The organism is Frigoribacterium sp. PvP032 (genome assembly GCF_017833035.1).
Lineage (GTDB): Bacteria > Actinomycetota > Actinomycetes > Actinomycetales > Microbacteriaceae > Frigoribacterium.
In genome coordinates, this window is record NZ_JAFIBM010000001.1 from 1,243,478 (window position 1) to 1,474,163 (window position 230,686).

Consider the following 230,686-nt stretch of genomic DNA (forward strand, 5'->3'; position numbering starts at 1 on the left):
CCGTGCTGCAGAGGGTCGCGGCCGGCCTGCCCGAGCTGTGGCCCGGCACCACTCCGGTCGCCGTCCCGCTCGGCGGCGCGGCCTACGAGGTCTCGTACGAGGTGCGCGGACCGGCGCACGAGGGATCGTCGCTCGCCACGCTGCGCAGCTGGCTCTGGTACGCCTCGCGCCGCGCCGGCCTCGGGCTCGACGGCGACACGACCGACGCGTTCGTGACGCCCGAGCGGATCGAGCAGGCCGTCGCGGCCGTCGCCCCGACCCTCCAGGTGACGACCGAGGAGGTGCCCGTCCTCGTGCCGTCGGTGCGACTCGAGCGGTACGCCGCCGGCGAGGTCGTCCTGCCGGTCGGCGTCGTCCCCGAGGCGCTGCGCTTCGTGCTGAGCGGTGCCGTGGCCCTCGGCGTCCCGCAGCCCGGCGGGGTGCTGCTGCCCGTCTCCCGGGTCGAGCAGGGCGACTTCGTCGGGCAGACGGTCCTCACGCGCGAGCCGACCAGCACCCGGGCGGTCGCCGTGTCGGAGGTCGCGGTGCTCGTCGTCCCCGGCGACACGCTGGACGCGCTCGTGCGGGCGCGTCCGCGCCTGGCACGCGAGCTGGGCGAGGTCGTCGACCGTCGCCGGGCCGCGGCGCGCGCGGTCGTCGAGGCGTCGGGAGACGCTGCGGTGGGGGCCAGGGGGCAGCTGCCGGGCTAGGACCGCAGGGCGAGCATCGCCCGCATCGCGTCGACGTCGCTCTGCTGCGTCATGATCATGCCGCTCGCGAAGGCGTCGACCTGGGGGTCGTCGCTGCGGGCCAGGACGGCCTCGGCCATCTCGATGCCGCCCAGGTGGTGATCGATCATCAGGGTCAGGAACAGCCGCTCGGCGTCGACGCCGTCGGCGGCCCGCAGCTCGGCCATCTGCTCCGGCGTGGCCAGGCCGGGCATCGGCTCGCCGGGGACGTGGCTCGGCGCGGGGGAGCCGGAGACGCCCTCGCCGCCGTGGTCGTGGCCCGCGAGCTGCCCGTCGAGGGTCGGCTGCGTCATCCAGGTCATCACCGGCTGCGACGGCGCCTGCGGCACGCCCCAGACCTCGAGCCAGGCGTACATCTGGCCGGCCTGCTGCGACTGGGTCGCGGCGATGTCGTACGCGATGGTGCGGACGTCGTCCGAGGTCGAGCGGTCGCGGATCGCGAACGACATCTCGACGGCCTGCTCGTGGTGCACCTGCATGTCGCGGGCGAACCCGGCCTCGACGCTGTTCGTGCCGGGCACGACCGGCGCCGACGAGGTGAGGCGCCCCACGGCCACGCCCGTGCCGAGCACGAGCAGCAGCGCGACCGCGGCCGCGATCACGAGGCGCAGGCGACGCCCAGAGGAGGCGCCGGCAGCGCCCGCCTCGGTCGTCACGTCGTCGAGGTGGTCGAGGTGGTCGAGGTGGTCGGCCTGGCGGAGGTCGTCGGCCTGGCGGAGGCCGTCCGCGTCGCGGCGGTCGTCGGTCACGACACCTTTCCGGGGCCGTCGACCCCGCCGGTGCAGGGGGCGCCGGGCTCCGGGGCGTCGGCCGACTTCCAGTACTTGGTCACGAAGTCGGAGACGGCGTCGGCCTCCGGGTCGTCGAAGCCGAGCTGCGCGCCCCAGGCGCTGACGGCCATCGGCGTCTCCATGCCCTCGTACGGCGAGACGACCGAGTAGGTGGAGGGCGCGAGGTCGGTGATCTGCTCGATCTGCTCGTCGGTGACCTGGGCCGGGTCGTAGGTGAACCAGATCGCGCCGTGCTCGAGGTCGTGCACCGCGTTCTCGTTCGGCACCTGCTCGGTGTAGACGCCGCAGTTCATCCACACGGCGGCGTGGTCGCCGCCGGCCGGGGGAGTCATCTCGTAGTCGACGGTGCCCGAGACGTGGTTCGCCGTCAGGTCGTCCCAGGTCTGGACGCCGGCGACGTCGATCTCGCTGCGGTCTGCCCTGGGCGTGCCGCTGGTCACGACGACGGTGACGATCAGGGCCACGGCCGCGGCGCCCGCGACGGAGGCGGTCACGATGCCGATGGTCCTGTTGCGCTTCGACCTGGCCTGCTCGCGCTTCAGCGCGGCGACCTTCTCCTGCCGGCGCGCGTCCCGCTGCTGCTTGACGGTCATCGAGCTCGGGTCGGGCTTCGCGCCGGGGGTGTTCTTGTCGCTGCTGGCCACAGTGGGGTCCTCTGGTCTCGGGGATGCGTCACCGATTTGTCCCACACCTGTCTGGGAAGACCGTCACAGCCGGGTCGACTCGCCCCGTCATCCGCCGGGGGCCGCCGGTAGAGTCGGGGAGCAGCTGCGGGGGAGAAGTGCCGACCGCGGAGCGACGTCCCTGAAGGAGCCACACGTGAAGTACGCCGAGACCGTCCTCGACCTGGTGGGCGACACCCCCCTGGTGAAGCTGAACAAGGTCACCGAGGGCATCACGGCCACGGTGCTCGTCAAGGTCGAGTACCTCAACCCCGGCGGCTCGTCGAAAGACAGGATCGCGACCCGGATCATCGACGCTGCCGAGCGCGACGGCCTGCTGCTCCCCGGCGGCACCATCGTCGAGCCCACGAGCGGCAACACCGGCGTCGGCCTCGCGCTCGTCGCCCAGCAGCGCGGCTACCGTTGCGTCTTCGTGCTGCCCGACAAGGTCGGCGACGACAAGCGGAACGTGCTGAAGGCCTACGGCGCCGAGATCGTCGTCACCCCGACCGCGGTCGAGCCGTCGAGCCCCGAGTCGTACTACAGCGTGAGCGACCGGCTCGTCTCCGAGATCCCCGGGGCATTCAAACCGAACCAGTACGCCAACCCCGCCGGCCCGCAGAGCCACTACGAGACGACCGGGCCCGAGATCTGGCGCGACACCGAGGGGCGCGTCACGCACTTCGTGGCCGGCGTCGGCACCGGCGGCACCATCAGCGGCACCGGTCGCTACCTGAAGGAGGTGTCAGGAGGGGCGGTGCAGATCATCGGCGCCGACCCCGAGGGCAGCGTCTACAGCGGCGGCACCGGGCGCCCGTACCTCGTCGAGGGCGTGGGCGAGGACTTCTGGCCGTCCGCGTACGACCCGAGCGTCGTCGACCGCATCATCGCCGCCTCCGACGCGCGGTCGTTCGAGCTGACCCGCCGTCTCGCCCGCGAGGAGGGGCTGCTCGTGGGCGGCTCGTCCGGGCTGGCCGTGGCAGCCGCGCTCGACGTGGCCCGAGAGCTCGGCCCTGACGACGTCGTCGTCGTGCTGCTGCCCGACGGCGGCCGCGGCTACCTCGGCAAGATCTTCAACGACGCCTGGATGCGCTCGTACGGCTTCGCCGACAGCGTCGACGGGCGCACGGTGCGCGACCTGCTCGCCTCGAAGACCGGCTCGCTGCCGGCCCTCGTGCACGCGCACCCGTCGGACACCCTGCACGACGTGATCGGCATCATGACCACCTACGGCGTCTCGCAGATGCCCGTGCTCTCGGCCGAGCCCCCCGTCGTGATCGGCGAGGTCGTCGGCGCGGTCGAGGAGAAGACGCTGCTCGAGGCGGTCTTCGCCGGGGGAGCGAGCATGGGCGACGCGCTGTCGACCGTGGTCGGCGCCCCCTTGCCCCTCATCGGCATCAACGAGTCGGTCGAGAGCGCCCGCGCCGCGCTCGAGACGACGGACGCGCTGCTCGTCACCGACGACGGCAAGCCCGCCGGGGTCGTCACGCGGCACGACGTCCTGGCCTTCCTCTCCTCCTGACGGCCGGCCACCGCTGCGCCCCGGCGCGGCCGCTTCCCGTCAGCCTCTCCGCGTCAGATCTCCCCAGCACCGAAGGACACCCCATGAGCACCTCCGACCACGGCTTCTCGACCAGGGCCATCCACGCCGGCCAGGAGCCCGACCCGCGCACGGGCGCGGTCGTGCCGCCGATCTACCAGTCGTCCACCTTCGTGCAGGACGGCATCGGCGGCTTCCGCGACGGCTACGAGTACGCCCGCTCGGCGAACCCGACCCGCGACTCGCTGCAGGAGCTATTGGCGTCGCTCGAGGGCGGCACCGCGGCCTTCAGCTTCGCGTCGGGCCTCGCCGCCGAGGACGCGCTGCTGCGCTCGGTCCTCCGTCCCGGCTCGCGGGTCGTCATGGGCAACGACGTCTACGGCGGCACGCACCGCCTGGTGAACCGGGTCTGGACGCCGTGGGGCGTCACCCTCGAGACCGTCGAGATGACCGACCTCGACGCCGTCCGGGCCGCGGTGCGGCCGGGCGAGACCGACGTGCTCTGGGTCGAGACCCCGAGCAACCCGTTGATGAAGGTCAGCGACGTGACGGCGCTCGCCGAGATCGGGCACGCCGCAGGCGCGCTCGTCGTCGTCGACAACACCTTCGCCTCGCCGGCGCTGCAGCAGCCGCTGAGCCTCGGCGCCGACGTCGTCGTGCACTCGACGACGAAGTACATCGGCGGGCACTCGGACGTCGTGGGCGGCGCCGTCGTCGTGCGCGACGACGAGCTCGCCGAGAAGATCGGCTTCGTCCAGTTCGGGGCGGGCGCGGTCTCGGCCCCGATGGAGGCCTGGCTCACCGTGCGGGGCATCAAGACGCTCGCCGTGCGCGTCGAGCGGCACTCGTCGAACGCCCTCGCGATCGCGCGCGAGCTCGAGGCGCACCCCGCGATCGAGCGGGTCTTCTACCCTGGCCTCGAGTCGCACCCGGGGTACGAGCTGGCCGCCCGCCAGATGAGCGCCTTCGGCGGCATGCTCTCCGTGTCGCTCACCGCCGGGGCGGCGGCCGCCCGCCGCTTCGCCGAGTCGACCGAGCTGTTCCAGCTGGCGGAGTCGCTCGGCGGCGTCGAGTCGCTGATCGGCTACCCGACCGAGATGACCCACGCGTCGGTGCGCGGCACCGAGCTCGAGGTGCCCGACACCGTCGTCCGGCTGTCGGTCGGCATCGAGGACGTCGCCGACCTCCTCGCCGACGTGCGGCAGGCGCTCGACCGCGCGCAGGCCTGAGCTGCCCGGTCCCGTCCCCGCGGCAGCCCTCGGGCGTCGGAGGCGGCACCTAGGGTGAGAGCATGACGACCGCCCGCGAGAGCACCCTGCCCTCGGGCGGCGTGCTCTCGCCGGCGTACCGCCTCGCCACGCTCGGCATGGTGGCGCTGATCGGCATCGCGGCGTTCGAGTCGCTGGCGATCACCACGGTGATGCCGATCATCGCCCGTGAGCTCGACGGCGAGGCGCTGTACTCGGTCGCCTTCGCCGCTCCGCTCGCCTCAGGCGTCGTGGGGATGGTGCTGGCCGGCAACTGGGCCGACCGCAGGGGGCCCCGGGTGGTGGTGACCGCCTCCATGGTGCTCTTCGCGATCGGCCTCGGCATCGTCGGCACCGCTCCCGACATGGTCGTGCTGCTGCTCGGGCGCCTCGTGCAGGGGCTCGGCAGCGGCGCCGTCATCGTCGGCCTGTACGTGATGGTCTCGAAGCTGTACCCGCCGGTGCTGCACCCGTCGATCTTCGCCGGCTTCGCGGCGGCCTGGGTCGTGCCGGGCCTCGTCGGTCCCGTGGTGGCCGGCACCGTCGCCGAGCTGGCCAGCTGGCACTGGGTGTTCCTCGGCGCCCTCGTGATCGCGGTGCCCGCCTTCGCGATGATCCTGCCGAGCCTGCGGCGGATCCCTCCCACGCTGCCGGGCGTCGACGGCGCTCGCGTGCCGTGGAGCATCGGGCGCATCGCGTGGTCGGTGGCCGCGGCTCTCGCCGTGATGGCCCTGAACCTGCTGTCCGAGCTGCCGCTCGCGGCCGCCGCGGCCGTCCTCGTGGCAGCCGTGGTGGTGCTCGTCGTGGCACTCCGACCCCTGCTGCCCCGAGGCGCCCTCGTCGCGGCCGCCGGCGTTCCCGCCCTGGTCCTGCTCCGCGGCCTGGTGGGCGCCGCCTTCCTCGGCAGCGACGTGTACCTGCCCTACATGCTCTCGGCGCAGTACGGCTTCGCGCCCGCCGCCTCCGGGATCACCCTGACTCTCGGCGCAGTGGCCTGGGCCGCGGCGAGCTGGGCGCAGGGCCGCCTCGGCGACCGGGTCGCCCAGCGCACCGGCATCCGTGTCGGCATCGTGCTGGTGCTCGTCGGCGTCGTCGCGGCAGGAGCATCGGCGCTGGGGCACCTCCACCCGGCCGTCGTCATCACCGGCTGGGCGCTCGCCGGGGCCGGCATGGGGTTCATGTACCCGCGTTTCTCGGTGCTCGTGCTGCGCTGGTCGCGTGACGACGAGAAGGGCTTCAACAGCTCGGCCCTGACGATCGCCGACTCGTCGGGCTCGGCGATCGCCCTCGCCGTGACCGGTGCCGCCTTCCTCCAGCTCGGCGGCGCCGACGAGCCGCGGGCCTTCGTCGCCTGCTTCGCGGTGGCGGCGGTCGTCGCCCTCACGGCACTGCTGGTCAGCGGTCGCGGCGCTCCGCGCGGTCGCTGAGCGCACCTCCTCGGCCCCCGGTCGGGTGACGGCCGTCGGAGTCTGCATAATGGTCTGCAGCGCGCGATGTGTACGGTCACATCGCCGATCAGCGATGGAGCGACGTGAAGCACGAGGTCGAGAAGGTGCGCGCTCCGAACATCCGCGACGTCGCGGCCCTCGCCGGCGTCTCGTACCAGACGGTGTCGCGGGTGCTCAACGACAGCCCCAGCATCCGCCCCGCGACGAGGCAGCGCGTGCTCGACGTCATCGACCAGATCGGCTACCGACCCAACCAGGCGGCGCGGGCTCTGTCGACGAGCCGGTCGAAGGCGATCGGCGTCCTCACCCTGCAGAACGTCCACTTCGGCCCGCAGACCATGGTGAACGCGATCGAGGTGGAGGCGAGGGCCGCCGGTTACCGGCTCAGCATCGCCAGCACCTCACGCGCCGAGGACGACGTGCGGGCGAGCATCGACCTGCTGAGCAACCAGGCGGTGGAGGCGATCATCGTCATCGCCCCCCAGCGCAAGTTCTTCGCCGTGCTCGACGAGCTCGAGCTGCGGGTGCCGATCGTCGCGCTCGACTCGTCGCCGCGAACGAACGCGCACAGCCTGGCAGTCGACCAGCACGCCGGGGCTCGCCTGGCGACGCGGCACCTGATCGACCTCGGCCACAAGCACATCGTCCACGTCGCCGGCCCGCAGGACTGGATCGAGGCCGACGAGCGGATGCAGGGGTTCCTCTTCGAGATGGGCGAGGCCGACCTGTCGGTGGAGCCGCCGATCCTCGGCGACCTGACGGCCGACTTCGGCTACCTCGCCGGCCGCGAGCTGCTGCGGCGCCGTGACTTCACCGCCGTCTTCTCGGCGAACGACCTCATGGCGGTCGGCCTGCTGCACGCGTTCCGCGAGGCCGGCGTCGACGTGCCCCGCGAGGTCAGCGTGGTCGGGTTCGACGACTCGCCGACCGCGCCGCACCTCTGGCCGCCGCTGACGACCGTGCGCCAGGACTTCGAGCTGATCGGCCGCCGTGCCGTCGAGCTCGTCGTCGCCGAGCTGGACGGCAAGGCGGTCGAGGGGCGCACCCTGATCGCGCCGGAGCTCGTCGTCCGGGGCTCGACCGATCGTCCCTGGTTCCTCTAGCCGACACGCGGCGGATCGGGGCATTTGACAGGGACCCCCGCCGGGATTAGCTTTGCTCCAGTCGCGGTGTGAACGGTCACATCCCGCGTCCCAGGAGCCCCTCGAGGGGCCGGGGCCGGGGCGACTACAGAAGACGATGGTTCCCGCCGGCCCTGGCCGACGGTGACGACGACGAAGTCGATACATGGAGGTCAGCGTGCGCGCAGCACAGATCACGATGAGCGGGAACCGCGGGGGTGCCGCCCGTGGGCGTTGACTCACCCGTCATCCTCGAGATGCGCTCCATCACCAAGGAGTTCCCCGGCGTCAAGGCGCTCGACGACGTGTCCATGCAGGTGCGCGCGGGCGAGGTGCACGCCATCTGCGGCGAGAACGGCGCCGGCAAATCGACGCTCATGAAGGTGCTCTCGGGGGTCTACCCCTTCGGCACCTACGCCGGCGACATCGTCTACCAGGGCGAGGTCCAGAAGTTCCGCGACATCAAGTCGAGCGAGTCCGCCGGGATCGTCATCATCCACCAGGAACTCGCGCTCATCCCCGAGCTGTCGATCACCGAGAACATCTTCCTCGGCAACGAGCCCACGCGCTTCGGCGCCATCGACTGGCAGTCGGCCAAGACCCGCGCCGTCGACCTGCTCGCGCGGGTCGGGCTCAAGGACGACCCCGACACGGCCATCAAGAACCTCGGCGTCGGCAAGCAGCAGCTCGTCGAGATCGCCAAGGCGCTCAACAAGAACGTGAAGCTGCTCATCCTCGACGAGCCCACCGCGGCTCTGAACGAGGCCGACTCGCAGCACCTGCTCGACCTCATCCGGGGCCTCAAGGGCCGCGGCATCTCGTCGATCATGATCAGCCACAAGCTCAACGAGATCGAGGCGATCGCCGACTCGATCACCATCATCCGCGACGGCAGGACGATCGAGACGCTCGACGTCCAGGCCGACGGCGTCAACGAGGATCGCATCATCCGCGGCATGGTCGGTCGCAACCTGGCCAGCCGGTTCCCCGACCGGACCCCGTCGATCGGCGAGGTCTTCTTCGAGGTCAAGGACTGGTGGGTCCGCCACCCGCAGACCGCCGAGCGCTTCGTCTGCAAGGGCTCGTCGATCACCGTCCGCAAGGGCGAGATCGTCGGCCTCGCGGGCCTCATGGGCGCCGGCCGCACCGAGCTCGCCATGAGCATCTTCGGTCGCTCGTACGGGCAGTTCGTCTCGGGCGAGATCGTCAAGGACGGCCAGCGGATCGAGATCAAGAACGTCCGTGACGCGATCGACAACGGCCTCGCCTACGTCTCCGAGGACAGGAAGGTCCTCGGCCTGAACCTCCTCGACGACATCAAGCGCTCGACCGTCGCGGCCAAGCTCTCGAAGATCTCCCGCGCCTCCGTCGTCAACACGTACGAAGAGCACTCGATCGCCGAGGAGTACCGCAAGAGCCTCCGGGTCAAGACGCCCACCGTCGACGAGGGCGTCGCCAAGCTCTCCGGCGGCAACCAGCAGAAGGTCGTGCTGGCGAAGTGGATGTTCACCGACCCCGACCTGCTCATCCTCGACGAGCCGACCCGCGGCATCGACGTGGGCGCGAAGTTCGAGATCTACAACATCATCAACCAGCTCGCAGCCCAGGGGAAAGGCGTGATCGTGATCTCGTCCGAGCTCCCCGAGCTGCTGGGGCTCTCCGACCGGATCTACACGATCTTCGAGGGCACCGTCACCAACGAGATCGACGCGGCGGACGCCGACGCCGAGACGCTCATGCGCACCATGACGTCGAAGAAGAAGGAGCAGGCCGCATGAGCGGAATCAAGGACCTGAAGAAGGTCTTCGGCGGCAACACGTCGAACGCCCGGCAGTTCGGCATGATCGCGACCCTCGTCGTGGCCATCGTCATCTTCCAGTTCCTCACCGGCGGGCTCACGCTCGAGCCGACGAACCTGATCGCCCTGGTCAGCCAGTACTCGTACATCCTGATCCTCGCGATCGGCATGGTCATGGTCATCGTCGCCGGGCACATCGACCTGTCGGTCGGCTCCGTCGCCGCCTTCGTCGGCATCATGGTGGCCACCTCGATGACGACCTGGAACTTCCCGTGGCCCGTCGCGATCGTCTTCGGCCTCGTCGTCGGCGCGGCGATCGGGGCCTGGCAGGGCTTCTGGGTCGCCTACGTCGGCGTCCCCGCGTTCATCGTGACCCTGGCCGGCATGCTGCTGTTCCGCGGCGCCAACCAGTTCGTCGGCAACGCGACGACGCTGCCCGTCCCCGAGGCCTACACGGTCATCGGCGCCGGCTACCTGCCGGAGTTCGGGCCGAACACCGGCTACAACAACGCGACCCTGCTGCTCGGCCTCCTGCTCGCCGCGGTCGTCGTCTGGCGTGAGTTCCGCCTCCGTCGGGTGCAGCGCACCATGGGCTCCGAGATGGCTCCGCTCTGGGTCAGCTTCGTCAAGATCGCCGTGCTCGTCGCGATCATCCTCTACGCGGCCACGCTGTTCGGCGGCGGCCGGGTCGGCACCTCGTTCCCCGTGTCGGGCATCATCCTCGGCGTGCTCGTGCTGGTCTACGGCTTCGTCACGCAGAACACGATCTTCGGCCGGCACATCTACGCGGTCGGCGGCAACTCGCACGCTGCCGAGCTGTCGGGCGTCAACGCGAAGCGCATCAACTTCTTCGTGATGATGAACATGTCCGTGCTCGCCGCCCTGGCCGGCATGATCTACGTCGCCCGCGCCGGTGCCTCCGGGCCCCAGGACGGCCTCAACTGGGAGCTCGACGCGATCGCGTCCGTCTTCATCGGCGGTGCAGCCGTCGCCGGCGGCATCGGCACCGTCACCGGCTCCATCGTCGGTGGCTTCGTCATCGCGGTCCTCAACAACGGCCTCCAGCTCATGGGCGTCGGCTCCGACAAGGTGCAGATGATCAAGGGCCTCGTCCTGCTGATCGCCGTCGCCGTCGACGTCTACAACAAGAGCCAGGGCCGTCCGTCGATCACCGGGTTCCTGACTCGCGGACTCCGCCGCGACAAGGACGGCATCGCCGCCCCCGCCGCCTCGGTCGAGACCACGACCGCCGGTCGCCAGTCCGGCGTCGGCACCACGACCGACGCCCCTGCCGGCGCCGTGCACCCGAACGGCGACCTGACCGACGCGCAGCGCCCGTCGTCGACGACGCCCAACTAGACCAGCACCCTCGCGGGCCCGTCCACCGACGGCCGGGCACGCATTCCCCGGGAGCACCAGCTCCCACACCTGCAACCCCCCTACAAGAAAGTAGACACAGCATGCGCAAAATCGCGCTGGCGACCATGGCGGTCGCCGCAGCAACGACGCTGATCCTGAGCGGCTGCTCGAACTCGGCTCGCACCGACGCCGGCTCGGGCGACGCGGCCTCCGGCTTCGAGCAGGGCTCGACCATCGGCGTGGCGCTGCCCGCCAAGACCTCGGAGAACTGGGTCCTCGCGGGCGACCTGTTCACGGAGGGCATCACCGAGGCGGGCTTCGAGCCCGACGTGCAGTACGCGGCCGCCTCCGGGACCGTCGCGAACCAGCAGGAGCAGATCCAGTCCATGGTCACCAAGGGCGCGAAGGTGATCATCATCGGCGCGGCCGACGGTGCCCAGCTCGGCACCCAGGTGAAGGCGGCCCACGACGCGGGCGCCGTCGTCATCGCCTACGACCGTCTCATCCTCAACACCGAGGACGTCGACTACTACGTGGCCTATGACAACTTCAACGTCGGCGAGCTCCAGGGCCAGGCCCTGCTCGACGGCATGAAGGCCAAGAAGGCGGAGGGCCCGTACAACATCGAGCTCTTCTCCGGCTCGTCCGACGACGCCAACTCGGCTGTCTTCTTCGACGGCGCGATGAGCGTCCTCCAGCCCGCGATCGACGACGGCACCGTCGTCGTCGCCTCGGGCCAGACCGACATCAAGCAGACCGCGACCGACGGCTGGAAGGCCGAGAACGCCCAGCGCCGCATGGACTCGCTGCTGACCAGCACCTACGGCACCGCCGAGCTGGACGGCGTCCTGAGCCCCAACGACACGCTGGCCCGCGCCATCATCACGTCGGTGCAGGGTGCAGGCAAGGACGTCCCGGTCGTCACCGGTCAGGACTCCGAGGTCGAGTCGGTCAAGTCGATCATGGAGGGCGTGCAGTACTCCACCATCAACAAGGACACCCGTGCGCTCGTCGCGCAGGCCATCGACATGGTGACCTCGCTGTCCGAGGGCGACAAGGCCGAGACGAACGACGACGAGTCGTACGACAACGGCTCGAAGATCGTCCCGGCCTACCTCCTGCCCCCGCAGATCGTCACCAAGGAGAACGCCGCTGAGGCGTACGCCAACGACCCCACCCTGGGCCCGCTGACGAAGTAGCACCACCCCGCACCACCTGCACCACCACGAGAGCCGATCGCCCTGCACCGGGGCGGTCGGCTCTCGCCGTTCCCGACCAGTACGGTGGTGCCGTGACGGCAGGCGACCAGGAGGCGGCGGCCGCGACCGCGCTCCCGGTCACGATCGAGCTGCTGCTCGCGTCGCCCCGCTCCCGCTACGTCGGTCGCCCCGCCGACGGCCCCGAGCCGCCTCCGGCCGCGTCCGAGCTGCACGAGAGCGTCGAGCTCCGCGCGGGACTCGGGATAATGGGCGACCGCTACTTCGCGAAGCCCGCGCACCGCGGCGCGTCGGTGACGCTGTTCGCGGCGGAGTCCCTCGAGACTGTCGCGCGCCTCCTCGGCCTCGACGGGTCGCTCGACGCCGTCGCGGCCCGTCGCAACGTCGTCACGCGCGGGCTCGACGTCGACGCGCTGCGCGGACGCACGATCAGCATCGACAGCGGCGACGGCCCGGTCCTGTTCCGCGTGAACCGGCCGGCGAACCCGTGCGCATGGATGGACCAGGTGCTCGCGCCCGGCGCGTTCCGGGCGATGAGGGGGCTCGGCGGGATGCGCTGCGAGCCGCTGACCGACGGCGTGCTGCGGCTGGGGCCCGCGCTGGTCGAGCTCGACCCGCTCGAGCCGAGCGGGGCCTAGGAGCGGCGCCTAGGGGCGAGGCCTAGGGGCGAGAGGAGGCGGAGCTCACTGCCACCAGGTCGGCATCATCGCCGTCATGGTGTCGAGCAGCGCCTTGCGGCTGGTGCGCTTGCCGCGGAGCCACGCCTCGATGGCCCCGACGAGCGCGTGCGCGAACCAGCCGGCGGCGATGTGGACCGACAGCCCCTCGGGCAGCGAGCCCTCTGGCAGGCGCTCGATGTGCTGCAGGGAGGAGGTCTCGAAGTGGCTGGCGAGTGCCTTGTGGATGGACGCGTCGAGCGCGTCCGGCAGCGCGAGCCTGTACATCTCGCGGTACCGGACGACGTGGTCGACCACGCGCTCGACGCCGCGCCGGGTGATCTCGGCGCCGTCGGCCTCGGTCGAGGCGGCACGGGCCGCCTGGTCGTCGAGCCGGATCTGGTCGAGCTCCGGCGTGATGACGTCGGTCAGCAGGCCGCCCGGCGACGTCGCGTGGCTGTAGAAGGTCGCCCGGTTGATGCCGGCGGCCCGGGTGACGTCGGCCACCGTGATGGTCGACACGGGCTGCTTCGACGCGAGCTCGACGATGGCGCCGTGCAGCGCCTTGGTCGTCTGGACGATGCGGGCGTCGACCATGGAGGCCTCCTGGATGTCGTGCCGGAGCCGCGGCGGGGGCCCCGGCTGAGCCGAGCCTAGTGGTGCTCGACAGGCGTCGGTCTCGGCGACGCGGTGTCGTCCAGGGAGACGTCCGGCGCGGGCACCCGGCCTGTCGGCCGGGCCGGCCGGGCGCTACCATCGACGACGACCGCACCTGTCGACCACGCCTGTCGTCCTGGAGTCGTGTCGCCCCTCCCACCCACCACCTCGCCCCGGCTGCACGACGACGGATCGAACCGATTCGAGCGCAGCGGGGCCTCCCCTCGTGAGGACCCTCCCGTGAGCATCGTCGTCCACCCCGGTGACGCCCTGACCCGACGTCAGCGCCTCGTCTACGTGATCGTCCTGGGCGCGCTCACCGCGCTCGGGCCGCTCACGATCGACCTCTACCTGCCTGCCTTCCCTTCCCTCGAGGACGACCTCGGCGTCACGGCGGGCCTCGTGCAGCTCACCCTGACGGCGACGACGATCGGCTTCGGCGTCGGCCAGCTGCTCGTCGGCCCCTGGAGCGACAAGGTCGGCCGCCGGCTGCCCCTGATCGTGGCCACGGCGGTGCACATCGGTGCCAGCATCGGCGCCGCGGCAGCGCCCGACATCACCTGGCTCGCGGTCTTCCGCGTGCTGCAGGGCATGGGCGCGGCGGCCGGCGGCGTCGTGGCCATGGCCACCGTGCGCGACCTCTTCGGCGGCCTCCCGCTCGTCCGCATGCTGTCCCGCCTCGCACTCGTCACCGGCCTCGCGCCCGTGCTCGCGCCGGTGGTCGGGTCGCAGCTGCTCCGCTTCACCGACTGGCGGGGCATCTTCTGGTTCCTCGTCGCCTACGGCGTCCTCATCCTGCTGGCGGCGATCTTCCTGATCGTCGAGACCCTGCCGGAGTCGGCCCGCCACGGAGCCGGCCACACGACCCTCCGCCAGCGCTACAAGGCGCTCTTCAGCGATCGCGTCTTCGTCGGCGTCGCCCTGATCGGCGCGATGGTCTTCTCGGGCCTCTTCACGTACCTGTCGGCCTCGTCGTTCCTCTTCCAGGACGTCTACGGCCTCGACGCCCAGCAGTACGGCTACCTGTTCGCGATCAACTCGCTCGGCATCGTGGTCGGCGTCCAGGTCAGCTCACGGCTCGCGCGTCGCGTGCCCCCGGCGTACATCCTCGCCGGGTCGACGACGGTGCTGATCATCAGCGCCGGGCTGATCGTGCTGCTCGACTCGCTGCACGTCGGGCTGCTCGGCATCCTCGTGCCGCTCTGGTTCTTCATCGCGGGGTGCGGCTTCACGTTCCCGCAGGTGCAGGTGCTGGGCCTCGCGAACCACGGCGCCGAGGCCGGCACGGCGGCGTCCCTGCTCGGGGCCCTCAACTTCGGCCTCGCCGGCATCATCTCGCCGGTCGTCGGGTTCCTCGGCATCGACACCGCCGTCCCGATGGGCAGCGTGATGATGGTCACCTCGGCGGTCGCCATCCTCAGCCTGTGGCTGCTGGTGCGGCCGCGCAGCGTCCCCGCACTCGCGCACTAGCCGTACGACCAGCCCGCCCCGAGGAGGCGCGGACCAGACCAGAGGAGGCGCCTCCCGACCCGGGCGGGCCGCGCCGCACCTCCCTCGGTACTGTCGGCGGATGGACACCTCGCCCCTCGCACCGAAGCCGGCCACCCCGCGGGAGGCGACCGTCGCCCGGCGAGTGCAGCGCCGGTGGTGGGTCTTCAGCGCGCTCGGCGCGATCGGGGTCGTGCTGCTGATCGGCGTGGTCGTGACGGCGAGGGCGGGGCGTCTCGGCATCGACGAGCGCTTCATGAACGAGCTCGTCGAGCACCGCAGCGACTTCTGGATCGCCCCTGCCCTCGTCTTCGACACGGTCGGCGCGGGGCTGATCGGCGTCTTCGTCGTACCGATCGGCGTCGCCGTGGTCTTCCTGCTCCGGCGGCGCCCGTGGGCGGCTCTCTACTGGATCTGCGCGTGTGCCCTGAGCGCCGGCGTCGTCCAGGTGATCAAGCACACCTTCGGGCGGGCGCGGCCGACCGAGATCCTCGTGGTGAGCGACTACGGCTCGTTCCCGTCCGGCCACACGGCGAACGCCGCCACGCTCGCCGTCGTGCTCGGCGTCGTCCTGCGTCGCGTGTGGGTGTGGGCCGCCGGTGTCGTCTGGACCGTGCTGATGCTGCTCAGCCGCACCTACCTCGGGGCGCACTGGCTGACCGACACGATCGGCGGGCTGCTGATCGGCGCCGGCGTCGCGGTCGTCCTCTGGGCCCCGGTCGCGCACCGGCTCCTCGACGAACAGGAGCGTGTGAGGGGTCGTGGCTGGGCGTGGCAGACGCGTGACGGTGCGGGTGCCTAGGCTGACCCCATGACCGACCCCCTCGACCAGGCCAGGGCGGAGGCCGCCGCGGCGGTCGCCGTCGCCGAGCAGGCGAAGCGCGACGCGGAGGCGGCGCTCGCGCGTGCCGAGCAGCTCGCGGCCGCGGCAGAGGCAGAGGCAGAGGCCGCAGCGAAGGAGGCGTCGGCTGCGGCCCCGCAGGCCGCGCCGGTCGCCGACGCGGCCGGTCCCGTCGACGCGGCCGCCGCCTCCTCGGGTCCGCTCTCGCCCGCCGCCGTCGACGCGGTGCGGGCCGGCTACGCCACCGAGGGCCCCGCCCTCGAGATCGGCTCGCTCGTCAACGGCGACGCGCTCGCCGACGTCCCGGTGCGGATCCCGCTCGGCATGCTGAACCGGCACGGCCTGATCGCGGGCGCGACGGGCACGGGCAAGACGAAGACGCTGCAGGTGCTCGCCGAGCAGCTCTCCGCGGCGGGCGTGCCGGTCTTCGCGGCGGACGTGAAGGGCAACCTCTCCGGCCTCGCGGCCCCTGGCGAGTCGAGCGAGAAGCTGCTCGCCCGCACCCGCGGCATCGGACAGGACTGGACGCCGCTCGCCGCGCCCGCCGAGTTCTACGCGCTGGGCGACGGCGGCCCTGGCATCCCCGTCAGGGCGACGGTCAGCGGCTTCGGGCCGATCCTCCTGAGCAAGGTGCTCGGCCTCAACGACACGCAGGAGTCGAGCCTCGGGCTCGTCTTCCACTACGCCGAGCAGGCGGGGCTGCCGCTGCTCGACCTGGCCGACCTCCGCAGCGTGCTCACGTACCTGACGAGCGACGACGGCAAGGCCGAGCTGGCCGAGCTCGGCGGCCTCAGCAAGGCCACCGTCGGCGTGGTGCTGCGCGAGCTGATCACCTTCGCCGACCAGGGTGCCGACCGCTTCTTCGGCGAGCCCGAGATCGACACGGCAGTGTTCCTCCGCACGGCCGCCGACGGTCGTGGCGTCGTCAGCCTGCTCGAGCTGCCCGGCGTCCACGACCAGCCGGCGCTGTTCTCGACGTTCTTGATGTGGCTGCTCGCCGACCTTTACAACGACCTGCCAGAGGTGGGCGACCTCGACCAGCCCAAGCTGGTCTTCTTCTTCGACGAGGCCCACCTGCTCTTCGCGGACGCCTCGGACGCGTTCCTCGACCAGGTCACGCGCACCGTCCGGCTGATCCGGTCGAAGGGCGTCGGCATCGTCTTCGTCACGCAGACCCCTAAGGACGTGCCGAGCGACGTCCTCGCGCAGCTCGGCTCGCGGATCCAGCACCAGCTGCGCGCCTTCACGCCCGACGACGCCAAGGCGCTGCGGGCCACCGTCTCGACCTACCCCACCAGCGACTACGACCTCGGCGCCGTGCTGACCACCCTGGGCACGGGGGAGGCGGTCGTCACCGTCATGAACGAGAAGGGCGCGCCCAGCCCGGTCGCCTGGACCAGGGTGCGGGCGCCGCAGGGCTCGATGTCGCCGCTGCCCGCCGACGAGATGGCGGCCAGGGTCGCGGCGTCGCCGCTCTGGCCGGTCTACGGCACGCCCGTCGACCGCGACTCCGCCCGCGAGATGCTGGCGCGCAAGCTCGAGGCGGCGGCCCTTCGTCGGCGCGAGCTCGACGACGCGACAGCGCGGGACGAGGCCCTCGTGCTGCAGGCGAAGGAGGCGGCGGCCAGGGAGAAGCAGGACGCGGCGGCAGTCAAGGCGGCCGAGAAGGAGCGGAAGGCCGCCCAGGCCGAGTACGAGCGTCAGCAGCGCGAGTTCGAGAAGGCCGAGCGGGCGGCGGCGTCGACGAGGGCGCGACGGGCGGGCGGCGCGACCCGCTCCTCCTCGCGCTCGTCGTCGGGACGCGGTGGCTCGGGCGGCGCTGGGGGCGTGCTCGGGGACGTGCTCGGCTCGAGCGCCGGCAAGACGATCGTGCGCGAGGTCGTGAAGGGGATCTTCGGGACGCTGCGGCGGCGCTGAGCGCGGCGGCGCTGAGCGCGGCGGCGCTGGTGCCAGCAGGGCTCAGCGCGGCCGGGCAGGGATCAGCCCGTGAAGGCGTGCCAGACGAGCGCGAGCAGGCCCGTCGCGACGGCGAAGGCGACCACCACCAGCCCGGTGCTCAGCCACCGGCGACCCTCGTACCACGAGCGGCTCTCGGGCCAGGTGCGGTAGAACTCGGGCCCGGACATCGGCCGTGAGACTGTCGTGACGGCGCTGCCGAGCGCGTCGGTGACGGCCGTGATCGCCTCGTCGGGCCAGTAGCCGCCCCGCATGCGGAAGAGCACCTCGCCGTCGTGGCCGAGGGCGATCAGCTGGGGCACCGTCTCGGTCGAGGCGCCTCGGTAGGTGCGTGCGACGAGCACGGTCGCGACGGCGTCGCGGGGGAGCCGCACGCTGCCCGGCAGCCACCCGCGCTTGAAGAACTCGGTCTTGCTGACGCCGGCGTACGAGACCCTGAAGCGCCAGTACATGAGCAGGCCCGCGACGACCGCGACGTCGGCGACCCACAGCACGGCCGGCCAGCGGCCGGTCGGCCAGGTCAGCCAGAGGAGGGCCCCGAGGACGGGCACGAGGCTGAGGACGGCGGTGAGCACGGCGGTCCGGGCGATCGTGCGCCGGGGCACGGCGATCACCTCGAAGTCGTCGCGCGCGACGCCAGTCACCATCCCAGCCCCCTCGGCCCGCGGCTGCCTCCCCCCTCAGAGAGGACGGCCGTCGTCCCGACGGCCTGCCGTGGCACCGATCATAAGGGAGGCGGCACCTGGGTCGGACCGCTCTGTCCGGTCCGCGAAAGGGGCGGCGAGCCGGCCTCGGCCCGACGGTCTCGTCAGCGGTCGCGGAGCTTCTCGAGGTCGCGCCGCTCGCGCTTCGTCGGCCGACCGGCGCCCCGGTCGCGGACCGCCACCACGGCCGTCTCCTCGCGCGGGGGAGAAGGCGGCGTCAAGTCGGTCATCGCCTCGGCCGCGACGGAGGCGCCCACCCGCTTGACGAGGCACGTGCGCACCACGAGGATCCGGTCGAACCCGGCCACGCGCACCCTGACCTCGTCGCCGGGCCGGACCGACTGCGACGCCTTGACCCGCTCGCCGTTCACCCGCACGTGCCCGGCACGGCAGCCCGCCGTCGCCGCGGAGCGCGTCTTGTAGACGCGGACGGCCCACAGCCAGCTGTCGACGCGGGCGGAGGCGCGGGAGTCCATCCGACGATGCTACGTCGGGGGCGTCGCGTGCCGCGTGCGTCCACGGGACCCCGTGCCGTCCGCTACCATGGACGAGGTCGTGCGCCAGTGATGCTGTCGCCCGCCCTGGAGGATTCGCCTAGTGGCCTATGGCGCACGCTTGGAAAGCGTGTTGGGTGCAAGCCCTCAGGGGTTCGAATCCCCTATCCTCCGCACGAGAACGGCCCTTCCCTCCGGGAGGGCCGTTCGTGCGTCAGCGCCCGTGCGGCGCCGCCCGCACCCCACGAACCCGCGGACACCCTCCCGCGCGCCCGAGGGTGCACGCGGGTCCCGAGGGTCCCAACGGGAATGGGAGATCAAGAATTGGGGATCGACAGTTGGTTGCCGCTCCTCAGCACCGTTCTGATCGTCGACGAACATAGGAGTTCTCTAATGCGCGCATGGTCTCTCTACGTGGCGACCGTCGTCTGTGCCCTCGCGGCGCTGCTCCTCGTCGCGAACGCACTCCCCGCGCTGTCCTCCGGCGTGTTCGTCGTCGGCACCCCTGTCCTCATCTGCGGGGCGGGCCTCGGCGCCGAGTTCGTCAAGGAGGTTCGGAGAAGAGGACGCGGTTTCGACAACTGACCGCGGCGCCCGCGAGCTACACCCCTGGGCCGGCAGAACACCCTCGGTTCCGGGGGTGTAGTGCCGGTTCGGGGGGTAGCTCGTGCGCGGCGGCGGCGGCGGCGGTGGCGGAGCCGGGCGGGCCTAGGAGGCGGCGGTCCCGTCGAGCATCAGCGTCATGTACCGCAGGTCGAGCCAGCGGCCGAACTTGACGCCGACCTCGCGCAGCAGCCCCGCGTCCTCGAAGCCGAGCGACCGGTGCAGCCGTACCGAGCCCTCGTTGTCGGCCTCGACGAGGGCGACCATGACGTGGTGGCCGGCCTCCGTGGCCCCGGCGACCAGCGCCTCCAGCAGGCTGCGGCCGATGCCGGCCCCCTGGTGGCCCTCGCGCACGTAGACGCTGTTCTCGACGGTGTGGCGGTAGCCGTCCTTGGCGTGGAACGGGCCGAAGCTCGCGTAGCCGACGACGACGTCGCCCTCGACGGCGACGATCGCGGCCGTGCCGGGGCGGCTGTGGGCGGCGAGCCACTCGCGGCGGCCCTGCAGGTCGGGCTCGACGTCGGTCCAGATCGCGGTCGAGCGGGCGACGGCATCGGCGTGGATCTCGAGGACCCCCGGCAGGTCGGACTCGGCAGCAGGGCGGATGATCACGGGACGATCCTACGAGGGGCGCGGGCGCACCAGGGGCCCGACCCTGTGAACCGTCGGAGGCGCCGGTCCGACCCGAGGACGCCCGCGTAGGTTCGGCTCATGACTGACGACACCTACACCGCGTCCTTCCTCGGCGACGACGGCCAGGAGGCCCGCACCGAGCAGCTCGAGTCGATCGGCGGCCAGCCGCAGAAGAGCCTCGTCCGCCCCGCGGCCGACGGCGGCGACGACGTCAACTGGGAGCTCGACGCCGACGCGTCGGCAGACGGCAAGGCCGTCTACCGCTCCCTCGGCGTCGCGCAGCACGACTACTCCTGAGCCGTCCAGCCGCGGGGACCGGATGATCGGGACCCGCCGGGAGCCGTCGCGGGGGTAACATATCGCCACGGCGCGCCTGCGCCGCTCAGCCAGACAGCGCACGACGGCGTGCGCACAGGAGGCACTCGTGACCACACGACGTGACGGATCCCGCTCGCTGCTCCGCAAGAAGCCCGTGCAGCAGATCGAGGACGAGGCCGGGGGCAGCGGCCTCTTCAAGAGCCTGGGCCTCTGGCAGCTCACGGCCATCGGGGTCGGCGGCATCATCGGCGTCGGCATCTTCTCGCTGGCGGGGCTGGTGGCCCACGGCGACGACGCGAACCCGGGCGTCGGGCCGGCCGTCCTCTTCTCCTTCTTGATCGCCGGTCTCGCGAGTGCCGCGGCGGCACTCTCGTACGCCGAGTTCGCGGGCATGATCCCGCGGGCCGGCTCCGCCTACACCTACGGCTACGTCGCCCTCGGCGAGATCATCGGGTGGTTCATCGGCTGGGACCTGCTGCTCGAGTACGTCGCGATCGTGGCCGTCGTCGCGATCGGCATCTCGGGCTACTTCGACGCGTTCCTCTCGGGGCTCGGGCTGCACCTCCCTGCCTCGATCGCCTCGACGCCCGACGCCGGGCAGGGCGGCGTGGTCAACCTGCCCGCGATCGTGGTCTGCCTGGTCGTCACGTTCATCCTCAGCCGGGGCTCGAAGGCCTTCGGCCGCTTCGAGATCGTCGCGGTCGGCATCAAGGTGCTGCTGGTGCTCTTCATCATCGGCATCGGGCTGTTCCACCTGAGCGTCGAGAACTTCTCGCCGTTCGTGCCCAACGGCTTCGGGCCGGTCTTCACCGGGGCGGCCACCGTCTTCTTCGCCGTCTTCGGCTACGACGCGATGAGCACCGCGGCCGAGGAGAGCGTCGACGGCAAGAAGCACATGCCGAAGGCGATCATCCTGTCGCTGATCATCGCGATGATCCTCTACGTCGCCGCGACGCTCGTGCTGACCGGGATGCAGGACTACCGAGAGATCGACCCGGCCGCGGGCTTCGCCTCGGCCTTCAGCAGCGTGGGCCTGCCGGTGGTGGCGACCATCATCTCGGTGTTCGCCGTCATCTCGATCCTCACCGTCATGCTGACCTTCCTGCTCGGCGTCACGCGCGTCTGGTTCTCGATGAGCCGCGACGGCCTGCTGCCCGGCTGGTTCGCACGGACCGACCGCAAGGGCGTCCCGCAGCGCGTCACCTGGATCGCGGGCGTCGCGTCCGCGCTGCTCGCCGGAGTGTTCCCGATCCGCGCCGTCGCCGACCTGACGAACATCGGCATCCTGGCCGCGTTCGTGGTCGTCTGCATCGCGGTCATCGTGTTCCGCTACCGCAAGCCCGACGAGCCGCGCACGTTCCGCCTCCCGTTCATGCCCTTTGTGCCCGCGTTCGGGGTGCTCGCGAGCGGGTTCCTGATCTCGCAGCTGCACTGGGAGACCTGGCTGCGCTTCGGGATCTGGCTGGTGATCGGCCTCGCGCTCTACTTCGGCTACGGCCGCAGGCACTCGCTGCTGAACCCCGACAGCCCGCGCCTGCCGCGCTGACCTCCCCGGCGCCTCCGAGCCCGCCGGACGTAGGCTGGGCGACGTGTCCACCCGCATCTACATCACGTCCGCAGAAGGCCACACCGGCAAGTCGACCATCGCCCTCGGCGTGCTCGACACCCTGAGCCACGAGGTCGGCCGGGTGGGGGTGTTCCGCCCCGTGGCCCGGTCGACGCGCGAGCGCGACTACGTGCTCGAGCTGCTGCTCGCCCACGACAGCGTCGACCTCGACTACGACGAGTGCGTCGGCGTCACCTACGACGACGTGCACCGCGACCCGGACGCGGCGCTCGCCGCCGTGGTCAGCCGGTTCTCCGCCGTCGAGCGGCAGTGCGACGCGGTCGTCGTGATCGGCTCCGACTACACCGACGTCGGCAGCCCCACCGAGCTCTCGTTCAACGCCAGGGTCGCCGCCAACCTCGGCGCCCCCGTGCTGCTCGTGCTCGGCGGCCGCAGCGCCGCCGACGGCACCACCCCGCGCACCGGCGCCGACATGCGCCAGGTGGCCGAGGTCACGACGGCCGAGCTGCGCAGCGAGCACGCCAGCCTGCTCGCCGTGGTCGCGAACCGGGTCGAGCCCGAGCACCTCGACGACGTCGTCCGCGGCATCGGCGACGCGCTCGCCGCGAGTCCCTCCGGTGCCGTGCCCGTCTGGGCGCTGCCGGAGGACCGCCTCCTCGTGGCCCCCACCGTGCGCGCGGTGCTCGAGGCGACCGGCTCGGCCTTCGTGCGCGGCGACGAGGCCCTGCTCGACCGTGAGGTGGAGGGCGTCGTCGTCGCGGCCATGTCGATGGAGAACGTGCTGCCCCGCCTGATCGAGGGCGCGGTGGTCGTGGTGCCGGGGGACAGGTCGGACGTGCTCGTGGCGACGGTGCTCGCGCACGCGTCCGAGACGTTCCCGTCGCTCGCGGCCGTCGTGCTGAACGGCGGCTTCGAGCTCGCGCCGCAGGTCGACCGGCTGGTCGAGGGCCTCGGCAGCACGCTGCCGATCGCCAGGAGCGAGCTCGGCACCTACGACACCGCGCTCGCCATCACCCAGACCCGCGGGCGCCTCGCCGCCGACTCGCCCCGCAAGTACGACCTCGCGCTGTCGCTGTTCGAGACGCACGTCGACGGCGCCGAGCTGCTCCGCCTGCTCGAGGTCAGCCCCTCCGGCGTCGTCACGCCCCTGATGTTCGAGCACCAGCTGCTCGAGCGCGCCCGCAGCGTCAAGAAGCACATCGTCCTGCCGGAGGGCGGGGACGACCGCATCCTCCGTGCCGCGTCGACGCTGCTGCAGCGCGGCGTCGCCGACCTCACCCTGCTCGGCGACGAGGGCGTGATCAGGGCGCGCGGTGCCGAGCTCGGCCTCGACCTCGCCGACGCCCGCGTCCTCGACCCCTTCGACGCCAGCCTGCAGGTGCAGTTCGCCGCCGAGTACGCGAAGCTCAGGGCCCACAAGGGCATCTCCGCGAGCATGGCGATGGACACCGTCACCGACGTCTCGTACTTCGGCACGATGATGGTCAAGCTCGGGCTCGCCGACGGGATGGTCTCGGGGGCCGCGCACACGACCGCCCACACGATCCGTCCGGCGTTCGAGGTCATCAAGACGGTGCCGGGCGTCGGCGTCGTCTCGAGCGTGTTCCTGATGGCGCTCGCCGACCGCGTGCTCGTCTACGGCGACTGCGCCGTCATCCCCGACCCGACCGCCGAGCAGCTCGCCGACATCGCGATCTCGTCCGCCGAGACGGCCGTGCAGTTCGGCATCGAGCCGCGGGTGGCCATGCTCAGCTACAGCACCGGCGACAGCGGCTCCGGCGCCGACGTCGAGAAGGTCCGGGCCGCGACGGCGCTCGTGCGCGAGCGCCGCCCCGACCTGCTCGTCGAGGGGCCGATCCAGTACGACGCCGCGGCCGACCCGGTCGTGGCCGCCGCGAAGATGCCCGACTCGGACGTCGCGGGGCGCGCGACGGTGTTCATCTTCCCCGACCTGAACACGGGCAACAACACGTACAAGGCCGTCCAGCGGAGCGCCGGCGCGGTCGCCATCGGGCCCATCCTCCAGGGGCTCCGCAAGCCGATCAACGACCTCTCGCGCGGCGCGCTCGTCGGCGACATCGTCAACACGGTGGCCATCACGGCGATCCAGGCCGGCACCGAGCAGGCCGCCACCACCATCGAAGGGAACACCCCGTGAGCGCAGTCCTCGTCGTCAACTCCGGCTCGTCGTCGTTCAAGTACCAGCTGATCGAGCTCGACGACGAGACGACGCTCGCGTCGGGGCTCGTCGAGCGGATCGGGGAGGCGGTGGGCGAGACCCGGCACCGCAACCACCTCACCGGCGACGAGAGCAGCAACGACTCGCAGGCTATCGCCGACCACGCGGCCGGCTTCGAGGCGATGATGGCTGCCTTCGCCGCGCAGGGCCCCTCGTTCGACGAGCACCCGCCCACGGCTGTCGGCCACCGCGTCGTGCACGGGGGAGTGGACTTCGACCGTGCCACCCTCGTCACCGATGAGGTCGAGAAGGCGATCGACCGTCTCTCCGCGCTGGCGCCGCTGCACAACCCGGCCAACCTGCAGGGCATCAGGGCCGCGAAGGAGGCGTTCGCCGACGTGCCCCACGTGGCGGTGTTCGACACGGCGTTCCACCAGACGCTGGCTCCCGCCGCCTACACCTACGCCATCGACGCGGAGCTCGCCGAGAAGCACCACGTGCGCCGGTTCGGGTTCCACGGCACCTCGCACAAGTACGTCTCCGAGAAGACCGCCGAGTTCCTCGGCCGGCCGCTCGCCGAGCTCAAGATCATCGTCCTGCACCTCGGCAACGGCGCCTCCGCCGCGGCGATCGACGGCGGTCGCTCGATCGAGACGAGCATGGGCATGACGCCCCTCGAGGGGCTCGTCATGGGCACGCGCTCGGGCGACATCGACCCTGCGGCGGTGTTCCACCTGCACCGTGAGGCGGGCCTCGACTTCGACGAGCTCGAGACCCTGCTCAACAAGGGCAGCGGCCTGCTCGGCCTCACCGGCAGCGGCGACATGCGCGACGTGCAGGACAGCGCCTCCCGCGGCGACGCCGTGTCCGAGTCGGCGCTGGCCGTCTACCGCCACCGCATCCGTCACTACGTCGGCGCGTACGTCGCCCAGCTCGGCGGCCTGGACGCCGTCGTGTTCACCGCCGGCGTCGGCGAGAACAACGCACTGCTCCGCCGCCGGACCCTGGCCGGGCTCGAGTTCCTCGGCATCCGGGTCGACGACGACCGCAACGAGCTGGCCTCCCGCGACGCCCGTCGCATCTCGCCCGAGGGCGCGGCCGTCGAGGTGCTCGTCGTCCCCACGAACGAGGAGCTCGAGATCGCCCGGCAGGCCGCCGCGCTCCGCTGAGCACAGTCCCGTCCGGGGGAGCGGCGGCCCCGCGCCGACCCCCTCGAGGCGAGAGAGGCCCCGGAGGCGCACGTCGCGCCTCCGGGGCCTCTCTCGTGTGCGACAGGCAAGCGCCTGCCCTGACCTCAGTACTTGATGGTGGCGAGCGCGTCCGACACGGGCGTCTCGCCCGAGACCAGCTCGAACTGCGTCTTCACGGCCGTGCCCTCGATGATCGCGGTGGCGATCACCTCCGCCACGTCGGCGCGGGAGACCGTGCCCCGCTCGACCGTCTGGCCCACGGTGACCTGGCCGGTGCCGGGGTCGTCGGTGAGGCCGCCGGGGCGCACGACGGTCCAGTCGAGGCCGTCACGGGCGCGCAGGTCGGCGTCGGCCTCGCTCTTCGCGCGCATGTACACCTGGTAGACGGCGTCGTCGTCCTCGGCGGGCAGCTGCGCCTTCTCGGGGTCGAAGGCGTCCGTGCCGATGGCCGAGACCATCACGTAGCGGGCGACGCCCGCCTTCTCCGCCGCGTCGGCGAGCAGGATCGCACCGTCACGGTCGATCGTGAGCTTGCGCTCCGCGCCGCTGCCGCCTCCGCCGCCGGCCGCGAAGACCACGGCGTCGGCACCGTCGAGGTGGCCCGCGAGGGTCTCGACGTCGGTCTGCTCCAGGTCGAGGACGAGCGCGCGGGCACCCGCCGCCTCCAGGTCGGACGTGTGGTCGGGGTTGCGGACGATGCCCACCGGGTCGTGCCCGGCGTCGGCGAGTCGGCGTTCGAGGAGCTGGGCGATCTTGCCGTGTCCTCCGGCGATGACGATTCTCATGCACCCAGGGAACACCCCGTGTCGCGCGAGTCGCTCAGGAGCCGCTAAACTTCTCGAGGCTCCTCACGTGGCGCCATCCAGGCCAACTCCCCCAGGGCGGAAACGCAGCAAGGGCAACCGGGCTCTGGCGGGTGCGTGAGGGGTCTCCACTTTTTAACGCGGCGCTGCCCTCGCGGCGCTGCGGCGCCGCGTGACCTGGGGTGCGGACGGGACTGGCCGGTCGCGTTCCCGAGATGGTGCGCCGCTGCAGCGGATCGCGCCGAGCGTCGAGACCCTCGGGAGTCGCGCGGACCCTCGGGCGCGCGGCGGGGTGCGCGCGGGTTCCGCGGGTCCGGGAGATGGGACGGGGCCGCGCGACAGGCGTGGCGGGCGGGGTCAGGAGGCGGCGCCGCAGATCGCCCCGAGCAGGCCGTAGTTGACGGTGCGGCCTCCCGAGAGCGGCGACACCCACGGCGACGTGCCCGTGCCGGCCGTGCCCTGGACGCGATAGGTCGTCGTGCTCACGCCGAGGATCTCCAGCGGCACTTGATAGCTGTTGGTGGTCACCGTGGCGACGGGCTGCGCCACTCCGGTCCTGTAGACGTTCCACGACGGCGGCGCGACACCGCCTGTGGGGAGCGGCGTCGGCACGTCCCACGTCAGCACGGGGCCCGCGAGGAGGCCGCCGCCGCTGCAGCCGATCGTCGTCGCCCTCACCAGGGTCCCCGTGCTCGTCGTGGCCGTCGCCGTCGTGCGGTCCGCGAAGGCGGCGAGGGTGGGCTCGGGGGGCGCTGCGGCCAGCGCGGCGGCCAGGGCGAGCACGACGACGCCCGAGACGACGGCGGTGCCGGCGCCGGAGGTGCGGTGCCGGCCGGCCGCGTGACGCGGCCCGTCCTCGCGGCGGACGCGCGCCTCCTCGGCTCTGCTGTCGTCGGCGTGCGCGGGGTCGTGTGCGGTCGCGGCCAGCTCCTCCGCGCGCGGGCGACGGAACCCGATCATGGCGAGCATGCCGAAGAGCGTCCCGACGACGAACACCCAGCCGGGGGCCATCGCCTGGTCGACCCACTCGCCGAGCCGCGGCGTCGACCAGAAGACCCTGTCGGCCTCCGCGACGACGACCGGGTCGGGGTCGGTCACCGGGTTCGCGTCGCCCTTGAGGACGAGCGACCGGGAGGCGCCGCCCGCGTCGTCCGTCTCGACCACGCGGTGGGTGACGCGGACGCCGTCCGCACGCGGCACGCTCACGACGTCGCCCACGGCCACCTCGGCCGCAGGCACGGTCTGCGCGAGCGCGAGCGCACCCGTGGGGATGTCCGGCGACATCGAGCCCGAGCGGAAGATCAGGGGAGTGACGCCCGCGAAGACGGCCAGGGCGGCGGCCGTCAGGCAGACCACACCGGTCAGCGCCCCGACCCAGAGCACGACCTCGCGCGCGAGGAAGCGCGCCCGGGCGTTGCGCCGGGCGTGGTCGACCGGCGGCCGGTCGTGCCGCGCGCGTCCGGGGGAGGACGCCATGAGTGGCTCCCCTCGTCGTGCGTCGGGCAGGTGGTCCGTGGGGGGAACGGCGGAGTCGGGCACCCGACGCCGGACTCCGCCGTTCCCGTGTCCGGGCCGCGTCCGCCACAGGTGGCGGGGGCCTCGGGACGCCCGCCCTGGGAGGCGGGAGCTGGGAGAGCTGCGGGCGGTTACTGCTGGGTGGCGGTCACCGTCATGGTCGCCGTCACGGACTTGCCCTGCACCGTGTTGTCCGCGGTCGAGGGCACCTCGGCACGGACGCACAGGTACTCGACCTGGCCGGCGGGCAGCGCGCGGGGAGCGGCGGTCGCGGGGCCGGCGCTGAGCTTGGTCGTGGCGGGCGTGACGACCGTGGTCGCGCCCGTGAACGTGGCGCTGCTGCACGTCGGCGGGGTGCCGACGCCGAACGCGCTCGTGCCGAGGCTCGCGACGCCGTAGTTCAGCGCCGCGGCGAGGAGCTGCGGGTCGGTGCCGGTGGTGCTCGTCGTCGTGTACGCGTAGTTGAAGGGCAGGTTGCCGGCGTTCCGCACCGTGAGGAGCGCGTACGTCTGGTCGCCCGGCTTCGCCGCCGTCATCGTGAGGCCGGTGAGGGCCGTCGTGACGTCCTGGTCGTTCAGCTTGAGGTCGAGCGTGCCCGTGCTGAAGCTGCCGGTCGCGGTCACGGTGTCGGTGAACGCCGCGAGCGTCGCGACGGTCCCGAGCCCGAGCACGGTGCCGAGGGCGAGCACTGCCCTGACCTTGCCCGAGACGGAGAGGCGGTGGGCGCGCGAGGACGCCGTGGCTGCAGACATGCGGGTGTCTCCTGATCCTGATCCTGACCGGTGTGCCGCGAGGGTGGGTCGCGACGTGTGCGTCGCCGCTGGTGAGGCGGCTCGGCACGAGCTGGTGAGGCTCGTCCGGTGGGTCGAAGATACCAAGGAGGCGCTGGTTGCGCCAGAGTCGGACCCACCCCCGATGGGGGGCCGGGTCGACCGCTCGCCGCCGCGGACGTCGGTGGCCCCGACTACTCTTGTCCCGTGGTCACAGCCCTGTATCGCCGTTACCGGCCAGAGAACTTCGCCGAGCTGATCGGACAGTCGCAGGTGACCGATCCGCTCCGCACGGCGCTGCGCGCCGACCGTGTCAACCACGCCTACCTGTTCAGCGGCCCGCGGGGCTGCGGCAAGACGACGTCGGCCCGCATCCTGGCGCGCTGCCTGAACTGCGCCGAGGGCCCGACCGACACCCCGTGCGGCGTGTGCGACTCGTGTGTCGAGCTCGCACGCGACGGCGGCGGCTCGCTCGACGTCATCGAGATCGACGCGGCCAGCCACAACGGCGTCGACGACGCCCGCGACATCCGCGACCGTGCCGTGTTCGCCCCCGCACGCGACCGGTTCAAGATCTTCATCCTCGACGAGGCCCACATGGTCACGCCGCAGGGCTTCAACGCGCTGCTCAAGGTCGTGGAAGAGCCGCCGGAGCACGTCAAGTTCATCTTCGCGACGACCGAGCCCGACAAGGTGATCGGCACGATCAGGTCCCGTACCCACCACTACCCGTTCCGGCTCGTGCCGCCCGCCCAGATGCTCGAGTACGTGCAGCAGCTGACCGAGAGCGAGAGCGTCGCGGCGGCCCCGGGCGTCCTGCCGCTGGTGGTCCGCGCGGGCGGCGGCTCGGTGCGCGACACGCTGTCGCTGCTGGACCAGCTCATGGCCGGCAGCGAGAGCGGCGGCATCGAGTACGAGCGCGCGGTCGCGCTGCTCGGCTACACGCACGCCGCGCTCCTCGACGACGTCGTCGTCGCCCTGGGGCAGCGCGACGGCGCCGCGGCCTTCGCCGCCGTCGACCGCGTCGTCCAGACGGGTCAGGATCCGCGACGCTTCGTCGAGGACCTGCTCGAGCGGCTCCGCGACCTGATCGTGGTCGGCGCGACCGTCGAGGGCGCCTCCGCCGTGCTGCGCGGCGTCACGCCCGAAGAGCTCGACCGGCTCGTGCAGCAGTCCCACGCCTTCGGCGCAGCGGAGCTGTCCCGCTCGGCCGACGTGGTCAACCGAGCCCTCACCGACATGACGGGCGCCACGTCGCCCCGTCTCCACCTCGAGCTGATGATCGCGCGCGTGCTCGTCCCCGAGGCCGACGAGACGACGCGGGGCGCGCTCGCGCGCGTCGAGCGGCTCGAGCGCCGCGTCGGCGTGGACGGTGCCGCGGGCGACGCCGTCCACCCTGCGCGCCCCGCGCAGGCAGCCGTGTCCGCCGCTCCCGCCCAGGGGGCGGGCACCGCTGGTCAGCAGACCGGCGGAGCCTCGTCGGCCCGGGGCAGCGGGACGACCGCCGCGCAGGCGACCGCGGCGTCGAGTGCCGTGTCGACGTCGTCCGACCCGGCCGCCGCGTCGGCTGCGTGGGGTGCCGTCGCGCCTGCCGCCAGCTCGTCGGCTGCGCCTGAGCCCGCTGCGTCCGAGCCCGTTGTGACCGAGCCCGCGGCGACCGAGCCTGCTCCGCCCACTGCCGCCCACTCGGCCGCCTGGGCGCAGACGCCTGCGGTCGAGGGCGCCGTCCCGCCCGCCGCCGGCCCGGGCACTGGAGGCTCGACGTCTCCTGTCGGCCCGGTCTCGCTGCAGCAGATGCGTGACGCCTGGCCCGAGATCGTCGAGGCCGTCGAGAAGGCCCGTCGCACCGCCTGGATGGTGGTCGTCACCGCCTCCGTGCAGGGCTACGCCGACGAGGTCCTCACCCTGGCCTTCCCCAGTGCGCACGACGTCGACGAGTTCAAGAAGCCCCAGGGTGCCGGCGAGGGCGTGAGCGAGTACCTCCGCCGGGCCATCCAGCAGGTGCTCGGCGTCCGCGTGAAGTACATCGCCCGCGTCGAGGGCCCGGCCGACGGGCCGGCTCCGGCGGCCGCCGCAGCCGTGGCCCCCACCGAGCCGGCCCCCGCCGAGCCGTTGCCAGCTCCCACCGAGTCGCTGGCGCGCGACGAGCCGGCCCCGGTCGAGACGCCCGTCGCGCCCGCCCAGGCCGCAGAGCCGCAGATGCCTCTCGCACCGGCGCCTGCCCGGGCCGAGGCGAGGCCGGCGGCGGGCCCCGTCACCGGGTGGGACGTCGCGACGATCCCGCAGACGCCCCCGCCCGAGCCCGACGAGCCCGAGTTCATCACGGAGGAGCCCCCTGGCGGCGCCCCCACGGTCGACGCGACCCCGCCGCCGGCCGACGTCGCCCCGGCTGCGCCGTCGTCCGCCGCACCCGCCGCGGGGCCAGCCCCCACGACGCCCGCGCCGGCGCAGGGCCCCAGCGCCAGTCAGCGCCGCGCGGCAGCAGGCGACCCCCGCCGGGGCATCCCCGCCGGGTCTCGCTACGGCGAGGCCGTCGTCCGCGAGATCCTCGGCGCCCAGTTCATCGAAGAAGAGACGATCGCTCCCCGCGTCACGCCTCAGAGAAGCGAGTAGTCCGTGTACGAGGGAATCGTCCAAGAACTGATCGACGAGTTCGGCCGCCTCCCGGGCATCGGGCCGAAGTCGGCCCAGCGGATCGCGTTCCACATCCTGCAGACCGAGACGTACGACACCACCCGGCTGTCCGAGCTGCTGGTCGACGTGCGCACGAAGGTGCGGTTCTGTGAGGTCTGCGGCAACGTCACCGAGCAGGAGCGCTGCTCCATCTGCCGCGACCCGCGCCGGTCACCGGCCACCATCTGCGTGGTCGAGGAGGCGAAGGACGTCCAGGCGATCGAGCGGACCCGGGAGTTCCGCGGGCTCTACCACGTGCTGGGCGGCGCCATCAGCCCGATCGACGGCGTCGGGCCGGACGACCTGCGCATCCGCCAGCTCGTCCAGCGCCTCGCCGACGACACCGTGCAGGAGGTCATCATCGCGACCGACCCCAACCTCGAGGGCGAGGCGACGGCGACCTACCTCTCCCGGATGCTCGCACCCTTCGGGCTGCGCGTTACGCGGCTCGCGTCGGGCCTGCCGGTCGGCGGCGATCTCGAGTACGCCGACGAGGTCACCCTCGGCAGGGCGTTCGAGGGCCGGCGGCTCGTCTCCGAGTAGGCGAGCCGGCCGACGCCCGGCTCGCCAGGGTCAGAGCCGCGCGCGACGGGCCCGCACGCCGCTGTAGAGGCCGAAGGCGATCAACCCGATCGCCACGACGGACAGCACCGCCACACCGGCAGGCAGGCCCGCGAGGGTCTTGAGGGCCCCGTCCAGCCCGGTGGCCTCCTCCGGGTCGGCCGTGAGCGCGGCGACCGCGAAGAGCACGCCGACGACCGCGATCGCGATGCCCTTGGCGACGTAGCCGACGACGCCGAGCGCGACGGTCACTCGACCGGCGGACCCCGGGGGCACGACCAGGTCCTCGCGGAACTTCTGCCGGACGCCCTTGGCGACGAAGTAGACGCCGATCGCGACCACGGCGAGGGCGAGCACCACGAGCAGCACGACGCCGCCCGGGGTCGCGATCAGGCGCGAGCTCAGGCTCTGGGTCTGGTCCGAGCTGTCCGACGACCCGCCGCGGGCGAAGGTGAACGCGGTGACGCCGACGGCGAGGTAGGCGACGCCCTTCCCGCCCTCCTTCGCCCGCTCGGCCCACGCCTCCTTGTCGGTGCCCCGCACCAGGGCGGCCTCGAGCAGCTGGAACAGGGCGAGCGCCCAGAGACCGACGACGACCACCCAGAGCACGGCCGCGCCGCCGGGGCGCGAGGCGAGCTGACCGAGGGCCCCGCCCTGGTCGGCCTCGCCGCCGCCGCCCGTCGCGACGCCGAGGGCGATGCCGCCGATGAGGACGTGGAGCAGCCCGTTCATGGCGAAGCCCACGCGGGCGAGGGTGCGCAGGGCGCGGCTGTCCTGGAGGCGGCTGGCGGATCCGCGGGCGTCCGCGACTGCATCGGTCATGGCCCCACGCTAGAGGTCGCGACGACGGTCGGCCCGGGCGGCCCTGGGGACGAGGAGGCGGTGGTCACGTGCTCGCCGCGACCGGTCGTCACACGGGCCGGGCACCTCCTAGAATCGTCGGACGCAGGTACCCCGGCCCGACCGCGCCAGCGTCCTCCGTCCACCAACCTCCTGGAGTCGCCACCGTGAGCTTGATCGTGCAGAAGTTCGGCGGGTCCTCGGTCGCCGACGCCGAGAGCATCAAGCGCGTCGCCAAGCGCATCGTCGAGACCCGCAAGGCCGGCAACGACGTCGTCGTCGCGGTCAGCGCCATGGGCGACACCACCGACGAGCTGCTCGACCTCGCCGCCGAGGTGACGCCGATGCCCGGCGGGCGCGAGCTCGACATGTTGCTCACCGCCGGCGAGCGCATCAGCATGGCGCTGCTCGCCATGGCGATCCGCAGCCAGGGCGTCGAGGCTCGTTCTTACACGGGCAGCCAGGCCGGCATGATCACCGACGCCCAGCACGGCAAGGCGCGCATCGTCGACGTCACGCCGGGGCGCATCCGCGAGGCGCTCGACGCCGGCTCTGTCGCGATCGTCGCCGGGTTCCAGGGCTTCAACCGCACGACGGGCGACATCACGACGCTCGGCCGCGGCGGCTCCGACACGACGGCGGTGGCCCTCGCCGCCGCCCTCGACGCCGACGTCTGCGAGATCTACACCGACGTCGACGGCATCTTCACGGCCGACCCGCGCGTCGTGCCCCGCGCCCGCAAGCTCGACCGCATCACCAGCGAGGAGATGCTGGAGCTCGCCGCGGCAGGCTCGAAGGTGCTCTACATCCGTGCCGTCGAGTACGCCAGACGCCACGGCGTCACCCTGCACGTCCGCTCGTCGTTCCACAACGGCGAGGGCACGTTGGTCGTCAACCCGAAAGAGGGAGAGAACGTGGAAGAGCCCATCATCAGCGGTGTCGCGGGCGACCTGAGCGAGGCGAAGGTCACGGTCGTCGGCGTTCCTGACGTCCCCGGGAAGGCCGCGCAGATCTTCCGGACGGTCGCCAAGACCAGCGCGAACATCGACATGATCGTGCAGAACGTCTCGGCCGCCTCGACCAGCCGCACCGACATCTCGTTCACGCTGCCGAAGTCCGAGGGCTCCGTCGTGCTGAACGCGCTCGAGTCCGACCGTGCCGAGATCGGCTTCGAGTCCCTCCAGTACGACGACCAGATCGGCAAGCTCGCCCTCGTCGGCGCGGGCATGCGCACGAACGCCGGCGTCTCGGCGCGGCTCTTCACCGCCCTGTTCGAGGCCGGCATCAACATCGAGATGATCTCGACCAGCGAGATCCGCATCTCGGTCGTCACGCGCGCCGACACCCTCGCCGAGGCCCTGCGCGTCGTGCACACGGCCTTCGAGCTCGACGCCGACGTCGAGGCCGTCGTCTGGGGCGGCACCGGTCGCTGACCGGCACCCGCGCGACGACCCACCCCGATCACCACACGAACACCCTCACCCCCAGGAGCACGAGATGACTGAAGGTCTGCGCGTCGGCGTGGTCGGCGCCACCGGCCAGGTCGGCAAGGTCATGCGGAAGCTGCTCGACGAGCGCGACTTCCCGATCGCCGAGATCCGCTTCTTCGCCACCGCGCGCTCCGCGGGCACGACCCTGCCGTTCCGCGGCGTCGACGTCGTCGTCGAGGACGTGGAGACGGCCGACCCGGCCGGCCTCGACATCGCGCTCTTCTCGGCCGGCGCGACCGGCAGCCGGGCGCACGCCCCGCGCTTCGCCGAGGCCGGCGTGCTCGTGATCGACAACTCGAGCGCCTGGCGGATGGACCCCGAGGTGCCGCTCGTCGTGAGCGAGGTCAACCCCCACGCGATCGACCAGGCGGTCAAGGGCATCGTCGCGAACCCGAACTGCACCACGATGGCCGCCATGCCCGTGCTCAAGGTCCTCGACGCCGAGGCCACGCTGGAGCGCCTGATCGTCAGCACGTACCAGGCGGTCAGCGGCAGCGGCCTCGTGGGCGCCGACGAGCTGCTCGGCCAGGCGCGCGCGGCCCTCGAGGGCGACGCTGCCGGGCTCGTCCACGACGGAGGCGCGGTGCAGATGCCGGAGCCCGCCGTCTACGTGCGCCCCATCGCGTTCGACGTCATCCCGCTCGCCGGCTCGATCGTCGACGACGGCCTCGACGAGACCGACGAGGAGAAGAAGCTCCGCAACGAGAGCCGCAAGATCCTCGAGCGTCCCGACCTGCTCGTCAGCGGCACGTGCGTGCGCGTGCCCGTCTTCACCGGCCACTCGCTGTCGATCAACGCCGAGTTCGCGACCGAGCTCACCGCTGCCCGCGCCCGCGAGCTGCTCGCGGACGCCCCGGGCGTCGTCCTCACCGACGTGCCCACGCCCCTCGAGGCAGCCGGCAAGGACCCGTCGTTCGTCGGTCGCGTGCGGCAGGACGAGGGCGTGCCCGGCAACCGCGGCATCGCCCTCTTCATCAGCAACGACAACCTCCGCAAGGGCGCTGCCCTCAACGCAGTGCAGATCGCCGAGATCGTCGCGGCGCGCCGTCTCGCGACGGCGTAGGTCCCGCGCACCGAACCCGCGCCTCCGTCGCTCCGAAGACCGGGCATGACCCGTCTCGTCCCCGGCCTCGTCGCCGTGCTCGCCGCTGCCGCCGCCGTCCTGACGGGCTGCGCCGGCCCCGTCGCGGACGCGCCGGCCGCCTCGTCGGCGGTCCACGAGGGAGACGGCCCGGTCGTGGCGTTCTACGGCGACTCGTACACCCTCGGCACGGGAGCGTCCGACGCGTCCCTGCGCTGGTCCACCGTGATCAGCGAGGAGCGCGGCTGGCGCGAGTACAACCCGAGCGTCAACGGGCTCGGCTTCGTCAACCACCGCACGTCGTTCGAGGGCGGGGACCTGCCCGGACTCGTGATCGACGTCGACCCGGACATCGTCTTCGTCACCATGGGGCTGAACGACAACTTCTCGTACGACGCCCGTGCCGACGAGATCCAGGCCCAGATCAGCGACGACCTCGACCGCATCGCGTCCGCCCTGCCCGACGCGCGCCTCGTCGTCGTCGAGCCGTTCTGGTACACCGACGAGCGACCGGCGAGCCTCGACGTCATCACGGGCTGGGTCCACGACGCCGCCGACGAGGTCGGTGCGGACTGGGTGCCGGGCGCCTCGCGCTGGCTCGAGGGGCACCCCGAGTGGATGGCCGCGGACGGGCTGCACCCGAACGACGAGGGGTACGCCGAGATGGCGAGGCGGATGGGCGCCGAGCTGACGACGCTCGGGCTCTGAGCCGCTTGCTGCCCGTCGGTCCCGACCACTGAGCTCGTGGTCGAGACGAGCGCCGGTCCGTACCCAGACGCCGCGCCTAGACTGCACCTCGTGACCGAAGAAGCGAAGGCAACGAAGCCCGTCGACGTCGCCCTCATCGGGGCCGGCGTCATGAGCGCCACGCTGGGCGCCATGATCAAGCAGCTCGAGCCCACCTGGACGATCCAGGTCTACGAGGCGCTCGGGGACGTCGCACAGGAGTCGAGCAACCCCTGGAACAACGCCGGCACCGGCCACTCCGCGCTCTGCGAGCTGAACTACACGCCAGAGCGGGCCGACGGCACGATCGACACGAGCAGCGCCGTCAAGGTCAACGAGCAGTTCCAGGTGTCGCGGCAGTTCTGGTCGTTCCTCGTCGCCGAGGGGGCCCTGCCCGAACCGTCCGCCTTCATCAACTCGACGCCGCACATGAGCTTCGTCTGGGGCGAGGCCAACGTCGAGTACCTGCGCAAGCGGCACGAGGCGCTGCGTGACCACCCCCTGTTCGCCGGCATCGAGTTCAGCACCGACGCCTCCGTGATCCGTTCGTGGGCCCCGTCCCTCATCGTGGGGCGCGCCAAGGACCAGCCGATCGCCGCGACCCGCATCGAGGCCGGCACCGACGTCGACTTCGGCAGCCTCACGCGCCTCCTGCTCACCTACCTCGAGGAGAACGAGGCGCGCATCGAGCTCGACCACCGCGTCACCGGGCTGACCAAGCTCGCCGACGGCACGTGGCGGGTCGCGATGCGTCGGCAGGTCGGCGGCACCCCCACCAGCGTCGACGCCCGCTTCGTCTTCGTCGGGGCCGGGGGAGGCGCCCTGCACCTGCTGCAGAAGTCGGGCATCGACGAGATCAAGGGGTTCGGCGGGTTCCCGGTCAGCGGAGAGTTCCTCCGGACCGACGACCCCGCCGTCGTCGCGAAGCACGCCGCGAAGGTCTACGGCAAGGCCGCGGTCGGCTCGCCCCCGATGTCGGTGCCGCACCTCGACACCCGGGTCGTGGACGGCCAGGCGAGCCTGATGTTCGGGCCGTACGCGGGCTTCAGCCCGAAGTTCCTGAAGAACGGCTCGTGGTTCGACCTCTTCGCCTCGATCCGCCCTCACAACCTCTACCCGATGATCCGGGCGGGGCTCGCGAACCTGTCGCTCGTCAAGTACCTGGTCGGGCAGCTGATGGCGAGCAGCGACAGCAAGTTCGAGGCGCTGCGCGAGTTCATGCCCGACGCCGACCCTGCCGACTGGTACCGCATCACCGCGGGCCAGCGCGTGCAGGTGATCAAGAAGGACGCGAAGAAGGGCGGCGTGCTGCAGTTCGGCACCGAGGTGGTCTCGGCGGCCGACGGCACCATCGCGGGTCTCCTCGGCGCCTCGCCGGGCGCCTCCACCGCCGTGCCGATCATGCTCTCGGTGCTCGAGCGCTGCTTCCCCGACCGCATCGCAGGGTGGACGCCGACCCTCCGTCGCATGGTCCCGACCTACGGCGACCAGCTCGCGGACGACGAGGCACGGGCCGCCGCCACGCTCGGCGCGACGGCCGAGGCCCTGCGCATCCACGCGTAGCGACACGGCTCCGGCTTGACGCCGGGTCGAACATGTGTTCGACTCTGCCCATGAGGTGGAGCGAGCAGGCGACGACGGCAACTGACTCGGCAGCGCTCCCCGGCCTGGCCAAGCTGTCCAACTTGGTGGCGTCGGTCACGACCCCCGAGTTCGCAGGGGTGACGTTCCACGAGATCCTCGCGAAGAGCGCGCTCAACCGGGTGCCCGGCAGCGACTCGGCTCTGCCCTTCGGCTGGACCATCAATCCGTACCGGGGCTGCAGCCACGCCTGCGTGTACTGCTTCGCCCGCCCGACGCACGAGTACCTCGACCTCGACGGCGGCGACGACTTCGACCGCCAGATCGTCGTGAAGGTGAACGTCGCCGAGGTGCTGGCCCGCGAGCTGCGACGCCCGTCATGGCAGCACCACCCCGTCGCTCTCGGCACCAACACCGATCCCTACCAGCGCGCCGAGGGCAAGTACCGGCTGATGCCGGGCGTCATCGCCGCCCTGGCCGACTCCGGCACCCCCTTCAGCATCCTCACGAAGGGCACGCTGCTGAGGCGTGACCTGCCGCTGCTCGTCGAGGCGGCGCAGCACGTGCCCGTCGACATCGCGATGTCGATCGCCATCTACGACGACGACCTGCAGCAGTCGGTCGAGCCGGGCACGCCGACGACGGCCGCCCGCCTGGCGACCGTCAGGGCCGCGACCGACGCGGGGCTCCGCTGCTCCGTGTTCATGATGCCCGTCCTGCCGTGGCTGACGGACGACCTCGACCACCTCCACCGGGCCCTGGCAGCCGTGCGCGCCTCCGGGGCGACGAGCGTCCTGTACTCGGCCCTGCACCTCAGGCCCGGCGTCAAGGAGTGGTGGTTCGCCTGGCTCGAGCGCGAGCACCCCCAGCTCGTGCCGAGGTACCGCGACATGTACGCGACGGGCACCTACGCTCCCCTCGGGTACCGCAAGTGGCTGGCGGCCCGCATGCGGCCCCTCCTCGCCGAGCACGGTCTCGAGCACGGCACTGCCGACCCGGCAACGGGCTCGACCCGTTCGAGCGCCCTCGACGATGCGGCAGCCGCCAGGGGCACGCTGGGGTTCGGCACCGACGGGCGGCCCCGGTCGCTGATCGCGCACGAGCTGCCGGGCGGGGCGCGTTCCGCGCAGCCGCGCCTCTTCTGACCGCTGCGGGGCTCGTCGTCCCCCCGTCGCGGAGGTCGGGGCACAAGCGCGCCGACGCCTCGGCTGCGTCCCGGGGGGTGGCCCTAGATAACGGGGTACAGGACGGGTCCTCGTTCTGGCATGATCGTCCTGCCCGACACGTCGACCAAGAGGGGACCGCCATGCTGCTCGGCCTCCCCGCGCACCTCGTCCCGCAGACCGTGGGCCGGGCCCTGTCGCGGGCCTGCCACGTGATCGCGAGCGTGGTCCTCGCGAGCGCCGGCCTGCTCCTCATCGTGAACCAGGTCGCCGAGCCGTCGTACCTGCTCTGGCCTGCCCTCGTGGCGCTCCTCCCGATGCTCGGCATGCTCTTCGTGGTCGAGCGGTTCCGCACCACGACCGCGGTCCTCGCGTACCTCGCCATCGGCTCGGCGTGCCTCTACTGGTACGTGGTGACCCTCTTCGCACAGATCCCGGCGGTCCAGGCGTCCGACGCGTTCTCCCTCTCCCTGCCGAAGATCGCCCTCGTCATGGTCGGCGGCAGCGGGCTGCGGTCGCGCGGCAGCCTGCTCTGGGCCACCGCTGGCTTCGCTCTCGGCGAGGTCGTCACCCAGCTGGCGACGTGGCAGACGGGCGCGACGCCTCGGCTCGACGTGGTGGTCCTCTTCGCGTGGCTCCTCGTGTCCGTGACGGCGGCGTCGTCCCTGCTCGCCCGCGGTCGGGTCGGTCGCGCGCAGCCGAGCCTGCACCGCGCGGCGTTCGACCAGCAGAAGCAGGCCATCCGCCACGACGTCGAACAGCAGGCCTCCGCACTGCTGCACGACACCGTCCTGAACCACCTCGCCTCCATCACGGCCGGCGGCCCCGGCCCGCTCGACCCGGCGACCGCGTCGTCGATGGCGACCGACCTCGAGGTGCTCGTCGGGCAGGAATGGCTCGTGGACGAGGCCACGGTCCCCGCGCCCGGCGACGGCCGGTCTGGCGACTGGACCACGACGGAGCTCGGCCGTGCCGTGGCGCGAGCGAGAGAAGGCGGGCTCGAGGTGGGCGTCACCGGCGACCTCGGCGCCGTGGCACGGCTCGCGCCCGCGGTCTGTCGCGCCCTGGGGCTCGCCGTGGCACAGTGCCTCACGAACGTCGCAGTGCACAGCGGCACCGACCGGGCGGAGGTCGTCGTGTACGGCGACGGCGTCGACCTGACGGTCATGATCATCGACGACGGCGTCGGCTTCGACGCCGCGGCCACCGCACCCGACAGGCTGGGCATCAAGAACTCGGTCGAGGCGAGGACGGCGCGGGTGGGCGGCTCGGCGCAGATCTGGTCGTCGCCCGGCAGCGGCACGTCGGTCATGCTGCGTGTCCCGGTCGCGTCGGTCGAGCCCGTCGTCCCGGTCGTCCCGGTGTCGGACGACGCCGCGCTCCGCGTCGCCGGCGGGGGAGCACCGTGAGCCGCCGCAGCCCGCAGCAGGTCGATCCCCTCGGCGCCCTCAGCTCCCGCCCCGTCACCGCGCTCGCCGCGATCGCGGCCGTCCTCTTCGCGACGGTGTCCACGGTCGTCACGCGCGACGAGATCGTGATGCCGGCCGCCTCCGCTGCGGCTCTCACGGCGCTGGGAGCGGCGGGTGCCGTCCTCGTGCTCGCGTCGAGCCCCCTGCGGGCGCCGCTGACGCGCTCCTCGGTCGCGGCGGTGGTCGTCCTGGGCGCGCTCGCGGCGGTGCTCGCCGCCGTCGGCTCGGCCGGCCACAACTCCATGGTGCGCGACGACTGGGCCTCCCTCGCCGTCGGCCTGCTGCTCGTGGGCCTGGCCCCGTACCGGCCACCGCTCGACCTCGTGGTCGCGGGACTCGTCTCCGCAGTGGTCGTCGCGGCGATCGTGCTCGTCGAGAGCGCGTCGTTCCTCACCGACGTCCCTGTCCTGGTGTTCGTCGTGGTCGCCGTCACCCCGGTGCTGGCGCTCTCGCTCGCGGGGGCGTCGTTCTCGGCCGCTTTCACGACGCTGGTCGAGCGCTGGATCGCGGGCGCCTCCTCGGCTCGTCAGGCCAGTGCCGACGAGTTCCGCTCGAGCGTCGCACGGAGCGTGCAGCAAGACCGGGTGACCATCCTCAACCGCGACGTCGCGCCGTTCTTCGGCAAGGTCGTCGCCGCGGGCGTGGTCACCGAGGCGGACGTCGAGCAGGCCCGCCGCATCAGCGCCGACCTCCGCAGCACCATGGTCGCCGAGGCGGACCGCAGCTGGCTCGAGCAGGTGCTCGCCGACCCCTCGACCCGCGTGTCGGGGGTCGTCGTGGACGTCGGCCGTGCCGCCGCCCGGATGACGGCCGCGCACCGCACCTCCCTGCGGGCCTTGCTCGTCGCCTTCGGCGAGAGCGACGCCGTGCAGCCCGACACGGTCCGCATCGAGCTCGAGCGCGGACTGGACGCCGAGGAGGAGCGGGTCGAGGCCCGCATCAGCGTCGCCACCACCTCGTCCGAGTCCGCCGTGCGCCACCGCCTCGCGCCCTACTTCGCCGTCGTGCGGATCGTCTTCGACGACCTGCAGGTCGATCCTGCCCCGCCCCTCCTGACACTAAGGTTTTCTTATGACCAGCACTGAGCCGAGCGGCCGCTCGTCCCTCCGTCCGGGCTACGGCCGGCCCGCCGCCGCCCCGTCCTGGAGCACCGTGGGGCCCGGCTCCGAGGGCCCCGGGACGCGACGCGTCCGCCTCGCCATCCTCGACGACCACGAGGTGCTGCTCGACAGCCTCTCGAGCTGGATCAACGTCAACGCCTACGACTTCGACCTCGTCCTCACGGCGCACACCTGGCTGCAGCTCGTTCACAGCGACAACTTCCCGACCGACCTCGTGTTCCTCGACTTCCAGCTGAAGGAGCCGGTCTCGATCGAGGCACGCGTCCGCACCTGCCGGGCGGCCGGTGCCAAGGTGATCGTCCTCTCCAGCCTCGACACCCGCGAGTCCCGTGAACGCGCCCTCGACGCGGGCGCATCGGCGTTCCTGTCGAAGGCGCTGCCCATGCGCGAGGTGATGGACGCCGCGCGCCAGGTGATGGGAGTGGCCCGTGACGCGTCACCGCAGCGCGACTGGCGTCCGCTGCCCGTGGGGGCGGCGAACCAGAGCCGTCCGAAGCTGAGCGCAGGCGAGTCGGAGGCGTTCCGGCTCTACGTGTCCGGCTTCAGCACGAACGAGGTCGCAGCCCAGATGAACGTGCAGTACGAGACGGCCAAGACCTACCTGCGACGAGTCCGCGAGAAGTACGCCAAGGCCAACCGCCCGGCGAGCAAGAAGTCCGAGCTGATCCGTCGCGCGGCGGAGGACGGCTACCTGCAGTAGTGGCCAAGCTGTACTTCCGCTACGGGGCGATGAACAGCGGCAAGAGCACGGCGCTGCTCCAGGCCGCGTACAACTACGAGGAGCGCGGGCAACGCGTGCTGCTCGCGAAGCCTCGGGTCGACACCAAGGGCGACGACGCGATCGTCTCGCGCCTGGGGGTGACCCGGCCCGTCGACGTCACGTTCTCGCCCGACGACGACGTCCGCGAGGTGTTCTGCCGCTCTCGCGAGCGCGTCAGGGGCGAGACCGGGACCGACCTCTCGTGCCTGCTGGTCGACGAGGTGCAGTTCCTCACGCCGGCCCAGGTCGACGACCTGCTCCGCATCGCGGTGCTCGAGGGCGTCCCGGTGCTCGCCTACGGCATCAGGACGGATTTCCGGACGATCGCTTTCCCCGGCAGCCGCAGGCTCCTGGAGGTGGCTCACTCGCTCGAGGAGCTCAAGACGATCTGCCGGTGTGGCCGCAAGGCGGTCTTCAACGCGCGCAAGGTCGGTGACCGCTTCGTCTTCGACGGCGACCAGGTGGCCATCGACGGCCGTGAGGTGACGTACGAGTCCCTCTGCGGCGCTTGCTACCTGGCCGAGAGCGACGGCCGCCTGGCCTGACCCGCCGGGTCCGGCCGCGGGGCTGTCCCGCTCGCCGAGTCGGCGGGTTCCCGTAGCCCGCGGCGGGTCCGCGCCCACCCGCCGGCGGCGCCCGTGACCCGCCGACCGCTGCGGCGACCCACCGACTTCGAAGCGAGCAGGCGCGGCCCGCCCTCGACCATGTGTGGGGTGGGCGGGGACCGCACCATCAGGAGGCACACGAGAAAAGGCCAGACCCGAAGGGTCTGGCCTTTTCTTCTTCTCGTCGGGGTAGCGGGATTCGAACCCACGACCTCCTCGTCCCGAACGAGGCGCGCTACCAAGCTGCGCCACACCCCGAGGTGTCGCTCGGCCCAGGGGCCGAGTGGAGCAACCTGACAAGGATAGCGGATCTTTCGGCCCGCTCGCACCACCTGCGACCTGTGGTGCGAGGCTCAGGCGGTCAGGGTCAGCACGACGGCCTCGGGTCGGCAGTCGAAGCGGACGGGTGCGTAGATCGAGGTGCCGAGCCCGGCGGAGATCTCGAGGTGTGCGGTCTTCCGGGCGTGGCTCCAGGTGCTGAGTCCGCTGACCTTGCCTCGCGGCACGTCGCAGTTGGTGACGAGTGCTCCGTAGCCGGGCACGCGTACCTGGCCGCCGTGCGTGTGACCCCCGAAGATGACGTCCGCCCCGTTGTTGACGAACGAGTTGAGGACACGCTGGTAGGGCGCGTGGGTCACCCCGATGCTGATGGGGTCGGGCCCGCGACGGTCGTCGTGCCAGCGGACGTTCTCGCGCAGGTCGTCCAGCGCCCCGGGGAGGCGGTCGAGACGGTCCCAGCCCCGGTGGGCGTCGTTGACGCCGAACAGCTCGAGACGCGAGCCCCTGATCTCGATCGCCCGGGCGGCGTTGTTGAGGTCGAGCCAGCCGAGGTCGGCGAAGAACGACTCCATCCGGCCGATGTCGAGCGGTGTCGGGGTCCGGGTGATGCCGCTGGGGCCGCCGAAGTACGCGAACGGGTTCTTGGCGACGGGCCCGTAGTAGTCGTTGGACCCGTTGACGAAGACCCCGGCCACCCCTCGGAACGGCTCGAGGGTGTGCTCGAGCGCCCCGTGGGCGTCCACGTGACCGATGTTGTCGCCCGTGTTGACGATGAGGTCGGGCTCGTAGACGGCGAGCCCGCGGATCCACTCCTGCTTCTCGGTCTGCCAAGGGGCCAGGTGCAGGTCGCTGAGGTGCAGGATCGTCAGCGGACGGGAGCCCGCCTCGAGGATGCTGAGCACCTCGTGTCGCACCGTGAACCGGTTGCGCTCGACGAGGCTGCCCCAGGCGAGGGCACCCAGGCCGACGGCCGCGCCCGCGATCGCGGTCGCGGCCGTCGCCCTGCCGAGGGGGAGGGGCGTCACTTGCAGTTGCCCGGGTCGGCGCCCTCGGCGTTGCCGTACAGGGTCAGGCCCACGGCCGAGTCCTTCGCGACGGTGGACGCGGCCGCAGGATCGGTCGATGCGACGCGGCACTGGTTCTTGCCGTCGCCCGCGGCGAACCCGGCCACGGAGACCTTGTCGGCCGAGAAGCCGGCTGCGGCGATGGCCGTCTTCGCGTTGGCGATCGTCTGACCGGTCACGTCGGGGACGGCAGCCGCCCCGGAGCCGTCGCTGGTGAAGACCTGCACCGACTCGCCCTTGCTGAGGACCGTCCCCGCGGCGGGGCTGGTGCCCACCACCTGGCCGGCGGGCAGTGCCGACGCCTGCGTGCCGCCGTCCTTGTAGACGAGCGACAGGCCCTTGAGCATCGTCTGGGCCGCGGAGACGCTGCTGCCGCCGAGCTCGGGGACGGACACGCCGGACCCGCGGACGATCGAGGCGTCGGGCTTGAGGAAGGCCGTGCCGGGGTAGACCGTGTTGTTGACGGTCTGGACCGCTCGGAACAGATCAGCACGAGTCGTCGCGTAGCGACCGCCGGCGATCGGCGAGCCGTAGCTGCGGAGGCTGATCTTCTTGCCGTCCCAGTTGCCCTGCCAGACGGCCGTCGCCAGCTTGGTCGTGGCCCCGACGATCCAGATCTGGTCCTTGTCGTCCGTGGTGCCCGTCTTGCCGATCTCCGGGTAGCCGTCGCGGGGGAGGGCACCGGTGCCCGTGCCGTTGGTCCAGAGACCGGACATGGCCACGCTGGCCGCAGCAGCGACCTGGGGGTCGAGCGCCTGGGTGCACTCCTGCGGCTGACCGCCGAGGGCGTTGCCGTCGTCGTCGACGATGTTGTCCACGACGATGGGCGAGCAGTACTTGCCACCGGCGGCGATCGCGGCGTAGGCGGTGGCCATGGTCAGCGGGGCGACCTCGTTGGAGCCGAGGATGGAGGACGGGTTCGTGTACTCGACGTCACGTCCGTCGGCGCGGTGGAACCCGAGCTTCTGGGCGACGTTCGCGATGTCCTTGAGGTCGAGCTTCGAGGCCATCGCGGCGTACGCCGTGTTCATCGACTTGGCCGTGGCGGTCGTGACCTGCATGTTGCCCGGCTTCTCGCCGGCGTCGTTCTTGGGCGCCCAGCCGCCGGTCCTGTCCCCGCCTGCGGTGAGGTAGAAGGTCCGAGGGGTCGCGTTCACCGACTCGTAGATGCCGTGGCCCTGCTCGATCCAGTCGATGAGCGTGAACGGCTTGTAGGTCGAACCGGGCTGGAAGCCGCCCGACCCGCCGTAGTCCTTGTCGGTGCTGAAGTTGATCGACGTCTGCGTGCGGTCGCCCGTGTCGACCTCGGAGAACGCGGTGTTCTGCGTCATCACGACGACCCGGCCCGTGCCCGCCTCGACGGAGTCCACGGCGCTGCCGAGCTTGAGGCGGGTCTCGGAGGCGGGGGCCCACTTGTCGAGCTGGCCCTTCGCGTTGGCGGTCAGGTCGAGGTTGAGCGTCGTGTAGACGTTCAGCCCGCCCGTGTTCCAGGTCGCGAGACGCTCTTCCTCCGTCGAGCCGAGGACGGCGAGGTTCTTGATGTTCTTCTTGACGAAGTCGCAGAAGTACTGGGCGCCGGCGGCGGTGACCGCGGCGCAGCCCTGCGTGGGGGCCGTCAGGTGCACGTACCCGGCGATGTCCGTCGCCAGTGAGGCCTGCTCCTGCGCCTGGTCGATGAAGCCCTCGGCGTACATCGACTTCAGGATGACGTCGCGACGGGCCTTGTTGCCCTCGTACTTCTCCGGAGTCGAGAGGTTGCGCGTGTCCGGGTACTGGACGATCGCGATGAGGCTCGCGGCCTCTTCAGTGGTGAGGTCGGAGGCGTTCTTGTTGAAGTAGTGCTGGGCGGCGGCCTGCACGCCGTAGGTCTGGTCGCCGAAGTACGCGATGTTCAGGTACGCGAGGAGGATGTCGTCCTTCGAGTACTTCTTCTCGAGGCCGATCGCGAACTTCATCTCTTCGAGCTTGCGGTCGATCGTGGTCTTGATCGCGTCCTTGTACGCAGCCTCTTTCTCGGCCGGGTCGGCGATGAGCTGCGACTGGGCGATGCGGATGTTGCGGACCAGCTGCATGGTCAGGGTCGAGCCGCCGCCGCTGGCACCGAGCTCGCCGCCGCCCAGGGAGCCGACGCCGGCACGTACGAGCGAGGTGACGTCGACGCCGCCGTGCTCGTAGAACCGGCGGTCTTCGCCTGCCACGACCGCGTCCTTCAGGGACTGCGAGACCTGGTCCCACTTGAGCTCGACGCGGTTCTCGCTGTAGAGCGTCGCGAAGGGGACGTCCTGTCCGCCCTGCTTGGCGTACAGCGTGTTCCGCTGCTGCAGCTTGCCGATCTCGATGTACTCGGGGATCGACTCGAAGACCCCGATCGTGCTCGAGGCCGTCATGCCGGCGACCGCGATGGCGGGGGTCACCCCGATGGTCACCAGGAGCCCGGCCAGGACGCTGAAGCCGATGAACCCGAAGAGCGCCCCGATGACGGACGTGGGCTTCGATTTTTGGGCAGACATAGGATCAGGGTAAGTGACACCGCTGACATCCGAGCTGACAGGAACCACAAATGGTCCTTTGGGAGTACATGACCACGCCGCTCATGGTGCACAACAGCACCGCGATCCTGAACAACTGGGGGAGTGACGGCTGGGAGCTGGTCCAGGTGACACAGGGGCCCGAGGGCGGCCCCGTCGCCTGGCTGAAGCGACAGAAGCAGGACGCGTAGTGGGCCGCGTCGACGACCGGCTGGCCGAGCTGGGCCTCGCCCTGCCGACCGTCGCGGCACCCGCCGGCGTCTACGTGCCGGCCGTGCGGACCGGGACGGCCGTCTACACGGCGGGCCAGCTCCCGTTCGTCGACGGTGCCCTGCCGGCGACCGGCAAGGTCGGCGACGGCCCGGGGCTGGTCGCCCCGGCCGAGGCACGCGACCTCGCTGCCACCTGCGTCCTCAACGCCCTCGCCGCCGCCGCGTCGGTGCTCGGATCCCTCGACGAGGTGGTCCGGGTCGTGAAGGTCACCGGCTTCGTCGCCTCCGACCCTGCCTTCTCCGGCCAGCCCGGCGTGCTCAACGGCGCGTCCGAGCTGCTCGGCGAGATCTTCGGCGACCTCGGGGTCCACGCCCGGAGCGCCGTCGGCGTCGCCGTCCTGCCCCTCGACTCGCCCGTCGAGGTCGAGCTCCTGCTCGAGGTGGCCCCCACCTCCTGATCGCCCACGGGCTCGAGGCCCCCGGAGACGCCGCCGAGCAGGCGGCCGGCCCCGGGGGCCTCGTCCGTCAGCGCATCTCCGCCGAGATCACGGTCATGACGGCCGAGTCGGCCAGGGTGGTCGTGTCCCCGATCTCGCGCCCCTCCGCGACGTCCCGCAGGAGCCGGCGCATGATCTTGCCGGAGCGCGTCTTGGGCAGCTCGTCCACGAGCACGATCGACCGGGGACGAGCGATCGCCCCGATCTGCTGCGCGACGTGCGCCTTGAGGGCGACCGCCGCCTCCTCGGGCGTCACGCTCTTCCTCTTCTTGTTGCGGAGCACGACGAAGGCCACCACGGCCTGGCCGGTGGTCTCGTCGGCCGCGCCCACGACGGCGGACTCGGCCACGATCGGGTGGGAGACGAGCGCCGACTCGATCTCGGCCGTCGAGAGCCGGTGGCCCGAGACGTTCATGACGTCGTCCACCCGGCCGAGCAGCCAGATGTCGCCGTCCTCGTCGCGACGGGCGCCGTCGCCGGCGAAGTACCGGTCGCCGAAGCGGCTCCAGTACGTCTCCGCGTAGCGGTCGGGGTCGCCCCAGATGCCGCGGAGCATCGACGGCCAGGGCTCGGTCACGACGAGCAGCCCGCTCTCGCCGTCGGCGACCGGCGTGCCGTGGTCGTCCACGACGTCCACGCTGATGCCCGGCAGCGGCGTCTGCGCGGCGCCCGGCTTGGTCGACGTGAGCCCCGGCAGCGGCGAGATCATGATCGCCCCCGTCTCCGTCTGCCACCACGTGTCGACGATCGGTGTCCGGTCCGCCCCGATGACCTCCCGGTACCAGAGCCAGGCCTCGGGGTTGATCGGCTCGCCGACCGAGCCCAGCAGGCGCAGGGACGACAGGTCGCGTGCCTGGGGTATCTCGCGGCCCGCCTTCATGAAGCCCCGGATGGCCGTCGGGGCCGTGTAGAAGAGCGAGACCCCGTACTTCTCGACGATGTCCCACCAGCGGCCGGGGGCAGGCGAGTCGGGCGTGCCCTCGTAGAGCACCTGCGTCGCACCGTTCGCGAGGGGTCCGTAGACGACGTAGCTGTGGCCGGTGATCCAGCCGACGTCGGCGGTGCACCACCAGACGTCGCTCTCCGGGCGGAGGTCGAAGACCGTCGCGTGGGTGGTCGCGACCTGCGTCAGGTAGCCGCCGGAGGTGTGCAGGATGCCCTTGGGCTTGCCGGTGGTGCCGCTCGTGTAGAGGATGAAGAGGGGGTGCTCGGCCTCGAACGACTCGGGCTCGTGCTGGTCAGGGACCCCCTCGAGCGCCTCGTGCCACCACCGGTCACGACCCTCGGTCCACTCGACCTCGTTGCCGCCCCGACGGACGACGAGGACGTCTCGGACGCTCGACTCGCCCCCGACCGCGAGCGCGGCGTCGACGGCGGGCTTGAGGGGGGCCACGGCGCCCTTCCGCCAGCCGCCGTCCGCGGTGATGACCAGCACGGCCTGAGCGTCGTCGATGCGCGCTCGCAGGCTCTCGGCGCTGAAGCCGCCGAAGACCACGCTGTGGACGGCGCCCAGCCGGGCCACGGCGAGCATGGCGACCACCGCCTCCGGGACCTGGGGCAGGTAGATGACGACGCGGTCGCCGGCCACGACGCCCAGCGACGCGAGCAGGTTCGCGGCCCGGCTCACGTCGGAGGTGAGCTCGGCGTAGGTGAGCGACCGGCTGTCTCCGGGCTCGCCCTCCCAGTGCAGCGCGACGCGGTCCCCGTGTCCTGCCTCGACGTGCCGGTCGAGGCAGTTGTAGGCGACGTTGAGGCGGCCGTCGGCGAACCAGCGGGCCACTGGCGCACCGGACCAGTCGAGGGTCTCGGTGGGCTCGACGGCCCACGAGAGCCGCTGACGTGCCTGGTCGCCCCAGAAGAGGAGGCGGTCGGCGGCGGCCGCCTCGACGAGGTCCGGCCCGGCCACGGCTCGCGCGGCGAACTCGGACGGCGGCGGGAACGCAGCCGTGGACGACGACTGCACGGCCTCCTCGTTCGTGGCGGGGCTGGTGGGGATGTCCTGGCGGTCGACCATCGTCGTCCTCTCGCGTCGTTGCGGATGCGGGCGCCTGCGCCCCGAGCGAGACTACTCCGGGCCACGACGGCGCCCGGTCGAGGGTGCCTGGCCGAAGAGCGAAGGACGGGGGGAGGGCGCGGGCGTCGTGCTGGCACCGGGACGCTCGTCTGGGGTACACTCGAGGCATCCGGATTCAACCCCGGTGTGCAGCGCGAGCGATTCCCCCCGATCCAGCGCTGCCGTGGCGGCACCAGTTCCCCCCAACTGGTGCCGCCCCTCTTTTTTGCCTGCTCTCTCCACTGGAGCCACCCGGGTGATTCCTCCCCGGGGCGAGTCGGACCAGCAGGCGTCCCCGAGGGAACAGCCCTGTCTGTGCACGAGGGAAGACCTCGCTACGGTCCGGACATGACCGGAGCGACTCGCGACCCCACCCGGGGCCTCACCCCCGACCACCCGTCCGTCACCTCCGTGCCGCCGCACGGCCGATTCGTGCCGACGGCCCCGCCGGGGTCCGTCGCGCTCCGGGGTACAAGAACGCTCGACGGGGTACAGGCTGCGCCGGTCGACAGGTCGTGGCTGGGGCCTCTCGCCCCCCTCCTGGACGACCCTGACGTGACCGACGTCTTCGTCACCGGCGGCACGGGCACCTGGGTCGACCGAGGAGGAGGCGCTCGTCCTGAGCCGCGGGTCCACCTCTCCGAGGCGGCCGTTCGCGACCTCGCGGTCAGGCTCGTCGCGCGAGGCGGCAGGCACGTGGACGAGGCGAGCCCGTGCGTCGACGTGCGGCTGCCGGGCGGCGTGCGCGTGCACGTGGTGCTGCCGCCGATCTCGACCACGGGGACGGCGCTGTCCATCCGTTTCCCCCGAGCTGTGCCGCCGACGCTCGACGACCTGAGCAGGGCGGGCTTCTTCGCGGACGTCGACGAGGACGCCGTGCGGTCGTGCGTGGACAGGCGGGCCAACGTGCTCGTCACGGGGGCGGGCGGGACGGGCAAGACGACGTTCCTCGCGGCGATGCTCTCGGCGGCGTCGCCGGGCGACCGCATCGTCACCGTCGAGGACGTGGCCGAGCTCCGCGTGGTCCATCCCCACGTGGTCTCGCTCGAGGCCCGCCAGCCGAACCTCGAGGGGGTGGGCGGGGTCGACCTCGCCCGGCTGCTGCGGGAGGCGCTCCGCATGCGCCCCGACCGCCTCGTCGTGGGCGAGTGCCGCGGGGCCGAGGTCCGCGACCTCCTCTCCGCTCTGAACACCGGCCACGACGGCGGGGCCGGCACGCTGCACGCGAACGGACTGGCGGACGTGCCGGCTCGTCTCGAGGCGCTGGGTGCCGTCGCCGGTCTCACGCCGACGGCCCTCGCGCGACAGGCCGTCAGCGCACTCGACGCCGTGTTCCACCTGGACCGGGCCGGCGGACGGCGCCGGCTGGCCGTCATCGGCTCCCTCGGGACGTCGGCGTCGGGCGAGCTCACGGCTGGCGAGGGCCTCGTCGGCGTCGCTGACGGCGGCCGACGGGGCCGATGACCGGGAGGGGCCGGCGTCGACCTCCGCCCACCCCGGCGGCGACGGTGGTCGATCGTCTCGCCGTCCTCCTCGCCGCCGGGGTCGCACCGGCCTCCGCCTGGCGGCACGTGGGCGAGGCCGAGCCCGAGGGCGCCGTCCGTGCGGTGGCGTGCCACGTGGGGCGCTGTGCGGACGAGGGCGTGCCCGTGTCGGCGTCGTTGCGGCAGGCGCTCGAGCACCGTCCGTTCGGCGCTGTTCCCGACGGCGGCCGGCACGCGGCCGAGTGGGCCCAGGTCGCGTGCGCCTGGCACGTCGCAGAGCGGAGCGGAGCGCCCCTCGCCGAGTGCCTCGGCAGCTTCGTCGCCGCCCTTCGCCAGGCCGACGCCGCTCGCCGAGAGGTGGAGGTGGCACTGAGTGGCCCGCGCTCCACGGGGCGCATCGTCCTCGCGCTCCCGCCGGTCGGGCTCCTCTTCTCCCTGGGGCTCGGCTTCGACACCGCCGCGGTGCTCTTCGGCAGCCCGGCGGGGTGGTGCTGCCTGGCGGCGGGGAGCGCGCTCGTGCTCGCCGCGCGCGCCTGGAACGGCCGGCTGGTCCGCTCCGCGGTCCCGAGCGCCTCCGTGCCGGGGCTCCGTCTCGAGCTGCTCGCCGTGGCGGTGTCCGGCGGAGGGTCCTGGCAGGGCGCTCTCGACCTCGTCGACGAGGCCTGTCACGACCGCCTCGGGGAGGACGGGGCGGACGACGGCGGGGGAGAGTCCGTCCTGGACCTCTCCCGGAGGGCAGGGGCCCCGGCAGGAGCCCTGCTGCGCGCCGCGGCCGCCGAGCGCCGTCTCGACGCCACGACGGCGGCGCGGTCCGCGGCGGCTCGGCTGGGATCGACGCTGATGCTGCCGCTGGGCGTCTGCGTGCTGCCCGCCTTCCTCGTGGTCGGCGTCGTCCCCCTCGTCATCGCGCTCGTCTCCTCCACAGCGGACGTCCTCTGACGATCCGTGCCCAGGAGGCGCGGTGCGGGCAGCGGCGGCGCGCCCCGCTGACCGAGACTCGCTCCGGACCACGACAAGTGGTCGCCGCCGACCGAGAAGGAACAGCACATGAGCACCACCGTCACGAACCCGTCCGCCGTCACCGTCCCTCGTGCCGCCTCGACCAGGAGGTGGTGGCTGGCGGAGGACGGCGCCGCCACGGCCGAGTACGCGATCGTCATCATGGCCGCCGTGGGCTTCGCGGGGCTCCTGGTCGTGATCATGCGGTCGGACGAGGTCCGCGGGGTCCTCAGCGACCTCGTGCGCTCGGCCCTGTCGGTCGGCTGAGCCGTGAGGAGAGGGGCGACCGTCGACGCCGGCAGCGTCACGGCAGAGTTCGCCGTCGTCCTGCCCGCCGTCCTCGCGGTCGTCGCGCTGGCCGTCGGTGCGGTCGGGGCCTCGGCGCAGTCCGTGCGACTCGCCGACGCCGCCGCGGTGACTGCCCGGCAGACGGCGAGGGGAGACGCCGAGTCCGTCCCCGGGACGTTGGCAGCCCTGGCGCCCGGTGCCGCGTCGAGCTCGACCGTCGAGGGCGCGGTCGTCTGCCTCACCCTGGCCAGGCCCGTCTCCCTCGGCCCCCTGTCCGGCGTGGTCACGCTGCGGGCCCGCAGCTGTGCGCCGACCGCCGGCGGGTGAGCGCGGGATGGCACAGGGAGAAGGAACGAGCAAGGGAGAAGGAAAGAGCAAGGGAGAAGGAACGAGCCAGGGAGAAGGAACGAGCAGGGTAGAAAGAACGAGCAAGAGAGAGGGGACGGCCCGGGGGCGCCCGGCCCGTCCCGACGACGCGGGCAGCGCCTCCGTCGCCGCCGTCTCGGTCGTCGTCGCGACCGCGGTCCTCGCCGTCGCCGCCCTCGCGGGGACGCAGGCGCTCGCCGAGCGGAGCAGGGTGGCGGGCGCGGCGGACGCGTCCGCCCTCGCCGCCGCCGACGCCGCCGCCGGTCTCGTGACGGGCGGCGGCGGGCCCTGTTCGCTGGCGGCGTCGTTGGCCTCGGCGAACACCGTCGAGCTCGTCTCCTGCGTGGTCGAGGGACTCGTCGTGACGGTCGTCGTGACGGGGGCCGCTGCCCTCCTCGGGGTCCCCGTCCGGGCTGCCGCCACGGCGGGCCCGCCCCCGTCCGCGCCCGACCGGACGGGCCCCCGGCCGTGAGCTGGTGCGCCGGAGGGTGTGTGTATGGTGTGCCTGTCGGCAGCGCACGATCCGTCGGTCCCTCGTCGGGGACGCCTCGAGAACCGCCCGCCTCCGACCACCTGACCGGTCCGCGTGACCGGGTCCAGACGTTCCCCGAAGCAAGGAGTCCCGTGCCAGGCACGAAGAAACTGGTCATCGTCGAGTCGCCCGCGAAGGCCAAGACGATCGGGCAGTACCTCGGCAGCGGCTACGAGGTGCTCGCCTCCGTCGGGCACATCCGTGACCTCGTCGAGCCGAAGAACCTGCCCCCCGAGCTCAAGAAGGGCTCGCTCGGCAAGTTCTCCGTCGACGTCGAGAACGGCTTCGAGCCCTACTACGTCGTCTCCGACGCCAAGAAGAAGACCGTCTCCGAGCTGAAGCGCGCGCTCAAGGGCGCGGACGAGCTCTACCTCGCGACTGATGAGGACCGCGAGGGCGAGGCCATCGCGTGGCACCTGCTGCAGGAGCTGAAGCCCAAGGTCCCCGTCAAGCGGATGGTCTTCCACGAGATCACCAAGGACGCGATCCAGAAGGCCCAGGAGAACACCCGCGAGCTCGACACCGCCCTGGTGGACGCCCAGGAGACCCGCCGCATCCTCGACCGCCTGTACGGCTACGAGGTCTCGCCGGTGCTGTGGCGCAAGGTCGGCCCCGGCCTCTCGGCCGGCCGCGTGCAGTCGGCGGCCACCCGTCTCGTCGTCGACCGTGAGCGCGAGCGCCTCGCGTTCGTCTCCGCCTCCTACTGGGACCTCACCGCCACCTTCGAGCCCGCCGCCGACGCGGTGCCCTTCTCCTCCCGCCTCGTGCGGGTCGACGGCACCAGGGTCGCGAGCGGTCGCGACTTCGACGACCGGGGCCAGCCCAAGGGGCAGGCCGTCGCGCTCGACGAGGCCTCGGCCGGGGCGCTCTCCCGTGCGCTCCAGGCGAGCGGCGTCGACATCGTCGTCTCGTCGGTCGAGTCCAAGCCGTACACGCGCCGTCCCGCAGCCCCCTTCACGACCTCGACCCTGCAGCAGGAGGCGGCGCGCAAGCTGCGCTTCTCCGCCCGCCAGACGATGAGCGTCGCCCAGTCGCTGTACGAGAACGGGCACATCACCTACATGCGCACCGACTCGCCCTCGCTCTCGCAGCAGGCGACGAACGCCGCGCGCTCCCAGGCCGCGTCGCTCTACGGTGCCGACACGGTGCCCGAGAAGCCCCGCGTGTACACGGGGAAGAGCAAGAACGCCCAGGAGGCGCACGAGGCGATCCGCCCGTCCGGCGACACCTTCCGCACCCCGAGCGACATGCAGTCGACCCTCCGCGGCAACGACTGGAAGCTCTACGACCTCATCTGGAAGCGCACCGTCGCCTCGCAGATGGCGGACGCGAAGGGCTCGACGGCCTCCGTCGTCGTCACCGCCACGACCGCCGACGCCGTGGCGGGCGTCTCGGCCGAGGGCGTCGCCCGCACCGCGGCCGAGTTCGTCGCGACCGGCACGGTCATCACGTTCCGCGGCTTCCTGAACGCCTACGAAGAGGGCCGCGACGAAGACCGTCACGGCGCGGCCGACTCGGCCGAGGCCAAGCTGCCGCCGCTGACCGAGGGCCAGCAGCTGACGCTCGACGAGATCGAGGCCAAGGGCCACGACACGAGCGCGCCGCCGCGGTACACCGAGGCGAGCCTCGTCAAGACCCTCGAAGAGCTGGGGATCGGTCGCCCGTCGACCTACGCCGCCATCATGTCGACGATCGTCGACCGCGGCTACGTCACGCCCAGGGGCACGGCGCTCGTGCCGAACTGGATCGCGTTCTCGGTCGTCCGGCTGCTCGAGGAGTACTTCGGCGACCTGGTCCAGTACGACTTCACCGCCAGCATGGAGGACGACCTCGACCTCATCGCCGGGGGCGACGCCGACCGGGTCGACTGGCTCAACGGCTTCTACTTCGGGAACGACACGCACCGCGGGCTCCGCAAGGTGATCGACAACCTCGGCGAGATCGACGCGCGGGACATCAACTCGATCCCCCTGGGCGAGGGCCTCACCCTCCGCATCGGGCGCTACGGCCCCTACCTCGAGGCTCCTGGCGACGACCCCGAGACCCCCCGCCGGGTCAACGTGCCGGAGGACATGGCTCCGGACGAGCTGACGCCGGCCCGGGCCCGCGAGCTCATCGACGCTCCTGTCATCGGCGACCGCGTCGTCGGCGTCAACCCCGAGTCCGGCAAGGAGGTGCTCGCCAAGGACGGCCGGTTCGGCCCGTACGTGACGGAGCGCACCCCGGAGGAGATCGCCGCGGACCCCGCCACGGGCGAGGTCGTCGAGGCGGCGGCGGCGGCCACGGCCACGGCCACGGCTGCGGCGACGACGGAGGAGCCCGCGAAGAAGGCTCCGGCCAAGAAGGCGCCGGCCAAGAAGGCCGCCCCCAAGGAGCGGACGGCGTCGCTCTTCAAGAGCATGAGCGTCGACACCATCGACCTCGAGACCGCCCTCGCGCTGCTCGACCTGCCGCGGACCGTGGGCGTCGACCCGGAGTCGGGCGACGAGATCCAGGCCCAGAACGGCCGGTACGGCCCCTACCTCAAGAAGGGCACCGACACCCGGTCGCTCACCAGCGAGGACCAGATCTTCGAGATCGACCTGCCAGGGGCGCTCGAGCTCTACGCCCAGCCCAAGTACGGGGCCAAGCGCGCCAGCAGCGCCCTCGCGGAGTTCGAGGCCGACCCGGTCAGCGGCAAGCCGATCAAGATCAAGGACGGCCGGTTCGGGGCCTACGTGACGGACGGCGAGACGAACGCGACGATCCCACGCGGCGAGACCGTCGAGGAGGTCGACTTCGAGCGGGCGATCCAGCTGCTCGCGGACAAGCGCGCCAAGGGGCCGGCCAAGAAGCCGGCCGCGAAGAAGCCCGCCGCCAAGAAGCCGGCCGCCAAGAAGCCCGCTGCGGCCAAGCCTGCTGCGGCGGGGTCGACGGCTGCCAAGACCGCGGCCGCCAAGAAGCCCGCCGCTGCGAAGAAGTCGGCCGCCGTGAAGCCCGCCGCTGCGAAGAAGCCGGCTGCGTCGGGGGTGACCGCCGCGGCGAGCACGGACGGCGTCGCGCCGGAGGCCTCGTAGTGGCCGGTCTGTTCATCACCCTCGAGGGCGGCGACGGATCGGGCAAGACCACGCAGGCGGCCCTGCTCGAGGAGTGGCTCGGCGGGCAGGGGCGCGTCGTCGTGCGCACCCGCGAGCCCGGCGGCACCGACCTGGGCCTCGAGCTGCGGCAGATCGTCCTGCACCGCCGGGGCCACATCGCCCCGCGGGCCGAGGCGCTGCTCTACGCCGCCGACCGGGCCCACCACGTCGAGACCCTCGTGCGCCCGGCCCTCGACCGCGGCGACGTCGTCCTGCAGGACAGGTACGTCGACTCGTCCGTGGCCTACCAGGGCGCGGGTCGCGTGCTCGGCGGCGACGAGGTCCGTGAGCTCTCCGCCTGGGCCACCGGCGGGCTGACGCCCGACCTCACCGTGCTGCTCGACCTCGACCCACAGGTCGGCCGGGCCCGCCTTGACGCCGCGGAGAAGTCCTACGACCGCCTGGAGTCGGAGGCTGCGGCGTTCCACGGCCGGGTCCGTGACGCCTACCTCGAGATCGCGCGCTCCGAGCCCGCCAGGTTCCTCGTCCTCGACGCGACGCTGCCCGTCGCCGAGGTGGCGTCGGCGGTGCGTGCCCGGGTGGCCGACCTCCTGACCGAGCAGTGAGCGGCCGGCGATGAGCAGCTGGGACGGCCTGACCGGCCAGGCCGACGCCGTCGAGCTGCTGAAGGCGGCCGCCTCCGCCGATCCGTCCCGCTCGGCGATGACGCACTCGTGGCTCATCACCGGCCCGCCCGGCTCCGGCCGCTCGAACCTCGCGTACGCCTTCGCGACCGCGTTGCTGTCGCGGGGCCACGACGAGGAGGCGACGAGCCGTCAGGTCGACGCCCGGTCGCACCCCGACCTGGCCGTCCTCAGCACCGAGCGCATCATCATCACCATCGACGAGGTCAGGTCGCTGGTCGCGTCGTCACAGTTCTCGCCCTCCGTCGGTCGCTACCGCGTCGTCGTCATCGAGGATGCCGACCGCATGACGGAGCGCACCAGCAACCTGCTGCTGAAGGCCCTCGAGGAGCCGCCGCCCCGCACGGTGTGGATCCTCTGCGCCCCCAGCGAGGCCGACCTCATCCCGACGATCCGCTCCCGCGTCCGCAGCGTCCGCCTCCGGACTCCGAGCGTGGCCGACGTGGCGGACCTGCTCGAGCGTCGCGACGGCATCGACCGGGAGACCGCGGTCACCGCGGCACGAGAGGCGCAGAGCCACATCGGCATGGCGCTCCGCCTGGCGACGGACCCGGAGGCGCGCGAGCGTCGTCGACGGACGCTCGAGGCCGCGCTCGCCATCCGCAGCGTCTCCGACGCGGTGAACGCGGCGACGACGATGCTCGCCGTCGCCGGGGACGACGCCAAGGCCATCACCGAGCAGCGTGACTCTCAAGAACGCGCGAGCGCCCTCCGCTCGCTCGGCGTCGAGCCGGGCGGGACGGTGCCCCCGGTGCTCCGCAGCCAGCTCCGCGCGCTGGAGGACGACCAGAAGCGCCGGGCGACCCGCAGCCTGCGCGACGGCATCGACCGGATCCTCGTCGACCTGCTCTCCCTCTACCGCGACGTCCTCCTGCTCCACCTGGGCGTGGGCGTGGAGCCGATCAACCAGGCTGTCCGAGGCCGGCTCGACGAGGCCACGGCTGCCTCGACGCCGGCGAGCACGCTCGCGGTGATGGACGCGATCGCCGTGGCCCGTCGGCGCATCGAGTCGAACGTCGCCCCGGCGCTGGCGCTCGAGGCCATGCTGGTGGCCGTCAGCCGACACGCGGTCAGGTGAGGCAAGATGGCGGCATGACCGACCCGACTGCCGCCCCGGGCCTGCGTGAGCGCAAGCGCCTGGCCACCCGACGGGCCATCCAGCTCTCCGTCCTCGACCTGATCGGCGAGGAGGGACTCGAGGCCGTGACCGTCGACATGATCAGCCGCCGTGCCGACGTGTCGCCCCGCACCTTCTTCAACTACTTCACCTCGAAAGAAGAGGCGGTCGTCGGCGACCTGCCCGACCTGCCGGAGGGCGAGTCGCTCGACCGGTTCCTCGCCGCGCACGACGAGCCGATCATCGACGGTCTCATCCGCCTCCTCGACGAGGCCGTGGTGACCGCGACCTTCGACCGCGACCTGGTGCAGCGTCGGCGCATGGTGCTGCGCAGCCACCCCGACCTGCTCGCTCGCCGGATCGCCTCGACCCGGGTGCTCGAGGACCGCCTCACCGGCATCGTCGCCCGCCGGCTGGCCACGGCCCCCGGCCGTGCCGACGACGCCACGGAAGAGTCCGACCTGAGCAGCGCCCACCTGCTCACCCTGGTGGCGATCGCTGCGCTCCGGCACGCCTGGGGCGAGTGGATCGACGACGACGACGCCGACCACGCGACGGACCACCGCTACGGGCTGCGCGCGCGCATGGAGGCGTCGTTCGCGGAGCTCGGCCGCGTCGTGACGCGACAGGTCTGAGAATCCGCTACAGTTGGTGATCGTGCCGCGAGGTACTGGTTCTCGATCTGATCGAGATCCGCCGCTTTAGCTCAGTCGGCAGAGCGTCTCACTCGTAATGAGAAGGTCTGGGGTTCGATTCCCCAAAGCGGCTCCCACGAAGGCCCGGTCCGTGAGGACCGGGCCTTCTGCCGTTGTCGGCGTCCTCGGCGCCCCCTCGTCCGCAGCCCCGCCGGTCCTCCGCAGCCCCGCCGACCAGCCCGGCTGGTAGACAGGTCGCATGAGCATCCGATGGGGCATCCTCGGCGCCGGCGGCATCGCCGACACCTTCGTGAACGACCTGACCAGGGCGGGCATCACGGTCTCCGCCGTCGGCTCGCGTGACGCCGACAAGGCGCGCCGGTTCGCCGACGACCACGGCGTCGCGACCGCGCACGGCAGCTACGACGACCTCGTGGCCGATCCCGAGGTCGACGCCGTCTACGTCGCCACCCCGCACGTGTTCCACGAGCAGAACGCCCTCCTGGCGATCCGGGCCGGGAAGCACGTCCTCGTCGAGAAGCCCTTCACCGTGACGGCAGCCGAGGCCGAGCGGGTGCTGACCGCGGCCCGCGGGGCGGGCGTCGTGGCCCTCGAGGCGATGTGGACCCGCTACCTGCCGCAGCAGGTCCGCCTCCGCGAGGTGGTCCGCAGCGGGGTGATCGGCGAGCCGCGCCTCCTGACGGCTGCCCACATGCAGTCGCTGCCGACCGATCCGCGGCACCGTCTCAACGATCCTGCCCTCGGCGGCGGCGCCCTGCTCGACCTCGGCGTCTACCCCGTCTCGTTCGCCCACGACCTCCTAGGCCCGGTCGACGCGGTCGCCGCCACAGCCGTGCTGAGCGATCAGGGCGTCGACACGCGCACGGGCATCACGCTCCGCCACGCGAACGGCGCGACGTCGAACCTGTTCTGCGCCCTCGACACCGCGGGACGAAACGACGCCGTCCTGCACGGGAGCGGAGGCCGGATCGAGATCGACCACACGTTCTTCGCGCCCGGCGGCTTCACCGTCAGGGACGCCGACGGCGAGGTCGTCGAGAGGTTCGACTCGGCCGAGGGCGACCTCCGCGGCATGCACCACCAGGCGCTCGAGCTGGCCCGTCTCGTCGACTCGGGCGAGCTCGAGAGCCCGGCGCTCACCTCCTCCGGCGTCGTGGCCGTGATGACCACCATGGACGAGGTCCGCCGCCAGGTCGGCGTGGAGTATCCCGAGCGCTGAGCTCCCGGGCGCTGAGCTCCCGAGCGCTGAGCTCCCGGGCGCTGAGCCCGAGAGCAGGGCCCCGGGCCGAGGAGGCGCGAGCTCGGCCCCCGGAGGAGGCACGCGTTTCGTAGGATGTCCTGGATGAGCGAGCAGGACGCGACCCCCGACGACCGCCCCTCCGACGACGGCACCCCCGCCGTGGCTGCGGAGGCGGCCCGGCCGCGCGACGTCCGCGCGTCGGCCGCGCGCCTCCTGCGGGAGCACCCTCGCACCACGCTCGTGACCGCCGGCGTCCTCGCGTTCGCCCTGCTCGGCGGCGGCGCGGTCGCCGCCGGCGCCGCGACGGCCCCCGACGCCCCTGCTCCCTCGAGTGCGCTGGCAGGCGGAGACGCCACCGCGGACGCCGCAGAGCCGACCGAGGTCGTCACCGTCACGCCGGACCCGACGACGGCGCCCGATCCTCAGCGGGCAGCCCCCGCCGCCGTGCCGCCCGCGACCAAGCTGCGCACCTGCTCCGTGGCCGCCGCCGCCGCCGACCCGCGCCTCGCCCAGTTCGAGGGCTCGGTCGTCAACGCCGCGACGGGCGAGGTCCTCTTCGACCGGAACGGGTCCACCCCGGCCCGGACCGGCAGCGTCCTGAAGACCCTGACGAGCGCCGTCGCGCTCTCCGTCCTCGGCGCAGACCACCGCCTGACGACCACGGTCACGGGCGACCCCGCGAGCGGCACGATCGCCCTCGTCGGCGGCGGCGACGCCACCCTCAGCGCGACGGGCCGCAGCGTGTACTCGGGGGCGCCGACGCTCAGCGACCTCGCGGGGCAGGTGGCCGCCTCCCTCGGCGGTCAGCCGGTCTCGCAGATCACGCTCGACGCGACCTGGTGGAGCCAGGCCGACAAGTGGGACCCGTCGTGGAAGCGCACCGAGCAGACCATCGGCTACCACAGCGAGGTGACGGCGCTGATGGTCGACGGCGACCGTGCCGACCCGTCGGCGAACACGAGCCCGCGCAGCACCGACCCGGTCGGACGAGCGGGCGAGGCGTTCCGCGCCGCGCTCGTGGCGGCGGGCGTCTCGGGCGCCGGGTCGGCGTCGATCTCCCAGGGCACGGCGAGCAGCGCGACGGTGCTCGGCTCCGTGCAGTCGCAGCCCGTCTCGACGCTGATCGGCCAGATGCTGCCGAACTCGGACAACACGCTGGCGGAGATGCTGGCGCGGGCCTCGTCGAGGGAGTCCGGGGCGGACGGCTCCGCCGCCTCCCTGACGGCCCTGTACCGGTCGGCCCTGGGCGGCACCTACGGGCTCGACACGTCGGCGATCACGATCGTCGACGGTTCCGGGCTGAGCGAGAACAACGCCGTGCCCTCGACCTTCGTGGCTCGCCTGATGATCCAGGTGCGCGACCGCGCCCACGGGCTGGGCGCGGTCTACGACGCCCTGCCGATCTCGGGCCAGACCGGCACCCTCGCGTCGCGCTTCACCGGCTCGAACGCCGCCGCGCGCGGAGCCGTCCACGCCAAGACCGGCTGGATCGACACCGCCTACACGCTCGCCGGCTCGATCGACTCGGCCGACGGCACGCCCCTGACCTTCGCGTTCTACGCGATCGGCCCGGTGAGGGACAACGCCCGCAGCGCACTCGACACCCTCACGGCGTCGGTCTGGCGCTGCGGCAACTCGCTCGCGAACAGCTGAGCGGCGCACCTGACCGGCGCACCTGACCGGCATAGACAGTTCAGACAGCTGAGACACCACAGAGGGAGGATGGGAGCATGACCACCGCGCTCTTCGTCATCGACGTCCAGAACGACTTCACCGAGGGAGGCGCCCTCGCCGTCACCGGGGGCGCGAGCGTCGCCGCCCGGGTGACGGAGCACCTGCGCGCTGACCGCGCCCGGTACGACGTCGTCGTCGCCAGCCGCGACTGGCACGACGACCAGGGCGACAACGGCGGCCACTTCTCGGCCGAGCCGGACTACGTCGACAGCTGGCCGCCGCACTGCGTCCGGGGCACGACGGGCGCCGACTACCACCCCGACCTCGACACCGGGCTCGTCGACGAGCACGTGCGGAAGGGCGCGGGCACCCCGGCCTACTCGATCTTCGAGGCCGCGACGGAGGCGGGCGAGTCGCTCGTCGACCTCGTGGCCCGGCGCGGCGTCACCGACGTCGACGTCGTCGGCCTGGCCACCGACCACTGCGTCAGGGCGTCAGCGCTCGACGCCGCGCGGGCGGGGCTCCGCGTCAGGGTCCTGACCGATCTCGTCGCCGGGGTCGCCGAGGGGCCGAGCGCGGCCGCCCTCGACGAGCTGCGCGAGGCCGGCGTCGACACGGTGCGCTCGTGAGCGCGGGCGACGAGGCACGCGTCCTCGCAGCCGTGCCGACCGGCCTGCACGTCGACGGCGAGTGGGTGCCGGCCGCCTCTGGCCGCACGTTCGAGGTGCGCGACCCGTCGACCGGCGACGTCATCGCGACGGTCGCCGACGCCGCTGCGGCGGACGGGCTCCGCGCCCTCGACGCCGCCGTCGCCGCGCAGGCGGCCTGGGCGGCCACTGCTCCCCGTACCCGCTCCGACATCCTGCGGCGTGCCTTCGACCTGCTGCGCGAGCGCGCCGACGACCTGGCGCTGCTGATGACGCTCGAGATGGGCAAGCCGCTCGCCGAGTCGCGCGGCGAGGTGGCCTACGGCTCCGAGTTCGTGCGCTGGGCCAGCGAGGAGGCGGTGCGCATCTCGGGCCGCTACGGCACGAACCCGGAGGGGACCGGTCGCACGATCGTGCTGAAGCGCCCCGTCGGCCCGTGCCTGCTCATCACGCCGTGGAACTTCCCCCTCGCGATGGCGACCCGCAAGATCGCGCCTGCCCTCGCGGCCGGCTGCACGGTCGTGGTCAAGCCCGCCGACCTGACCCCGCTCACCACCTTGGCCCTCGTCGGGATCCTCACCGAGGCCGGCGTGCCGCGCGGCGTCGTGAACGTGGTGACGACGACCTCGGCAGGCGACGTCTGCGAGCCCCTGATCCGCGACCCGCGCCTCCGGAAGCTCAGCTTCACGGGCTCGACGCCGGTCGGGTCGACCCTGCTCGCCCAGGCGTCCGAGCGCGTGCTCCGCACCTCGATGGAGCTCGGCGGCAACGCACCGTTCCTGGTCTTCGACGACGCCGACCTCGACGCCGCCGTCGAGGGCGCCCTGCTCGCCAAGTTCCGCAACGTCGGGCAGGCCTGCACCGCCGCCAACCGGTTCCTCGTCCACGAGGCCGTCGCGGACGAGTTCGTCCGCCGGGTGACCGAGCGCGTCGCGGCGATGACGCTCGGCCGCGGCACCGACGACGGCGTCGACGTCGGCCCGCTGATCGACGACCGCGCCGTCGAGAAGGCCGAGCGCCTCGTCGACGACGCCGTCGCCCGCGGCGCCGTCGTGCGGACGGGCGGCGCCCGCGTCGACGGCACGGGCACCTTCTACGAACCGACCGTCCTCGACGGCGTGCGGCCCGGCAGCGAGCTGCTCACCACGGAGATCTTCGGCCCCGTCCTCGCCGTCTCGACCTTCGCCGACGAGGAGGAGGCGGTGCGGAAGGCGAACGACACCGAGTTCGGCCTCGTGGCCTACGCCTTCACCCGTGACCTCGCCCGCGGCCAGCGACTGGCCGAGACCCTCGAGACCGGCATGCTCGGGCTCAACGTCGGCGTGGTGTCGAACGCCTCCGCGCCGTTCGGCGGCGTCAAGGCGTCCGGCCTCGGCCGCGAGGGCGGCCTGGAGGGCATCCAGGAGTACCTGGAGACCGTGTACCTGATGACCCCCGACCCCTTCGCCGCATGAGCGCCGCCGACCAGCAGCAGCCGCCGCGCCTCCGCGTCGGGATCGTCGGCTACGGCCTCGCCGGCCGGGTGTTCCACGCCCCCCTCGTGGCCGCGGACGACGCGTACGACCTCGTCGCCGTCGTCACCCGTGACGGCGACCGGGCAGAGCAGGCCAGGTCCTCGCACCCCGGGGTCGAGGTCGTCCCGCAGGCGAGCGACCTCGACGCCCTCGGCCTCGACCTGGTGATCGTCGCGACGCCCAACGCGACGCACGCCGACGTGGCCGCGGACGCCCTGCGCGCCGGGTCCGCGGTCGTCGTCGACAAGCCCGTCGCGACCACCGCCTCCTCGGCTCGCCAGCTGATCGAGCTCGCCGAGTCGCTCGGGCGGACGCTGACCGTGTACCAGAACCGTCGCTGGGACGGCGACTACCTGACGGCGTCGCGTCTGGTGCAGAGCGGCGCACTCGGCGACGTGCACACCTTCGAGTCGCGCTTCGAGCCGTGGAAGACGGCGAACCGCGCGGGCTGGAAGTCGCAGGCGACGGCTGCGGAGGGCGGGGGGATCCTGTTCGACCTCGGCCCGCACCTGGTCGACCAGGCGCTGCACCTGTTCGGGCCCGTGGCCGACGTCCACGCGGAGATCGCCCGGCGGCGCCCGTCGGGAGCCGCGGACGACGACGTGTTCGTCTCCTTGCGGCACGAGAGCGGGGTGCGGTCGCGGCTCTGGATGAGCCACGTCGACGCGCAGCCCGGTCCGCGCCTCCGGGTGCTGGGCACGGCAGGGGCGTACGTCGTCGACGGGCTCGACCCGCAGGAGGCGCAGCTCGCGTCGGGCACGTCGCCCCGCGATCCTGGCTACGGTCGCGTCCCCGACGGGCGCCACGGCCTCGTCGGCATCGGGGACGATGCCCGGCGCGAGCCCACCGACCAGGGGCGGTACCCGTTGTTCTACGAGCAGCTCGCCCGTGCCCTGCGGGGTGCCGGGCCGGTGCCGGTCGACCCGCGGGACGCGCTGGTGGCGCTCGAGGTGATCGAGGCGGCACGCGAGTCGGCGGGCCCCGCCTGACACCAGGCGCCCGGACGGCGACCGACCACCATCCGGAGACGGGTCAGAGCCGGGTGCCCCAGTCGACGCTCGCGAGGACGGCATCGACGTCCACCTCGGCCAGCGTGGCCGGCGACCAGTGCGGGGCCCTGTCCTTGTCCACGACCCTGGCGCGGATGCCCTCGACGAGGTCGGGGGAGTCGGCCAGCGCGGTGACGAGCCCCAGTTCCTGGCCGAGCACCGCCTCGAGGTCGGGCAGGCCGCGGGCGCGACGCTGGGCGGCGAGCGTGAGCACGACGGAGGTGGGCGAGGCGGCCACGAGGTCGTCGGCCGCCCGGCCAGCCGCCTCGACCCCGTCCCGCTCGAGCCCACGGAGCCGTGCGAGCACCAGCGCGGCGTCGTCGCCCCGGTAGGCGTCGTCGATCCAGCTGCGCTCGGCGGCGAGCGGCGCCGGGGGAGGCTCGACGGCGAGGGCCCTGACTGCGTCCGGACCCCCGGTCGCCAGCGCGTCGAGGACGCGGTCGCCGCCTCCCTCGCCCTCCTCCTCGACGAGGACGTCGGCGAAGCCCGTGAGCAGGGCGTCGGAGGCGGTCATGGCCGCCCCGGTCAGCGCCAGGTGGGTGCCCAGCTCGCCGGGCGCCCGGGAGAGCAGGTAGCTGCCGCCCGCGTCGGGCGTCAGGCCGATGAGGGTCTCGGGCATGCCGACGCGGCTGCGGGGCGTGACGACCCGGAGCGACACGTGGCCGCCGAGCCCGACGCCCGCGCCCATGGCGATGCCGTCGAGGTACGAGACGACCGGGCGGTGCCAGCGGGCGAGCCGCAGCGCGCCGCGGTACTCGCGCCGCCACATCGCGACGCTGCGGGCAGGGGCGGCGGTGGCATCCCGGTGGATCGCCGTGATGTCGCCGCCGGCGCAGAAACCGCGGGGGCCCGCGCCCCGCAGCAGCAGGCTCTCGACCGCGGCGTCGTCCTGCCAGGCGTCGAGGGCGTGCTCGATCAGCCCGAGCATCCCCTCGGTCACCGCGTTGATCTTGGCGGGCCGGTTCAGCGTGATCACGCCCACGCCCCGGTCGACGTGGAACAGGACCTCGGGCTCGCGGGCGTCGTCGCTCATGCCGCCAGGCTAGGCGACCCGGCGACCCGGCGTCCCTGCGCCCTGAGGTCAGACGAGCCGGCGACCCGGCAGGCGACCGGAGGTCAGACGAGCAGCTGGTGCTTCGCGAGGTCCTTGTAGAGCGGCGTGCTCTCGACCAGCTCGGAGTGGGTGCCGACGCCGACGACCCGTCCGTCGTCGACGACGACGATCTGGTCGCTGTCGACGACGGTCGAGAGCCGGTGTGCGATCACGATCAGGGTGCGTCCCTCGGCGACGGCGTCGATGGCCTCGCGGAGGCGCTGCTCGTTGAGCCCGTCGAGGCTCGACGTCGACTCGTCGAGCAGCAGCAGCGCGGGCGCCGAGAGCAGCGTCCGCGCGATCGCGAGTCGCTGGCGCTCGCCGCCCGAGAGCAGCACGCCGTCCTCGCCGACCTGGGCGTCGAGGCCCAGTTCGCCGCGCTCGAGCACCGCCGTCAGGTTGACCGCCTCGAGCACCCGGCGGCAGTCCTCGTCGGTGGCCTCGGGCGACCCCAGGGTGAGGTTGTCGCGGATGGTGCCCGCGAGCACCGCGGCGTCCTGCTCGACGTAGCCGATCTGCGCCCGCAGGTCGACGCGGTCGAGCGCGCGCACGTCGACGCCGCCGAGCCTGACCACGCCGGAGGTCGGGTCGTAGAAGCGCTCGATCAGGGCGAGGATCGTGCTCTTGCCTGCTCCGGAGGGGCCGACCAGGGCGGTGCGCTTGCCCACCGGAGCCGAGAACGAGACGCCGCGCAGCACCGTGAGGTCGTCGTCCCGACCCTCGCGCGCCTCCTTCGCCGGGGTCGTGCCGTCGGCGGCGGGAGGTGAGTCCGGGTAGCGGAAGTGGACGTCGTCGAAGCGGATCGCGGCGTCCGTCTCGACCCGGGCGTCGCCGCCGAGGCCGGCGGCGACGGCGTCGTCCCCCTCGGTCTCGCGGGGCAGGTCGAGGATCTCCTGGATGCGGCCGAGGGCGCCGAGCGCCTGGTTCACGCTGAGGACGGCACCCATGGCCTGGCCGAGCGGCATGATCATCAGGAACAGGAACAGGATGAACGACACGAGCGAGGCGATGTCGATGGTGCCGCTGGCCACGCGGAAGCCGCCGACGCCCAGCACCACGAGGAACGACGCCTGCAGCGCGACGGAGGCGATGGGCACGACGAGCGCCGAGATGCGCGCCACCTCGAGGCCGCGCTGGTAGGCGCCCTCGGCGTCGGCCTGGACGCCGGTGATCTCGCGCTCCGTGGCGCCGCTCGCGCGGATCGTCCGCACCGAGCCGATCGACCGCTCGACGGCGGCGGTCAGGTCGCCGACCTTCTCCTGGGCACGCCGGCTGGCGACGCGGATGCGGCCCGAGAGCAGCACGACGACGGTGACCGAGATCGCGACCACGAGCACGGTGAGGCCGAGCAGCACGGGGTCGATCAGGAACATGCCGACCAGGGCGCCGACGAAGGTCAGGGAGCCGCCGATCGCCTCGACGAGTCCCTGGGTCAGGACGGCCCGCAGCAGCGTCGTGTCGCTGCCGACGCGGGACACGAGGTCGCCGGTGCGGCGACGGTCGAACTCGCTGACCGGCAGGTGCAGCAGGCTCGCCACGAGCCGACGGCGGCTGGAGAGCACCACTCCCTCACCGGTGCGCTGCAGCAGGTAGTGCTGGAACCCGCTCAGCAGCCCGGCCACGACGACCAGCGCGACGAGGGCCCAGACCAGCCGGCCGAGCGTCTCGCCCTGCTGCACGAGCGTGATGACCTGGCTGACGAGGAGGGGCTGGCCGAGCGAGGCGGCGGCGCCCAGCACGCTGAGCACGATGATGACGACCATCACCTTCTTGTGCTCGAACAGGTAGGGGAGCAGCTGGCGGAACGTGGCCCTGGGGCCGTCCGCCTCTCGTCGGCCCGTTCGGCCGCGTCGCGCGCGTGCCGGTGCGGGTGCTGATGTCGACGCGGATCGAGTGCTCTGGTCGGAGCGGCTCGTGTCGGAGCTCATGGTGCCTCTCGGGGATGGTCGTGGCTGATCGCCTCGACCAAAGTACTTCGTCCCGTCCCGAGCCACCTGCGCTCGCGCTGGGACCGTGCCCGGTCGGCCCGCCCGGTCGGCCCGCCCCGGTCAGCCCGCCGCGTCGTACTCCACGTCCTTCGTCTCCCGGCTGAGCAGCAGCGCGACGAGCGTGAGCACCGCCATCGACGAGAGGTACAGGCCCACGAGCCACGTGCTGCCGCCGGCCGCCTGCCAGAGCGCGACCGCGATGAACGGGGCGACGGCCGCGCCGAGGATGCTGGCGACGTTGTAGCTGATGGCCGAGCCCGTGTAGCGCACGCTGGTCGGGAACAGCTCGGGCAGCACCGCGCCCATGGGGCCGAAGGTGAGCCCCATCAGCGTGAACCCGACGATCAGCAGGGCCTGGGCCCCGAGCGCCCCGGCCGCGAAGAACGGCGCGAACAGGAACCCGAAGACGAGGATCGCGCTCGTCACGACGATGAGCAGGGCGCGTCGGCCGAAGCGCTCGGCCAGCGGGCCCGACACGAGCGTGAAGATCCCGAAGAACACGCAGCCGAAGATGAGCATCAGCAGGAACTGCGTGCGGTCGATGCCGAGCCCCGGGGCCGCGCCCGACGCCTCCGCGGTGCCGTACGTCAGGGTGAAGGTCGTCATCAGGTAGAAGAGCGTGTACGTCGCCAGCATGATGAACGTGCCGAGGACGAGCGGGCGCCAGCTCGTCGTGAAGACGCGGGCGAGCGGCAGCTTGGCGACGTTGCCCGAGTCGACCACGGCCTGGAACGCCGGAGTCTCGATGAGCTTGAAGCGGACGTAGAGCCCGATGATCACCAGCAGGGCGCTCGCGAGGAACGGCACGCGCCAGCCCCAGCTGAGGAACTGCTCGTCGGTGAGGTTCGCGTTCAGGACGATGAAGACGAGGTTGGCGATGATGAAGCCGATCGGGGCGCCGAGCTGCGGGAACGTGCCCCAGATCGCGCGACGGCCGGCCGGGGCGTTCTCCGTCGCGAGCAGCGCGGCGCCGCTCCACTCGCCGCCGAGGCCGAGGCCCTGGCAGAAGCGCAGCACGACCAGGCACGCGGGCCCGGCGACGGCCCAGCCCGGCGTCGTGCCGGCGGGGATGCAGCCGATCAGCACCGTCGCGACCCCCATGGTCAGCAGGGAGGCGACCAGGGTGCCCTTGCGGCCGATGCGGTCGCCGAAGTGACCGAACACGATCGAGCCGACGGGGCGCGCGATGAACGCGACCCCGAAGACCGCGAAGGAGGCGAGCCTCGCGACGGCCGGGTCGTCGTTCGCGAAGAAGATGGTCGGGAACACCAGCACGGCCGCCGTCGCGTAGACGTAGAAGTCGTAGAACTCGATGGACGTGCCGACGAGGCTCGCGAGGACGACGCGCGAGCGCTTGTTGACGGGCTGTGCGGTGGGCGTCGACGAGGCGACGGTGCTGCGGGACATGCGGACTCCGGTGCGGCGAGGAGCGGACGAGTGGCGGCGGCCGGGCGACGTCCGGAGCCAGGTGGGCTCGACGGGGTCGCTGGCGGAGATCCGGCCCCGGGAGATCGGCGGGGCGTGCGGTGCCGTGGTGCGTGGTGCAGGTGACCGCTCGTGACAGCCGTCGTCCATCTTACGTCGCAGCGGGAGGTGCCGCTGTCCGTGTCCGTCAGGCGTCGCCGTGAAGCTGCCCCGGCAGCTCGTGTCCCATGCGGTCGCGCTTGGTGTCGAGGTAGCCCTCGTTGAAGGCTCCCACCCCGACGACCAGGGGGACGGACTCGAGCACCTCGATGCCGTGCTGCACGAGCTGGCGTCGCTTCTCGGGGTTGTTGCTGAGCAGGCGGACCGACGTGACGCCGAGGTCGCGCAGCATGTCGGCGGCGGCGCCGTACTGGCGCGAGTCCGCCGGCAGGCCGAGGGCGAGGTTGGCGTCGAGCGTGTCGAGGCCGTCCTCCTGCAGCCGGTAGGCGCGCAGCTTGTTGATCAGGCCGATGCCGCGGCCCTCGTGGCCGCGCAGGTAGACGACGACGCCGCCGTGGTCGCGGATCGTGTCGAGGGCGGCGTCGAGCTGGGGCCCGCACTCGCACTTGAGCGAGCCGAAGGCCTCGCCGGTCAGGCACTCGGAGTGCACGCGGACCAGCGCGCCGTCCGAGGGCGCGGTGCCGTCGGGCCCCGAGGCGACGATCGCGATGTGGTCGGCGCCGGTCTCGACGTCGGTGTAGGCGCGCATCCGGAACGTGCCGTGCGAGGTCGGGACGGTCGTCTCGACCTCGAAGGTCACGTGCGAGACGCGGGAGGAGTCGGGGGTGCGGGCGTCGGTCATGAGGTGCTCCGGGTGTCGTCGCGGGCCACGACCAGGAGGTCGGTGCCGAGCAGGGTGACGTCGGCGACGCGGAGGCGCCGCTGGTCGTCGATCGTGGCGACGCCGAGGTCGTCGAGCGCGGTGCGCGCGCCGCCGATCAGCGTCGGGGCGAGGTAGACGAGGTAGTCGTCGGCGAGGCCGGCCCGGACGAAGGCACTCGCCACGGTCGGGCCGCCCTCGACGAGCACGCTGCGGACCCCGAGTCGCCAGAGTGCGTCGAGCGCAGCGGCAGGGTCGTGCCCCGCGACCTGCACGAGCTCGCGCGGGTGGCTCCGGAGGCGGGCGTCGGCCGGCACCGCCCGGTCACCGACCACGACGGGGACCGGCTGGTCGGCGAGCAGCTCGCCCGCGTCGCCCCGTGCCGTGAGGCTCGGGTCGTCGGCGAGGACCGTGCCCGTGCCGACGAGGATCGCGTCGTGGGCGGCACGCACCTCGTGCACGTGCTGCCGGGCGGCGGTGCCGGTGATCCAGCGACTCGTACCGTCGGGCGCGGCGGCTCGGCCGTCGAGGCTCGAGGCCCACTTGACGGTCACGAACGGACGGCCGTGCCGCGCCGGCACCAGCCAGCGGCGCACCAGCTCGGTCGCCTCGTCGACGAGGAGGCCCCGCTCGACCGCGACGCCGGCCTCGAGGAGGCGCGCACCGCCTCCTGAGGACCGCTCGCCCGGGTCGTCGACCGCGTACACGACACGGGCCACGCCCGCCTCGATCAGGGCCGTGCTGCACGGCCCGGTGCGGCCGGTGTGGTCGCACGGCTCGAGCGTGACGACCGCCGTGAGGCCAGAGGCCCCGGTCTCGCCGAGCTGGGCCAGCGCGTCGATCTCCGCGTGCGGCGTGCCCGCGCCGCGGTGCCAGCCCTCGGCGGCCGTGCTGCCGTCGGGTCGCAGCAGCACGCAGCCCACCTGGGGGTTGTCGCCGCGGGCCGGGCCCCTGGCCGCCAGCTCGAGCGCACGCCGCATCGCCGTCTCGACGACGGCGGCGTCGGGGGTGAGGTGGTCGGTCACGAGTCCTCCGGGAGGCGCGGGGCGCCCTGCGGTTGCCGGGCACTGTCGTCAACGCCGTCGGCGCGCGGCCATTCCCGCGGGGGGTCGCCGACCCCGCCGGTCAGGTCGGGCCAGCCCTGCTTCGGGAAGTGCTCGTCGCCGGGGCGCAGCCGCGCCTTCCAGCAGAGCGGCCGAGCGCCGTCGCGGCCGGGGTGCATCCCCGGCCCGACACCCGTGTAGGTGAAGCCGCAGCGTCGAGCGACCGCCGCGGAGGCGTCGTTCCCGACGTAGCCCTCCCAGTGCAGCTGGTCGAGGCCGGCGTCGCCGAGCGCCCAGTCGGCCACGAGCCGGACCGCCGCGGTCATCAGGCCACGGCCTCGTGCCGCTGGCGTCGTCCAGAAGCCGATGTCGCGGGTGCCCAGCCGCACGCTCACGACGCCGAGCAGCAGCGACGAGCCGGGCCCGCGCAGGCCCCAGGTCGCCTCGCGACCCGTGGCCCAGCCGTGGTCGACGATGCGCTCGAGGAAGAACTGCGCGTCGGCCCGCGAGTAGGGCGCCGGCACGGTCGTGAAGCGCTGCAGCACCGGGTCCTGGCAGGCCTCGACGATGGCATCGACGTCGGCCGGTCCCGGCACCTCGAGCCGGACCGCGGGCGACTCGAGCACGAACGGCTGCACGGTCAGGCCCTGCGGACGAACCCGATGCGGTCGTACACGGTGTCGAGCGTCGCCTGGGCGATGGCGTCGGCGCGCTCGGCGTTGCCGGCGAGCACGCGGTCGAGCTCTGCCGGGTCGTCGAGCAGCTCGAGGGTGCGGGCGCGGATCGGGGTGAAGGTCTCGACCACGACCTCGGCGACGTCCTTCTTGAGGTCGCCGTAGCCGCGCCCCGCGTACTTCTCCTCGAGCGCGGCGACGGTCGTGCCGGAGAAGGCCGACAGGATCGTCAGCAGGTTCGACACCCCGGCCTTGGCCCCGCGGTCGAAACGGATCTCGCGCTCGGTGTCGGTGACGGCCGACTTGATCTTCTTCGCGGTGCGCGACGGCTCGTCCAGCATCCAGACGATGCCGGAGTCGGTCGCGGCCGACTTGCTCATCTTCGACTCGGGCGTCTGCAGGTCGTAGATGCGGGCGGTCTCCTTGAGGATGGCCGCCTCGGGCACGACGAAGGTGTTCCCGTACCGGGAGTTGAAGCGCCCGGCCAGGTCGCGGGTCAGCTCGACGTGCTGGCGCTGGTCGTCGCCGACCGGCACCGACTCCGCCTGGTACAGCAGGATGTCCGCGGCCATCAGCGTCGGGTACGCGAAGAGGCCGAGGGTCGCCGCGTCCGCGCCCTGCTTGGCCGACTTGTCCTTGAACTGGGTCATCCGACTCGCCTCGCCGAAGCCCGTCAGCGTGTTGAGCACCCAGGCCAGCTGCGCGTGCGCCGGCACGTGCGACTGGATGAAGAGGGTCGACCGCTCGGGGTCGATGCCCGCGGCGATGTACTGGGCGGCGGTGCGGCGGGTCTGCTCGCGGAGCGTCGCCGGGTCCTGCGGCACGGTGATGGCGTGCATGTCGACGACGCAGAACAGGGCGTCGTGGCTGGACTGCAGCTCGCGCCACTGCAGCAGGGCGCCGACGTAGTTGCCGACGTGCAGGGAGTCGGAGGTCGGCTGCATGCCGGAGAAGAGACGGGGCCGGGCGGCGCCGTCGGCGCCGGTGGTCGTGCTGGTGGCAGTGCTGGCGGTGCTGGTCATGGTGTCCTCGGGGGAGAGAGCTCGGGGGAGGAGGCTCGGTGTCGGCGGTGCAGGTCAGATGTCGTAGTCGACGACGACGGGGGCGTGGTCCGACCAGCGCTTGTCGTACGAGGCGGCGCGGTCGACGACGAGGCCGGAGGCACGCTCGGCGAGGGCAGGGGTCGCGACGTGGTAGTCGATGCGCCAGCCGGTGTCGTTGTCGAAGGCCTGGCCTCGCCACGACCACCACGAGTACGGCCCCTCGACCTCGCCGGCCAGGCGACGGCCGACGTCGACCCAGCCGAGGCCGGTGCCGCCCTCGCCGTCGGCGGTCTCGACGGGCTCGCCCTCGGGGCCGAAGAAGCGGTCGAAGTAGGCGCGCTCACGGGGCAGGAAGCCGGCGCGCTTCACGTTGCCCTTCCAGTTCTTGATGTCGAGCTCGCGGTGCCCGACGTTGAGGTCGCCGGTGACGACCGCGAGCTCGGAGTGCGCGGCGAGCTGGGGCAGCCGCTCGGTCATCGCGTCGAGGAACTTCCACTTCTCGTCCTGCTTCTCGGTGCCGACCTCGCCCGAGTGCACGTAGGTGCTGACGACCGTGACGATCGTGCCGTCGACGTCGTAGTCGGCCTCGATCCAGCGACCGGCGCTGTCGAAGTCGTCTGCGCCGAGCTCGACGCGGTGGATCTGGGCCGCGCCGCGGGAGGCGATGGCCACGCCGGCGCGCCCCTTGGCCGTGGCGGGGTGGTGCAGCACGTTCCACTCGGGGCCGAGCAGGCCCTCGAGGTCCTCTGTCGTGGCCCGCACCTCCTGCAGGGTCAGGACGTCGACGTCACGGTCGGCGAGCCACTCGCCCATGCCCTTGCGGTACGCGGCACGGATGCCGTTGACGTTGACCGAGGCGAGACGAAGACGAGAACCCATGCCAGAGAGACTAGCGGCGGAGGGACTAGCGGCGGCCCGGGTGCCGGAGGGCCCGCGGCAGCCGGGAGGCGAGGCCGCGGAGGCGCTCGGCCGCCTGCGTCCTGCGGGAGCCGAGCTGCGCCTCCTCGGCCAGCCGCGCCTCCTCGAGCAGGCGCAGTCGTTCCGCCTCGGCGTGAGGGTCGGCGAGCACCCCGATGTCGTCCATGCCGACGGCGATCCAGCCCGCGGCGAGCAGCAGCACCTGGCAGAGCAGGTTGATGACGAGCAGGAGGCCGACGATCGCGGCGAACGACGCCAGCAGGGGGTTCGAGCCGGCTGCGCGCAGCAGCGTCCCGCCGACGAAGGTGATGAGCACGAACCCGGCACCGCCGATCGCCGAGCCGGCGAGGAGGCGCCTGACCGGGATGTGCAGGCCTGCCAGCACCCGGAACAGCACGGCGAGCACGGCCGTGTCGAAGACGAAGACGAGCACCAGCCCGACGAGCCGCAGCAGGGCCACGGAGGCGTCGGAGTCGGTCGAGAGGCCGACGAGGCGCAGCCCCCAGGTCACGGCCGTCGTGCTCAGCAGCGAGATCGAGGCCGAGACGAGCACCGTCGCCCCGAACGCCAGCGCGAGCACCAGGTCGCGGGCGATCAGCCGCAGGAGGGGCGTCGCCGGCTGAGGGGCCCGGAAGACGGTCCGGACCGAGTCGCGCATGCTGCCGAAGAGCCTGATCGACGAGAAGAGCAGCCCGACGAGGGCGACCGTGCCGGTCCAGCCGAAGACCGAGGCGTTCATCAGCGCGCCCGGCTCGACGACGCCGGCGCCGGAGTCGTCCTTGATCACGCCCGGCACGGCCGACTGGATGAAGGTGATCAGCTCGTCGCGCACGACGTCGTTGCCGGCGATGACGAAGCCCGCGACGCTGAAGCCGACCCAGAGGGCGGAGAACAGGGCGAAGAGCGCCTGGTACGTGAGGCCGGCGGCCAGCAGGGGGCCCTTCTGCACGACATGCCGGCCGACCACCCGCACGGCCCTCGACGACGCGAGGCGCGACCCGGCCGCACGGGCGGCGGAGGCGGCGGTGGCAGCGTCGGGGGCGACGCCGCCCTGCTCGGTGTCGTCGGGGCGGCGGCGCATGCACCCAGGGTACGGGCGCGTGCACGGGTCGTCCGCCACCGCTCGCGTACGATGTCGCTGACCCCGCGGCGCCGCCGACCAGCGTGCCCGCCGCAGACACCGCGAGCACGAAGAGGTACACAGTGGCACTACAGGGCGTTGGCGTCGGACGTGGAGTGGCCGTCGGCCCCGTCCTGAGGATGCCCGAGCCGCTCCCCGAGCCCGGCACCGGGGGGCGCACCGCGGACGCCGCCGTCGAGTCGGCCGCCGTCGAGAAGGCGCTCGCCGCCGTCGCCGCCGACCTCACCGCACGAGGCGAGAAGGCAGGAGGCGAGGCGAAGGACGTCCTGGACGCCCAGGCCCTGATGGCCCAGGACCCGACCCTCGTCGAGGACGTCGACCAGCGCATCGCCGACGGCTCCACGGGCGAGCGCGCGGTCTTCGAGGCCTTCGCCGCGTTCCAGGAGATGCTCGTCGGCATGGGCGGCTACATGGCCGAGCGCGCGACCGACCTGGGCGACGTCGCCCAGCGCGTCATCGCCTCCCTGCGGGGCGTCGCCGCTCCCGGCGTGCCCGAGAGCGACACCCCCTTCGTGCTGGTCGCCCCCGACCTCGCACCCGCCGACACGGCCCTGCTCGACCTCGAGAAGGTCCTCGCGCTGATCACCCGCGACGGCGGCCCCACCTCGCACACGGCGATCCTCGCGCGCTCGAAGTCGATCCCCGCGATCGTCGGCGTCACCGGGGCCCTCGACCTCGCCGACGGCACCGTCGTCGTCGCCGACGCCGCGACCGGAGTCGTCACCGTCGACCCGTCCGCCGACGAGGTCGCCGAGGCCGAGCAGCGCATCGCCGACCGCGCCGCCGCGGCCGCCGCGCCCCTGACCGACGGCGCCCTCGCCGACGGCCACGCCGTGCCGCTGCTCGCGAACCTCGGCTCGCCCGACGAGGCCGCCGGCGCCGTCGCGCTCGGCGCCGAGGGCGTCGGCCTGTTCCGCACCGAGTTCCTGTTCCTCGGCAACAGCACCGCCCCGACCGTCGAGAGCCAGACCGCGAGCTACACCGCGCTGCTCGAGGCGTTCCCCGGCCGCAAGGTCGTCGTGCGCGCCCTCGACGCCGGGGCCGACAAGCCCCTCAGCTTCCTCAACGACGCGCACGAGGAGAACCCGGCACTCGGGCTGCGCGGCCTCCGCGCCCTGCGGGTCAAGGAGCAGATCCTGCGCGACCAGCTCAGCGCGCTCGCCGCCGCCCAGGCCGCGACGACGGCCGACCTCTGGGTGATGGCGCCCATGGTCAGCGACGCGGAGGAGACGGAGTACTTCGTGGCCCTGGGCCGCGAGCTCGGTCTCAAGACCGTCGGCGTGATGGCCGAGGTGCCGTCGCTCGCCGTGCTGGCCGACCAGATCTTCTCGTCGGCCGACTTCGTCAGCGTCGGCACGAACGACCTGACGCAGTACACCCTCGCCGCCGACCGCATGCTCGGCTCGGTCGCCCGCTACCAGGACCCGTGGCACCCTGCCGTCCTCCGCCTCGTCAAGGCGCTCGGCGACGCGGGGGCGGCTGCGGGCAAGCCCGTCGGCATCTGCGGTGAGGCCGCGGCCGACCCGCTGCTCGCCGTCGTGCTCGTCGGCCTCGGCGCGACCACGCTGTCGATGACGCCGGCCGCGCTCGCGGACGTCCGCCTCGAGCTGGGGAACCACACGCTCGAGCAGGCACGCGCCCTGGCGACCGCGGCGATCGCGGCGACGACCGCCTCCGGCGCGCGCGAGGCCGCCGAGGCCGTCGTCGCCGGCTGACGTCGAGGCCGCGTCAGAGGCCGAGGCGGTCGACGACCGCCTCGGCCGCCCGCAGCGTCGACGGCAGCAGGTCGGCGGGGCGCAGTGCTCCCGATCCGGCCAGGGCAGGGTCGGCGGGCAGCCGCACCACGCTCACCCCGGGGTGCTCGCCGGTGACCGCGCGGACGACGTCGTCGGCGCGAGGGCGTCCGAAGGGCTCCGTCACGACCACGACCGTGGACGTCGGGCCCCCGCCGTCGCCGAGCGCGGTGAGCCGGTGCAGGGCCCGGCGGATCGCCTCGAGGCCTGCGGGGCTCGCCGGCGCCACGAGCACGGCGGAGTTCTCCGGGACCCGGAACACGTCGCCGGGGCCGGTCGCGTGGGCACCCAGGTCGTGCACCGTCAGGGCGGCGTCGTGCGAGGCCGCCCCCCGCGCGTGGACCGGCAGGCGGGCAGCCAGCGCGCCCTCGGTGTGGTCGCTCGCGCTCGGCGTGCCGCCGCGCCGGACGACGGCGTCCCAGACGAGAGCGGCGACGGTCGTGGTGCCGACGCCTCCTGCCGTCCCGGCCACGACCACGGTCCTGGCTCGGCCCCTCGCCGACTGACGGCGGGTGCCGGGCACGGACTCCGACGAGACGGGAGAACCGTCCCCGGTCGCCCTGGTCGTCCCCGGCAGGCGCATGCTGCCCGGCACCGAGCCAGGTCGCACCACGTCGTCCCGCGACGGCCCGGTCACGACGCGTCCTCGACGATGCACACGCCGTCCAGGGAGGCGGCGAGCCCCAACGCCACGGCGACCCCCGCGTCGCCGCGGGCCCCCCACGGCGCCCACGCCTCCGTCCAGAAGACCGGCGTGCCCAGGCGCTCGGCGGCGCCGGGCGCCAGACGGGCGATCTCGTCAGCGGACTCCACGCGACTCGGGTGCCCGAACGAGACGACGGCCGAGCCGTCCCCCGCGACGAGCTGCACGTAGGCTCCCGCCTCGACGGCGCGGACCCCCAGCCCGGGGTCGACCGCGAGGCCGGCCTGCACGAGGGCCGTGGCGTCGGGCGGGCGGGACGTCACGACGACGATGTCACGAGGCACGGGGTGCTCCTGTCTCGGCGGCGGGGAACGCCGCCACCTGGACGATGCGCGGTGCCGTCCCGCGCCGGACGAGGCGCCCTCGCCCCGGCGGGAACTGCTCGGCGAAGACCTTGGGGAACACGGGGCCCTCCGAGCGTTCCCCGCTCATGACGAGACCGGCACCGCCGCTGTCGCGCATCGACTGCAGGGCAGGGTCGAAGAGGGCCCGCGACGCACCCGCGACGGGACGGGTGGCGACGACGTGCAGGCCCAGGTCGCGGGACGACGGCAGATACGGCAGCAGGGGCCGGAGGGGCTCCGTGCCGGCGGAGGCGAGGATGTCGTAGTCGTCGACCAGCACGACGATGCGGGGCCGCGGGCCGGTCACGGCACCGGTCAGCCGGGCCTCGAGCTCGTCCGCGATGGCCGTCGCGAGGCCCCTGGCGTCCCGGCCGTTGCTGGCGTGGCCGCCCAGGTAGGCGTCCGGCGTGCCCTCCACCGCGCCTCCTCGGACGTCCATGAAGGCGAGCACGAGCTCGTCGGGCGTCGCCCGGTCCATGAAGCCGCGAGCCAGGCCGCGCAGCAGCGTCGTCTTGCCGCAGCGGGTGTCGCCGAGCACGAGGAGGTGCTGGTCCCTGGCCGGGTCGAAGCCGACCCACTCCATCGTGTCCTGGCGCAGCCCGAAGGGCACCACGTCAGGGGCCTCGAGCTCGTCGGGCAGCTCGTCGGGGTCGAAGGACTCGGGCAGCAGCCGGATGGGCGAGGCCAGGGGGCCGCTCCAGCTGGCGGCCGACCGGCGGGCCAGCTGCTGCAGCGCCTCCGAGACCCTGTCGTCGTCGGTGTCGTCGAGGACGGGCAGCGCGACCTGCGCGAAGAGGGTGTCGTCCGTGAGGACGCGCCCCGGCTGCCCGCTCTTCAGCGTTGCCGAGAACTTGCGGCCGATGGTGCTGTCCTGCGGGTCGTTCAGCCTCAGCTCGAACCGCTGGCCGATCAGGGGCTGCACCGCCATCCGCAGCTCGTTCCACCGGGTCAGCCCGACCACGACGTGGATCCCGAAGCTGCCGCCGCGCTGCAGGAGGTCGGCGAACGGGTCCTCGAGCTCCTCGAAGTCGGTGCGCAGCGCGCCGTAGCCGTCGACGAGCAGGACGACGTCGGCGGACACGAGCTCGGGCACGGCTCCCTCGGCGTGACGCGCCCGCAGCATGGGGAGCGAGTCGATGTCGTGGTCGCGGAACACGGCCTCCCGGGTGCGGACCATGGCCTGCAGCTCCTCGAGGAGGCGGCGGAGGCGCGCGCGGTCGGAGCGGGTCGCGACGCCGCCGACGTGCGGGAACTGCTCGATCCTGGACAGCCCGCCGCCGGCGAGGTCCATCCCGTAGATGCTGACCTGGCGGGGGGTGTGCGTCAGGGCGAGCGACGCCGCCACCGTGCGGAGGAAGGTCGTGCGCCCGGACTGCGGCGCGCCGACGACCGCCGCGTGCCCGCCTCCCTTGGTGAGGTCGACGGTCCACGCGCGCTGGCGCTGTCGCGCCGGCTCGTCGAGGAGGCCGAGCGGCACGGACATGGCAGCCGCGGGGGCCCGGCCCGGTGCGTCCACGACGGCTCCGAGGGCGAGCCTCGTGGGCAGCGGCGGCAGCCAGACGGGCGTCGTGGCGAGCCCTCCCACGGCGATGCGGTCGACGGCCTCGTCGATCAGGGCCCGTCCCACCTCCGGCCGGGTCAGCTCGATCTCGCCCGGGTCGTCGTCCGCGGTGGCGACGGTGTTGTACGTCGGCAGCAGGAAGGGCGCGACCGCCTCGACGCCGTCGTGCCGCGCCGCGTCCGCACCGGAGACGGGGACGGGACCGGACACGTAGCCGGCACGGAAGCGGCGGTAGACGCTCGTGTCGACCTTGAGGTAGCCGTAGCCCGGCACGGCCGGCAGGTGGAACGCATCGGGGGTGTCGAGGACGACCTGGCTCTCTGCCTCGGAGAAGGTCCTCATGCCCAGCCGGTACGACAGGTAGGTGTCGAGGCCGCGCAGCTTGCCGCCCTCGATCCGCTGGCTCGAGAGCAGGAGGTGGACGCCGATCGAGCGGCCGATCCGGCCGATCGTGAGCAGCAGGTCCACGAAGTCGGGCTCCGCCGTCAGCAGCTCGCCGAACTCGTCGATGACGAGCAGGAGGTGCGGCATCGGGGGCAGCTCGGGGCGCGACGCGCGCATCTCGCGGTAGTGCGAGATGCTCGGCGACGAGTCCGCCTCCTTGAGCAGCTCCTGGCGACGCCGGACCTCGCCCGCGATGCTCGCCCTCGCGCGCTGCGTCAGCTGCGGGTCGTCGGCCAGGTTGTCGATCAGCCCGGCCACGTGGGGCAGCCGGACGAAGGGAGCGAAGGCGGCGCCTCCCTTGTAGTCGACGAGGATCATCGCGAGGTCGTCGGGCGAGTGCGTCGTCGTCAGGCCGAGGACGAGCGTCCGGAGCATCTCGCTCTTGCCCGAGCCGGTCGCCCCGATGCAGATGCCGTGCGGGCCCATGCCCAGCTGCGCGCTCTCCTTGAGGTCGAGGAGGAGGGGCGCCCCGACGTCGTCGACGCCGATCGGCACCCGGAGGAAGTCGCGGGGCGACCGGGGCCGCCACGTCGACGTGGTGTCCAGGGTCCTGACGTCGTCGACGCCGAGCAGGTCGATGATGCCGACGGCTTCCTGGGCCTCGGTGCGTTCCTGGCTGGTGAGGGAGAGGCGCAAGGGGGAGAGGGCGCGGGCGACGGCCGTGAAGGCCGCCTCCGAGACCGCGTCGCCGACTGCGCCGCGCTGCTCGGGCTCCTCGTCGCCCTCGGTCGCGAGCAGGTCGGTGACCGTGAGTCCGCCGTCGTCGTCCACCACGATGCGCGAGGCGACGTCAGAGGGCTCGTGGAGGCGGTCGGACAGCAGGTGGACGACCGTGATCCGGAGGTCGGCCAGGCCGAGGTCCTGGTCGGGCAGGGGCAGGCCGGAGGCCACGTGCCCGTGGTCGTCGACCAGCACGACCATCCTCGTCACCTCGGGCCTCGCCGACCCCGATCCGCTGCGCCGGACGCTGGCCGCGAGCTGGCTGCGCTCGCCGAGGTCGTCGGCGAGCACGCGTGACAGCTCGCGCGGCGAGGGGGCCACGCGACGCGCGGCCACGGGACCGTCGAGGGTCTCGTCCATCGCGACGTGCGGCAGCAGGTCCCAGCCGGCCCAGTCGCCGGCGACCTGCTCGGGGAACGCCACCGCCACACGGACGTCGTCGGGCGAGTGCAGGGCCGCGACCTGGACGGCGAGGGTCCTCGCCACGGCGAGCACCTGCTCTCGCCCGCCGACGACCGACACGTGGCCGACCCCGTCGAGGTCGACCGTGACGGGCATGCCGCGGACGACGCCGTAGTGCTGCGAGACCTGCTCGAGCTCGCTGAGCATGAGCGGGTCGAGGGGCTGGACGGGGTTCGCGTCGTCCGGGACGGCCAGGTCGAACCACCGGACCACGCCGAGCCCGACGCGCACCCGCAGGAAGTCGGTGTCGCCCCGGCGCCGCTCCCAGAGGCGGGCAGGGTCGAGCACGAGGCTGGGCAGGGCGTCCGGCGCCGGGTCGACCTCGGCCGCCCTGGCCCGCACCTCGCCGGCCCGGCGGCGCATGTCGCCGCGGACGCGCTCGAGGTAGTCGAGGTACCTCTCCCGCTGCGTCCGCCTGTTGCGGGCCGCGTTGCCCCGCTGGGTGAACGCCATGCCGAGGCCGCCCACGAGGGCGACGACGAAGATGAGCGCGGCGACGACCATGAGCACGGGGTTGTTGCCGCGCAGGACGACCATCATCACGACCGACGAGACGGCGCCGACGACGGGCAGCAGGCTCTGCAGCGGGACGCCTCCCGCCGGTCCCTCCGGCAGCTGGGGAGGCGGCGCGAGCGACTCCGGCTGACCCGTGCTCACGGGGCGGGTGACGCGGGCGGGCCGGTGGACGATCCTCAGGGTCACGAGACCGCCTCCTGCCGAGAGCCGACGTGCTCGACGTGCTCAGCGTGCTCGACGTCGGACGTGCTCGTCGACGCCTGCACGAGGGCCGCGGCCAGCTCGATGTGCGCGCGGCGGCTCGCCGGCCGCAGGGACCGGCTCGTCGGCGGGACGCCGGCCGTCTTCGCGGCGTCCCAGGGCAGCGTGACGAGGGGCACGTCGTGGTCTCCGCGCCGGCGGAGCAGCCGCGCGGCCGCGTGGCCGACCCCACCGACGTCGACGACGACGACCACGACGCGGGGCGGCGACGGGATGCGGGCGACGGTCCCGGCCAGCGCGACCGCCTCCTCCAGGGCGGCCCGTTCCGACCGGCTCACGACGGCGAGCACGTGGCTGTCCCTGGCGGCGTCGCCCAGGTCGACGTGCGGCGAGCGGACGCCCCAGTCCGAGACGACGACCTCGTGGAACCGGGCGATCGGCTCGACCTCGTCGGCCCACCGGGACGGCACGGGGACGCGGGAGGGGTCGTCCCGGTCGCCGAGGCCCACCACGAGCGCGCCGGACGGCGCGACCGGGAGGTCCGTCGTGGCCTGCCACGAGGTCCGGGCCGTGCGTCGCACCGCCGAGGCGGGCGTGCTCCGGGCCTCGTCGTCGAGACCGAGGTGCCAGACGGTCCCGCGCAGGCCCGCGGCGCCGTCCACCGCGAGGACGCGCCCTGCCCGGCGGTGAGCGAGCACCGAGGCCACCGCGGCGGCGGTCGCCGAGGTCCCCGAGCCGCCCGCGACGCCCGTGAGGCCGATGCGCCGGCTCGTCGACACGCTCTGTCGGATGTGCCGGTCGTCCTCGCCGAGGTCCCGCGCGCCTCCTGCCGTGCTCGTGAAGGCGCTGCGTGCGAGGGCGGACAGGACGTCACGGGGGTCGGGGGTCGCCCTCATCAGAAGGTCCCCAGCAGCTGCGAGTAGAGGTCGAACGCGCCGAGGAGGAGCGGGAGGGCCGTGATCACGCTCAGGGTCTCGAGGACGTTGCCGAGCGAGCGGAGCCGGGCGCGCGTGTGCGCAGCCGGCTGCACCCCCGCCGTCAGGACGGCCACGACCGCGACGGCGGAGAGGGCGGCGACGAGCACCCCGGCGGAGCCGGAGAGGTGCGAGGACAGGCCGACCAGGACGGCGACCGCGACGGCCGCCCACAGGAGAACGCCCTGCAGCGCCAGGGGGAACGACCTCGTCCTCAGGGCCGTCACGAGCGTGACGACGACGCCGAGGGCGACAGCCCACGGGTCGTCCGACAGCACCAGGGCGGTGGCTGACGCCCCGAGGGGCACGGCCACGGCTGCCGTCGCCCAGTCGAGCGACCGGTAGGCGTCGGCGAGGGTGTCGACGACCCTGTCGCGCGCGGGGAGGGACCCCGACGCCGTCTGGTCGTCGAGGCCCGTGAGCCCCGCGGTCGACATGGCGTACCAGGGCAGCAGCCCCGCGGCGAGCAGGGCGACCACCGCGACGACGCCCCAGGCGGCCTCGATCGGCACCGCCGTGAGCCACAGGGCGGAGGCGAGGAGGGCCAGGCCCGCGCCGAGGCCGGCGGCGGGGACGACGGGGCGGTGCCCGGAGCCGAGCCCGAGTCCCGCTCCCACGGCCAGCCACGCCCACGCGGCGGCCAGCGTCCAGGCGAGGGGGCCGGCGTGAGCCGGTGCGACCTGGGCGACCGAGACGCCGAGGGGGAGGGCCAGGCCCGCGCCCGCCGCCGTGAGGGAGGAGGCGGACCAGCGGCGGCCGGTCCGCCCCAGGACCAGCGAGAGGGCGGCGGCCGCCACCGCCACCGCCACCAGGCCCGCAGCGGTGGCGGGCCGGTTCGCGGGGGCGGACGCGGCGTCGACCACGACGGACGCCGCGAGGAAGGTCGCGGCGCCGGCGACCGCCGCGGCGACGGCACGCCGGACGCGGGGAGACCACAGGTCGCCCCGCCGGGTGAGGGCCTCCGAGACCGCGTCGGTGACGTCGGAGACCTCGGGCGGCGGCGGCGCGTCGCTCCGGCGGACGAGGTGCAGCACCTCGCCGTCGGCCACCGACTGGGTGGCCGAGTCGCCGGAGAGGTCGATCTCGTCGCCCGTCACGCGCACCAGGGCGAGGGGCTGGGCCGAGTCGGTGCCCCGCTCGCCGAGCAGGTCGACGACGCGGGGCAGGAGCCCCGCCCAGGGCTCGGTGGTCGCGACGACCACGTCGGCACGCCTGGTGGCGCCGACGACGGTGATCCGGGTGAAGTCGGTCATCGGGCGTCTCCGTCGGTCGGGATGCGGGTCGGGTCGTCGGTCGGCGTGGCGGACGACCCGGGGCGACCGGTCGTCGGCGGGGCGTCCGAGGCCCGGGGCGTGCTCGTCGGCACGGCAGGGGCCGACGACGACTGCGCCGCCCGCTCGGCCGCCTGTCGAGCGAGGGCGTCCACGACGAACGAGTAGCCGACGCAGCCCACGCAGGCGACCGCGGCGAGCACGACGCTGCCGACGAAGCGCTTGACGTTGTCGTTCACCTGTCGCCGGTCGACGAGCCAGCCGAGGAGGAACGCCGAACGGAGGCGCGCCCGGTGCGTCGCGACGCTCTCGAGGAGGAGGGAGTCACTGTTCTGCGGCACGTCTGACCTGTTCTTCCTGGAGGGGGTCTGCCCCGGCTGCCCGGAGGACGTCGGCTCCGCCGACGGCGTCCAGCACCTCGGCCAGGCGGCCTATCCCCGCCGGGTCCACGCCGTCGCCGAGGGGGACGACGAGACCAGGGGTGCGGGGCCGGCCCGTGACGGCGGCGTCGAAGCGACGACCGAGGTCGGCGACGTCGAGGCCGAGGCCGCGGACCCCGGGGGGCCCGATCAACAGCGCGACGGGCACCGGCGGCGACTCGAGCACCGGCGGCCAGGTGAGGTCCGCACGGCCGCGCCGGGCCATGACGAGCCCGAAGAGCGGCATGCCGACCTCCGCGATCCCGGCGAGCAGCCGGGGCACGTCGGCCAGGCGACGGGTCACGTCGTCGTCGTCGATCCCGCCGATCCCGACCAGGCCGGTGACGAGCTCCTCGACGCCGCGGTCGGTGCGCCGGGCGGTGACGTCGAGCGCGAGGGGCAGTCGTGCCGAGCCCGTGACGACGTACGTCGTGGCCCGCGGCATCCGGGACCGCGCGTGGGCCGTCATGGCCGGCCGGTCCCAGGTCCGGGCCGCCGGCTCGTGCGTGCCCCAGCCGGAGGGGACGTCGCCGTCCAGGTGCCGGACGATCCGCTCCACGGTGCCGCCCAGGAGGGTCTCGGCGCGGGCCTGGTGGCGCGTCGACGCCGAGACGACGAGCTGCGTCGCCGTCGGGGTGCGCAGGTCGAGGTGAGCGAGCGAGACGTCGTCGGGCGACCGGGGCGGCCCTGCCGTCACCGCGTCCTGGAACCGGTCGAGGCGCCGCCCCGACCGGCCGTCGCGCAGCTGGCCGTCCGCGCCGCGGACGACCCACCGTCCGCCGACCTGCTGCAGCGCGTGCCTCATCGGCTCGGTCAGCACGGAACGACCGTCCGACACGAGGACGACACGGCCGCCGGCACGGGCGACCTTCGCCAGCAGGTCGAGGCGCCCCTCGCTCAGGTGCACGACGGGGGCCCGCGTCTCGGTCCTGACCGTCCCCTCTCCCTCGCTGTCCGCGAGCGGGTGCGGGACGAACGGCTCGTCGACGGCGGTCACCGCTGACCCTCCCCGCCGGCCGGGACGTCGGCGTCCGGTGCGAACTCGAGGGCGAACTCGTGGTCGCCGATGCTCACGACCGCTCCCGGGCGCAGCTCCGCCTCGGTGCCCGGCGACACGGGCACGACCCCGCCGTCGGCCGTCCGCACCGTCGTCCCGTTGGTCGAGCCGAGATCGGTCAGCACGACGACGTCGCCCCGCCGCACGAGGGAGGCGTGGGACTTCGAGAGCGTGCGCGAGAGGTCGGGGACGGCCAGCGGCACCGCGCCGTCGGGCGCGGCCGGGCCGCGACCGACCACGGCCGCGCCCGTGAAGACGTGGACCAGCCCGGATCGGAAGCGCAGCCGGACCTCGTCGGACGGGGCGGCTGCGGTGCCGTCGCCGACAGGGCGAGGTGCCTGGTCGGCTCGCGGCCGACGGGTGTCGGTCCCTGCCGACGAGACTGTCCGCTCGAGGTCGCCCAGGTCGTCCGCGACGGCGTCGCGCCGGTCGTCGAGCCGATCGCCGGACGACGTCCGGACTGTCCCGCGGGAGGACGCCGGGACCACGGCAGACGGGTCGCGCCCGGTCGTCAGGTCGGCGACGACGGTGCCGAGCCGGCGGGACAGGGGACCCCGCACGTCGTCGTGGCCCCTCGCCGGCCCGCGGCCGACGAGCCGGGCGGGGACGAGGCGGAGCCGGAGGGGAAGGCCGTCGGCGCCGTCGACCTCTCGCGTGCGGGCGACGAGCCCGCCGAGCGCTCGGCCGCGCCGCGACCAGGAGGCGGCGACGACGCAGGCGGAGGCGAGGGCCCCCAGCAGGGCGCCGACCACGACGCCTCGGGGCGATGCGTCCCCGGACACGGTCGCGTCCAGCAGGGCGAGGACGCCCGCGCCGGCCGCGGCGCCCGCCGCGAGGGTGAGGAGGTCGAGAGCCCTGCCGAGCAGGACGCGGCCCGAGGAGGCCGGTCGCGTGCCGCGCAGGCCGGCGGGGGCGTCGTCGTCGTTCCTCGCCCGGGGCGGACCGGCGGGGGAGCCGCAGTCGGCACAGCGGAGCGACCGCGGCGCGGTCCCTGCTCCGCAACGGGCACAGGTGACGGACGGGACGGCCGGGTCGGCGATCGACGACGTCATGCTGATCCTCCCCTCAGGACGACACCAGTATGGCTGCTCGGGGAGGCCCGGCGGCTCGTCGGCCGGGCCCCGACGTGAGCAGTTCTCGTCCGGGGCGTGACTCGGCGGGAGACATCTGCTTGACTGAGCCGGTCATTGTCGCCCGGACGTGGGGTATCGAGGAGAGGTAACGACATGAAGTTCGCCATGGGGGCCCAGGTCCTGACCAACCTGACCAAGCAGACGTCCGGCTCGAGCGAGGACCTCGGCACGCTCGTCCGCCGTCTCGCCGACGCGGCGGAGCCGCTGCAGGGCAAGTTCAACGGCACCGGCCGCGCCGCCTTCGACAAGTTCAAGTCCGAGACCGACCGCATCGCGATCGACCTCGACCGCGCGCTCGGCAGCGTCCTCACCGGGATCGCCGGCATGGACCGCTCGTTCGCCGAGGGCGACCAGGAGATGGCCGACCAGACCCGCAGCGCCGACAGCAGCGCGAACTACGACGCCGCCCGCTTCGGCTCGCGCGCCTGACGCCGCTCCGCGACCGCACGCGCAGACCCGAACGAACACGAACCACCGGACACAGGGGAGAACGATCATGAGCAGTGGTGGGAACGCGGCCGACCGCCGCGACTACGACATCGCGTCGTCGCAGAACGCGCAGGACAACTTCAACGCCGTCGCCTCGCAGCTGGAGTCGCTCATCACGCAGCGCGACAGCGACGTCAAGGCCGCGATGAGCGACTACGCCGCCGACGGCGTCTCGGAGGACTACGCGTCCAAGGAGCAGAAGTGGAACGAGGTCGCCGGCGAGGTCCGGACGATCATCAGCACGCTCCGCTCGTCGCTCCAGCAGAACGACGAGAGCGCCACGAGTGCGATCAGCAAGGCGAAGTCCGCCGTCGGCAACATCGGCTAGCCGGTGGGTGACCAGGGCTGGGCGGTCGACCCCGGCGGGGTCGAGGCCGTCCTCAACGACGTGCTCACGAAGAGCGCCGACATCTCCACAGCCCTCGGCGGCGCCGAGGGCACGACGGGCGGCGGAGTGGCCGCCAGCGCGATGAGCGCGGCGACCGCGGCCGAGTCGGCGGTGATCGGCGAGGCCCTGAACGGCTACTTCGAGGAGCAGTCGGCGACCATCCGCAGCATCGGCGACCGGATCCAGGCGTGCCTCCTCGGCGCGTCGGGGGCCGTCACCGCCATCCAGCAAGGCCACGAGGAGATGGCGGCGACCACGCAGGCGAACGCCGTGCACGCCGCCTCCACGGGCGACTTCAGCGCGTTCCAGGAGGGCTAGCAGATGGCTGCTGCAGCGAGTCTCGTCGTCCCCGGCGGCATCCCCTACACCGACGTCGACCTCGAGGGCGTGTCCGTGGCCGCATCCGAGTTCCGGACGGCCGGAGGCGGCGTGCGCGACGGCGGATCCGCCGTCGTCACGTCGTGGGCCGGGCTGGCCACGAGCTACTCGGGTCCGAGCGACAGCACCCTGTTCGAGTCCATGACGCCCGTCGGCACGACGACCGACTCCCTCGGCTCGGACCTCGAGGCCATGGCCAGGGCCCTCGACGCCTTCGTCGAGGAGGCGCGTCCGATCGTCGACGCGCTCAAGGCGCTGAAGGCGGACGCGACGACCCTCAAGGGCAAGGCGGACTCCTACGAGGGATCGTCGTTCCTCGGCATCACCTGGTCCGACAACTGGGACCAGGACGGCGACCTCAACGACGAGAACACGCGCATCGTCAACGGCGTCGCCGACAAGGTCGTCGCGTACCAGGCGGCGGAGCGCACCTGCGCGAACGCGATCAGGGCCCTGTCGGGGCTCGCTCCGCTCCACGCGATCCAGGGGGAGGACGACCCCCTGGGCTACGGCTACGAGGCCCTCCCGGAGGGGACGGAGCTGCCGTGGGGCCGGTCGAACAGCGAGACCGGCGAGTCGTGCGTCAAGAACACGGTCACGTTCATCCCCGACCTGATCGGGGGCATCGTCTTCGACGGCCTCATCATGGGCGTCGGCTGGGGCACGCTGCAGCTGCTCGGCTTCGGGCCCGGTTTCTGGAGCCTCGACAACCTCGGCACGATGTGGGGCGGCATGGGCACGCTCATCGGGCGCGACCCGGAGACAGGCGAGTTCGCCGGCGACACGGCGGGGGACGCCTGGGGGGCGTTCGGCCTCGAGATGGTCGCCGCCGACGAGTGGTCGGAGGACCCGGGGCGAGCCCTGGGCGCCGCGGCCTTCAACATCGTCACCACCGTCGTCCCGGTGATCGGCTGGGTCGGCAAGATCAGCAAGGCCGGGAAGGCCGCCGAGGCCGGTTCCCTCGCAGCGCGGGCTGCGCAGGTCGTCAAGCTCGTCGACCTCACCACCGACCCCTTCACCTGGGTGTCCAAGGGCAGCAAGCTCGTCCTGCCGACCCTCTCCGACATCGCCCAGAACGTGACGTCCGCGCTGTCGCCCGCCCACCTCGGCGACCTCACGGACTTCCGCGGGGTCGACGTGCCGTCGATGCAGGGCGGCCGGTTCGAGCTCGACGGGGTGCACGCCGACGTCGAGGTGCCGGCTCCCCGGTCCGAGGCGCCGGCGGCCCCGCCGGCGACCGCCGACGTGCCCGTGCGCGTCCCCGAGCCAGCCCAGGTGGGCGGAGGCGGCCACCACGACGGAGGGACGTCCGGCTCCGGCGGCGGCGGGCCGGGGACGGATCCCTCGACCCCCTCGGGCGGCGGCACGCCGTCCGCGCCGGCCCCCGGCTCGGGGCTCGGCGACGGTCCGGCAGGGTCCGGTCCGGGCTCTGCGGGCGATCCGCCCACCGGTGACGCGCCTCCTGCCGACGGCCCTCCTGCCGACGGCTCTCCCGCCGACGCAGGCCAGCCGGGCCCCGGTGACGGAGGCCAGCCGCCGGGCACGCCGGGCACGCCCGGTCGCCCGCCCGTCGAGTGGACGCCCGACATGGGCGATCCCGTCCTGTCCGACGCGGACTTCGGTCCCGACTGGACCAGGGAGCCCGACCGGGGCGACCCGGTCGACCCGAACTACGGCGAGGTGCAGCCGACATCGGGCACGACTCCGGCCGGCTACGACCACCCGGGCGTCGTCGACCCGGCCATCGAGCACCTGATCAGCGACGCGGGCGCGCCCTGGGGCCGTGACGTCGACGGCACGCCGTTCTCGCAGGCCGAGTACGACGCCCGCTACGTCGGCGACACGGGCATGCCCCGGTACCCGGGAAACGACGGAGCGGTGTCCGGCACCTACGTGGAGTACACCTCCGCCGACTCCTTCACGCGCGACTACGGCTCCCAGATCGACCGTCTCGGAGACCCGTCGGGCGGCTTCCTGTCGCTCCCCGACACGCCCTTCGAGCAGCGCTCGTTGCCGCCGAGCAACCTGCGGGCGCCCTACTCGATTTACGTGCTCACGGGAGACCTGCCCGCAGGCGCTCGCATCGAGGTGTCCGAGATCGCGCCGGCGTTCGGCCGTCCGGGCGGCGGCATCCAGGTCCGGGTCCTCGACGCGTTCGACGAGGTGATGACCGTCGACCAGATGATCGACGAGGGCGTCGTCACCCGCACCGACGTCGACGGTGCCGACGGCAGCTACGTGGACACCTCCCTCGGCGGGGCCCCCGACGTGGTCCCGCCCGCGAACCAGGCACCGGTGCCGCACGTCGACGACGCGACGGACTTCCGGCTCGGCGGCTCGCTCGACGACCTGTCCGACCCTGCGCCGCGTGCCCCGCACGACCAGGTGCCCGTCGCGGACGACGCCACCGTGCAGGACACGTCCGTGCTCGACCCGACGGACCTCGGGCCCGACGCCGACGACATCCCCGTCGACGACCTCCTCGTCGACGACCTCCCTGTCGACCCCCGCGTGGACGACAAGACGACCCGCATCGTGCAGTCCGGCGGGAAGGGCGGCTGGAGCTACGAGCTCAACCACCCCGAGGCCGATGCCCGGTACGTCGTCGACGACCGCTTCGTGTTCGAGACCGATCACCGGGGACGCGTCGACTACAGCGAGGCCCAGCTCGACCCCGGCTCCGTCGCGAGCGAGCGCAACAAGCATCAGCAGGTGGCCGCCGGGCGCGGGGACCGCGTCCCCGGCGACGAGGGCGGGCACATCTGGGCGAGCATGTTCGGCGGGCCGGGCGAGGCCGTCAACCTCACCGCCATGCACGAGACGCTGAACAGCAAGGGCGTCGCCGAGTACGCCAAGATCGAGCGGATCTGGAAGGCGCAGCTCGCGTCGGGCTCCCCGGTCCACGCCTCGGTCGACGTCCACTACGACGGCGTCTCGCACCGTCCCTCCGGCTACGAGGTGAACTGGGTCGACGCCGCGGGGAGGGTCAGGAGCGCATACCTCGAGAACGTCACGGCGCGGCCTTGATCCTCGGCGTCCCCTACGCTTGAGGCACCAGGAAGGGGAGGGCCATGGACGTCAGCGTCGTCGAGCAGAAGCAGAAGGAGGCGGCGCTCGCCGTGTTCCGGGCCGTGTCGCGGGCAGGGGCGCCGTGGGCGCGGGTCCGGGTCTTCTGGTCCGAGATCGCCGGCAACGTCAGCACCTTCCTCGACATCTGGGACGAGCACGACGAGCGGTCGAGCATCCGCGTGCCGCGAGAGGTCAACGAGCCCCTCGAGGAGCTCCGCCGCCAGACCGAGCGCCCGGGAGAAGGTGCCTGGCTGAGCACGTTCCTCACCGTGACGGCCGAGGGGCGCTACTCCTACGAGTACAACTACGACCGTCGCCCGTCCTGGACGAACGCCGACGAGCCCCTGTCCGGCCACGCCGACGACTCGCCCACGGACGAGTCGCTCCTCGAGGACCTGGCTCGGCATCCTCGACGCCCTGAGTCCCTTCCGGCCTGGTACCCGGTCGCGCGACCGGCGGCCGACGAGCGGCCGGTCGAGGTCGAGGTCGAGCCCGAGCGTGCCACGACCCCGCTGGCGCCGCCCCCGTCCGTCGCCCACCTGGTCGCGATCCCGGGCTGGGCCGACGTGTGGCAGAGCGTCGTGGGGACCGTGGACCGCGTGCTGCGTCCTGAGGTCGTCCGTGAGCTCGCGCGCTCGCCGCGCGAGGAGCGCGTGCAGGAGACCGACGACGCCGCAGACGACGTGTGGAAGGCCGTCTGGGCCGATCGGGTCACGTCCCTCGACGCGGGGGGCGTCGTCGCGCTCTGGGAGCCCTGGGCCCGCGCGACCGGACGCGACCTGGCGCTCGGCCGCGCGGTCGACCCCCGGGCCGACGTCGGCGTTCCTCTCGTCCCGAACTCGCCGCTGGACCTCGTGCTCCAGGACGTCGCCGACGTCGTCGACACGCTGACCGAGGCCGCCCTCGAGGCCAGGATCGCCGAGGTCGACGCCGGGGCCGAGGCCGAGGTCGACGCGCAGGTCGGCGCCGAGGTCGACGTCGACGTGCGCGGCCTCGTGGTCGCCCTCGCCGAGCGCGGCCGTCTGCGCATCGTCGAGCAGCCCGGCACGGAGCTGGCGGTCGGCAACGGCGACACGGGCTTCCAGGTGAGGGCGTCCGACCTCGGCTTCGACGTCGAGAGCACCGAGCGCGGCCGGGCCCGCGTGCGGGCCACGACCAGCACGCTCGACCTCGCCTGGCGCGTGCTCCTCTGGGAGCTTCGCGTGCCGGTCCGCGCCGAGCTCGGGCTCGAGCGCGTCGCCGTCAGCGACGACCTAGCCTCGATCCCCGCAGGGGTCGACGTCGAGGCGGACACCCGGGCGGTGACCCTGTCCTGGCGCTCCGCGGCAGGCGCCGAGTGGGTCGCGTTCCCCGGCTCGGGCGCACGCCGCTCCGCCGTGGGCTTCTCCCGGGTGCTCGAACTCGGGGCCCGCGCCGTCGTCGACCTCGTGCTCGACCCCGACGCGCCCCGGACCCTCGGCGGGGCCTAGACCCTCGGCGGGGCCCAGGGCCTCAGCGGGTCCCGGACCTTCGGCGGGGCCCGGACCTGGCCGTCCTCAGTGCTGGTCGTGCAGCCGGGCGTCCGCGTCGTGCCGGTCCTGCAGCGCCCCGAGGTCCGCGACCGCGGCGAGGTAGGGCTCGAAGGCGGCGAGGTCGTCGTCCTCGAGGAACGGTCGTCCGACCTCGACGACGACGAGCGACCCTGCTGTCGGCAACACGACGAGCGTGGAGCCGGGCGTGCCCGCCGCGCCGTGGCGGGGCAGCACCTCCAGGTGGACGCGCCGGAGGTGACGGGTCACGACCGCACGAGCCTCCCGAGGGGCGGACACCAGCTCCGCCGCCGCGGCGTCCCGGGCCGCGGGCACGACGCGCGTCCAGCCCTTCGACTCCAGCGCCCCGGCCGTCTGCCCGATGCGCGCTGCCGCGACGAGGAGGGGGGAGTCGGGGGAGGAGGCGGGTCCGAAGCCCAGCCGCGTGCTGAGGGCCTCCTGCACGATGAGGCGCACCGCCTCCGTCGGGTCAGGGGTGCCGGTCGACGGCAGCCGGCCGACGACGTCCGCCACGAGGGCGACGAGGACGGCGGGCCAGCGCTCGACCACACGGTCGTCGAGGAGGTCGTCGTGCTCGCCCGTCCCGAGGGCGGCCGCGACGGCGTCGTCGAGGCCGGCCAGACGACGGGACGTCGGTCGGTCGAGGGCAGGCGGCAGCACCAGCCGAGGGCGCAGGAGGCGTGACACGGCACGCTGCCGCTCGGCCGCGTCCCGGGGGCGGCCCGCCGAGGCCCCCGCGTGGCCCGGCGTCACGGGCCCTCGACGAGCTCGACGAGACCGGCGACCAGGAGGTCCCGCAGGCCCGTGCCGGCATCCGCCACCGTGAAGCGCAGGCCGCCTCCTGGGCGGCCGAACCACGGCGGGGTGACGACGGCGCGCATGAGGACGACGCCCGTCGTCATCACGACGTGGACGCGGGCGGGCGCGCTCACGGCCGTCGGCGGGAGGGAGCGCGCCTCGAGGTCGGTCCCCGCGACGTACAGGTGGACCCCGTCGAGGGCGCCGACCCGGTCGAGTGGCACGCCGGGCGGCACCTCGACGAGGACGCCGGCGTCGCCGGCCGCCCGTGCCCGCGCGGACAGGGGCATGACGAACTGCTCGACGCGGAGCGCGGCGGCCGCCACGTCGACCGGCCCCAGCGCGGAGGAGGGAGGGAGGGGGCGTGAGACGTACTCGACGACGCCGTCGAGCGCCGCGTCCCGGCCGGGGAAGCGGCGGAGGAGATGCCCGTGGCCGTAGTCGACCGTCTCGAGTCGCCAACGGCCAGAGCCGTCGCGCTCGTCGGCGCGCACCACGAGGGCGCCCTCGAGCGGGGGTGACGCGAGCTCGTCGCCCGGCAGCACGACCGCCTCCGGCGGGATCCCCTCGGCGGTGAGCGCGTCCCTCGTCCGTGTCGTCCCCATGCTCCGATCCTAGGGCGGACCGAGCCCGCGACGGTCGGGGCGTCCTCGCCGCGGCGCGACGGCACGGTCGCTAGCCTGGACGGATGAGCTCGTCACCGCCCTCCGACCCGACGCCCCCGCCCTCCCACGGCGGATGGGGCCACGCGCCGTCTGACGAACCCGGCCCCGTCGGCCCCGCGAGCCCCGGAGGCGCCGGCGGCCCGGTGCGCCCCGTCGCTCCCGCAGGCCCGGTCGGTCCGATCGGTCCCGGCGCGGCAGGCACCGTGGTCGCCCCCGTCCCGGTGGTCCAGCTCGGGCCCGGCGAACGCTGGGCGGGCCTGGTGGTGGCCGGCGTCGGGCGGCGCATCGCAGCGCTCGCCATCGACGTCGTCCTCTCGGTGGCGGTGCTGTACGGCACCCTGTTCGCCGCCGTCCTCGTCGTGCCCGACCCCGCCGTCGAGGCCTGGGCCGTGCCGACGGCCTTCTTCTCGGCCGAGCTCGCCTGGCTCGCCGGCCTGGGCGTGGCCGTCGGCCTCGTCGGTCGCACCCCCGGCATGGCCCTGCTCGGTCTCCGCGTCGTGCACGACTCCGATCCACGCCGCACCGTGGGCGTCGGGCGGGCGCTCCTGCGCGGGCTCGTCGTGTTCCCGCTCGGCCTCGCGTGGATCTGGCTGCTGCTCCTGCTGCTCTCGGCCACCTCCCTCGACCCGACGGGTCGTCGGAGGGGCTGGCACGACCGGGCGGCACGCAGCCAGGTCCTCGACGTGCGGCGGGGCGCCGACCCCGTGGCCGACCCGTCGTGGCGAGCACCCGACGACCGGCCCGTCCTCGTGCGCCTGGCCTGACCCGGACCGCGCGGCGGCGGGCCGGGGATCAGGCCACGACGGCCCGGAGGTGCTCGGCGACGACCGCGTCGACGACGCTCGCGACGGCCGCCTCGACGGCCGGCACGACCTCGGGGGAGGCGACGCGCGCCTCCTCGAGGCCCAGCTCGGGGTCGACCGACTCGACCGCGTCGACGGCGGGCAGCACACCGGCGTCGACGGCCTCGGCGTGCAGCCGGAGCAGGGTGGCGACCCGGTGGGGCGCGATCACGTCGAGCACGACGGCGTCCCGCACGCGGAGGGCGAGCTGGCCGAGCGAGAGCTCCGGCGCGTCGGACTCGTCGGCGGGCGTGGCCTCGGGCGACGACGCCACCGGTGAAGCCGCGGTCTGCTGCGCGACGCTCGCGAGCACTCCCGGCCAGCCCCAGCGGCCCGCGAGACCGGAGAGCGAGGCGGGGAGGACCGCGGCGGGTGCGGTGGCCGAGGGAGGGGCGGCCGGCGACCCGGAGGCGGTGGGAGAGGTCGCCGCGGCAGGTGCGACGCCCTCTGGCAGCCACTCGGGCCGGTACTTCTCGGCACGGGGGAAGCGCGCGAGGTCCGCGGCGTAGTCCGCGTCGGTGGGGACGACCACGTCGTTCGTCGCCTCGAACGGCGACGCGGAGTCGTCGAACACGCGTCGCTCGCCGTTGAAGCGCGCGGTGAAGGAGCCGTCGGCCGAGAGCGTGAGCACGAGCGAGAACCACGTGCCGCGCTCGGGATCGGCCATCGCCTCACGGAGCTGCCGCCCGAGGGCCTCGACATCCGGCGTCGGGAGGTCCTGCTTCACGCTGCCGGCCGCGTCGAGGGCGTCGACCCAGGTGCGGCTGACGTCGCCGACCTGCAGGAGGAACAGGGTCGCCTCCGCCCAGTCGACGTCGACCAGGGACTCGGCGACGCGAGCGGCGATCTGGTTCTGCAGGTCCTGCTGTCGGGCGACGTCCACGTCGGTGCCTCTCGGTCGTGATCGGGGATCGGGAGCGGTGCCGACGTCGCGGGCGTCGCGGACGGCACCGACAGACTATTCGCACCGGCCGCCTCCTGCCCTCTTCGGGGCGACCGAGGTCGTCGACCGGTCACCGTCCAGGGGCCGGGAGCAGACTTGTCGTCGTGGGCACCCCTATCCGACACCCGTTGATCGACGCCGTGACCTCGCGCGTCGTCCGTGTCGACAGCCGAGCCCGCGTCGTCAGGCTGAGCGCGCCGCTCGCCGACCTCCTGGCCCGGCGCCGGGGCCGTCGCCGCATCGTGCTCGTGACGGGAGAGTCCTCCCGCCTGACCGTGGGGACGCGAGCCGCGCTCGTCCACGCCGGAGCCGCCTGGGCTGTCCACGACGAGCGCGGACGCCTCCGCGACGGGCTGACGGGATCCCCGTACGCAGACCTCGATGACGCTGGCTGGCCGCCGACGGCCACCGACGGACCGGACGACCACGATGTCGTCCCCGAGGCGGTGATTCTCGAGGAAGCGGTCGACACGGCCGCGCAGCTCTCGGTCGACCTCACGGTGCTGCACCGCGTCGACCACGACACGACCCTCGGCGGTGCCGTCGAGGTCCTCTCCGAGGCTGTGGCCGGGTCGATGCCCGACCGGTGGGGCGAGACGGAGCCGCTGCGGCGCCCTTGGGACCGCTGGGTGCTCACGCAGAGCGCCCGGCACGCTGCGCCCGAGCTCGTCCGCGTGGTCGTCGAGGGCCCCGGCTTGTCGGGCACGCTCACGGCCCGCGTCACGGAGAACGGGATCGAGGAGACGACCGCCCTCACGATCGCCGTGCCGGACGCACGCACGGACGCAGGCGCCGTCGACGCCGCCGTCGGCCGTCTCACGGAGGCCCTCTCGGAGATCGCCCGCACCTCCGTCCCGACCTTCGCCCTCGTCGTGGCGAGGGAGGGCGAGCCCGACCGCAGCGTCCGGGCCGTCACGTACCCGCCGCCCAACCCCGTCGTCCTCCTGATCGGCGCACCGTCCGTGCAGCGGCTGGGCCTGACGGTCTCGACGATCCCCGTGCCCCGGCCGGTGACCGTGGTCGGCCGCGCGCGCCTCCCTGCCTACGTGGTCTCGCTCGGCGACGCCGCGACCTCCGGCTGGGACGCCCTGCACGACACCCTCGACGCCGTGGGCCCGGAGAGGCTGGCCGAGATGGTGTCGCCGCCGCTCCTCGAGGCCTGGGAGGACGACCTCGACGAGCACGACCTCCTGCACGAGGGGCGGCCCGCTGCGGACGGCGGCGCCGATGCAGACACCGACACCGATGCAGACACAGACACCGATGCAGACACCGACACCGACGAGGAGGCGCCCCCCGGTGCCCCGTGAGATCACGATCCTGAGCCCGCACGCCGTCGACGCCCTCGACCTCGCCACGGCCGCGAGGACGGTCGACGACTCCCTGGGCGTCCGCGAGATCGACGGCGGAGCCGCCCTGCAGGTGTTCGGGGGGTCGGGCGACGCCGTCCTCACCGTCTTCAGCTCCGACGAGGTCACGGTCGCGGGGGAGATCGAGCGCCTGCTCCCCGACCCGCCCGCCGTCCGCCTCCCCGTCTGGTGGGTCGACGCGGTCGCGCCCCACGGCGACGGGGGCGAGCAGGGAGTCTCGGTGGCCCTCCGGCTGGCGCTCGGCCTCGAGGCCGTCTGCATCGTCGAGGACGACTGACCGTTCCGCGACCGGCTGTCCCGGGACGCACCTGTCCCTGGATGCACCTGTCCCGGCATGCACGAGGGCCCGACGCCACCGAGGTGGTGCCGGGCCCTTCCGTGCGTCGCCGGGGCTGCGGGGCGTCGGCTCAGCTGACGGGGGCGACGCTGCCGCGCAGCACGGCGTTCTTGACCTCGGCGATCGCCTTGGTCACCTGGATGCCGCGGGGGCAGGCCTCGGTGCAGTTGAAGGTGGTGCGGCAGCGCCACACGCCTTCTTTGTCGTTGAGGATGTCGAGGCGCACCTGGGCGCCCTCGTCGCGCGAGTCGAAGATGAAGCGGTGCGCGTTGACGATGGCGGCCGGGCCGAAGTACTGGCCGTCGGTCCAGAACACGGGGCAGCTCGACGTGCACGCGGCGCAGAGGATGCACTTGGTGGTGTCGTCGAAGCGCTCGCGCTGGGTGGCGCTCTGGATGCGCTCCTTCTCGGGCTTCGAGGAGGCCATGAGGAACGGCTGGATCTCGCGGTACGACTGGAAGAACGGCTCCATGTCGACGACGAGGTCCTTCTCGAGGGGCAGCCCCTTGATGGCCTCGACGTAGATGGGCTGGCTGAGGTCGAGGTCCTTGATGAGGGTCTTGCAGGCGAGCCGGTTGCGGCCGTTGATCCGCATCGCGTCCGAGCCGCAGACGCCGTGGGCGCACGAGCGGCGGAACGTCAGCGAGCCGTCCTGCTCCCACTTGATCTGGTGCAGGGCGTCGAGCACGCGGTCGGTGGGCAGCACCTGCACGTCGAAGTCCTGCCAGCGCGGCTCGTCGTCCACCTCGGGGTCGAAGCGACGGATGATCAGCGTCGCGGTGAAGGTGGGGACGGCGTCGGAGGCGGTCGGGGCGTTCTCGAGGACTGCGGAGCTCATGCTCAGTACTTCCGTTCCATCGGCTGGTAGTTCGTGATCACGACGGGCTTCGTGTCGAGTCGGATGTGGTCGCCCGCGAGCGACGAGTGGGGGTCGCCCGTCAGGTAGGCCATCGTGTGGACGAGCCAGTTCTCGTCGTCGCGCGTCGGGTAGTCCTCGCGGAAGTGGCCTCCGCGGCTCTCCTGGCGCGAGCGTGCCGAGTACACGACGACCTCGGCGAGGTCGAGCAGGAACCCGAGCTCGATGGCCTCGAGCAGGTCGGTGTTGAAGCGCTTGCCCTTGTCCTGCACCGAGATGTTCTTGAACCGGTCGCGCAGGTCGGCGATCACGTGGGTCACCTCGTCGAGGGTCTCCTCGGTGCGGAACACCTGGGCGTTGCGGTCCATGCTGTCCTGCAGCTCCTTGCGGAGCGTCGCGATGCGCTCCGTGCCGGTGGCGTTGCGGACGTCGGCGACGAGCCCCCGGACGAAGCCGGCAGGATCCTCGGGCAGCGGCACGAACTCGGCGGTCCTGGCGAACTCGACGGCGTTGTTGCCGGCGCGCTTGCCGAAGACGTTGATGTCGAGCAGCGAGTTCGTGCCGAGGCGGTTCGAGCCGTGCACGCTGACGCAGGCACACTCGCCGGCGGCGTAGAGCCCGGGCACGACCGTGGTGTTGTCGCTGAGCACCTCGGCGTGGACGTTCGTGGGGATGCCGCCCATGGCGTAGTGCGCCGTCGGCAGCACCGGCACCGGCTCCGTGTACGGCTCGACGCCGAGGTAGGTGCGGGCGAACTCGGTGATGTCGGGCAGCTTCGCGTCGATCACGGCGGGGTCGAGGTGCGTGATGTCGAGGTAGACGTATTCCTTGTGCGGGCCGCCGCCACGACCCTCGCGGATCTCTGTGGCCATGCAGCGGGCGACGATGTCGCGCGGGGCGAGGTCCTTGATGGTGGGGGCGTAGCGCTCCATGAAGCGCTCGCCCTCGCTGTTGCGGAGGATGGCGCCCTCGCCGCGGGCCGCCTCCGACAGGAGGATGCCGAGACCGGCCAGGCCGGTCGGGTGGAACTGGAAGAACTCCATGTCCTCGAGGGGCAGGCCCTTGCGCCAGATGATGCCGACACCATCGCCCGTCAGGGTGTGGGCATTGGACGTCGTCTTGTAGATCTTGCCGAAGCCGCCCGTGGCGAAGACCACGGACTTGCCCTGGAAGACGTGCAGCTCGCCGGTCGCGAGCTCGAGCGCCACGACGCCGGCCGGTCGGGCGACGCCGTCGACCTCGCCCATGATCAGGTCGAGCACGTAGAACTCGTTGTAGAAGTCGATGCCGAGCTTGACGCAGTTCTGGTACAGCGTCTGCAGGATCATGTGGCCGGTGCGGTCGGCGGCGTAGCAGGCCCGTCGGACGGGGGCCTTGCCGTGCTCGGCCGTGTGGCCGCCGAAGCGTCGCTGGTCGATCTTGCCCTCGGGCGTGCGGTTGAACGGCAGGCCCATGTTCTCGAGGTCGAGGACGGCGTCGATCGCCTCCTTCGCCAGGATCTCGGCGGCGTCCTGGTCGACCAGGTAGTCGCCTCCCTTGACCGTGTCGAAGGTGTGCCACTCCCAGTTGTCGTCCTCGACGTTGGCGAGCGCCGCGGCCATGCCGCCCTGCGCTGCGCCGGTGTGCGACCGGGTCGGGTACAGCTTCGAGATGACGGCGGTCCTGGCGTTGGGGCCGGCCTCGATCGCGGCGCGCATCCCTGCGCCCCCGGCGCCGACGATCACGACGTCGTGCTGGTGGTAGTGGATGCCGTCGACGACGGAGTCCTGGTCGGACGAGGCGGGAGCGGAGGGAGTGGTCACAGTTCTTTCCGGGGGACGGTGGTGCCGGCGGCGGTACGGGTCGAGGAGGCGGAGGTCGTCACGCCGAGGTGGTCAGGCCGAGCAGATGGACGGCAGCATGTCGGCCGGCGCGTTGGCCGGGCACGGGTCGAAGGTCCAGACCACGAGGGTGCCGAGGAGGAGCAGGACGGCAGCCGAGACGACGAGCGTCCCGAGCAGCACACGGCGCACCGCGGGTCGGCCGACGTAGTCGTTGACGATGGTGCGCATGCCGTTCGAGCCGTGGATCAGCGCGAGCCAGAGGAGCAGCGTGTCGTAGACCTGCCAGAAGGGGTTGGCCCACTTGCCGGCGACGAAGCCCCAGTCGATCGCCTTGACGCCGCCCTCGCCCGCGAGCAGGTTGACGAACAGGTGGCCGAAGATCAGCACGACCAGCACGGCGCCGCTGGCGCGCATGTAGATCCAGCCCCACTTCTCCCAGTTGGTGCTGCGGCGGGCGGTGCGCGCGCTGCGCGGGGCCTCGACGGTCTCAGTGGTCATCGCGTTACTCCGAGAAGACGTTCATCAGGTGGCGGGGGGCGAAGCCGGCGAACAGCACCACGGCGACGCCGATGACGATCCAGAACAGGAGTCGCTGGTGCTTGGTGGCCGGGGCCCAGAAGTCGATGAGGATGATGCGCAGGCCGTTGAGGGCGTGGAAGAGGATCGCCGCCACGAGGCCTGTCTCGCCGAGGCCCATGATCGGGTTCTTGTAGGTGCCGATCACGGCGTCGTACGCCTCGGGGCTGATCCGCACGAGAGCCGTGTCGAGGATGTGCACGAGGAGGAAGAAGTAGATGCTCACGCCGGTGATGCGGTGCAGCACCCACGACCACATGCCCTCACGGCCGCGGTAGAGGGTGCCGGCGAAGCGGCCGCCCCTGCGGGGCTCCGGCATGCGCGGCGACGAGCCGCCCGACCTGCCTGCCGGTGACGCCAGTGTTCCCGTCGACTGCTCAGCCATGAGCGGCCCTCCTCGCGGACGAGGCGGTCGGCTGCGATCCGGGGGAGGACAGCCGCGTCCGCCGTGTGCGTTCATAGAACTGTCCCAGCATACGAGCGGGGTGCGTGGTCCCGCCGCTTAGGCGGGCCTAAGAAGGGTCGATCTACCTCGATGTCGAGAGAAGGTCGGCTGTCGTGGCGGCGCGGGCGGCCGTCGCCTGCCGGAGGCTGGCCTGCGCGAGGGCGTAGTGGCCCAGCAGGTCGTCGCCGACGCTCTCCCAGGTGCGCCCCACGACGGCTCGGCGACCGGCCTCGCCGAAGCGGGCCCTCAGGGCCCCGTCCGCCACGAGCGTGCCGACCGAGCGCCGCAGCGAGTGGTCGTGGCGGGGGTCGAACAGGTACCCGTCGACGCCGTGGCGCACGAGGTCGAGGGGCCCTCCCGCTGCGGGCGCGACCACCGGGACGCCCGCGGCGTGCGCCTCCTGCACGGTCTGTCCGAACGTCTCGGTGGTGCCCGTGTGGACGAAGACGTCGAGGGCCGCGTACGCGTCCGCGAGCTCGTCGCCGTGCAGCGGGCCGGTGAAGAGCGGGTCGAGGTGGCGCAGCCGGCGACGCAGCGAGGGCAGCGAGGGCCCCCCGCCGACGACGACCAGGCGGACGCCGTCCTGTCGGCGCAGGGCCGCGAGGCGCTCGACCTGCTTCTCGGCCGCGAGCCGTCCGACGTAGCCGACGAGCACGTCGTCCGGACCGGCGCCCGCGGCGGCCCGCAGCCGCGACGCGCCCTGGCCCGTGCGGCGGTTCGGGTGGTACCGGCGGGCGTCGACGCCGCGGCCCCAGGTCGCCAGCCGCTCGACGCCGGCGCGCTCCAGGTCCCGGAGGGAGGCGGTGGACGGCACGAGCGTGACGGTCGCCTGGTCGTGGATGCGCCGCACCAGCTTCCAGGCCACCGCCTCGGTCACCGACCCGAGGCCGCTCGTGGCGGCGTAGCGGGCGACGTCGGTCTGGAAGACCGCGACGCTCGGCATGCCGAGCCGCGCGGCGGCCGAGATCGCCTGGGCGCCGAGGAGGAAGGGCGAGGCGACGTGCACGACGTCGGGGGCGAAGGACGCGAGCGCCCCGGCGACGTGCGGCCCGGGGAGCCCGACGGGGAACTGGCGGTACGCGACGGACGGCACGCGGTGGACGCGGGCGCCGGCGTAGCTGTCGTGTCCCCGGCCCGCCGGGGCGACCACGAGGGCCTCGTGGCCCCGCCGCTCGAGGTGGTCGAGCACCCGCAGCACGCTGGTGGTCACGCCGTTGACGGTGGGCAGGAAACTCTCGGTCACGATGGCGACCCGCATGGGCACTCCTCGACTCGGCGTGCCACCAGGTTGCCCGGCCGTCGTGGCCGGACGGAGCCGTCGCCGTGACGCGGCGGTGTCGCGTGCGTGAACTGCCGGGACCGGCGCGAGCCGGTCCTGCCCGACGGTCAGGATCCCGCTCGGTAGGGTGGCCGTCATGACCAGCACCGACGGCCTCGACCGCTTCTACAGCATCATCCCCGCGGGCGGCATCGGGTCGCGCCTCTGGCCCCTCAGCCGTGCGGACGCCCCCAAGTTCCTGCACGACCTCACGGGCAGCGGCTCGACCCTGCTCCGCGGCACCTGGGACCGGCTCGCGCCGCTGGCGGGCGAGCAGCGGATCATGGTCGTCACCGGCCGTTCGCACCGTGCGGCGGTCGAGGCGCAGCTCCCCGCCCTCGCCGACCACAACGTCGTGCTCGAGAGCGAGCCGAAGGACTCGACGGCCGCGATCGGCCTGGCCGCGGCCATCCTGCGTCGTCGTGAGCCCGACGTCATCATCGGCTCGTTCGCGGCGGACCACGTGATCGCCGACGTCCGGGGCTTCGGACGTGCCGTGCGCGAGGCGATCGCCCTGGCCGACGCGGGCTGGATCGCCACGATCGGCATCACCCCGACCGAGCCCGCGATCGGCTTCGGCTACATCCACGTGGGCGAGGGCCTCGACGTCGAGGGCGCGCCCAGCGCGCGACGGGTCAGGTCGTTCGTCGAGAAGCCCGACCTCCCCACGGCAGAGGGCTACGTCGCCGGGGGCGACCACCTCTGGAACGGGGGCATGTTCATCTCCCGTGCCGACCGCCTCCTCGAACAGCTGGGCGAGACGCGACCCGAGCTCCTCGCGGGCATCGAGGAACTGGCCGAGGCGTGGGACACGTCGCGTCGCGGCGCCGTCGTCGACGCCGTCTGGCCGGGCCTCGAGAAGATCGCCATCGACTACACGGTCGCCGAGCCCGCGGCCGCCGCCGGGCGCCTCGCCGTCGTGCCGGGCGACTTCGACTGGGACGACGTCGGGGACTTCGCGTCCATCGCCAAGCTGCACTCGGGCGGTCGCAAGAGCGACCTCGCCATCCTCGGCGAGAACGCGCGCGTGCTCTCCGACGCGTCCAGCGGCATCGTCGTGGGCCACAGCGGCCGGCTCATCTCGCTGATCGGCGTGAACGACATCATCGTGGTCGACACCCCCGACGCCCTGCTCGTCACGACGACGGCGAACGCGCAGCGGGTCAAGAGCGTCGTCGACGCCCTCAAGCTCAGCGGCCGCAGCGACGTGCTCTGAGGTCGCATCGTGTTACGGCTCGGTTTCGGGCCGGTCGCACTTGTGTAACGCCTCCGCATCGGTCCGTCCCTGCGGTCGGGGGCGCTCGTCACACTGGGTAACCTGTCGCCATACGTGCCCGGCTTCCCGTGTCGGGCTGCATCTTGGAGGACACCTTGACTACAACTGTGCGTAGGGCCGCCCTCGGCGGCCTCGCCCTGGCGAGCTCCGTCGCCATCCTGGCCGGCTGTGCCTCGGCACCCGAGGGCGACGGCGCCTCTGGCGGGTCCGCGTCCAGCGACTTCGTGCCCTGCATGGTCTCCGACGCCGGCGGCTTCGACGACAAGTCGTTCAACCAGCTCGGCTACGAGGGCCTCACCGAGGCCGCGGAGGCCGAGGGGGCCGAGGCCAAGACGGTCGAGTCGGCCGACGAGACGGTCTACGACGCCAACCTGTCGAACCTGGCCGACCAGGGCTGCAACCTGATCGTGACGGTGGGCTTCGCGCTCGCCGACGCCACCAAGACGGCGGCCGAGGCGAACTCGAACATCGACTACGCCACGATCGACGACGCGTCCATCACGGCCGACAACGTCAAGCCGATCACCTTCAACACCTCCGAGGCGGCGTTCCTCGCCGGCTACGCGGCGGCCAGCTACTCGAAGACCGGCACCGTCGGCACCTTCGGCGGCATGCAGTTCCCGACCGTGACCATCTTCATGGACGGCTTCGTCGACGGCGTCGAGTACTACAACGAGCAGAAGAGCGGCGACGTCAAGGTCGTCGGCTGGGACGTCGCGTCGCAGACCGGCACCTTCACCGGCGGCTTCGAGGCCGGCACCACGGCCAAGCAGAGCGCGCAGACCCTGATCGACCAGGGCGCCGACGTGATCCTGCCGGTCGGCGGCCCGATCTACCAGAGCGCCGCCGAGGCGATCCGCGACTCCGGCTCGGACATCGTCCTCGTCGGCGCCGACTCCGACACCTACGAGACGGACAGCGCCAACAGCGACCTGTTCCTCACCTCGGTGCTGAAGGGCATCAAGCAGGCGACGGACGACGTCACCACGCAGGCCTCGTCGGGCGACTTCTCGAACGAGCCCTACGTCGGCACGCTCGAGAACGACGGCGTCGGCATCGCGCCGTTCCACGACTTCGAGGACAAGGTCGACGCCGGCCTCTCGGACGAGCTGGACACCATCAAGGCAGGCATCATCGACGGCTCGATCCCCGTCGAGTCGCCGTCCTCGCTGACGAACTGACACCAGTCGGCAGCAGGTCAGGCATCGATTAGCATGGCCTGATCGAGGGCCCGGGTCGGACGGTCTCCACCGTTAGTCCCGGGCCCTTCCCACGCCTACACCCGAGGTAGATTGACGAGATGAAGCTCGAGCTCAAGGGCATCACCAAGCGATTCGGCGCACTGACCGCCAACGACCACATCAGCCTCACCGTCGAGCCTGGAGAGATCCACGCTCTCCTGGGCGAGAACGGCGCCGGCAAGTCGACCCTGATGAACGTCCTCTACGGCCTGTACCAGGCCGACGAGGGCGAGATCCTGCTGGACGACGTCGTCCAGCAGTTCGCGGGCCCCGGCGACGCCATGGCCGCCGGCATCGGCATGGTGCACCAGCACTTCATGCTCGTGCCCGTCTTCACGGTCGCCGAGAACGTCATGCTCGGCCACGAGGAGACGAAGGGCGGCGGCCGCCTCGACCTGGCCGCGGCGCGGGCCAAGGTCCGTGACATCTCCCGCCGCTTCGGCTTCGACATCGACCCCGACGCCGTCGTCGAGGAGCTCCCGGTCGGCGTGCAGCAGCGTGTCGAGATCGTCAAGGCGCTGTCGCGCGACGCGAAGGTGCTCGTGTTCGACGAGCCCACCGCCGTGCTCACCCCGCAGGAGACGGACGAGCTGATGGGCATCATGCGCCAGCTCCGCGACGCGGGCACCGGCATCGTGTTCATCACCCACAAGCTGCGCGAGGTGCGCGAGGTCGCGTCGCGCATCACGGTGATCCGCCTCGGCAAGGTCGTCGGCGAGGCCGAGCCCTCCGCCAGCAACGCCGAGCTCGCCTCCCTCATGGTCGGCCGCGCGGTCGAGCTCACCGTGCAGAAGGGCCCCGCCGACCCCGGCGAGGCCGCCCTCGTCGTCGAGTCGCTCCGCGTGGTCGACCCGATCGGCCAGGTCGTCGTCGACGACGTCTCGTTCGAGGTGCGCCGCGGCGAGGTGCTCGCGATCGCGGGCGTCCAGGGCAACGGCCAGACCGAGCTGACCGAGGCGATCCTCGGCCTGCAGCCCCGCGTCCAGGGCCGCGTCTCGCTCGACGGCCGCGACATCACGGGCCACAGCGTGCGGCGAGTGCTCGACGCGGGCGTCGGGTTCGTCCCTGAAGACCGCAACGAGGACGGCCTCGTCGGCGAGTTCACCGTGGCCGAGAACCTCATGCTCGACCGGTCGCAGTCCGGGCCCTTCGTGCGTCGCGGCTCGCTGCGGCTCGCCGAGCTCGCGGCCTTCGCCGTCGAGAAGGTGCGCGAGTTCGACATCAGGACCCAGGGCATCACCACGCCGGCCGGTCGCCTCTCCGGCGGCAACCAGCAGAAGGTCGTCCTCGCGCGCGAGCTGAGCCGCGACCTCCGGCTGTTCGTGGCGGCGCAGCCGACGCGCGGCATCGACGTCGGCTCGATCGAGTTCGTGCACAAGCGCATCATCGCGACGCGCGACTCCGGCGTGCCCGTCATCGTCGTCTCCACCGAGCTCGACGAGGTCGTCGCGCTCGCCGACCGCATCGCGGTGATGTACCGCGGCACGATCATCGGCATCGTCCCGGCCGACACCCCGCGCGACGTGCTCGGGCTCATGATGGCCGGCGAGGCCCCCCAGACCAAGGAGACCGCGGCGTGAGCGACGCGACGACCACGACCACCCCGGCGCCCCAGGGCCCCCCGACCGGAGGCGGCCTCGAGGCAGGCGACTCGCGCGGCTCGCGCCTGCTGCGTGAGGTCACCACCGGCAACGCGGCGATCTCCGTGCTCGCCGTCGTGCTGGCCCTCGTCGTCTCCGGGCTGCTGATCGGCTTCACCGATCCCGACGTCCAGGCGACGACCGGCTACTTCTTCTCTCGCCCCTCCGACTTCTTCCAGGCGTTCTGGGCATCGGTCGGCGGCTCGTACTCCTCGCTGTTCCAGGGGTCCGTCTACAACTTCCGGGTCGACGGCTTCGCGGCCGGCATCCGCCCCCTGACCGAGACGCTCAACTACTCGGTGCCCCTGATCGCCGCAGGCCTCGGCGTGGCCCTCGCCTTCCGCGTCGGCCTCTTCAACATCGGCGCCAGGGGCCAGATGCTGATCGCGGCCGGCGCCGCGGGCTGGGTCGGCTTCTCGTTCGACCTGCCCCTCGCCGTGCACCTGCCCCTCGCCCTGCTCGCGGGCATCGCGGGCGGTGCCGTCTGGGGCGGGATCGTCGGCCTCCTCAAGGCGCGCACCGGCGCCCACGAGGTGATCCTCACGATCATGCTCAACTACGTCGCGTTCTACCTGATCGCGTACGCCCTGCGCACCCCCGGCCTGCTGCAGGCTCCCGGCAGCCCCAACCCGAAGTCCCCGGCGACGCTGCCGAGCGCGGTGCTGCCCGACCTGTTCGGGGCCCGGTACAACCTTAACTGGGGCTTCCTGCTCGTCATCGTGATCACCGCGGTCGTCTGGTGGCTCATCAACCGGTCGACGCTCGGCTTCCGGTTCAGGGCCGTCGGCGAGAACCCGCACGCCGCACGCACCGCCGGCATGAACGTCAAGAACATCTACCTCTACGCGATGCTCATCTCGGGCGCCCTCGCCGGTGTCGCCGGCTCCACGCAGGTGCTCGGCACGCTCACCACCGGGTTCACCTCCGGCATCGACGCCGGCATCGGCTTCGACGCCATCACCGTCGCCCTCCTCGGTCGTTCGCGACCCTGGGGCGTCTTCGGCGCGGGCATCCTCTTCGGGGCGCTCAAGGCCGGCGGCTACTCCATGCAGGCGGCGAACGGGGTCCCCATCGACATCGTCCTCGTCGTCCAGTCCCTGATCGTGCTGTTCGTGGCGGCCCCGCCGCTGGTCCGCAGCATCTTCCGTCTGCCCGCGCCGGGTGCCCCTCGGGTGCCCCGCGGCTCGAAGAAGGAGGCGGTGGTCACCAAGTGAGCACCCTCACCCCCGACACGGCGGTCCCCGCCGCGCCGACCCCCGGCCTCAGCCGCACCACCACGCGCAGCTACAAGGCGCCCATCGCGTTCGCGGTCTTCACCGTGATCGCCGTGGTCCTGTTCGTCGTGAACCCCCGCGAGGGATCGAGCACCTTCCGTCTCGCCACCGCGACCGACTTCTTCGCGCTGCCCGACGCCGTGGTGCCCTCGGCGGCCACCGGCATCGCGCTCACGGTCGTGCTCGCCGCCGTGACCGTCGTGGCGTTCCTGCTCGCCCGTCGGGCTCAGCGGGTGCCGATCTGGCTCGTGGCCGTCTTCGGCGTCCTCTTCCTCGTCGCGTTCCTCACCTGGACGAGCGCCGACGCCACGATCCCCGTCCCCGGCCTGCTGCTCGGGGCCCTCGCGCTCAGCACCCCGCTGATCTTCGGCGCCCTCGGCGGCGTCATCAGCGAGCGGGTCGGCGTCGTGAACGTGGCCATCGAGGGCCAGCTGCTCGCCGGCGCCTTCGTGTCGGCCGTCGTCGCGTCGGCGACCGGGTCCGCGTACGTGGGCCTCGCCTCCGCGATGGTGGCCGGCGTGCTCGTGTCGATGGTCCTGGCCGTCTTCAGCATCCGGTACATCGTCGACCAGGTGATCGTCGGCGTCGTGCTGAACGTGCTGGTCACGGGGCTCACGAGCTTCCTGTACTCGCAGGTCCTCACGAAGTCCGAGGCTCTCAACCAGGGCGTCCGGTTCCCGCAGCTGCCGATCCCCGGGCTCAGCCAGATCCCGATCGTCGGGCCGGTGTTCTTCCGCCAGACGATCATCGTGTACCTGATGTACATCGCGATCGCCGTGGTCTTCTACGGGCTCTTCCGCACGCGGTGGGGCCTTCGCCTCCGCGCGGTCGGCGAGCACCCGCAGGCAGCCGACACCGTGGGCATCAAGGTCAACGCGACCCGCTTCTGGAACGTCTCGCTCGCAGGCGCCATCGCTGGTCTCGGCGGTGCGTACTTCACGCTCGGCTCGCTCGGCAACTTCCAGAAGGAGATGACGGCGGGCGCCGGGTTCATCGCCCTCGCCGCGGTCATCTTCGGCCGGTGGGACCCGATCAGGGCGACGCTCGCGGCGCTGCTCTTCGGCTTCGCGTCGAACCTCCAGAACGTGCTCGGCGCCATCGGGTCGCCGGTCCCCAGCGAGTTCATGCTGATGCTGCCGTACGTCGTCACGATCTTCGCCGTCGCCGGCCTCGTCGGCCAGTCCCGGGGCCCGGCCGCGTCCGGCAAGCCCTACGTCAAGTCGTGAGCGTCGCCGAGACCACCGACTGGGAGGCGCTCCGAGAGGCCGCCAGGGAGGCGATGACCAAGGCCTACGTGCCGTACTCCCGGTTCCCCGTGGGCGCCGCCGCGCTGACGGCCGACGGCCGGCTCGTCACCGGCTGCAACATCGAGAACGCCTCGTACGGCATCACCCTGTGCGCCGAGTGCTCGCTCGTCAGCGACCTCGTCATGGGAGGCGGCGGCCAGCTCGTCGCGTTCGCCTGCGTCGACGGCAACGGCGGGGTCCTGATGCCCTGCGGCCGCTGCCGCCAGCTGCTCTACGAGCACTCCCACGAGACGATGGTGCTCGACACCGTCTCCGGCCTCAAGTCCATCGACGAGGTGATCCCGGACGCGTTCGGGCCCCGTCAACTCGAGCAGTACCGCGACTCGCAGTCGTAGCTAGGAGCACCATCATGACCACCAGCGACACCGCCACCACCGCCTCCTCGACGTCTGTCGAGCCCTTCGACACGGTCGACCTCATCCGCGTGAAGCGACGCGGCGACGCGCTCGAGACTCCCCAGATCGACTGGCTGATCGACGCCTACACCCGCGGCTACGTCGCGGACGAGCAGATGGCCGCGCTCACGATGGCGATCTTCCTGAACGGCATGGAGCGCCGCGAGATCCGCGACATGACGCTGGCGATGATCCGCAGCGGCGAGACGATGGACTTCACGGGCCTCGGCAAGACGACGGTCGACAAGCACTCGACCGGGGGAGTGGGCGACAAGATCACCCTGCCCCTGGCGCCCTTGGTCGCCTCCTTCGGGGTCGCCGTGCCGCAGCTCTCCGGCCGTGGCCTCGGGCACACCGGCGGCACGCTCGACAAGCTCGAGTCGATCCCCGGCTGGCAGGCGTCGATCTCGAACGAGCGGATGCGCGAGATCATGGCCGACTCGGGCGCGGTCGTCTGCGCTGCCGGCTCGGGCCTCGCCCCCGCCGACGGCAAGCTCTACGCACTCCGCGACATCACGGGCACGGTCGAGGCGATCCCGCTGATCGCGTCGTCGATCATGAGCAAGAAGATCGCGGAGGGCACGGCGGCGCTCGTGCTCGACGTGAAGTTCGGCTCCGGCGCGTTCATCCAGGACATCGAGCAGTCGCGCCTGCTGGCGCAGACGATGGTCGACCTCGGCAAGGACGCGGGCGTCGCGACGACCGCGCTGCTCACTGACATGAACGTCCCGCTCGGCCTGACCATCGGCAACGCGCTCGAGGTCCGCGAGTCGATCGAGACCCTGGCAGGAGGCGGTCCGTCCGACATCCGCGAGCTGACGGTCGCGCTCGCCCGCGAGATGCTCACCCTCGCTGGCCAGCCCGACGCCGACGTCGAGGCCGCCCTCGACGACGGGCGGGCGATGGACGCCTGGAAGACCATGATCCGCGCCCAGGGAGGCGACCCCGACGCGGCCCTGCCCACCGCCCGCGAGACGCACGTCGTGACCGCAGGTCGGAGCGGCTTCGTGACCGAGCAGCAGGCGCTGCCCTTCGGCATCGGGGCCTGGCGCCTCGGAGCCGGTCGTGCCCGCAAGCAGGACCCTGTGCAGGCGGCCGCGGGCATCGAGCTGCACGCCAAGCTCGGCGACGCCGTCGTCGAGGGGCAGCCGCTCTTCACGCTGCACGCCGACGAGCCCGCGCGGTTCGAGCGAGCGCTCGAGGCGGTCGAGGGCGCGTGGGCCATCGGCGACGAGCGCGTCGAGCGCGGCCCGCTGGTCGCCGGCCGCGTCTCCTGACGGACGGACGCCGACCCCCAGCGACGAGACGCCGGGCGGCGGTAGCCTTGTCCCATGAGCGCACCGGACAAGGACTACCGCCTGCCTGACGGCGGACCCCGCATCGCCCCCCTGCCGAAGGTGTCGTTGCACGACCACCTCGACGGCGGGCTGCGGCCCCAGACCATCGTCGAGCTGGCCGACGAGATCGGCTACGAGCTGCCCGTGACGGGCGGGGCCGACGAACTGGGCCGCTGGTTCGTCGACAGCGCCGACTCGGGCAACCTGCCCGACTACCTGAAGACCTTCGACGTCACGACGGCCGTCATGCAGACCGAGGCCGGTCTCGAGCGCGTCGCGCGCGAGTTCGTCCTCGACCTGGCGGGCGACGGGGTCGTCCACGGCGAGGTCCGCTGGGCTCCCGAGCAGCACCTCCAGGGCGGGCTCAGCCTCGACCAGACCGTCGAGGCGGTCCAGCGCGGGATCGAGCAGGCGATCGACCAGCTCGACGGCGAGGGCCACGTCATCTCGATCGGCCAGCTGGTCACGGCCATGCGGCACGCCGACCGCGGTCTCGAGATCGCGCAGCTGGCCGTCAAGCACCGCGAGGCCGGCGTGATCGGCTTCGACATCGCCGGGGCCGAGGCGGGCTTCCCCGCGTCGAACCAGCGACCGGCCTTCGACCTGCTGGCCCGCGAGTTCATGCCCGTGACCGTCCACGCGGGCGAGGCCGACGGCCTCGAGAGCATCCGCAGCGCCCTCCTCGACGGTCGGGCCCTCCGGCTCGGGCACGGGGTCCGCCTCGCCGAGGACATCCGCGTCGTCGGGTCCGCGGGCGAGCAGACGACCGTCGAGCTCGGCCCGATCGCCTCGTGGGTCCGCGATCGTGAGATCGCGCTGGAGCTCTCGCCCCAGTCCAACCTGCAGACCGGCGCGATCGCCGCGTGGGGCCGCGACCTCGACGACCACCCCTTCGACCTGCTGTACCAGCTCGGCTACTGCGTGACGGTCAACACGGACAACCGCCTGATGAGCGACACCAGCCTCACGAAAGAACTGGCGCTGCTCGCCCAGGCGTTCGACTACGGCCTGTCCGACCTCGAGACGTTCCAGCTCAACGCCGCGGCGTCGAGCTTCCTGCCCCTCGAGGACCGAGAGGCGCTGGCCGACCGCATCACGGCGGGCTACGGGGAGGCCTGACCGTGGCGCTCCCGTCCCTGCCCGACTCGGCGGTCGTCATCGCGGCCGACGCCCCCGACTGGCGCGCCGCGGTGCGTCGCGCGGGCGACGCCCTGGTGGCCTCCGGCTCCACGCGTGACGGCTACGGCGACGAGATGGTCCGCATGATCGAGGAGCACGGCCCCTACGTGGTCATCGCCCCCGGCCTGGTGCTCGCGCACTCCAGGCCGGACGAGAGCGTCCTGCAGGACGGCCTCGCCGTCGTGACGCTCGCCGAGCCGGTGCCGTTCGGCCACCCGCACAACGACCCCGTGAGCGTCGTGCTCGGCCTCGCGGTGAAGTCGGTGGGCGGGCACCTCGAGTCGATCGCCGACCTGGCGAACGTCTTCAACGACGCGTCGGTGATCCCGGCGCTGGCGGGTGCGACGAGTGCTGACGAGGTCCGCCGGCTGATGGGGATGAGAGCATGAAGATCGTGACCATCTGCGGCGCCGGCATCGGCAGCAGCGGGATCCTCAAGGTCAACGCCGAGCGCGTCCTGGCCCGGCTCGACATCGAGGCCGACGTGGTCGCCGCGGACGTCGCCTCCATCGCCACCGTGGCCGACGACGCGCAGGTCATCCTCACGTCTCAGGAGTTCGTCGACGCGATCGGCACGACCTTCGCCGACGTCATCGTCATCCAGAACCACTTCGACCAGGCGGAGCTGACCGAGAAGCTGCAGAAGTCCCTGGGCTGAGAACGGCCCCGGACGCGGGAGAGGGCCAGGTCGCACGAGGTGCGGCCTGGCCCTCTCGTCGTCGCTGCTCGGGGGCCTGCAGCTAGCTCAGCAGCTCGCGCATGCCGGCGTCGAGATCCGCGACGGCAGCCTCGGCGGCGGCACGGCGGGCCCGCGCGTCGCCCTCGGTGCTCGAGGCGTCGATGTAGACCTTGAGCTTCGGCTCGGTGCCGCTCGGGCGCACGATCACGCGCGACCCGTCGGTGAACCAGTAGCGCAGCACGTCACCGGCGGGGAACCCGCCGAAGCCGTCCCGGAAGTCGTCCACGTGGTCGACGCGGTGCGATCCCACGGTCGCGGGGGGCGCCTCCCGCAGCCGGCTCGTCAGCCTGCTGATCTCGGCGAGGTCGTCGACGCGGAGCGAGATCTGCGACGAGGCGTACGCCCCGAAGCCCTCGTCGAAGGCGGTGAGGTGCTCGGCGACCGACGACCCGGCGGCAGCCAGCTCGGCGGCCAGCGCGAGGAAGTCGACCGCGGCGGAGATGCCGTCCTTGTCGCGCACCTTCTCCGGGTCGACGAGGTAGCCGAGGGCCTCCTCGTAGCCGTACAGCAGCCCGCCCACGCGCGAGACCCACTTGAAGCCGGTGAGGGTGTCGACGTAGTCCAGGTCGTAGCGGCGGGCGACCTCACGGAGGGCCGGTGACGAGACGATGCTCGCGGCCAGGGTGCCGTCGACGTCGTCCCTCCGAGCTCGCTCGGCGGCGCGCCAGCCGAGCAGGGCGCCGACCTCGTTGCCCGAGAGGCGGCGCCAGCCGTCGGCCGAGGGCACGGCGACGGCGAGCCGGTCGGCGTCGGGGTCGTTGGCGATCACCAGGTCGGCCGACACCCGGTCAGCGGTCGCGAAGGCGAGGTCGAGCGCACCGGGCTCCTCGGGGTTGGGGAACGCCACGGTGGGGAAGTCCGGGTCGGGCGCGGACTGCTCGGCCACGGGGATCGGCTCGACGAAGCCGGCCTGGGCGAAGACCCGGCGCGCGACCTCCCACCCGACGCCGTGCATGGCCGTGTAGACGACGCACGGCTGCGTGCCCGAGGCCGCGGTGCCGGCGAGGGCCGCCGTGCGGCGGACGTACTCGCCGACGAGGTCGTCGCCCGCCTCGGCGAAGTCGTCCGACCGGGGCAGCTCGCTGACCGGCCGGGTGGCCGCGTCGTCGATGTGCGCGGCGATCTCGGCGTCGACCGGCGCGACGATCTGCGAGCCGGCGTCGACGCCGCCGAGGTACACCTTGTAGCCGTTGTCCCGAGCGGGGTTGTGGCTCGCGGTCACCATGACGCCGGCGCTGACGTCGAGGTGCCGCACGGCGAAGGCGAGCACCGGCGTCGGCAGGGCGCGGGGCAGGATCGTCGTGCGGACCCCGGCCGCGGCCATGATCTCGGCCGTGTCACGGGCGAAGACGGCGCTGTTCTTGCGCCCGTCGTACCCGATCACGATGCTCGGCTCGGTCTCGCGACCGGTGAGGAACGCGGCGAAGCCGGCGGCGGCCTGGGCGACGAGGACGCGGTTCATCCGGGCCGAGCCCGCCCCGAGGGCGCCGCGGAGCCCGGCCGTGCCGAAGGCGAGGCGCGTGTCGAAGCGGTCGTGCAGGTCGGCCACGGCGGCGGCGTCGCCGGACTCGACTGCCGCGAGGACGGCGTCGAGCTCGTCGCGCGTCTCGTCGTCCGGGTCCTGGTCGCGCCACGAGCAAGCCGTGGCGACCAGGGCGTCGTCGGTCTGGGCCGCGTCGTCGGTCACAGGGCCGCCACGATGCGAGCCAGGAGCTGGCTGATGGCGGCCTCGGCGTCCTTGCCGGCCTGGAGCACCTCCTGGTGGCTCAGGGGCGTCTTCTGGATGCCGGCGGCGAGGTTGGTGATCAGCGACATGCCGAGCACCTCCATGCCGGCCTCGCGGGCGGCGATCGCCTCGAGCGCCGTCGACATGCCGACGATGTGCCCGCCCATGGCCTTGGCCATCTGCACCTCGGCGGGCGTCTCGTAGTGCGGTCCGCGGAACTGCGTGTAGACGCCCTCGTCGAGGCTCGGGTCGATGCCCTTGGCCAGGGCGCGGAGACGTGCCGAGTAGAGGTCGGTGAGGTCGATGAAGGTGGCGCCCTCGAGGGGGCTGTCGGCCGTGAGGTTGATGTGGTCGCTGATGAGGACGGGGCTGCCCGGCGTCCACGTCTCCTTGATGCCGCCGGCGCCGTTCGTGAGGATCATCGTGCGGGCGCCCGTGGCGGCGGCGGTGCGCACGCTGTGGACGACGCGGCGGACGCCGTGGCCCTCGTAGTAGTGCGTGCGGGCGCCGATGACGAGGGCGTGCTTGCCGCTCGGCAGCGCGATGCTGCGGATCGACCCGGTGTGGCCGACGACCGCCGAGGCGCTGAAGCCCGTGATCTCGGTCGCGGGGATCTCGGCCGTGGTCTCGCCGATCAGGTCGGCGGCCTTCGCCCAGCCGCTGCCCAGGGTGAGGGCGACGTCGTGGTGGGCGACGCCTGTCGCCTCGGCGATCTGGGCGGCGGCGGTGCGGGCGACCTCGAACGGGTCGGCGGCGCCGTCGAGGGGGTGCGTGGGTGTCTCGGACATGCCGTCCACTCTAGATCCCGCGCCCCGCCTCCTTAATCGCCCCTCCTCATTCAGGAACTTCCTGCCTGAACCGTGCGGTGGGGGGAGCCAGGTTCCTGTTCCGTGCACGCTTCAGGAACCTCGGACCGTTCGTTCCTGCGTCGTGCACGTCCTCAGGGCGTCCTAGTCGTCCCTGCACCGGCGGCAGACCTCCACATCGCCTCCACAGGGCAGCCGAGGAGGCGCTGGTCGGGGCCCGGACACCGGTGACGATGCGGAGATGGACCTCCTACAGACACTGGCCGCGTTCGGCGGCATCGCGACCCGCCACCAGCTCCTCGCGAACGGACACAGCGGAGGCGACCTGACGACCGCGGTGCAGCGAGGCACGGTCCGCAGGGTCCGCCAGGGCTTCTACGTGAGGCTCGACGCCTCGACGGACGCGGTCGCCGCCGTGCGCCTCGGCGGCCGCCTCGCGGGCCCGTCCGCCGCCTCCGTGCACGGGATCTGGACCGGGTACGACCGGCGTCTTCACGTGTCGGTGGCCCGGAACGCGTCGCGTCTCAGGCAGGCGCACCAGGTCGCTCAGGGGCTCACGGGGGCACCTGGGTCGGCCGACGCCTCCGTGGTCGTCCACTGGACCGACACCGAGCCCCAGCAGCTGGACGAGCCGTGCTGGCGGTCGCCCGTCGTCCTCTGCCTGCGACAGATGGTCGCGTGGTGCGACGAGGTGACGGCCGTCGCGTGCGTCGACACTGCGCTGCAGGCCTCTCTCATCAGCATGGAGGAGCTCACGGCGGGCCTCGAGGGGCACGGCCCTCGGGTGCGGTCCGTCCTCCGTCTGTGCCGACCCGGGTCGGACTCGGGAATCGAGTCGATCGTGCGACAGGCCCTGGCTGCCCGGGGCGTGGAGGTCGAGCAGCAGGTGTCGGTGACGTCGGTCGGGCCGAGCGACATGCGCCTCCGAGGGCGTCGCGGGCAGGCGCTCCGCGTGCTGGTCGAACTGGACGGCTTCGCCTTCCACTCGCGGCGGGACGCCTTCGACCGGGACCGGCGGAAGGACGCGGAGGCGGCATCGGCCGGCTACACGACCCTGAGGTTCAGCGCCGACCAGGTCGAGCGCGACCTCGGAGGGCTCGTCGACACGATCGTCCGCGTTCGCGACGCGCACGATGCAGGAATGGACGAGTCGCTGTTCCTCAAGCGTGCACGATTCAGGACGACGCTGCCCTCCCTCGCGAGGATCAGGACGGATCTTCCTGAATGAGGAGGGGAGGGGAGAGGAGGGGCGGGGCGGGGGCCGGGCCGGTCAGTCGATGCTGAGGAGGACGTGGCCGGAGGAGACCGTCTCGCCGACCGTGGCCGAGATGCCCGAGACGACCCCGTCGCGGTGCGCCGCGACCGGCTGCTCCATCTTCATCGCCTCGAGCACGAGCACGAGGTCGCCCTTCACGACCTGCTGCCCCTCCTCGACGGCGAGCTTCACGACGGTGGCCTGCATCGGCGACTTGACCTCGGCGCCCGTGGCGGTGACGACGGCGCCGCGGCCGGCTCCGCGGCGGCGGGGGGCAGCCGCAGGAGGCGCGGTGCGAGCACCGAGACCGGCGGGCAGCGAGACCTCGACGCGCTTGCCGCCGACCTCGACGACCACGGTCGTGCGCTCGTCGTCGGGGCGGGGAGCCTCGGCCTCACCGCTCCACGCGGGGATGTCGTTGACGAACTCGGTCTCGATCCAGCGGGTGTAGATCGAGAACGGCTCGCCGCCGTCGGGGGCGAAGGCAGGGTCGCGCACGATGGCGCGGTGGAACGGCAGCACGGTCGGCAGGCCCGCGACCTCGAACTCGTCGAGCGCGCGGCGCGATCGCTCGAGCGCGTCCTCGCGCGACGAGCCGGTGACGATCAGCTTGGCGAGCAGCGAGTCGAACGAGCCGCTGATCTCGTCGCCGGCCTGGACGCCGCTGTCGACGCGGACGCCGGGACCGCCGGGCGCCTTGAACACGTGCACGGGGCCGGGGGCAGGCATGAATCCGCGGCCCGCGTCCTCGCCGTTGATGCGGAACTCGAACGAGTGGCCGCGGGGCTCGGGGTCGCCGTACTCGAGCACGCCGCCCTCGGCGAGGCGGAACTGCTCGCGGACCAGGTCGATGCCGGTGACCTCCTCCGACACGGGGTGCTCGACCTGCAGGCGGGTGTTGACCTCGAGGAACGACACGGTGCCGTCCTTGCCGATCAGGAACTCGCAGGTGCCGGCGCCGACGTAGCCGACCTCGCGGAGGATCGCCTTCGACGACTCGTAGAGCGCGGTGGTCTGCGCCTCCGTCAGGAACGGGGCGGGCGCCTCCTCGACGAGCTTCTGGTGACGGCGCTGCAGCGAGCAGTCGCGCGTCGACACGACGACGACGTTGCCGTGGGCGTCGGCGAGGCACTGGGTCTCGACGTGGCGGGGCTGGTCGAGGTACTTCTCGACGAAGCACTCGCCGCGGCCGAAGGCGGCGACGGCCTCGCGGACGGCCGAGTCGAACATCTCGGGCACCTCGTCGCGGGTGCGGGCGACCTTGAGGCCGCGTCCGCCGCCGCCGAAGGCCGCCTTGATGGCGACGGGCAGGCCGTGCTGGTCGACGAAGTCGAGCACCTCGTCGGCGCCTGAGACGGGGTTGAGGGTGCCGGGCGCCAGGGGCGCGCCGACGCGCTCGGCGATGTGCCGGGCGCTGACCTTGTCGCCGAGCTGCTCGATCGCCTCGGGGGAGGGGCCGATCCAGACGAGGCCCGCAGCCGTGACGGCGCGGGCGAAGTCGGCGTTCTCGGCGAGGAAGCCGTAGCCGGGGTGCACGGCGTCGGCACCTGAGCGGCGCGCGACCGAGAGGATCTTGTCGATGACGAGGTAGGTCTCGGCGCTGGTGGTGCCGTCGAGCGCGTAGGCCTCGTCGGCGAGGCGTGCGTGCTGGGCGTCCCTGTCCTGGTCGGCGTAGACGGCGACGCTGCCGATCCCGCTGTCGCGCGCTGCGCGGACGACCCGGACCGCGATCTCTCCACGGTTGGCGATGAGGACCTTGCTGATGGACGGCATAGTTCCCCACCCTATTGCGCCGCCCGCAGCCGCCTTTGGATGACGTGCACCAAAACACGCAGGAGGCGCGTGAGGATTGCTACAAGGAGCCGGCGGTCGGCGTCGTCCAGAGCTCGTGCCACGGGACGCCGAACCCCCGCACCAACGACCGCAGCACGGGCACCGACAGGCCCACGACGGCGCTCGGCGTGCCCTCGATGTGGGTGATGAACGCGGAGGCACGGCCGTCGATGGTGAAGGCGCCCGCGACCTCGAGGGGCTCGCCGGTCTCGACGTACGCGGCGAGCTCGGCCGGGTCGAGGTCGTCCGCGAAGGTGAGGTCGGCGCTGGCGACGGCTCCGGCGCCGCCCGAGGGGAACGCCTCGTCAGAGCGGAGCGCGCCGCCGCGGTGGTCGATCAGCCAGTGCCCCGACCAGAGCGTCCCGCGTCCGATCTCGGCCATGCGTCGCCAGCGGTCGAGGGCCAGGGCGGGCTCGTGCGGCTTGCCGTGCACCTCGCCGTCGAACTCGAAGGCGCTGTCGCCGCCGAGGACGAGGCCGTCGATCGGCGAGCCGTCGACGGTGACGTCGAGGACGGCCTCCGCCTTCGCCCTGGCCAGCAGAGACACCGTCTCGGAGGCCGTGAGGGGTCGGCCCGCCGCCTCCTCGGCCGACGCGACCGCCGCCTCCTCGTCGACGCCGGGGCTGATCAGCACGGGCTCGACGCCCGCGGCCCGCAGCAGGGCGAGGCGCGCGGGGGAGGTGCTGGCCAGGTAGAGGGGAACGGTCATGTCCGCCAGCCTGGCAGACTCGGAGCATGGGAGACATGCTGGGCCGCGAGGTCGAACTGGACGTGACGGGGATCGCACACGGGGGCATCTCGGTGGCGCGCCTCGACGGGCGGGTCGTGTTCGTGTCGGACACGCTGCCGGGCGAGAAGGTGCGCGCGCGGGTCACCGACGACCGCAAGAAGTCGTTCTGGCGGGCGGAGACGGTCTCGGTCGTCGAGGCCAGCCCGCACCGCCGCGAGCACGTCTGGTCGGCGGCGTCCGTCGACCGGGCGCCGGAGGACCGTGCCGGCGGCGCCGAGTTAGGGCACATCGAGCTCGGCCACCAGCGCGAGCTCAAGTCGCAGGTGATCCGTGACGCCCTCACGAGGACGGGCGGCCTCCCCGACGAGCAGGCGACCGTCAGGGTCGAGGCGCTGCCGGGCGACGACGAGCGCGGCGGCACCGGCTGGCGCACCCGCGTGCGCCTGCACCTCGACGCCGAGGGGCGCCCCGGGCAGTACGCCGCGCGGTCCCACCGCGTCGTGCACGTCGCCGACCTGCCCCTCGCGACGCCCGAGGTCGCCGAGGCCGCGCCGCTCGCCGACGCGTTCCCGGGCGAGGAGCACGTCGACGTGCTGGCCCCGAGCACAGGAGGCGCGCGCCTGATCATCGGCGGGCAGGCGCCCAGCACGGTGACGGAGGTCGTCGGCGACCGCACGTTCCAGCTGGACGACGGCGGCTTCTGGCAGGTGCACCGCCACGCCGCCGCCACGCTGACCACCGCCGTGCAGCAGATGATCGACCCTGCTCGTTTCGACGCCGGTGCCGCGAACCTCGATCTCTACGGCGGCGTGGGGCTGCTCGCGGCGGCCGTGGGCGACGCGTTCGGCAGCGCGGTGCGGATCACGAGCGTCGAGAGCGACGAGCGCGCGACCGACCACGCCTCCGAGAACCTCGCCGACTGGCTCGGCGCCTCGGCCGTCACGGCCAGGGTCGACCGCTGGGTGCGCCAGGCCGCCGCCCAGGCGACCTCGGCCGAGCGAGGCCGCTTCCGCGAGGCGACCGTCGTGCTCGACCCGCCGCGCTCGGGAGCCGGTCGTCCGGTGGTCGACGGCATCGCGGAGCTCGCCCCCGCGCAGGTCGTCTACGTCGCCTGCGACCCGGTCGCCCTCGCCCGCGACCTCGCGCTGTTCCGCGACCACGGGTACGACGTCGACGCGATCAGGGCCTTCGACCTGTTCCCCAGCACCCACCACGTCGAGACGGTCGTCCGGCTGCTCCGCCGCTGAGGTCCGCCGCCGACGCCTGCCGCGTTACGATGACCACGTTGACGACCCGGGATTCAGGGACCGGGTCGCACACGAACGAAGGACCATCGTGACCGACACCTCGACGGACGCCCCGGCGCCGACAACCCCCGCCCCCGTCCGCGTCGCCATCGTCGACGACCACGAGTCGGTGCGGCTCGGCATCCAGGCGGCGTGCCAGGCCGAGGGCTTCGACGTCGTGCTGACGGCGGCCGGCGTGCAGGAACTGGTGGAGTCGCTGGCGGGCCGCGAGGTCGACGTCGTCGTCCTCGACCTCTCGCTCGGCGACGGCTCCACGGTCACCGAGAACGTGAAGCGGGTCCAGGCGACCGGCTCGGCCGTGCTCGTGCACAGCATCGCCGACCGCGTGGCGAGCGTCCGCGAGGCGCTCGCCGCCGGCGCGGCCGGCGTCATCCCGAAGTCCTCCGCGACGAAGACCGTGATGGCCGCCGTCGCGACCGTCGCACGGGGCGACGTGCTCAACAACCTCGAGTGGGCCAGCGCGATCGACGCCGACCGCGACTTCGCCAAGGCCCAGCTCGGCCGTCGCGAGCGCGAGATCCTGCACCTCTACGCCTCGGGGCTGCCCCTCAAGCTCGCCGCCCAGCAGCTCGGCATCGGCTACTCGACCGCGCGGGAGTACCTCGACCGCATCCGCGTCAAGTACGTCGAGGTGGGCCGCCCGGCTCCGACGAAGGTCGACCTGCTGCGCCGCGCCGTCGAGGACGGCATCCTGCCGGGCCTCGACGCGGACGGCGATGGTCGCTGAACCCCTCCCGTCGGCGCTGACACCGCCGACGACGCGCTCCGCGCGCAACCCGATCAGCCGAGCCCTGTTCGACAAGGTGCTCGGCCGGGTCATCGCCCTGGCCGGCATCATCTTCGGGCTCCAGGCGCTGCCGACGACCATGGCGCAGATCGAGGTCATGCAGGTGGCCTGGGCCTGGTTGATCGGGCTGGGCATGCTCGGGGCGATCGTGGCCGTCGGCGTGGCGAGCATCGTCGTGCGGGGCGTCGAGACGACCTGCGCGATCCTCGCCGTCTCCTACCTGGTGGCGATCGTCACCTGGCCGCTCGCCGTCGTCGACCCCGACCAGGTCCTCGGGGGCGTTCCCTGGCTCTGGTACCTCTGCACGGTCGCCACGGCGGCGGCTGCGTACGCCTTCTCCGCGTGGATCGCGATCGGCTACTCGGTGGTCGTCCCGCTCGTCTACGGCTTCATCCGGCTGACCCCCTCGGGCGGCGGCGAGTCGCTGACCAGGGCCGCGCTCGACTCGACCTACGCGATCCTGCTCGGCGGCGCCGTCCTCGTGCTCGTGCTGATCCTCCGCCAGGCGAGCGCCGCGGTCGACGCTGCCCAGGCGACGGCGGTCGCCCGCTACTCCGGGGCCATCCGTGAGCACGCCACCGAGCTCGAGCGGGTCCAGGTCGACGCCATCGTCCACGACAGCGTGCTGACGACCTTCATCCAGGCAGCCAGGGCGTACACGCCTGAGCAGAGGGTGCTCGCGACGACGATGGCGAGGAACGCGATGGCGCACCTCACCTCGGCCGCCGCGACGACCCCCTTCGACGAGTCGACCACCACCCTCGGCAGCCTCAGGAGGCGCCTGGTCGAGGCGGTGGACGCGTCGGGAGTCGTCGTCGAGCTGCGCGCCGACGACGCTGACGACCGCGTCCTCCCGACGACGGCCGTCGAGGCGATCGTCAGCGCGGCGGCCCAGGCGCTGGTCAACAGCTCGCAGCACGCGGGCCCCGGCCCCGTCCGGCGCTGGGTCGCCCTCGAGCGCACGGGCGACGCCGGGGTGCTCGTCGAGGTCGGGGACGACGGCGCGGGCTTCGACCCCGGCGCCGTGCCCGAGGAGCGCCTCGGCGTCCGGGTGTCGATCATCGAGCGCGTCGCCAACGCCGGCGGACGGGCCTGCATCGACTCCCGGCCCGGCGCCGGCACGGTCGTCCGCGTGATGTGGCCCACTGGCCTCGTCGTCGGCCCCGCCAGGGGCGCCGCCTCGTGAGGATCTCCGTCCCGCGGTGGCTCATCGTCTCGCTGGCGGCCGTCTTCTCCGGCTACCACCTGGTGCTCGGGGCCGTCTCGCTCGGCCAGGCCGCCGATCCCGTGCCCGTCGTCGCCTGCATGCTCGCGTACGCGGTCGTCACCGCCGTGGTGCTCTGGCCCAGCAGCCAGCCGGTGCTGCCCGTCTGGGCGGCCGCCTTCGCCCTCGCGGTGAGCATCGTGGTGCCGCTGGTCGTGACGAGCGTCCTCGACCCCGACGCCGAGAACGGCTACGCGACCTGGTACGTCGCCGCCGTGGGCACGCTCATGGTGATCATCTCGACCCGTCGTCGCCAGGGCTTCGCGTGGCTAGGCGTGGGCTTCATGGCCGTGCAGGGCGTCGCCTGGGCCGGGGTGTCCCAGATCGCCGATCTCGGCATCGTCGGCAGCGTCAGCTGGGTCGCCTTCTCGCACGCGATCTCGTCCACGCTGACGAGGGCGGGTCGGGAGACCCGCGAGTTCATCCTTGCCGAGCACGAGGCCGCGGACTGGCAGGCGGCCCAGGAGGCGCACGTCAACGAGCGTCAGTACCGCCTCCTGCAGACGGGCCGCACCGCCCGTCCGATGCTGCAGGCGATCGTGTCGCAGTCGGGCGACCTGTCGCCGGAGCAACGGCAGGAGAGCCTCCACCTCGAGGGCGCCATCCGGGACGAGATCCGCGGGAGGCGCCTCCTCGACGACGAGGTCCGTCGCGAGGTGATGGCGGCCCGACGTCGGGGGGCCGAGGTCAGCCTGCTCGACGAGGGCGGCATCGACGACGTGCCCGACGACGAGCTGCGCCGCATCCACGCGGCCCTCGCCGCGGCGCTGCACGGCTCACGCGCCGACAAGCTGATCATCCGGACTGTCGGCGGCGGCGACCACGCCGTCAGCGTCGTCGGCCTCGGGTCTCCCGACCTCAGCTCGAGCGCGCTCGGCCGGGGGGTCTCCGCGGAGGCCGACGAGGACGACGACGACGACGAGGTGCTGCTCTGGCTGCAGATCCCGCGCCGAGCAGGGGACTCCGTCGGCGTGGCGGGGACGGACGTCCTCGACGAGCTCGACGACGACCGGCCCGTCGTCCGCTAGGTCCGGGAACGGGAAAGAGGGCCAGACACCCGTCTGGCCCTCATGGGAGATATCCCGGTCCAGGGCGACAACCCGAATGTCGCCCTGATCCGCCAACGATCGAGAACTCGCTTACCCTAGTCAGCTCCCGATCGGTGGTGCGACTCATGGAGAGGCACCTAGCAAGAACGAGTATGTCGCCCCGTGTCCTGAGCGCAAAGTCGTCATTTAGGGGGACAACCGCAGGTCACCGCCCCGTCTACCCCCGTTCGGGTGCCCCGTCCTGCGGGGCACGTCGCCGTGGCGGCTCGGGACCGGGGTACGAGCGGAGGGGTACAGCGCGGCGTTCGCCCAGCCGGTCAGGCGGAGAAGCTGCGCCAGCGCCCGGGGCCACGGTCGATCGGGCGACGCAGGCGAGCGGCCCGCGAGGACCAGCCGGAGGGGGACGCGGCGACGTCGCGGGGAGTCGCCCTGGCCGCCTCGGCCGTCTCTGCCTCGAGGGCCGCCAGCACGGCGGTGACCGCAGCGAGCTCCTCGGGCGACGGCGAGCCCGCGACGACCCGCAGCAGCGGCCCGTCGCCCTCGTGCGCGGTGCGGTCGTCGTCGGCTGCGTGGCGGCCGCTCACAGCGGGATGTTCCCGTGCTTCTTGGGCGGCAGGTCGGCGCGCTTCGTCCGAAGGGCCCTGAGCGCCTTGACCACCGCGACGCGGGTCGCGGCCGGCTCGATGACGCCGTCGAGCTCGCCGCGCTCTGCCGCCAGGAACGGGCTGGCGACGTTGTAGGTGTACTCGCTGGCGAGACGGGCGCGGACGGCGGCGACGTCCTCGCCGGCGGCCTCCGCGGCCTTGATCTCGTTGCGGTACAGGATGTTGACGGCGCCCTGGCCGCCCATGACGGCGATCTCGGCGGTCGGCCAGGCGAGGTTGATGTCGGCGCCCAGCTGCTTCGAGCCCATGACGATGTAGGCCCCGCCGTAGGCCTTGCGGGTGATGACGGTCACGAGCGGCACGGTCGCCTCGGCGTAGGCGTAGAGCAGCTTCGCGCCGCGGCGGATGACGCCCGTCCACTCCTGGTCGGTGCCCGGCAGGTACCCGGGCACGTCGACCAGGGTGAGGATCGGGATGCCGAACGCGTCGCAGAAGCGGACGAAGCGGCTCGCCTTCTCGCCCGCCTCGATGTTGAGGGTGCCGGCCATGGCCGACGGCTGGTTGGCGATGACGCCGACCGAGCGGCCCTCGACCCGGCCGAAGCCGATGACGATGTTGGGCGCGAAGAGCGGCTGCACCTCGAGGAACTCCCCGTCGTCGACGACGTGCTCGATGACGGTCATCACGTCATAGGGCTGGTTCGGGCTGTCGGGGATCAGCGTGTTCAGCTGGCGGTCGTCATCGGTCGTCTCGAGCTCGACGGCCGTGTCGAAGACGTGCGGCTCGGACAGGTTGTTGTCGGGCAGGTACGACAGCAGCGAGCGCGCGTAGTCGAGCGCGTCGTCCTCGTCGCTCGCGAGGTAGTGCGAGACGCCGCTGACCTTGTTGTGCGTGAGGGCGCCGCCGAGCTCCTCGAAGCCGACGTCCTCGCCGGTGACGGTCTTGATCACGTCAGGGCCGGTGACGAACATGTGGCTGGTCTTGTCGACCATGATGACGAAGTCGGTGAGCGCGGGGGAGTACACCGCGCCTCCTGCGGCCGGCCCCATGATGAGCGAGATCTGGGGGATCACGCCGGAGGCGCGGGTGTTGAGACGGAAGATCTCGCCGTACTTGCCCAGCGCGACCACCCCCTCCTGGATGCGGGCTCCGCCGGAGTCGAGGATGCCGATGATCGGCACGCCCGTCTTGAGGGCGAGCTCCATGACCTTGATGATCTTCTCGCCGGCGACCTCGCCGAGCGAGCCGCCGAAGATCGTGAAGTCCTGCGAGTAGACCGCGACCTGACGGCCGTGCACGGTGCCGGTGCCGGTGACGACCGCGTCGCCGTAGGGGCGCTTCGACTCCATGCCGAAGGCGTGGGTGCGGTGCCGGACGAACTCGTCCAGCTCGACGAACGAGCCGGGGTCGAGCAGGCCGTCGATGCGCTCGCGCGCGGTCATCTTGCCCTTGGCGTGCTGCTTCGCGATCGCGGCCTCGCCGCTGGCCGTGACGGCCTCGTGGTAGCGGGTCTTGAGGTCGGCGAGCTTGCCCGCCGTCGTGCGGAGATCGGGCTGCGAGGCGTCGTCGCGGGGCGCGGTGTCGGAAGTCACATCCGTCACTCTACCGAGGGCGTCCGCAGCGGCCGTTGGAGGTTCCCTCGCGTGCGACGCGCGCCGGGTGGTGGAAGTCGTCAACGCCTAGGCTGGCGGCGTGACCGACCGCACGAGCCCCTCCTTCCCCCTGAGCGCGGCCCGCAGCCCGCGGCTCGAGCTCGTCGCCGAGACGGGCTCCACGAACGCCGACCTGCTGGCCGACGCGTCGGCCCCGCACCTCGCCGTGCTCGCCACGATGTCGCAGACCGCGGGGCGGGGCCGCCTCGGCCGGGTCTGGACGGCCCCGCCCGGCCGCACCCTCGCCGCGAGCGTCCTGGTCGAGCGCCGGGGGCTGCCCGTCGAGTCGCTCGGGTGGCTGCCACTGGCCGCTGGCGTCGCGATGCGGGCCTCGATCGCGGCCGTCGTCCCGGCCGGCGAGGTCGGGCTGAAGTGGCCGAACGACGTCCAGGTCGACGGTCTCAAGGCGTGCGGGATCCTGGCCCAGGCGCGGGACGACGGCTCGGCCGTGGTCGTCGGCGCGGGCGTGAACCTGGCCCTGACGCGCGACGAGCTGCCGACGCCGGTGTCGACCTCGCTGTCCCTGCACGGAGCCGAGGGGACGACGGGGGAGGTGGCCGACCTGGTCCTGTCGGCCTGGCTCGCCGAGGTCGTCGCGCTCGTGGAGGCGCTCGCGGCCGCGGGCGGCGACGCGGACGCGAGCGGGCTGCGTGCCCGCGTCCTCGACGACTGCACGACCCTCGGCCGCGAGGTGCGCGTCGAGCTGCCCTCCGGCGAGGTCCTCACCGGCACGGCGTCGTCGATCGACCACGAGGGGCGTCTCGTCGTCGAGCCGCCGACCGGGGGCGCCGTCGCCGTGTCCTCCGGCGACGTCACCCACCTGCGGTATGAATGACCCCGTGAGCACGGCAGAGCAGCAGCCCCGAGAAGAGGTCGTCGCGCGCCTGCACCCGCACGCCCGGGTGTTGTTCTGGCCCTCGGTCGCGCTCATCGCCGTCTGCGCGGCGGGCGGCTACTTCGGCAGCTGGTTCGAGCTCGAGTGGCAGAACTGGATCGTCCGAGGGGCGGCCGTCCTCCTGGCGCTGCTGCTCTGGGTCGTCCCCGTGCTCGTCTGGCTCGGTCGCCGCTACGTCATCACGACGAGGCGCATCGTCCTGCGGCGAGGCTTCTTCGTGCGGTCACGGCAGGAGCTGCTGCACAGCCGCGGCTACGACCTCACGGTGCGGAAGAACGCCGTGCAGAGCCTGTTCCGCAGCGGCGACGTCCTGGTGAACACGGGCCTCGACCGCCCCGTGGTGCTCTGGGACGTGCCGGGGGCCGATCTCGTGCAGGCGACCCTGCACGACTTGATGGAGGCGGACGCGACGCTCGTCGCCCAGCGTCGCAGGCTCGACCAGTCGTCACCGGGCCAGCACGGCGCGACCGACGCCTGGCCGCCCGCGCGGGGCTGACACCGGAGCTGGCGCCCGAGGCTCGATTTTCCGGCCGGGGCCCGGAGACGCCAAGATGGCTGCATGCGCATCTCTGTCATCGGCTGTGGTTATCTCGGAGCGGTCCACGCCGCGTGCATGGCCGAACTCGGCCACGACGTCGTCGGCATCGACGTCGACGAGCGCAAGGTGGCCGAGCTCTCGGCCGGCCGCGCGCCGTTCTTCGAGCCCGGCCTCCCCGAGGTGCTCGAGCGCGCCACCGCCAGCGGACGGCTCCGGTTCACCACCGACATGACGGAGGCGGCGGGCGCGCAGGTGCACTTCGTCGCCGTGGGCACGCCCCAGACGAAGGGCAGCCACGCGGCCGACCTCACCTACGTCGACGCGGCCGTCACCGGGCTGCTGCCGCACCTCGCGGACGGCGACCTCGTCGTCGGCAAGTCGACCGTGCCGGTCGGCACCGCGGCCCGCCTCGCGCAGCTGGTGCGCACCTCCTCGTCCGGGGCCGAGCTGGCCTGGAACCCCGAGTTCCTGCGCGAGGGCTTCGCTGTGCAGGACACCGTCTCGCCCGACCGCTTCGTCTACGGCGTGCCCGCGGGCCAGGCGGGTGAGCGCGCCACGGCGCTGCTCGACGAGGTCTACGCCACGGCGCTCGCGACGGGGACGCCCCGCATCGTGACCGACTACGCGACGGCCGAGCTGGTCAAGGTCTCGGCGAACGCGTTCCTCGCCACGAAGATCTCGTTCATCAACGCCATGGCCGAGATCGCGGAGGCGACGGGCGCGGACGTCACGCAGCTCGCGGACGCGATCGGTCACGACGCCCGCATCGGCCGCAGGTTCCTCAACGCCGGACTCGGCTTCGGCGGCGGCTGCCTGCCCAAGGACATCCGCGCGTTCCAGGCCAGGGCCGACGAGCTCGGCCTGGAGTCGCTCGCTTTCCTCGCCGACGTCGACGCGGTCAACCTGCGCCGCCGCGACCGGGTCGTCGCCCTCGCCGAGGAGCTCGTGGGCACCGTCTCGGGTGCACGCATCGCCGTCCTCGGCGTCGCCTTCAAGCCCGACAGCGACGACGTGCGCGACTCGCCGGCCCTCGACGTGGCCCGCCGCCTGCACGACGCGGGCGCCCACGTGGCGGTCTTCGACCCGGAGGCGAACGCCACCGCCGCCCGCCTCGTCCCCGACCTCGACTACGTCGCGGACGCGGCCACCGCGCTGCGCGGCGCCGACGCCGTCCTCGTGCTGACCGAGTGGCCCGAGTTCCGCCAGCTCGACCCTGCCGTCGTCGGCGAGCTCGTGGCGCACCGCCGGGTGGTCGACGGCCGCAACGTGCTCGACCCTGCCGCGTGGCGGTCCGCCGGCTACGAGTACCGGGGCCTCGGCCGCCCGTAGGCCGCGGGCCGGCTCAGACGCGGGTGAGGCCGACCGCGGGACCGGTCGCCCGTGCCGCCGTCCGTGCGGGGTGGAAGACCCAGAGCTTGTAGAGCGTGAAGCGGAACGCCGTCCCGAGCGCCAGGCCGACGACGTTCGACGAGACGTTGTCGGCCAGGGGCGACGTGTAGCCGAGCACGTAGTGCGAGACGAACAGGCAGAGCAGCCCGATGCCCATGCCGCCGAGCGCGACGGCGAAGAACTCGAGGGCCTCGCGCACGGCCTCGGCTCGCGGCCGACGCGTCTCGCCGAAGGTCCAGAGGCGGTTGCCCAGCCAGACGACCACGATCGAGACGAGGCTCGACGCCAGCTTCGCGAGCAGGGGGCCGGCGGCGACGTCGTCGGGCGAGGAGACGGTCAGCCGGAGGGCGTTGAACACGGCGAGGTCGACGACGAGCCCGCAGAGGCCGACGAGGCCGTACCGGACGAGCTGGCGGAACAGACGGCGCACGCGGACCTCCCCGGGATCGGCCAAGATGGACTGTGGCTCGGCTCGCGACGAGCCGGACGAACACTAGCCGAGCATCATCGCAGCAGGACGTGCGCCGCACACAGTCAGGAGACGAGATGGCCTTCCGTGTCGGAGTGATCGGAGGCGGGCAGCTGGCCCGCATGATGGTGCCGCCCGCCGTCCACCTGGGCCTCGACATCCGGGTCCTCGCCGAGGCCGAGGGCTCGTCGGCCAGGCTCGCGGCGACGCAGGTGGGCGACTACCGCGACGTCGACACGGTGCTGGCGTTCGCCCGCGACCTCGACGTGGTCACGTTCGACCACGAGCACGTCCCCCAGCACGTGCTGCGCGCCCTCGTCGAGGCGGGCGTGCGCGTCCACCCCGCACCGGAGGCGCTCGCCGTCGCCCAGGACAAGATCCTGATGCGGCAGCGGCTCACCGAGCTCGGCCTGCCCGTGCCCGACTGGGCGGCCGTGGCCGACTCCGGCGAGCTCGCGGCGTTCCTCGCCGACCACGGCGGACGGGCGGTCGTGAAGACGCCCCGGGGCGGCTACGACGGCAAGGGCGTCCGCGTCGTGCGCGCGGCGGACGAGGCGGACGACTGGTTCGCGGCGCTCGCCGAGGGCGACCAGGGCGACGCGCTCCTCGTCGAGGAGCTCGTCGAGTTCCGTCGAGAGCTCGCGCAGCTCGTGGCCCGGCGTCCGAGCGGCGACGTCGTCGCCTGGCCACTGGTCGAGACGGTGCAGCGCGACGGCGTCTGCGCCGAGGTGATCGCGCCGGCGCCGGGCGCCGCCGGCCGCGTGGCCGAGCTCGCCGGGCAGATCGCCCGCACGGTCGCCGACGAGGTCGGGGTCACGGGCGTGCTGGCGGTCGAGCTGTTCGAGACCACCGACGACCGCCTCCTGATCAACGAACTGGCCATGCGACCGCACAACACCGGGCACTGGAGCATCGACGGGGCCGTCACCGGCCAGTTCGAGCAGCACCTGCGTGCCGTGCTCGACCTCCCGCTGGGCTCCACCGCCCCGCACGCCGACTGGAGCGTCATGGCGAACGTGCTCGGCGGCCCTGAGCAGGGCACGCTCGCCGATCGCCTGCCGGCCCTGATGGCCGACCAGCCGACCGCGAAGGTGCACGACTACGGGAAGGACCCGAGGCCCGGGCGCAAGGTCGGCCACGTCACCGTGTCGGGCGACGACCTCGACGACGCGGTCTGGCGAGCGCGCGCCGCTGCCTCGTTCTTCGAGGGCTGACGCTATCCTCTAGTCCGTGTCCGACCCGAAGAGCACCACCCCCACCAGCACGACGAGGCCCAACGACCCGTCGGTGCCCCCGCTGGTGTCCGTCGTGATGGGCTCGGACAGCGACTGGCCGACCCTGCGCAGCGCCTCTGAGATCCTCGCCGAGTTCGGGATCCCGCACGAGGTCGAGGTCGTGTCGGCGCACCGCACCCCCGAGAAGATGATCCGCTTCGGCCAGCAGGCCCAGGGTCGCGGCGTCAAGGTGATCATCGCCGGGGCCGGGGGAGCAGCCCACCTGCCCGGCATGCTCGCCTCCGTCACCACGCTGCCCGTGATCGGCGTGCCGGTCGCGCTGGCGAAGCTCGACGGCCTCGACTCGCTCCTCTCGATCGTGCAGATGCCCGCGGGCATCCCGGTCGCGACCGTCTCCATCGGGGGCGCGGCCAACGCGGGGCTGCTCGCCGCGCGCATCCTCGGGTCGTCCGACCCTGCGCTCACCCGGCAGCTGGCGGACTACGCGACCAGCCTCGGCGACCTCGTCGAGGAGAAGAACGACGCTCTGCGGCGGTCGCTGTGAGCGCGTCGCTGCCGGTTCGGAACCCTGACCTCGGCTCGCCGTCGTTCATGACGAGGCGTGCCTGGACCCTGGTGCTGCTCAACGTGCTCGTGCCGGGCTCGGCCCAGGTGCTGGCAGGCAGCCGCCGCCTCGGCCGGTGGGGGCTGGCCTCCACGCTGGTCTTCTGGGCGGTCGCGCTCGTCACGGGCGCCCTCGCCCTCTTCTGGCAGACGCCGTTGCTGACCGTCGCCACGAACGTCGTCGCGCTCACCGTCGTCCAGGTGTTCCTTGTCTACTACGCCGTGCTCTGGCTGGTGCTCACCGTCGACACCCTGCGCCTCCTCCGCATCGTGCGGGCGCTGCCGACCGCTCGCGGCTTCATCGCCGGCGTGATGGCGCTGCTGCTCGTCGCGACCGTGGGCCCCGCCGCGTGGGGCGCCTACCTGACCACCGTCCAGCACGGCCTGCTGAACAGCCTCTTCACGTCGCAGGCCGCGGCGGCCGACCCGGTCGACGGTCGCTACAACATCCTGTTGCTGGGCGGCGACGCCGGCTCGGACCGGACGGGCCTGCGCCCCGACAGCATCTCGGTCGCCAGCATCGACGCCGAGACCGGGGCGACGACGATCATCGGCGTGCCGCGCAACCTCTACAACGCCCCGTTCGCCGGCGGATCGCCCCTGTACGGCGAGTTCCCGACCGGCTACGACTGCGGCGACGACTGCCTGGTCAGCTACCTCTACACCTACGGCGAAGAGCACCCCGACCTCTACCCGGACGCCGAGGCGGCGAGCAGCAACCCCGGCGTCGAGGCCATGCGCGACGCGGTCGAGGGCGTCACGGGCCTGACGATCCAGTACTACGTGCTCATCGACATGCAGGGCTTCGTCGACCTGATCGACGCGCTCGGCGGCATCGAGGTGAACAACACCGAGGGCCGGCTCCCGATCAACGGCGGGGTGGACTCGAACGGCCAGCCGACCAACGTCGACGGCTGGATCGAGCCGGGTGAGCAGAGGCTCGACGGCTACCACGCGCTCTGGTACGCGAGGGCCCGACACGGTTCTGACGACTACCACCGGATGGCGCGGCAGCGCGAGGTGCAGACGGCGCTGCTGTCGCAGTTCCAGCCCGCGACGGTCCTCGCGAAGTTCCAGTCCGTGGCCGACGCCGGGGCCGAGACCGTCGACACCGACATCCCGCAGGGGGCCCTCACCGCCTTCGTCCAGCTCGCCCTGGAGGCGAAGGGGCAGCCGATCACCTCGCTCGAGATCGTGCCCCCGCAGTTCGACAACGTCTACCCCGACTACGACGCGATCCACGCGGCCGTCGCCGCGGCCACGGCGCCCACGGCGGACCCGGCCCCGTAGGGCGACACCCGAGGTTCATCCTGGAGGAGGAGGCAGCGGGTCCCGTGGCTGCCAGCGGCCCCGTAGACTCGACCGGTGCTCGGACGTGGGCACCATCCCCGTTCCTTGAGGAGGACCTGCGTGACCACCGTGCCCCACGACGGACGCCGCAGGTTCCCCGACATCCGGGCCTTCCTCGCTCGCCAAGGCGCTCTGTTCTGTGCAGCGGCCGTCGTCGTCGTGGCCGTCCACCTCGCGATCTTCCTCGCCGGCGTCTACGTCTCGCCCGTCAACTTCGACGAGGCGTACGTGCTGCAGTCGCCCGCCAACTTCGTCAAGGGCCTCGGCTGGGGCTCGTACGACTGGCAGACCGGCGGGCCGATCGTCCTCTTCGACCCGATCACCTCGACCGGCCCGACCGCGCTCGTGCCGGTCGCCGCCTCCTTCGCCCTGTTCGGCGTCGGGATCGAGCAGGCGCGCTGGGTGATGCTCCTCTGGTACGCGCTGTTCGTCGGGGGGGCCTGGACGCTCGGCCACAAGATGGCCGGTCGCTGGGCGGGCCTGGCCGTCGCCGTCGCGACCCTCGCGCTGAACACCCGGGTCGACTTCCCCAGCTCGGTCATCTTCGGGCCGGCCGAGGTGCTCGGGGAGATCCCCGCCGTCAGCCTGATCCTGCTCGCGGTTCTCCTCCTGCGCCGGCACCCGCAGCTCGCCGGCCTCGCGCTGGGCCTTGCCGCCATGGCGAAGCTGGCCGCGCTGCTGGCCGTGCCCGTCCTCGCCCTCGCGCTGCTGTTCGTGCCGCGCGCCTCCTGGGGCGTCCTGTGGGTCCGCGTGCGACGCGGCCCCGAGCTGGCCAGGCGCTTCGCCAGCGCGGTCGTCCTCGGGCTGTGGGTCGTCGTGCCCGTCGGGCTGTGGGAGGTCGTGAAGCTGCTCGGCCTCGGCTGGACGGCCTACAAGCAGAACCTCAAGGGCAACCTCGCCTTCTTCGGCCGCAGCGGCTCCGGTGTGACCGGCACCCGCGTCACGGACTTCAGCGGGCGGATCGACAAGTACCAGCTCTCGTGGTTCATCCCGAGCTGGCTCGCGACCCTCATCTTCGTGGCGACGGCCGTCATCGTCGTCGGCCTGCTGGTGCTGGCGATCGTGACGTGGCGTCGCGGCGGATCGTTGCCGGGCCGAGTCGGTGCTCCGGAGTTCGCGGTGGCCGCGATCTTCCTGGGCTACATGATCTGGTGGATCTTCCTCGCGAACAGCCTGTTCGCCCGCCAGTCGTTCCCCGGCATGCTGCTCGGGGGTCCCATCACGGCAGCCTTCGTGTGCGTGGCAGCCGGTGTCGCATGGCGAACCCGCCACCTCATCGGGCGGATCGCCGCCGTCGGGCTCATCGCCGCGTGGGGCGTCGTGGCCGTCACGCAGGCCGTCCGCCACGTGGAGAAGTCGTTCTCGGACGAGACCTACACGCGAGCAGAGCAGGTCGCGGCGGCGCAGTTCATCGAGGACGAGTTCCCGCAGGGCATCCAGAGCCTCGACTACTGGCAGAACCCCGAGCTGACCTTCCTCTCGGGGGTCGACTCCGTGCCGTTCCCCGCGGAGGACGACAGCCGGCCGCTCGTCCTCTCGCCGCTGCACGCACAGCTCATCCCCGGCCAGTACCGCGAGGCCCTGAACGACGACTGCGTCGACTTCCTCTACAGCCAGGACGGCTTCGTCGTCTGCACCGTCGCCCCCTCCGACTGACGGTCGTCAGCCGGTCGGCGATCCGTACGAACGACGAAGGCCCCGACCGTCACGGTCGGGGCCTTCGTCGTGGGGATCAGAGGTCGGCGTGCAGCTGCCAGACCTTGTCGGCCGAGTCGCGCCAGCTGAAGGCCCTCGCCCGGTCGAGCCCGGCGATGCCGAGGCGCGACGACAGCTCGAGATCGGCGACGACCTGGTACATCGCCTGTGCCAGGCGCTCGGGGTACTCCGCAGCGGGCTCGCGGGCCACGATCACGGCCGCGTCTGCCGCCACCTCGACGAGGGCAGGAGCGTCGGAGATGACCGACGGCGTCCCGAGGCTGAGGGCCTCGACGACGGGCAGGCCGAAGCCCTCGGCGAGGCTGGGGAAGACGAAGACGGAGGCCCGCTGCAGCAGGACGGCGAGCTGGGCGTCGGTGACGAAGCCCAGGGTGCGGACCCGTTCTGCCGGGAGCCCCGCCTGCTCCGCGATGTCGGCGACGCGGACGTCCCCCCAGCCCTCTGGCCCGACGATGAGGAGGGGCAGGTCGGGCGCGTCGGGGTGAGCGAGGGCCTTGATCAGCGGCTCGATGCCCTTGCGGGGCTCGACGGTGCCGACGCTGAGCGCATATCGCTCGGGCAGGTCGAGCGCCTCGGCGACGGCGTCCGAGTCATCGGGGACGACCAGGGCGTCGCTGACGGCCCCGCCGATCACACGGACGCGGTCACCGAATCGGTACCACTCGTCGAGCTCTGCGGCCACGGCGTGCGTGGGGACGACGACCGCGTCGGCGTACTTGTAGGCGCGCTTCGTCATGGCCTTGTGCCACTGCACCCCACGGGGCGTGAGGGTCTCGGGGTTCGTCCACGGCACCGTGTCGTGGATGGTGGCGACGGTCTGGTTGCCCGGGTCGTGGAGCCTGTCGTGCCGGCCCAGGGGAGCCATCAGGCTCGTCGCGTGCACCATGCCGCCGCCCGGCAGGCCGAGCAGGCCGAGCTGCCACGCCAGGGCCAGCTCGCGGCGGCCCAGCGGGGCCTTGGCCACATGCGACAGCCCGGGGAGGCGGTCGACGAGGTCGTCGTAGCCGGCCTGCGGGTGCGCGGCGACGACGGCCTCGACGTCACAGCCCTGGGGCGCCGAGGCGATCAGGCCCCGGGTGATCTCTTCCGTGTAGCGGCCGATGCCGCCCGGCACGGGCGCGAGGATCTGGTCAACGACCACTCGAAGCGTTGTCATCGTTCTCCAAGACTCCCCTGCTGGCGGCCTCGGTCAAGGCTTCGGTCCAAGGACGCAGGGGAGCGAGACCAGCTCGTGCCCATGCGTCGTGACCGAGCACGCTGTAGCTCGGTCGCGGTGCGGGTCGGACGAAGGTCGAGCTGTCGGTCGGCTCGACCCTAGCAGCGTCGAGTCCGGCCGCCGTGAACACCGCGCGGGCGAAGTCGAACCAGCTGGCGGTGCCCGAGTTGGTGCCGTGGTAGACGCCCGCGGGGGCCCCGGAATCGACCAGGGCGACGATCTGGTGGGCGAGGTCGAGGGTCCAGGTGGGCTGGCCCACCTGGTCGTCCACGACGCTGACGGTGTCGCGCGTCGCGGCGAGCTTGAGCATCGTCTTGGCGAAGTTCGGGCCGTGCTGGCCGTAGAGCCACGCGGTGCGGACGACGTAGGTGCGGTCGGGGTTCGCCTGCAGCGCGAGCCGTTCTCCCTCTGCCTTGGTGCGGCCGTAGGCGCTGACCGGGGCCAGCGGGGCGTCCTCGGCGTAGGGCGTCGTGGCGGTCCCGTCGAAGACGTAGTCGGTCGACACCTGGACGAGCACCGCACCGACGGAGGCGGCGGCCTCGGCGAGCAGGCCGGCGGCGGTCCCGTTGACGGCGAGTGCCGCCTCCTCGTCGGTCTCGGCCGCGTCGACGGCGGTGTACGCGGCGGCGTTGACGACGACGTCGTGGCCCTGGACGGCCGCGAAGACGGCGTCCCGGTCGGTCACGTCGAGGTCGGCCCGGCCGCGGACGGTGACGTCACGGCCGAAGAGAGCCTCGAGCAGGTCGGAGCCGAGCATGCCGCGGGCACCGGTGACGAGCCAGCGCTGGCGGCCGACGGTCGTGGCGTCGCTCATGCGAGGGCCGCGCGCTCCTTGAGGGGCTGCCACCACTCACGGTTGTCGCGGTACCACTGGACGACGTCGGCGAGGCCCTGCTCGAAGGGCACCTGCGGCTCGTAGCCGAGCTCGGCGCGGATCTTCGAGATGTCGACGGAGTAGCGGAGGTCGTGACCGAGGCGGTCCTGCACGCGGTCGACGTAGGACCAGTCCTTGCCGGTGGCCTCGAGCAGCATCCCGGTGAGCTCCTTGTTGGTGAGCTCGGTGCCGCCGCCGATGTTGTAGATCTCGCCGGCGCGGCCGCCGACGAGCACCATGGCGATGCCGCGGGTGTGGTCGTCGACGTGCAGCCAGTCGCGGATGTTGTTGCCCTCGCCGTAGAGGGGGACGTGCACGTCGTCGATGAGGTTCGTGACGAAGAGGGGGATGACCTTCTCGGGGAAGTGGTAGGGGCCGTAGTTGTTGCTGCAGCGCGTGATCGAGATGTTCAGCCCGTGGGTGCGGTGGTAGCTGCGGGCGAGCAGGTCGCTGCCGGCCTTCGACGCGGAGTAGGGGGAGTTCGGCTCGAGGGGGCGGTCCTCGGCCCACGAGCCCTCGGCGATGGAGCCGTAGACCTCGTCGGTCGACACGTGCACGAAGCGCTCCAGGTCGTTGCGCAGGGCGGCGTCGAGCAGCTGCTGGGTGCCGAGCACGTTGGTCTCGACGAAGATCGAGGCGTCGCGGACCGACCGGTCGACGTGCGACTCGGCCGCGAAGTGGACGACGGCGTCGACCTCGGGGAAGAGCGTGTCGAGCAGGGCGCCGTCGCGGATGTCGCCCTCGACGAAGCGGTAGCGGGGCGAGTCAGCGACGCTGGCCAGGTTCGCGAGGTTGCCCGAGTAGGTGAGCGCGTCGAGCACGACGACCTCGGCGCCCTCGAGCCCCGGGTACGCATCTTCGAGGGTGCGTCGGACGAAGTTGGAGCCGATGAAGCCGGCGCCGCCGGTGACGAGGATTTTCACGCTGGTTCCTTGAGTCTCGATCGAGGGAGGGTCAGTCGATGGTAGCGGGTGCGCTTCTCGGCGGCGGGCATGTCAGGATCGACGGGTGACTCTCGACGGCTCCTCCACCCTGCCCAGGACGGTACTCATCACCCAGGCCCATCTGGCTCGCTACGCGGGCTCCGAGATGGTGACGATCGAGCTCGCCGAGCACTTCGCCTCCCACGGTGTCTCGGTCTCGGTCCTGACGCACGTCGTCAGCGACCAGATCCGGACGGAGCTCGAGGCTGCCGGGGTGACCGTGGTGCTCACCGACGATCGCGGCGAGCCTGACTCCGGGTCCACGGAGCGGCCGGACCTCGTCTGGGTTCACCACGGTCTCGTGCCGTCGTCGCTGGTGGCCGACCCGGCAGGAACCCGCTTCGTCTTCAACCACATGTCGGCTTCCCACCCTCTCGAGTTCGACCTCACGGACGGCATCGAGGATGCTCTCTCCTCGGTGAGCACTTACGACGCCGCAGAGACGCTGCTCGTGCAGGAGAGTGCTGGTCTGGTGCCGCCCGAGGACGAGAGACGTTCAGTCTTCGCCAACCCGGCGCCCGATGCCTTCGCGCGTGCAGGAGCGCCCAGCGCAGATGGGCCGGTGCTGGTCGTCTCGAATCACCCGCCCGTCGAGCTGGATGAGGCCCTCTCGTCGCTCGGCTCGATGAAGGTGGTCCGCGTCGGTGACGGAGGGGAGGGCTACGAAGCCCGACGGATCACTCCCGACGTGCTCGCTGAGGCGTCCGCCGTCGTCACCATCGGCAAGACCGTTCAGTATGCGCTCGCGAGCAATGTGCCCGTCTACTGCTACGACGTCCACGGCGGCCCGGGATGGCTCACAGCAGCGAACGTGAAGGCGGCCGCAGAGGTCAATTTCTCCGGCCGAGGGACGAGACGTCGTTCGGCAGACGAGATCCGTTCCGAGATCGAGCACGGCAGGCCCGTTCCCGACGACGTTGTGCTCATGGGTGACGCCTTGCGTCCCGAGCTGATGCTGGGGCCTGTCATCGCGAAGCTCCTGCGACAGGTGGAGGCTGCCCCCGCTGCATCAGGGGTATCCCAGCGGCAGGTCGAGACGCACGCCCGGCGGCTCGAGTTGCAGCGGCGCAACACGATCGCCGCGCAGCGCTGGCAGACGGAGCGGCAGCGCACGCGAGACCGCATCGGTGAGCTGATAAGTGCCGTCGCGGAGAGGGATGAGCGGCTCCATGGCGCAGGAGCCGCCGGGACCGGGCCCGCCAAGTTCGAGTCCGGGGGTGCTGTGTCCATGCAGGCCAGTGAGAGAGAAGCCAGTCGCGCGCGGATCACAGAGCTGCGGTCTGTGATCGCTGCTCGGGACGAGCGCCTGCGAGCGGTGCTGAAGGAGAACGCGGATCTGCGGAATGCGGGGTCGGGCGCTTCCGGGGAACTCGCCCGTGTGAAGAAGGAGGCGGCCGTGACCGAGGACCGTCGACAGCACCTGGAAGAGGCGCGTGATACGGCAGCTTCGAGGGCTCGCGCGGCAGAGAAGGAGCTGCTGGCCATCGAGAGGAGCTTCGCCTATCAGCTGACGGCGCCCCTCCGTCGCTTCGAGGCACGCCGCCGCGAGGGCGCGTCCGAGTGACCGTGCCAGATCGAGCGCGTCGCGGGCGGATCCTGGCCAGTCCCTGGGCTCGACGCGTCGTCATAGGCGCCTACGCCGCAGTGCTCCTGGTGCTGTTGGCTCCGGTCCTCGACTTCCCCATCGTCGGCGACGACGCGTTCTGGTTCACCACGCAGCCTGCCGTCTTCGGACACGACGCAGTGGGAGCGTTCCTTGCCGACATCCGAGCGACGGGTGACTTCGGAGTCACCCAGACACGCTTCGCGACCCTCACCGCCGGGGTCCGCAGCGCGACGATGGTCTGGCTGTTCGCGGCGGCCACCCACCTGGGGATAGCGCCGACACTGCTGTGGTCGGTACTCAAACTGGCGCACCTCCTGGCCATCCTCGCCGCCATCTCGTGGTTCCTCCGAGAGGTCGGTTGGCGGGCGACGGGCGCGCGGACGCTGCGTCTCTCGCCCCGCACCGTCGACGTGATCAGCGTGGTCCTTCCTCTGCTCGTCGTGCTCGGGGCCAAGGCGCAGATCTTCAGTCAGATCAACGCGTGGACCTATTACCCGCTGCAGACCTATCAGCCCGTCATCGTCGCCTTCGCTCTGCCGGCCCTGGTCCTGCGCCTGTACAGGAACGTGCAGTCGAGGCCCCGGCTCTGGACCGTGCCCACCGTCGTGGTCCTTGCGCTCGTCTCGATCGGTCTCAACAACAGCTACGAGCTCTTCTGGGCGGCGGTCCCGGCGGTCGGCGTCGTGTTCGTCACGACCGTCGTCGGGATCGGGAGGGGACGGTTCTCCTGGACCCGAGGTGCGACGGTCATCGCGGCCGCGTTCTTCGCGACGTTCGTCGCGCTCCTCGCGTACAACAGGGCGATGGTCGCAAGCCGAGCCTGCGTGGACGGTCAGGCGTGCTACTCGGGTACCGATCTCTCGCTGACGCCGGCGGCAGTGCGACATGTTGTCGACAACGTGGTGGGTTCTTTTCCCTTGCTGGGCAATCGGGACCTCGTTGAACGAGAAGCGGCTGCCTCAGGCGGAACGTGGACCGGCGGGCTGCCGGGCTGGAGCTCGGTCGTGCTGGCTCTCGCGGCCGTCGCCCTGGCCGCGCTGCTCCTGCGGATGACCGTCGTGCGGACCGAGGGCTCCGGCTACGGCGCCCGCCAGGACAAGACCGACCTCCCCGTCCTCCTCGTGGTCGTGGTCGTGGCGGCTTCGGTCGCGGCGACCGCAGCGCTGGCGACGGGGCTGTCTGCTCGCGCCCCGTCCATCATGGAAGGCTGGGCGATGCCCTACCGCGTCGGCGTCGTGGTGTGGGTGTGCATCGCTCTGGCGATCGGGGCACTCGGCGTGATCGTCGGGCGTTCCGTAGGGCGGGCACCGCGACGCGTCATCGGTGCGCTGGCGGTCGTCGCCGTCACCGCGGTGGCCGCGTCGTCCTACGACCTGAACGCGGCGTCGGCGCGTTTCGACGCGGCTATCCCCAGCTTCACGGTGACCGAGCTCGTTCACGACGAGACCGTCAGGGGCGACCGGAGTGCCATCGGGGATGCCCGTCGTTGCGGGCTGGTGGAGGACTACGTCGAGCTGAGAGGAGTGGCCTCCTATCCCATGCTGACGCTGACCGGGGCCGCCGGGGCGTTCGAGCGTACTTGGGGGGAGCCGTTCTGCAGCACCGAACCCGACTTGGCGGACGGGATCCTGAGCTGACACGGCCGAGGCTGATCTGCGGCCTCGCGTAGAGTCGTGACGTGACAGCCGTTATCCCCGAGCTCCGACGCCGGGAGAACAACCTCGACTTCCTGCGGCTCATGGGCGCACTTGCCGTCATCGTGGGTCATGCCTTCGTGTTGGTGGGGCGACTGGGCGACGTGCCCAGGGTCCTCGGCGTGCCGATCCACCAGATGGGTGTCTGCGTCTTCTTCGTCATCAGCGGGTACCTCATCACGAAGAGCTGGGTACGACGCCCGCATCTGCCGTCGTACCTCCTGGCTCGCGGTCTTCGCATCTTCCCGGCCCTCGGCGTGGTGTCGCTGGGCACCGTGCTCGTTCTCGGCACCGTTCTCACCTCTCTGCCCGTCGAGCGTTACCTCGGGGAGCCCGGCACATGGCGGTACATGCTCAACGTCCTCCTGCGACCCGTGTTCCGACTCCCGGGCGTCTTCGAGGATCTGCCCTACCCGGGATCAGTCAACGGGTCCCTCTGGACGCTCCCCGCAGAGTTCGCCTGCTATCTCCTCGTCCCGTTGCTCATGGTGCTCCCGAAGGCTGCCCGAGTCCCCGCGACGGTCATCCTGGCTCTCGGCGTCGCTTGGTACGCGCTCGAGGGAACGGCGCCCGGCATCTTCTGGGGAACGTCGGCGCTGCAGTCCGCCACACCGTGGGTGTTCTTCCTCGGAGGAATGCTCTGTGCGCTCCTGGTGCCTCGCGACGCCTTCCGCCTGGACCTCGCATTCGTTCTGCTGGTCGTGTCGCTCGTCGCGACGGCGCTCGTTCCGGGCCAGTGGCGCGTCGTGCTCTGGATCACCCTTCCCTACACCATCCTGTCGTTCGGGCTGACAGCGACGCCGTTCCTCCGTCGTAGCTCCCGCTTCGGCGATGTCTCCTACGGTCTCTACATCTTCGCGTTCCCCGTCCAGCAGGTCGTCATAGCGCACCTGGGCGTCTTGCCACTCGCTGCGAACGTGGGTGTCGTGACCGGCGTCACGCTCGTGCTGGCGTTCGCCTCCTGGCATCTCGTCGAAGCGCCGGCGATGACCCTGAAGACCCGGGTGGAAGCATGGAACGACCGACGGGCCAGCAGAGCCGACGCGGAAACGGTCGTCACCGTCTGACAGACTGTCGGGCGGTGTCCGGTGCGGTGAAGCCGACGGTGGCGAGTGTGTCCGGTGAAGTGAGATGAGGATGAGTTTGCCCAAGCACGAGCCCACTTGGCGACGGTTGGGGGTCCGAGCCGCTCGGCTCGGCCTCGGGCGGCGATACGACCGCGTCCGGGATGCTGTCCTCGGCCCGCAGCCGTCCACGAGGCGGTTGAGTGACTCAGCGGCCGCCGAGGCGCTTCTCGACTCAGGTCTCTTCCGCGCGGACCACTGGGCTGCCCAGACCGGCCGTGTCTTTCGCGACGCGGTCGCCGCGGCCCAGGATTTCATCGCGGCAGGCATGGCATCGGGCGGGACTCCGCATGAAGCCCTGTCCCTCGCCTACTTCCCGAGCGTGCCCCGCACCCACTACCGCCAGGGGCGGATCCAGGCGTTCCTCAGCTACCTCCGGTCACCCGAGGCTCGCCAGCATCCTTGGGGGCCGCACTTCGACCCGCGGGAGATCGCTGCCCTGACCGGCTCAGCGGATGTCGATCTGCTCGGGTTCCTCGCGGCTCTGGAAGACGACAGCGTCTTGCCCTCCGTCCACGGTGTTCCTTCGGCTCGATACGGCCAGCTGCGAGCAGCGCTCGCCGACCTCGCGGCGACGAAGGGCTCCTTCTCGACCCTCCATGGCCGCAGTCGGTACACCGAGTGGGACACCGACACGGAACGAGCCTGGTTGGATGCGGCTCCCGCTCTGCCCGTGGCGGCGATGTCGGATGACGGGCCCATCGTGAGTGTGGTCATGCCCGTGTGGAACCGAGCTGAGTACGTCAGCACCGCCGCTCGGTCCGTCTTGGCACAGACCCTCGACGACTGGGAACTCGTCATCGTGGACGACGGGTCCGATGACGCCACACCCGAGGCCCTGGCTCGACTTGCGATGACGGATCCTCGCATCCGCGTCGTGCACCAGGAGCGAAGTGGCGTGGGCGCTGCCCGTAATCACGGCATCGACGTAGCACGAGGACGTTACGTCGCCTTCCTCGACTCGGACAACACGTGGCGCCCTGAGTTCCTGGGTCGGACTGTGGCTCACCTCGAACGAGGGCCCGAACGTGCGGCCACGGCTGCTCTCCGCATGACGTCCGCGGTTCAGGGAGTGGAGTACTTCGGCACCTTCGTCACCTACGAACAGCTCAAGCTGCGCAACTACATCGACCTGAACACCCTCGTCGTCGAGGCGGAGCTCCTCCGGGAGATCGGTGGCTTCGACCCGATGATCAAGCGCTGGAACGACCACGACCTCATCATCCGAGTGGCCCGGAAGACGTCCATCGACTACCTGCCGTTCATCGGCTGTGACTACCTCAACGACGACAGCGTGCAGCGCATCTCGACCACCCAGTCGGCCAACTGGCAGTTCTCCGTGCTGGGTAAGAACCTGGTGGACTGGGTGGAGGTCGCTGCTGGCCTGCGGGAACCTGACCTCACCAGCGTGGTCATCGTCGCGCGGGGCGGACAAGGTCCTGCCACCGCGGCGGCCCTGTCGGTGCTCGCGGACGCGGATGCGAACGGACGGCCCGTCGAGATCGTGATCGTGGAGGTGAACAGCACCTGGCCCGTCTCGGCAGCACTCGTCGGCAGCTTCGCCGGGGAGGACCGTGTCCAGGTCTTGTCCCTCGCCGCAGACCTCGGCGACGGACTCGACGCCAACCTGGCCTTCGCATCCACGCACGGCGAGACAGTGGTGTTCCTCGACGCGCTCCTCACGGTGAGGACCGGTTGGCTCGGACATGTCATGGGTGAACTGGCCGAGACGGGGGTCGCTGCGGTCCAGGGTGTCGTCACCGCGGAGGACGGGACGGTGGCCCATGCGGGATACGTCGTCACGGCCGAGGGCGAGCGGCCGTGGGACCTACTGGCAGGGTTCCCGCTCACGGACGCGCAGCGACACGACGGCCGCGGTCTGGTAGCCCTGTCTCGGCAGGCCCTCGCGATGTCGGCGGCGACCTTCATCGAGCACCGTGGATTCGACGGCCTCTTCTACAACTGCGTCGAGGACGTCGACCTGTGCCGCCGCATCGCGGCGGCCGGGGGCGAACTCCGAGTAGCCGCGCAGGCCGTCGCGGTGAGGGCGTCCCGGCCGCACCTTCCCCCGGCTCCGCGCCAGAGGGAGAGCGCACAGCTCCTGCTCGAACGCTGGGCCGGAGACTTCCGGCCAGACGCGGCCGGCCAGTACGCCAAGGTCGGTCTCGACATCGCTCACGTCGCACCTCAGCAGGACGACAGCCACCACGGTCCGGAACCCATCGTCGTGCGGCACCCGCGGTCGAGTGCCATCGGGAACGGCCCGGCACTTCGATGGGCCGTCAAGATCGGAGCGGACTTCACTCCCGGCGGCGACAAGTGGGGGGATGTGCCTTTCGCGGCGGATCTCGCCGAATCGCTTCGACGACTGGGCCAGGACGTCGTGGTGGACAGGCACCCGGCGTTCCGTCGACGAACGGCTTACGTCGACGACGTCGTGCTGGGCATCCGTGGGCGGCACCCTGTCGTCCCGCAGCCCGGTGCGGTCAACGTCTTGTGGGTGATCAGCCGTCCCGATCTCGTCGAGCCCGACGAGCTCAAGGGCTTCGACCTGGTGTTCGCCGCGTCCGCCAAGTGGGCCGAGTACATGTCCGAGCGCTCCGGCACCCACATCGAGACGCTGTTGCAGGCGACGAACGGTCGCCGGTTCGACCACCGCCGGGGGACCGCCGACACGTCCGACTCCGTCTTGTTCGTCGGTGGTCCTCGGCCGCCCGTCGGCCGTCAGATCGTGGTCGATGCGATAGCAGCCGGGCTGCCCGTCGAGGCCTGGGGCAAGAACTGGGGCGCCTTCGTCGAGGACGTGCACGTGGGCGGCCAGTTCCTCGACAACGACGTCGTCTCACGCGCTTACCGCGGAGCCCGGATCGTGCTGAACGACCACTTCGAGGACATGAAGGAGTGGGGGTTCGTGAACAACAGGCTCTTCGACGCCGTCGCCAGTGGAGCGCGCGTCGTCAGTGACGACGTCGAGGGGATCGACGACATCTTCGGCCCTGCAGTCGTGACGTATCGATCGGTCGGCGACCTGCAGGGGATCGCCGACGACCGGCTCGAATCGACGTTCCTGGACGAGGATGCGCGCGTCCTGGCGGCGGAGGCCGTGCTGGCCCACCACACGTTCGACGCCCGGGCGGCTCAGCTCCTCGAGGCGGTCTTGTCTGCTCGTCGTCCTTGAGGAACCCGGAGCGCCGCCGGGTCAGCGCCTCAGGCGGGCCCGGAGGGTGTTGCTCAGTCTCGGGTGGTTGGCGGCGAGCAAGAGCGCGAGTCGGCGCTGGCGGCTCGCGCGTCGAGGGATGACGGTCGTCCCGAGTGCGATGGCGGCGTCGGCTACCTGCTGCCACCTGGCCCTGAGGCGTTCGATGTCGATGGGTCTGCCGGCCGCCTCGCGCACAGCGTCAGCCGCACCCTCTCCGCGCAGGTCGACGTGGGCGTCTGCCAAGAGTGACAGCCCGCGGAAGCCGGCGTCGCCCTTCCCGGAAGCGACTCGCACCGACCATCGTGAATCCGGGGCTGGATGGGCCTGGACGATGAGACGGGGAGCCACGGTGCAGGCTCGGACCACGCGGCGCAGGTCGGTGAGGGGCGAAGGGAGCACGACTGCGTCGAAGATGGTGGTCAGCGACCCTTCGTCGACTACGCGGACCCCGGGAACCGTCGACGCGATCGCCTCGCGCTGACGGCGGGATGCGAGGACGGTCACCTCGATGCCGCTCCGACGGTGGAGTTCGCCGACGAGGTCGGTGAGGCCCGTCAGCTCGCGCCGTGCCGAAGGCATCCGGAGGTCGACGGCCACACGGACGAGATCGTCGGACGGCAGGAACGTGTCGGCGAACAAGTCCACGGGGTCACGATCGACGGCCGCCCAGAGCGCAAGCGCTCCGACGTAGAAGGGATACCTCTCGATGAGCAGTTTCTCGTGGGCGAACCGCAGCGCGGGGCCCACATCGCTGCCGAAGCTCGTCGAACCAGCGTGGAACACGAGTGCACGATTGGCGAGGACGGACTGCCAGCCGTGCTCGTTCACCCGGAGGCAGAAGTCGTTCTCCTCGCCGTAGCCGGGCGCGAAGGTCTCATCGAAGAAGCCGTAGAGGTCGATGAGTTCGCGGCGCACCAGATAGCAGAACCCCATGGCGACCGGCGCCACGGTGAAGCGGGGCAGCAACGGGGCGACCGAGTCGTGGACCGCCTGCGTCCGGGGGAACGGCCGCTGTCCTGAGACCACCCGGCGCTCGAGCGGCATGCTCGCGATCGTCGCGTTGTTGCTCCTCGGAGCCACTACCCCGTGCTGGGAAGACGAGTACAGCACCTCTGCCATCTCGTCGATGAAGCCCGTAGTCGTCACCGTGTCGCTGTTGAGCAGGAGGACGTCGTTGCCGGTCTTGTCGAGCTCGAGCACCGCCTGGTTGCAGTTGCCCACGAAGCCGAGGTTCACGGCGTTGCGGTGGTACTCGAAACCCTCGCGTCCTTCGATGAGGCTGAGGAGCATGTCCTCGATCGCGTCGACCTGGGGGCCGACGTCGTTGCTCAGGAGAACCCTGTCGACGGTGACGTCGACCGTCTCGAGAAGGGAGCGCACGCACTTCTCCAGGCCCGTCATGTCGTCGTAGACCGGGACCACGACGGTCACGGGCCGGCGCGGGGTCACGCCGCTCACCGTCCGGCCAACCGCTTCAGGACGGCTCCAGGTCGACGCGCTGCCCGGCCGACGAGCCCGGTCCGCGTCCGGAGTCTCGAGGCCAGCAGGCCCAGGGCCATCCGAGCGCTCGTGGCGCCCAGGGACGAGTAGGCGTCCGGGAGCTCGAACCAGTAGCGGGCGATGTCCGGCAAGCGGTAGGCGGGGCCGCCCACGAGCGACTCGAGACGATCGATCGCGGCATCGTTCCCGTTCGCCCCGCCCAGGATCTCGTCCGCCCGCCGTGCCGCTGCGGCCCCGTGTCGCAGAGCCAGGTCCGGGTCTGCCGCGTACTCGGCCAACGCGTCCGAGAGGGACCTCGGATCGTCGAGGTCGAACAGGGAACCGGTGTCACCGGGCACGACCAGCTCTGCGCTGCCACCGGCGTCGGAAGCCACGACGGCGCGTCCGGCGATCATGTACTCGAGGGTGGTCCTCCCGAAGGCCTCGAGCGTGGAGGGCGTCACGCACACGTCAGCCGCCGCGATGAACGGGTACGGGTTGTCCTGTTCACCGACGAAGTGGACCCTCTCTGCGACGCCGAGCGCTCTGGCGCGGTCGCGCAGCTCCACGTCGTAGCCGGGTTCCTTCCACGACCCCACGATGCACAGGGACGCTCGGATCCCTCGGGTCTCCAGCAGGCCGAGGGCGTCGATGACCCGGTACTGGCCCTTGCCGGGTTCGACGCGACCGACGACGGTCACCTTCAGGCCTGGTGCGTCCCCGGCGAAGACCGGTAAAGCGGGCACGAGGGCAGCACTACGCCTCACCGTGTCCGCGTCCACGCGAGGGTAGACGACGGTGACCGCGTCGCCGTCGAGGTGCTGCGAGAGATGTGCCTTGAGCGCGTACGAGTTCGTGAACACGGCCTGGGACAGCAGACCGATGTCGTGGATGGTCGACGCGCGGCCCGACTGGAACTGCAGTCCGTGATCGAGGTCGCCGTACTCGCGGACGAACCACGCGTGCGGGATGTCGAGGGCTGCGGCGGCGAAGGCCGCCCAGGGCGCGACGAGCGTGTTCGTGACCACGAGATCGGGGCGGACCCGTTCCATCTCGGCGATCATGGAGCGAACTGCCGCGTAGTCGACGGTCGCGAAGGCAGCGCGCTCTGCTGCGGGGGCAGGCTGCTCGCTCGGCACTGCCCAGCCGCGGAAGCGGAAGGCGCGAAAATCCCAGCCGCGCGATCGGAGCGCTGCGATGAACTGGCCCGCCGGAGCCTTCGTCAGGAACAAGATCTCGAGGTCCGGGCGTCGCGCCCTCCAGTCCTCGACGAGACGGATGAGCGACCGTTCGGCGCCGCCCAGGTTCACCGGGGCGGTGCTGTGGTTGGCGAAGTAGACGCGCATGCATGAATCCTACAAGTGCTGCCTATCCGAGCACGTCCGAACGGGTTGCAGGCAGGCCTGTGGGAGAATGTTCCGTCACCCATCCGAGAACGGCAGCCGGCGAGGCCTCGTAGCCAGGAGAACGCGCGCATGACCTACCTCAGTGAGCTCGTGTCGTCGCGTGAGCTCTTGGCCAACCTCACCATGAGGGAGGTGAAGGGCAAGTACCGGCGAACGGTCTTCGGCCAGCTCTGGTCGCTCATCAACCCGATCGCGACGATGCTGGTCTACACGGTCGTCTTCTCGCTCATCTTCCGCGCTCGGATCCAGACCGGTGATCCCAGTGGCATCCAGGTCTATCCCTTGTGGCTCATGTCAGGTCTGCTGCCCTGGATGTTCTTCACGCGGGTCGTGAACGGAGGCATGTCCTCCATCACGGCCAACGGATCCCTCATCAAGAAGGTCTGGTTCCCGAGGATGAACCTGCCACTGTCGACGGTGGGCTCAGTGGGGTTCACCTGGTTGCTGGAGATGGGCGTCCTCGCCCTCGTCCTCGTGGCGTTCGGGTCTGCTCTCTACCTGTATCTGCCCATGATCGTGCTCACGATGGTGTGCCTCGCGCTCTTCGCCGGCGGACTCGCCATGTTGTTGGCGATCATCAACGTCCATTTCCGCGACATGCAGCACTTGATGGGCATCGTGCTCCAGATGTGGATGTACCTGACGCCCATCATCTACCCGATCACTCTCGTCGAGCGGGCGGCGTCGGAGCACGGGGCCTGGATACTGACCGTCTACCGTCTCAACCCGATGGAGCGGTTCGTCGAGGTGTTCCGGAACTTCCTCTACGACAATCGGATGCCTGATCCGAGTGACGCCGCGTTCGTCGTGCTCGCAGCGGTCATCACCTTCATCGCGGGCTACCTCGTCTTCTCGCGCAACGACAAGAAACTGGCTGAGCTCCTGTGACCCCTCCCGCGGTCGTCGTCGACGACATCTCCAAGAAGTTCCGGCTCTACCACGAGCAGAACAACTCGCTGAAGTCTGCGTTGATGCGTGGTCGCAAGTCTGTGCACGAGGATTTCTGGGCACTCAACAACATCTCGTTCGAGGTGCCCCAGGGGTCGACCTTCGGGCTCATCGGCCGGAACGGCTCCGGGAAGTCCACGCTCTTGAAGTGCCTCGCGAAGATCCTCGTCCCTGACGAAGGCACCATCACTGCCAGAGGCCGTCAGGCATCGTTGCTCGAAGTGGGCAGTGGCTTCCACCCGGAGCTCTCAGGTCGTGAGAACGTCTTCCTCAACGGTTCCATCCTCGGCATGACGAAACGAGAGGTGAGTCGTCGGTTCGACGAGATCGTGAGCTTCGCAGGAGTGGAGAAGTTCATCGACCAGCCCGTGAAGAACTACTCGTCGGGCATGTACGTGCGGCTCGGCTTCTCCGTCGCGGTGAGCGTGACGCCTGACATCCTCGTCGTCGATGAGGTCCTCGCCGTTGGTGACGCAGCGTTCCAGAAGAAATGTCGGCACAAGTTCGCCGACATGAAGCGCGATGGACAGACGGTCATCCTGGTCTCCCACTCCATGAACACGGTGAAGGAGATGTGCGATCAGGTGGCATGGCTGGACAGCGGCGAGCTCGTCGTCGCCGGGGCGGCCGACGACGTCATCAAGGCCTACTCGGCGACCGTCTGAGTCCTGTCGGCGCGGTCGAGCACGCCCGCCATGGCGTCCTGCGCGAGCGTGAGCGCGCTGTCCGAGCCGGTCATCGCAGCATCGGTCCGTGCGCCGGGCCCCGCCTGCAGGGCGAAGGACGCGGCGAATGCTTCGTCGGTCGCGCTGTCCTGAGAGAGCCAGAGCACGTTCACAGCTCCCGGCTGCGGCACGAAGAGAGGCGCCCGAGCGCCCGTGACGAGCAGCGTCACGTCATCGAGTCCGCAAGAGGAACGGTAGAAAGACGCCAGGTCGTCGACCACGACCTCCTGGCCGAGACCGACGAGGTGCCGCCTCAGGGAGTAGACGTCCTCCATCGCACGTGCGTCAGTCGAGTCGGCCTTCAGTGCCCAGCGGAGGGACGGCCGGCCTGCCCACGAGCCGTGCTCCACGAGCCTCGGACGGCGGACGACGACCGGTCGCGAGGAGCGGACCATCGTCGCGTGCCCTCGGGGCTCACCTGGTTCGAACGCGACTATCTCGAGCCCGGCGGACTCGAAGAGGCCGAAGTCAGCCGAGGGATACCGACCACGCCAGCGCTCGTCGAAGATCCGACGGTTCTCGATGCGAGCGTCATCGCGTCCGGGAGCCTTGCTCTCGTGGTGGACGACGAGGGATTCGAGGACGACGGCGAAGTGTCCGCCAGGCCTGTCGTCCAGGGCGCGCAGGCAGAGATCGACGTCTTCCAGTCCGTTCGCGAAGACGGGATCGAAACCACGCCAGCGGATGAGGTCCCCGGCCCGGAACGCGGCGGCGGCTGCGGTCACGGCGCGGAAGCGACGCTGACCCGCGCGCTCAGCGTCGGCCCTCGGATGGTGAGCGAGGAAGTGCCAGGGCAGGACCTTGTCACCGCCGAAGACGGTTCCTGCTGCCTGCACCGTGCCGTCGGGGTAGAGGAGGAGGGACTGAGCGCCGAGGACGCCCTCGTCGTCGAGGGCGCCGACGAGAGGTGGAAGCCAGCCAGGCTGGACCTCGGTGTCGTTGTTCAGCATCACCACTCGTGCGCCTCGACTCATGGCCAGTCCGAGGTCGCTTCCCAGCCCGAAGTTGAGGTTGCGCGGGACCCGGTGCAGGCGGACACGGCAGTCGGAGGAGAACCAGGCGTCGAGGATCGCCGAGACCGCCCGGGGTGAGGCGTTGTCGATGATGACGATCTCGACGTCGAGCTCATCCGGCGTGGTTCTCAGGACGGCCTCGACGGCCGCCCGTGTGAGCTGCCAGTCCCGGAAGACGGGCACGACGACGGAGACGAGGTCCTCCCTGCGCCCGCTGGTGCCGGCTTCGAGGGCCGACCAGTCGATCAGCGACGGGGCTACGGCGACGTCCTGCCACGACGCCCCGTGGGACGAGGAGATGCGACGGCCGTCGCGCGTGTTGTCGTAGTCGACTCCGAGGTGAGGCACGTAGGCGGGAACCCCGGTCGCTCGCGAGAGTCGCAGCACGTAGTCGTAGTCGATCCAGCGCCGCAGGGCCACGTCGAAGTCGCCCGTGGCTGCAGCAGCAGCGCGGGTGACGAGCAAGGCGTTGAGGTCGACGAAGTTGCCCGCGAGCAGGTCGTCCCAGCTGCCGTCCTCGCCCCGATAGGTCTCCGACACCGTTCCCTCGGAGTCGCGTTCGTTGTTGAGGCCGAGCATGCGCATGCCCGAGTGCACAGCGGGGTGACCGCCGTCGTACAGGGCACCCACGGCTATCTCGAGGTACGTCGGGAACCAGGTGTTGTCAGAGTCGAGGAACGCCACGAGCTCGCCGTCGGCCGCACGGAGCCCGGTGTTCCGTGCCGCCGAGGCGCCGGACGGCTCTTGGCGGACGACGGTGATCCGGTGGTCGGACGCAGCCATCGACGTGATCAGCTCACTGCTGCCGTCTGTCGAGCCGTCGTCGACGATCACCAGTTGCCACGCGGTCCAGGTCTGCGCCTGGACCGAGGCGACCGCTCGGCCCAGGGCCTCCCTGCGGTCACGGGTCGGCAGGATGATCGAGACTCTGGGCGCGTCCGCTGCGGCGGACTCCAGGCCCGCCGCGAAGCGCTTGCGCGCGCCTGCATAGTCGAGCCCGTTCCACTCGGATCGGTAGCGACGTCGCATGTGGACTTGGTCTCCGGCGAACGACCGAGCGCGATCGAGTGCTGTCTTCCGGTACTCGGACCACGTCGGCGGTGTTCCAGGGCGCCCTTCGGGCACGGGCATGGGAGTGTCGGGACGGGCGTGCTGGAGAAAGTGACGCAGCGCGTCCAGGGTCGTCCCCGGCCGATCAGGCTCGGGGACGGCTGCGGCCCACCGTGCTGCGTCGAAGACCGGCGACGTCTGGACGAGGACGGGCTGCTCCTGATGGAGGAAGTCGTACCAGCTCGTTCGGCCGTCGGGGAGCTGCGCTCGGAGCCATTCGGGCTCGACGAGCGGCGAGATGGTGAGCCCCCGTGTGCCGTCGTTGCTCACGACGAAGTGCACGGCCTCGTCGTCCGTCGAGAACGACTGCGAGACGAGCACCTCCACGAATTCACGATCGACGATCTCGAACTCGACGATGCGGCGTGCCCACCGGAGCTGCCTGTCCTCGACGGTCAGGAGCCTCGGCTCTCCTCGGAAGCGACGCGTCACCCGCCCCGCTGCGCCCAGGATGCGCCGAGCCGGACTCGCGTTCATCGAGTGACCCCCGGAACCCGACGCGCCAGTCGCGCGACCCGCGTGGCCAGGACGTAGCTGCGGCTGGACTTGAGCGCGTTGAGCTCGTCACGGTACCTGTTCGCGGCGCTCGCGTCGGGACCGGACGTGAGCTGCGCGACCACGTCCGCCAGGCCGACCCATCGCGTTCGGCGGACGAGCTGTTCGACCTCCTCGGCCAGCTGCCCCCTCGGCACGGGACCTGCTGACGCCGCGAGGAGGTCGGACAGGGCCGTCGAGCCCTCACGGCCGTCGAGGGTGAGCTGCACGGCGGCGTGCTCGGCGACCACCGAGGCGACGTGTCGACGGCCCACGGCGGCGAGTCCGTCGGACCAGGCGACGGACTGGGCGACGAGACCGAGGTCGAGGCTCGCCCAGGCTGCGTAGCGCCTGTTCGCCTGGAGGAGGCGGTGGCTGTCGACCAGCCCGGGGACGAGCACCCCGAGCGAGGCGATCTGGTCGTCGGGCGCATCGTCGCGCACGGTCGCCATCGGGGCGCCGGCCGACACGGCGGGCACGGCGGCCGTGTCCACCAGGAACTCGAGCGAGACCCGGTCGGTCGCGGCTGACGAGAGGGCCGCCACGACGGAGTCCAGCGTGGAGCCGTCGAGACCTGCCGTGGCCGCGCCGCGCAGGTCCACCGTGATCGAAGCGGGTCCGGCGGTCGGCACCAGGGCGTCCGCGAAACGGTCGGCGGGGTGCACGTCGTGGCGCAGGAAGGCGCCGGTCGCCTGGCCGTAGAACGGGTAGCGCGCCTCCAGCTTCTTCTGGTGGGCGTCCCGCAGGGTGTTCCGTCGGGCGCCCACGAAGCTCTTGGACCCGGCGTGCAGCACGAGAGCCCGGTTCGCCATCACCGACGACCAGCCGTGGCCGTTGATCCGGAGGCAGTAGTCGTTCTCCTCGCCGTAGCCGGGTGCGAACGCCTCGTCGAAGAGCCCGAACTCGCGGATCAGGCTGCGCCGCGTGAGGAAGCAGAAGCCCATCGCCACGGGTGTGACGTACCACCGCGGGAGCAGCGGGGAGATCCGCTCGAAGACCTCGACGGTCCGCTCCGTCGTCCGCTCGGCGGGCCGGACCTGGCGGAACGGCATGCTGGCGATGGTGGCGTTGTTGCTACGCGCGCAGACGACGCCGTGGTGGTCTTCTGCCAGGAGCACCTCGTGCATCTCGTCGAGGGCTCCTGCGGTGACGACGGTGTCGCTGTTCAGCAGGAGGACGTCGGCGTCGGACGTGTCGAGCTCGGTGGCCGCGCGGTTGCAGGTGCCGACGAAGCCGAGGTTGTGGTCGTTCCGTTCGTACCGGAAGCCGCGTCGTCCGTCGATCGCGCTGAGCAGGGCACGCTCGATGGCGTCGGCGTCCGGCCCGCAGTCGTTGACGAGCAGGACCGAGTGACGGTCCACGTCGACGTGCTGGACCAGCGAGGCCACGCAGTCGAGGAGCGAGGGGAGGTCGCCGTAGACCGGGACGACCACGACCAGGCCGGGACGCTCGGAGGGGGGAGTGGTCATCGTTCGGCAGTCCTCTCGGGAGCGGCAGCCCGGAGCCGGGCGGCGGCCGCGGCGACGGCGGCGCGGAGCTCTCCGCCGAGCAGGCCGGGGGCGACGTCGAGGAACCCTCCCGGCCCGTCGGAGGCGTCGCGCATGACCGCCGAGACCACGGCACCCGCGAGGGCCTCCGGCTCGGCGGACACGGCGGCGATCCGTTCGTGCAGGCCGGCGCGGGTCCCCCCGAACTCGTTGGTGACGGCGTAGGCGCCCGAGATGGCGGCGTCGAAGGGAGGGTGGCTCGGGTGCGGGCTGTACTGGAGCGACAGGACGACGTTCGTCGACGACAGCAGGTCGAAGTAGTCGTCCCACGGGAGCGTGCCCACGCTCCGGAGGGTGTGACCTGAGCCGAGATCCGTGTCTCCGTGCTGCTCGCCCGCCGAGACGAACTCGACCCGTCGGCCCGACGCGGCGAGCTCGCGCGCGGCGATCTTCAAGGCGGTGACGCCGAGGCGGTAGAGGTTGCGGTGCTTGCTCGGCCGTCCGTAGAAGAGGACCTTCGTGGTGTCGCTCACCTGGCGCCGGTCCGCGACCCTGCGGAGCAGGTCGAGATCGAGGTCGGGTGCGAAGACGAGGTCCGGATCGATGTCAAGGCCCTGGTGGGCCCTGAGGTAGGCGTGGAGAGGGGCTGAGTTCACGATGGGCTGGAACCCGCGCTGGTAGGTGGAGGCGGCGACGGCGTACTCGGTCGACCACGGGCTGAAGCCCGGTTCGTAGTCCTGCATCAGGTACGCGACACGACGAGCGTCCACTCTGCCGCCGCGCACGGCGACGTCGACGGCGTGCGCCGTCTTCCAGTGAGTGGCCAGCCACGTGTCGTCGGGCGAGAAGCGGGCGGAGAGGATGTCCTCGCGGGCGAGGACGCGGGCATCGATCCCCGGGAACCGGGACTCGACGTACGCCTCCGCGACGGCGGCGCTGTTGCCGCCCGTCGTGTGGCCCACCATGACGATGCGGAGGCGCAGGCCCAGGTCGTCGGCCAGCGCCCTGCCCGCGACCACTGCCGTGGAGATGCCCGCGAAGGTCGCGTCGGGCCTGATCTCGCCGATCACCAGGTCGACGTGTCGCTCAGCAGACGCGTCGAGCCGGATGCCGGCCAGGGCCGTGCTCGTCTCGACCAGCTGCGCGTAAGGGCGAGCGGACTCGTCGGCCGCTGCGATCTCGGCGTCGGCCGTGGGAGAGGCGTCGACGGTCACGAGCCGCTCGCGGACGGCGTTGCGGTACTCCCCGTCGCGGAGGTAGCCGGCGTTGACCCGTGCCAGGTCGGTCAGGAGGTGGCGGATCTTCGCGGCGTCCATGCTCGGGCGGGTGCTCCCCATCGCTCGTCGTGCGTGCTCCCGCACGCTCGGTCCCCCCGATCCTAGCGGCGCACCCGCTGGCCGACGGGGCGAGACCGGCCCGTTGCTACACTCTCGGGGTGCAGACGAGAGAACTGGCCATCCCCGGCGCCTGGGAGTTCACCCCGAAGCAACACGGTGACGACCGCGGCGTCTTCTTCGAGCAGTACCGACACGACGTCCTGCAGGAGGCGGTGGGCCACCCGCTCGCCCTGAAGCAGACCAACACGTCGGTGTCGGCCCGCGGCGTCGCCCGCGGCATCCACTACGCGCTGGTGCCCCCGAGCCAGGCCAAGTACGTGTCGGCCCCCAAGGGCGCGTTCATCGACTTCATCATCGACATCCGGGTCGGCTCGCCGACCTTCGGCCAGTGGGACAGCGTCGTGATCGACGACGTCGACCGTCGCGCCGTCTACCTCTCCGAGGGACTGGGGCACGCGATCGTCGCGCTCACCGAGGGCGCCACGGTCAACTACCTCGTCACCGAGACCTTCAACCCCGAGCGCGAGAAGGGCCTGAGCGTCCTCGACCCCGACGTCGGTCTCGTGTTCCCCGACGACATCGGGGAGATCCTCCTCTCGCCCAAGGACACGTCGGCGCCGACGCTGGCCGAGGCCGAGTCACTCGGGCTGTTGCCCACCTGGCAGGAATGCCAGGACCTCTACCAGCAGCTCCGAGCTGCGAACTAGGCAGGTATGCGCGGAATCATCCTCGCCGGCGGGTCCGGCACACGTCTCTACCCGATCACCAAGGGCATCTCGAAGCAGCTGATGCCCATCTACGACAAGCCGATGGTCTACTACCCCCTCTCGACGCTGCTGTCGGCGGGCATCCGCGAGATCCTGATCATCACCACGCCCGACGACGAGGCGCAGTTCAAGCGCCTCCTCGGCGACGGCAGCGACCTCGGCATCGAGCTGACGTACGCGGTCCAGCCCTCGCCCGACGGCCTCGCGCAGGCCTTCGTCATCGGCGAGGAGTTCATCGGCGACGAGAAGGTCGCCCTCGTGCTCGGCGACAACATCTTCCACGGCGTGGGCCTCGGCTCGAGCCTGCGGGCGAACACCGACCCCGACGGCGGCGTGATCTTCGCCTACCACGTGTCGAACCCCCGGGCCTACGGCGTCGTCGAGTTCGACGACACGTTCACGGCGAAGTCGATCGAGGAGAAGCCAGAGCACCCCAAGAGCAACTACGCGGTGCCCGGCCTGTACTTCTACGACAACACCGTCGTCGAGATCGCCAAGCGCATCGAGCCCAGCTCGCGGGGCGAGCTCGAGATCACGACGATCAACGAGGAGTACCTGAAGGCAGGCAAGCTGCAGGTGCAGGTGCTCGACCGCGGCACCGCCTGGCTCGACACCGGCACCCACGAGTCGATGATGCAGGCCTCGGAGTACGTCAGGGTCATCGAGCACCGTCAGGGGTACAAGATCGGCTGCGTCGAGGAGCTCGCCTGGCGTCGTGGCTGGATCGACGACGACCAGCTCCGCGCCCTCGCCGCCCCCCTCGTCAAGAGCGGCTACGGCACGTACCTGCAGGGCCTGCTGGGCTAGTACCACCACGCCCGTCCCCGCTCGGGGGGTGGTGGACCTCGACCGTCCGTGCGATCTTAAGAAGATGGACTCCTCTGTTGGTCAGGCAGAGCCGGGGGACACGGCGGTGAGCGGCTTCGGCCGTCGGCGCCTGTTGTCGCTCGCGGCTGTCGGCGCGGCGACCGCCGGCGCCGCTCTCGCCCTTCGACCCGAATCAGCCCGCGCGGCGACCACCCTCGCCGAGACGACGAGCACGGTGGCGAGCGTCGCCGAGGCCCTCGAGGCCGCCAAGGTGAACGCCTGGGGCGGCCTCTCGAACGGCCAGATCCCCTCGTCGTACCTCATCCCCGTGGTCGCCTCGGTGTCCGGTTCGGGCTACCTCCGAGACGACGCAGCGCGGCAGTACCTCTCGATGAGCCTCGCCTTCTCGAATGCGATCGGGCGCCCGCTCGCCATCACCGAGGGCTACCGCAGCTACGCCCGCCAAGTCGAGTACTGGAACAAGTACCAGGCCGGCACGGGCAACCTCGCCGCCTACCCGGGCACCTCGAACCACGGCTGGGGCATCTCCTGCGACTTCGGCGCGAGCGTCGACCAGGCGGGCAGCACGGCCAAGCGCTGGATGGACGCGAACGCCCCGTCCTACGGCTGGAGCCCCACCGGCAACGGCTTCAGCCGCCCGGAGCCCTGGCACTTCGACTACGTCGGCGCGTACGCCGGCCAGCCGACGAGCGGCGTGGACAAGGACTCCGACGTCCTGATCATCCGGACGACGCAGGCGCTCAACGAGCAGCCGGCGGGCTACACCACCCTCGTGGGCGTGCGCAGCCTCAGGCACCTGACCTCGATCGACATGATCAACTCGATGCGGGTGCTCGGCGTGCCCTACTACGAGATCAACCGGAACCAGTTCTACGCCGTCATCAACTCCCTCGGCCTGCCCCGTGCCTCGCTCACGCAGGACGCCGACTACTGGCGTCGCTGACGCCGTCCCCGACCTCACGAACCCCCTGGAGACACGACGATGCTGATCATCCGATGCACTGACAACCTGCCCGAGGTGGGCGGCGGCTACGTCTGCATGGTGGGCGTCCGCAGCCTGCGCCACATGACCTCGATGGACATGGTCAACGCCATGCAGGCCGTCGGTGTGCAGTACAAGAACCTGAACGCCTCAGGCTTCTACGCCGCCCTGAGCTCGCTCTCGATCCCGCGCACGGCCCTCAAGACCGGTGCCGACTGGTCCGGACGCTGATCTGACGGATCCCGAGCCTGCGGGCTCGCAGACAGCTGTCGCCCCGGCTCAGCCGCGGCGGTGCCCGGCCGCGATGCTGAGCCGGGCCCGCGCCGACAGGCCGAGGCCCAGCGCTGCGACCACGGGCCGCCACAGCAGCCCGGGGTGCGTCTTCGCGATGTAGCGGCGGGCCGAGGCGTGGTGCGCCTCGATCATCACGTCGGCGGCCCTGGCCGTGCTCTCGCCGCCGATGTGCATCACCTCGGCGGTCGGGACGTACAGGTTCGACCAGCCGGCCGACGCGATGCGACGCCCCAGGTCGACGTCCTCGAAGTACATGAAGAAGTCGTCGTCGAAGCCGCCCACCTGCTCGAAGGCCTCGCGCCTCACGAGGAGGAACGCCCCGGACAGCCAGCCGACGGCCGTGGCCGTCTCGGCCGACGACGACACGTCCCGCTGCTGGTAGCGCCGCGTCCAGGGGTTCGACGGCCAGACGCCCGAGAGCAGGGCGTGCCCGATGCCGGTCCTGATCGACGGCAGCGCCCGCGCCGAGGGATAGACGGTGCCGTCGGGATCGAGGATCCGCGGGCCGAGCACTCCCGCACGCGGCTCGTCGCGAGCAGCCTCGAGGAGGCGAGTCACCGTCTCCGGGGTCGCGATCGTGTCCGGGTTGCAGACCATCAGCCACTCCTCGTCCGGAGCGGCCAGCCGGGCGCCGATGTTCGCGGCGCTCCCGTAGCCCACGTTGCCGGGGGAGCGGACCAGGGTGACGTGCTCGTGGGCCTCGGCCACCGCCTCCGGGGCGCCGTCGGTCGACCCGTTGTCGACGACGAGCAGCCGTCCGGGAGGGAAGCCGGCAGGCACGAGCGAGTCGACGAACTCGGCCAGGGTGCCCCCGGGGTTGTACGTGACGGTCACGCAGAGCACGCTGTTCACGATCGCCTCCGCGCGGCCCCGGCGTAGACGGCGGCGTGCTCGTCGGCCGTGCGGCGCCAGGTGAAGGTCAGCCCTCTCTCACGCCCTCGGCGGCCGAGCTCGTCCCGACGGGCGTCGTCGTCGAGCAGCGCCTCGAGGGCGTTCTCGATGGAGGCGGCGTCGGGTTCGCAGTAGACGGCGACGTCGCCGCCCACCTCGGGCGCCGCCAGCCGGTCGGTGGTCACGACGGGCACCCCGCTCGCCAGCGCCTCGAGGATCGGCAGGCCGAAGCCCTCCCCGACGCTCGGGTAGGCCACGAGCGTCGACGACGCCACGAACGACGGCAGCAGCTGCTCGTCGACGTAGCCGAGCCACCGGTAGGCCGCCCCGGGCGCCGCGGCCTCGAGGCGCTCGATGACGGGCTCGTCCCAGCCACGGCCTCCGGCCAGCAGGAGGCGCGGTGCGAGCTCCGGTCGACGCTCGGCCAGCCGGGTGATCGCGTCGAGCAGCGGGCCGACGTTCTTGCGCGGCTCGACGGTGCCGACGAAGGCCACGTAGGGGGCCTCGCCGATCGCGAGCGACCTGCGCATCTCGGCCTCGCGGGCGCGGCTCCCGGGGCTGTAGCGCTCGGTGTCGACGCCGTGGAACGACACCACGATCGGCCGTGCCGGAGCACCTGCCCAGCGTGCGACCTCGTCGGCCGTCGCCTGGCTCGGCGCGATGCAGCGCGTGGCGCGCTGTGAGGCGAGGCGGATCCAGCGCCGGAAGAACGGCCCCTTCAGGCGGCCGTGCAGCTCGGGGTGGGAGAAGAACGTCGCGTCGTGCAGGGTCACCACCCGGGGGATCCGAGTGACGAGCGGCATCGTGTAGTGCGGCGAGTGGATCACGTCGGCACCGACCCGTCGGGCGAGCCGGGGCAGCGCGAGCTGCTCCCAGACCAGGCGGCGTGCCACGGAGGTGGTGTCCGCGGGAGCCGGGTGCAGGACGGCGCCGGGCGCGTCCCGCGTCAGCCACGGCACGTCTCGTCGCTGGCAGGCGACGTGCAGGACGAGGTCGTCCCGGCGTGCCAGCTCGGGCACCAGCTCGCGCAGGTAGCGACCGACGCCGCCGGAGTCGGCCGGGATCGACGTCGCGTCGAGGAGGACGGTGGTGCTCACGGCGGTGCTCCTCGGGTCGGTGGTCAGGGCGGGCACGCGACCAGCGCGCCGGGTGTCAGGGGGAGGGCGCCTCAGCGGTCGGCGTCCACCATGGCCTCGACGATCTCGGTGAACGAGCGCGTCGGCGCCCAGCCGAGTCGCCCGCGGATCCTGGACGAGTCTCCGCGCAGCTCCTGGGCGTCGGCCGGTCGGACGAACTCGGCGTCGCTCCGCACGAGGCCGGTCGTGTCGTCGATCCCCACCCGGGCGAACGCGGCGTCGACGAAGTCCTGGATGCTGTGCGACTCGCCGGTGGCCACGACGAAGTCGTCGGCCACGTCGTTCGTCGCGACGAGGGCGAGTGCCCGGGCGTAGTCGGGGGCCCAGCCCCAGTCGCGGCGCACGGTCAGGTCGCCCAGCACGAGTTCACGCTGCTCGCCTCGCGCGATGCGGGCGGCCGACGCCGTGATCTTGCGCGTGACGAACTGCTCGGGGCGCCGGGGCGACTCGTGGTTGTAGAGCACGACGCCGGAGGCACGCATCCCGGCGGCGCGGTAGGCGCCGACGAGCAGGTGCGCGTAGGCCTTCGAGGCCCCGTAGGGGTTGATCGGCGCGACGCGGGTCGACTCGGTCTGCGGCGACTCGGCGGGCTGGCCGAAGATCTCGCCGCTCGAGGCCTGGACGAACCCCGTGTCGCCGCCGTCGGCGTTGAGCTCGGCGACGGCCGCGAGCAGGGCCGCCACGGCCGTGCCGTTGAGCAGGCTCGTCTCGACGGGCTTCTTCCAGGAGGCGGCCACGCTGCTGAGCGCGGCCAGGTTCACGACGACGTCGGGCCGCACGTCGTGCACGATGGCGCGCATCGCCGCGTGGTCGGTGAGGTCGCCGACGTGCAGGACGGCCTCCGGCGGGACGCCGTTCTCGACGAGGGGCGCGTGGTCGGCGCCCCCGGCGTCACGGACGACGCCGTGCACCTCGTGGCCGAGGGCCACGAGGTGCTCGGCGAGGTAGCTTCCGGTCTGACCGGCGATCCCGGTGACGAGCGCGCGGGACATGCCTTACTTGCCCTGCGCGGCCTTCTCGCGCTCCATGTCGGCGTCGACCATCATCGTGACCAGCGTCTCGAAGTCGGTGGCCGGCGTCCAGTCGAGCGCCTCGCGTGCCTTGGCGGAGTCGCCGATGAGGAGGTCGACCTCGGCGGGACGGAAGAACTGCGGGTCCTGGAAGACGTGCTTCTCCCAGTCGGAGATGCCGACGTGGTTGAAGGCGATGTCGAGGAACTGGCGGACCGAGTAGGTCTCGCCGGTCGAGATGACGTAGTCGTCGGCCTCGTCCTGCTGCAGCATCAGCCACATGGCCTCGACGTAGTCGCCCGCGAAGCCCCAGTCGCGCTTCGCGTCGATGTTGCCGAGGCTGAGCTGGTCCTGCAGGCCGAGGGCGATGCGCGCCACGGCGATGCTGATCTTGCGGGTGACGAACTCCGGGCCGCGGAGGGGCGACTCGTGGTTGAAGAGCACGCCGGACGACGCGTGCATGCCGTACGACTCGCGGTAGTTGATGGTCATGTAGTGGCCGAAGACCTTGGCGACGCCGTAGGGCGAGCGGGGCCAGAGGAGGGTCGTCTCCTTCTGGGGGACCTCCTGCACCCGGCCGAACATCTCCGAGGAGGAGGCCTGGTAGAAGCGCACCTTCGAGATGTCGTCGCCCGCGTAGAGGCGGATCGCCTCGAGCATGTTCAGCACGCCGAGGCCGGTGACCTGGCTGGTGAGCTGGGCGTTCTCCCACGAGTACGCGACGAACGAGATGGCGCCGAGGTTGTAGACCTCGTCGGGCTTCGAGCTGTTCAGCGCGCGCAGCAGGCTCGACTGGTCGAGCAGGTCGCCCGTGAGGATCTTGACCTCGGGAGCCCACGACTGGATCACGGGGATCTTGGGGTTGTTCTGGCCACGGACGAGGCCGTAGACCTCGTATCCCTTCGAGAGGAGGAGGCGGCTGAGGTACATGCCGTCCTGTCCCGTGATCCCGGTGATGAGGGCGCGCTTGGTCATTCAGGTTCCTTACGTTCGTTCCGGCCGACACGACATCTTAGCCAGGTGCCCCGCCGGGGACCCGCGTCGCGGGACCCCGGCGCGGCACGGGAGGCGGAGGGGGGATCAGTACAGCGACCCCGCGTCGAGGAACATCGTGTTGCCCACCGAGTCCTCGTAGATCTCGAACTTGAGCTGGCTGTGGGCCGACTTCGTCGGCAGCGCCACCTCCACGCGCGTCCACGAGCCTGTCGTCGTGAACGACGTGCTCGCCGCCTCGGCTGTGCCGCCGAGGCCCCACAGCGCCAGTCGGCCCGAGAAGGGCGTTGCCGTGCCGCTGCGGACGTAGATGACGGCCGTGTAGGTCTCGCCGGGTGCCGTCTGCCGGGCCACCGTCTGCGAGAGCGAGGTGCCTGCGGTCGTGGTGTTGGTCGCCGCGAAGTGCGTTCCCGACGCCGGGTCCACGCCGCTGGTGGCCTTCGTGTAGGCGGCGAAGTTCATCCCTCGTCCGCTCGTCGACCAGCCGGCGGTCTGGCCGCCCTCGAACCCGGGGCTCGCGAGCAGCTGCTTGCTGATGCTGCCGTTGTCGAGCCACAGCGTCTGCCCGTTCGCGGTCTTCATGTAGACCTCGAGCTTCAGCGACTTGGGCGTGACGTTCGACGTCCCCAGGGCGACCTGGAACTTCTGCCAGCTCGACCCGACCGTGAAGTCGGACTGCCCGACGATGTTGCGCGACCCGCCGAGGCCCCAGAGGGCGAACGTGCCCTTGTAGGGCGTGTTCGACGTCGATCTGAGCCACACCGTAGCCGTCCAGGTCTGGTCCGGCGCTGCCTGCACCGCCACCTCCTGGGCGAAGCTGCGACCGGCGACCGGCGTGTTCGCGGCCGCGAACCACGACCCGGCCTGGGCGAGCGAGGGGTCGTTGTAGACCTGGCGGTTGATGAAGCCGTTGCCGGGCGTCCACGCCCCGAACGAGCCGCGCTCGAACGACGGGTCGATCATGACGTTCTGCTGCTCCGGCGCCCGGCCGAACGCGAGCGAGGTCGTGTCCATCCAGAGGTCCGAGCCGGTGGTCCCCATGTAGACGTCGAGGCGGATGGTGCTGTGCGAGCTCGCGCGGACGGGCAGCGAGACCTGCACCTGGGTCCACGTCTGGCCGACGGTGAACGACTTCTCGGCCACCTCCTGGGTGCCGCCGAGGCCCCAGACCACGACCTTCCCCTTGAACGCCGCCGCCGCCCCGGAGCGCAGCCACACCGTCGCGGTCGCCTGCTCGCCCACGTTGGTGGTCCGCTGGACGTCCTGGGTGACGGCCCGGCTGCCGACGCTCGTGTTCGTGGCGAGGAAGTAGTTGCCCGACTGTGCCTGGCCGGCGTTGTTGACGGCGACGCGGTTGATGAAGCCGTTGCTCCACTGCCAGCCGGCCACCGAGCCTCCCTCGAAGGAGGGGGACTGCAGGTAGTTCGAGGGGCTGCCGAACCAGTCGGTGAAGTACAGGTAGAAGTTGCGGTTGCCGTAGGCGCTGCAGGAGTCTCCCGTGCCGTACCCGGCGTTCAGGGCCGCCTGGTTGGGCGTGTACGGGGTGTAGATGTAGAGGTTGGCCGTCGCCTGGTTGGCGATGGCCACGCTCTTCGTGCCGCAGCCCGGGTTGTTCGCCTGGTAGAGGATGTTGCTCGTGCGGCCCGGCTGGTAGCTCCACGACGAGCTGGTCTTCGTGTAGCGCTGGAACTGGTGCGCCGCGTTGTAGACCTGGTTCGCGAAGCCGTAGTAGCGGGTGTCGCACGCCGCCGTGTCGGGGCAGCCGTAGCCCATCGCGATCCGGTAGGCGCTCGCCGAGGGGGCCGTCGAGTTCACGAGGCCCTGCTCCTTCTGCAGCATCACCAGCAGCACCTGCGGGTTGATGCCGCAGGCCTGGCCGATGCGCACGATCGCGGAGGCGGCGGTCTCGTTCGAGCTCCCGCCGAGCGCTGCGCAGTAGGCGTCGGCGGCGCGGGCGGGCGTCGCCGAGCGGTAGTCCTTCAGGCAGGCCTGGCCGTTGCTGCCCTTGCAGGTGACCACCCGGGAGTTGAGGAACGCCTGCACGCCCTCGGCCGTCATGGCAGCCGCGTTGTAGAAGGCGGCGTCGCTGATGATGTTGCCGGCGTTGAAGTTGCGGGCGTCCGCCGTCGAGGCGGCCTCCGCGGACTCGGCGGCCTGCGCGGGCGCCTCCTGCACGAGGCTCGTGACCCCGGTCAGGAGGCCGGCCGCGACGGCCACGGAGGTGGCCAGGGCGATGAAGCGGGAGTGTCGTCTCATGGGATGGTGACCTCGTAGTCGGAGAGGGTGCCGGCCGCGGTGGGCGACGCGTACGCGACGCTCACCGTCCACGTCCCGGCGCTGAAGGAGGGGCTCGACAGAGCCATGGAGCCGCAGTCGGTGCTCGACGCGGAGGGCAGGGCCGTGAACGACCCGGAGACCGTCGTCGCGCCCTTGCTGACGGTCAGGGTGCAGGCGCCGCCCTGCTCGACGACCTCGGGGACGGTGGCCCCGACCGTCAGGGTGCTGCTGGCCGCGGTCCACTGGTCGAAGGTGACGAACGGCGTGGCCGAGACGGGCGTCGTGCCCGGCGCCGGCGCCGCCGGTGCCTCGGTGGTCGGCTGGCCGGGGCCCACCGGCGCGGCGGGCGTGGGCTCGGCGGATCCGCCAGGGGCAGGCTCTGACGGGTCCGCCTCCGACGGGTCCGCGGACGGCTCGGCCGAGGCCGTCGGCGTGCTGTCGGGCGTGCTGCTCGGGCTGGCCGCGGCGCTCGTGGTGGGGGACACGGACGGCGGCGCGTCCGGGCCTCCGTCGGAGGCCGCGAAGGCCACGGCGGTGACGATCCCGCCCACGACGACGACGCCCCCGACGATGCTCCACGTGATGATGGAGGCTCTCTTCATGTGATCACTCGTTCCGGCGCGGACCCTGCTCCGAGCCTTTGGGTTAGACGATATGCTAACGGCGCGTCAGGCCGGGCAGGGCGTTCTCGGCCGATCCGCCTCGTCCCTTTCGGGGGACAAGAGCAGTCACGGGGACGCCGTCGCGGTGCCGCCGACGCAGGCGACGTGCAGGCACGACCTCGGAGGATGCAGTCATGGAACAACACCGGACGGACGCGGAACGCGACCTCGACGAACTGCGCGACGCCGTGCTCGACGACTGGCTGACGGTCACCTCCAACGTCACCGACGCCCTGCAGGCGATCCAGCAGACCGTGTCGTGGCGGGTCACCCGCCCGCTACGCACCGCGAAGCTCTTCTCGAAGAAGGCCAAGGAGGTGGGGGTCGTTCCCGCCGGTCGGCTCGCGGCCGTCGAGGTGGCCCGTCGACTGGCTCGCCGATGACCAGCATCGTCCCGATCGACCGTGACGTCGTCGGCGACGAGGTCGACGGCCTGCGGAGCGCGCTCGTCGGCCGCCTCGCCGTCGTCGCCGACGCGCTCGGCGTCGAGGTCGGGGGACTCAGCCCCTCGGCGACGCTGGACGCCCTCGCCCGCTCGGCCCGCGCCTCCTCGTCGCCTCGTGACCGGTGGCTGCTCTACGTCGGGCTGACGGGGACGTTCCCGTCGGTCGCCGAGATGGGCAAGCTGACGCGCGCCCTGCTGCTGTCCACCCCTGCCACGGCCCTCATCGGGGTGCTGCAGTCGACGCTCGACGTGCAGTCGCGCACCCACTCGGGCCTCCGCACCATCGAGCTCGTGCGCGACACGGTGCTGGTCGACGTCGACTTCTGCGCCAAGTACGAGCACAACACGGGCATCCAGCGCGTCGTCCGGCACACGGTGCCCGAGTGGCAGGACGACCCCTCGCGCACGCACCGCCTCGTCGCCTGGAACCAGGACAGCACGGGCTACCGCGAGCTCACCGACCTGCAGCGCGACCGCGTGCTGCACTGGAACGACCGCCGTCTGCCGAAGGCCGACGACCCCGTGCTGACCGACGCCGAGCTCGCGGTCGAGCACGTGCTCGTGCCCTGGGACTCCGTGCTGCTCGTCGCCGAGGTGCCGGCGTTCCACGTCTGCGACACGCTCACGTCGATCGCGCGGTACTCCGGCAACCAGGTCGACCTGATCGGGTACGACGCGATCCCGCTCGTGATGGCCGACACCCTGCCGAACGCCGAGTCCGAGCGATTCGCCCACTACCTCACGCTCGTCAAGCACTCCCGCCGGGTGCACGGCATCAGCGAGTCGGCCTCGAACGAGTTCCGCGGCTTCGTCAGCGCCCTGCCGAGCCAGGGGCTGACCGGTCCCGAGGTCGTCACGACGAGCCTCGCGACCGAGGTCTCGGCGGTGGCCAGGGCCGCCGCCGGCCGCGTGGCTCCCGACCCGGCAGCCGATCCCGTGGTCCTGTGCGTGGGCAGCCACGAGCCCCGCAAGAACCAGGACGCCGTGCTCTTCGCCGCCGAGCTGCTGCACCGCGAGGGCCACCGGTTCCGCATCGTCTTCGTCGGCGGCGGCAGCCGCACCGCCACCCTGCACTTCGACAAGCGGGTCACGGCGCTGTCCAAGCTGGGCATGCGCGTCGAGTCCCACCGCCGCCTGGGCGACGACGACCTCTGGGCCCTGTTCGGGCAGGCCCGCTTCAGCGTCTTCGTCTCGCTGCACGAGGGCTTCGGCCTGCCGGTGGCCGAGTCCCTCGCGCTCGGGGCGCCGGTCGTGACGAGCGACTTCGGCAGCCTGGACGAGATCGCCCGCGTCGGCGGCTGCCTGCAGGTCGACCCTCGGGACGACACCGCCATCGTCGACGCGATGCGCCGCCTCCTCACCGACGACGCCCTGCACGCGTCCCTCGTCGCGGACATCGCGAGACAACGACCGAAGACCTGGCGTGCCTACGCCGACGAGATCTGGCAGGGGGTGGCGGCGTGATCACGCGACCCGTCCACGACCAGGGGCTCCGGCTCGCCGCCCGCACCGCCTCCTCGGCGTCGGTCGACTGGGAGGCCCTCTCGGGTGCCCGGCTGATCGAGGCGCTCTCCCGCGACCTGGGCGAGCCGAGCCACCGGCTCTCGTACCTGCTGCTGTCCGTGCTCGAGCGGCGCGTGCCGCTCGCGGCCGCGGTCGTCGACTTCACCCGGCAGTGGCGCATCGAGGGCCTCGTGCAGCCGCTGACCGCGGAGTACGCGAAGTTCTCGCGCTCGCTGCCCCGCCGCGCCCGTCCGCTGGCGATCGTCGGCGGCGTCGTCGTCGACGTCACGGACACCAGCCGCAGCCGCTTCACGACGGGCATCCAGCGCGTCGCCCGGGAGACGGTCACACGCTGGACGAGGGACGCCGAGCTGACGCTCGCGGCCTGGGACCCGGCAGGCCGGACGCTGCACGGCCTCACGGACGACGAGACGTCTCGCGTCCTGCTCGCCGACGCCGGCACGGTGGCTCCCGTCCCGGCGGGCGCAGTGCTGATCCCCTTCGATGCGACTTTCGTGCTCCCCGAGATCACGGTCGCGGCGGCCAGGACGGCGTCGCTCCGCTCGGTCGTCCGGTTCGGGGCACGGCGATCGGCGGCCATCGGCTTCGACTGCATCCCCGTGACCACGTCCGAGACGAGCGGGCCCGGCATGCCCGGCGCGTTCTCCGAGTACCTCGCGATGCTGTCGCTGGTCGACGTCGTCGCGCCGATCTCGAGCGCGGCCGCCACGGAGTACGGCGGCTGGGCGGCCATGCTGCCGGGCGCCGGCCTCACGCCGCCCCGCATCGAGACCGTCGGCCTGCCGAGCCAGGTGGGCAGCGTCGACGACGCGACCGTCGCCAGGGTCCGGGCGCAGCTCGGCCTGACGGGCACCCCGGTGGTGCTCTCCGTGGGCAGCCACGAGCCTCGCAAGAACCACCTCAACCTGCTGGTCGCGGCCGAGCTGAACTGGCGACGGGGCCACGAGTTCGCCCTCGTCCTCGTCGGCGGCAACGCGTGGGGCGACGGCGAGTTCCAGGCGATGGTCTCGACGCTCCGTCGCAAGGGCAGGCCGGTCACGATGCTCTCGGGCGTCGACGACGACACCGTGTGGAGCCTCTACCGGTCAGCGCGGTGCACCGTCTTCTGCAGCGTGAACGAGGGCTTCGGCCTCCCGGTCGTCGAGTCGCTGGTCAGCTCGGTGCCCGTCGTCACGAGCGACTTCGGCAGCATGCGCGAGCTGGGCGAGGGCCACGGCGCCCTGGTCGTCGACCCTCACGACCCGACGGCGATGTCCGACGCGATCGAGCGGCTCCTGACCGACGACGAGCTGCACGCCGAGCTGGTCGCGCTCAGCGACTCGCTGCCCCGACCGAGCTGGGACGACTACGCGGCGCGGCTCTGGGCCCTCGTGGCCGGGGCGACCGCGGTCGAGGCGTCAGCCACGGCGGAAGCGCGCTGACACGCGCGAGCGGACCTGGTCCGTGAGCGTCGTCGACTCCAGCTCGTCGATCCGCAGCTTCATCGCGTGGGTGAGCTGGAGCGACTCGTGGTGGGTGTGCTGCAGGTCGGCGAAGCGGTGTGCGAGCGTCTCCTCCGCCTCCTCGGCCCGGCGGGCACGCTCGAGCAGCCACGCCACGTAGGAGGCGGCCACGGCAGGGTGGGGGGCCTCGGCCTCGTCGTCGGGCAGGACGACGGGGGCAGGAGGACGGACCTCGGTCAGCTGGCCGAGCGGCGCGTCCGGCTCGGGCGCCGCGGCGAGGGTCGAGGCCCAGCGCTCGGCGAAGAGGGAGCCGTTGCGCCGGCCGAGGAAGGCGCGGTAGTCGGGCACGCTGCCCGTCGACGTGCCCGACTCGTGCTGGACGACGGCCGCGGGCTCGACGACCACCAGGCCGCCTGCGAGCCGCAGTCGCAGCTGCAGGTCCACGTCCTCGTAGTAGGCGGGGGTGAAGAGGTCGTCGAACCCGTCGGCCGCGTCGAACGCGGCCCGGTCGACCCAGAGCGCCGCCGCCGAGCAGTAGTCGACGGGGCGGCTGACGAGCAGGCCGTCCCGTCGCGCGTCGCCGAGCGTGGCGCCCGCCCCCAGCTGGACGGTGCCGGCATCCCGTCGGAGGCGGCTGCCGGCCTCCTGGACGACCTCGTGCTGGTCGACGAGCAGGCTGCCGACGGCCACGGGGGAGTCGGCCTGGTCGGCACGCGTCGCGAGGGCGGCGAGCCAGGCGGGGCGCGGCAGCGCGTCGTCGTTCAGGAACACCAGGGCCGAGCCCGACGCGGCCGCGGCGCCCGCGTCGCAGCCCGCGCCGAAGCCGGCGTTCGCGGCCAGGCGGACCCGCACCAGCCCGGGGACGTCGTCGAGTGCCCGCCCGATCTCGGGCCGGGCGCCGTTCTCGACGACGACGACCTCGAACTCGGGGGCGTCGACCTGGGCGGCCAGGGCGTCCAGGCAGAGCACGAGCTCGTCGACGAGCTTCCAGGCCAGCACGACGACCGACACGCGAGGGGCAGTCATCGGAGGCCCGCCTGGAGCGAGAGGAGGGTGCGGTGGATGCCGGCGGGAAGGGGCGTCAGCATCCTCCGGTCGATCTCGGGCCAGACGACCGAGCCGAAGCGGAGGTCGGGCGCCTGCACCGAGGCCGTGAAGTGGCTGCCCATCACGATGCGCGGCTTCCTCTTGACGATGCGCTGCAGCTCGCTGATCAGCGAGCCGATGGTCACGCCCTGCTGCGACGCCATCACCTTGAGCACGACCGTGCCCGCGGGCAGGGCGGCAGCCCGGTCGACCGCCTCGACGGTCATCGCGGCGGCGTCGTCGACGAAGAGGTAGTCGCGGATGGTGTCGATCGGCACGTAGATGGACGAGGGGCGGCCCTGCAGGTGCGCGAGGCACAGCTGCGAGACGAGGCCCTGGGCCTTGCGCAGGTCCTGTCCGGGGCCGTAGAGGTTCGAGTAGCGGCCGATCACGACGGGCACGCCGGTCTTCGCCGACCAGTCGCGGAAGAGGGTCTCGACGGCGAGCTTGCTCCAGCCGTAGGGCGCGAGGGGACGCGCCTCGGTCGTCTCGTCGAACGGCGTGCCGGTCGAGCCGGCGAAGGTCCCGCCGGCGGACGAGGCGACGAAGACCGACCCGCGGGAGGCGCGGGCCGGGTCGGCCGCGATCGCCGCGCCCACCTCGGACAGCACCCTGGCGATCACCGAGCGCTCCTCGGCGAGGGCGTCGGCACCGCTGGCGACGACGCCGGCGCCCGCGACCCAGACGAGCGACCAGGGCGCGCCGTCGACCAGGAGGTCGCGCACGAGGGACGAGAGCACGCTGACGGAGGCGGCGGGATCGTGCCACGGCACCCGGGCTCGCGCCACGTCGCGGCCGTCCGCCTCGAGAGCCGCGACGACGGCCCCTCCGAGGAGGCCGCCGGCCCCGACGACGAGGTGGCGACGCCGCGCCCTCGCGGTCAGGTCGACTGGGGCGGTCACGTCAGGAGTCGGTGGATCGACGCCGACCGAGGGGGCCGCGTCCTGGGTCGCTGACGATCAGGTAGGAGGGGCGGCCCATCGCCATGTTGACCGCGACGCCGATGTACTCGGCGACGACCCCGAGGGAGAAGAGGATGGCGCCGGTCGACAGCAGCACGACGACGATGGTCGACGACCAGCCGGCAGCAAGCTGCGTCCCGGCGATGGCGGAGATGACCACGTAGACGGCGAAGAGCAGGCCGATCACCGCGAGGGCGATGCCGAGCACGCTGACGATGCGGAGCCCGCGGGTGCCCGAGGTGAGGACCATCTTCCAGAAGTGGGAGAGCAGCTTGCGCAGCGAGTACCCGCTCGCCCGGCCCCCCTCCTCGCGCAGCTCGACGGGGCTCGTGGTGATGCGTCGCGTGATCCAGCCGATGGCGACGTCGAGGTAGACGCCAGAGCCGGCGTAGGCGGAGACGCTGCGCCCGACGTCGCCGAGGACGAGCCGGTAGCTCTGGAACTGCGACGCGTCGCCCCCGCCCATGACCGTCCGCAGGACCACCTTCGCGCCCTTCGAGGCCGCGTTGCGGAAGGGGCCGTGCGGCGCCGCGTTGGTGGGCTTCGCGTAGACGAGGGCGGCCTGCTCGCGCATGGCCGTGTCGAGCATGGAGTCGAGGTAGGCCGGGTCGTGCTGGCCGTCCTCGTCGATGGTGGCGATCCAGTCGCCGCCGGTGGAGGCCATGCCGGCGAGCGTCGCCGCGTGCTGGCCGAAGTTGCGGCTCAGCCAGACGCCGCGCACGAGGGCGTGCCGGCTCTCGAGGTCGCGGATGACCTGGTCGGAGGCGTCGGGCCCGTTGTCGTGCACGAGCAGCACCTCGGTGATCTGCCGCAGGTGGCCGCCCGGCGTCAGTCGCTCGGAGGCCAGGGCCAGGATCTCGTCGACCAGCGCCGGCAGGGTGGTCTCGCCCTGGTAGACGGGGATGACGACCGAGATGCGGTGCGCGGGCGAGACAGGAGGTTCGGCGGGTCTCGACACGGGACGTGACACTACCACGGCGGGGTCGGCCGATCCGGGCACCCTGAACGTGCCGGTGAGGCCGTCCCCGTGCACGTCGCGGGGGCTCACGCGGGCACCCGCCACAGCGTGATCGTGCCCGTGATGCCGGGCAGCTCGAAGTCCGCCGACTCGACGCGCTCCAGCTGGGCGCCGTAGGCGGACTCCCAGTTCACGGTGCAGGCGCTGTCGGTCAGCACCCAGCGCACGTTCGCCTGTCGCAGGTGCTCGAGGTCGAGCACGCCGGCCGTCCGGTCCGCCGACACCTGGTCGATCGACGCGCGGTCCGCGGGCCACGCCATGCCCAGGTTGTAGTTCACGACGGGCACTCCCGCGGCGATCTTCAGCTGCATCGGCTCGATGCAGGGGTCGCCGACGAGCAGGCCCGTGGCGTCGCCCGAGCCGCCCGGCGTGTCCTCGATCGACCTGGTCGCCGCGGTCATCGCCTGGTCGCGGGTCGTGTTGTAGTCGATGAGCTGGTGGTACTCGTCGTCCTGGGTGAAGCGGACGAAGTCGACGGCGGACACGGCCGCGAGCACGACGCACGCCGTCACGACGCCGCCCACCGCGCGCCGGGCGAGGGGAGCGAGCGAGGGGCCGTCGACCAGCAGCTCTCGCAGCACCAGCGCCCCGACCGGGAGGATCGTCATGCAGACGAGGACGAAGACGTCGAGCCAGAACCTGTAGGGCTCCTGGTTCGCGCCCCAGATGTCGTTCGAGGCCGCGAGGAACCAGGCCGCCAGGACGCCCACGGGGTAGGCGACCCAGAAGGGCCGGCGTCGGGCGACGCCCGCGGCGGCGATGCCGAGCAGGGGCAGCCAGAGGGCGGCCGAGCCCACGACGCCGTGCCAGTCGACGCCGAGGTTCGCGCTCGAGGCGACCCGGTACGTGAGGAACGGGTCGCCCGAGGCGACGCCTCCGAGGGTCGCGGTCAGCTGGGGAGCCGCGGCCGCGAGGGCCACCACGCCGTAGACCGCGAGGAGCCCGCGACTGCGGACGAGGGCGACGACGAGCCCTGGCAGCGTCGGCAGGAGCCCGAACACGAGGGTCACGAGGGGACCGGCGGAGTCGGCGATGCCGGGGCCGAGGACGAAGACGGCGACGATCGCCACGCCAGAGAGGATCCACAGCCAGCGTCGGCCGATCACGACCAGCCAGTACGCCGCGAGGACGAAGGCGACGAGGTAGATCGTGACGAGGAACGAGTACGTCTGAATGTTCGCCATCAGGCCGATCATCCCGGCCGCGACGACGGACAGGGCCACCCGCGCTCCCGTCGCGCGGACATGCGTCCAGGCGACCAGGAGCAGCAGGAGCGCCGCCCCGCCCAGGCACAGGGAGACCGTCTCGCCGTTGATGGTGAAGAGGGTGCCGAAGGCTCCCCAGAGCACGGCGTGCGCGTCCAGCCTCTGGAACCACCCGTCGGGCGAGCCCATGAACGAGGAGAAGGTGCCGACGACGAACGGCAGGGGGGCGAGGAGACCCGCCCAGAGCCGCCCCGACAGGAGGACGAGGACGAGGGCGAGGACGGCGACGAAGACCAGCTGCACCGTGATGCCGGCGACGGCCCACGCCTGCAGCGGGTCGAGCCCCGTCAGGCGTGAGATGTGCCCCAGCGTGACGTACCAGAGGTGCGGGTAGTTGTTCACGCCCGTCTCGGTGAACGGCTCGAGGGCGTCGGACTTTCCCTCGGCCGTGTTGACGACCATGGACATGTACGACAGCTGGTCGTACGGGAAGTAGTCGCGGAACGAGCTCCAGGCGAAGTCGGGCCGAGTGAGGAGCACGCCTGCCTGCAGCCAGAGGTGCGCGAGGGCGGCCACGATGGCGACGGCGACGGCCAGGGCGGCGCGGACCGGGCCCCGCGCGACGCGTGCCCGCACGGTCGTGAGCCAGGGCCGGGACCCGGGCGGGGGAGGCGCGACGGTCGTCACGGGGTCAGGTCCAATCTCTCGACGTCGTCCTGCAGGACCGCGACGTGGTCGATGCCGATCGCGAGCGAGGTGGGCAGCGTGGTGGCGCCTCCGTCGTCCGAGCCCGCCAGCGTGACGTGCGTGGTCCCCGGCGCGAAGTCCCAGGGGAGGTCGACGTCGACCTTCGCGTCCGAGACGGGCACGACGGTGCGGGTGCCGTCCGGCGTGGTCAGCACGACCGCGTCCACCTGGGCCTGCGTCGTCAGCTCGAGACGGAGGGCGCCGCGGACGGTCTCGTCGCGGTCGTTCTGCACGTCGACGCTGTTGACGGTGTTGTCGCCCCCGACGGTCGGGTCGGTGCTGCCGGGCGACGCCACCAGGGGCTGCTCGATCGCCTCGCGGAGATCGTCGAGCTCGGCGCGGGGCAGGTCGGTCGCCGCGTCACGGAGGCCCTGCGGGACGGTGAAGAGGACCCACCGGCCGTCGTCCGAGGTGAGCACGGGCACGCCGAGGGCGTCCTCGAGGCCCGACTCGAGCTCCGAGCCCCGGTCGAGGAGCCCGTCCCGGTCGACCAGCACGCCGTCGAAGCCGAGGACGGCGACCTGGTCGGCGACCGACGCCGGGTCGTAGTCCTGTGCCGCCGCAGGCCATTCCGCGGCCGTGCGCCCCTTGATGCCGGCGCCCGACCACCGGACCGTCGTCGTGTGCAGGTAGGGGATGAGGATCTCGGCGTAGTCGAGGCCCGTCTTGAAGTCGTGGCCGGTCGACTGGCTCGCCTCCGGGAAGTCCGAGTACGGCAGCTGGAGCACCTGGCCCCCGTCTCCCACCTCGTCCTGCACCTGCGCGAAGAAGGCGGAGCGAGCAGCCCAGGTCGCGTCGAGCTCCGCGTAGTCGGGGACGACCTCGGCGCTGGTCTGGTCCCAGGTGCCGCCGGCGAGGAGGACGGCCCCGACGGCGAGGGTCGCGGTGGCCGGCGCGAGTCGCAGGTGCGGCCGCCACGTGACGACGCGGGCCACGGCGGCGTCGAGCGCGAGGCCGAGGCCCGCGAGCGAGAGGAGGGCGATCACGATCGACATCCGGTTCGCGCCGCGCAGCGAGCTCGTCACGAAGGAGAAGAGGCTGGAGAGCCCGCCGAAGGTGCCGAACAGGAACGCCACGAGCGCGAGCCCGGCCATGAGGCGGATCGTCCTGAACCGCTCCGCGTTCGCCGGCGTCGAGCCGGCCACCGGGCGCCGTCGCCCCAGCAGCGAGGACACGGCCACCACGACGAGCAGCACGAACCCGGCCGCCGCGACCGCGCCGAGCACGGGGGTCTCCGAGCGGTAGGGGAAGTAGTCGTCGTAGTAGTCGCGGAGGTTGGCGAGGAACTGCACGCGGTGCCCCGGCATCGGCAACAGCAGCTGGGTCAGCTTGAGCGAGTAGTACTCGGTCTCGACCGGCGTCCGGACCAGCGCGCCGCCGTCCGAGCCGTTGCGCCACGACCAGAGCACGTCGGGCAGCATGTTGGCGACCGCGGTCACGACGACCACGAGGCCGGCGACCACCGCACCCGCCAGGCGGCGCCAGTCGCGCACGCGCCACCACGAGGCCACGCCCACGAGCGCGATGAACACGACGGTGAAGAAGCCGTAGTAGGTGGCGCCCGTCACGACGAGGGCCAAGGAGGCGGCGACCGCGGCCCCGCGCCCGGTCAGGACCGCGAGCACCGGGTTGCGCACGCCGGCCCGACGCAGCCAGAGCGGCTGCCCGGTCGCGATCAGGTGCACGACCCAGAAGGCCAGCGGCAGGGTGAAGTAGGTCGACAGCGCGAGGTGGTTCTCGTTGCGGATGAAGTGGTACGGCGCGAGGGCGAAGAGCACCGCGAGCACCACCGACAGGACCCGGGACATGCCGATCCGGAGGAAGAAGAAGGTCGCGGTCAGCGCGATGAGGACGAAGCCCAGCACGTACCAGACGTTCAGGGCGACAGCCCAGTCGCCGAGCACCGCGGAGAAGACCCGCGCGGCCATGAACTGCAGGTTGTCGGCCGTCGGGAAGTCGTGGTAGTGCTGCCCGAACGGGGCGCCGAGGAGGGGCTGCGACTCGTACCAGCCGGTCTCGGAGACCGTCTTGAAGTGGGCCGAGACGGCGAGGGCGTCGTTGCGGTCGAAGAACGGCACGGCCCAGTCGGCGCGCCACAGCTTCATCGCGAAGACGACGCCCGCCGCGGCGAGGACGCCCGCAGCGAGGTAGGCGGTGCCCCACCAGTCGGCGGCCCGCCGCGCCGCGCCGCGCTGCTCGACCTCGGTGGTCGGGCGCTGCCCGGCCCTCGTCGTCGTCGATCCGCGGGGCGCCGCCATCAGCGCCGGCCCGAGGCGCGCTCGCCGGCCTGCATCCGGCGACGGAGGACCAGGTAGACGAGGCGACGCGACTGCGCGGCCAGGCGCGCCCGCAGGTCGCCGAGGCGACGGTCGGCCGCGCTCACGACCTCGGGGTGCTCGCGGTGCAGCTCGGCGTGGTAGCCGCGTGCCTGACGGGACTGCTCGGCCGACAGCGCCACGCTCCACTGCGTCGAGCTCAGGCGGAAGCCGCCGGCCAGCCCGGGGACGGCGACGAGGTCGCCCCGCAGCAGCGTGCGGCAGTAGCTGGCCTGGTCGATCAGGTACGGGAACGCCGGGTACCAGCCGCCGGCCTCGACGAGCGCCGATCGGCGGAAGGTCACGCAGAAGGGCTCGCCGAAGACGTTCGTCCCCGCGCGCACGGTGGCGCGGACGGCCTCGGCGCCGGGGACGAGCCGACGGCCCCAGTCCTTGCCCCGGCGGCGCAGGACCGTGGCGCCCGAGGCGTCGATCAGCGAGCGCGGCGACGACGCGACGACGGCGGTCGGCTGCTCGTCGAGGGCCTCGACGTGGTCGCGCAGCGTGCCGGGGTGCAGCACGTCGTCGCCGGGCACGAGTCGCAGGTACTCGCCGGTGGCGGCGTCGGTCACGCGCGTCCAGTTCGCGGGGGCGCCGCCTCCTGCGGGGGTCTGCAGCAGCGTGACGCGCGGGTCGTCGGCGTACGCCTGCAGCCGCTGCCAGGTGTCGTCGGTCGACGAGTGGTCGGCGACGACGAGCTCGAAGTCGTCGTAGTCCTGGGAGAGCACGGAGCGCACCGTGTCGTCGATGAAGTCGGCGTTGTTGAAGGACGGGATGACGACGGTGAGACGGGGGGACATGCACGCTGCTCTCTGGCTCGATCAGTGAGTCAGTGTACTGGCGGCTCCGGAGCGGGACGGGCAGCCTCGCGCGGGCTGTCGGGACGATGTGTGATGATGATTCGTCGCCTGCCGGGCGACGTCGTCGCCCCGGCGACGGGACTGTCGCCGCGGAAGGCGCGAGGCATGGAGATCCGTGAGTACTGAATCCGAGGCGCGCGTCCAGCGCATCGCGACCCTTCCCTTCGAGAAGGCCGGCGCCGCGAGCGGCGGCCTCATCTCGGGCGTCGTCCCTGCGGTGCGCGACATCTGGGGGCACCGGGCGCTGCTCGACCTGCTGATCCGCCGCGAGCTGAAGGCCCGCTACAAGGACAGCGCGCTGGGCTTCGTGTGGAGCTTCATCCGGCCGCTCACCATGCTCGCGATCTACTACTTCGCCGTCGGCCAGGTGCTCGGCGCCGCCCGCTCCGTCCCGCAGTTCGCCATCTACGTCTTCGCCGGCCTCACGCTGTGGGGCCTCTACAACGAGATCATCGCGGGCGGCACGACGTCCATCCTCGCGAACGCCGGGCTGATCAAGAAGGTCTACGTCCCCCGTGAGCTGTTCCCGCTGGCCTCGCTCGGGTCGGCGCTCTTCAACTTCGTCGTCCAGTTCGCGGTGCTGCTCGCCGCGGTGCTCGTGCTCGGGCAGTTCCCCGTCTCGTGGGATCTGCTCTACATCCCGGTGGCCGTGGTGCTCACGGTGATCTACGGCCTCGCCTTCGCGCTCTTCCTGTCGGCCGTCAACGTGTACCTCCGTGACGTGCAGTACCTCGTCGAGGTCGCGCTGCTCATCCTGTTCTGGGCCTCGCCGATCGTCTACTCGTTCGGCATGGTCGTCGACCGGGCCGCCGCCCGCGGGCAGGAGTGGATCGTCACCCTGTACCAGCTGAACCCGATGACCGACATCATCCTCGCGTTCCAGAAGGGGATCTGGCGCGCGGGCAGCGAGACCTCCGTGCTGGACGACGGCACCGTCATCCCGCCGCAGCCGTTCCCTGCCGACCTCGACTTCCGCCTCCTCGTCATCGGCGTCGTGGGCCTCGTCCTGCTGCTCCTCGCCCAGCGGGTCTTCGCCCGCCTGCAGGGCAACTTCGCCCAGGAGATCTGAACCGTGAGCACTGCACCCACCCCGCCCGTCTCGGTCGTCACGATGACCGACGTCTCGAAGCGCTTCGTCATCCGCAAGGAGAAGTCGCTGAAGGAGCGGATCGTCAACCTCGCCAGGTCGAACAAGCACAAGGACGACTTCTGGGCGCTCCGCGACGTGTCGCTCGACATCGAGGCCGGCACGACCGTCGGGCTCATCGGGGCGAACGGCTCGGGCAAGAGCACGCTGCTGAAGGTCATCGGGGGCATCCTCCAGCCCACGACGGGCGAGGTGCGACGCCGAGGCCAGCTCGCGGCGCTGCTCGAGCTCGGGGCCGGGTTCCACCCCGACCTCACCGGGCGCGAGAACGTGTTCCTGAACGGCTCGATCCTCGGCCTCACGCAGCAGCAGATCACCGGCTTCTTCGACTCGATCGTCGAGTTCAGCGAGATCGGCGAGTTCATCGAGACGCAGGTCAAGTTCTACTCGTCGGGCATGTACGTCCGGCTCGCCTTCGCCATCGCCATCCACGTCGACCCCGACGTGCTGCTGGTCGACGAGGTCCTGGCCGTCGGCGACGAGCCGTTCCAGCGGAAGTGCCTGGACAAGATCGCCCAGTTCCAGCGGGAGGGGCGGACGATCGTCATCGTCACCCACGACCTCGGGACGGTCGAGAACCTGTGCGACCGGGCCGTCGTGCTGTCGCACGGCGCCGTGATCTTCGACGGCGACCCCGTCGAGGGCGTCGCGGCCCTCCGTCGGGATTTCTCGTAGCGTGACGGTGCCGGACGGGGCCGCTTCGAGCCCCGGCGGGCGCAGCCCGCTGATCGCCCTGGGCACCGGGACCGTCCTGCTGGGCGGGTGCAACTACCTCTACCTGGCCCTCGTCGGCAACATCGTGGGCGGGGTGGCGAGCGCGCCCGTCTCGGTGCTGTGGACCATGATGGCCGGCATCGCGGTCGGGCTGTTCCAGCCGGTCGAGCAGATGCTCTCGCGGGGCATCGCCCGTGCACGGGACGGGGGAGGGTCGACCAGGCCGATCGTCGTGCGGACGCTCTCGCTCGCCGGCGTCGTGCTGGCGGCGGCGCTCGTGCTGCTGCTCGTCCTCGCCGAGCCCGTCGGGCGCCTCCTCTTCTCCGGGCAGACGGAGTTCGTGTACCTCTTCGCCGTCGGCCTCGTCGCCTCGACGGCGCTGTTCGCCGTCCGCGGCTGGCTGGCCGGCACTGGCCGGTTCGGACGCTACGGGCTCGAGATGTCGCTCGAGGGCGTGCTCAAGGTGCTGGGCGTCCTGGCCCTGGCCGCGGGCGGGGCGACGGACCCGCGCCTCCTGGGCTCCGCACTGGTCGTGGCGCCGATCGTCGCGGCCGTGGTCGCGCTCGTCGGGGTGCGCCGGGGGGAGGCCGCGCCCGAGGCGCACGGCGTGCCGCCGACGCCCCGGTCCTCGGACCTGGCGGCCTACGCGGCGCTGACCACCGGGTCGCTCCTGCTCCAGCTGTTCGTCAACGTCGGCGTGATCCTGGCGCAGGTCGCCGTGAGCGGGGAGGCCACCGCCTACACGGCGAGCCTCGTGGCCGCGCTCGCCGTCGCCCGTGTGCCGCTGTTCCTGTTCAACGCGGTCCAGTCCCTCATGCTGACGCGCTTCACCGTCGACGTGCAGCGGGCGCGCTTCTCCGCGCTCGTCCGGTCCCTGGCCGGGTGGAACGCCGCCGTGCTCGGGCTCGGCGTCGTCTGGGTCGTGCTCGTCTGGCTCACGGGCGCGCTCGTGGTGTCGTGGTTCGGCGACGGCTACGAGATCGCCACGGGAGACCTCGTCCTGCTCGCCGTGTCGTGCGTCCTGCAGATCGTGACCATGGTCGTGACCCAGGCCCTGCTGGCTCTCCACCGCGAACGGCTCGCCACGCTCGTCTGGCCCGTCGGCCTCGCCGTGCTCCTCGCGGTGTACCTGCTCTCGTCCGCCGACCTGGGCACGGCCGTCGCGGCCTCCATGGTGGCCGGCACCGCGACGACCGCCGTGGCCGCCGCGGCGCTGGCCGCGTGGTCCGTCCGCCGGGCGGCCGCGGCAGCGGCGGCGTCAGCGGCAGCGTCAGCGCCGGTCGGCCCCGGGGCGCGCCTCGAGCCGTGAGCGCCACGAACGCTTCCGCGCGGCGATGGTGGCCGTCGCAACGACGAACATGAGGGTGCCCTCGAAGAGGGCGTAGCTCTCGGCGATGGAGACGACGCCGATGAGCACCAGGACGACCGCGGGCCACACGTAGGCCACGATCGGGTGCGAGGAGGCGGTCGCCCACGCCCTGACGAAGGCCAGGCCGCCGGCGGCGACGAGCAGGAGCACGCCCACGAGCCCCACCTGGAACCACGTGTCGAAGAGCGCTCCGAGACCGGTCGCCGAGGGGCGGCCCGTCGGGGTGAGCAAGGTGGAGAAGGGGAAAACCTCGGTGGGCCACTGCCCGACGAAGCCCCAGCCCTGGAGCGAGTTGACCTCGATCAGCTGCCTGAGGCGACCCCAGAGGGCGATGCGGACGTCGACGTCGCCCGTCGCGTCCACAGCGGGGAAGATCCGCTCGCGGCTGAGCCAGGCGACCACGCCGCCGAGCGACACGAGCCCCGCCAGCACGCCCTGGATGACGGGGCGCCGGGCCGGGGGAGCCTTCCGCAACGACCGCAGCGCCAGACCGGCCACGACGAGGGCGAGGACCGCGGCGGCGGTGACCGGAGAACGCGAGAAGAGGACGCAGAGGGCGGCGAGCGTGCACGAGGCGAGCCCGAGGCCCTTGGCCACCGAGCGCGTGAGGTACTCGACCACGAAGGTGACGAGACCCAGCGCGGCGAGGAAGCCGAGGTAGTTCCTCGTGCCCGCGATCCCCTGGATGGGGCCGCCGAGGGCGAGGTCGCCCGCGATGCCGAGGAACCGGATGGGCTGGTCGATCAGCAGACCGCTGAGCACCTCGAGGGCCAGCGACGTCACCAGCAGGATGCGGAGGGCGTCGCCGGAGGCGCGGACGACCTGCACCAGGTCGCGCCCGAGCGCCAGGTACAGGCCGAGGGCGCCGAAGGCGGCGGCGTAGGCGACACCCCCGATGGTCGCCCAGGTGTAGTCGCTCCAGAGGACGGAGACGCCCCACCAGCCGAAGAGCGCGATGAGCGACACGGGCAGGATGCCGTGCCACTCGATGTGGTGGCGCTGGCCGAACAAGGAGCAGGCTGCGAGGGCGACGAGCGAGACCAGGACGCCGAGGGAACCTGGCCAGCCGATCAGCGCGCGGACGGCGTGGGCGGAGAAGGCGTACACGACGACGGCGACCGTGAGGGCCTGGCTGAAGTGCCCGCCCGCCGAGAACCCGATCCACGCCGAGACGTAGCGACGCAGGGGCTCGTGCGCGCCTCCCGGGGATCCCATCGGACCATCATGGCAGTCCGCACCTCCCGGGCCGGCCGGGCCGCCTGGGCTAGAGTCGTGCCGTGCTGCCCTCGAACGACCCAGACCACTCCGGCCGCGGAGCCCTCGTCATCATCCCGACCTACGACGAGGCCGAGAACATCGAGACCATCGTCGGTCGTCTCCTGGCCGCCGTGCCCGAGGCGCACGTGCTCGTCGTCGACGACGCGAGCCCGGACGGCACCGGCGACATCGTCGAGCGGATGGCCGCAGCCGACGAGCGCGTCCACGTCGAGCACCGGACCGGCAAGCTCGGCCTCGGCGCCGCGTACGTGTTCGGCTTCGGCTGGGGCCTGCAGCGCGACTACGAGTTCCTCGTCGAGATGGACGCCGACGGGTCGCACCCGCCAGAGCGGCTCCCCGCGATGCTCGCCCGTGTCGCCCTGCGGGCACCGGACGCACCGTCCCTGGCCATCGGCTCCCGCTGGGTGCCGGGGGGCAGCGTGGTCAACTGGCCGCTGAGCCGGCAGATCCTGAGCCGCGGGGGCAACACCTACGCGCGCGTCGTCCTCGGCCTCTCCCTCAAGGACGTCACCGCGGGCTTCCGTGCGTACCGTGCCGAGACCGTCCGGGCGATGGACCTCACCGACATCGACTCCAAGGGCTACTGCTTCCAGGTCGACATGACCCTGCGCGTGCTCGACCAGGGCAGGCGAGTCGTGGAGGTGCCCATCGAGTTCCGAGAGCGCGAGCGCGGCGAGTCCAAGATGAGCCAGGCGATCGTCGTCGAGGCCATGCTCCGGGTGACGCAGTGGGGCGTCGGCCGCCGGCTCGCCGCGCTCCGAGGGGCCCTCGGCCGCTAGTCCGACGCCGACGCCGACGGGCCGTCGACCTCGAACAGGAGGTACCGGCCGTCGGTCGAGGCCACCTCCGCGTCGGCGTCGCCCGTCGCTGCCTCGACGAAGGGGCGCCAGCCGTCAGGGGCGTCGCTGTAGCCAGCCGTGTCGACCAGCACGGCGCAGGCCCCCGTCTCGTCCACGGTCTCTGCGAACGAGCGCGCGCCCCGCACGTCGGCCCAGACGTCCCAGCCCGTGGTGCCGCGGACCGACCCGTAGCTCCACTCGAGCTGGCCGGGCGTCGAGTAGAGGTACGGCAGGGCCTCGTCGTAGTCGTTCAGCTGGCCGATCTTGCCGCTGTCGGGGAAGCTCTTCAGCGGCAGCTGCACGACGCCGCATCCGTCGGGCAGCGCCTTCTCGGCCGCCTGGACGAAGACGGAGGTCTGCGTGCCGTCGGTGGGCCTGATCGGGTAGGCCTGGTCGACCCCGGTCACCTGGTCGGGCACGGCGACCGCGACGACCGCGACCACGGCGGCGAGCTTGAGGCCGGCCTTCTTCGGCACGGCGTCGACGAGCAAGGCGACCGCGGCCAGGCCGAAGAGGATCAGGAAGATGCTCAGCCTGCTCCAGGCGCGGATCTGCGGCCCGATGACGAGCGCCACGAACACCCCGAGCCCGGACACGATGTAGAACGCGAAGGTCCACGCCGTCGCGAAGGCGAGCACGCGGACCTGCGGCCGGGTGACGAAGCGCCCCACGGCGGTGGCCTGGAGGCCGCGCCCCGACGTGGCGGTGGTGACGAACACCACGGCGAAGAGCAGGACGATGCCGATCGAGGCGATCAGGGGCGCCCCGGGTGGCTCGGTCGTCGAGATCGCGTTCCCCTTGCCGTACTCGGCGGCGAACTCGTCGAAGAAGGTCAGGTCCGAGCCCGCCCACGGCGTGAGCAGGGTGATGAGCTTGCCCGCGTAGTACTCCGACTCGCCGACGAGCCGGTCGTTGACGTACGGCGCGTACCGCTCGCCGAAGCCCAGCCCCAGGACGACCAGGGCCGCGCCGACGGACGCGGCGAGCGACCCGAACGCGAGGGTGGGCCACGCGAGCTGCCTGACGCCCTCTCGCCGGACCAGCACGGCCACGACGCGGGCAGCCCAGGTCCCTGCGACCACGATGGCGGCGAAGACGAAGTAGTAGGCCCCCGTGGTGGCGATCAGGAGGCTCAGCAGCACGATCGGCGTGCCGTGCGACAGCCCGCGGGCCAGCGGCGACGCGAAGCGCGCGCCCCATCGCCGGAACGGATCCGTCGACGGACCGGCCGCGACCAGGACGAGGATGCCGGCCAGCGGGATCGCCCAGTAGGCGGCGAGGAACGCGTGTCCGGCGGCCACGCGGAAGAAGTGGTACGGCGCCACGCTGAAGAGCACGGCGAACAGGATCGCGACCGCCGGCCGGACGCGCACCGCCCTGAGGAACGCGTACCCGGTCACGGCGGTCGCCGCGAAGGTGAGGAGGTAGTAGAGGTTCAGCATCAGCAGGCCGCCGTCGAGCACGGTCGCCATGGCGGCCATGACCAGCGCCGAGGCGACGTCCACCTGGCTGCTGAAGAAGACGTTCAGGCCGTCCGGGAACCCGAGTGCCGGGTTGTCGGCGAAGGAGAACGACTGGGTCGCCGAGGTGAAGAGCGTGTAGTGCAGGATCGCGTCGTCACCGCCGGCCTGCCAGCGCTGCGAGAGGTCCGCCGGGCTGATCTTGAGGGCGACGATCGCGACGGCGACGCTGATCACCGCCGCCGCGGCCGCCGCGGCCAGGTCGGTGAGGCGGCGACGGGCGGGCGAGGGTGTGGCGGAGGACATCCGCTCGACCTTATCGAGCGTCTGGCCCCTCGCCGGTCGCCACACGCGGGGGCGGCCGGTCGCGATCCGTCCAGCCGTAGGCGTCGCGCCGGGTCACGACGATGACGATCACGAAGATCGCCCAGCCCCACTCGACGATGAGCCGCGACTCGGTCAGGCCGTGGACGAGCAGGAGGGTCAGCAGCAGCACGGGCAGCAGGTCGAGCGCGGACCACGCGGCCTCGCGCCCCACGCCGAGGACGCGGCGGTCGGTCGCCCACGACCACGCCCGCAGCAGCACGCCGACGACCACGAGCAGGAACAGCACGAGGCCGACCCAGCCGAGCTGGAACCAGACGTCGAGGTACGCGTCGTGCGCCTGCAGGTAGACGACGCCGTTGCGCTCGGCGAGGTCGATGAACGGCTCGGAGATGGGGATCCAGTAGCTGACCCAGCCCCAGCCGACGACGGGGTGCTGCACCCCGAGGTCGAGCACCGCAGCCCAGATGTCGGTGCGGCCGGTCAGGTCGCCGCTCCGGCCTGCGATGGCGAGCAGCGGCTCGCGCGCGAGCACGAGCAGCCCCGCGGCGAGCAGCGCCAGCGCGGCGGCGGCGCCGTAGACCCGCGGACGCCTCTCGACGGGAGTCACTCGCAGCTTGGTGACCAGCAGGAGCACCAGGGCCACGGCCACGGCGCACACCAGGGTGGTGGCCGACCGCGTGAGCAGGAGGGCGAGCACGGCGGCGGCGATGCCGACCCGGCCGGCGTTCTTCGTCACCTGCCGGGCCGAGAGCTGCACCGCCGTCACGACGAGGGCGAGCAGCGCGAGCACGGCCAGGATGTTGCTGTTGCCCTGCAGCCCCTGGATGCGGCCCCCGGTGAACAGCTCGGCGCGTGACCAGAAGAAGGCGTCGGGCACGTCGCCGGAGCAGTCGGTGTAGACGGTGCAGACGGGCTGGCGGACGAACACGCCGACGACGAGCTCGAACAGCAGCGAGAGCCCGACGTGCAGCCGCAGCGCTCGCCCCAGGGCGATCACGATCGACGGCCAGGGCAGCGACGACGTGACGGCGACGGCCCCGAGGGTCGTCGCCAGGGTCGCGACGATGCCGATGGCCGAGGCGGCCGGGTACTGCGACCAGGCCAGCGAGACGACGGCGAAGGCCAGCCAGAGCACGAGGAGGCGCGGCAGCGTCCGCACCCGCGGCGGGTGCCGCGCGACGACGACCGCCGCCGCGATCACCATGACGCCGCAGACCACGCCCCAGCCCCAGAAGCTCGTCGCGTTGCGCAGCACGTCGCCGCCGAGGAGGACGAGGAAGACGAGCGTGGCGAAGAGCGTGCGAGCACGCTCGGGAGGCGCCGGCGCGGCACGGCGAGCGGGGAGCGTCGTCGTCATGCGGACCAGGCTAGACGACGGCGCGCCCCCGCCGGGCCGGTGGTCAGACGAAGGCCGCCTGGCCGGTGATGCTGCGCCCGACGATGAGCGTGTTCATCTCGCGCGTGCCCTCGTAGCTGTAGAGGGCCTCGGCGTCGGCGAAGTGGCGGGCGACGTCGTAGTCGAGCACGATCCCGTTGCCGCCCAGCACCTCCCTGGCGTGCGCCACCGTCTCGCGCATGCGGGCCGTGGTGTAGGCCTTGGCCAGCGAGGCGTGCTCGTCGCGCTGCTTGCCGTCGTCGAGCATCTGCGACACCCGCACCACCATGCCGAGCGACGCGGTGATGTTGCCGATGCACTTGACCAGCAGGTCCTGCACGAGCTGGTGAGCGGCGATCGGCTTGCCGAACTGGATGCGCTCCCCGGCGTAGGCGAGAGCCGCCTCGTAGGCGCCGATCGAGTTGCCCACCGCCGCCCAGGCGACCTCTGCCCTCGTGAGCCGCAGCACGGAGGCCGTGTCGCGGAAGGAGTTCGCCTGCTGCAGGCGCAGGCTCTCGGGCACGCGCACCCCGTCGAGCACGATGTCGGCGTTCTGCACGATCCGGAGGCTCTGCTTGTCCTCGATCTTCGTGGCCGTGTAGCCGGGGGTCGAGGTCGGGACGATGAACCCCTTGACCTGGCCGTCCTCGGCGCTCTTGGCCCAGATGATGGTCAGGTCGCTGAACGTCGCGTTGCCGATCCAGCGCTTCGAGCCGTTCAGCACCCAGTCGTCGCCGTCGCGCGTCGCGACCGTGCGGAGGCCCTGCGCCGAGTCGGAGCCCGAGAGCGGCTCGGTGAGGCCGAAGGCGCCCACGAGCTCGCCGCTGGCCATCCGGGGCAGCCACTCTGCCCGCTGCTCGGGGGAGCCCCCGACGCTGATGGACCCCATCGCCAGGCCGTTCTGGACGCCGACGAAGGTCGCCACGGACGCGTCGACCCTGGCGAGCTCGAGCGCGACCCAGCCGCGGAACACGGCGGAGTTCTCGAACGGGCGCGTCTCCTCCCAGGGGAGCGCGAAGATGCCGAGGTCGGCCAGCCCCTTCACGATCCGCGTCGGGAACTCGGCCCGTGCCCAGTGGTCGTTGACGATCGGCTTCACCTCCGTCTCGAGGTAGCTCCGCAGGTCGGCCAGGACCGACTTCTCGCGGTCGGTGAGCAGGTCTTCGTACCCGTAGAAGTCGCTGGCGAGCGAGGTGAACGAGGTGAGGGTCGGTGTGGACATCAGGTGGCTCCGTTGCTCCGTGTCGTGGTGGCGACGACGACGCCAGCGCGCCGCCGTCCCGGGTGAGACGCGGCGAGCCTAGGCAGGCAGGTCGGCAGCGGCAAAGAGCTTGGTAGTTTTGGCCAAGGCCTCCCGGCCGGTGCGCTCGGCCCTTTGTAGAGGGGCCCCAAGCCCGGCCGCCGGGTCGCCGCGCACGCCGCCCGACGGGCACGACCCACGACACGCACGGAGAGCCATGTTCCTCGCCATCACCAACACCCCGCGCGACTACGCGTGGGGCTCCCGGACCGCGATCTCCGAGCTGCTCGGACGACGGCCGTCGGGCAGGCCGGAGGCCGAGCTCTGGCTGGGGGCGCACGCCGGGTCGCCGAGCATCGTCGTGGCCCCCGCCGTGGTCGACGGCGCGGACACCCTGGCCGACTGGTTCGCCGCCGAGCCGGCCAGGGCCCTCGGACGGGGCCGCACGGAGCTGCCGTTCCTGCTCAAGGTGCTCGCCGCCGACCAGCCGCTGTCGATCCAGGCTCACCCGACGCCCGAGCAGGCCGAGGAGGGCTTCGCCCGCGAGGAGGCGGCGGGCGTCCCCCTGGACGCGCCGCACCGCAACTACAAGGACCGCTTCCCGAAGCCCGAGATCATCGTCGCCCTGAGCGAGCGCTTCGACGCGCTCTGCGGCTTCCGCGACCCGGCCGAGACCCTGGCCGACATCGACGCGATCGACGCGGGGACCGGCCGCCTGTCGGCCCTGCGCGGCAGCGTCGCGGCCTCGCTCGAGTCGACGCTCGCCTGGCTCTTCGACGGCTCGGACGAGTCGCGACGGGTCGTCGGGTCCGTCGCCGAGCTGGCACGGGCGGTCGCCGACCCGAGCCCGAGCACCGCGACCGTCGTCGAGCTCGACCGCCTGTACCCGGGCGACCCCGGCGTCGTCGTGTCGCTGCTGCTCAACCGGGTGTCGCTCCGGGCCGGCGAGGCGCTGTTCCTTCCGGCGGGCAACGTCCACGCGTACCTCGGCGGGCTCGGCATCGAGCTCATGGCGCCTTCCGACAACGTGCTGCGGGGCGGCCTCACCCCCAAGCACGTCGACGTGCCCGAGCTGCTGCGCGTGCTCGAGTTCTCGCCGCTGCCCGTGCCGTGGCTCCGGCCGGTCGAGGTGGCCAAGGGGGTCGAGCGCTTCGCCCCGGAGGGCACCGGCTTCGCCCTGCTCCGCGTGCACGCAGGAGGCGCGGGCGCGGTCGTCGAGATCGGCGGGCCGAGCATCCTCCTCGTCACCGAGGGCGAGGTCGACGTCAAGGGACAGGACGGCACGATCCACCTCGCGAGGGGCGAGTCCGCCTTCGTGACCCCCGACGAGGTCCGCCTCGCGGTCAGCGGCGGGGGCCTCCTGTGGGTGGCGACGCCCGCCTGACGCGCGAGCGCCGCACGGCCGGGAGGCGCCTCCTCGCCTCGCTAGGCTGACGCCATGTCATGGTTGGTCACCGGCGGTGCCGGGTACATCGGGTCCCACGTCGTCCGCGAGCTCACGGGGGCCGGCATGGACGCCGTCGTCCTCGACGACCTCTCGTCCGGCCTCGAGGCGTTCGTGCCGAGCGACGTGCCGTTCGTCCGCGCGAGCATCCTCGACCGCGACGCCGTCGCGGCGGCGATCGAGCAGCACGGCGTGACCGGGGTCGTCCACGTGGCCGGCTACAAGTACGCCGGGGTCTCGGTGCAGCGCCCGCTGCACACCTACGAGCAGAACGTGACGGGCACCCAGGTGCTGCTCGGCGCCATGGCGGACGCCGGGGTCGACCGCGTCGTCTTCTCGTCGAGCGCCGCCGTGTACGGCACCCCGCCCACGGACGTCGTCACCGAGGACACCCCGAAGGCGCCCGCCTCGCCCTACGGCGAGAGCAAGCTGATCGGCGAGTGGCTGCTCCGCGACCAGGCGACGGCCGTCGGTCTCCGGCACACCAGCCTCCGCTACTTCAACGTCGTCGGCTCCGGCTCGCCCGACCTCTGGGACGCCAGCCCGCACAACTTGTTCCCGCTCGTGTTCGACGCGCTCGCAGCAGGGCGGGCGCCGCGCATCAACGGCGACGACTACGACACCCCCGACGGCACCTGCGTGCGCGACTACGTGCACGTGGCCGACCTCGCCGTCTCGCACGTCGCCGCAGCGCGCCGCCTCGACGCGGGAGAGCCGGTCGAGGCCGCCTACAACCTCGGCTCCGGAGGCGGGGTGTCCGTCGCGGAGATCATGGACGCGATGCGCGAGGGCACCGGCATCGACTTCACGCCGGAGGTCGGCCCGCGCCGCCCCGGCGACCCTGACCGCATCGTCGCCGACGGCGCCCTGGCGGCCCGCGACCTCGACTGGGAGATGCGCCACACGCTGCTCGAGATGGTGGCGAGCGCCTGGGACGCGGCTCCGCGCGGCTGACCCGGCGACACGCCGGAGCCCGCTTGACCCTCGATGAGGGGTGCAGGGTTTATGGGGTCCGACTTGACGTAGGCGAACTACACCGGTGTAATTGGCACATCGCAGCCGTCCAGGGAGCGAGCGACACGAGGGGAGATGTGCCATGGCGATCGACGAGAGCCGTGACGACCGAGACCTCGTCGCACCGGTCCGAGCGGGTGTGCCCGACGACTGGCACGTCGACCCGGTGCTGCTGGGCGTCCCCGGCGTCCGCAGGTCCGGCGAAGAGGACGAGGCCCAGCTCTCGTGGCAGGTCGACTCCCTCTGCGCGCAGACCGACCCCGAGGCGTTCTTCCCCGAGAAGGGCGGCTCCACCCGAGACGCCAAGAAGATCTGCGCCTCGTGCGACGTGCGGGCCCAGTGCCTCGAGTACGCGCTCCAGAACGACGAGCGCTTCGGCATCTGGGGCGGTCTCTCCGAGCGTGAGCGCCGCAAGCTCCGCAAGCGGGCCTAGCCCGTTCGTCCCGACGTCTCCACGGCGCCCGGCCCCCGAGAGGGGACGGGCGCCGTCGTCGTGCCGGGGCTGACGAGGCGGCTGTCCGCCGCCGGTCATCGGTCTCTCACAGGTAGGGACGGACCGGCGCGGCGCGGTGGACGCGAGGGGTGCCCGACCTAGGCTGCACAGGTCATGCAGCCGAGAGTCACAGCGATCCTCGTCGCCCCTGGTGGAGCGACATACCTCGACCGAACCCTCGACGCGTTGTCGCGGCAGACACGCCCGCCGGAGTCCCTCGTCGTCGTCGACGCCGGGGGCAAGGACGGCGAGGCCGGGCGGCTGTCGCTCAGCGGAGCGGCCCAGCTGACCAGCGTGCCCGCCGGCACGACGTTCGTCCAGGCGCTCGCGCAGGGCGTGCGCGTCTCGGGGCCCGGCGACTCGCCTAGGGACGGCGCCGCCGACCCCGACGAGTGGCTGTGGTTCCTGGGGCACGACAACGTGCCCCGCCAGGAGGCTCTCGAGCGCCTCCTGTCCCAGGTCGAGGTGTCGCCCTCCGTCGCGGTCGCGGGGCCGAAGCTGATGCGCCTCGACGACCCGACCGTCATCGCCGAGTTCGGCGAGACGATGACCCGGTACGGCGCCTCCATGCCCCTCGTCGAGAGCCAGCTCGACCAGGGGCAGCACGACCACCACGAGGACGTCCTCGGGGTGGCCGCCGCGGGCATGCTGGTCCGCCGCAGCGTCTGGACGGCCCTGGGAGGGTTCGACCCTGGTCTGCCGCACGTCGACGCGGCCCTCGACTTCTCGGTGCGCGCGCGCCTCGCGGGGCACCGCGTCGTGCTCGTGCCCGACGCGCGTGTGTCCAGCGCCGGCCAGCCTGAGGACTTCGGCCAGGCCCCCGGCGGCCACGCCCGCGCCGTCCGCCTGCACCGCGCCGCCCAGCTGCACCGCCGGCTCGTCTACGCGCCGCCCGCCGCCCTGCCGCTGCACTGGCTCTCGCTCGTCCCCCTCGCCTTCGTCCGCTCCGTCTGGCACCTCCTGACCAAGAACCCCGGGGCGGTCCCCGGCGAGTTCGCGACGGCCCTGGCGGCCGCGTTCGGGGGCTCGCGGGTCCTGCCGGCGAGGCGCGCGCTCGCGAGCACGCGGACGACCAGCTGGTCGGCCGTCGAGCCGCTCCGCGCCTCCTTCAACCTCATCCGCGAGCGTCGCGTCAGCGACCGCGACGCGCTCGTAGCGCACGGAGAGGACGCAACCGACCCGCGGGCGAGCTTCATCGGCTCCGGCGGGCTCTGGGTGGTGCTCGTCGCGGCCGTCGTGGGCGTCGTCGCGTTCCTCGAGTTCCTGCCGCAGCCGGCGCTGACCGGCGGCGGTCTCCTGCCCCTCAGCACCTCGGTCCCCGAGCTCTGGGACAACGTCGGCTGGGGCCGTCACGAGATCGGGACGGGCTTCGTCGGCCCCAGCGACCCGTTCACCGCGGTGCTCGCCGTGCTCGGCTCGATCACCTTCTGGTCCCCGTCCACCGCAGTGCTCGTGCTCTGGCTGGCGGCGCTGCCGGCCTCGGCGCTCGGCGCGTGGTTCGCCGCGCGTCGCGTGACGAGCCGCGCGTGGACGCCGGCCGTCGTCGCCGCGGTCTACGCGCTCTCGTCGCCCCTCCTGTCCGGCCTCCAGTCCGGCCACATCGGCGCGGTCGTCGCCCACGTCGCGCTCCCTTTCCTGATCTGGGCGCTGATCGGGTCGGCGAGGTCATGGGCGGCCGGGGCGACCGCCTCCCTGCTCTTCGCGGTCGTCGCCGCCTCGGCGCCCTCGTTGCTGCCCGCCCTCGTGGTGATCTGGCTCGGGTCGCTCGCCACCCGGCCCCGCGGCATCCACCGGATGCTCGCCGTCCCGCTGCCCGCCGTGGCGCTCTTCGTGCCGCTCGCCGCCGCGCAGATCTCCCGGGGCACCTGGTGGGGGCTGTTCGCCGACCCCGGCGTGCCCGCCAGGATCGAGCCGGCGTCGCCGTGGCAGCTGCTCGTCGCCTCGCCCGAGACCGGGCTGAACGGCTGGACGACCCTGCTCGCCGGGCTCGGCGTGAGCGGCTCGACGGCCGCGATCGTCGTGGCTGCGGCCTTCGCCCCACTGGCCCTCCTCGCCGTCGCCGCGCCCTTCGTCGGCCAGGCCCGCCGGGCGGTCCCCGCCCTGTCGCTCGCCCTGCTCGGCTTCGTGACCGCGGTCGCCGCGACCCACGTCTCGATCTCGGGCGTCGGCAGCGAGACGACCTCGGTCTGGGCCGGCGGCGGACTGAGCCTGTACCTGTTGGGCCTCGTCGGCGCCGCCGCGGTGACCCTCGACCGGCTGCCGCGCGTGGCGCCGACCGTGGGGGTCGTCGTCGCCGCCGTGAGCGTGGCGTCGGTGTTCCCGCTCGTGATCGCGTCGTACGTCGGCACCGGCGACGTCCGCCCGAGCTCGGGCCGCATCCTCTCCGCGTACGTCACTGCCGAGGCGGAGGCCTCGCCCGAGGTGGGAACCCTCGTGCTATCGCCGCAGCCGGACGGCTCCCTCGCGGTCTCGCTCGAGCACGGCCAGGGCGCCACCCTCGACGACCAGTCCACCCTCGACGCGACGGCGCAGCGACTCACCTCGACGAACGAGGACCTCACCGTGCTCGCGGGCAACCTCGTGAGCATCAGCGGCTTCGACCCGTCCGACGACCTCGACCAGCTCGGCGTCGGGTTCGTCCTGCTCGGCGAGGCCACGGACGGCGACGACGAGGCGCAGGCCCTCGAGCGCCGCGCGAGCGAGGCCCTCGACGGCACCGCGTCGTTCCAGCCCGTCGGCGAGACGACCAACGGCCTGCTGTGGCGCTGGGTGGACGCCTCGGGCGTCGCCCCCGACCGCGACGACGCCGGGCCGCTCCGCCCCGTGGTCCTGATCAGCTGGGCGCTCGTCTTCGGCTCCGCGCTGCTGCTGGCCGTGCCGACGGCTCCCCGTCGTCGACGCTCACGCGCCGGCGTGCCGGAGTCGGAGCAGCCCGCCACCACCTTCGACGAGGAGAGAGATGACTGAGCGACCCCTCATCGCGCGCACCCGGCGCATCGCGCTCGGCGCTGCCGGGCTCGCCGTGGCAGCCGTCGTCGTGGGCGCCGCTGGCGTCCTGCCGCTGCCGACGCTCCAGACGGTCCCGGCAGGCCAGCTCGTCACCCCCGTGGCGGTCGACCAGCAGCGCGTCTGCGCGGGCGGCCTCCTGCAGCTCTCGGACGACGAGGGCCAGCAGGCCACGACGGCCAGCTCCGTCGGGCGTGCCCAGGTCGCGTCCGCCTCGAGCACGGGCGACGACGAGAGCACCGCCCTGGCCGGGGCCGACGGCAGCGACTCCGACCCCGTGCTGTGGACGACGCCGGTGGAGGGGACGGACGTCCCCCTCGTGGCCGCGGCCCAGAGCCAGAGCGTGTCCTCCGGCGAGCTCGTCGGCTTCGCGGCGGCCCCGTGCACCGAGCCGACGAGCTCGACCTGGCTCGTCGGGGGATCGACCGAGACCGGCAGGGTGTCGCTCGTCGTGCTGGTGAACCCCACCGACGTCAACTCGACCGTCGACCTCGGCATCGCCGCGGAGAACGGCCGCGTGCAGGGACCCGGCATCGACGGCATCGTCGTCGCCCCCCGCAGCCAGAAGGTCGTCCCGCTCTCCGGCTTCGCGACCGGGCTCGTGTCGCCTGTCGTCCACGTCCAGAGCCGGGGCGGGCGCATCGTCGCCTCGCTGCAGCAGAGCGTCGTCCGCACCCTCGACCCCGGCGGGGTCGACATCGTCAGCGGGGCGGCCGCGCCCTCCCGTCAGGTGGTCGTGCCCGGGATCGTGGTGCGCGACTCCGCCGCCCTCGAGGGCGCGCTCACCGAGCCCTCGTCGGCCGACCTGCAGAGCGTCGTCCGGATCTACGTCCCGGGCGACGAGGCCGCGCAGGTCGCCGTGACGCTCGCCACGGCGGACGGCACCGGCGCGACGTTCCAGACGAGGGTCGAGGCCGGCCGGGTCGCCGACGTGCCGGTCGACGGGCTCGCCGACGGCACCTGGACGGCCACCCTCGAGTCGCAGGTGCCTGTCGTCGCCGGTGCCCGCACCTCCACCATCTCGGCCGAGGGCGCGGTCGACCTCGCCTGGGCGGCCGCCGCCCCGGCGCTGCGCGGCGACACCCTCGTGCAGGTGCCGCGGGGCGAGGGGCCGACCCTGTCGATGGCGAACCCCGGCTCGGAGGCGGTCACGGCGGTGGTCGAGGTCGGCGACGACGAGCAGCAGCTCACGGTGCCGGCGGGCAGCACGGTCGACGTCCCCGTCTCCGGCGGCGACGTCCTCACCCTGCGCGACGCGGACGGGCTGCGCGCCGCGGTCAGCTGGTCGGCGGCAGGGGCGATCGCGTCGTCACCCGTGACGTCGGCGTTCCCGGCGTCCACGCCGGTGGTCGTCTACCCGTAGGTCAGCCACCCGGAGGTCAGCTGCCCGTAGGTCAGCGGTCGCGCCAGCGATCGGGGGAGAGGTCCCACGGGTCCTTGCCGAGCAGGTCGCCGACGGCCTGCAGCACCCAGCCCTCGACGAGGACCCGGTGCTGCCACTCGCCGTCCCCCTGGCGGCTCGACTCGGGCACGTGCGAGAGCCGCTCGATCGGGAGCCGGTACACGACGACGGTGCGGGCGGCCCGGTCGACCCGCCACCGCTCGACCCTGGTCGGGTCGGGGAGCGCCGGCAGGCCCGCGACCTCGAAGGTCACGTCGGCGAGGTCGTCCGGCCACAGCTCGCGCAGGTGGTCCGCCGTCTCGGCGACGAGGTCGTCGAAGAGCTCGACCCTCGTGCGCAGGAAGGGCAGGTGCGGACCGGCGGCGGAGGAGCGGAGCCCGCGGCCGTGCCGGTCCCGACGTCGGGAACGGTCGGTGACGCGGACTCGGCGTGGCCTCGGCATCTCGCCATCGTAGACCGGCGGTATCGTGGCGGGCGATGAACGCCCGCCCCTGCAGCAAGGTCGCCTGCCACGACGACGCGGTGTCGACCCTCACCTACGTGTACGCCGACTCGATGGTCGTCGTCGGCCCCCTGAGCGACCGCGCGGAGCCGCACGGGTACGACTTGTGCGCCCGACACGCGTCGTCGTTGTCCGTGCCCAGGGGCTGGGACGTGCTGCGCCGGGTAGTTTTGGGGCATGACTACTGAGAACACCCCCGACCTCACCGCCTTCGTCAAGACCTACGACGTGCGCGGCCTGGTGGGGTCGCAGCTGACCGACGAGGTCGTTGAGGCCTTCGGGGCCGCCTTCGCCGACGAGGTCGGGGCGGCCGGCGGCGACCTCGTCGTCGGCCACGACATGCGCGACTCGTCGCCTGCCTTCGCGGCGGCCTTCTCGCGCGGAGCCCAGGCCAGGGGCGCCGACGTCGTCTCCCTGGGGCTCTGCTCCACGGACGAGTCCTACTTCGCGTCCGGCTCGCTCGACGCGCCGGCGGCGATGTTCACCGCCAGCCACAACCCCGCGACCTACAACGGCATCAAGATGAGCCGTGCGGGCGCCCAGGGCATCAGCCTCGACACGGGCCTGTCGTCGGTCCGCGACCGTGCGGCCCGCTACCTCGCCGACGGCATCGAGCCCGTGGACCAGGTGGGGTCGCTCCGCGAGCACGACGCTCTGCCGGGCTACGTCGCCCACCTGCGCGGCCTCGTCGACCTGACCGACGTCCGGCCCCTGAAGGTCGTCGTCGACGCGGGCAACGGCATGGGCGGCCTGACGGTCCCCGCCGTCCTCGGCGACGCGGCGGGGCTCCCGGCGCTGCCGCTCGAGATCGTCCCGCTGTACTTCGAGCTCGACGGCACGTTCCCGAACCACGAGGCGAACCCGCTCGAGCCCGCCAACCTCGTCGACCTGCAGGCCGCCGTCGTGGCCCACGGGGCGGACCTCGGCCTGGCCTTCGACGGCGACGCCGACCGCTGCTTCGTCGTCGACGAGAAGGGCGAAGCCGTCACCCCGTCGGCCGTCGCGGCCATCGTGGCCGTCCGCGAGATCGCCCGCGTCCGGGCGGCCGAGCCCGACGCCTCCATCTCGGTGATCCACAACCTCATCACCTCGCGCGCCGTGCCCGAGGCGATCGTCGCCTCCGGGGCGGTGCCGGTCCGCACCAGGGTCGGGCACTCGCTGATCAAGGACGAGATGCGCACGACCGGGGCGATCTTCGGCGGCGAGCACTCGGCGCACTACTACTTCCGCGACTTCTGGGGCGCCGACAACGGCATGCTCGCCGCCATGCACGTGCTGGCCGAGCTGGGACACCAGGACGAGCCGCTGTCGACCCTCACCGACCGCTACACGCCGTACACGGCCAGCGGCGAGATCAACTCGACCGTCACCGACGTCCCCGCCGCCTACACCCGCGTCGTCGAGGCGTTCACGGGCCGAGGCGAGTTCGACGAGCTCGACGGCCTGACCGTGTCGGGGGAGTCGGCCGACGGTGCCTTCTGGTGGTTCAACGTCCGCCCCTCGAACACCGAGCCGCTGCTGCGGCTGAACGCCGAGGCGGCGACGCGCTCGGGCATGGAGTCGGTGCGCGACGAGGTCCTGGCGCTGATCCGGGCGTCGTGATGGCCGACCACGAGGGCGGCGCCGCGGTCGACGCGCAGGCAGCCCCTGGCTACAGCGCGTCGAAGCAGCAGATCGTCACGCGGCTGCGCCGTGCCGAGGGCCAGGTCCGCGGCATCCAGCGCATGGTCGAGGACGACGTCTACTGCATCGACGTGCTGACGCAGGTGAGCGCGGCGACGAAGGCCCTCGAGACGGTCGCCCTGCAGCTGCTGGAGGACCACCTCGCGCACTGCGTCGCCGAGGCGGCGCGCGAGGGCGGCGCCGTGGCCGACGCGAAGATCGCGGAGGCGTCGGCCGCCATCGCGCGGCTCGTGCGTTCCTGAGGCGGTCGCCCGATCCTGGGCGACACACGGGGCGGCGTGGGCGAGAATGGTCGCATGCCCACTGACACGACCACGCTGCCCTACAAGGTCGCCGACCTGTCCCTCGCCGAGGCCGGCCGACACCAGCTCCGCCTCGCCGAGAACGAGATGCCCGGCCTGATGGCCCTGCGGGAGGAGTTCGGCCCGACCCAGCCCCTCGCGGGCGCCCGCATCGCGGGCTCGCTCCACATGACGGTGCAGACCGCCGTGCTGATCGAGACCCTCACCGCCCTCGGCGCCCAGGTGCGCTGGGCGAGCTGCAACATCTTCTCCACGCAGGACGAGGCGGCGGCCGCGATCGTCGTCGGCCCGACCGGCACCCCGGCGCAGCCCCAGGGCGTGCCCGTCTTCGCCTGGAAGGGCGAGACCCTCGACGAGTACTGGTGGTGCACCTCCCAGATCTTCGACTGGTCAGCCGAGGCGGCCTCGGCCGGCGCCTCCTTCACGGGGCCGAACATGATCCTCGACGACGGCGGCGACGCCACGATGCTCGTGCACAAGGGCCGCGAGTACGAGCTCGCCGGCGCGGTGCCGGACGACGCCCCCGGCGACAGCCACGAGTGGCGCGTGATCCTCGAGGTTCTCCGCGGCTCGCTCGCCGAGTCGACCGACCGCTGGACGACCATCGGCGCCGAGCTGCAGGGCGTCACCGAGGAGACCACGACGGGCGTGCACCGCCTGTACGAGCTCGCCCGCGCCGGCGAGCTGCTGTTCCCCGCCATCAACGTCAACGACTCCGTCACGAAGTCCAAGTTCGACAACAAGTACGGCATCCGCCACTCGCTGCCCGACGGCCTGATGCGGGCCACCGACGTGCTCATCGGCGGCAAGGTCGCCTTCGTCGCGGGCTACGGCGACGTCGGCAAGGGCGCCGCGGAGGCGCTCCGCGGCCAGGGCGCACGCGTCATCGTGAGCGAGGTCGACCCGATCAACGCCCTCCAGGCCGCGATGGACGGCTACCAGGTGGCTCGTCTGGAGTCCGTCGTCGAGACCGTCGACATCCTCGTCACGGGCACCGGCAACCTCGACGTCGTGACGGTCGACCACCTCCTCGCCCTCAAGCACCTGGCGATCGTGGCGAACGTCGGCCACTTCGACAACGAGATCGACATGGCCGGGCTCGAGTCGCTCGCCGGCGCCGAGCGCGTCGAGATCAAGCCCCAGGTGCACGAGTGGCGCCTCCCCACCGGCCGCAGCGTGCTCGTGCTCAGCGAGGGCCGCCTGATGAACCTCGGCAACGCCACCGGCCACCCCTCGTTCGTGATGAGCAACTCGTTCACGAACCAGGTGCTCGCCCAGATCGAGCTGTGGGCGCACCGCGAGAACTACGAGATCGAGGTCTACGTGCTGCCGAAGCACCTCGACGAGAAGGTCGCGCGGCTGCACCTCGACGCCCTCGGGGTCGAGCTCACCACCCTCACCGACGCGCAGGCGAAGTACATCGGCGTCAGCGTCGACGGCCCCTACAAGGTCGACCACTACCGCTACTGAGTCAGGCGCACGAACGCCCCCGGCCCGTCGTCGAGACGGGGCGGGGGCGTTCGTGCGTTCGTGCGTCGTCGCGGCCGTGATCAGCGTCGCGGGAAGCCGCGCACCGTCCCGGTGAGGGCGGGCTCCAGCCTGTCGAGCAGGGCGGCCTCACGCTGCAGGGCGACGCCCTCGCGCTCGCGACGGAGCGCGGAGACCGCCGCCAGCAGCGACTCGGGGTCCGTCTCGGGCAGGGGGGAGACGAACGGGGCGAGCTCGGCGGCGAGGGCCTCGGCGATGCGCCGACGGCTGTCGGGGCGGAGGGCGGGCGCCTGCTGCAGGAACGACGACACACGACGGGCGAGGGGATCAGGTAGGCGCGCCACGTCGGCCATGCCGGCCCAGCCGCCGAGGTGCGGCGGCACCTGGACCACGACGCGCCCCATGCGCGGCGCCCGCTCGTTGCGGCTGTAGGTGCCGGCCATGAGGTCGCCGAGGCGCCGCGACGAGCGGTTGAGGAGGGCGACGACGACCGCCAGCCCGCCCGTCGTCATCACGATCTCGAGCATGCCGACGAGCGACCGGGTGAGCGCGTGTCGGAGGCCGATCGCGCCTCCGTCGGTCCGCACGATCCGCGCGCCCGTCGCGAGCTTGCCGAGCGACCGCCCGTGCGAGGCCGTCTCGACCACGGTCGGCAGCCCGATCAGGCAGATGACGATCGACGCGACCATCAGGGCCTGCGCCGTGGCGTCGTCGACGGCGCCGCGGTCGTTCAGCGAGACGACCAGCAGCACGAGGCCGACGAGCACGACGACGTAGCTGAGGTAGTCGATCAGGGCGCCCGCGACGCGCAGGACGAAGCCGGTCGGACGGCGGTCGAGCCCGACCGCCTCGCCCGTGACGAGCTGGTCGTCGGCGCCGTCGAAGAACTCGACCTGGTCGGGACGCAGCGTCGGGGCCGACGCCGACCTCGAGTCGCGACCTGCGCGCGTCCGGCGCGCGCGGGTCGGCGTCGTCGGCGGGTGCGTCGTCGGGTCGGACATGCCTAGTATCTAAGCAGAATGGATCTCGACGCCTACGCCGCCGCCCACGGTCACGAGTGGACCGAACTCGAGGCCCTGGCGCGCCGTCGGCGCCTGACCGGTCCCGAGGCCGACGAGCTGATCCGCCTCTACCAGTCGGGTGCCGCCGAGCTGTCGGCCCTGCAGACGGCCGCGGGCCCGTCCGTGGTCGCGGACCGCCTGTCGCTGACCCTCTCGCGGGCACGCCTCCGGTTCACCGGGGCCGGCCGCAACCTCGCCTCCCAGGTCCCGACCTTCTTCGTCGCCCAGCTGCCCGCTGCGCTCTGGCGGGTGCGCTGGCTGTCGATCGCCGTGCTGCTGGTCACCGGCGTCGTCGCGACGTCGTTCGCCGTCTGGGCAGCCGGGTCTCCTGCGGTGCTCGCGTCGTTCGGGTCGGAGGAGTTCCGCCGCCAGTTCGCGACCGAGGACTTCGTGAACTACTACTCGGAGAGCGCGCCCTCGTCGTTCACCGGCCAGGTCTGGACGAACAACGCCTTCATCGCCGCCCAGTGCGTCGCGTTCGGCATCACCGGGGTGTGGGTGCCCTACGTGGTGCTGAACAACGCCATGAACGTGGGCATCTCGGCGGGCCTGATGGCCGAGCAGGGGCGCCTCGAGTACTTCTTCCTGTACATCCTCCCGCACGGCCAGCTCGAGCTGTACAGCATCTTCGTGGCGGGCGGCGCGGGGCTGATGATCTTCTGGTCGTGGGTGGCACCCGGCGCGCGCACCCGCGGACAGGCGCTCGCCCAGGACGGCCGGGCGCTGATCACGGTCGCCGTGGGGCTCATGCTGGCGCTGCTCGTGTCGGGCGTGATCGAGGGCTTCGTCACCCGCCAGGACTGGCCGTGGCCGATCAAGATCGGCATCGGCACGGTGGCCCTGGCCGGGTTCCTCGCGTACCAGTGGGTGCTGGGCGGGCGGGCCCACCGGGCCGGGCAGACCGGCGACCTCGACGAGTTCGAGGCCGGGGCGACGGAGCTCGTCGCCGGCTGAGCGGGCCTTCGGCGCTCGTGTGTGCTGCCGTGTTCAGGAACTCGGCGGGGCTGGGTCCTGAGTCGTGCACGGTTCAGGACCGCGCCTCCTGCGCTGGCACGATTCAGGAGGCGCGGTCCTGAATGCGGAGAGACCGGACCCGGACTCGGATCAGCGGGCGAGGGTGCACGCGGCCAGGGTGGTGCTGCCGTGTTCAGGAACTCGGGCGCGCCGGGTCCTGAGTCGTGCACGGTTCAGGACCGCGCCTCCCCCCGTCGCACGGATCAGGACCGATGTTCCTGAATGAGGAGGGGAGCGGGGAGCGGGGAGCGGGGAGCGGGGAGCGGGGAGGGGCGCGGCGCGGCGCGGGTCAGAGGCGGCCGGCGGCCTTGTAGGCGAGGTAGCGGTCGGCCAGCGCCGGCGGCAGGTCGGCGGGCGAGCCCGACACGACGTCGGCTCCGACCTGGCCCAGGGCGGCCGCGACACGGGCGACGTCGAGCCGGGCGCGCTCCGCGGCGGCGGCGCGGTAGACCTCGTCCCGGTTCGTCCGCGTGACGGCGGCCACGGCGAGGTCGGGATCGGTGACCGACGCCACGACGACGAGGTGACGCTGGCTGAGCTGCGGCACGGCGGCGAGCAGGCTGCGAGCGGAGCCGGGGGAGTCGACCGGCGTGACGAGCACGACGAGCGAGCGCTGGGTGGTGACCGAGCGGACGAGGCCGGGCACGGTCGACCAGTCGGTCTCGACGAGCTCCGGCTCGATCGGGGCCATCGTCTCGACCATCGTCGACAGCAGCGCGGCTCCGGTCGCGCCCTGCACACGGCCCCGCACGCGGCGGTCCACGACGACGAGGTCGACGTGGTCGCCCGCGCGCGACGCGAGCGCGCCGAGCAGCAGGGCCGACTCGAACGCGGTGTCGAGCCGCGGCTCGTCCTCGATGCGCGCAGCCGAGGTGCGGCCGCTGTCGACCACGATCACCACGCGACGGTCGCGCTCGGGACGCCAGGTGCGGACGACCAGGTCGCTGCGGCGGGCCGTCGCCCGCCAGTCGATCGAGCGCACGTCGTCGCCCCTGACGTACTCGCGCAGGCTGTCGAACTCGGTGCCCTGACCGCGGATCATCACGCTCGTGCGACCGTCGAGCTCACGGAGGCGGGCGAGACGGGACGGGAGGTGGCGGCGGGACGAGAAACGCGGCAGCACGCGCACGACGCCGGGGACGGCGTGCCCGGCCTGGCGCCCCGCGAGGCGGAGCGGGCCGATCGACCTGACGGTCACCTCCTCGGCTCGCCGTTCGCCTCGTCGGAACGGCGTGAGCGTCGTGGTGGCGCGCCAGGCGCGACCGGGCCGGACGACGAGCGCACGACGCGTGACCGAGGCCCCCGCGGACGGCTGCCAGGCGTCACGGACGACTCCGCGCAGCGTGCGGCGCCCCTCGTTGACGACGACCAGCTCGGCCGAGGTCGTCTCGCCGAGGCGGACGGGCCCCGGCAGCTCACGACGGATGCGCAGGAGGCGCGGCGACGCCGCCAGCGCGACGTCCAGCCCCCCGAGGGCGAGCACGAGCACGAGCCAGCCGACGAGCGCCCAGGCGCTGCCCGTCGCGACGATCGGCACGACGCCGAGCGCGACGAGCGCGACGAACCATCCGGTGACGGCCATGATCAGATCGGGACCCGCACCTGCTGCAGCACCGAGCGCAGCACGGCGTCGGCGTCGACGCCCTCGAGCTCGGCCTCCGGTCGCAGCTGCAGGCGGTGGCGCAGCACGGGCAGGGCCATCGCCTGGACGTGGTCCGGCGTGATGCGGTCGAAGCCGGTCAGCCAGGCCCAGGCCTTGCTCGCCGACAGCAGGGCGGTCGAGCCGCGCGGGCTCACGCCGATCTTGACCGAGGCGCTCTCGCGGGTGGCGCGGGCCAGGTCGACGACGTACGCGAGCACGTCGGGGGAGGCGCCGACCCGGCCGACCTCGGCCTGCGCCTGCGCGAGCTCGGCCGGCCCGAGCACGGGGGTGACACCGGCGGCGCGCAGGTCGCGCGGCGAGAAGCCCGCGGCGTGGCGGGTGAGCACCTCGACCTCGGCGTCGCGCGGCGGCAGGTCGAGGGTCAGCTTCATCAGGAACCGGTCGAGCTGCGCCTCGGGCAGCGTGTAGGTGCCCTCGTGCTCGACCGGGTTCATCGTGGCGGCGACGAGGAACGGCTGGGGCAGCGGGCGCGAGACGCCGTCGACCGACACCTGCCGCTCCTCCATCGCCTCGAGCAGCGCCGACTGCGTCTTCGGAGGGGTCCGGTTGATCTCGTCGGCGAGCAGGATGTTCGTGAAGACGGGGCCGGGACGGAACTCGAACTCGCCTGCCTTGGCGTCGTAGACGAGCGAGCCGGTGATGTCTCCGGGCATCAGGTCGGGCGTGAACTGCACCCGGTTGGTCTCGAGCGACGTGGCGTGGCTGAGGGCACGGACGAGCAGGGTCTTGGCGACGCCGGGGACGCCCTCGAGCAGGGCGTGGCCCTGGGCGAGGAGAGTGACGATCAGGCCGGTGACGGCGCCGTCCTGCGCGACGACGGCCTTGCCGACCTCGGTGCGCACTCGGGCGAAGGTCTGCTGGAGTTCGGTGGTCATGCGGCTGTTCTCCCGGTGGTGGTCGCAGGGCGAGGGGCGGTGGAGGCGGTCAGGGGCCAGGCCGACCCGGGGCCGGCCTGTCCGGACTCGGTCGGCCAGGGGCCGGTCGGCGGACGAGGAGGCGCGGCGCCGGTCACGAGGGAGCCGCCGCCCTGGCCGTCGCCCGCTCGAGGTCGAGCAGGCTGTCGCTGAGGCGGACGAGCTCGGCGTCGTCGGCAGGGTCCGCGTCGACCAGCACGTGCCGGAGCCCGCGGGGATCTGCCCCGACCAGGCCGGCGACGCGGTCGATCACCTCGTCGACCGACGACGTCGACGAGAGGCCGGCCAGCCGGGCGAGGCGGCCGAGCGTGCCGATGCGCAGCTGGTCGAGGGCGTGCCGGCGCTGGCCGGAGCGCTCGTACAGCCGCGCCCGCCCCTCGGTCGTCTCGGACGCGCGGACGACGACGGGCATCCGCTCGACCACGAGCGGCCCGAGGCGACGGCCGCGCCAGACCATCGCGGCGACCGCGGTCGCGGTGAGCAGGAGGAGCACGGGCGTGACCCAGCTCGGCGTCAGCGTGGCGAGGGTGCCGGCGCCCTCCGGGACGTCGTCGACGCCGGGGAGGTACCAGACGAGCTGGTCGTCCTGCCCGAGCAGGGCGAGGGCGTAGGCGGCGTCGTCGGCACCCGCCGTGGCGATCGTGCCGTTCGTCAGCGCCGTGGTCGTGCCGACGACCGTGACGCGGCGGTCGCCGTCGTCGACCACGACGAGCCCGGAGCCGTCCGAGTCGGGGTCGCGGACGCACGCGGTGACGTCGACGCCGGCGCCCTGGTCGACGCCGGCGGCGGCGTACGCGAGGCCGGCGGCGTGGACGCGCTCGACCTGCGACAGCTCGGGCACGTCGCAGCCCAGGTCACGGACCCCGTCGGCGACCTCGGCGACGGCGGAGACGCCGGGGGCGACCGCGTCCAGCGCCGTGGCACCCGGGGCGAGGAGGACGAGCGAGCTCGCGGCGTCGCCGAGCTCGCTCCACTGGTCGGCGACGAGGTACGAGCCCGCGTCGTCGACGACCACGGTGGTGTCCGGACGCGCAGCGGCCTCTCGTGCCTGGTCGAGCGACGACACGACGCGGACGGACACGCCCTCGTCGCGGAGGACCTCGACGAGGGCCTTCGCGCCGGCGGGCGCGGGGTTCTCGGGGCCGAGCGCCCGGCCGCCGGACGCGTCCGAGCCGCTGAGGAGCACCGCCCCGACCGCGCCGAGCAGCGCGAGCACGCCGAGCGCGACCCAGGGCCGCGCCCGGCGGGCCGAGGCACGCACGGTCGACGTCGTCGCCGTCACGAGGCGGCCACGGGGGCGGGCGCGGGGGCGAGCTGCTCGAGCTCGAGCTCGCGGTCGAGGGCGCTGATGTCGCGCCAGGCGGCCTCGGAGCCGGGCCGGTCGAGGTAGCGCACGCCGTCGAAGCTCTCGGCGGCAGACGCCAGCCGGTCGGCCAGCGCGGGGAAGAGCTGCCCGGCCCTGGCGCCCACCGCGCGGGCGGTCGTGCCCGGCGTCGTCGTGAGCACGTCACGCTCGACGAGGCCCCGGGCCAGGGCGCGGAACGACTCGGTCACTGCGAGCACGAGGTCGCCGGCGGCAGCGGCCTCGGCGGCTGCCCGGCGGAGGCGGTCCGCGTCGCGGTCGTCGCCCTCGCCGAACAGCTCGGGCCCGCGGGCGGAGCGCCGGTTCAGCCGGGGCACCCCGTAGACCGCGAGCACCACCACGAGGACGACGACCACGACCACGAGCAGCAGCACGAGGGCCACGGCGGGCGCGCCCTCGACGCCGCCGAAGCGGATTCCGTTCAGCCAGTTCCAGAAGGCGTCGGCCGCACGGTCGAGCCAGGTGGGCTGCGCCGCGACGTAGTCGCGACCCGTGAGCTCGCGCAGCAGCAGCCGGCGCGCCTCGTCGGGGTCGGGGTCGAGGGGGGCGGCGGCCAGCAGGGTCGTCGTCGGGGTCACTGCAGAGGTGCCCCGCCCTGGCCGTCGGGGCGGTGCTGCGCGGGGCGCTGCTCGTCGGGGCGCTGCTGCGCGGGCAGCTGCGGCTCGGGGGAGCGCCACGGGTCGGGCAGGTCGACCTGGCCGCGGCCGCGGGCCTCGACGTGGCGCACCAGCTCGAGGTCGAGCCCCTCGGTCCGCATCCGCCGGTCGACGTAGACGAGGCCGACGGACGCGGCCTGGACGACGGAGCCGATGGCGGTCACGACGGCGCTGACGGCGATGGTGAGGACGTACGCGACGGCCGCCACCGCGATCGCGCTGCCGTCCACGTCGCCGGTGGGCGAGATGAGGCTGCCGAAGACCCCGAACAGCAGGGAGAACGGCGCGGTGACGACCTGCGTGGCGATCTGGATCATCACGAAGACGAGCGCGACGACGCCGAAGGTGCGCCAGAACGAGCCGCGGACGAGCGACCACGAGCGGGCGACTGCCGCCCGCAGGGGCATCCGCTCGAGCATGAGGGCGCTGGGCACCAGGCTGAGCTTGATCGTGAGCCAGGCGCCGAGCACGAGCAGGCCGAGTCCGAGGAGCACGCCGACGCCGATGCCGACGCCCACGCTCGGCCCCGTGCCGACGACGATGCCGATCACGACGACCCCGACCACGAGGCCGGCGGCCACCAGGTAGGCGAGCGTCAGCAGGGCCGACCAGCCCGTGAGCGCGCCGATGCGACCTCGAGCCAGCGTCCAGAGGCCGCCCAGCCGGAGGCGCTCGCCGAGCAGCTGACGGGAGGTCTCGAGCACGAACAGGCCCTGCAGCAGCGCGCTGACGACCACGGTGAGCAGCACGGGGACGAGGGTGGCGAGCACGACGGTCGCGACGGCGCCGGCCGCGACGGCGTCGCGGTCCTCCGGCAGCGCCGACTCGACGCGCGAGAAGGCGAAGAACGCGCTGCCCCCGGCCGCGCCGACGGTGACGACGAGCAGCACGACCTGCGCCAGCAGGGCCGTGCCGAAGGTGGTGCGCGGGTTGCGACGGAACACCTGGAACGACGCCGAGAGGATCTCGCCGAACGTGAAGGGACGGAGCGGCAGCAGACCAGGGCGAGGAGGCGGCGTCCAGGCACCGGGACCGCCCTGCGGCTGCGGGGCGGCCGTCTGCCCGTACGAGGGCTGTTGCCCGTATGGGTGCTGCTGTCCGAAGGGGGACTGCTGTCCCTGGTAGGCGGGCGGACCCGTCGGCGGAGCAGGAGGAGCAGCAGGAGCAGCAGGCCCGGTCGGGACGCGCTCGCCCCAGCGCGGTGCGTCCTGCGCCCCGGGGGCCGCCCAGTCGTTCGGATCGGTCATGGCTTCCCCCGGTGGTCCGCTGTCGAGGTCGTCCTCGCTCGTGGGGCCATGTTTCCACAGGCGGGACGGGCGTGCCAGCCGACCCGCGCCTCCCTCGCCGCCGATCCGCGCCTCCTGCACTAATCTGGGTCGACGTGCCGCGACCTGAGCGGCCCAGCCGAAGACGGAGACCATGACCCCACGCATCCTGGTGGTGGACGACGACCCCGCGCTCGCCGAGATGATCGGCATCGTGCTGAGGGCCGACGAGTTCGAGCCGCACTTCTGCGCCGACGGCGACGGGGCGCTCGACGCGTTCCACGACTCCTCGCCCGACCTGGTGCTGCTCGACCTGATGCTGCCCGGCAAGGACGGCCTCGAGGTCTGTCGGGCGATCCGGGCCGAGAGCGGGGTGCCGATCATCATGCTGACCGCGAAGGGCGACACCGTCGACGTGGTCCGCGGGCTCGAGAGCGGCGCCGACGACTACGTCGTCAAGCCGTTCAACCCGAAAGAGCTCGTGGCGCGCATCCGGACCCGCCTGAGGCCGCCGACCGAGCCGACCAACGACGTGCTCACGGTGGGCGACCTGCGGCTCGACGTGGCGGCGCACGAGGTCCGCCGCGGCGACGCCGTCATCGCGCTGACGCCCCTCGAGTTCGAGCTGCTGCTGGCCCTCGCGTCGAAGCCGCAGCAGGTGTTCACCCGCGAGATGCTGCTCGAGCAGGTCTGGGGCTACCACTACAAGGCCGACACGCGACTCGTCAACGTCCACGTGCAGCGGCTGCGGGCCAAGGTCGAGCACGACCCGGACGCCCCGCGCATCGTCACGACCGTCCGCGGCGTCGGCTACCGCGCCGGCGGCGGGGCCTAGCAGCCCGTCGTGGGCGGGCCGGGCGAGGGCACGGGCTGGCGGGGCGCCCTCCGCGGCGCCCTGGGCCCTGGCGCCTGGTGGCGGCGCCGGGGGGCCTGGCGAGACGCCGGCCCGCACCTCCTGTCGGCGTGGCGTCGATCGCTCGAGTTCCGCACCGTCGCCCTCACCGTGGTGCTCGCCGGGGTCGGGGCGTCGATCATCGCCACCTCGATCTCGGTCAGCATCAGCGCCAACCTGTACGACCAGCGCCGGGACCAGGTGCAGTCCGAGTCGCAGCGCGCCACGATCCTCGCGCAGTCGATCTTCGACTCGGCGACGGCCACGGAGGACGCGGACCAGGTCGAGCTCGACTCCCTGCAGAACGAGGCCCAGAGCACGATCCTCGGCTCGACGTCGAGCCCTGGCGGCACGAGCATCGCGATCCTCCGGACGCCGGGCCAGTCGACCGCGCAGACCGTGCAGGACATCGCGAGCCCCGACTTCCCCGGCGCGGAGCTGACCCCCGAGCTCCGCGAGCGAGTGGCCTCGGACACCGGAGCGCTGTCGATGCAGCCGGTCGCCCTGCCGCGGGCGGACGGCGGGTCCGTGCCCGGCATCGTGGTCGGCAGCACCCTCCAGGTGCCTACGGCGGGGCAGTACGAGCTCTACCTCGTCTACGACCTCAGCGACGCCGCGACGACCCTGGCGCTGATGCAGCGCACCCTGGCGCTCGGCTCGCTCGCGCTCGTCGTCCTGATCGGGGTCATCACGTACGTGGTCGCCCGGACGGTCGTCCGGCCCGTGCGCGTCGCGGCCGAGACGAGCCAGGCGATCGCGGCCGGCGACCTCGACCAGCGCATCCCCGAGAAGGGCCAGGACGTCATCGCGACCCTCGGCCGGTCGTTCAACGGGATGGCCGACGGCATGCAGCGGCAGATCTCGCAGCTCGCCGAGCTGTCGCGGGTGCAGCAGCGTTTCGTCAGCGACGTGTCGCACGAGCTGCGCACCCCCCTCACCACGATCCGCCTCGCCGGCGACGTGCTCTACGACCAGCGCGGATCGTTCACGCCGTCCGCGGCGCGCACGGCCGAGCTGCTGCACACGCAGGTCGACCGCTTCGAGCTGCTGCTGGCCGACCTGCTCGAGATCTCGCGCTTCGACGCCGGCGCCGTCGAGCTCGACGTCGAGAGCACGACCGTCGCGACTCTGGTGGAGGACGGCGTGGCCGAGTTCGAGCCCCTCGCCGCCGAGACGGGCAGCGTCATGAGCATCGACGCGAGGGGCGGGTTCCTCGAGGCCGAGGTCGATCCGCGTCGGCTCCGACGCATCCTCCGCAACCTGCTCGGCAACGCCGTCGAGCACGGCGAGGGCCGGCCGATCGAGGTGGAGGTCGACAGCGACGCCGAGTCGGTCGCCGTGGCGGTGCGCGACCACGGGGTCGGCATGCGGCAGAGCGACGTCGAGCGCGTGTTCGACCGGTTCTGGCGGGCCGACCCGTCCCGTCGACGGACGATCGGCGGCACCGGCCTCGGGCTCGCCATCAGCCTCGAGGACGCCGTGCTGCACGGCGGTCGTCTCGAGGTGTGGTCGAGGCTCGGCGAGGGCAGCCGCTTCGTCGTGACGCTGCCCCGCGTCGCGGGCGCGGCCACCACCTCCTCGCCCTTGCCCGTCGTGCCCCGCGACGCGGACGACCTGGCCGAGCACGGGTCGGAGCCCTGGGCGGGCGCACCGCCGGAGGCGACGGCGGCCCGGCAGGTCCTGAGCGGCCACGAGGAGGTGCGCCGTGCGAGGCCGTGACCGCCTGCGTGCCCTCGTCGCCGGCCTCGTCCTCTCGGCGACGGTGCTCGCCGGCTGTGCGTCCATCCCCGACAGCGGCCCCGTGCAGGAGGGCGACCCCATCACCGCCGACGTGCCGAGCGACGTGGTCTACACGCCGAAGGGCCCGGTGGCGGACAGCTCGCAGGAGCGCATCCTGCGGGACTTCATCTCGGCGGGCACGGGTCCGCAGGACAACTACGCGGTCGCCCGCGAGTACCTGTCGGCCGGCTTCGCCGACGCCTGGGACGCTCGGGCGAGCGTCACCGTGCGGCCGGGCGGCGGCGCCACGACACGCGTCGGGGAGGCCGAGCTGGAGTACGCGTTCACCGCGACTGCCACCCTCGACGGAGGGGGGCACTACGTGCCCGCCACCACCTCGGTGCCCACGAGCCTCGGCTACTCGTTCGTGCAGGAGGACGGCCAGTGGCGCATCAGCGACGCCCCGGACGGCACGGTGCTGAACCCCGCCACGTTCCAGTCGATCTTCCGGGCGCACGCGGTCTACTTCTACGACCCGTCGTTCCGGTACCTCGTGCCGGACCAGCGCTGGTTCCTCGCTCGGTCGTCGACGAGCACGCGCATCGCGTCCGCCCTGCTCGACGGGCCGTCGACCTGGCTGCAGGGCGCCGTCGTGTCCGCGTTCCCCGAGGGCACGCAGCTCTCGCTCACGGCCATCACCGTCGACGACGGCACCGCGAGGGTCGACCTCACGAGCGACGCGCTCTCGGCCTCGGACGCCGCGCGTGCACGCATGCAGGCCCAGCTGCTGGCGAGCTTCTCGACCCTCTCGACCATCACGGCGGTCGAGCTCAGCGTCGAGTCGACGGTCCTCGACGTGCCCGACCTCGGCGGCTCGGCTCCCCTCCGCGACCCCACGGTCGACGCTCGGCCGCTGGTCGTCGCCGACGGTGCGCTGGGCTTCGCCTCGCGGGCGTCGATCAGCCCCCTGCCCGTGCTCGGCCCGGTCGTCGCGGCGCTGGCCCCGACCTCGGCAGAGGCGTCGGCGGACCTGTCCTCCGTCGTCGTGGGCACCGACCGCGGTGCGCTCCGGGTGGGGTCCGACGGCTCGACGTCGATCGCCGACGGGCGGCAGGGACTCGCCCCGCCGTCCCTCGACGACAGCGGGTACGTCTGGTCGGTGCCCGTCGTCGACCCCAGGGCCGTCACCGCCACGGGTGCCGACGGGGTCGTCCACGCCGTCACCTCGACCCTGCCCTCAGGCCCGACCGTGGTCGCGTTCCGGGTGTCGCGGGACGGTGCCAGAGCGCTGGTGCTGCTCGACGACCAGGGCGAGTCGCGCCTCCTCGTCGTCGCCCTGCTGCGCGACTCCCGCGGCGTGCCGACGGCCCTCGGCCCGCCGGTCGAGCTCGCGGCGCCGACCGGCCGCCCCGTCGACGCGACGTGGGCCGACCAGCTGACCGTCGCCGCCCTGACGGACACGGGGGAGGGATCACTCGTGTCGCTCGCCGAGGTGGGCGGTGCGTCGGAGGGATCGGGGCAGCCGTCGGGGAGCGCGACGACCATCGTCGGCGGGAACGGCCCCTCCGGCCTGAGGGTGCTGACGGCGGAGGGCTCCGTGCTGGAGCCCCGGGGCAGCAGCTGGCAGGACACGGGCGTGGTGGCCGACCTGCTCGCGACCCAGCGCTGAGTCGCCGGACGGCAGATGTCGTTCCTCCCCGGGGCCGGTCGAGGTGACGCCGTCCCCGGCCGGGGTCGAGCCGCCACCGGCAGGTCGGCCGGCACGACCAGGCTGAGCAGGTGCCCGTCGTGCTCCCTCCCTCATTCGCAGCCGCGCTCCGGGGCGCGCTGGCCGCCGTGTCGCCCGTCAGCTGCGCCGGCTGCGGCGCTCCCGACCTCGAGCTCTGCGGCGGCTGCCGCCGGCTCCTCCGTCCGCAGCCCGTCGAGACGGTGCACGGCGGCCTCCGCGTCGTGACCGCGCTCCGGTACGAGTTCGAGGTCCGCGAGGCGGTCCTCGCCTACAAGCAGCGTGGCCGGCTGAGGCTCGCGGCCGAGCTCGGCCCCGCGCTGCGCGCCGCGCTCGACGTCGTCCTGCCGCCGGACGCCGTGCCGGCGGCCCTGGTGGCGGTCCCTCCGTCGCCGTCGGGCCGGCGGCGGCGGGGCTGGGACCCGGTGACCGTCCTCGCCAGGGCCGCGGGCGCGCCGGCGTCGGCGGGCGTCCTCGTCGTCCGGCCCGGCAGGTCGTCCTCCCAGAAGCGTCTCGACCGCGAGCAACGGGCGAGGGCCCGCGAGGGCAGCCTGCGCTGCCGCGTCGACCTGACGGGTCGCCGTGTGGTCGTCCTCGACGACGTGCTCACGACCGGCAGCACCGTGCAGGAGGCGCGGAGGGCCCTCGAGGAGGCGGGCGCCGAGGTGGTCGCCGCGGTCTGCCTGGCGGCGACTCCAGGTGGACGGGAGGTGACACGGAGGCGTCTACCTGGCTACGGTGGGGCAAAGGCGTGAAAGGACATCCGCCTGGCTGACAGGCGGCACGTCGATAGCCATAGGAGGTCGTCATGGAAATTTCCGTCACGGGTCGAAACGTCGGCATCACCGATCGTTTCCGCGACTACGCCACTGACAAGGCCGACAAGGTGGCACAGCTCGCCACCAAGGCTCTGGCGCTCGAGATCAAGGTCTCGCGCCACAACGAGAAGGCCAGCGGCCAGGCCGGCGACGACCGCGTCGAGCTCACCCTCATCGGCCCAGGCCCCCTCGTGCGGGCCGAGTCGACGGGAGGCGACAAGTACGTCGCCTTCGACCTCGCGGTCGCCCGCCTGCTCGAGCGGATACGCCGGGCGAAGGACCGCAAGAAGGTCCACAGGGGCCAGCACAGGCCCACCTCGCTGCAGGAGGCCTCCAGCGCGGACTTCAGCACGCTCGGGGTGGTGCCCGCCGCGGCCGAGACCCTCGACGCGGTCCGCACGGGCAGTGTCCCGACGGTCCAGGGCGAGGTGGCAGAGGAGGAGGACGAGGTCTACACGCCCGTCGTCATCCGCAAGAAGGTCTTCGCGTCGACGCCGATGACCGTCGACGACGCCCTGTACTACATGGAGCTCGTCGGCCACGACTTCTACCTCTTCATCGACTCGGAGACCGAGCGGCCGAGCGTCGTGTACCGGCGCAAGGGCTGGGACTACGGCGTCATCGGCCTCGACCAGAGCGCCCCCGAGCTGCAGGAGGCGGCCACCGCGCTGAAGGCGGGCTTCACCGGCTGATGGGTCGCCGCCGGGGCGCGTCGCCCCGGCGGCCACGTCCTCGCGGCCACGTCCTCGGGGAGCGAGGAAGGGGGACCACGCCGGTCCTCCCTCCTCCTCCCTAGGTCGTGGCCGCTAGTCTTGTCACCATTCCGTGATCGTCCCGCGAGGGGGCGGACACGTCCAGAACCAGGGAGCATCCGTTGGCCAACGTCCTAGAGAAGGTCCTCCGCGTCGGTGAAGGGCGCACACTCCGCAGGCTCAAGGCGTACGCCTCGGCCGTCAACGAGCTCGAGGACGACTTCACGACGCTCACCGACGACGAGCTCAAGAACGAGACCGTCGAGCTGCGCGAGCGCTACGTCGGCGGCGAGTCGCTCGACGACCTGCTGCCCGAGGCGTTCGCCGCCGTCCGCGAGGCCGCGAAGCGCACCCTCGGCATGCGCCACTTCGACGTGCAGCTGATGGGCGGCGCGGCCCTCCACCTCGGCAACATCGCCGAGATGAAGACCGGCGAGGGCAAGACGCTCGTCGCCACCACGGCCGCCTACCTGAACGCGATCGCCTCCCGCGGCGTCCACGTCATCACGGTCAACGACTTCCTCGCGAGCTACCAGTCCGAGCTGATGGGCCGTGTCTTCCGTGCCCTCGGCATGACGACGGGCTGCATCCTGGCCGGGCAGACCCCCGCCGAGCGCCGCGAGCAGTACGCCGCGGACATCACCTACGGCACGAACAACGAGTTCGGCTTCGACTACCTGCGCGACAACATGGCGTGGCAGTCACAGGACATGGTGCAGCGCGGCCACTTCTTCGCCGTGGTCGACGAGGTCGACTCGATCCTCATCGACGAGGCCCGCACCCCGCTCATCATCTCCGGGCCCGCCTCGGGCGAGGCCAACCGCTGGTTCGCCGAGTTCGCGACGATCTCGAAGCGGCTCGTCGCGGGCACCGACTACGAGGTCGACGAGAAGAAGCGCACGGTCGGCGTGCTCGAGCCCGGCATCGAGAAGGTCGAGGACTACCTCGGCATCGACAACCTCTACGAGTCGGCCAACACGCCCCTCATCTCGTTCCTCAACAACTCGATCAAGGCCAGCGCGCTGTTCAAGCGCGACAAGGACTACGTCGTCATCAACGGCGAGGTGCTCATCGTCGACGAGCACACCGGACGCATCCTCAGCGGCCGTCGCTACAACGAGGGCATCCACCAGGCCATCGAGGCGAAGGAGGGGGTGGAGGTCAAGGCGGAGAACCAGACGCTCGCGACCGTCACCCTGCAGAACTACTTCCGGCTGTACAAGAAGCTCTCCGGGATGACGGGAACGGCCGAGACCGAGGCCGCCGAGTTCATGAGCACCTACAAGCTCGGCGTCGTCCCCATCCCGACGAACAAGTCGATGCAGCGCATCGACCAGACCGACCTCGTCTACAAGAACGAGACGGCGAAGTTCGAGCAGGTCGCCGAGGACATCGTGGAGCGCCACGAGAAGGGCCAGCCCGTGCTCGTCGGCACCACGAGCGTCGAGAAGAGCGAGTACCTCTCGCGCCTGCTCGCGAAGCGCGGGGTCAAGCACGAGGTGCTGAACGCGAAGAACCACGCCAGGGAGGCGGCGATCGTCGCGCAGGCCGGTCGCTTCGGGTCGGTCACGGTCGCCACGAACATGGCAGGTCGAGGCACCGACATCATGCTCGGCGGCAACGCGGAGTTCCTCGCGGTCGCCGAGATGAACACGAAGGGCCTCAGCCCCTCCGACACCCCTGACGAGTACGAGGCCGCCTGGGACGACGTCTTCGCGGCCAAGAAGGCCGAGGTCGCCACCGAGGCCGAGAAGGTCATCGAGGCAGGCGGGCTGTACGTGCTCGGCACGGAGCGCCACGAGTCGCGTCGGATCGACAACCAGCTGCGGGGACGCAGCGGTCGTCAGGGCGACCCGGGCGAGAGCCGGTTCTACCTCTCGCTGACGGACGACCTGATGCGCCTCTTCAACTCCGGCGCCGCCGAGTCGCTGATGGGCCGCGGCAACGTGCCGGACGACCTCGCGATCGAGAACAAGATCGTCGGTCGCGCCATCCGGTCGGCCCAGTCGCAGGTCGAGTCGCGCAACGCGGAGATCCGCAAGAACGTCCTCAAGTACGACGACGTCCTCAACCGCCAGCGCGAGGCCATCTACGGTGACCGCCGTCACATCCTCGAGGGCGACGACCTGCAGGACCGGTCGCAGCGGTTCCTCGAGGACGTCGTCAACGAGGTCATCGACCAGCACACGGGAGAGGGCAGCCCCGACGACTGGGACCTCGACGCCCTCTGGACCGAGCTGCGGACCCTCTGGCCCATCTCGATCACCATCGACGAGGTCATCACCGAGGCCGGTTCCAAGGGCAAGGCCACGCGCGACTTCCTGGGCCAGGAGATCCTCTCCGACGCCAAGGTGGCCTACGGGGCTCGAGAAGAGACGCTGGGCGAGCCCGCCATGCGCGAGCTCGAGCGCCGCGTCGTGCTGTCGGTCATCGACCGTCGCTGGCGTGACCACCTGTACGAGATGGACTACCTGAAGGACGGCATCGGCCTCCGGGCGATGGCGCAGCGCGACCCGCTGGTCGAGTACCAGCGTGAGGGCTACGCGCTCTTCCAGAGCATGATGGGCCAGATCCGGGAAGAGTCGGTCGGGTTCCTCTTCAACCTCGAGGTCGAGGTCCAGTCCCAGGTCGGCGCTGCCGAGACCCCCGTGATCGCCGCCAAGGGCCTCGACGGCGAGAAGCAGCAGCCGAAGCTCGAGTACTCCGCGCCGAACATCGCGGGCGAGGTCGAGGTCCGCGACCAGCGTGGTCGCCTGGAGCAGGCTGCGACGGCCAAGGCCCAGAAGGCCCAGGACGACGCCGAGCGAGGCGACGAGCCCGAGATCGCCGCGGCACAGGCCACCAGCACGTCGAAGCCGGCAGCGCGCGGGGCCTTCGGCCAGACCTCCGGCGGCTCGGCGGGCGGCGCGCCCGTCAACCGCGCGGACCGTCGCGCAGCCGGCAAGAAGAACGGCTGAGTCGGCGGGCCCGACGACGACCGTACGACCCCGACGGGGCCGCTCACCCCTGGCGAGCGGCCCCGTCGCCGTCTGAGCCCGGGTCAGAGGATGTGCAGCGCGCTCGCCTGCCAGCGTGAGCCGACGATCTCGAGCCGCACCGCCACCGCGCGGGAGCGACCCCGGCCGTGCACGACGACGACTGCCTCCACGACCCCCGGCACGGGGCGGGCGACCTTCACGGTGCCGATCCGGAGGACGGGGCGGACGGGGCGGTCGGCCAGCACGGAACGCGCGCGCGTCGACAGCTGGACCCGGGAGCGCAGCACTGCGTGGACCTCGCTCGTGACCCACCGGGTCAGTTGCTGGAGGTCGCGGGTCCCGGCGAGCACCTCGAGCACCGATCGCGCGAGGCCCTCGGCGGCGCGGCCGGGGTCGAGCTCCGGCTCGACGGGCACGGTCGGCTCCCCGACGACAGGCTCGACGAGGAACAGCTCGACGGCACGGCGAGGTCGATCCGACGGACCAGGTCCGTCGTGGTCGTCGGGCTCGGGCGGCAGGAGGGCGAGAGAGGGAGGCATGGGTCTCGGACTTTCGTGGGGAGGCGTGGCGTTCAACATATGACATGTCCAGACGGGTCTGTCCCTCCGGGCTCCCGCTGTGGACAAGTGGGAGGTCCCACGGCGGACCCCAGGCGATCGGCGAGCCCTCGATCGCGGTCGACCTAGACTGGGGCGGTGTCGACGCTCAGTGATCTCGTTCTCGCCCAGGGCCGCTCCAGCGAGGCGGACGTCGAGTGGCTGCACCTCCTGGTCGGCGACTGGCAGCTCCTCGCCGACCTCGCCTTCGCCGACATGGTGCTCTGGGTGCCCACGGACACCGGCAGCTACGTCGCCGTCGCCCACGCGCGGCCGTCGAGCTCGGCCACGCTCTTCTACCGCGACTTCGTGGGCCAGGAGGTGCGGCCAGAGTGGCGCTCGCAGATCCAGCAGGCCTTCGAGACGACGCGCATCGTCGACTCCGCGGCGCCGGACTGGTACGAGGAGACCCCCACGCGCGTCCGCGCCGTCCCCGTCCTCCGCCGGCTGGGCGCGAGTCGCCCCGACGTCACGGAGGCGCCCATCGCGGTGATCACGCGACACACGAACCTGAGCGAGGCGCGGACCCCGAGCCGCCAGGAGCTCACCTTCAACCAGTGCAGCAACGACCTCTTCGCGATGATCGCCGCGGGCGACTTCCCCGATCTGGGTGCGCCCACCGGGCCCCGGCGGGGTGCCCCCCGCGCCTCCGACGGCCTCCTGCGTCTCGACGTCGACGGCACGGTCACCTTCGCCAGCCCCAACGGGCTGTCCGCCTTCAACCGCATGGGCTTCGCCGGCGAGCTCGAGGGCGAGTCGCTCGCCGAGGTGACGACCGGGCTGCTGCAGGGCAAGCTCGTCATCGACGAGTCCCTCCCTCTCGTCGTCACGGGCAGGGCCCCGTGGCGCACGGACATCGAGGCGCGCGGGGTGACCGTCTCGCTGCGCGCGATCCCGCTCCGCGACAAGGGCGAGCGGGTGGGCGCCGTGGTGCTCTGCCGCGACGTCACCGAGCTCCGGCACCAGGAGCGCGAGCTCATCACGAAGGACGCGACGATCCGCGAGATCCACCACCGGGTCAAGAACAACCTGCAGACCGTCGCGTCGCTCCTCCGCATCCAGGCCCGACGGACGCACACGGACGTCGCCCGGGAGGCCCTGACCCAGGCGATGCGCCGGGTGGCCTCGATCGCCGTCGTCCACGACACCCTCTCCGAGGGACTCAGCCAGAACGTCGACTTCGACACGGTCTTCGACCGGGTCCTGATGCTCATCACCGAGGTCGCCTCGAGCCACGCGACCACCGTGCGCCCCACCAGGACGGGGAGCTTCGGCGCCCTCCCGAGCGAGTACGCGACACCGCTGGCGCTGGCGCTCACCGAGCTCGTGACCAACGCCGTGGAGCACGGCCTCGACGGTCGGGACGGCGTCGTCGAGATCTCGGCCGAGCGCGACGACGAGCAGCTGACCGTGAAGGTGCGCGACGACGGCGTCGGCCTGCCCGAGGGCAAGGTCGGCTCCGGCCTCGGCACGCAGATCGTCCGGACGCTCATCCAGGGCGAGCTCGGCGGCACCATCGACTGGCACACGCTCGTGGGGAACGGCACCGAGGTCACCATCGAGATCCCGTTCCGCTGGCTCACCCGCTCCTAGCCGCCTCCCGGCTCCGACCGTCCCGATCGCGCCGTGCGTCGCGCACCCCGCGCTGTCCTTCTCGGGGGCGGGTCAGTCGCGTCGAGGGCGGGTCGCGGACGACCCGCCCTCGACGCAGACGACCCGCCCTCGACGGCAGGTGGTGCCGCAGCGCTGCTCATGCCGGACCTGGCCGGCCCTGCTCCGGCCTGTGGGCCCAGACGACGACGAGGCCGGCTCCCCGTGGGGGAGCCGGCCTCGTGTGTTCGCTGGTGCTGTTCGGTGCCTAGCTGGCGCGGCGTGCGCGGGCCGCGCGGCGCTTCAGCGCTCGACGCTCGTCCTCGCTGAGCCCGCCCCAGACGCCCGAGTCCTGACTCGTCTCGAGGGCGTACTGCAGACAGGTCTCCGTGACCGTGCAGCGACCACAGACGGTCTTCGCCTTGTCGATCTGGTCCACGGCGGGGCCCGTGTTGCCGACCGGGAAGAAGAGCTCCGGGTCAGCGGTCAGGCAGGCGGCTTTGTCACGCCAATCCATCGATGGGTACTCCTTTGGGTGCTGGACCGGGCACGTCGAAGCGCCGGGTTCCGGTGGGGGGAAGAAAGCCGAGAGACTTCGATTCATTGGGAGGCGCGCACCACGACGTACACGTCACTTCGACCTCGAATATGGTCGCATACTGGAACCGCCAGATCAAGGATTCTCAGGAGGGATCGAGCGTGACCGAACAGTCCGGGGACACCCCTCGCGGGGGGACAGGTCGTTCTGCGGCACGGCGTCCGGCTCTCTTCTGGCTGCTCGTCCTGCTGCTCGCCGCCGAGGCGGCGCTGCTCGCGGTCGCGACGGCGTACCTGCTGATCGAGATCCTCACGGTGCAGCCCGACTCCTACGCCGCCGCCGCCGCGATCCTGCTGCTGACCCTGATCGCCACGATCTGGCTGGGCGCCATCGTCGTCGGCGCCCTGCGCGGCCGAGGCTGGATCAGGGGCGCCGCGATCGTCTGGCAGGTGCTGCAGATCGCGGTCGGGGTCGGGAGCCTCCAGGGCACCTTCGCCAACCCCTCCGTCGGGCTCTGGCTGATCGTCCCCGCCGTGCTCGTCGTGGTGCTGCTGCTCGTCCCGAGCGTCGTCGCCGTCACCTCCGCACGCGACGACGCCCCGCCGCGCACCTACTGACCAGGGCGAGGCGGGGCGTCGGCCATGAGCCTCAGTCCAGGCCGAGCTTCTTCCGCAGCGACGCCACGTGGCCGGTCGCCTTCACGTTGTACAGCGGCAGCTGCACCACGCCCTCCTCGTCGAGCACGAACGTCGACCGGATCGTGCCCGTCACGATCCGTCCGTAGTTGTTCTTCTCGCCCCACGCGCCGTACTGCTGGTGCACGGTCAGCTCCGGGTCGGACAGCAGGGGGAAGTTCAGGCCCTGCTCGTCCTTGAACCGGCGGAGCGCCTCCGGGGCGTCCTTCGAGACGCCCAGCACCTGGTAGCCCGAGCCCGCCAGCGAGTTGATGTTGTCGCGGAAGTCGCACGCCTGCGTCGTGCAGCCCGGCGTCGACGCCGCCGGGTAGAAGTACACGATCACCTTGCGGCCGGCGAAGTCCGACAGCGAGACAGGAGCACCCGACTCGTCGTCGAGGGTGAACGAGGGCGCCGCGGCGCCCTTCGCGAGCTTCGTGGACATGGTGCTCCGATCTCGCGGCGCGCAGGGGCACCGGTGGTTCTCAGGGGGTCGATTCTCATGCTAGAGTCATTCCTCGTTGCGCCACGCCGCGCAGCATGCACCTCTAGCTCAATTGGCAGAGCAACTGACTCTTAATCAGTGGGTTCTCGGTTCAAGTCCGAGGGGGTGCACCACAAAATGGGTCTCCTGTGTTCGAAGCTCCGCTTCTTCGCGGGGGATTTTGTTCCACGCCTTTCGTCGCCCGCGGCGACGTGCGGCTCGGGTCGTGCGCGGCAGACACTTCTGCCCGCCAGGTGCTCATGGCGCGGGGCGCGGACGACGCTTCGCTCGTCCCCTTCGGCGACGGTGGGGCGCGCGGCGGGGGCGGCGGCGCTTCGCGCGCCACCTTCGGCGACGGTGGGGTGGGGCGGCGGCGCTTCGCGCGCCACCTTCGGCGACGGTGGGGTGGGGTGGCGGCGCTTCGCGCGCCACCCTCGGCGACGGGGCTTCGCGCGACCCGGGGTGGCTAGGGTGGCGGGATGGCGACTGTTGTGGTGGTGCGGCACGGGCGGACTACGGCGAACGCGACGGGGGTGCTCGCGGGGCGGACTCCCGGGGTGCTGCTGGACGAGGCGGGGCGGCGGCAGGCCGCCGCGACCGGGGCACGGCTGGCCGTGGTGCCGTTCGCCCGGGTGGTGACCTCGCCGCTCGAGCGGTGCCGGGAGACCACGGAGGCGATCGTCGCGCAGCAGTCGGCCGACGCCTCCTTCGAGGTGCTGGTCGACGACGCGATCACCGAGTGCGACTACGGCGACTGGCAGGGCCGACCGCTGTCCGAGCTGGCGAGCGAGGACCTCTGGCAGGTCGTCCAGCGCCAGCCGTCCGCCGTGACCTTCCCCCGCGGCGAGACGATGTCGGGCATGCAGCACCGCGCCGTCAGCGCGATCCGCGCCCACGACGCCGCCGTCGAGCGAGAGCACGGGCCGGGTGCCGTCTGGCTCGCCGTCAGCCACGGCGACGTGATCAAGTCCGTCTTGGCCGACGCGCTCGGCGCGCACCTCGACCTGTTCCAGCGCATCTCGGTCGGCCCGGCGTCGGTGTCGATCGTGCGCTACGGCACGCACCGCACCGACGTCCTCGCCACCAACACCGACGGGGGCGACCTCAGCTGGCTGCGCGGCGCGGCACCCGGCGCGGACGCCGCGGTCGGAGGAGGCGCCGGCCCCGTCTGAGAGCCGGCCCCGGACACCTGCCCCCACCGCTCGTAGGATGACGCCATGCCCACCATCGTCCACGGGTTCGACTGGCCCGACCGCGTCGTCGTCGGCACCGTCGGGCGCCCGGGAGCCCGCACGTTCTACCTCCAGGCCCGCGACGGCCGCCGCGTCGTCAGCGTCGCCCTCGAGAAGGAGCAGTCCGCCGTCCTGGCCCGCAAGATCGACGAGATCCTCGACGAGGTGCGACGCGTGGACGGCAACCCCGCCAGCGTCCCCGAAACGATCCCGGACGAGCTCGTCGACCATGCTCCCCTCGACCAGCCCGTCGAGCCCGAGTTCCGGGTCGGGGCCCTCAGCCTCGGCTGGGACCCGTCCACCGCCCAGGTCGTCGTCGAGGCGTACCCCCTCGTCGACCCGGGTGAGGACGACCTCGACCTCGACGTCGACCTCGACGCCGACGCCGCCGAGCCGGTCGAGATGATGTCGCTGCGGCTCCCCGTCGGCACCGCCAGGGCCTTCGCCGCCCGCACCCTCGAGGTCGTCGGTGCCGGTCGTGCCCTCTGCCCGCTCTGCGGCGCCCCCATGGACCCCGACGGGCACGTCTGCGCCGGGCCCGGCGACTCCTGGTGACGCCGGGGCCCGACCTGGTGACGGGAGAGCTGACGCTCACGGGCCGGGTGACCACCGCCTCCAACGCGACGTTCGTCGGCGAGGTCGACGGCGTGGTCGTCGTCTACAAGCCCGTCGCGGGCGAACGCCCCCTCTGGGACTTCCCCGACGGCGACCTGGCCTCGCGGGAGGTCGCCGCGTGGCACGTGTCCGAGGCGCTCGGCTGGGACGTCGTGCCGCGGACCTGGCTCCGTGACGGGCCTCTCGGCCCCGGCATGGTGCAGCTCTGGTGCGACGTCGACCCTGAGCAGGACGCCGTCGACCTGCTGCCCTCGGCCGACGTGCCGGACGAGGGCTGGCGCACGGTGCTCGAAGGACTCGACGAGGAGGACGAGCCGGTGGCGCTCGTGCACGAGGACTCGACGGCCCTCCGCCGGATGGCCGTCTTCGACGTCGTCGTCAACAACGCGGACCGCAAGGGCGCTCACGTCCTCGCGATGCCCGACGGCCGTCGCCACGGCGTCGACCACGGCCTCACCCTGCACTCCGAGCACAAGCTCCGGACCGTGCTCTGGGGCTGGGCGGGCGAGCCCCTGACGACCGACGAGCTCGACGGGGTCGCCAGGGTCGAGCAGCAGCTCGGCGGCGAGCTGGGGGCCGTCCTCAGCGGCCTCGTCACCGAGGCCGAGCTCGCGGCCCTCGGCGCCCGCTGCGCCCGCCTGCGAGCGGCGGGCACCTTCCCCGAGCCCGAGGGCCAGGCGCCCGCCGTGCCGTGGCCGCTGTTCTGACCGTGACCGGAGACCGCTGCCGCTACTCCTGACCGCGGTCGTCGCGGGGGAGCTGCGACGACGCGTCCCGGCCCGTGACCGGGTACGGGCCCGTCATGCCCTCGCGCAGGCGGGCTGCCGCGAGGATGCGGTCGCGCTGCAGGTGCCAGCCGAGCACCAGCAGCGGGATGATGACGACGAGCGACATGACCGTGAACGAGCCGATCGGCCAGTCGATCGCCATCAGCACGACGACGGCCAGCAAGAACGCCAGCGTCAGGTAGCTCGTCACGGGCGCGCCGGGCAGCCGGAACGACGGCTCCTCCGCCTTGCCCTCCTTGGCCCACTGCCGCAGGCGCATCTGGCAGAGGATGATGGTGCCCCACGCGGTGAGGATGCCGAGCGACGCAATGTTGAGGACGATCTCGAACGCGGTGTTCGCGCCGACGACCGCGTTCAGCACGACGCCGAGCAGGGTGATGCTCGCGGTGAGCAGGATCCCGCCGAACGGGACGCCGCCCTTCGACATCTTCGTCGTGAACTTCGGCGCCGAGCCGTTCATGCCCATCGAGTGCAGCACGCGGCCGGTCGAGTAGAGCCCGGCGTTGAGGCTCGAGAGCGCGGCGGTGACGACCACGAAGTTCATGATCGAGCCGGCCACCTCGCCCACCTGGGGGCTGCCGATGCTGCCGAAGAAGGTGACGAACGGGCTCTGGCCGGCCTCGTACGAGGTGTAGGGCAGAAGCAGCGACAGCAGCACGAGGCTGCCGACGTAGAACACCGCGATGCGGATGATGACGGTGTTGATCGCCCGCGGGACGACCTTCTCCGGGTGCTGCGTCTCGCCGGACGCGGTGCCGACGAGCTCGATGGCGGCGTACGCGAACACCACGCCCTGGATGACGATCACCGCGGGCAGGAGGCCGTTCGGCAGGATCCCGCTCGCTGCGATCACCGACCAGCCCGTGTCGATCGACTCGCCGCCGCTCGTCACCGGGAACGACGCGGCGAGCCAGACGACCCCGACGACGAGGAACACCACGAGGGCCGCGACCTTGATGATCGCGAACCAGAACTCCATCTCGCCGAACACCTTCACGGCGAGCAGGTTCACCGAGAGGACGACGGCGAGCGCGACCAGGGCCAGCAGCCAGTCGGGGGCGGAGGTGAAGGCGCTCCAGTAGTGCAGGTAGAGGGCCACGGCCGTGACGTCGACGATGGCTGTCATCGCCCAGTTGAGGAAGTACATCCAGCCGGCGGCGTACGCGGCCTTCTCGCCGAAGAACTCGCGGGCGTACGAGACGAACGACCCCGAGGAGGGGCGGTGCAGCACGAGCTCGCCGAGGGCGCGGAGGATGAAGAACGCGAAGACGCCGCAGATCGCGAAGACGATCGCGAGGGCAGGGCCGGCCGAGGCCAGGCGACCTCCGGCGCCGAGGAACAGCCCCGTGCCGATCGCGCCGCCGATGGCGATCATCTGCAGCTGGCGCGGCTTGAGCCCCTGGTGGAACCCCTCCTGCTCGTGCGAGAAATCCTGGGGGACGTGGTCGGGGGAGGCGCCTGCGCCGCCCTCGTTCGAGGGACTCGTCATGGCACGACCGTAGACCCCACGGTGCACGATGTGCACCCTCCCTGGCCGGTGGGCGCGAGACGAGGAGGCGCGGGTCGCTGTCTGCAGGTTCTGTAACGATGGGGTCTCGATCACGATCCCCGCAGGCACAGGCGACACGCCGTCACGGGGGACGTGTGCGGTCCCCAGGGAGGAGGTCGGCGACTTGGCCGTCACCTGTCGCCCGCGCTACCGTCATGTCGACCCGGTCCGCCGGGTCCGTCATCATCAGGACGCGCTGCCGCCGGCCCCCACGACCACCGGGCCGCGGCGACGTACTGTCTGGTGGCGCCGGCGCCGGTCCCGTGACCGGCCCAGCGGGGTACGGGTTCGCGAGGCAGACCAGGCACGACGCCGGTCACGCGCCGCTTGAGCCGGTCCGTCCCGCACGTGCCGTCGACCCGTCCGCCCGACCTGGACGCCGACGACGGCTCCGGCCCGAGCGGCCGGACGCCCCTCTCGGCGTGCGCATGGAGAGCCCGTGACCACCACCCCCGCAGTGCGAGCCCGGAACCTGTACAAGGTGTTCGGCCGCCGCCCCAAGGACGCCGTGACCCGCCTGGAGGCGGGCGCCACCCGAGCCGAGGCCGCGTCCCTCGGCACCGCCGCCGTCATCGACGCCTCCTTCGACGTGCAGCCCGGCGAGATCTTCGTCGTGATGGGCCTGTCCGGCTCCGGCAAGTCGACGCTGATCCGGATGCTCAACGGCCTGCTCGAGCCCACCTCCGGCTCGGTCGAGGTGTCGGGGTCCGCCATCTCCGACGTGCCCGCCGCGCGCCTCCGCGAGGTGCGTCGGCAGAACGTGTCGATGGTGTTCCAGCACTTCGCGCTGCTGCCGCACCGCACGGTGCTCGACAACGTCGCCTACGGCCTCGAGGTCCAGGGCGTGCCGAAGGCCGACCGCCTCGCCAAGGCCCGCGAGATGACCGCCGTCGTCGGCCTCGGCGGCTGGGAGGACAAGCTCCCCGCCGAGCTGTCGGGCGGCATGCAGCAGCGAGTCGGCCTGGCCCGCGCCCTCGCCGCCGAGACCGACATCCTGCTGATGGACGAGGCGTTCAGCGCCCTCGACCCGCTGATCCGACGTGAGATGCAGGAGCAGCTGCTCGAGCTGCAGGCGACCCTCGGCAAGACGATCGTCTTCATCACCCACGACCTCAACGAGGCGATGTTCCTCGGCGACCGCATCGCCGTCATGCGCGACGGCCGCATCGTCCAGATCGGCACGCCGGAGGACATCCTCACCGACCCGGCCAACGACTACGTCGCCCAGTTCGTGCAGGACGTCGACCGCGCACGGGTGCTCACCGCCTCCAGCGTGATGGAGCCTGCCCGCGCGGTGGTCCAGCTGACCGCCGGTCCCCGCGGCGCGCTCCGGACCCTCCGCGACCTGCAGACGGCGGCGCTGTTCGTGCTCGGCCGCGACCGCAAGCTGCTCGGCTGGGTGCGCGACGGCCACGTGATGCGCCAGGTCAAGGCCGCCGACACCGACCTCGCCTCGATCGTGAACGCCGACTTCGCGAAGGTCGGCCCCGACGCCGCCCTCGTCGACCTCTTCGAGCTGGCCGTCGAGAGCCCGCTGCCGATCGCCGTGGTCGACGACCGCGACCGCCTGATCGGCGTGATCCCGCGCGTCACCCTGCTGGCCGCCCTCGGCGGGGTCGACACGTCGACGTCGCCGATCCCCGTGCTCGAGCCCGTGACCCGGTACTCGGAGAGCGAGCTCGACGAGACCCTCGCCGCGCCGGCCGGCGTCCCGAGCGCCACCACCACCGAGGGAGCCCTCCGATGAACGAGTACCTCCGCATCCCCTTCGGCGACGCCGTCGCCGTCGTCGTCGACTGGGTCACCACCCACCTCGGCGGCTTCTTCTCGGTGATCCGCGCGATCGTCACCTTCTTCTACGAGTGGGTCGAGTACTTCCTCAGCGCACCTCCCTTCTGGGCGGTCGTCATCGTGATCGCGGCCCTGGCCTTCGTCGCGAAGGGCTGGAAGTTCGGCCTCGGCACGGCAGCAGGCCTGCTGTTCATCGGCACCCTCGGCCAGTGGGAGAACGCGATGTCGACGCTCGCCCTGGTGCTCGTCGCCGGCGCGGTGGCCATCGTGCTGAGCATCCCGCTGGGCGTGCTCGCCGCGAAGTCGTCGCTCGCCTCGCAGATCATCCGGCCCGTGCTCGACTTCATGCAGACGACCCCCGCGTTCGTCTACCTGATCCCGGCCCTGCTGCTCTTCCGCATCGGCGTCGTGCCCGGCATCGTCGCGACCGTCGTCTTCGCGATGGCGCCCGGCGTCCGCCTCACCGAGCTCGGCATCAGGGGCGTCGACAAGGAGGTGGTGGAGGCGGGCCACGCGTTCGGCTCGTCCCCGTGGCGCATCCTCCGCCAGATCCAGCTGCCGCTCGCGAAGCCGAGCATCATGGCCGGCGTCAACCAGGTCATCATGCTCTCGCTCTCGATGGTCGTCATCGCCGGCATGGTCGGCGCGGGCGGGCTCGGCGGCGACATCGTCGCGAGCCTGAACCGCATCGACATCGCGCTCGGTGCCGAGGCCGGCATCTCGGTCGTCGTGCTCGCGATCATCCTCGACCGGATGACCGCGGCTCTCGGCGCCGACCGCCGGGCCCGACGACGCCCGCTCCGCAGCGGCACCGGCCGGGACGACGCTCCCGCACCGGCCCCGAGCACCCAGGAGGCGCGGACCGCCGACGCGGAGCAGCCCGTCCCCGTGGGCGCCTCGTGACGCCGCGCACCAGCACCAGCACCAGCACCTCGAACACCCCGATCGTCCCCGGAAGGACACCCATGAAGAAGCGCACCATCGCCGCCTCCGTCGCCCTCGGCACCACCGCCGTCCTCGGCCTCGCCGCCTGCTCGCCCCCCGGCAGCTCGTCGTCGGCCGAGACCCTCGACAACGGCGACAAGAGCGTCGTCGAGCTCGCCGTCTTCAACGGCTGGGACGAGGGCATCGCCGCCTCGTGGCTCTGGAAGTCCGTGCTCGAGGACGAGGGCTACACCGTCAACCTGCAGATGGCGGACGTGGCCCCCGTGTACTCGGGCCTCACCACCGACGACTACGACGTCGTGCTCGACACCTGGCTGCCCACCACCCACGCCGACTACGTCGAGCAGTACGGCGACGACCTCACCGACCTCGGCGCGTGGAACGACGACGCGAAGCTCGCCGTCGCGGTGAACGCCGACGCCCCGATCGACTCGCTCGAGGAGCTGAACGCGAACGCCGACCTCTTCGGCGGATCGATCGTCGGCATCGAGCCCGGCGCCGGCCTGACGACGGCCGTGCAGGACGCGACCATCCCCGACTACGGCATCGACGCCCTCGAGCTGCAGACCTCGTCGACCGCCGCCATGCTCACCGAGCTGAAGAGCGCCACCGAGGCCGGCGAGGACATCGCCGTGACCCTGTGGAGCCCGCACTGGGCCTACGACGCGTTCCCGATCAAGGACCTCGCCGACCCGAAGGGCACGCTCGGCGACGCCGAGGGCATCCACTCCTTCGGCGGCAAGAGCTTCACCTCGAACTTCCCGCAGCTGACCGAGTGGCTCGAGGGCTTCGAGATGGACACCGAGACCCTCTCGTCGCTCGAGAACGCCATGTTCAACAGCGGTGTCGACGGCAGCGACTACACCGAGGTCGTCGACCAGTGGATCGCCGAGAACCAGGACTACGTGGACGGCCTCACCAGCTGACCCGCACCTCCCCGCAACACGACGACGCCCCGCCCGGCCCCGCCGGACGGGGCGTCGTCGTACCCCGACGCGGGGCATCCGCACAGGCAGGCCACCGAGGACGCACGGCTGGACCCCAGGGGAGAACAGGGGAGGCGCGGGTAGCGTCGTTCTCGCATGTCCCCCACGAAAGGCACCACCCCGTGACCACGATCGCCGTCGAGCCCCTCCGCCGCAGCGCGCAGCTGAGCACCCGGATCGTCTCCGGCGGACTGGTGCAGGTCTCGATGCCCGACCGCGTCCTCGGCCACGTCCGTGACGAGGGCGGCGTGCACGTGGCCCTGAAGGGACCGAACCCGGCCTGGGCCGAAGAAGTCGGCCGCTACGCCACGCTCGGCATGGCCCTCGAGGCGCTGCGCCTCCGCAAGCGCTCCGTCTGACGGGCCGCCTGACGCCCCGCTGCCTGCTCGGTCAGTCGCCGACGCCGGCGAAGAACGACGTGAGCTCCCGGTTGATCCTGGCCCGCGCCTCCTCGTCGCTGATCGACGGCTCGCCGTCGCCCGGCTGCACGCCGTAGCTGCCGAACTGGGCGTGGGCGAGCCCCGGGATCTCGACCACGGTCGCGTCGGCCGGCAGCATGTCGCGGTACCGCTCGATGTCGTCCGGCGTGCTGAGGCCGTCCGCGCCGCCGCCGAGGCTGAGCACCGGCAGGTCGTCGCGGCCCGAGAGGTCGGTGGTCGCGCAGTACGAGCCGAAGAGCACGAGGCCGTCGACGGCGGGGTCGTCCGCGGCGTACTGGCAGGCGCGCACGCCGCCGAGGGAGTGCCCGCCGACGGCCCAGTTCGTCACCTCGGGCGCGAGGCTCGTGAAGTGCTCGAGCGGACGCGGGTCGAGGATGCCGAAGCCGAGCACCGGGCGCTCGACGACGACGGTGACGCCCGTGGCGACGAGGCCGGCGAGCACCTGCTCGTAGGCCTGCGGATCGACGCGGGCACCGGCGACGAACACCAGGCCCTGGTCGAGGGCCGTCGTCCTGGCCGGGCGCATCACGACCACGTCGGGCCGGTCGACGACGTCGACGCGGGGGTCGTCCGCGACGGCGGCCAGCGAGGAGGCGGTGGCCGACATCGGCGTCTTCGCCCAGACGAAGAAGCCGGTCGCGACCAGCACGACCACGGCGAACAGGACCAGCGCGACCGCCTTCAGCACCCGGCGCGTCCGGCTGCGCGGCGACTGGCGCCGTCGGGGTCGCGGAGGTGACGACGGCGTGGCGTCGTCGTGACGGGAACCTGTGGATCGACTCACGGTCCCAGTCTGACGGCACCGAGGTCGGTCGGGCGTCCCCCCGGTGCGACAGTCTGGACGGATGCCCTGGATACAACTGCTCATCTCGGTGGCCGCGGCCGTCGTGCTCACCTTCGTCGTGTCGGCCGTCGTCGGCCTCGTCGTGGGGCTCGTGGCGAAGAAGAAGGAGTGGGCCAAGGCGCTCGTCGAGCGCATGCGCCGCCCGTTCCGCTGGACGCTGCTGGTCGTCCTCCTCACGATCGCCCTCCGCACCTCCTTGCCGGCCCTGCTCGGCTCGCCGTACGCGGGCGACGACGTCGTGGCGCAGCTGTTCCGCTGTGGAGTCATCGTGGTCGTGGCGTGGTTCGTCGGGGCGCTCGCCCTCTTCTTCGAGGACCTGGGGCTCGCGCGGTACCGGATCGACACCGCCGACAACCGCATCGCCCGCCGGGTGCGCACGCAGGTCCTGATCCTGCGTCGCCTCACGATGGTGGTCGTGGTCGTCATCGCGGCCGGGGCGATCCTGCTCGGCTTCCCCGGCGTCGAGGCGGTCGGCGCCAGCGTGCTCGCGAGCGCCGGGCTCGTCTCGGTCGTGGCCGGCCTCGCCGCGCAGTCGACCCTCGCGAACGTGTTCGCCGGGATCCAGCTCGCCTTCAGCGACGCGATCCGCATCGACGACGTCGTCGTGGTCGAGGGGCAGTGGGGACTGATCGAGGAGATCACGCTGTCGTACGTCGTCGTCCACATCTGGGACGACCGCCGCCTCGTGCTGCCGTCCACCTACTTCACGACCACGCCGTTCGAGAACTGGACCCGTCGCAACAGCGAGCTGCTCGGCGCCGTCGAGCTCGACCTCGACTGGCGGGTCGACACCGGCGCCATGCGCGACGAGCTCGACCGCATCCTCGAGCGCACCGACCTCTGGGACCGCCGGACGAAGGTGCTCCAGGTGACGGACGCGACCGGCGGCTGGGTGCGGGTCCGCGTCCTCGTCACCGCCAAGGACGCCGGCACGCTCTTCGACCTCCGCTGCCTCGTGCGCGAGGACCTCGTGTCGTGGCTGCACCGGGTCACGCCGCAGGCCGTGCCGCGCACCCGGGTGCAGACGGTCGAGGCGGAGCCCGAGCCGACGACGCGCCGTCCGTCCCGGTCGACCTCCGAGTCGGGCGGCCTGTTCTCGGGCGACAACGCCGGGTCGGAGCGCACGCAGCTCTTCACCCAGGCGATCCCGATCCAGCGCGACGCCGACCCCGAGCCGCGGCCCTACGCCGCCACCATGGGCGCGGAGGACGAGCGCGACCCGCACGTCGACCGCTCGTTCGACGGCCGCCCGACGGGCCGCCCCGACCGCTGAGCCCGGTCTTGAGGCACGAAGGAGGCGCGCCCCCGGTCGGGGACGCGCCTCCTTCGTGCCTGTGCCGGCTCGGCAGCCGGCGACGGGTCTCGTCGGTCAGCCGTTCTCGTTCGCGGCCTCGACGACGTTGCCGACGGCGATGGCGGTGGTGGCCGCCCACGCCACGGCGGTGAGCAGCAGTCGCCAGTCGCGGGGGCCGGAGCTGAGGCTCTTGAGCAGGCTGACGCCCGAGAAGAGCGAGCTGATGATCGCTCCGTTGAAAAGGAATTTGCGCACGGTTCTCTCCTGGTGATCGGTGGCTCCACCGTACTCGTCAGGCCGCTCCGCGCACCGGCGCGGATCCGTGCAGTGCGTGCAGGTCGCGGGGCCGTAGGGTGAGCTGCCCGGCTCGCCCGGTCCGGGCTCGTCGGCCTGAGGAGACCTGGTGCGCACTGCCGTGCTCGGAGCAGCGTTGCTCGTCGTGGGGCTGGTCGCCCTGCTCGCCGGGGTCCTCACGCTGGAGGAGCTGCGCACGCTCGTCGAGCGGGTCGCGCCGGTGCTCGGCTTCGTCGTCGCGCTGACGATCGTGTCGGAGCTCGCGGCCGAGGCCGGGCTCTTCTCCTGGCTGGCCGGGTTCGCCGCCCGGGCGGCGCGGGGCCGCGTCGTCGTGCTCTGGGCCTTCGTCGTCGTGCTCGCGCTCGGCTGCACGATCTTCCTGTCGCTCGACACGACCGCCGTGCTGCTCACGCCCGTCGTCGTGCTGGTCGCTCGCCGGGTCGGGCTGCCGCCGATGCCCTTCGCCCTCACGACGGTCTGGTTGGCGAACTGCGGCTCGATGCTGCTCCCGGTCTCGAACCTGACCAACCTCCTGGCCCTCGACGCCCTCGGCTCGCCGTCGCCCGCCTCCTTCGCCGCCCTGGTGGCGCCGGCGGCCGTGGTGGCGGCGGTCGTGCCGGTCGTCGCGGTCGGCCTCCGCTACCGCCGCGAGCTGAGCGGGCGCTTCGAGGCCCCGGAGCGGGAGGAGGCCGGCGACCGGGTGCTCTTCGTCGTGGCCGCCGTCGCCGTGGCGCTGCTCGTGCCGGCGCTCGTCAGCGGGATCGAGGTGTGGATCCCCGCGGCCGTCGCCGCGCTCGTCCTCGTCGTCGTCACCGCCGTGCGCCGACCGTCGACGCTGCGGCTCGGCCTCGTGCCGTGGGGCACGATCGTCTTCGCCAGCGGCCTCTTCGTCGTCGTCGAGGCGGCGCACTCGCTCGGGCTCGCCGACGCGCTCGCCGTGCTCGTCGGCTCGGGCGACGGGCTGCCCGACCTGCTGCGCCTCGCCGCGGGCAGCGCGGCCGCCGCCAACGTCGCGAACAACCTGCCTGCCTACCTCGCCCTCGAGCCCGTCGCCGGCTCGCCGCTGCGGCTCGTGGCCGTGCTCGTCGGCGTCAACGTCGGCTGCCTCGTCGCGCCCTGGGCGTCGCTCGCGACGCTGCTCTGGCACGGGCGGCTGACGTCGATGGGCGTCGAGGTGAGGTGGCGCGGCGTCGTGCTCGGCGGGCTCGGGGTCGCGGTCGTGGCCGTGCCCCTCGCCGTGGTCGCCACGGTGCTCGTCGGGGCGTAGGTCGCTGAGGCTCCGCCCGCGGACGCGGTGCCTGCGGACGCGGCGCCGGTAGCCAGTGCTGCGCGAGCGTGCCTCAGCGTGCGCAGCAGCATGTCGGTGAGCGCCCCCTCGTCGGTCGTCCGGCCGGCGGCGTGCACCTCGGCGACGACCGACCCCGACCAGCCCGACCGTGCCAGGTGCCCGAGCACCTCCGCGACCGGCTGGTCGCCCGTGCCCGGCACCAGGTGCTGGTCGACGAGACCGCCGGGCCGCGGCGAGACGACCCCGTCGCAGAGGTGGACGTGACGGAGGCGCTGCCCGAGCGCCAGCGCGAGGTCGAGGGCGTCGCGCCCGGCGACGGCGGCGTGCGAGAAGTCGAGCACCGCCGCGTCGACGTCGAAGGACGACGGGTCGTGGCCGGGGGAGTAGACGTCGGCGACGATCGGGCCCGCACGCCAGGGGAACATGTTCTCGACCGCCAGCTCGACGCCGGTCGACGCGGCCAGCTCCCTGACCAGGTCGAGGAACCGCGCGGAGTGCCGACGCTGCCACCGGAACGGCGGGTGCACGACCACGGTCGAGGCGCCGAGCTCGACCGCGAGCTCGGCCGAGCGTCGCAGCTTCTCGCCCTGGTCGCGGCCGAGGGCGAAGTGGGCGAGCGGCAGAACGGGCGCGTGCACCGAGAGCACCGGCAGCCCCCACCGAGCCGAGGAGGCGCGGAGCAGCCGGGCGTCGCGGCTCGCCCGGTCGGCGGTCACCATCACCTCCACCCCGTCGAAGCCGGTGGTCCTCGCGAGGCGGAAGGCCTCGTCGACGGGGAGCGGGGAGACGCAGGACGTGCTCGTTCCGACCGTGATCACGCGGCCAGGCTACGACCGTGCCCACGGCGGGGGAGCCGAGCGGGGATGAACGTCGGGCGAACGACCGGGGAACGTCTCCGGGGCCGGGCGACCTGCTCCTCGGGCCGGTCGACCGCCTCCTACAGCCAGTCGCGCTTGCGGAACTGCCACCAGAGCACGCCGCCCACGCCGACGATGAGCACGCACGACGTGACGAAGCCGCCGACCGTGCTGAAGCCCGGGTACGGCACGTTCTGGCCGTAGAACCCCGTGATGGCGGTGGGGACGGCGATGATCGCCGCCCAGCTCGTCACCTTCTTCATGATCCCGTTCATCCGG

Annotated in this window: 199 protein-coding genes, 4 tRNA genes, 1 other RNA gene and 4 pseudogenes (2 of these 208 cut by a window edge); 123 read left to right on the forward strand and 85 right to left on the reverse strand. The window is 72.4% G+C overall.

From position 1 onward, the window contains the following. A protein-coding gene (locus JOE35_RS05765; protein WP_209560277.1) for a mechanosensitive ion channel domain-containing protein crosses the window boundary here: on the forward strand, positions 1-689 show its final stretch. 754 nt of this gene lie to the left of the window's left edge; 689 of the gene's 1,443 nt are visible here — the last part of the coding sequence; the start codon falls outside the window, past its left edge; it ends in the stop codon at positions 687-689. On the opposite strand, the gene JOE35_RS05770 is transcribed toward JOE35_RS05765, so the two are convergent. Next, on the reverse strand, positions 686-1,477 hold the full coding sequence (locus JOE35_RS05770; protein WP_307802959.1) for a DUF305 domain-containing protein: 792 nt from the start codon (positions 1,475-1,477) through the stop codon (positions 686-688). The two genes, JOE35_RS05765 and JOE35_RS05770, sit on opposite strands and share 4 nt — an antisense overlap. Then, positions 1,474-2,163, reverse strand: coding sequence for a DUF3105 domain-containing protein (locus tag JOE35_RS15830; protein ID WP_209560278.1), 690 nt, complete (start codon positions 2,161-2,163; stop codon positions 1,474-1,476). The genes JOE35_RS05770 and JOE35_RS15830 overlap by 4 nt, the downstream gene beginning before the upstream one ends. Before the next feature lie 175 nt (positions 2,164-2,338). Here JOE35_RS15830 and JOE35_RS05780 point away from each other — a divergent pair, with 175 nt between their 5' ends. The 8 genes from JOE35_RS05780 to JOE35_RS05815 all read left to right on the forward strand — a co-directional run bounded on the left by JOE35_RS05780 (position 2,339) and on the right by JOE35_RS05815 (position 12,549). After that, the gene (locus JOE35_RS05780) at positions 2,339-3,703 is read left to right on the forward strand and encodes a cystathionine beta-synthase (RefSeq protein ID WP_209560279.1); all 1,365 of its coding nucleotides are present in this window, start codon (positions 2,339-2,341) and stop codon (positions 3,701-3,703) included. A gap of 83 nt (positions 3,704-3,786) precedes the next feature. Then, the gene (locus JOE35_RS05785) at positions 3,787-4,950 is read left to right on the forward strand and encodes a cystathionine gamma-synthase (protein ID WP_209560280.1); all 1,164 of its coding nucleotides are present in this window, start codon (positions 3,787-3,789) and stop codon (positions 4,948-4,950) included. Positions 4,951-5,012: 62 nt separating this feature from the next. Beyond that, positions 5,013-6,395, forward strand: coding sequence for an MFS transporter (locus JOE35_RS05790; RefSeq protein WP_209560281.1), 1,383 nt, complete (start codon positions 5,013-5,015; stop codon positions 6,393-6,395). A 104-nt stretch (positions 6,396-6,499) separates the two neighbouring features. After that, positions 6,500-7,519, forward strand: coding sequence for a LacI family DNA-binding transcriptional regulator (locus tag JOE35_RS05795; protein ID WP_209560282.1), 1,020 nt, complete (start codon positions 6,500-6,502; stop codon positions 7,517-7,519). A 275-nt stretch (positions 7,520-7,794) separates the two neighbouring features. After that, entirely contained in the window at positions 7,795-9,315 is a 1,521-nt protein-coding gene (mmsA, locus tag JOE35_RS05800; RefSeq protein ID WP_209561904.1) for a multiple monosaccharide ABC transporter ATP-binding protein, read from the forward strand. 5 nt (positions 9,316-9,320) lie between these two features. Then, positions 9,321-10,694, forward strand: a complete 1,374-nt coding sequence (gene mmsB, locus JOE35_RS05805) for a multiple monosaccharide ABC transporter permease (protein ID WP_209561905.1) — start codon at positions 9,321-9,323, stop codon at positions 10,692-10,694. A 101-nt stretch (positions 10,695-10,795) separates the two neighbouring features. Beyond that, positions 10,796-11,893 carry a sugar-binding protein gene (locus tag JOE35_RS05810; protein WP_209560283.1) on the forward strand — a complete coding sequence of 366 codons (1,098 nt, stop codon included), beginning with the start codon at positions 10,796-10,798 and terminating at the stop codon, positions 11,891-11,893. A 92-nt stretch (positions 11,894-11,985) separates the two neighbouring features. Continuing rightward, positions 11,986-12,549 (forward strand): MOSC domain-containing protein, encoded by a 564-nt coding sequence (locus JOE35_RS05815; protein ID WP_307802960.1) that lies wholly within the window; start codon positions 11,986-11,988, stop codon positions 12,547-12,549. Positions 12,550-12,594: 45 nt separating this feature from the next. Here the strand turns inward: JOE35_RS05815 and JOE35_RS05820 are convergent, their stop codons facing one another. Further along, positions 12,595-13,164: a TetR/AcrR family transcriptional regulator gene (locus JOE35_RS05820; RefSeq protein ID WP_209560284.1), complete on the reverse strand. Its 570-nt coding sequence runs from the start codon at positions 13,162-13,164 to the stop codon at positions 12,595-12,597. A gap of 300 nt (positions 13,165-13,464) precedes the next feature. Here JOE35_RS05820 and JOE35_RS05825 point away from each other — a divergent pair, with 300 nt between their 5' ends. The 3 genes from JOE35_RS05825 to JOE35_RS05835 all read left to right on the forward strand — a co-directional run bounded on the left by JOE35_RS05825 (position 13,465) and on the right by JOE35_RS05835 (position 17,470). Further along, entirely contained in the window at positions 13,465-14,694 is a 1,230-nt protein-coding gene (locus JOE35_RS05825) for a multidrug effflux MFS transporter (RefSeq protein ID WP_209560285.1), read from the forward strand. Positions 14,695-14,794: 100 nt separating this feature from the next. Further along, positions 14,795-15,514, forward strand: a complete 720-nt coding sequence (locus JOE35_RS05830; RefSeq protein WP_245186062.1) for a phosphatase PAP2 family protein — start codon at positions 14,795-14,797, stop codon at positions 15,512-15,514. A 9-nt stretch (positions 15,515-15,523) separates the two neighbouring features. Beyond that, positions 15,524-17,470: a helicase HerA-like domain-containing protein gene (locus JOE35_RS05835; RefSeq protein WP_209560286.1), complete on the forward strand. Its 1,947-nt coding sequence runs from the start codon at positions 15,524-15,526 to the stop codon at positions 17,468-17,470. Positions 17,471-17,532: 62 nt separating this feature from the next. Here JOE35_RS05835 and JOE35_RS05840 read toward each other — a convergent pair whose 3' ends face one another. Both JOE35_RS05840 and JOE35_RS05845 read right to left on the reverse strand, forming a co-directional pair. Then, positions 17,533-18,156: a hypothetical protein gene (locus JOE35_RS05840; RefSeq protein ID WP_209560287.1), complete on the reverse strand. Its 624-nt coding sequence runs from the start codon at positions 18,154-18,156 to the stop codon at positions 17,533-17,535. Between the two features lie 161 nt (positions 18,157-18,317). Next, complete coding sequence (locus JOE35_RS05845) at positions 18,318-18,689, reverse strand: RNA-binding S4 domain-containing protein (RefSeq protein ID WP_209560288.1); 372 nt, start codon at positions 18,687-18,689, stop codon at positions 18,318-18,320. Positions 18,690-18,796: 107 nt separating this feature from the next. Here JOE35_RS05845 and JOE35_RS05850 point away from each other — a divergent pair. Together JOE35_RS05850 and JOE35_RS05855 are read left to right on the forward strand one after the other, a co-directional pair. Next, positions 18,797-18,881 (forward strand) — tRNA-Ser (locus JOE35_RS05850). Between the two features lie 219 nt (positions 18,882-19,100). After that, entirely contained in the window at positions 19,101-19,292 is a 192-nt protein-coding gene (locus JOE35_RS05855; RefSeq protein WP_209560289.1) for a hypothetical protein, read from the forward strand. A gap of 123 nt (positions 19,293-19,415) precedes the next feature. Here the strand turns inward: JOE35_RS05855 and JOE35_RS05860 are convergent, their stop codons facing one another. Continuing rightward, complete coding sequence (locus JOE35_RS05860; protein WP_209560290.1) at positions 19,416-19,922, reverse strand: GNAT family N-acetyltransferase; 507 nt, start codon at positions 19,920-19,922, stop codon at positions 19,416-19,418. 99 nt (positions 19,923-20,021) lie between these two features. Here JOE35_RS05860 and JOE35_RS05865 point away from each other — a divergent pair, with 99 nt between their 5' ends. The 4 genes from JOE35_RS05865 (at position 20,022) to JOE35_RS05880 (ending at position 25,176) form a co-directional block, all read left to right on the forward strand. Further along, positions 20,022-20,240, forward strand: a complete 219-nt coding sequence (locus JOE35_RS05865) for a hypothetical protein (protein ID WP_209560291.1) — start codon at positions 20,022-20,024, stop codon at positions 20,238-20,240. Positions 20,241-20,367: 127 nt separating this feature from the next. Then, a complete protein-coding gene (locus JOE35_RS05870) occupies positions 20,368-21,807 on the forward strand; it encodes an amino acid permease (RefSeq protein WP_209560292.1) in 1,440 nt (479 codons plus the stop codon). Between the two features lie 43 nt (positions 21,808-21,850). After that, positions 21,851-23,986, forward strand: a complete 2,136-nt coding sequence (gene pta, locus JOE35_RS05875; protein WP_209560293.1) for a phosphate acetyltransferase — start codon at positions 21,851-21,853, stop codon at positions 23,984-23,986. After that, positions 23,983-25,176 carry an acetate/propionate family kinase gene (locus JOE35_RS05880; protein ID WP_209560294.1) on the forward strand — a complete coding sequence of 398 codons (1,194 nt, stop codon included), beginning with the start codon at positions 23,983-23,985 and terminating at the stop codon, positions 25,174-25,176. The genes pta and JOE35_RS05880 overlap by 4 nt, the downstream gene beginning before the upstream one ends. 125 nt (positions 25,177-25,301) lie before the next feature. On the opposite strand, the gene JOE35_RS05885 is transcribed toward JOE35_RS05880, so the two are convergent. Further along, positions 25,302-25,982, reverse strand: coding sequence for an SDR family oxidoreductase (locus JOE35_RS05885; RefSeq protein ID WP_209560295.1), 681 nt, complete (start codon positions 25,980-25,982; stop codon positions 25,302-25,304). A gap of 54 nt (positions 25,983-26,036) precedes the next feature. Here JOE35_RS05885 and ffs point away from each other — a divergent pair. Further along, positions 26,037-26,133, forward strand: an RNA gene (gene ffs / locus JOE35_RS05890) — signal recognition particle sRNA small type. 224 nt (positions 26,134-26,357) lie between these two features. Here ffs and JOE35_RS05895 read toward each other — a convergent pair. Next, entirely contained in the window at positions 26,358-27,476 is a 1,119-nt protein-coding gene (locus JOE35_RS05895; protein WP_209560296.1) for a signal peptidase I, read from the reverse strand. Between the two features lie 170 nt (positions 27,477-27,646). Then, positions 27,647-28,267, reverse strand: coding sequence for a TasA family protein (locus JOE35_RS05900; RefSeq protein ID WP_209560297.1), 621 nt, complete (start codon positions 28,265-28,267; stop codon positions 27,647-27,649). A 225-nt stretch (positions 28,268-28,492) separates the two neighbouring features. Here JOE35_RS05900 and JOE35_RS05905 point away from each other — a divergent pair, with 225 nt between their 5' ends. Both JOE35_RS05905 and recR read left to right on the forward strand, forming a co-directional pair. Beyond that, positions 28,493-30,898, forward strand: coding sequence for a DNA polymerase III subunit gamma and tau (locus JOE35_RS05905; protein WP_209560298.1), 2,406 nt, complete (start codon positions 28,493-28,495; stop codon positions 30,896-30,898). Positions 30,899-30,901: 3 nt separating this feature from the next. After that, positions 30,902-31,501, forward strand: a complete 600-nt coding sequence (gene recR, locus JOE35_RS05910; RefSeq protein WP_133737854.1) for a recombination mediator RecR — start codon at positions 30,902-30,904, stop codon at positions 31,499-31,501. Positions 31,502-31,531: 30 nt separating this feature from the next. Here the strand turns inward: recR and JOE35_RS05915 are convergent, their stop codons facing one another. After that, positions 31,532-32,341, reverse strand: coding sequence for a DUF1206 domain-containing protein (locus tag JOE35_RS05915; protein ID WP_209560299.1), 810 nt, complete (start codon positions 32,339-32,341; stop codon positions 31,532-31,534). A 185-nt stretch (positions 32,342-32,526) separates the two neighbouring features. Here JOE35_RS05915 and JOE35_RS05920 point away from each other — a divergent pair, with 185 nt between their 5' ends. The 9 genes from JOE35_RS05920 to JOE35_RS05960 all read left to right on the forward strand — a co-directional run bounded on the left by JOE35_RS05920 (position 32,527) and on the right by JOE35_RS05960 (position 42,295). Continuing rightward, positions 32,527-33,792, forward strand: a complete 1,266-nt coding sequence (locus JOE35_RS05920; RefSeq protein WP_209560300.1) for an aspartate kinase — start codon at positions 32,527-32,529, stop codon at positions 33,790-33,792. A gap of 64 nt (positions 33,793-33,856) precedes the next feature. Next, positions 33,857-34,912: an aspartate-semialdehyde dehydrogenase gene (locus tag JOE35_RS05925; RefSeq protein WP_209560301.1), complete on the forward strand. Its 1,056-nt coding sequence runs from the start codon at positions 33,857-33,859 to the stop codon at positions 34,910-34,912. A 45-nt stretch (positions 34,913-34,957) separates the two neighbouring features. Then, a complete protein-coding gene (locus JOE35_RS05930; RefSeq protein WP_209560302.1) occupies positions 34,958-35,638 on the forward strand; it encodes an SGNH/GDSL hydrolase family protein in 681 nt (226 codons plus the stop codon). 150 nt (positions 35,639-35,788) lie between these two features. Continuing rightward, on the forward strand, positions 35,789-37,219 hold the full coding sequence (locus tag JOE35_RS05935) for a malate:quinone oxidoreductase (RefSeq protein ID WP_245186371.1): 1,431 nt from the start codon (positions 35,789-35,791) through the stop codon (positions 37,217-37,219). Positions 37,220-37,269: 50 nt separating this feature from the next. After that, positions 37,270-38,382 carry an Rv2578c family radical SAM protein gene (locus tag JOE35_RS05940; protein ID WP_209560304.1) on the forward strand — a complete coding sequence of 371 codons (1,113 nt, stop codon included), beginning with the start codon at positions 37,270-37,272 and terminating at the stop codon, positions 38,380-38,382. A 161-nt stretch (positions 38,383-38,543) separates the two neighbouring features. After that, a complete protein-coding gene (locus JOE35_RS05945) occupies positions 38,544-39,809 on the forward strand; it encodes a sensor histidine kinase (protein WP_209560305.1) in 1,266 nt (421 codons plus the stop codon). Then, entirely contained in the window at positions 39,806-40,954 is a 1,149-nt protein-coding gene (locus tag JOE35_RS05950) for a hypothetical protein (protein ID WP_209560306.1), read from the forward strand. Before JOE35_RS05945 ends, JOE35_RS05950 begins: the two co-directional genes overlap by 4 nt. After that, positions 40,941-41,690, forward strand: a complete 750-nt coding sequence (locus JOE35_RS05955) for a response regulator (protein ID WP_209560307.1) — start codon at positions 40,941-40,943, stop codon at positions 41,688-41,690. Before JOE35_RS05950 ends, JOE35_RS05955 begins: the two co-directional genes overlap by 14 nt. Beyond that, a complete protein-coding gene (locus JOE35_RS05960; protein ID WP_209560308.1) occupies positions 41,690-42,295 on the forward strand; it encodes a thymidine kinase in 606 nt (201 codons plus the stop codon). The genes JOE35_RS05955 and JOE35_RS05960 overlap by 1 nt, the downstream gene beginning before the upstream one ends. 244 nt (positions 42,296-42,539) lie before the next feature. Here the strand turns inward: JOE35_RS05960 and JOE35_RS05965 are convergent. The 3 genes from JOE35_RS05965 to JOE35_RS05975 all read right to left on the reverse strand — a co-directional run bounded on the left by JOE35_RS05965 (position 42,540) and on the right by JOE35_RS05975 (position 46,208). Further along, positions 42,540-42,613: transfer RNA gene (locus JOE35_RS05965), tRNA-Pro, on the reverse strand. Between the two features lie 95 nt (positions 42,614-42,708). Continuing rightward, positions 42,709-43,659 carry a metallophosphoesterase gene (locus JOE35_RS05970; protein WP_209560309.1) on the reverse strand — a complete coding sequence of 317 codons (951 nt, stop codon included), beginning with the start codon at positions 43,657-43,659 and terminating at the stop codon, positions 42,709-42,711. Then, a complete protein-coding gene (locus JOE35_RS05975) occupies positions 43,656-46,208 on the reverse strand; it encodes a transglycosylase domain-containing protein (protein WP_209560310.1) in 2,553 nt (850 codons plus the stop codon). The genes JOE35_RS05970 and JOE35_RS05975 overlap by 4 nt, the downstream gene beginning before the upstream one ends. Before the next feature lie 50 nt (positions 46,209-46,258). Between JOE35_RS05975 and JOE35_RS05980 the strand changes: the two genes are divergently transcribed. Then, entirely contained in the window at positions 46,259-46,417 is a 159-nt protein-coding gene (locus JOE35_RS05980) for a hypothetical protein (protein ID WP_209560311.1), read from the forward strand. After that, positions 46,417-46,896 (forward strand): RidA family protein, encoded by a 480-nt coding sequence (locus JOE35_RS05985; RefSeq protein ID WP_209560312.1) that lies wholly within the window; start codon positions 46,417-46,419, stop codon positions 46,894-46,896. Before JOE35_RS05980 ends, JOE35_RS05985 begins: the two co-directional genes overlap by 1 nt. Before the next feature lie 67 nt (positions 46,897-46,963). Here the strand turns inward: JOE35_RS05985 and acs are convergent, their stop codons facing one another. Then, the gene (gene acs / locus JOE35_RS05990) at positions 46,964-48,949 is read right to left on the reverse strand and encodes an acetate--CoA ligase (protein ID WP_209560313.1); all 1,986 of its coding nucleotides are present in this window, start codon (positions 48,947-48,949) and stop codon (positions 46,964-46,966) included. Positions 48,950-49,336: 387 nt separating this feature from the next. Here acs and JOE35_RS05995 point away from each other — a divergent pair, with 387 nt between their 5' ends. The 15 genes from JOE35_RS05995 (at position 49,337) to JOE35_RS06065 (ending at position 64,254) form a co-directional block, all read left to right on the forward strand. Further along, positions 49,337-50,452, forward strand: coding sequence for a TadA family conjugal transfer-associated ATPase (locus JOE35_RS05995; RefSeq protein WP_209560314.1), 1,116 nt, complete (start codon positions 49,337-49,339; stop codon positions 50,450-50,452). A gap of 44 nt (positions 50,453-50,496) precedes the next feature. After that, entirely contained in the window at positions 50,497-51,411 is a 915-nt protein-coding gene (locus JOE35_RS06000; RefSeq protein WP_307802961.1) for a type II secretion system F family protein, read from the forward strand. Between the two features lie 108 nt (positions 51,412-51,519). Continuing rightward, entirely contained in the window at positions 51,520-51,738 is a 219-nt protein-coding gene (locus tag JOE35_RS06005; RefSeq protein ID WP_209560316.1) for a DUF4244 domain-containing protein, read from the forward strand. Between the two features lie 3 nt (positions 51,739-51,741). Beyond that, positions 51,742-52,086 (forward strand): TadE family type IV pilus minor pilin, encoded by a 345-nt coding sequence (locus JOE35_RS06010; protein ID WP_209560317.1) that lies wholly within the window; start codon positions 51,742-51,744, stop codon positions 52,084-52,086. A gap of 7 nt (positions 52,087-52,093) precedes the next feature. After that, positions 52,094-52,597 carry an Rv3654c family TadE-like protein gene (locus tag JOE35_RS06015; RefSeq protein ID WP_209560318.1) on the forward strand — a complete coding sequence of 168 codons (504 nt, stop codon included), beginning with the start codon at positions 52,094-52,096 and terminating at the stop codon, positions 52,595-52,597. Between the two features lie 152 nt (positions 52,598-52,749). Next, the gene (topA, locus tag JOE35_RS06020) at positions 52,750-55,713 is read left to right on the forward strand and encodes a type I DNA topoisomerase (protein ID WP_209560319.1); all 2,964 of its coding nucleotides are present in this window, start codon (positions 52,750-52,752) and stop codon (positions 55,711-55,713) included. Beyond that, positions 55,713-56,339, forward strand: coding sequence for a dTMP kinase (gene tmk, locus JOE35_RS06025; RefSeq protein ID WP_209560320.1), 627 nt, complete (start codon positions 55,713-55,715; stop codon positions 56,337-56,339). The genes topA and tmk overlap by 1 nt, the downstream gene beginning before the upstream one ends. A 10-nt stretch (positions 56,340-56,349) precedes the next feature. Further along, complete coding sequence (locus JOE35_RS06030) at positions 56,350-57,495, forward strand: DNA polymerase III subunit delta' (RefSeq protein ID WP_209560321.1); 1,146 nt, start codon at positions 56,350-56,352, stop codon at positions 57,493-57,495. A 14-nt stretch (positions 57,496-57,509) separates the two neighbouring features. Next, positions 57,510-58,169: a TetR/AcrR family transcriptional regulator gene (locus JOE35_RS06035; RefSeq protein WP_209560322.1), complete on the forward strand. Its 660-nt coding sequence runs from the start codon at positions 57,510-57,512 to the stop codon at positions 58,167-58,169. Positions 58,170-58,229: 60 nt separating this feature from the next. Then, positions 58,230-58,302: transfer RNA gene (locus tag JOE35_RS06040), tRNA-Thr, on the forward strand. 126 nt (positions 58,303-58,428) lie between these two features. Next, on the forward strand, positions 58,429-59,409 hold the full coding sequence (locus JOE35_RS06045; RefSeq protein WP_209560323.1) for a Gfo/Idh/MocA family protein: 981 nt from the start codon (positions 58,429-58,431) through the stop codon (positions 59,407-59,409). Positions 59,410-59,532: 123 nt separating this feature from the next. Continuing rightward, positions 59,533-61,083 (forward strand): D-alanyl-D-alanine carboxypeptidase/D-alanyl-D-alanine-endopeptidase, encoded by a 1,551-nt coding sequence (dacB, locus tag JOE35_RS06050; RefSeq protein WP_209560324.1) that lies wholly within the window; start codon positions 59,533-59,535, stop codon positions 61,081-61,083. A gap of 77 nt (positions 61,084-61,160) precedes the next feature. After that, complete coding sequence (locus JOE35_RS06055; protein ID WP_209560325.1) at positions 61,161-61,733, forward strand: isochorismatase family protein; 573 nt, start codon at positions 61,161-61,163, stop codon at positions 61,731-61,733. Next, a complete protein-coding gene (locus JOE35_RS06060; RefSeq protein ID WP_209560326.1) occupies positions 61,730-63,205 on the forward strand; it encodes an NAD-dependent succinate-semialdehyde dehydrogenase in 1,476 nt (491 codons plus the stop codon). Before JOE35_RS06055 ends, JOE35_RS06060 begins: the two co-directional genes overlap by 4 nt. Then, positions 63,202-64,254, forward strand: coding sequence for a Gfo/Idh/MocA family oxidoreductase (locus JOE35_RS06065; protein ID WP_209560327.1), 1,053 nt, complete (start codon positions 63,202-63,204; stop codon positions 64,252-64,254). The genes JOE35_RS06060 and JOE35_RS06065 overlap by 4 nt, the downstream gene beginning before the upstream one ends. Before the next feature lie 43 nt (positions 64,255-64,297). Here the strand turns inward: JOE35_RS06065 and JOE35_RS06070 are convergent, their stop codons facing one another. From JOE35_RS06070 to JOE35_RS06110, 9 genes and pseudogenes are all read right to left on the reverse strand, one after another. Then, positions 64,298-65,347 (reverse strand): enoyl-CoA hydratase/isomerase family protein, encoded by a 1,050-nt coding sequence (locus tag JOE35_RS06070; protein WP_209560328.1) that lies wholly within the window; start codon positions 65,345-65,347, stop codon positions 64,298-64,300. 83 nt (positions 65,348-65,430) lie between these two features. Beyond that, a complete protein-coding gene (locus tag JOE35_RS06075) occupies positions 65,431-67,335 on the reverse strand; it encodes an ABC transporter ATP-binding protein (RefSeq protein ID WP_209560329.1) in 1,905 nt (634 codons plus the stop codon). A gap of 120 nt (positions 67,336-67,455) precedes the next feature. Then, positions 67,456-68,802: an MFS transporter gene (locus JOE35_RS06080; protein WP_209560330.1), complete on the reverse strand. Its 1,347-nt coding sequence runs from the start codon at positions 68,800-68,802 to the stop codon at positions 67,456-67,458. A 205-nt stretch (positions 68,803-69,007) separates the two neighbouring features. Beyond that, a pseudogene (gene ribA / locus JOE35_RS06085) lies at positions 69,008-69,643 on the reverse strand (GTP cyclohydrolase II); the annotation flags it as partial. A 14-nt stretch (positions 69,644-69,657) separates the two neighbouring features. Then, entirely contained in the window at positions 69,658-70,659 is a 1,002-nt protein-coding gene (gene ribD, locus JOE35_RS06090) for a bifunctional diaminohydroxyphosphoribosylaminopyrimidine deaminase/5-amino-6-(5-phosphoribosylamino)uracil reductase RibD (protein WP_209561908.1), read from the reverse strand. 41 nt (positions 70,660-70,700) lie between these two features. Next, positions 70,701-71,360, reverse strand: a complete 660-nt coding sequence (locus JOE35_RS06095) for a GNAT family N-acetyltransferase (RefSeq protein WP_209560332.1) — start codon at positions 71,358-71,360, stop codon at positions 70,701-70,703. Positions 71,361-71,362: 2 nt separating this feature from the next. After that, on the reverse strand, positions 71,363-72,418 hold the full coding sequence (gene trpS / locus JOE35_RS06100; RefSeq protein ID WP_209560333.1) for a tryptophan--tRNA ligase: 1,056 nt from the start codon (positions 72,416-72,418) through the stop codon (positions 71,363-71,365). Positions 72,419-72,472: 54 nt separating this feature from the next. Then, on the reverse strand, positions 72,473-73,318 hold the full coding sequence (locus tag JOE35_RS06105; RefSeq protein WP_209560334.1) for an exodeoxyribonuclease III: 846 nt from the start codon (positions 73,316-73,318) through the stop codon (positions 72,473-72,475). A gap of 25 nt (positions 73,319-73,343) precedes the next feature. Then, entirely contained in the window at positions 73,344-74,438 is a 1,095-nt protein-coding gene (locus tag JOE35_RS06110) for a YihY/virulence factor BrkB family protein (protein WP_209560335.1), read from the reverse strand. 122 nt (positions 74,439-74,560) lie between these two features. Here JOE35_RS06110 and ptsP point away from each other — a divergent pair, with 122 nt between their 5' ends. Continuing rightward, positions 74,561-76,213, forward strand: coding sequence for a phosphoenolpyruvate--protein phosphotransferase (gene ptsP / locus JOE35_RS06115; RefSeq protein WP_209560336.1), 1,653 nt, complete (start codon positions 74,561-74,563; stop codon positions 76,211-76,213). 13 nt (positions 76,214-76,226) lie between these two features. On the opposite strand, the gene JOE35_RS06120 is transcribed toward ptsP, so the two are convergent. From JOE35_RS06120 to JOE35_RS06155, 8 genes are read right to left on the reverse strand one after another with little or no spacing between them, the layout of a single operon-like run. After that, on the reverse strand, positions 76,227-76,928 hold the full coding sequence (locus tag JOE35_RS06120) for a hypothetical protein (RefSeq protein WP_209560337.1): 702 nt from the start codon (positions 76,926-76,928) through the stop codon (positions 76,227-76,229). Further along, positions 76,925-77,278 carry a hypothetical protein gene (locus tag JOE35_RS06125; protein WP_209560338.1) on the reverse strand — a complete coding sequence of 118 codons (354 nt, stop codon included), beginning with the start codon at positions 77,276-77,278 and terminating at the stop codon, positions 76,925-76,927. Before JOE35_RS06125 ends, JOE35_RS06120 begins: the two co-directional genes overlap by 4 nt. After that, complete coding sequence (gene eccCa / locus JOE35_RS06130; protein WP_209560339.1) at positions 77,268-81,227, reverse strand: type VII secretion protein EccCa; 3,960 nt, start codon at positions 81,225-81,227, stop codon at positions 77,268-77,270. The genes JOE35_RS06125 and eccCa overlap by 11 nt, the downstream gene beginning before the upstream one ends. Beyond that, the gene (locus JOE35_RS06135) at positions 81,224-82,138 is read right to left on the reverse strand and encodes a hypothetical protein (protein WP_209560340.1); all 915 of its coding nucleotides are present in this window, start codon (positions 82,136-82,138) and stop codon (positions 81,224-81,226) included. Before JOE35_RS06135 ends, eccCa begins: the two co-directional genes overlap by 4 nt. Beyond that, positions 82,138-83,469, reverse strand: coding sequence for an EsaB/YukD family protein (locus tag JOE35_RS06140; protein ID WP_209560341.1), 1,332 nt, complete (start codon positions 83,467-83,469; stop codon positions 82,138-82,140). The genes JOE35_RS06135 and JOE35_RS06140 overlap by 1 nt, the downstream gene beginning before the upstream one ends. Continuing rightward, a complete protein-coding gene (locus tag JOE35_RS06145) occupies positions 83,466-83,828 on the reverse strand; it encodes a hypothetical protein (RefSeq protein ID WP_209560342.1) in 363 nt (120 codons plus the stop codon). Before JOE35_RS06145 ends, JOE35_RS06140 begins: the two co-directional genes overlap by 4 nt. Then, a complete protein-coding gene (locus JOE35_RS06150) occupies positions 83,812-84,903 on the reverse strand; it encodes a DUF6177 family protein (protein ID WP_209560343.1) in 1,092 nt (363 codons plus the stop codon). Before JOE35_RS06150 ends, JOE35_RS06145 begins: the two co-directional genes overlap by 17 nt. Then, complete coding sequence (locus JOE35_RS06155; protein WP_209560344.1) at positions 84,900-86,015, reverse strand: FHA domain-containing protein; 1,116 nt, start codon at positions 86,013-86,015, stop codon at positions 84,900-84,902. The genes JOE35_RS06150 and JOE35_RS06155 overlap by 4 nt, the downstream gene beginning before the upstream one ends. A gap of 174 nt (positions 86,016-86,189) precedes the next feature. Between JOE35_RS06155 and JOE35_RS06160 the strand changes: the two genes are divergently transcribed. The 5 genes from JOE35_RS06160 to JOE35_RS06180 all read left to right on the forward strand — a co-directional run bounded on the left by JOE35_RS06160 (position 86,190) and on the right by JOE35_RS06180 (position 91,889). Further along, the gene (locus JOE35_RS06160) at positions 86,190-86,525 is read left to right on the forward strand and encodes a hypothetical protein (RefSeq protein WP_209560345.1); all 336 of its coding nucleotides are present in this window, start codon (positions 86,190-86,192) and stop codon (positions 86,523-86,525) included. A 67-nt stretch (positions 86,526-86,592) separates the two neighbouring features. Continuing rightward, the gene (locus JOE35_RS06165) at positions 86,593-86,913 is read left to right on the forward strand and encodes a pore-forming ESAT-6 family protein (protein ID WP_209560346.1); all 321 of its coding nucleotides are present in this window, start codon (positions 86,593-86,595) and stop codon (positions 86,911-86,913) included. A gap of 3 nt (positions 86,914-86,916) precedes the next feature. Then, complete coding sequence (locus tag JOE35_RS06170; RefSeq protein WP_209560347.1) at positions 86,917-87,291, forward strand: DUF6507 family protein; 375 nt, start codon at positions 86,917-86,919, stop codon at positions 87,289-87,291. A 3-nt stretch (positions 87,292-87,294) separates the two neighbouring features. Then, positions 87,295-90,378, forward strand: a complete 3,084-nt coding sequence (locus JOE35_RS15835; protein WP_209560348.1) for a glycohydrolase toxin TNT-related protein — start codon at positions 87,295-87,297, stop codon at positions 90,376-90,378. Positions 90,379-90,422: 44 nt separating this feature from the next. Continuing rightward, complete coding sequence (locus JOE35_RS06180; RefSeq protein WP_209560349.1) at positions 90,423-91,889, forward strand: hypothetical protein; 1,467 nt, start codon at positions 90,423-90,425, stop codon at positions 91,887-91,889. A gap of 66 nt (positions 91,890-91,955) precedes the next feature. On the opposite strand, the gene JOE35_RS06185 is transcribed toward JOE35_RS06180, so the two are convergent. Together JOE35_RS06185 and JOE35_RS06190 are read right to left on the reverse strand one after the other, a co-directional pair. After that, positions 91,956-92,636, reverse strand: coding sequence for a hypothetical protein (locus JOE35_RS06185; protein ID WP_209560350.1), 681 nt, complete (start codon positions 92,634-92,636; stop codon positions 91,956-91,958). A 62-nt stretch (positions 92,637-92,698) separates the two neighbouring features. Then, positions 92,699-93,352 (reverse strand): TNT domain-containing protein, encoded by a 654-nt coding sequence (locus JOE35_RS06190; RefSeq protein WP_209560351.1) that lies wholly within the window; start codon positions 93,350-93,352, stop codon positions 92,699-92,701. 83 nt (positions 93,353-93,435) lie between these two features. Here JOE35_RS06190 and JOE35_RS06195 point away from each other — a divergent pair, with 83 nt between their 5' ends. Further along, positions 93,436-94,176, forward strand: a complete 741-nt coding sequence (locus JOE35_RS06195; RefSeq protein ID WP_209560352.1) for an RDD family protein — start codon at positions 93,436-93,438, stop codon at positions 94,174-94,176. A 28-nt stretch (positions 94,177-94,204) separates the two neighbouring features. Here the strand turns inward: JOE35_RS06195 and JOE35_RS06200 are convergent, their stop codons facing one another. Then, complete coding sequence (locus JOE35_RS06200) at positions 94,205-95,137, reverse strand: hypothetical protein (protein ID WP_209560353.1); 933 nt, start codon at positions 95,135-95,137, stop codon at positions 94,205-94,207. A 164-nt stretch (positions 95,138-95,301) separates the two neighbouring features. On the opposite strand from JOE35_RS06200, the gene JOE35_RS06205 reads away from it, so the two are divergent. Next, positions 95,302-96,507, forward strand: a complete 1,206-nt coding sequence (locus tag JOE35_RS06205; protein ID WP_209560354.1) for a DUF6177 family protein — start codon at positions 95,302-95,304, stop codon at positions 96,505-96,507. After that, positions 96,497-96,844 carry a hypothetical protein gene (locus tag JOE35_RS06210; protein ID WP_209560355.1) on the forward strand — a complete coding sequence of 116 codons (348 nt, stop codon included), beginning with the start codon at positions 96,497-96,499 and terminating at the stop codon, positions 96,842-96,844. The genes JOE35_RS06205 and JOE35_RS06210 overlap by 11 nt, the downstream gene beginning before the upstream one ends. A gap of 130 nt (positions 96,845-96,974) precedes the next feature. Here the strand turns inward: JOE35_RS06210 and JOE35_RS06215 are convergent, their stop codons facing one another. From JOE35_RS06215 to JOE35_RS06235, 5 genes are all read right to left on the reverse strand, one after another. After that, positions 96,975-97,742, reverse strand: a complete 768-nt coding sequence (locus JOE35_RS06215) for a succinate dehydrogenase iron-sulfur subunit (protein WP_123546571.1) — start codon at positions 97,740-97,742, stop codon at positions 96,975-96,977. 2 nt (positions 97,743-97,744) lie between these two features. Further along, positions 97,745-99,562 (reverse strand): succinate dehydrogenase flavoprotein subunit, encoded by a 1,818-nt coding sequence (sdhA, locus tag JOE35_RS06220; RefSeq protein ID WP_123546570.1) that lies wholly within the window; start codon positions 99,560-99,562, stop codon positions 97,745-97,747. Positions 99,563-99,634: 72 nt separating this feature from the next. Further along, on the reverse strand, positions 99,635-100,081 hold the full coding sequence (locus tag JOE35_RS06225) for a succinate dehydrogenase hydrophobic membrane anchor subunit (protein ID WP_209560356.1): 447 nt from the start codon (positions 100,079-100,081) through the stop codon (positions 99,635-99,637). Between the two features lie 4 nt (positions 100,082-100,085). Next, positions 100,086-100,478 carry a succinate dehydrogenase, cytochrome b556 subunit gene (gene sdhC / locus JOE35_RS06230; protein ID WP_209561909.1) on the reverse strand — a complete coding sequence of 131 codons (393 nt, stop codon included), beginning with the start codon at positions 100,476-100,478 and terminating at the stop codon, positions 100,086-100,088. Between the two features lie 208 nt (positions 100,479-100,686). Beyond that, entirely contained in the window at positions 100,687-101,862 is a 1,176-nt protein-coding gene (locus JOE35_RS06235; protein WP_209560357.1) for a glycosyltransferase family 1 protein, read from the reverse strand. A 157-nt stretch (positions 101,863-102,019) separates the two neighbouring features. Between JOE35_RS06235 and JOE35_RS06240 the strand changes: the two genes are divergently transcribed. From JOE35_RS06240 to JOE35_RS06285, 10 genes are all read left to right on the forward strand, one after another. Beyond that, complete coding sequence (locus JOE35_RS06240) at positions 102,020-103,138, forward strand: mannose-1-phosphate guanylyltransferase (RefSeq protein WP_209560358.1); 1,119 nt, start codon at positions 102,020-102,022, stop codon at positions 103,136-103,138. Positions 103,139-103,293: 155 nt separating this feature from the next. Continuing rightward, positions 103,294-104,379, forward strand: a complete 1,086-nt coding sequence (locus tag JOE35_RS06245; protein WP_209560359.1) for a BMP family protein — start codon at positions 103,294-103,296, stop codon at positions 104,377-104,379. A gap of 119 nt (positions 104,380-104,498) precedes the next feature. Next, positions 104,499-106,019, forward strand: coding sequence for an ABC transporter ATP-binding protein (locus tag JOE35_RS06250; protein ID WP_209560360.1), 1,521 nt, complete (start codon positions 104,499-104,501; stop codon positions 106,017-106,019). After that, complete coding sequence (locus JOE35_RS06255) at positions 106,016-107,293, forward strand: ABC transporter permease (protein ID WP_209560361.1); 1,278 nt, start codon at positions 106,016-106,018, stop codon at positions 107,291-107,293. The genes JOE35_RS06250 and JOE35_RS06255 overlap by 4 nt, the downstream gene beginning before the upstream one ends. Next, a complete protein-coding gene (locus JOE35_RS06260; RefSeq protein ID WP_209560362.1) occupies positions 107,290-108,579 on the forward strand; it encodes an ABC transporter permease in 1,290 nt (429 codons plus the stop codon). Before JOE35_RS06255 ends, JOE35_RS06260 begins: the two co-directional genes overlap by 4 nt. Next, the gene (locus tag JOE35_RS06265) at positions 108,576-108,995 is read left to right on the forward strand and encodes a cytidine deaminase (protein ID WP_209560363.1); all 420 of its coding nucleotides are present in this window, start codon (positions 108,576-108,578) and stop codon (positions 108,993-108,995) included. The genes JOE35_RS06260 and JOE35_RS06265 overlap by 4 nt, the downstream gene beginning before the upstream one ends. Positions 108,996-109,009: 14 nt before the next feature. Further along, entirely contained in the window at positions 109,010-110,332 is a 1,323-nt protein-coding gene (locus JOE35_RS06270; RefSeq protein WP_209560364.1) for a thymidine phosphorylase, read from the forward strand. 54 nt (positions 110,333-110,386) lie between these two features. Then, complete coding sequence (locus tag JOE35_RS06275) at positions 110,387-111,511, forward strand: adenosine deaminase (RefSeq protein ID WP_209560365.1); 1,125 nt, start codon at positions 110,387-110,389, stop codon at positions 111,509-111,511. 2 nt (positions 111,512-111,513) lie between these two features. Then, on the forward strand, positions 111,514-111,960 hold the full coding sequence (locus JOE35_RS06280) for a PTS sugar transporter subunit IIA (RefSeq protein WP_209560366.1): 447 nt from the start codon (positions 111,514-111,516) through the stop codon (positions 111,958-111,960). Then, positions 111,957-112,229: a PTS sugar transporter subunit IIB gene (locus tag JOE35_RS06285; RefSeq protein WP_209560367.1), complete on the forward strand. Its 273-nt coding sequence runs from the start codon at positions 111,957-111,959 to the stop codon at positions 112,227-112,229. The genes JOE35_RS06280 and JOE35_RS06285 overlap by 4 nt, the downstream gene beginning before the upstream one ends. A gap of 82 nt (positions 112,230-112,311) precedes the next feature. On the opposite strand, the gene JOE35_RS06290 is transcribed toward JOE35_RS06285, so the two are convergent. Together JOE35_RS06290 and JOE35_RS06295 are read right to left on the reverse strand one after the other, a co-directional pair. Beyond that, positions 112,312-113,997, reverse strand: a complete 1,686-nt coding sequence (locus tag JOE35_RS06290) for a phospho-sugar mutase (RefSeq protein WP_209560368.1) — start codon at positions 113,995-113,997, stop codon at positions 112,312-112,314. Then, positions 113,994-114,824 carry a purine-nucleoside phosphorylase gene (locus JOE35_RS06295; RefSeq protein WP_209560369.1) on the reverse strand — a complete coding sequence of 277 codons (831 nt, stop codon included), beginning with the start codon at positions 114,822-114,824 and terminating at the stop codon, positions 113,994-113,996. The genes JOE35_RS06290 and JOE35_RS06295 overlap by 4 nt, the downstream gene beginning before the upstream one ends. Positions 114,825-115,083: 259 nt before the next feature. On the opposite strand from JOE35_RS06295, the gene JOE35_RS06300 reads away from it, so the two are divergent. Next, entirely contained in the window at positions 115,084-116,070 is a 987-nt protein-coding gene (locus JOE35_RS06300) for a DUF559 domain-containing protein (protein ID WP_209560370.1), read from the forward strand. 42 nt (positions 116,071-116,112) lie between these two features. On the opposite strand, the gene JOE35_RS06305 is transcribed toward JOE35_RS06300, so the two are convergent. Together JOE35_RS06305 and JOE35_RS06310 are read right to left on the reverse strand one after the other, a co-directional pair. After that, positions 116,113-117,870 (reverse strand): biotin carboxylase N-terminal domain-containing protein, encoded by a 1,758-nt coding sequence (locus tag JOE35_RS06305; RefSeq protein WP_209560371.1) that lies wholly within the window; start codon positions 117,868-117,870, stop codon positions 116,113-116,115. Positions 117,871-117,949: 79 nt separating this feature from the next. Then, positions 117,950-118,639, reverse strand: a complete 690-nt coding sequence (locus JOE35_RS06310) for a nucleoside triphosphate pyrophosphatase (protein WP_209560372.1) — start codon at positions 118,637-118,639, stop codon at positions 117,950-117,952. A 26-nt stretch (positions 118,640-118,665) separates the two neighbouring features. On the opposite strand from JOE35_RS06310, the gene JOE35_RS06315 reads away from it, so the two are divergent. The 4 genes from JOE35_RS06315 to JOE35_RS06330 all read left to right on the forward strand — a co-directional run bounded on the left by JOE35_RS06315 (position 118,666) and on the right by JOE35_RS06330 (position 123,046). After that, positions 118,666-119,907, forward strand: a complete 1,242-nt coding sequence (locus JOE35_RS06315; protein WP_209560373.1) for a class I SAM-dependent RNA methyltransferase — start codon at positions 118,666-118,668, stop codon at positions 119,905-119,907. Positions 119,908-119,995: 88 nt separating this feature from the next. After that, complete coding sequence (locus JOE35_RS06320) at positions 119,996-120,694, forward strand: response regulator transcription factor (protein ID WP_307802962.1); 699 nt, start codon at positions 119,996-119,998, stop codon at positions 120,692-120,694. After that, positions 120,684-121,940 (forward strand): sensor histidine kinase, encoded by a 1,257-nt coding sequence (locus JOE35_RS06325; RefSeq protein ID WP_209560374.1) that lies wholly within the window; start codon positions 120,684-120,686, stop codon positions 121,938-121,940. The genes JOE35_RS06320 and JOE35_RS06325 overlap by 11 nt, the downstream gene beginning before the upstream one ends. Further along, the gene (locus JOE35_RS06330) at positions 121,937-123,046 is read left to right on the forward strand and encodes a hypothetical protein (RefSeq protein WP_307802963.1); all 1,110 of its coding nucleotides are present in this window, start codon (positions 121,937-121,939) and stop codon (positions 123,044-123,046) included. Before JOE35_RS06325 ends, JOE35_RS06330 begins: the two co-directional genes overlap by 4 nt. A 338-nt stretch (positions 123,047-123,384) precedes the next feature. Here the strand turns inward: JOE35_RS06330 and JOE35_RS06335 are convergent, their stop codons facing one another. Both JOE35_RS06335 and JOE35_RS06340 read right to left on the reverse strand, forming a co-directional pair. Beyond that, entirely contained in the window at positions 123,385-123,651 is a 267-nt protein-coding gene (locus tag JOE35_RS06335) for an acyl-CoA carboxylase epsilon subunit (RefSeq protein ID WP_209560375.1), read from the reverse strand. Further along, entirely contained in the window at positions 123,648-125,273 is a 1,626-nt protein-coding gene (locus tag JOE35_RS06340) for an acyl-CoA carboxylase subunit beta (protein WP_374099696.1), read from the reverse strand. Before JOE35_RS06340 ends, JOE35_RS06335 begins: the two co-directional genes overlap by 4 nt. Before the next feature lie 91 nt (positions 125,274-125,364). Here JOE35_RS06340 and JOE35_RS06345 point away from each other — a divergent pair, with 91 nt between their 5' ends. From JOE35_RS06345 to JOE35_RS06355, 3 genes are all read left to right on the forward strand, one after another. After that, complete coding sequence (locus tag JOE35_RS06345) at positions 125,365-126,159, forward strand: biotin--[acetyl-CoA-carboxylase] ligase (RefSeq protein ID WP_209560377.1); 795 nt, start codon at positions 125,365-125,367, stop codon at positions 126,157-126,159. A gap of 4 nt (positions 126,160-126,163) precedes the next feature. Further along, complete coding sequence (locus tag JOE35_RS06350; RefSeq protein WP_307802964.1) at positions 126,164-126,715, forward strand: PH domain-containing protein; 552 nt, start codon at positions 126,164-126,166, stop codon at positions 126,713-126,715. 63 nt (positions 126,716-126,778) lie between these two features. Continuing rightward, the gene (locus tag JOE35_RS06355) at positions 126,779-128,086 is read left to right on the forward strand and encodes a UDP-glucose/GDP-mannose dehydrogenase family protein (RefSeq protein ID WP_209560379.1); all 1,308 of its coding nucleotides are present in this window, start codon (positions 126,779-126,781) and stop codon (positions 128,084-128,086) included. Positions 128,087-128,099: 13 nt separating this feature from the next. Here JOE35_RS06355 and JOE35_RS06360 read toward each other — a convergent pair whose 3' ends face one another. Further along, positions 128,100-128,576, reverse strand: a complete 477-nt coding sequence (locus tag JOE35_RS06360) for a GtrA family protein (protein ID WP_209560380.1) — start codon at positions 128,574-128,576, stop codon at positions 128,100-128,102. An 89-nt stretch (positions 128,577-128,665) separates the two neighbouring features. On the opposite strand from JOE35_RS06360, the gene JOE35_RS06365 reads away from it, so the two are divergent. The 4 genes from JOE35_RS06365 to JOE35_RS06380 all read left to right on the forward strand — a co-directional run bounded on the left by JOE35_RS06365 (position 128,666) and on the right by JOE35_RS06380 (position 133,459). After that, positions 128,666-129,829 carry a 5-(carboxyamino)imidazole ribonucleotide synthase gene (locus JOE35_RS06365; RefSeq protein WP_307802965.1) on the forward strand — a complete coding sequence of 388 codons (1,164 nt, stop codon included), beginning with the start codon at positions 128,666-128,668 and terminating at the stop codon, positions 129,827-129,829. A gap of 97 nt (positions 129,830-129,926) precedes the next feature. Beyond that, entirely contained in the window at positions 129,927-130,394 is a 468-nt protein-coding gene (purE, locus tag JOE35_RS06370; RefSeq protein WP_209561911.1) for a 5-(carboxyamino)imidazole ribonucleotide mutase, read from the forward strand. Between the two features lie 47 nt (positions 130,395-130,441). Further along, positions 130,442-131,743 carry an LCP family protein gene (locus tag JOE35_RS06375; RefSeq protein WP_209560382.1) on the forward strand — a complete coding sequence of 434 codons (1,302 nt, stop codon included), beginning with the start codon at positions 130,442-130,444 and terminating at the stop codon, positions 131,741-131,743. A gap of 120 nt (positions 131,744-131,863) precedes the next feature. Next, positions 131,864-133,459 carry a hypothetical protein gene (locus tag JOE35_RS06380; RefSeq protein WP_209560383.1) on the forward strand — a complete coding sequence of 532 codons (1,596 nt, stop codon included), beginning with the start codon at positions 131,864-131,866 and terminating at the stop codon, positions 133,457-133,459. Between the two features lie 76 nt (positions 133,460-133,535). Here the strand turns inward: JOE35_RS06380 and JOE35_RS06385 are convergent, their stop codons facing one another. The 3 genes from JOE35_RS06385 to rfbB are packed head-to-tail and all read right to left on the reverse strand — an operon-like array spanning position 133,536 to position 136,532. Beyond that, a complete protein-coding gene (locus tag JOE35_RS06385; protein WP_307802966.1) occupies positions 133,536-134,660 on the reverse strand; it encodes a glycosyltransferase family 1 protein in 1,125 nt (374 codons plus the stop codon). Next, a complete protein-coding gene (gene rfbD / locus JOE35_RS06390) occupies positions 134,650-135,549 on the reverse strand; it encodes a dTDP-4-dehydrorhamnose reductase (protein WP_209560385.1) in 900 nt (299 codons plus the stop codon). Before rfbD ends, JOE35_RS06385 begins: the two co-directional genes overlap by 11 nt. Next, positions 135,546-136,532 carry a dTDP-glucose 4,6-dehydratase gene (gene rfbB / locus JOE35_RS06395; protein ID WP_209560386.1) on the reverse strand — a complete coding sequence of 329 codons (987 nt, stop codon included), beginning with the start codon at positions 136,530-136,532 and terminating at the stop codon, positions 135,546-135,548. Before rfbB ends, rfbD begins: the two co-directional genes overlap by 4 nt. A gap of 85 nt (positions 136,533-136,617) precedes the next feature. Between rfbB and JOE35_RS06400 the strand changes: the two genes are divergently transcribed. From JOE35_RS06400 to JOE35_RS06415, 4 genes are all read left to right on the forward strand, one after another. Continuing rightward, complete coding sequence (locus tag JOE35_RS06400; RefSeq protein ID WP_209560387.1) at positions 136,618-138,156, forward strand: hypothetical protein; 1,539 nt, start codon at positions 136,618-136,620, stop codon at positions 138,154-138,156. A gap of 80 nt (positions 138,157-138,236) precedes the next feature. Beyond that, positions 138,237-139,835 (forward strand): hypothetical protein, encoded by a 1,599-nt coding sequence (locus JOE35_RS06405; RefSeq protein WP_209560388.1) that lies wholly within the window; start codon positions 138,237-138,239, stop codon positions 139,833-139,835. A gap of 41 nt (positions 139,836-139,876) precedes the next feature. After that, a complete protein-coding gene (locus JOE35_RS06410) occupies positions 139,877-140,959 on the forward strand; it encodes an acyltransferase (protein ID WP_209560389.1) in 1,083 nt (360 codons plus the stop codon). Between the two features lie 76 nt (positions 140,960-141,035). Next, a complete protein-coding gene (locus JOE35_RS06415) occupies positions 141,036-144,194 on the forward strand; it encodes a glycosyltransferase (protein WP_209560390.1) in 3,159 nt (1,052 codons plus the stop codon). 21 nt (positions 144,195-144,215) lie between these two features. On the opposite strand, the gene JOE35_RS06420 is transcribed toward JOE35_RS06415, so the two are convergent. Together JOE35_RS06420 and JOE35_RS06425 are read right to left on the reverse strand one after the other, a co-directional pair. Next, positions 144,216-145,646 carry a glycosyltransferase family 2 protein gene (locus JOE35_RS06420; RefSeq protein WP_209560391.1) on the reverse strand — a complete coding sequence of 477 codons (1,431 nt, stop codon included), beginning with the start codon at positions 145,644-145,646 and terminating at the stop codon, positions 144,216-144,218. A gap of 23 nt (positions 145,647-145,669) precedes the next feature. After that, the gene (locus JOE35_RS06425) at positions 145,670-147,040 is read right to left on the reverse strand and encodes a glycosyltransferase family 4 protein (protein ID WP_209560392.1); all 1,371 of its coding nucleotides are present in this window, start codon (positions 147,038-147,040) and stop codon (positions 145,670-145,672) included. Positions 147,041-147,169: 129 nt separating this feature from the next. On the opposite strand from JOE35_RS06425, the gene JOE35_RS06430 reads away from it, so the two are divergent. Continuing rightward, positions 147,170-147,988 carry an ABC transporter permease gene (locus tag JOE35_RS06430; protein WP_209560393.1) on the forward strand — a complete coding sequence of 273 codons (819 nt, stop codon included), beginning with the start codon at positions 147,170-147,172 and terminating at the stop codon, positions 147,986-147,988. Next, entirely contained in the window at positions 147,985-148,713 is a 729-nt protein-coding gene (locus JOE35_RS06435; RefSeq protein WP_307802967.1) for an ABC transporter ATP-binding protein, read from the forward strand. The genes JOE35_RS06430 and JOE35_RS06435 overlap by 4 nt, the downstream gene beginning before the upstream one ends. On the opposite strand, the gene JOE35_RS06440 is transcribed toward JOE35_RS06435, so the two are convergent. Genes JOE35_RS06440 through JOE35_RS06450 form a run of 3 tightly spaced genes read right to left on the reverse strand, consistent with a single transcriptional unit; the run spans position 148,695 to position 154,254 of the window. Next, positions 148,695-151,373, reverse strand: a complete 2,679-nt coding sequence (locus tag JOE35_RS06440; RefSeq protein ID WP_209560394.1) for a glycosyltransferase family 2 protein — start codon at positions 151,371-151,373, stop codon at positions 148,695-148,697. The genes JOE35_RS06435 and JOE35_RS06440 overlap by 19 nt on opposite strands. Further along, on the reverse strand, positions 151,370-152,899 hold the full coding sequence (locus tag JOE35_RS06445) for a glycosyltransferase family 2 protein (RefSeq protein ID WP_209560395.1): 1,530 nt from the start codon (positions 152,897-152,899) through the stop codon (positions 151,370-151,372). Before JOE35_RS06445 ends, JOE35_RS06440 begins: the two co-directional genes overlap by 4 nt. Next, positions 152,896-154,254 (reverse strand): hypothetical protein, encoded by a 1,359-nt coding sequence (locus JOE35_RS06450; RefSeq protein WP_209560396.1) that lies wholly within the window; start codon positions 154,252-154,254, stop codon positions 152,896-152,898. The genes JOE35_RS06445 and JOE35_RS06450 overlap by 4 nt, the downstream gene beginning before the upstream one ends. Before the next feature lie 98 nt (positions 154,255-154,352). Here JOE35_RS06450 and JOE35_RS06455 point away from each other — a divergent pair, with 98 nt between their 5' ends. From JOE35_RS06455 to JOE35_RS06470, 4 genes are all read left to right on the forward strand, one after another. After that, positions 154,353-154,961: a dTDP-4-dehydrorhamnose 3,5-epimerase family protein gene (locus tag JOE35_RS06455; RefSeq protein ID WP_209560397.1), complete on the forward strand. Its 609-nt coding sequence runs from the start codon at positions 154,353-154,355 to the stop codon at positions 154,959-154,961. 6 nt (positions 154,962-154,967) lie between these two features. Continuing rightward, positions 154,968-155,828 carry a glucose-1-phosphate thymidylyltransferase RfbA gene (gene rfbA, locus JOE35_RS06460; RefSeq protein WP_209560398.1) on the forward strand — a complete coding sequence of 287 codons (861 nt, stop codon included), beginning with the start codon at positions 154,968-154,970 and terminating at the stop codon, positions 155,826-155,828. Between the two features lie 106 nt (positions 155,829-155,934). Beyond that, positions 155,935-156,792: a D-alanyl-D-alanine carboxypeptidase family protein gene (locus JOE35_RS15840; RefSeq protein ID WP_209560399.1), complete on the forward strand. Its 858-nt coding sequence runs from the start codon at positions 155,935-155,937 to the stop codon at positions 156,790-156,792. Positions 156,793-156,831: 39 nt separating this feature from the next. After that, entirely contained in the window at positions 156,832-157,062 is a 231-nt protein-coding gene (locus tag JOE35_RS06470; RefSeq protein ID WP_209560400.1) for a hypothetical protein, read from the forward strand. A 48-nt stretch (positions 157,063-157,110) separates the two neighbouring features. Here the strand turns inward: JOE35_RS06470 and JOE35_RS06475 are convergent, their stop codons facing one another. The 6 genes from JOE35_RS06475 to JOE35_RS06500 form a co-directional block, all read right to left on the reverse strand. Further along, positions 157,111-157,959: a glycosyltransferase family 2 protein gene (locus JOE35_RS06475; RefSeq protein WP_307802968.1), complete on the reverse strand. Its 849-nt coding sequence runs from the start codon at positions 157,957-157,959 to the stop codon at positions 157,111-157,113. Between the two features lie 14 nt (positions 157,960-157,973). After that, complete coding sequence (locus tag JOE35_RS06480; protein WP_209560401.1) at positions 157,974-159,113, reverse strand: glycosyltransferase family 1 protein; 1,140 nt, start codon at positions 159,111-159,113, stop codon at positions 157,974-157,976. A gap of 71 nt (positions 159,114-159,184) precedes the next feature. After that, the gene (locus tag JOE35_RS06485; protein WP_209560402.1) at positions 159,185-160,144 is read right to left on the reverse strand and encodes a GDP-mannose 4,6-dehydratase; all 960 of its coding nucleotides are present in this window, start codon (positions 160,142-160,144) and stop codon (positions 159,185-159,187) included. A gap of 3 nt (positions 160,145-160,147) precedes the next feature. Beyond that, positions 160,148-161,137 carry a GDP-mannose 4,6-dehydratase gene (locus tag JOE35_RS06490; RefSeq protein WP_209560403.1) on the reverse strand — a complete coding sequence of 330 codons (990 nt, stop codon included), beginning with the start codon at positions 161,135-161,137 and terminating at the stop codon, positions 160,148-160,150. 105 nt (positions 161,138-161,242) lie between these two features. Beyond that, the gene (locus JOE35_RS06495; RefSeq protein WP_209560404.1) at positions 161,243-163,411 is read right to left on the reverse strand and encodes a carbohydrate binding domain-containing protein; all 2,169 of its coding nucleotides are present in this window, start codon (positions 163,409-163,411) and stop codon (positions 161,243-161,245) included. Then, positions 163,408-164,034 carry a hypothetical protein gene (locus JOE35_RS06500; RefSeq protein WP_209560405.1) on the reverse strand — a complete coding sequence of 209 codons (627 nt, stop codon included), beginning with the start codon at positions 164,032-164,034 and terminating at the stop codon, positions 163,408-163,410. The genes JOE35_RS06495 and JOE35_RS06500 overlap by 4 nt, the downstream gene beginning before the upstream one ends. Positions 164,035-164,228: 194 nt before the next feature. On the opposite strand from JOE35_RS06500, the gene JOE35_RS06505 reads away from it, so the two are divergent. From JOE35_RS06505 to JOE35_RS16065, 3 genes are read left to right on the forward strand one after another with little or no spacing between them, the layout of a single operon-like run. Further along, entirely contained in the window at positions 164,229-164,477 is a 249-nt protein-coding gene (locus JOE35_RS06505; RefSeq protein ID WP_209560406.1) for a hypothetical protein, read from the forward strand. Beyond that, on the forward strand, positions 164,474-166,003 hold the full coding sequence (locus tag JOE35_RS06510; protein WP_209560407.1) for a glycosyltransferase: 1,530 nt from the start codon (positions 164,474-164,476) through the stop codon (positions 166,001-166,003). Before JOE35_RS06505 ends, JOE35_RS06510 begins: the two co-directional genes overlap by 4 nt. Further along, entirely contained in the window at positions 166,000-167,484 is a 1,485-nt protein-coding gene (locus JOE35_RS16065) for a glycosyltransferase (protein WP_209560408.1), read from the forward strand. Before JOE35_RS06510 ends, JOE35_RS16065 begins: the two co-directional genes overlap by 4 nt. Here JOE35_RS16065 and JOE35_RS06520 read toward each other — a convergent pair. From JOE35_RS06520 to JOE35_RS06545, 6 genes are all read right to left on the reverse strand, one after another. Then, the gene (locus JOE35_RS06520; protein ID WP_209560409.1) at positions 167,461-168,531 is read right to left on the reverse strand and encodes a glycosyltransferase family 2 protein; all 1,071 of its coding nucleotides are present in this window, start codon (positions 168,529-168,531) and stop codon (positions 167,461-167,463) included. The two genes, JOE35_RS16065 and JOE35_RS06520, sit on opposite strands and share 24 nt — an antisense overlap. Beyond that, the gene (locus tag JOE35_RS06525) at positions 168,528-169,493 is read right to left on the reverse strand and encodes an NAD-dependent epimerase/dehydratase family protein (RefSeq protein WP_209560410.1); all 966 of its coding nucleotides are present in this window, start codon (positions 169,491-169,493) and stop codon (positions 168,528-168,530) included. Before JOE35_RS06525 ends, JOE35_RS06520 begins: the two co-directional genes overlap by 4 nt. Before the next feature lies 1 nt (position 169,494). After that, positions 169,495-170,511, reverse strand: coding sequence for a glycosyltransferase (locus JOE35_RS06530; protein WP_307802969.1), 1,017 nt, complete (start codon positions 170,509-170,511; stop codon positions 169,495-169,497). Positions 170,512-170,597: 86 nt separating this feature from the next. Next, the gene (locus tag JOE35_RS06535) at positions 170,598-172,463 is read right to left on the reverse strand and encodes a hypothetical protein (RefSeq protein WP_209560411.1); all 1,866 of its coding nucleotides are present in this window, start codon (positions 172,461-172,463) and stop codon (positions 170,598-170,600) included. Then, on the reverse strand, positions 172,460-174,781 hold the full coding sequence (locus JOE35_RS06540) for a hypothetical protein (protein ID WP_209560412.1): 2,322 nt from the start codon (positions 174,779-174,781) through the stop codon (positions 172,460-172,462). Before JOE35_RS06540 ends, JOE35_RS06535 begins: the two co-directional genes overlap by 4 nt. Then, entirely contained in the window at positions 174,781-175,638 is an 858-nt protein-coding gene (locus JOE35_RS06545) for a glycosyltransferase family 2 protein (protein ID WP_209560413.1), read from the reverse strand. Before JOE35_RS06545 ends, JOE35_RS06540 begins: the two co-directional genes overlap by 1 nt. 175 nt (positions 175,639-175,813) lie before the next feature. Between JOE35_RS06545 and JOE35_RS06550 the strand changes: the two genes are divergently transcribed. From JOE35_RS06550 to JOE35_RS06560, 3 genes and pseudogenes are all read left to right on the forward strand, one after another. Then, complete coding sequence (locus tag JOE35_RS06550) at positions 175,814-176,767, forward strand: ABC transporter permease (protein ID WP_209560414.1); 954 nt, start codon at positions 175,814-175,816, stop codon at positions 176,765-176,767. A 42-nt stretch (positions 176,768-176,809) separates the two neighbouring features. Then, positions 176,810-177,505, forward strand: a pseudogene (locus JOE35_RS06555) (ABC transporter ATP-binding protein); the annotation flags it as partial. A 22-nt stretch (positions 177,506-177,527) separates the two neighbouring features. Next, a complete protein-coding gene (locus JOE35_RS06560) occupies positions 177,528-178,868 on the forward strand; it encodes a hypothetical protein (protein WP_209560415.1) in 1,341 nt (446 codons plus the stop codon). Here JOE35_RS06560 and JOE35_RS06565 read toward each other — a convergent pair. Beyond that, positions 178,830-180,143 (reverse strand): exopolysaccharide production protein, encoded by a 1,314-nt coding sequence (locus JOE35_RS06565; RefSeq protein WP_209560416.1) that lies wholly within the window; start codon positions 180,141-180,143, stop codon positions 178,830-178,832. The two genes, JOE35_RS06560 and JOE35_RS06565, sit on opposite strands and share 39 nt — an antisense overlap. Positions 180,144-180,205: 62 nt before the next feature. On the opposite strand from JOE35_RS06565, the gene JOE35_RS06570 reads away from it, so the two are divergent. After that, the gene (locus JOE35_RS06570; protein ID WP_307802970.1) at positions 180,206-180,985 is read left to right on the forward strand and encodes a polyprenol monophosphomannose synthase; all 780 of its coding nucleotides are present in this window, start codon (positions 180,206-180,208) and stop codon (positions 180,983-180,985) included. On the opposite strand, the gene JOE35_RS06575 is transcribed toward JOE35_RS06570, so the two are convergent. From JOE35_RS06575 to JOE35_RS06585, 3 genes are read right to left on the reverse strand one after another with little or no spacing between them, the layout of a single operon-like run. Beyond that, the gene (locus tag JOE35_RS06575) at positions 180,982-182,811 is read right to left on the reverse strand and encodes a hypothetical protein (protein WP_209560417.1); all 1,830 of its coding nucleotides are present in this window, start codon (positions 182,809-182,811) and stop codon (positions 180,982-180,984) included. The genes JOE35_RS06570 and JOE35_RS06575 overlap by 4 nt on opposite strands. A 10-nt stretch (positions 182,812-182,821) precedes the next feature. Further along, complete coding sequence (locus tag JOE35_RS06580) at positions 182,822-184,189, reverse strand: O-antigen ligase (RefSeq protein WP_209560418.1); 1,368 nt, start codon at positions 184,187-184,189, stop codon at positions 182,822-182,824. Between the two features lie 43 nt (positions 184,190-184,232). Next, the gene (locus tag JOE35_RS06585) at positions 184,233-185,429 is read right to left on the reverse strand and encodes an acyl-CoA dehydrogenase family protein (RefSeq protein WP_209560419.1); all 1,197 of its coding nucleotides are present in this window, start codon (positions 185,427-185,429) and stop codon (positions 184,233-184,235) included. Between the two features lie 235 nt (positions 185,430-185,664). Here JOE35_RS06585 and manA point away from each other — a divergent pair, with 235 nt between their 5' ends. From manA to JOE35_RS06610, 5 genes are all read left to right on the forward strand, one after another. Next, on the forward strand, positions 185,665-186,831 hold the full coding sequence (gene manA, locus JOE35_RS06590; protein WP_209560420.1) for a mannose-6-phosphate isomerase, class I: 1,167 nt from the start codon (positions 185,665-185,667) through the stop codon (positions 186,829-186,831). Between the two features lie 54 nt (positions 186,832-186,885). Continuing rightward, a complete protein-coding gene (galE, locus tag JOE35_RS06595; RefSeq protein WP_209560421.1) occupies positions 186,886-187,845 on the forward strand; it encodes a UDP-glucose 4-epimerase GalE in 960 nt (319 codons plus the stop codon). 142 nt (positions 187,846-187,987) lie between these two features. Beyond that, a complete protein-coding gene (locus JOE35_RS06600) occupies positions 187,988-188,338 on the forward strand; it encodes a WhiB family transcriptional regulator (RefSeq protein ID WP_194612560.1) in 351 nt (116 codons plus the stop codon). 174 nt (positions 188,339-188,512) lie between these two features. Next, entirely contained in the window at positions 188,513-191,365 is a 2,853-nt protein-coding gene (locus JOE35_RS06605; RefSeq protein WP_209560422.1) for a glycosyltransferase, read from the forward strand. Next, a complete protein-coding gene (locus JOE35_RS06610; RefSeq protein WP_209560423.1) occupies positions 191,358-192,767 on the forward strand; it encodes a DUF5719 family protein in 1,410 nt (469 codons plus the stop codon). The genes JOE35_RS06605 and JOE35_RS06610 overlap by 8 nt, the downstream gene beginning before the upstream one ends. 31 nt (positions 192,768-192,798) lie before the next feature. Here the strand turns inward: JOE35_RS06610 and JOE35_RS06615 are convergent, their stop codons facing one another. After that, positions 192,799-193,248 (reverse strand): hypothetical protein, encoded by a 450-nt coding sequence (locus JOE35_RS06615; RefSeq protein WP_209560424.1) that lies wholly within the window; start codon positions 193,246-193,248, stop codon positions 192,799-192,801. Between the two features lie 35 nt (positions 193,249-193,283). Here JOE35_RS06615 and JOE35_RS06620 point away from each other — a divergent pair, with 35 nt between their 5' ends. Genes JOE35_RS06620 through ahcY form a run of 4 tightly spaced genes read left to right on the forward strand, consistent with a single transcriptional unit; the run spans position 193,284 to position 196,763 of the window. Continuing rightward, complete coding sequence (locus tag JOE35_RS06620; RefSeq protein ID WP_209560425.1) at positions 193,284-193,496, forward strand: DUF3499 family protein; 213 nt, start codon at positions 193,284-193,286, stop codon at positions 193,494-193,496. Beyond that, on the forward strand, positions 193,486-194,910 hold the full coding sequence (locus tag JOE35_RS06625) for a phosphomannomutase/phosphoglucomutase (RefSeq protein WP_209560426.1): 1,425 nt from the start codon (positions 193,486-193,488) through the stop codon (positions 194,908-194,910). Before JOE35_RS06620 ends, JOE35_RS06625 begins: the two co-directional genes overlap by 11 nt. Next, the gene (locus tag JOE35_RS06630) at positions 194,910-195,233 is read left to right on the forward strand and encodes a metal-sensitive transcriptional regulator (protein WP_209561917.1); all 324 of its coding nucleotides are present in this window, start codon (positions 194,910-194,912) and stop codon (positions 195,231-195,233) included. Before JOE35_RS06625 ends, JOE35_RS06630 begins: the two co-directional genes overlap by 1 nt. Before the next feature lie 54 nt (positions 195,234-195,287). Further along, on the forward strand, positions 195,288-196,763 hold the full coding sequence (gene ahcY / locus JOE35_RS06635) for an adenosylhomocysteinase (RefSeq protein ID WP_209560427.1): 1,476 nt from the start codon (positions 195,288-195,290) through the stop codon (positions 196,761-196,763). Between the two features lie 80 nt (positions 196,764-196,843). Here ahcY and JOE35_RS06640 read toward each other — a convergent pair whose 3' ends face one another. Next, the gene (locus JOE35_RS06640; RefSeq protein ID WP_209560428.1) at positions 196,844-197,782 is read right to left on the reverse strand and encodes an RDD family protein; all 939 of its coding nucleotides are present in this window, start codon (positions 197,780-197,782) and stop codon (positions 196,844-196,846) included. An 18-nt stretch (positions 197,783-197,800) separates the two neighbouring features. Between JOE35_RS06640 and JOE35_RS06645 the strand changes: the two genes are divergently transcribed. Then, positions 197,801-198,796 carry a stage II sporulation protein M gene (locus JOE35_RS06645; RefSeq protein WP_209560429.1) on the forward strand — a complete coding sequence of 332 codons (996 nt, stop codon included), beginning with the start codon at positions 197,801-197,803 and terminating at the stop codon, positions 198,794-198,796. 349 nt (positions 198,797-199,145) lie between these two features. Here the strand turns inward: JOE35_RS06645 and JOE35_RS06650 are convergent, their stop codons facing one another. From JOE35_RS06650 to JOE35_RS06670, 5 genes are all read right to left on the reverse strand, one after another. Further along, positions 199,146-200,438 (reverse strand): DUF58 domain-containing protein, encoded by a 1,293-nt coding sequence (locus JOE35_RS06650; protein WP_209560430.1) that lies wholly within the window; start codon positions 200,436-200,438, stop codon positions 199,146-199,148. 2 nt (positions 200,439-200,440) lie between these two features. Then, positions 200,441-201,394, reverse strand: coding sequence for a MoxR family ATPase (locus tag JOE35_RS06655; RefSeq protein WP_209560431.1), 954 nt, complete (start codon positions 201,392-201,394; stop codon positions 200,441-200,443). A gap of 133 nt (positions 201,395-201,527) precedes the next feature. After that, complete coding sequence (locus JOE35_RS06660) at positions 201,528-202,715, reverse strand: DUF4350 domain-containing protein (protein WP_209560432.1); 1,188 nt, start codon at positions 202,713-202,715, stop codon at positions 201,528-201,530. After that, positions 202,712-203,374, reverse strand: a complete 663-nt coding sequence (locus JOE35_RS06665) for a DUF4129 domain-containing protein (RefSeq protein ID WP_209560433.1) — start codon at positions 203,372-203,374, stop codon at positions 202,712-202,714. The genes JOE35_RS06660 and JOE35_RS06665 overlap by 4 nt, the downstream gene beginning before the upstream one ends. Further along, positions 203,371-204,699 (reverse strand): glycerophosphoryl diester phosphodiesterase membrane domain-containing protein, encoded by a 1,329-nt coding sequence (locus JOE35_RS06670; RefSeq protein WP_209560434.1) that lies wholly within the window; start codon positions 204,697-204,699, stop codon positions 203,371-203,373. Before JOE35_RS06670 ends, JOE35_RS06665 begins: the two co-directional genes overlap by 4 nt. 172 nt (positions 204,700-204,871) lie before the next feature. Here JOE35_RS06670 and mtrA point away from each other — a divergent pair, with 172 nt between their 5' ends. From mtrA to secA, 6 genes and pseudogenes are all read left to right on the forward strand, one after another. Next, positions 204,872-205,552, forward strand: coding sequence for an MtrAB system response regulator MtrA (mtrA, locus tag JOE35_RS06675; RefSeq protein ID WP_209560435.1), 681 nt, complete (start codon positions 204,872-204,874; stop codon positions 205,550-205,552). A 9-nt stretch (positions 205,553-205,561) separates the two neighbouring features. Further along, complete coding sequence (mtrB, locus tag JOE35_RS06680; RefSeq protein ID WP_307802971.1) at positions 205,562-207,328, forward strand: MtrAB system histidine kinase MtrB; 1,767 nt, start codon at positions 205,562-205,564, stop codon at positions 207,326-207,328. Beyond that, a complete protein-coding gene (locus JOE35_RS06685; RefSeq protein ID WP_209560436.1) occupies positions 207,315-208,997 on the forward strand; it encodes an LpqB family beta-propeller domain-containing protein in 1,683 nt (560 codons plus the stop codon). Before mtrB ends, JOE35_RS06685 begins: the two co-directional genes overlap by 14 nt. A 119-nt stretch (positions 208,998-209,116) precedes the next feature. Then, positions 209,117-209,809 (forward strand): ComF family protein, encoded by a 693-nt coding sequence (locus tag JOE35_RS16070; RefSeq protein WP_209560437.1) that lies wholly within the window; start codon positions 209,117-209,119, stop codon positions 209,807-209,809. Positions 209,810-209,862: 53 nt separating this feature from the next. Beyond that, a complete protein-coding gene (hpf, locus tag JOE35_RS06695; protein WP_209560438.1) occupies positions 209,863-210,564 on the forward strand; it encodes a ribosome hibernation-promoting factor, HPF/YfiA family in 702 nt (233 codons plus the stop codon). Positions 210,565-210,746: 182 nt separating this feature from the next. Beyond that, positions 210,747-213,399 (forward strand): annotated as a pseudogene (secA, locus tag JOE35_RS06700) (preprotein translocase subunit SecA); the annotation flags it as partial. 265 nt (positions 213,400-213,664) lie between these two features. Here secA and JOE35_RS06705 read toward each other — a convergent pair. Beyond that, positions 213,665-214,141: an Rv3235 family protein gene (locus JOE35_RS06705; RefSeq protein WP_209560440.1), complete on the reverse strand. Its 477-nt coding sequence runs from the start codon at positions 214,139-214,141 to the stop codon at positions 213,665-213,667. A gap of 156 nt (positions 214,142-214,297) precedes the next feature. On the opposite strand from JOE35_RS06705, the gene JOE35_RS06710 reads away from it, so the two are divergent. After that, positions 214,298-215,791, forward strand: a complete 1,494-nt coding sequence (locus JOE35_RS06710) for a sensor histidine kinase (protein ID WP_209560441.1) — start codon at positions 214,298-214,300, stop codon at positions 215,789-215,791. Positions 215,792-216,056: 265 nt separating this feature from the next. Here the strand turns inward: JOE35_RS06710 and JOE35_RS06715 are convergent, their stop codons facing one another. Next, positions 216,057-216,305, reverse strand: a complete 249-nt coding sequence (locus JOE35_RS06715) for a WhiB family transcriptional regulator (protein ID WP_055796236.1) — start codon at positions 216,303-216,305, stop codon at positions 216,057-216,059. A gap of 182 nt (positions 216,306-216,487) precedes the next feature. Here JOE35_RS06715 and JOE35_RS06720 point away from each other — a divergent pair, with 182 nt between their 5' ends. Next, positions 216,488-216,943: a hypothetical protein gene (locus JOE35_RS06720; RefSeq protein WP_307802972.1), complete on the forward strand. Its 456-nt coding sequence runs from the start codon at positions 216,488-216,490 to the stop codon at positions 216,941-216,943. Between the two features lie 31 nt (positions 216,944-216,974). Here the strand turns inward: JOE35_RS06720 and bcp are convergent, their stop codons facing one another. Then, positions 216,975-217,445: a thioredoxin-dependent thiol peroxidase gene (gene bcp, locus JOE35_RS06725; protein WP_209560442.1), complete on the reverse strand. Its 471-nt coding sequence runs from the start codon at positions 217,443-217,445 to the stop codon at positions 216,975-216,977. 97 nt (positions 217,446-217,542) lie between these two features. On the opposite strand from bcp, the gene JOE35_RS06730 reads away from it, so the two are divergent. From JOE35_RS06730 to JOE35_RS06745, 4 genes are all read left to right on the forward strand, one after another. Continuing rightward, positions 217,543-217,618 (forward strand) — tRNA-Lys (locus JOE35_RS06730). A gap of 345 nt (positions 217,619-217,963) precedes the next feature. After that, the gene (locus JOE35_RS06735; protein ID WP_209560443.1) at positions 217,964-218,656 is read left to right on the forward strand and encodes a histidine phosphatase family protein; all 693 of its coding nucleotides are present in this window, start codon (positions 217,964-217,966) and stop codon (positions 218,654-218,656) included. Between the two features lie 45 nt (positions 218,657-218,701). Next, positions 218,702-219,271, forward strand: a complete 570-nt coding sequence (locus tag JOE35_RS06740; RefSeq protein ID WP_209560444.1) for a DUF3090 domain-containing protein — start codon at positions 218,702-218,704, stop codon at positions 219,269-219,271. Then, entirely contained in the window at positions 219,268-220,038 is a 771-nt protein-coding gene (locus JOE35_RS06745; RefSeq protein WP_307802973.1) for an SCO1664 family protein, read from the forward strand. The genes JOE35_RS06740 and JOE35_RS06745 overlap by 4 nt, the downstream gene beginning before the upstream one ends. 22 nt (positions 220,039-220,060) lie before the next feature. Here the strand turns inward: JOE35_RS06745 and JOE35_RS06750 are convergent, their stop codons facing one another. Further along, positions 220,061-221,608 (reverse strand): amino acid permease, encoded by a 1,548-nt coding sequence (locus JOE35_RS06750; protein ID WP_209560445.1) that lies wholly within the window; start codon positions 221,606-221,608, stop codon positions 220,061-220,063. A gap of 499 nt (positions 221,609-222,107) precedes the next feature. Here JOE35_RS06750 and JOE35_RS06755 point away from each other — a divergent pair, with 499 nt between their 5' ends. The 4 genes from JOE35_RS06755 to JOE35_RS06770 all read left to right on the forward strand — a co-directional run bounded on the left by JOE35_RS06755 (position 222,108) and on the right by JOE35_RS06770 (position 225,749). Continuing rightward, positions 222,108-223,415, forward strand: a complete 1,308-nt coding sequence (locus JOE35_RS06755; protein WP_209560446.1) for a glycine betaine/L-proline ABC transporter ATP-binding protein — start codon at positions 222,108-222,110, stop codon at positions 223,413-223,415. After that, complete coding sequence (locus JOE35_RS06760) at positions 223,412-224,362, forward strand: proline/glycine betaine ABC transporter permease (RefSeq protein WP_209560447.1); 951 nt, start codon at positions 223,412-223,414, stop codon at positions 224,360-224,362. The genes JOE35_RS06755 and JOE35_RS06760 overlap by 4 nt, the downstream gene beginning before the upstream one ends. A 62-nt stretch (positions 224,363-224,424) precedes the next feature. Further along, a complete protein-coding gene (locus JOE35_RS06765; RefSeq protein WP_209560448.1) occupies positions 224,425-225,330 on the forward strand; it encodes a glycine betaine ABC transporter substrate-binding protein in 906 nt (301 codons plus the stop codon). Positions 225,331-225,512: 182 nt separating this feature from the next. Then, complete coding sequence (locus JOE35_RS06770; protein ID WP_209560449.1) at positions 225,513-225,749, forward strand: hypothetical protein; 237 nt, start codon at positions 225,513-225,515, stop codon at positions 225,747-225,749. 31 nt (positions 225,750-225,780) lie between these two features. Here the strand turns inward: JOE35_RS06770 and JOE35_RS06775 are convergent, their stop codons facing one another. Then, complete coding sequence (locus JOE35_RS06775; RefSeq protein ID WP_307802974.1) at positions 225,781-226,614, reverse strand: alpha/beta hydrolase; 834 nt, start codon at positions 226,612-226,614, stop codon at positions 225,781-225,783. Between the two features lie 61 nt (positions 226,615-226,675). Here JOE35_RS06775 and JOE35_RS06780 point away from each other — a divergent pair, with 61 nt between their 5' ends. Next, the gene (locus JOE35_RS06780; protein ID WP_209560451.1) at positions 226,676-227,947 is read left to right on the forward strand and encodes a mechanosensitive ion channel family protein; all 1,272 of its coding nucleotides are present in this window, start codon (positions 226,676-226,678) and stop codon (positions 227,945-227,947) included. Positions 227,948-228,043: 96 nt separating this feature from the next. Here the strand turns inward: JOE35_RS06780 and JOE35_RS06785 are convergent, their stop codons facing one another. Beyond that, complete coding sequence (locus tag JOE35_RS06785) at positions 228,044-228,223, reverse strand: hypothetical protein (protein ID WP_209560452.1); 180 nt, start codon at positions 228,221-228,223, stop codon at positions 228,044-228,046. 148 nt (positions 228,224-228,371) lie between these two features. Between JOE35_RS06785 and JOE35_RS06790 the strand changes: the two genes are divergently transcribed. Beyond that, positions 228,372-229,529, forward strand: a complete 1,158-nt coding sequence (locus JOE35_RS06790) for an SLC13 family permease (RefSeq protein ID WP_209560453.1) — start codon at positions 228,372-228,374, stop codon at positions 229,527-229,529. Between the two features lie 173 nt (positions 229,530-229,702). Here the strand turns inward: JOE35_RS06790 and JOE35_RS15575 are convergent. Then, positions 229,703-230,269, reverse strand: a pseudogene (locus JOE35_RS15575) (sugar phosphate isomerase/epimerase family protein); the annotation flags it as partial. A 218-nt stretch (positions 230,270-230,487) separates the two neighbouring features. Further along, on the reverse strand, positions 230,488-230,686 hold the end of the coding sequence (locus JOE35_RS06795) for a magnesium transporter CorA family protein (protein ID WP_209560454.1). 800 nt of this gene lie beyond the right edge of the window; the window shows 199 of its 999 coding nt (coding positions 801-999); its start codon lies off the right edge, out of view — the gene reads right to left on this strand; the stop codon is at positions 230,488-230,490.

Bases quoted from the DNA above. Each gene is read 5' to 3' on its own strand.
- JOE35_RS06735 (WP_209560443.1), top strand. From the start codon at position 217,964: ATGGCGACTGTTGTGGTGGTGCGGCACGGGCGGACTACGGCGAACGCG.
- JOE35_RS06445 (WP_209560395.1), bottom strand. From the start codon at position 152,899: ATGACCACTCCCCCCTCCGAGCGTCCCGGCCTGGTCGTGGTCGTCCCG.
- galE (WP_209560421.1), top strand. From the start codon at position 186,886: ATGTCATGGTTGGTCACCGGCGGTGCCGGGTACATCGGGTCCCACGTC.
- JOE35_RS06235 (WP_209560357.1), bottom strand. From the start codon at position 101,862: ATGCGGGTCGCCATCGTGACCGAGAGTTTCCTGCCCACCGTCAACGGC.
- JOE35_RS06195 (WP_209560352.1), top strand. From the start codon at position 93,436: ATGAGCTCGTCACCGCCCTCCGACCCGACGCCCCCGCCCTCCCACGGC.
- JOE35_RS06540 (WP_209560412.1), bottom strand. From the start codon at position 174,781: ATGGCGGCGCCCCGCGGATCGACGACGACGAGGGCCGGGCAGCGCCCG.
- JOE35_RS06425 (WP_209560392.1), bottom strand. From the start codon at position 147,040: ATGCGCGTCTACTTCGCCAACCACAGCACCGCCCCGGTGAACCTGGGC.
- JOE35_RS06605 (WP_209560422.1), top strand. From the start codon at position 188,513: ATGCAGCCGAGAGTCACAGCGATCCTCGTCGCCCCTGGTGGAGCGACA.
- JOE35_RS06310 (WP_209560372.1), bottom strand. From the start codon at position 118,639: ATGACCGTTCCCCTCTACCTGGCCAGCACCTCCCCCGCGCGCCTCGCC.
- JOE35_RS06270 (WP_209560364.1), top strand. From the start codon at position 109,010: ATGACCACCAGCGACACCGCCACCACCGCCTCCTCGACGTCTGTCGAG.
- JOE35_RS06620 (WP_209560425.1), top strand. From the start codon at position 193,284: ATGAACGCCCGCCCCTGCAGCAAGGTCGCCTGCCACGACGACGCGGTG.
- JOE35_RS06650 (WP_209560430.1), bottom strand. From the start codon at position 200,438: ATGGCCGTCACCGGATGGTTCGTCGCGCTCGTCGCGCTCGGCGTCGTG.
- JOE35_RS06005 (WP_209560316.1), top strand. From the start codon at position 51,520: ATGAGCACCACCGTCACGAACCCGTCCGCCGTCACCGTCCCTCGTGCC.
- rfbA (WP_209560398.1), top strand. From the start codon at position 154,968: ATGCGCGGAATCATCCTCGCCGGCGGGTCCGGCACACGTCTCTACCCG.
- JOE35_RS05790 (WP_209560281.1), top strand. From the start codon at position 5,013: ATGACGACCGCCCGCGAGAGCACCCTGCCCTCGGGCGGCGTGCTCTCG.
- JOE35_RS06545 (WP_209560413.1), bottom strand. From the start codon at position 175,638: ATGTCCCCCCGTCTCACCGTCGTCATCCCGTCCTTCAACAACGCCGAC.
- JOE35_RS05835 (WP_209560286.1), top strand. From the start codon at position 15,524: ATGACCGACCCCCTCGACCAGGCCAGGGCGGAGGCCGCCGCGGCGGTC.
- mtrA (WP_209560435.1), top strand. From the start codon at position 204,872: ATGACCCCACGCATCCTGGTGGTGGACGACGACCCCGCGCTCGCCGAG.
- JOE35_RS05895 (WP_209560296.1), bottom strand. From the start codon at position 27,476: ATGGCGTCCTCCCCCGGACGCGCGCGGCACGACCGGCCGCCGGTCGAC.
- JOE35_RS06300 (WP_209560370.1), top strand. From the start codon at position 115,084: ATGGACCTCCTACAGACACTGGCCGCGTTCGGCGGCATCGCGACCCGC.
- JOE35_RS06065 (WP_209560327.1), top strand. From the start codon at position 63,202: ATGAGCGCCGCCGACCAGCAGCAGCCGCCGCGCCTCCGCGTCGGGATC.
- JOE35_RS06580 (WP_209560418.1), bottom strand. From the start codon at position 184,189: ATGACGACGACGCTCCCCGCTCGCCGTGCCGCGCCGGCGCCTCCCGAG.
- JOE35_RS06450 (WP_209560396.1), bottom strand. From the start codon at position 154,254: ATGGGGAGCACCCGCCCGAGCATGGACGCCGCGAAGATCCGCCACCTC.
- JOE35_RS06575 (WP_209560417.1), bottom strand. From the start codon at position 182,811: ATGTCCTCCGCCACACCCTCGCCCGCCCGTCGCCGCCTCACCGACCTG.
- trpS (WP_209560333.1), bottom strand. From the start codon at position 72,418: ATGACCAGCACCGCCAGCACTGCCACCAGCACGACCACCGGCGCCGAC.
- JOE35_RS05785 (WP_209560280.1), top strand. From the start codon at position 3,787: ATGAGCACCTCCGACCACGGCTTCTCGACCAGGGCCATCCACGCCGGC.
- JOE35_RS05995 (WP_209560314.1), top strand. From the start codon at position 49,337: ATGACCGGAGCGACTCGCGACCCCACCCGGGGCCTCACCCCCGACCAC.
- JOE35_RS05820 (WP_209560284.1), bottom strand. From the start codon at position 13,164: ATGGTCGACGCCCGCATCGTCCAGACGACCAAGGCGCTGCACGGCGCC.
- JOE35_RS06275 (WP_209560365.1), top strand. From the start codon at position 110,387: ATGAGCGCACCGGACAAGGACTACCGCCTGCCTGACGGCGGACCCCGC.
- JOE35_RS05845 (WP_209560288.1), bottom strand. From the start codon at position 18,689: ATGGACTCCCGCGCCTCCGCCCGCGTCGACAGCTGGCTGTGGGCCGTC.
- JOE35_RS06750 (WP_209560445.1), bottom strand. From the start codon at position 221,608: ATGACGAGTCCCTCGAACGAGGGCGGCGCAGGCGCCTCCCCCGACCAC.
- JOE35_RS05925 (WP_209560301.1), top strand. From the start codon at position 33,857: ATGACTGAAGGTCTGCGCGTCGGCGTGGTCGGCGCCACCGGCCAGGTC.
- JOE35_RS05830 (WP_245186062.1), top strand. From the start codon at position 14,795: ATGGACACCTCGCCCCTCGCACCGAAGCCGGCCACCCCGCGGGAGGCG.
- purE (WP_209561911.1), top strand. From the start codon at position 129,927: ATGGGCTCGGACAGCGACTGGCCGACCCTGCGCAGCGCCTCTGAGATC.
- JOE35_RS06585 (WP_209560419.1), bottom strand. From the start codon at position 185,429: ATGTCCACACCGACCCTCACCTCGTTCACCTCGCTCGCCAGCGACTTC.
- JOE35_RS06470 (WP_209560400.1), top strand. From the start codon at position 156,832: ATGCTGATCATCCGATGCACTGACAACCTGCCCGAGGTGGGCGGCGGC.
- JOE35_RS05840 (WP_209560287.1), bottom strand. From the start codon at position 18,156: ATGGTGACTGGCGTCGCGCGCGACGACTTCGAGGTGATCGCCGTGCCC.
- JOE35_RS06780 (WP_209560451.1), top strand. From the start codon at position 226,676: ATGCCCTGGATACAACTGCTCATCTCGGTGGCCGCGGCCGTCGTGCTC.
- JOE35_RS06500 (WP_209560405.1), bottom strand. From the start codon at position 164,034: ATGAAGAGAGCCTCCATCATCACGTGGAGCATCGTCGGGGGCGTCGTC.
- ribD (WP_209561908.1), bottom strand. From the start codon at position 70,659: ATGCGGCGTGCGCTCGAGCTGGCGGCCAGGGGCCCGGCCCGCGGCGAC.
- JOE35_RS05855 (WP_209560289.1), top strand. From the start codon at position 19,101: ATGCGCGCATGGTCTCTCTACGTGGCGACCGTCGTCTGTGCCCTCGCG.
- JOE35_RS06160 (WP_209560345.1), top strand. From the start codon at position 86,190: ATGAAGTTCGCCATGGGGGCCCAGGTCCTGACCAACCTGACCAAGCAG.
- manA (WP_209560420.1), top strand. From the start codon at position 185,665: ATGTTCCTCGCCATCACCAACACCCCGCGCGACTACGCGTGGGGCTCC.
- JOE35_RS06510 (WP_209560407.1), top strand. From the start codon at position 164,474: ATGACCAGCATCGTCCCGATCGACCGTGACGTCGTCGGCGACGAGGTC.
- JOE35_RS06080 (WP_209560330.1), bottom strand. From the start codon at position 68,802: ATGTCCCGCAGCACCGTCGCCTCGTCGACGCCCACCGCACAGCCCGTC.
- JOE35_RS06485 (WP_209560402.1), bottom strand. From the start codon at position 160,144: ATGTCCCGCGCGCTCGTCACCGGGATCGCCGGTCAGACCGGAAGCTAC.
- JOE35_RS05975 (WP_209560310.1), bottom strand. From the start codon at position 46,208: ATGTCTGCCCAAAAATCGAAGCCCACGTCCGTCATCGGGGCGCTCTTC.
- JOE35_RS06035 (WP_209560322.1), top strand. From the start codon at position 57,510: ATGACCGACCCGACTGCCGCCCCGGGCCTGCGTGAGCGCAAGCGCCTG.
- JOE35_RS06315 (WP_209560373.1), top strand. From the start codon at position 118,666: ATGGGAGACATGCTGGGCCGCGAGGTCGAACTGGACGTGACGGGGATC.
- JOE35_RS05930 (WP_209560302.1), top strand. From the start codon at position 34,958: ATGACCCGTCTCGTCCCCGGCCTCGTCGCCGTGCTCGCCGCTGCCGCC.
- JOE35_RS06610 (WP_209560423.1), top strand. From the start codon at position 191,358: ATGACTGAGCGACCCCTCATCGCGCGCACCCGGCGCATCGCGCTCGGC.
- JOE35_RS06645 (WP_209560429.1), top strand. From the start codon at position 197,801: ATGGATCTCGACGCCTACGCCGCCGCCCACGGTCACGAGTGGACCGAA.
- JOE35_RS06140 (WP_209560341.1), bottom strand. From the start codon at position 83,469: ATGACCGACTTCACCCGGATCACCGTCGTCGGCGCCACCAGGCGTGCC.
- JOE35_RS06190 (WP_209560351.1), bottom strand. From the start codon at position 93,352: ATGGGGACGACACGGACGAGGGACGCGCTCACCGCCGAGGGGATCCCG.
- JOE35_RS06440 (WP_209560394.1), bottom strand. From the start codon at position 151,373: ATGAACGCGAGTCCGGCTCGGCGCATCCTGGGCGCAGCGGGGCGGGTG.
- JOE35_RS06670 (WP_209560434.1), bottom strand. From the start codon at position 204,699: ATGACCGATCCGAACGACTGGGCGGCCCCCGGGGCGCAGGACGCACCG.
- JOE35_RS06600 (WP_194612560.1), top strand. From the start codon at position 187,988: ATGGCGATCGACGAGAGCCGTGACGACCGAGACCTCGTCGCACCGGTC.
- JOE35_RS06045 (WP_209560323.1), top strand. From the start codon at position 58,429: ATGAGCATCCGATGGGGCATCCTCGGCGCCGGCGGCATCGCCGACACC.
- JOE35_RS05935 (WP_245186371.1), top strand. From the start codon at position 35,789: ATGAGCGCCACGCTGGGCGCCATGATCAAGCAGCTCGAGCCCACCTGG.
- JOE35_RS06075 (WP_209560329.1), bottom strand. From the start codon at position 67,335: ATGAGCTCCGACACGAGCCGCTCCGACCAGAGCACTCGATCCGCGTCG.
- JOE35_RS06015 (WP_209560318.1), top strand. From the start codon at position 52,094: ATGGCACAGGGAGAAGGAACGAGCAAGGGAGAAGGAAAGAGCAAGGGA.
- JOE35_RS06295 (WP_209560369.1), bottom strand. From the start codon at position 114,824: ATGTCCGAGACACCCACGCACCCCCTCGACGGCGCCGCCGACCCGTTC.
- JOE35_RS06105 (WP_209560334.1), bottom strand. From the start codon at position 73,318: ATGGGTTCTCGTCTTCGTCTCGCCTCGGTCAACGTCAACGGCATCCGT.
- JOE35_RS06375 (WP_209560382.1), top strand. From the start codon at position 130,442: ATGACGAGGCGTGCCTGGACCCTGGTGCTGCTCAACGTGCTCGTGCCG.
- JOE35_RS06135 (WP_209560340.1), bottom strand. From the start codon at position 82,138: ATGAGGGCGACCCCCGACCCCCGTGACGTCCTGTCCGCCCTCGCACGC.
- JOE35_RS06055 (WP_209560325.1), top strand. From the start codon at position 61,161: ATGACCACCGCGCTCTTCGTCATCGACGTCCAGAACGACTTCACCGAG.
- JOE35_RS06740 (WP_209560444.1), top strand. From the start codon at position 218,702: ATGCCCACCATCGTCCACGGGTTCGACTGGCCCGACCGCGTCGTCGTC.
- JOE35_RS15835 (WP_209560348.1), top strand. From the start codon at position 87,295: ATGGCTGCTGCAGCGAGTCTCGTCGTCCCCGGCGGCATCCCCTACACC.
- hpf (WP_209560438.1), top strand. From the start codon at position 209,863: ATGGAAATTTCCGTCACGGGTCGAAACGTCGGCATCACCGATCGTTTC.
- JOE35_RS06615 (WP_209560424.1), bottom strand. From the start codon at position 193,248: ATGCCGAGGCCACGCCGAGTCCGCGTCACCGACCGTTCCCGACGTCGG.
- JOE35_RS06430 (WP_209560393.1), top strand. From the start codon at position 147,170: ATGACCTACCTCAGTGAGCTCGTGTCGTCGCGTGAGCTCTTGGCCAAC.
- JOE35_RS06110 (WP_209560335.1), bottom strand. From the start codon at position 74,438: ATGCGCCGCCGCCCCGACGACACCGAGCAGGGCGGCGTCGCCCCCGAC.
- mmsA (WP_209561904.1), top strand. From the start codon at position 7,795: ATGCGCTCCATCACCAAGGAGTTCCCCGGCGTCAAGGCGCTCGACGAC.
- sdhC (WP_209561909.1), bottom strand. From the start codon at position 100,478: ATGCCGGAGCCCCGCAGGGGCGGCCGCTTCGCCGGCACCCTCTACCGC.
- JOE35_RS06630 (WP_209561917.1), top strand. From the start codon at position 194,910: ATGGCCGACCACGAGGGCGGCGCCGCGGTCGACGCGCAGGCAGCCCCT.
- JOE35_RS06215 (WP_123546571.1), bottom strand. From the start codon at position 97,742: ATGAGCTCCGCAGTCCTCGAGAACGCCCCGACCGCCTCCGACGCCGTC.
- JOE35_RS06765 (WP_209560448.1), top strand. From the start codon at position 224,425: ATGAAGAAGCGCACCATCGCCGCCTCCGTCGCCCTCGGCACCACCGCC.
- rfbD (WP_209560385.1), bottom strand. From the start codon at position 135,549: ATGAGCGACGCCACGACCGTCGGCCGCCAGCGCTGGCTCGTCACCGGT.
- JOE35_RS06715 (WP_055796236.1), bottom strand. From the start codon at position 216,305: ATGGATTGGCGTGACAAAGCCGCCTGCCTGACCGCTGACCCGGAGCTC.
- JOE35_RS06305 (WP_209560371.1), bottom strand. From the start codon at position 117,870: ATGCCGTCCATCAGCAAGGTCCTCATCGCCAACCGTGGAGAGATCGCG.
- JOE35_RS06355 (WP_209560379.1), top strand. From the start codon at position 126,779: ATGCGCATCTCTGTCATCGGCTGTGGTTATCTCGGAGCGGTCCACGCC.
- JOE35_RS06180 (WP_209560349.1), top strand. From the start codon at position 90,423: ATGGACGTCAGCGTCGTCGAGCAGAAGCAGAAGGAGGCGGCGCTCGCC.
- JOE35_RS06655 (WP_209560431.1), bottom strand. From the start codon at position 201,394: ATGACCACCGAACTCCAGCAGACCTTCGCCCGAGTGCGCACCGAGGTC.
- JOE35_RS06165 (WP_209560346.1), top strand. From the start codon at position 86,593: ATGAGCAGTGGTGGGAACGCGGCCGACCGCCGCGACTACGACATCGCG.
- JOE35_RS05940 (WP_209560304.1), top strand. From the start codon at position 37,270: ATGAGGTGGAGCGAGCAGGCGACGACGGCAACTGACTCGGCAGCGCTC.
- dacB (WP_209560324.1), top strand. From the start codon at position 59,533: ATGAGCGAGCAGGACGCGACCCCCGACGACCGCCCCTCCGACGACGGC.
- JOE35_RS06760 (WP_209560447.1), top strand. From the start codon at position 223,412: ATGAACGAGTACCTCCGCATCCCCTTCGGCGACGCCGTCGCCGTCGTC.
- JOE35_RS06250 (WP_209560360.1), top strand. From the start codon at position 104,499: ATGAAGCTCGAGCTCAAGGGCATCACCAAGCGATTCGGCGCACTGACC.
- acs (WP_209560313.1), bottom strand. From the start codon at position 48,949: ATGGTCGACCGCCAGGACATCCCCACCAGCCCCGCCACGAACGAGGAG.
- JOE35_RS06495 (WP_209560404.1), bottom strand. From the start codon at position 163,411: ATGAGACGACACTCCCGCTTCATCGCCCTGGCCACCTCCGTGGCCGTC.
- JOE35_RS06225 (WP_209560356.1), bottom strand. From the start codon at position 100,081: ATGACCACTGAGACCGTCGAGGCCCCGCGCAGCGCGCGCACCGCCCGC.
- JOE35_RS06705 (WP_209560440.1), bottom strand. From the start codon at position 214,141: ATGCCTCCCTCTCTCGCCCTCCTGCCGCCCGAGCCCGACGACCACGAC.
- JOE35_RS06155 (WP_209560344.1), bottom strand. From the start codon at position 86,015: ATGACGTCGTCGATCGCCGACCCGGCCGTCCCGTCCGTCACCTGTGCC.
- JOE35_RS06285 (WP_209560367.1), top strand. From the start codon at position 111,957: ATGAAGATCGTGACCATCTGCGGCGCCGGCATCGGCAGCAGCGGGATC.
- JOE35_RS05900 (WP_209560297.1), bottom strand. From the start codon at position 28,267: ATGTCTGCAGCCACGGCGTCCTCGCGCGCCCACCGCCTCTCCGTCTCG.
- JOE35_RS06520 (WP_209560409.1), bottom strand. From the start codon at position 168,531: ATGACTGCCCCTCGCGTGTCGGTCGTCGTGCTGGCCTGGAAGCTCGTC.
- JOE35_RS06070 (WP_209560328.1), bottom strand. From the start codon at position 65,347: ATGAGCGACGACGCCCGCGAGCCCGAGGTCCTGTTCCACGTCGACCGG.
- JOE35_RS06625 (WP_209560426.1), top strand. From the start codon at position 193,486: ATGACTACTGAGAACACCCCCGACCTCACCGCCTTCGTCAAGACCTAC.
- JOE35_RS05915 (WP_209560299.1), bottom strand. From the start codon at position 32,341: ATGACCGATGCAGTCGCGGACGCCCGCGGATCCGCCAGCCGCCTCCAG.
- JOE35_RS05865 (WP_209560291.1), top strand. From the start codon at position 20,022: ATGACTGACGACACCTACACCGCGTCCTTCCTCGGCGACGACGGCCAG.
- JOE35_RS06490 (WP_209560403.1), bottom strand. From the start codon at position 161,137: ATGACCAAGCGCGCCCTCATCACCGGGATCACGGGACAGGACGGCATG.
- JOE35_RS06325 (WP_209560374.1), top strand. From the start codon at position 120,684: ATGGTCGCTGAACCCCTCCCGTCGGCGCTGACACCGCCGACGACGCGC.
- JOE35_RS05885 (WP_209560295.1), bottom strand. From the start codon at position 25,982: ATGAGAATCGTCATCGCCGGAGGACACGGCAAGATCGCCCAGCTCCTC.
- JOE35_RS06030 (WP_209560321.1), top strand. From the start codon at position 56,350: ATGAGCAGCTGGGACGGCCTGACCGGCCAGGCCGACGCCGTCGAGCTG.
- JOE35_RS06640 (WP_209560428.1), bottom strand. From the start codon at position 197,782: ATGTCCGACCCGACGACGCACCCGCCGACGACGCCGACCCGCGCGCGC.
- JOE35_RS06565 (WP_209560416.1), bottom strand. From the start codon at position 180,143: ATGGGATCCCCGGGAGGCGCGCACGAGCCCCTGCGTCGCTACGTCTCG.
- JOE35_RS05945 (WP_209560305.1), top strand. From the start codon at position 38,544: ATGCTGCTCGGCCTCCCCGCGCACCTCGTCCCGCAGACCGTGGGCCGG.
- JOE35_RS06505 (WP_209560406.1), top strand. From the start codon at position 164,229: ATGGAACAACACCGGACGGACGCGGAACGCGACCTCGACGAACTGCGC.
- bcp (WP_209560442.1), bottom strand. From the start codon at position 217,445: ATGTCCACGAAGCTCGCGAAGGGCGCCGCGGCGCCCTCGTTCACCCTC.
- ahcY (WP_209560427.1), top strand. From the start codon at position 195,288: ATGCCCACTGACACGACCACGCTGCCCTACAAGGTCGCCGACCTGTCC.
- JOE35_RS05980 (WP_209560311.1), top strand. From the start codon at position 46,259: ATGGTCCTTTGGGAGTACATGACCACGCCGCTCATGGTGCACAACAGC.
- JOE35_RS05955 (WP_209560307.1), top strand. From the start codon at position 40,941: ATGACCAGCACTGAGCCGAGCGGCCGCTCGTCCCTCCGTCCGGGCTAC.
- JOE35_RS06240 (WP_209560358.1), top strand. From the start codon at position 102,020: ATGACCAGCACCGACGGCCTCGACCGCTTCTACAGCATCATCCCCGCG.
- JOE35_RS05810 (WP_209560283.1), top strand. From the start codon at position 10,796: ATGCGCAAAATCGCGCTGGCGACCATGGCGGTCGCCGCAGCAACGACG.